General features: G+C 66.4%; 193 protein-coding genes, 3 tRNA genes and 1 pseudogene (2 of these 197 running past the window's edge). 100 read left to right on the forward strand and 97 right to left on the reverse strand.

The features are described from left to right. A protein-coding gene (locus MC380_RS09125; protein ID WP_242164301.1) for a GH92 family glycosyl hydrolase crosses the window boundary here: on the forward strand, positions 1-1050 show its 3' portion. It extends 1353 nt beyond the left edge of the window; 1050 of the gene's 2403 nt are visible here — the last part of the coding sequence; its start codon lies beyond the left edge, outside the window; its stop codon occupies positions 1048-1050. 45 nt (positions 1051-1095) lie between these two features. On the opposite strand, the gene MC380_RS09130 is transcribed toward MC380_RS09125, so the two are convergent. Beyond that, positions 1096-3063 (reverse strand): sugar-binding domain-containing protein, encoded by a 1968-nt coding sequence (locus MC380_RS09130; protein ID WP_242164302.1) that lies wholly within the window; start codon positions 3061-3063, stop codon positions 1096-1098. 326 nt (positions 3064-3389) lie between these two features. Between MC380_RS09130 and azu the strand changes: the two genes are divergently transcribed. The 4 genes from azu (at position 3390) to MC380_RS09150 (ending at position 9253) form a co-directional block, all read left to right on the forward strand. Continuing rightward, a complete protein-coding gene (gene azu / locus MC380_RS09135; protein ID WP_242164303.1) occupies positions 3390-4007 on the forward strand; it encodes an azurin in 618 nt (205 codons plus the stop codon). A gap of 124 nt (positions 4008-4131) precedes the next feature. Next, entirely contained in the window at positions 4132-4899 is a 768-nt protein-coding gene (locus MC380_RS09140; protein WP_242164304.1) for a ScyD/ScyE family protein, read from the forward strand. 453 nt (positions 4900-5352) lie between these two features. After that, positions 5353-6753 carry a glycoside hydrolase family 27 protein gene (locus tag MC380_RS09145; RefSeq protein ID WP_242164305.1) on the forward strand — a complete coding sequence of 467 codons (1401 nt, stop codon included), beginning with the start codon at positions 5353-5355 and terminating at the stop codon, positions 6751-6753. A 40-nt stretch (positions 6754-6793) separates the two neighbouring features. Further along, positions 6794-9253 carry a glycoside hydrolase family 127 protein gene (locus MC380_RS09150; protein WP_242164306.1) on the forward strand — a complete coding sequence of 820 codons (2460 nt, stop codon included), beginning with the start codon at positions 6794-6796 and terminating at the stop codon, positions 9251-9253. Between the two features lie 124 nt (positions 9254-9377). Here MC380_RS09150 and MC380_RS09155 read toward each other — a convergent pair whose 3' ends face one another. Together MC380_RS09155 and MC380_RS09160 are read right to left on the reverse strand one after the other, a co-directional pair. Continuing rightward, positions 9378-10889 (reverse strand): acetyl-CoA hydrolase/transferase family protein, encoded by a 1512-nt coding sequence (locus MC380_RS09155; protein ID WP_242164307.1) that lies wholly within the window; start codon positions 10887-10889, stop codon positions 9378-9380. 22 nt (positions 10890-10911) lie between these two features. Continuing rightward, entirely contained in the window at positions 10912-11952 is a 1041-nt protein-coding gene (locus tag MC380_RS09160) for an LD-carboxypeptidase (protein WP_242164308.1), read from the reverse strand. A 141-nt stretch (positions 11953-12093) separates the two neighbouring features. Here MC380_RS09160 and MC380_RS09165 point away from each other — a divergent pair, with 141 nt between their 5' ends. The 3 genes from MC380_RS09165 (at position 12094) to MC380_RS09175 (ending at position 15593) form a co-directional block, all read left to right on the forward strand. Next, positions 12094-13461, forward strand: a complete 1368-nt coding sequence (locus MC380_RS09165) for a M14 family zinc carboxypeptidase (RefSeq protein WP_242164310.1) — start codon at positions 12094-12096, stop codon at positions 13459-13461. Between the two features lie 125 nt (positions 13462-13586). Then, positions 13587-13979 (forward strand): GFA family protein, encoded by a 393-nt coding sequence (locus MC380_RS09170; protein ID WP_242164312.1) that lies wholly within the window; start codon positions 13587-13589, stop codon positions 13977-13979. A 465-nt stretch (positions 13980-14444) separates the two neighbouring features. Beyond that, positions 14445-15593, forward strand: coding sequence for a diguanylate cyclase (locus MC380_RS09175; protein ID WP_242164314.1), 1149 nt, complete (start codon positions 14445-14447; stop codon positions 15591-15593). Positions 15594-15671: 78 nt separating this feature from the next. Here MC380_RS09175 and MC380_RS09180 read toward each other — a convergent pair whose 3' ends face one another. The 5 genes from MC380_RS09180 to MC380_RS09200 form a co-directional block, all read right to left on the reverse strand. Then, complete coding sequence (locus MC380_RS09180; RefSeq protein WP_242164315.1) at positions 15672-16151, reverse strand: META domain-containing protein; 480 nt, start codon at positions 16149-16151, stop codon at positions 15672-15674. An 87-nt stretch (positions 16152-16238) separates the two neighbouring features. Continuing rightward, a complete protein-coding gene (locus tag MC380_RS09185) occupies positions 16239-16667 on the reverse strand; it encodes a VOC family protein (RefSeq protein WP_242164874.1) in 429 nt (142 codons plus the stop codon). Between the two features lie 352 nt (positions 16668-17019). Beyond that, positions 17020-17331, reverse strand: a complete 312-nt coding sequence (locus MC380_RS09190) for an NIPSNAP family protein (protein WP_242103578.1) — start codon at positions 17329-17331, stop codon at positions 17020-17022. Between the two features lie 510 nt (positions 17332-17841). Continuing rightward, complete coding sequence (locus MC380_RS09195) at positions 17842-18456, reverse strand: DUF6448 family protein (RefSeq protein WP_242164317.1); 615 nt, start codon at positions 18454-18456, stop codon at positions 17842-17844. A 254-nt stretch (positions 18457-18710) separates the two neighbouring features. Continuing rightward, positions 18711-19277: a hypothetical protein gene (locus MC380_RS09200; RefSeq protein ID WP_242103576.1), complete on the reverse strand. Its 567-nt coding sequence runs from the start codon at positions 19275-19277 to the stop codon at positions 18711-18713. Between the two features lie 669 nt (positions 19278-19946). On the opposite strand from MC380_RS09200, the gene MC380_RS09205 reads away from it, so the two are divergent. Continuing rightward, the gene (locus MC380_RS09205; RefSeq protein WP_242164319.1) at positions 19947-20924 is read left to right on the forward strand and encodes a hypothetical protein; all 978 of its coding nucleotides are present in this window, start codon (positions 19947-19949) and stop codon (positions 20922-20924) included. Between the two features lie 89 nt (positions 20925-21013). On the opposite strand, the gene MC380_RS09210 is transcribed toward MC380_RS09205, so the two are convergent. Beyond that, positions 21014-22177, reverse strand: coding sequence for a serine hydrolase domain-containing protein (locus MC380_RS09210; RefSeq protein WP_242164321.1), 1164 nt, complete (start codon positions 22175-22177; stop codon positions 21014-21016). A 400-nt stretch (positions 22178-22577) separates the two neighbouring features. On the opposite strand from MC380_RS09210, the gene MC380_RS09215 reads away from it, so the two are divergent. Further along, entirely contained in the window at positions 22578-24134 is a 1557-nt protein-coding gene (locus MC380_RS09215; RefSeq protein ID WP_242164323.1) for a hypothetical protein, read from the forward strand. After that, positions 24131-25129, forward strand: coding sequence for a hypothetical protein (locus MC380_RS09220; RefSeq protein WP_242164325.1), 999 nt, complete (start codon positions 24131-24133; stop codon positions 25127-25129). Before MC380_RS09215 ends, MC380_RS09220 begins: the two co-directional genes overlap by 4 nt. Before the next feature lie 111 nt (positions 25130-25240). Here MC380_RS09220 and MC380_RS09225 read toward each other — a convergent pair whose 3' ends face one another. Beyond that, the gene (locus MC380_RS09225) at positions 25241-26419 is read right to left on the reverse strand and encodes an FAD-dependent oxidoreductase (RefSeq protein ID WP_242164327.1); all 1179 of its coding nucleotides are present in this window, start codon (positions 26417-26419) and stop codon (positions 25241-25243) included. A gap of 302 nt (positions 26420-26721) precedes the next feature. Between MC380_RS09225 and MC380_RS09230 the strand changes: the two genes are divergently transcribed. Then, a complete protein-coding gene (locus MC380_RS09230) occupies positions 26722-27816 on the forward strand; it encodes an alanine racemase (RefSeq protein WP_242164329.1) in 1095 nt (364 codons plus the stop codon). Between the two features lie 343 nt (positions 27817-28159). On the opposite strand, the gene MC380_RS09235 is transcribed toward MC380_RS09230, so the two are convergent. Together MC380_RS09235 and MC380_RS09240 are read right to left on the reverse strand one after the other, a co-directional pair. Then, positions 28160-30397, reverse strand: a complete 2238-nt coding sequence (locus MC380_RS09235) for a glucoamylase family protein (protein ID WP_242164330.1) — start codon at positions 30395-30397, stop codon at positions 28160-28162. Between the two features lie 432 nt (positions 30398-30829). Further along, complete coding sequence (locus tag MC380_RS09240) at positions 30830-31705, reverse strand: energy transducer TonB (protein WP_242164332.1); 876 nt, start codon at positions 31703-31705, stop codon at positions 30830-30832. A gap of 265 nt (positions 31706-31970) precedes the next feature. On the opposite strand from MC380_RS09240, the gene MC380_RS09245 reads away from it, so the two are divergent. Beyond that, a complete protein-coding gene (locus MC380_RS09245; RefSeq protein WP_242164334.1) occupies positions 31971-32498 on the forward strand; it encodes an FAD-dependent oxidoreductase in 528 nt (175 codons plus the stop codon). Positions 32499-32515: 17 nt separating this feature from the next. Further along, on the forward strand, positions 32516-32836 hold the full coding sequence (locus MC380_RS09250) for a hypothetical protein (protein WP_242164336.1): 321 nt from the start codon (positions 32516-32518) through the stop codon (positions 32834-32836). Positions 32837-32872: 36 nt separating this feature from the next. Here the strand turns inward: MC380_RS09250 and MC380_RS09255 are convergent, their stop codons facing one another. Beyond that, positions 32873-33553, reverse strand: a complete 681-nt coding sequence (locus MC380_RS09255; protein WP_242164338.1) for an alpha/beta hydrolase — start codon at positions 33551-33553, stop codon at positions 32873-32875. A 188-nt stretch (positions 33554-33741) separates the two neighbouring features. Here MC380_RS09255 and MC380_RS09260 point away from each other — a divergent pair, with 188 nt between their 5' ends. Further along, positions 33742-34875, forward strand: coding sequence for a Gfo/Idh/MocA family oxidoreductase (locus MC380_RS09260; RefSeq protein WP_242164340.1), 1134 nt, complete (start codon positions 33742-33744; stop codon positions 34873-34875). A gap of 58 nt (positions 34876-34933) precedes the next feature. On the opposite strand, the gene MC380_RS09265 is transcribed toward MC380_RS09260, so the two are convergent. From MC380_RS09265 to MC380_RS09280, 4 genes are all read right to left on the reverse strand, one after another. Then, positions 34934-35512, reverse strand: coding sequence for a hypothetical protein (locus tag MC380_RS09265; RefSeq protein WP_242164341.1), 579 nt, complete (start codon positions 35510-35512; stop codon positions 34934-34936). Positions 35513-35754: 242 nt separating this feature from the next. Then, complete coding sequence (locus tag MC380_RS09270) at positions 35755-37914, reverse strand: hypothetical protein (RefSeq protein ID WP_242164343.1); 2160 nt, start codon at positions 37912-37914, stop codon at positions 35755-35757. 174 nt (positions 37915-38088) lie between these two features. After that, positions 38089-38349, reverse strand: a complete 261-nt coding sequence (locus tag MC380_RS09275; RefSeq protein ID WP_242164346.1) for a hypothetical protein — start codon at positions 38347-38349, stop codon at positions 38089-38091. 34 nt (positions 38350-38383) lie between these two features. Further along, on the reverse strand, positions 38384-38749 hold the full coding sequence (locus MC380_RS09280; RefSeq protein ID WP_242103562.1) for a DUF6164 family protein: 366 nt from the start codon (positions 38747-38749) through the stop codon (positions 38384-38386). Between the two features lie 120 nt (positions 38750-38869). Here MC380_RS09280 and MC380_RS09285 point away from each other — a divergent pair, with 120 nt between their 5' ends. After that, positions 38870-39331: a TerB family tellurite resistance protein gene (locus tag MC380_RS09285; protein ID WP_242103561.1), complete on the forward strand. Its 462-nt coding sequence runs from the start codon at positions 38870-38872 to the stop codon at positions 39329-39331. 133 nt (positions 39332-39464) lie between these two features. Here the strand turns inward: MC380_RS09285 and MC380_RS09290 are convergent, their stop codons facing one another. From MC380_RS09290 to MC380_RS09300, 3 genes are all read right to left on the reverse strand, one after another. Next, the gene (locus tag MC380_RS09290) at positions 39465-40217 is read right to left on the reverse strand and encodes a hypothetical protein (RefSeq protein ID WP_242103560.1); all 753 of its coding nucleotides are present in this window, start codon (positions 40215-40217) and stop codon (positions 39465-39467) included. 273 nt (positions 40218-40490) lie between these two features. Continuing rightward, a complete protein-coding gene (locus MC380_RS18015; RefSeq protein WP_242164348.1) occupies positions 40491-42251 on the reverse strand; it encodes an ATP-binding protein in 1761 nt (586 codons plus the stop codon). 38 nt (positions 42252-42289) lie between these two features. Further along, positions 42290-43081 (reverse strand): response regulator, encoded by a 792-nt coding sequence (locus MC380_RS09300; RefSeq protein WP_242103558.1) that lies wholly within the window; start codon positions 43079-43081, stop codon positions 42290-42292. Between the two features lie 333 nt (positions 43082-43414). Here MC380_RS09300 and MC380_RS09305 point away from each other — a divergent pair, with 333 nt between their 5' ends. From MC380_RS09305 to MC380_RS09325, 5 genes are all read left to right on the forward strand, one after another. Beyond that, entirely contained in the window at positions 43415-45517 is a 2103-nt protein-coding gene (locus MC380_RS09305) for a S8 family peptidase (RefSeq protein ID WP_242164350.1), read from the forward strand. 93 nt (positions 45518-45610) lie between these two features. Continuing rightward, entirely contained in the window at positions 45611-47683 is a 2073-nt protein-coding gene (locus tag MC380_RS09310; RefSeq protein WP_242164352.1) for a S8 family peptidase, read from the forward strand. Between the two features lie 223 nt (positions 47684-47906). Then, positions 47907-48812, forward strand: coding sequence for a GNAT family N-acetyltransferase (locus MC380_RS18020; RefSeq protein ID WP_242164354.1), 906 nt, complete (start codon positions 47907-47909; stop codon positions 48810-48812). 77 nt (positions 48813-48889) lie between these two features. After that, on the forward strand, positions 48890-49378 hold the full coding sequence (locus MC380_RS09320; protein WP_242164356.1) for a GNAT family N-acetyltransferase: 489 nt from the start codon (positions 48890-48892) through the stop codon (positions 49376-49378). Positions 49379-49461: 83 nt separating this feature from the next. Continuing rightward, entirely contained in the window at positions 49462-49848 is a 387-nt protein-coding gene (locus MC380_RS09325; RefSeq protein ID WP_242164358.1) for a RidA family protein, read from the forward strand. A gap of 290 nt (positions 49849-50138) precedes the next feature. Here the strand turns inward: MC380_RS09325 and MC380_RS09330 are convergent, their stop codons facing one another. After that, the gene (locus MC380_RS09330; protein ID WP_242164360.1) at positions 50139-51455 is read right to left on the reverse strand and encodes a VCBS repeat-containing protein; all 1317 of its coding nucleotides are present in this window, start codon (positions 51453-51455) and stop codon (positions 50139-50141) included. A gap of 424 nt (positions 51456-51879) precedes the next feature. Here MC380_RS09330 and MC380_RS09335 point away from each other — a divergent pair, with 424 nt between their 5' ends. Beyond that, positions 51880-52197, forward strand: a complete 318-nt coding sequence (locus MC380_RS09335) for a hypothetical protein (protein ID WP_242164362.1) — start codon at positions 51880-51882, stop codon at positions 52195-52197. Between the two features lie 252 nt (positions 52198-52449). Here MC380_RS09335 and MC380_RS09340 read toward each other — a convergent pair whose 3' ends face one another. The 5 genes from MC380_RS09340 to MC380_RS09360 form a co-directional block, all read right to left on the reverse strand. After that, complete coding sequence (locus tag MC380_RS09340; RefSeq protein WP_242164364.1) at positions 52450-53391, reverse strand: MBL fold metallo-hydrolase; 942 nt, start codon at positions 53389-53391, stop codon at positions 52450-52452. 131 nt (positions 53392-53522) lie between these two features. Continuing rightward, positions 53523-54827 carry a bifunctional diguanylate cyclase/phosphodiesterase gene (locus MC380_RS09345; RefSeq protein WP_242164365.1) on the reverse strand — a complete coding sequence of 435 codons (1305 nt, stop codon included), beginning with the start codon at positions 54825-54827 and terminating at the stop codon, positions 53523-53525. Positions 54828-54834: 7 nt separating this feature from the next. Further along, positions 54835-56082 carry an HD-GYP domain-containing protein gene (locus MC380_RS09350; RefSeq protein WP_242164367.1) on the reverse strand — a complete coding sequence of 416 codons (1248 nt, stop codon included), beginning with the start codon at positions 56080-56082 and terminating at the stop codon, positions 54835-54837. Positions 56083-56433: 351 nt separating this feature from the next. After that, complete coding sequence (locus tag MC380_RS09355; RefSeq protein WP_242164369.1) at positions 56434-57294, reverse strand: type II CAAX endopeptidase family protein; 861 nt, start codon at positions 57292-57294, stop codon at positions 56434-56436. A gap of 253 nt (positions 57295-57547) precedes the next feature. Continuing rightward, positions 57548-58021 (reverse strand): nuclear transport factor 2 family protein, encoded by a 474-nt coding sequence (locus MC380_RS09360; protein ID WP_242103548.1) that lies wholly within the window; start codon positions 58019-58021, stop codon positions 57548-57550. Between the two features lie 180 nt (positions 58022-58201). Between MC380_RS09360 and MC380_RS09365 the strand changes: the two genes are divergently transcribed. After that, the gene (locus tag MC380_RS09365; RefSeq protein ID WP_242164371.1) at positions 58202-58597 is read left to right on the forward strand and encodes a DUF1801 domain-containing protein; all 396 of its coding nucleotides are present in this window, start codon (positions 58202-58204) and stop codon (positions 58595-58597) included. 45 nt (positions 58598-58642) lie between these two features. Here the strand turns inward: MC380_RS09365 and MC380_RS09370 are convergent, their stop codons facing one another. Together MC380_RS09370 and MC380_RS09375 are read right to left on the reverse strand one after the other, a co-directional pair. After that, on the reverse strand, positions 58643-59254 hold the full coding sequence (locus MC380_RS09370) for a methyltransferase domain-containing protein (RefSeq protein WP_242164373.1): 612 nt from the start codon (positions 59252-59254) through the stop codon (positions 58643-58645). 202 nt (positions 59255-59456) lie between these two features. Beyond that, the gene (locus tag MC380_RS09375; RefSeq protein ID WP_242103545.1) at positions 59457-59738 is read right to left on the reverse strand and encodes a hypothetical protein; all 282 of its coding nucleotides are present in this window, start codon (positions 59736-59738) and stop codon (positions 59457-59459) included. 252 nt (positions 59739-59990) lie between these two features. On the opposite strand from MC380_RS09375, the gene MC380_RS09380 reads away from it, so the two are divergent. Further along, a complete protein-coding gene (locus MC380_RS09380; RefSeq protein WP_242164375.1) occupies positions 59991-60419 on the forward strand; it encodes a Dabb family protein in 429 nt (142 codons plus the stop codon). Positions 60420-60743: 324 nt separating this feature from the next. Here the strand turns inward: MC380_RS09380 and MC380_RS09385 are convergent, their stop codons facing one another. Beyond that, positions 60744-62750, reverse strand: a complete 2007-nt coding sequence (locus MC380_RS09385) for a glycoside hydrolase 43 family protein (RefSeq protein WP_242164377.1) — start codon at positions 62748-62750, stop codon at positions 60744-60746. 539 nt (positions 62751-63289) lie between these two features. On the opposite strand from MC380_RS09385, the gene MC380_RS09390 reads away from it, so the two are divergent. Then, entirely contained in the window at positions 63290-64999 is a 1710-nt protein-coding gene (locus MC380_RS09390) for a serine hydrolase (protein WP_242164379.1), read from the forward strand. Positions 65000-65118: 119 nt separating this feature from the next. Here MC380_RS09390 and MC380_RS09395 read toward each other — a convergent pair whose 3' ends face one another. Further along, entirely contained in the window at positions 65119-65934 is an 816-nt protein-coding gene (locus MC380_RS09395; protein ID WP_242164381.1) for a creatininase family protein, read from the reverse strand. A gap of 89 nt (positions 65935-66023) precedes the next feature. Then, positions 66024-66551, reverse strand: coding sequence for a hypothetical protein (locus tag MC380_RS09400; RefSeq protein ID WP_242164383.1), 528 nt, complete (start codon positions 66549-66551; stop codon positions 66024-66026). A 217-nt stretch (positions 66552-66768) separates the two neighbouring features. Between MC380_RS09400 and MC380_RS09405 the strand changes: the two genes are divergently transcribed. After that, the gene (locus MC380_RS09405) at positions 66769-68823 is read left to right on the forward strand and encodes a M13 family metallopeptidase (protein WP_242164385.1); all 2055 of its coding nucleotides are present in this window, start codon (positions 66769-66771) and stop codon (positions 68821-68823) included. Between the two features lie 146 nt (positions 68824-68969). On the opposite strand, the gene MC380_RS09410 is transcribed toward MC380_RS09405, so the two are convergent. Beyond that, positions 68970-70772 carry a sodium:solute symporter gene (locus MC380_RS09410; protein ID WP_242164387.1) on the reverse strand — a complete coding sequence of 601 codons (1803 nt, stop codon included), beginning with the start codon at positions 70770-70772 and terminating at the stop codon, positions 68970-68972. A gap of 418 nt (positions 70773-71190) precedes the next feature. On the opposite strand from MC380_RS09410, the gene MC380_RS09415 reads away from it, so the two are divergent. Beyond that, entirely contained in the window at positions 71191-71643 is a 453-nt protein-coding gene (locus tag MC380_RS09415) for a hypothetical protein (RefSeq protein ID WP_242164389.1), read from the forward strand. Between the two features lie 136 nt (positions 71644-71779). On the opposite strand, the gene MC380_RS09420 is transcribed toward MC380_RS09415, so the two are convergent. Beyond that, positions 71780-73303, reverse strand: coding sequence for a tryptophan halogenase family protein (locus tag MC380_RS09420; RefSeq protein WP_242164391.1), 1524 nt, complete (start codon positions 73301-73303; stop codon positions 71780-71782). A gap of 131 nt (positions 73304-73434) precedes the next feature. Between MC380_RS09420 and MC380_RS09425 the strand changes: the two genes are divergently transcribed. Next, positions 73435-73614, forward strand: a complete 180-nt coding sequence (locus MC380_RS09425) for a hypothetical protein (RefSeq protein WP_242164392.1) — start codon at positions 73435-73437, stop codon at positions 73612-73614. A gap of 1010 nt (positions 73615-74624) precedes the next feature. On the opposite strand, the gene MC380_RS09430 is transcribed toward MC380_RS09425, so the two are convergent. After that, positions 74625-75659, reverse strand: coding sequence for a M50 family metallopeptidase (locus tag MC380_RS09430; RefSeq protein WP_343223569.1), 1035 nt, complete (start codon positions 75657-75659; stop codon positions 74625-74627). Positions 75660-75892: 233 nt separating this feature from the next. Between MC380_RS09430 and MC380_RS09435 the strand changes: the two genes are divergently transcribed. Next, on the forward strand, positions 75893-76225 hold the full coding sequence (locus MC380_RS09435; RefSeq protein WP_242164396.1) for a hypothetical protein: 333 nt from the start codon (positions 75893-75895) through the stop codon (positions 76223-76225). Positions 76226-76320: 95 nt separating this feature from the next. On the opposite strand, the gene MC380_RS09440 is transcribed toward MC380_RS09435, so the two are convergent. The 4 genes from MC380_RS09440 to MC380_RS09455 form a co-directional block, all read right to left on the reverse strand. Further along, a complete protein-coding gene (locus tag MC380_RS09440) occupies positions 76321-77733 on the reverse strand; it encodes a VCBS repeat-containing protein (RefSeq protein WP_242164398.1) in 1413 nt (470 codons plus the stop codon). A gap of 313 nt (positions 77734-78046) precedes the next feature. Next, positions 78047-78976: an RDD family protein gene (locus MC380_RS09445; RefSeq protein WP_242164399.1), complete on the reverse strand. Its 930-nt coding sequence runs from the start codon at positions 78974-78976 to the stop codon at positions 78047-78049. A 339-nt stretch (positions 78977-79315) separates the two neighbouring features. Continuing rightward, positions 79316-79786 (reverse strand): hypothetical protein, encoded by a 471-nt coding sequence (locus MC380_RS09450; RefSeq protein WP_242164402.1) that lies wholly within the window; start codon positions 79784-79786, stop codon positions 79316-79318. Positions 79787-79968: 182 nt separating this feature from the next. Continuing rightward, positions 79969-80307, reverse strand: a complete 339-nt coding sequence (locus tag MC380_RS09455; protein WP_242164404.1) for a hypothetical protein — start codon at positions 80305-80307, stop codon at positions 79969-79971. A gap of 214 nt (positions 80308-80521) precedes the next feature. Here MC380_RS09455 and MC380_RS09460 point away from each other — a divergent pair, with 214 nt between their 5' ends. Further along, positions 80522-80764, forward strand: coding sequence for a hypothetical protein (locus MC380_RS09460; RefSeq protein WP_242164406.1), 243 nt, complete (start codon positions 80522-80524; stop codon positions 80762-80764). Positions 80765-80768: 4 nt separating this feature from the next. Then, on the forward strand, positions 80769-81668 hold the full coding sequence (locus MC380_RS09465) for an SOS response-associated peptidase family protein (RefSeq protein WP_242164408.1): 900 nt from the start codon (positions 80769-80771) through the stop codon (positions 81666-81668). A gap of 82 nt (positions 81669-81750) precedes the next feature. Here the strand turns inward: MC380_RS09465 and MC380_RS09470 are convergent, their stop codons facing one another. From MC380_RS09470 to MC380_RS09515, 10 genes are all read right to left on the reverse strand, one after another. Next, entirely contained in the window at positions 81751-83127 is a 1377-nt protein-coding gene (locus MC380_RS09470; protein WP_242164409.1) for an SIR2 family protein, read from the reverse strand. A gap of 71 nt (positions 83128-83198) precedes the next feature. Next, entirely contained in the window at positions 83199-83744 is a 546-nt protein-coding gene (locus tag MC380_RS09475; RefSeq protein WP_242164411.1) for a hypothetical protein, read from the reverse strand. A gap of 140 nt (positions 83745-83884) precedes the next feature. Then, positions 83885-85540 (reverse strand): reverse transcriptase family protein, encoded by a 1656-nt coding sequence (locus tag MC380_RS09480; RefSeq protein ID WP_242164413.1) that lies wholly within the window; start codon positions 85538-85540, stop codon positions 83885-83887. Positions 85541-86151: 611 nt separating this feature from the next. After that, positions 86152-86781, reverse strand: coding sequence for a DUF4253 domain-containing protein (locus MC380_RS09485; protein WP_242164415.1), 630 nt, complete (start codon positions 86779-86781; stop codon positions 86152-86154). 38 nt (positions 86782-86819) lie between these two features. Next, positions 86820-88091 carry an NAD(P)/FAD-dependent oxidoreductase gene (locus MC380_RS09490; protein WP_242164417.1) on the reverse strand — a complete coding sequence of 424 codons (1272 nt, stop codon included), beginning with the start codon at positions 88089-88091 and terminating at the stop codon, positions 86820-86822. A 456-nt stretch (positions 88092-88547) separates the two neighbouring features. Continuing rightward, positions 88548-90062 (reverse strand): serine hydrolase domain-containing protein, encoded by a 1515-nt coding sequence (locus tag MC380_RS09495; RefSeq protein WP_242164419.1) that lies wholly within the window; start codon positions 90060-90062, stop codon positions 88548-88550. A 265-nt stretch (positions 90063-90327) separates the two neighbouring features. Next, on the reverse strand, positions 90328-91857 hold the full coding sequence (locus tag MC380_RS09500; RefSeq protein WP_242164421.1) for a M56 family metallopeptidase: 1530 nt from the start codon (positions 91855-91857) through the stop codon (positions 90328-90330). After that, positions 91854-92249: a BlaI/MecI/CopY family transcriptional regulator gene (locus MC380_RS09505; protein ID WP_242164423.1), complete on the reverse strand. Its 396-nt coding sequence runs from the start codon at positions 92247-92249 to the stop codon at positions 91854-91856. Before MC380_RS09505 ends, MC380_RS09500 begins: the two co-directional genes overlap by 4 nt. 230 nt (positions 92250-92479) lie before the next feature. After that, positions 92480-93073 (reverse strand): DUF6151 family protein, encoded by a 594-nt coding sequence (locus tag MC380_RS09510; RefSeq protein ID WP_242164425.1) that lies wholly within the window; start codon positions 93071-93073, stop codon positions 92480-92482. Between the two features lie 115 nt (positions 93074-93188). Next, the gene (locus MC380_RS09515; RefSeq protein WP_242164427.1) at positions 93189-96779 is read right to left on the reverse strand and encodes a methylmalonyl-CoA mutase family protein; all 3591 of its coding nucleotides are present in this window, start codon (positions 96777-96779) and stop codon (positions 93189-93191) included. Positions 96780-96981: 202 nt separating this feature from the next. On the opposite strand from MC380_RS09515, the gene MC380_RS09520 reads away from it, so the two are divergent. From MC380_RS09520 to MC380_RS09590, 14 genes are all read left to right on the forward strand, one after another. After that, positions 96982-98565 carry a phospholipase D family protein gene (locus MC380_RS09520; protein WP_242164429.1) on the forward strand — a complete coding sequence of 528 codons (1584 nt, stop codon included), beginning with the start codon at positions 96982-96984 and terminating at the stop codon, positions 98563-98565. Between the two features lie 460 nt (positions 98566-99025). Beyond that, positions 99026-100129, forward strand: coding sequence for a Glu/Leu/Phe/Val dehydrogenase dimerization domain-containing protein (locus MC380_RS09525; RefSeq protein ID WP_242164431.1), 1104 nt, complete (start codon positions 99026-99028; stop codon positions 100127-100129). A gap of 157 nt (positions 100130-100286) precedes the next feature. Beyond that, complete coding sequence (locus tag MC380_RS09530; RefSeq protein ID WP_242164433.1) at positions 100287-101444, forward strand: isovaleryl-CoA dehydrogenase; 1158 nt, start codon at positions 100287-100289, stop codon at positions 101442-101444. Positions 101445-101748: 304 nt separating this feature from the next. Continuing rightward, the gene (locus MC380_RS17930; protein WP_277929905.1) at positions 101749-104514 is read left to right on the forward strand and encodes a S8 family serine peptidase; all 2766 of its coding nucleotides are present in this window, start codon (positions 101749-101751) and stop codon (positions 104512-104514) included. A 216-nt stretch (positions 104515-104730) separates the two neighbouring features. After that, a complete protein-coding gene (locus MC380_RS09545) occupies positions 104731-105165 on the forward strand; it encodes a DUF2141 domain-containing protein (protein ID WP_242164435.1) in 435 nt (144 codons plus the stop codon). Positions 105166-105238: 73 nt separating this feature from the next. Beyond that, positions 105239-106756 (forward strand): carotenoid oxygenase family protein, encoded by a 1518-nt coding sequence (locus MC380_RS09550; protein ID WP_242164437.1) that lies wholly within the window; start codon positions 105239-105241, stop codon positions 106754-106756. A gap of 8 nt (positions 106757-106764) precedes the next feature. Continuing rightward, positions 106765-107994: a histidine kinase gene (locus MC380_RS09555; RefSeq protein WP_242164439.1), complete on the forward strand. Its 1230-nt coding sequence runs from the start codon at positions 106765-106767 to the stop codon at positions 107992-107994. 19 nt (positions 107995-108013) lie between these two features. After that, complete coding sequence (locus tag MC380_RS09560) at positions 108014-108646, forward strand: response regulator transcription factor (RefSeq protein WP_242164876.1); 633 nt, start codon at positions 108014-108016, stop codon at positions 108644-108646. Positions 108647-108781: 135 nt separating this feature from the next. Next, positions 108782-109957, forward strand: a complete 1176-nt coding sequence (locus MC380_RS09565) for an acetyl-CoA C-acyltransferase (RefSeq protein ID WP_242164441.1) — start codon at positions 108782-108784, stop codon at positions 109955-109957. Between the two features lie 145 nt (positions 109958-110102). Continuing rightward, positions 110103-110480 (forward strand): hypothetical protein, encoded by a 378-nt coding sequence (locus MC380_RS09570; protein ID WP_242103513.1) that lies wholly within the window; start codon positions 110103-110105, stop codon positions 110478-110480. A gap of 194 nt (positions 110481-110674) precedes the next feature. Further along, on the forward strand, positions 110675-111052 hold the full coding sequence (locus MC380_RS09575; RefSeq protein ID WP_242103512.1) for a hypothetical protein: 378 nt from the start codon (positions 110675-110677) through the stop codon (positions 111050-111052). A 134-nt stretch (positions 111053-111186) separates the two neighbouring features. Beyond that, positions 111187-112794, forward strand: coding sequence for a carboxyl transferase domain-containing protein (locus tag MC380_RS09580; RefSeq protein WP_242164443.1), 1608 nt, complete (start codon positions 111187-111189; stop codon positions 112792-112794). A 148-nt stretch (positions 112795-112942) separates the two neighbouring features. After that, positions 112943-113470: a polymer-forming cytoskeletal protein gene (locus MC380_RS09585; protein ID WP_242164444.1), complete on the forward strand. Its 528-nt coding sequence runs from the start codon at positions 112943-112945 to the stop codon at positions 113468-113470. Continuing rightward, on the forward strand, positions 113467-113829 hold the full coding sequence (locus MC380_RS09590; RefSeq protein ID WP_242103510.1) for a hypothetical protein: 363 nt from the start codon (positions 113467-113469) through the stop codon (positions 113827-113829). Before MC380_RS09585 ends, MC380_RS09590 begins: the two co-directional genes overlap by 4 nt. A 675-nt stretch (positions 113830-114504) precedes the next feature. On the opposite strand, the gene MC380_RS09595 is transcribed toward MC380_RS09590, so the two are convergent. Genes MC380_RS09595 through MC380_RS09605 form a run of 3 tightly spaced genes read right to left on the reverse strand, consistent with a single transcriptional unit; the run spans position 114505 to position 116836 of the window. Beyond that, complete coding sequence (locus MC380_RS09595; RefSeq protein WP_242164446.1) at positions 114505-114741, reverse strand: DUF6587 family protein; 237 nt, start codon at positions 114739-114741, stop codon at positions 114505-114507. After that, positions 114738-116591, reverse strand: coding sequence for a ferrous iron transporter B (locus MC380_RS09600; RefSeq protein ID WP_242164448.1), 1854 nt, complete (start codon positions 116589-116591; stop codon positions 114738-114740). The genes MC380_RS09595 and MC380_RS09600 overlap by 4 nt, the downstream gene beginning before the upstream one ends. Further along, entirely contained in the window at positions 116588-116836 is a 249-nt protein-coding gene (locus MC380_RS09605; protein ID WP_242103507.1) for a FeoA domain-containing protein, read from the reverse strand. Before MC380_RS09605 ends, MC380_RS09600 begins: the two co-directional genes overlap by 4 nt. Positions 116837-116953: 117 nt before the next feature. Here MC380_RS09605 and MC380_RS09610 point away from each other — a divergent pair, with 117 nt between their 5' ends. From MC380_RS09610 to MC380_RS09655, 10 genes are all read left to right on the forward strand, one after another. Then, positions 116954-117736 (forward strand): enoyl-CoA hydratase-related protein, encoded by a 783-nt coding sequence (locus tag MC380_RS09610; protein ID WP_242164450.1) that lies wholly within the window; start codon positions 116954-116956, stop codon positions 117734-117736. Between the two features lie 8 nt (positions 117737-117744). Beyond that, complete coding sequence (locus MC380_RS09615; RefSeq protein WP_242164452.1) at positions 117745-118131, forward strand: VOC family protein; 387 nt, start codon at positions 117745-117747, stop codon at positions 118129-118131. A 39-nt stretch (positions 118132-118170) separates the two neighbouring features. Then, positions 118171-120213 (forward strand): biotin carboxylase N-terminal domain-containing protein, encoded by a 2043-nt coding sequence (locus MC380_RS09620; protein WP_242103504.1) that lies wholly within the window; start codon positions 118171-118173, stop codon positions 120211-120213. A 31-nt stretch (positions 120214-120244) separates the two neighbouring features. After that, positions 120245-121147 carry a hydroxymethylglutaryl-CoA lyase gene (locus MC380_RS09625; RefSeq protein ID WP_242164454.1) on the forward strand — a complete coding sequence of 301 codons (903 nt, stop codon included), beginning with the start codon at positions 120245-120247 and terminating at the stop codon, positions 121145-121147. Continuing rightward, the gene (locus MC380_RS09630; RefSeq protein WP_242164456.1) at positions 121144-123723 is read left to right on the forward strand and encodes an EAL domain-containing protein; all 2580 of its coding nucleotides are present in this window, start codon (positions 121144-121146) and stop codon (positions 123721-123723) included. The genes MC380_RS09625 and MC380_RS09630 overlap by 4 nt, the downstream gene beginning before the upstream one ends. Beyond that, positions 123704-124210, forward strand: a complete 507-nt coding sequence (locus MC380_RS09635; protein ID WP_242164458.1) for a GNAT family N-acetyltransferase — start codon at positions 123704-123706, stop codon at positions 124208-124210. Before MC380_RS09630 ends, MC380_RS09635 begins: the two co-directional genes overlap by 20 nt. A gap of 180 nt (positions 124211-124390) precedes the next feature. Further along, a complete protein-coding gene (locus MC380_RS09640; RefSeq protein ID WP_242164461.1) occupies positions 124391-125161 on the forward strand; it encodes an SDR family NAD(P)-dependent oxidoreductase in 771 nt (256 codons plus the stop codon). A gap of 6 nt (positions 125162-125167) precedes the next feature. Continuing rightward, positions 125168-125719, forward strand: a complete 552-nt coding sequence (locus tag MC380_RS09645) for a retropepsin-like aspartic protease (RefSeq protein ID WP_242164462.1) — start codon at positions 125168-125170, stop codon at positions 125717-125719. Further along, positions 125716-126282, forward strand: a complete 567-nt coding sequence (gene yeiP, locus MC380_RS09650) for an elongation factor P-like protein YeiP (protein WP_242103498.1) — start codon at positions 125716-125718, stop codon at positions 126280-126282. The genes MC380_RS09645 and yeiP overlap by 4 nt, the downstream gene beginning before the upstream one ends. A 62-nt stretch (positions 126283-126344) precedes the next feature. Then, positions 126345-126875: a GNAT family protein gene (locus MC380_RS09655; RefSeq protein WP_242103769.1), complete on the forward strand. Its 531-nt coding sequence runs from the start codon at positions 126345-126347 to the stop codon at positions 126873-126875. A 58-nt stretch (positions 126876-126933) separates the two neighbouring features. Here the strand turns inward: MC380_RS09655 and MC380_RS09660 are convergent, their stop codons facing one another. Continuing rightward, positions 126934-128319, reverse strand: coding sequence for an FAD-binding oxidoreductase (locus tag MC380_RS09660; RefSeq protein ID WP_242103497.1), 1386 nt, complete (start codon positions 128317-128319; stop codon positions 126934-126936). A gap of 192 nt (positions 128320-128511) precedes the next feature. Here MC380_RS09660 and serA point away from each other — a divergent pair, with 192 nt between their 5' ends. Both serA and MC380_RS09670 read left to right on the forward strand, forming a co-directional pair. After that, the gene (gene serA / locus MC380_RS09665) at positions 128512-129747 is read left to right on the forward strand and encodes a phosphoglycerate dehydrogenase (protein ID WP_242103496.1); all 1236 of its coding nucleotides are present in this window, start codon (positions 128512-128514) and stop codon (positions 129745-129747) included. A gap of 174 nt (positions 129748-129921) precedes the next feature. Continuing rightward, positions 129922-130605 (forward strand): HAD family hydrolase, encoded by a 684-nt coding sequence (locus MC380_RS09670; protein WP_242103495.1) that lies wholly within the window; start codon positions 129922-129924, stop codon positions 130603-130605. A 33-nt stretch (positions 130606-130638) separates the two neighbouring features. On the opposite strand, the gene MC380_RS09675 is transcribed toward MC380_RS09670, so the two are convergent. Next, the gene (locus MC380_RS09675; protein ID WP_242103494.1) at positions 130639-131202 is read right to left on the reverse strand and encodes an NUDIX hydrolase; all 564 of its coding nucleotides are present in this window, start codon (positions 131200-131202) and stop codon (positions 130639-130641) included. Between the two features lie 143 nt (positions 131203-131345). Between MC380_RS09675 and MC380_RS09680 the strand changes: the two genes are divergently transcribed. The 7 genes from MC380_RS09680 to MC380_RS09710 all read left to right on the forward strand — a co-directional run bounded on the left by MC380_RS09680 (position 131346) and on the right by MC380_RS09710 (position 138106). Beyond that, positions 131346-132866, forward strand: coding sequence for an amino acid permease (locus MC380_RS09680; protein WP_242164464.1), 1521 nt, complete (start codon positions 131346-131348; stop codon positions 132864-132866). A gap of 81 nt (positions 132867-132947) precedes the next feature. Continuing rightward, complete coding sequence (locus MC380_RS09685) at positions 132948-134243, forward strand: amino acid permease (protein ID WP_242103492.1); 1296 nt, start codon at positions 132948-132950, stop codon at positions 134241-134243. Positions 134244-134253: 10 nt separating this feature from the next. After that, a complete protein-coding gene (locus MC380_RS09690; protein ID WP_242164466.1) occupies positions 134254-134895 on the forward strand; it encodes a methylthioribulose 1-phosphate dehydratase in 642 nt (213 codons plus the stop codon). Positions 134896-134981: 86 nt separating this feature from the next. Further along, complete coding sequence (locus MC380_RS09695) at positions 134982-135536, forward strand: acireductone dioxygenase (protein ID WP_242164468.1); 555 nt, start codon at positions 134982-134984, stop codon at positions 135534-135536. Positions 135537-135623: 87 nt separating this feature from the next. After that, positions 135624-136313 carry an acireductone synthase gene (mtnC, locus tag MC380_RS09700; RefSeq protein ID WP_242164470.1) on the forward strand — a complete coding sequence of 230 codons (690 nt, stop codon included), beginning with the start codon at positions 135624-135626 and terminating at the stop codon, positions 136311-136313. Positions 136314-136319: 6 nt separating this feature from the next. Continuing rightward, positions 136320-137216, forward strand: a complete 897-nt coding sequence (locus MC380_RS09705; RefSeq protein ID WP_242164472.1) for an EamA family transporter — start codon at positions 136320-136322, stop codon at positions 137214-137216. Continuing rightward, entirely contained in the window at positions 137213-138106 is an 894-nt protein-coding gene (locus tag MC380_RS09710; protein ID WP_242164475.1) for a C13 family peptidase, read from the forward strand. Before MC380_RS09705 ends, MC380_RS09710 begins: the two co-directional genes overlap by 4 nt. Positions 138107-138238: 132 nt before the next feature. Here MC380_RS09710 and MC380_RS09715 read toward each other — a convergent pair whose 3' ends face one another. After that, positions 138239-139876 (reverse strand): calcineurin-like phosphoesterase family protein, encoded by a 1638-nt coding sequence (locus tag MC380_RS09715; RefSeq protein ID WP_242164477.1) that lies wholly within the window; start codon positions 139874-139876, stop codon positions 138239-138241. A gap of 138 nt (positions 139877-140014) precedes the next feature. On the opposite strand from MC380_RS09715, the gene MC380_RS09720 reads away from it, so the two are divergent. Beyond that, a complete protein-coding gene (locus MC380_RS09720; RefSeq protein ID WP_242164479.1) occupies positions 140015-141841 on the forward strand; it encodes a diguanylate cyclase in 1827 nt (608 codons plus the stop codon). A gap of 132 nt (positions 141842-141973) precedes the next feature. Here MC380_RS09720 and hisIE read toward each other — a convergent pair whose 3' ends face one another. The 11 genes and pseudogenes from hisIE to hisS form a co-directional block, all read right to left on the reverse strand. After that, on the reverse strand, positions 141974-142588 hold the full coding sequence (gene hisIE / locus MC380_RS09725) for a bifunctional phosphoribosyl-AMP cyclohydrolase/phosphoribosyl-ATP diphosphatase HisIE (protein WP_242164480.1): 615 nt from the start codon (positions 142586-142588) through the stop codon (positions 141974-141976). A gap of 2 nt (positions 142589-142590) precedes the next feature. Next, positions 142591-143361, reverse strand: a complete 771-nt coding sequence (gene hisF, locus MC380_RS09730) for an imidazole glycerol phosphate synthase subunit HisF (RefSeq protein WP_242164482.1) — start codon at positions 143359-143361, stop codon at positions 142591-142593. Further along, positions 143355-144089 carry a 1-(5-phosphoribosyl)-5-[(5-phosphoribosylamino)methylideneamino] imidazole-4-carboxamide isomerase gene (locus tag MC380_RS09735; RefSeq protein ID WP_242164484.1) on the reverse strand — a complete coding sequence of 245 codons (735 nt, stop codon included), beginning with the start codon at positions 144087-144089 and terminating at the stop codon, positions 143355-143357. The genes hisF and MC380_RS09735 overlap by 7 nt, the downstream gene beginning before the upstream one ends. Further along, positions 144080-144688: an imidazole glycerol phosphate synthase subunit HisH gene (gene hisH, locus MC380_RS09740; protein WP_242164486.1), complete on the reverse strand. Its 609-nt coding sequence runs from the start codon at positions 144686-144688 to the stop codon at positions 144080-144082. Before hisH ends, MC380_RS09735 begins: the two co-directional genes overlap by 10 nt. A gap of 19 nt (positions 144689-144707) precedes the next feature. Beyond that, positions 144708-145781, reverse strand: coding sequence for a bifunctional histidinol-phosphatase/imidazoleglycerol-phosphate dehydratase HisB (gene hisB / locus MC380_RS09745; protein WP_242164488.1), 1074 nt, complete (start codon positions 145779-145781; stop codon positions 144708-144710). 86 nt (positions 145782-145867) lie between these two features. Next, positions 145868-146929, reverse strand: a pseudogene (hisC, locus tag MC380_RS09750) (histidinol-phosphate transaminase); the annotation flags it as partial. Then, positions 146926-148236, reverse strand: coding sequence for a histidinol dehydrogenase (gene hisD / locus MC380_RS09755; protein ID WP_242164879.1), 1311 nt, complete (start codon positions 148234-148236; stop codon positions 146926-146928). The pseudogene hisC and the gene hisD, both read right to left, overlap by 4 nt. Positions 148237-148277: 41 nt before the next feature. Then, positions 148278-149192 (reverse strand): ATP phosphoribosyltransferase, encoded by a 915-nt coding sequence (gene hisG / locus MC380_RS09760; RefSeq protein WP_242164491.1) that lies wholly within the window; start codon positions 149190-149192, stop codon positions 148278-148280. Positions 149193-149202: 10 nt separating this feature from the next. After that, positions 149203-149529 carry a YerC/YecD family TrpR-related protein gene (locus tag MC380_RS09765; protein WP_242103478.1) on the reverse strand — a complete coding sequence of 109 codons (327 nt, stop codon included), beginning with the start codon at positions 149527-149529 and terminating at the stop codon, positions 149203-149205. Between the two features lie 297 nt (positions 149530-149826). Continuing rightward, entirely contained in the window at positions 149827-151722 is a 1896-nt protein-coding gene (locus MC380_RS09770; protein ID WP_242164492.1) for an aromatic amino acid lyase, read from the reverse strand. 59 nt (positions 151723-151781) lie between these two features. Beyond that, positions 151782-153158 carry a histidine--tRNA ligase gene (gene hisS, locus MC380_RS09775; RefSeq protein WP_242164494.1) on the reverse strand — a complete coding sequence of 459 codons (1377 nt, stop codon included), beginning with the start codon at positions 153156-153158 and terminating at the stop codon, positions 151782-151784. Between the two features lie 148 nt (positions 153159-153306). On the opposite strand from hisS, the gene MC380_RS09780 reads away from it, so the two are divergent. Next, positions 153307-153383, forward strand: a tRNA-Pro gene (locus MC380_RS09780). Between the two features lie 395 nt (positions 153384-153778). On the opposite strand, the gene MC380_RS09785 is transcribed toward MC380_RS09780, so the two are convergent. From MC380_RS09785 to MC380_RS09795, 3 genes are all read right to left on the reverse strand, one after another. Then, positions 153779-154429 carry a DNA-3-methyladenine glycosylase gene (locus MC380_RS09785; protein ID WP_242164496.1) on the reverse strand — a complete coding sequence of 217 codons (651 nt, stop codon included), beginning with the start codon at positions 154427-154429 and terminating at the stop codon, positions 153779-153781. After that, positions 154404-154607 carry a hypothetical protein gene (locus tag MC380_RS09790; RefSeq protein WP_242164498.1) on the reverse strand — a complete coding sequence of 68 codons (204 nt, stop codon included), beginning with the start codon at positions 154605-154607 and terminating at the stop codon, positions 154404-154406. Before MC380_RS09790 ends, MC380_RS09785 begins: the two co-directional genes overlap by 26 nt. 156 nt (positions 154608-154763) lie before the next feature. Beyond that, the gene (locus MC380_RS09795; RefSeq protein WP_242164500.1) at positions 154764-155330 is read right to left on the reverse strand and encodes an isochorismatase family cysteine hydrolase; all 567 of its coding nucleotides are present in this window, start codon (positions 155328-155330) and stop codon (positions 154764-154766) included. Positions 155331-155417: 87 nt separating this feature from the next. Here MC380_RS09795 and MC380_RS09800 point away from each other — a divergent pair, with 87 nt between their 5' ends. Further along, on the forward strand, positions 155418-156020 hold the full coding sequence (locus MC380_RS09800; RefSeq protein ID WP_242103472.1) for a DUF892 family protein: 603 nt from the start codon (positions 155418-155420) through the stop codon (positions 156018-156020). Between the two features lie 103 nt (positions 156021-156123). On the opposite strand, the gene MC380_RS09805 is transcribed toward MC380_RS09800, so the two are convergent. From MC380_RS09805 to MC380_RS09850, 10 genes are all read right to left on the reverse strand, one after another. After that, complete coding sequence (locus MC380_RS09805) at positions 156124-156420, reverse strand: hypothetical protein (RefSeq protein WP_242164502.1); 297 nt, start codon at positions 156418-156420, stop codon at positions 156124-156126. Between the two features lie 333 nt (positions 156421-156753). Then, positions 156754-158025: a glutamate-5-semialdehyde dehydrogenase gene (locus tag MC380_RS09810; protein ID WP_242103470.1), complete on the reverse strand. Its 1272-nt coding sequence runs from the start codon at positions 158023-158025 to the stop codon at positions 156754-156756. Beyond that, entirely contained in the window at positions 158022-159170 is a 1149-nt protein-coding gene (gene proB / locus MC380_RS09815; protein ID WP_242164505.1) for a glutamate 5-kinase, read from the reverse strand. The genes MC380_RS09810 and proB overlap by 4 nt, the downstream gene beginning before the upstream one ends. Further along, a complete protein-coding gene (gene argH, locus MC380_RS09820; protein WP_242164507.1) occupies positions 159167-160456 on the reverse strand; it encodes an argininosuccinate lyase in 1290 nt (429 codons plus the stop codon). Before argH ends, proB begins: the two co-directional genes overlap by 4 nt. Before the next feature lie 9 nt (positions 160457-160465). Beyond that, positions 160466-161407, reverse strand: coding sequence for an N-acetyl-gamma-glutamyl-phosphate reductase (argC, locus tag MC380_RS09825; protein ID WP_242164510.1), 942 nt, complete (start codon positions 161405-161407; stop codon positions 160466-160468). Continuing rightward, complete coding sequence (locus MC380_RS09830; RefSeq protein WP_242164512.1) at positions 161404-162717, reverse strand: acetylglutamate kinase; 1314 nt, start codon at positions 162715-162717, stop codon at positions 161404-161406. The genes argC and MC380_RS09830 overlap by 4 nt, the downstream gene beginning before the upstream one ends. Before the next feature lie 84 nt (positions 162718-162801). Then, on the reverse strand, positions 162802-163896 hold the full coding sequence (locus tag MC380_RS09835; protein ID WP_242103465.1) for an acetylornithine deacetylase: 1095 nt from the start codon (positions 163894-163896) through the stop codon (positions 162802-162804). 80 nt (positions 163897-163976) lie between these two features. Then, positions 163977-165179, reverse strand: coding sequence for an argininosuccinate synthase (locus tag MC380_RS09840; protein ID WP_242164514.1), 1203 nt, complete (start codon positions 165177-165179; stop codon positions 163977-163979). Between the two features lie 76 nt (positions 165180-165255). Next, positions 165256-166281: an N-acetylornithine carbamoyltransferase gene (locus MC380_RS09845; protein ID WP_242164515.1), complete on the reverse strand. Its 1026-nt coding sequence runs from the start codon at positions 166279-166281 to the stop codon at positions 165256-165258. Between the two features lie 246 nt (positions 166282-166527). Further along, the gene (locus tag MC380_RS09850; protein ID WP_242103462.1) at positions 166528-166971 is read right to left on the reverse strand and encodes a hypothetical protein; all 444 of its coding nucleotides are present in this window, start codon (positions 166969-166971) and stop codon (positions 166528-166530) included. Positions 166972-167072: 101 nt separating this feature from the next. On the opposite strand from MC380_RS09850, the gene cysS reads away from it, so the two are divergent. The 3 genes from cysS (at position 167073) to MC380_RS09865 (ending at position 170345) form a co-directional block, all read left to right on the forward strand. Then, the gene (gene cysS, locus MC380_RS09855; protein WP_242164517.1) at positions 167073-168440 is read left to right on the forward strand and encodes a cysteine--tRNA ligase; all 1368 of its coding nucleotides are present in this window, start codon (positions 167073-167075) and stop codon (positions 168438-168440) included. A gap of 128 nt (positions 168441-168568) precedes the next feature. Then, complete coding sequence (locus tag MC380_RS09860; protein ID WP_242103460.1) at positions 168569-169009, forward strand: SufE family protein; 441 nt, start codon at positions 168569-168571, stop codon at positions 169007-169009. Positions 169010-169112: 103 nt separating this feature from the next. Next, positions 169113-170345, forward strand: a complete 1233-nt coding sequence (locus MC380_RS09865) for an MFS transporter (RefSeq protein WP_277929908.1) — start codon at positions 169113-169115, stop codon at positions 170343-170345. Between the two features lie 11 nt (positions 170346-170356). Here MC380_RS09865 and MC380_RS09870 read toward each other — a convergent pair whose 3' ends face one another. Together MC380_RS09870 and dksA are read right to left on the reverse strand one after the other, a co-directional pair. After that, a complete protein-coding gene (locus MC380_RS09870; protein WP_242164519.1) occupies positions 170357-171796 on the reverse strand; it encodes an RNB domain-containing ribonuclease in 1440 nt (479 codons plus the stop codon). Between the two features lie 84 nt (positions 171797-171880). After that, positions 171881-172846 (reverse strand): RNA polymerase-binding protein DksA, encoded by a 966-nt coding sequence (gene dksA / locus MC380_RS09875; RefSeq protein ID WP_242103458.1) that lies wholly within the window; start codon positions 172844-172846, stop codon positions 171881-171883. A 107-nt stretch (positions 172847-172953) separates the two neighbouring features. On the opposite strand from dksA, the gene yidD reads away from it, so the two are divergent. From yidD to MC380_RS09890, 3 genes are all read left to right on the forward strand, one after another. After that, the gene (gene yidD, locus MC380_RS09880) at positions 172954-173193 is read left to right on the forward strand and encodes a membrane protein insertion efficiency factor YidD (RefSeq protein WP_242103457.1); all 240 of its coding nucleotides are present in this window, start codon (positions 172954-172956) and stop codon (positions 173191-173193) included. Further along, positions 173194-174540: a dihydroorotase gene (locus tag MC380_RS09885; protein WP_242164522.1), complete on the forward strand. Its 1347-nt coding sequence runs from the start codon at positions 173194-173196 to the stop codon at positions 174538-174540. A gap of 86 nt (positions 174541-174626) precedes the next feature. Beyond that, on the forward strand, positions 174627-175412 hold the full coding sequence (locus MC380_RS09890; protein ID WP_343223570.1) for a M23 family metallopeptidase: 786 nt from the start codon (positions 174627-174629) through the stop codon (positions 175410-175412). A gap of 404 nt (positions 175413-175816) precedes the next feature. On the opposite strand, the gene MC380_RS09895 is transcribed toward MC380_RS09890, so the two are convergent. From MC380_RS09895 to efp, 8 genes are all read right to left on the reverse strand, one after another. Continuing rightward, positions 175817-176764 carry a hypothetical protein gene (locus MC380_RS09895; RefSeq protein WP_242164524.1) on the reverse strand — a complete coding sequence of 316 codons (948 nt, stop codon included), beginning with the start codon at positions 176762-176764 and terminating at the stop codon, positions 175817-175819. Further along, on the reverse strand, positions 176761-178449 hold the full coding sequence (locus MC380_RS09900; protein ID WP_242164527.1) for a GGDEF domain-containing protein: 1689 nt from the start codon (positions 178447-178449) through the stop codon (positions 176761-176763). The genes MC380_RS09895 and MC380_RS09900 overlap by 4 nt, the downstream gene beginning before the upstream one ends. Before the next feature lie 51 nt (positions 178450-178500). Next, positions 178501-179424: a GTP cyclohydrolase FolE2 gene (gene folE2 / locus MC380_RS09905; protein ID WP_242164529.1), complete on the reverse strand. Its 924-nt coding sequence runs from the start codon at positions 179422-179424 to the stop codon at positions 178501-178503. A 76-nt stretch (positions 179425-179500) separates the two neighbouring features. Beyond that, positions 179501-180151 (reverse strand): phytoene/squalene synthase family protein, encoded by a 651-nt coding sequence (locus tag MC380_RS09910; protein WP_242164532.1) that lies wholly within the window; start codon positions 180149-180151, stop codon positions 179501-179503. Continuing rightward, positions 180148-180834, reverse strand: a complete 687-nt coding sequence (gene gph, locus MC380_RS09915; protein ID WP_343223566.1) for a phosphoglycolate phosphatase — start codon at positions 180832-180834, stop codon at positions 180148-180150. The genes MC380_RS09910 and gph overlap by 4 nt, the downstream gene beginning before the upstream one ends. A gap of 1 nt (position 180835) precedes the next feature. Next, positions 180836-181561 (reverse strand): bifunctional 2-polyprenyl-6-hydroxyphenol methylase/3-demethylubiquinol 3-O-methyltransferase UbiG, encoded by a 726-nt coding sequence (gene ubiG / locus MC380_RS09920; RefSeq protein ID WP_242164534.1) that lies wholly within the window; start codon positions 181559-181561, stop codon positions 180836-180838. 31 nt (positions 181562-181592) lie between these two features. Continuing rightward, the gene (locus tag MC380_RS09925) at positions 181593-182939 is read right to left on the reverse strand and encodes a TRZ/ATZ family hydrolase (protein ID WP_242103450.1); all 1347 of its coding nucleotides are present in this window, start codon (positions 182937-182939) and stop codon (positions 181593-181595) included. 150 nt (positions 182940-183089) lie between these two features. Further along, positions 183090-183656: an elongation factor P gene (gene efp, locus MC380_RS09930; protein ID WP_242103449.1), complete on the reverse strand. Its 567-nt coding sequence runs from the start codon at positions 183654-183656 to the stop codon at positions 183090-183092. 86 nt (positions 183657-183742) lie between these two features. On the opposite strand from efp, the gene epmB reads away from it, so the two are divergent. Further along, positions 183743-184780: an EF-P beta-lysylation protein EpmB gene (gene epmB / locus MC380_RS09935; protein ID WP_242103448.1), complete on the forward strand. Its 1038-nt coding sequence runs from the start codon at positions 183743-183745 to the stop codon at positions 184778-184780. Between the two features lie 78 nt (positions 184781-184858). Beyond that, entirely contained in the window at positions 184859-186940 is a 2082-nt protein-coding gene (locus MC380_RS09940) for an EAL domain-containing protein (protein WP_242164536.1), read from the forward strand. A gap of 94 nt (positions 186941-187034) precedes the next feature. Here the strand turns inward: MC380_RS09940 and htpX are convergent, their stop codons facing one another. Beyond that, a complete protein-coding gene (htpX, locus tag MC380_RS09945) occupies positions 187035-187934 on the reverse strand; it encodes a protease HtpX (protein WP_242164537.1) in 900 nt (299 codons plus the stop codon). Positions 187935-188005: 71 nt separating this feature from the next. Between htpX and gluQRS the strand changes: the two genes are divergently transcribed. The 4 genes from gluQRS (at position 188006) to phbB (MC380_RS09965) (ending at position 191120) form a co-directional block, all read left to right on the forward strand. Next, positions 188006-188917: a tRNA glutamyl-Q(34) synthetase GluQRS gene (gene gluQRS, locus MC380_RS09950; protein WP_242164539.1), complete on the forward strand. Its 912-nt coding sequence runs from the start codon at positions 188006-188008 to the stop codon at positions 188915-188917. Between the two features lie 28 nt (positions 188918-188945). Continuing rightward, positions 188946-189686, forward strand: coding sequence for an acetoacetyl-CoA reductase (gene phbB, locus MC380_RS09955; protein WP_242103444.1), 741 nt, complete (start codon positions 188946-188948; stop codon positions 189684-189686). 126 nt (positions 189687-189812) lie between these two features. Then, positions 189813-190304: a polyhydroxyalkanoate synthesis repressor PhaR gene (gene phaR / locus MC380_RS09960; protein ID WP_242103443.1), complete on the forward strand. Its 492-nt coding sequence runs from the start codon at positions 189813-189815 to the stop codon at positions 190302-190304. Between the two features lie 75 nt (positions 190305-190379). Then, complete coding sequence (gene phbB / locus MC380_RS09965) at positions 190380-191120, forward strand: acetoacetyl-CoA reductase (RefSeq protein ID WP_242103442.1); 741 nt, start codon at positions 190380-190382, stop codon at positions 191118-191120. Between the two features lie 748 nt (positions 191121-191868). On the opposite strand, the gene MC380_RS09970 is transcribed toward phbB (MC380_RS09965), so the two are convergent. Together MC380_RS09970 and MC380_RS09975 are read right to left on the reverse strand one after the other, a co-directional pair. Next, positions 191869-192759: a M48 family metallopeptidase gene (locus MC380_RS09970; RefSeq protein WP_242103441.1), complete on the reverse strand. Its 891-nt coding sequence runs from the start codon at positions 192757-192759 to the stop codon at positions 191869-191871. 70 nt (positions 192760-192829) lie between these two features. Then, entirely contained in the window at positions 192830-194725 is a 1896-nt protein-coding gene (locus MC380_RS09975) for a formylglycine-generating enzyme family protein (protein ID WP_242164541.1), read from the reverse strand. A gap of 65 nt (positions 194726-194790) precedes the next feature. Here MC380_RS09975 and rnd point away from each other — a divergent pair, with 65 nt between their 5' ends. The 16 genes from rnd to MC380_RS10055 all read left to right on the forward strand — a co-directional run bounded on the left by rnd (position 194791) and on the right by MC380_RS10055 (position 214216). After that, positions 194791-195909: a ribonuclease D gene (rnd, locus tag MC380_RS09980; protein WP_242103439.1), complete on the forward strand. Its 1119-nt coding sequence runs from the start codon at positions 194791-194793 to the stop codon at positions 195907-195909. 13 nt (positions 195910-195922) lie between these two features. Beyond that, positions 195923-195998: transfer RNA gene (locus MC380_RS09985), tRNA-Ala, on the forward strand. A gap of 272 nt (positions 195999-196270) precedes the next feature. Next, positions 196271-197905, forward strand: coding sequence for a TldD/PmbA family protein (locus tag MC380_RS09990; RefSeq protein WP_242164543.1), 1635 nt, complete (start codon positions 196271-196273; stop codon positions 197903-197905). Next, on the forward strand, positions 197905-199539 hold the full coding sequence (locus MC380_RS09995) for a TldD/PmbA family protein (RefSeq protein WP_242164545.1): 1635 nt from the start codon (positions 197905-197907) through the stop codon (positions 199537-199539). Before MC380_RS09990 ends, MC380_RS09995 begins: the two co-directional genes overlap by 1 nt. 31 nt (positions 199540-199570) lie before the next feature. After that, positions 199571-200905, forward strand: a complete 1335-nt coding sequence (locus tag MC380_RS10000) for a TldD/PmbA family protein (protein WP_242103436.1) — start codon at positions 199571-199573, stop codon at positions 200903-200905. A gap of 73 nt (positions 200906-200978) precedes the next feature. Next, on the forward strand, positions 200979-201671 hold the full coding sequence (locus tag MC380_RS10005) for a DUF4159 domain-containing protein (protein ID WP_242103435.1): 693 nt from the start codon (positions 200979-200981) through the stop codon (positions 201669-201671). 97 nt (positions 201672-201768) lie between these two features. Then, positions 201769-202779 carry a MoxR family ATPase gene (locus tag MC380_RS10010; protein ID WP_242103430.1) on the forward strand — a complete coding sequence of 337 codons (1011 nt, stop codon included), beginning with the start codon at positions 201769-201771 and terminating at the stop codon, positions 202777-202779. Positions 202780-202842: 63 nt separating this feature from the next. After that, a complete protein-coding gene (locus MC380_RS10015; protein WP_242103429.1) occupies positions 202843-203757 on the forward strand; it encodes a DUF58 domain-containing protein in 915 nt (304 codons plus the stop codon). 35 nt (positions 203758-203792) lie between these two features. Next, entirely contained in the window at positions 203793-205022 is a 1230-nt protein-coding gene (locus MC380_RS10020; RefSeq protein WP_242164546.1) for a BatA domain-containing protein, read from the forward strand. Further along, entirely contained in the window at positions 205019-207259 is a 2241-nt protein-coding gene (locus tag MC380_RS10025) for a DUF4175 domain-containing protein (RefSeq protein WP_242164548.1), read from the forward strand. Before MC380_RS10020 ends, MC380_RS10025 begins: the two co-directional genes overlap by 4 nt. Continuing rightward, positions 207256-209076, forward strand: coding sequence for a carboxypeptidase regulatory-like domain-containing protein (locus tag MC380_RS10030; RefSeq protein WP_242164550.1), 1821 nt, complete (start codon positions 207256-207258; stop codon positions 209074-209076). Before MC380_RS10025 ends, MC380_RS10030 begins: the two co-directional genes overlap by 4 nt. Before the next feature lie 38 nt (positions 209077-209114). Beyond that, positions 209115-209191 (forward strand) — tRNA-Arg (locus tag MC380_RS10035). Between the two features lie 113 nt (positions 209192-209304). Further along, positions 209305-210840 (forward strand): aldehyde dehydrogenase family protein, encoded by a 1536-nt coding sequence (locus MC380_RS10040; protein ID WP_242164552.1) that lies wholly within the window; start codon positions 209305-209307, stop codon positions 210838-210840. 215 nt (positions 210841-211055) lie between these two features. Next, positions 211056-212114: a quinone-dependent dihydroorotate dehydrogenase gene (locus MC380_RS10045; RefSeq protein ID WP_242103424.1), complete on the forward strand. Its 1059-nt coding sequence runs from the start codon at positions 211056-211058 to the stop codon at positions 212112-212114. Positions 212115-212140: 26 nt separating this feature from the next. Further along, on the forward strand, positions 212141-213187 hold the full coding sequence (murB, locus tag MC380_RS10050; protein ID WP_242164554.1) for a UDP-N-acetylmuramate dehydrogenase: 1047 nt from the start codon (positions 212141-212143) through the stop codon (positions 213185-213187). A gap of 159 nt (positions 213188-213346) precedes the next feature. Continuing rightward, positions 213347-214216, forward strand: a complete 870-nt coding sequence (locus tag MC380_RS10055; protein WP_242164884.1) for a DMT family transporter — start codon at positions 213347-213349, stop codon at positions 214214-214216. A gap of 19 nt (positions 214217-214235) precedes the next feature. Here the strand turns inward: MC380_RS10055 and MC380_RS10060 are convergent, their stop codons facing one another. Both MC380_RS10060 and ispG read right to left on the reverse strand, forming a co-directional pair. Beyond that, entirely contained in the window at positions 214236-214976 is a 741-nt protein-coding gene (locus MC380_RS10060) for a phosphatase PAP2 family protein (RefSeq protein WP_242103433.1), read from the reverse strand. Further along, positions 214933-216225: a flavodoxin-dependent (E)-4-hydroxy-3-methylbut-2-enyl-diphosphate synthase gene (ispG, locus tag MC380_RS10065; RefSeq protein WP_242164556.1), complete on the reverse strand. Its 1293-nt coding sequence runs from the start codon at positions 216223-216225 to the stop codon at positions 214933-214935. Before ispG ends, MC380_RS10060 begins: the two co-directional genes overlap by 44 nt. A gap of 182 nt (positions 216226-216407) precedes the next feature. Between ispG and xseA the strand changes: the two genes are divergently transcribed. The 3 genes from xseA to MC380_RS10080 all read left to right on the forward strand — a co-directional run bounded on the left by xseA (position 216408) and on the right by MC380_RS10080 (position 222266). Next, a complete protein-coding gene (gene xseA / locus MC380_RS10070) occupies positions 216408-217751 on the forward strand; it encodes an exodeoxyribonuclease VII large subunit (RefSeq protein ID WP_242164558.1) in 1344 nt (447 codons plus the stop codon). A 195-nt stretch (positions 217752-217946) separates the two neighbouring features. Next, positions 217947-219377, forward strand: coding sequence for an aldehyde dehydrogenase family protein (locus tag MC380_RS10075; RefSeq protein ID WP_242164559.1), 1431 nt, complete (start codon positions 217947-217949; stop codon positions 219375-219377). 288 nt (positions 219378-219665) lie between these two features. After that, positions 219666-222266, forward strand: a complete 2601-nt coding sequence (locus tag MC380_RS10080) for a TonB-dependent receptor (protein WP_242164561.1) — start codon at positions 219666-219668, stop codon at positions 222264-222266. A gap of 258 nt (positions 222267-222524) precedes the next feature. Here the strand turns inward: MC380_RS10080 and MC380_RS10085 are convergent, their stop codons facing one another. Continuing rightward, positions 222525-223052 carry a GNAT family N-acetyltransferase gene (locus MC380_RS10085; protein ID WP_242164563.1) on the reverse strand — a complete coding sequence of 176 codons (528 nt, stop codon included), beginning with the start codon at positions 223050-223052 and terminating at the stop codon, positions 222525-222527. A 23-nt stretch (positions 223053-223075) separates the two neighbouring features. After that, positions 223076-223591 (reverse strand): DUF1579 family protein, encoded by a 516-nt coding sequence (locus MC380_RS10090; RefSeq protein WP_242164565.1) that lies wholly within the window; start codon positions 223589-223591, stop codon positions 223076-223078. Between the two features lie 186 nt (positions 223592-223777). Here MC380_RS10090 and MC380_RS10095 point away from each other — a divergent pair, with 186 nt between their 5' ends. Next, a complete protein-coding gene (locus tag MC380_RS10095; protein ID WP_242164567.1) occupies positions 223778-224614 on the forward strand; it encodes a FadR/GntR family transcriptional regulator in 837 nt (278 codons plus the stop codon). A gap of 98 nt (positions 224615-224712) precedes the next feature. Here the strand turns inward: MC380_RS10095 and MC380_RS10100 are convergent, their stop codons facing one another. Next, on the reverse strand, positions 224713-227418 hold the full coding sequence (locus tag MC380_RS10100) for a TonB-dependent receptor (RefSeq protein WP_242164568.1): 2706 nt from the start codon (positions 227416-227418) through the stop codon (positions 224713-224715). A 1115-nt stretch (positions 227419-228533) separates the two neighbouring features. On the opposite strand from MC380_RS10100, the gene MC380_RS10105 reads away from it, so the two are divergent. Next, positions 228534-230249, forward strand: a complete 1716-nt coding sequence (locus MC380_RS10105; protein ID WP_242164570.1) for a VWA domain-containing protein — start codon at positions 228534-228536, stop codon at positions 230247-230249. Between the two features lie 19 nt (positions 230250-230268). Here the strand turns inward: MC380_RS10105 and MC380_RS10110 are convergent, their stop codons facing one another. Further along, positions 230269-230686, reverse strand: partial view of an EAL domain-containing protein gene (locus MC380_RS10110; RefSeq protein WP_242103412.1) — the 3' end only. It continues 2525 nt past the right edge of the window; 418 of the gene's 2943 nt are visible here — the last part of the coding sequence; the start codon falls outside the window, past its right edge — the gene reads right to left on this strand; the stop codon is at positions 230269-230271.

Raw genomic sequence — 230686 nt, forward strand, 5'->3', positions numbered from 1 at the left:
TGGCACCGCGGCATTCCGTTCGATTACCGCGCGGCCTATGCCTACCTGCGCAAGAACGCGACCGACCCCAAGGGCCCTCGCGATTACCTGGACGAGTACCAGAACAAGGGCTGGATCTCCGACATCGTTCCGAACGAAAATCCAAGCCCGCCCTATGCCGGCGGCAAGGCGGGCGCGGCCAAGACGCTCGAATACGCATGGGACGACCATGCGCTGGCCGACTATGCGCGACGGCTCGGCGAGCAGGACGACGCGGATCTGTTCCTCGGCCGCGCCGCGAACTATCGCAATGTGTTCGATCCCTCGGTCGGCTTCGTCCGCGGCAGGACCAAGGACGGCAAATGGATCGCGCCGTTCGATCCGGCCGAGCCCTATTACAACTTCATGATGAAGGAAGCCTCGGGCTGGTCGACGCTGTGGCTGGTGCCGCATGACGTGCAGGGACTGATCGACCTGCTGGGCGGACGCGAGGCGTTCAACGCCAAGCTCGATGCCTTTTTCGGCACGCCCTACAACCCGAAGGGCATCTGTCGCGACTGCACCGGCATGGTGGGGCAGTACGTTCACGGCAACCAGCCCGACCAGCAGGCGCCGTATCTCTACGCCTGGAGCGGCCAGCCGTGGAAGACGCAGGCGCTGGTGCGCCGGATCCTCGCCGACATGTATGGCAGCGATGCGAGCGGCTACGGCTACGCCGGCATGGACGACCAAGGCGCGACGTCGTCCTGGTACGTGCTGAGCGCGATGGGCTTCTATCCCGTCGATCCCTCAAGCCCGCACTACGTCCTCGGTAGCCCGATCTTCGACCAGGTGAGGCTGCGCATGGGCAACGGCAAGACCCTGGAGATCGTCGCGCGCGACAACTCGGCGCGGAACCTCTACATCCAGTCCGCGACGCTCAACGGCAAACCATGGAACAAGCCATGGTTCAGCCATTCCGACATCGTCAACGGCGCCAGGCTGGTGCTGACGATGGGTCCGGAACCGAACAGGGATTGGGGCAGCGCTCCGGACGACGCGCCGCCTTCGATGTCGCGGGCTACGCCGTGATGCGGGCGTCGGATCGGCAATCTCCTTTCTAGCCTCTCTCCGCTTTCACTCCGCGCCGCGTTCGAACAGCGGCGCGTGGATTCTGGCGAAGCTTTCGGCGGGAAGTTTGCTCACCTCGCGATCGTAGGTGAGCAGCCCATTCACCTCCCCCTCGACATCGCTCGTCTGCGTATACACCGCCGCGCTCAGGCCGAGTTCGCGCGCCTGGCGGATGACTTCCGCATATTTGCGCTGATAGCGCTGCAGGTAGTCGTCTCGATCCGTGGCGGTCTGGTAACCCCAGTTGCGCTGGTCGGGAAACCACAGATGCCCCTCGACCGGCAGGCCGATGCCACCGAACTCGCCGAGGACGATGGCGCGACGACGGTTGTGCGAAGGCGCGTTGGGCACTTCCTCGTAGGTATGGATGTCGAAGATGTCCGATCCGGCATCGCCGGTGTCGAGCCAGCCGCTGGTCTTGTTCACCGTGCGGCTCGGATCCAGCGCCTTGACCATGTGACCGAGCCGCGTGGAGGCGTACTGGCCCCAGCCCTCGTTGTTCACCACCCAGGTGACGATCGAAGGGTGGTCGCGCAGGTCGCTGATCATGCGCAGCAGTTCGTACTCGAACTCGTCGGTGACCCGCGCCGGCATCAGCGCTTCATCGGACGCCTTCGGCCGCACGAACTGGTCGAGGCTGTCCTCTTCCTCGCCCGAGGGCATGTCCTGCCAGATCAGGATGCCCATCGTATCGGCGAGGTAGTAGTAATGCGCCGGCTCAATCTTGATGTGCTTGCGCAGCATGTTGAAACCGGCCTTCTTCAGGAAGTCGATTTCGTACGCGATCGCCTCCTCCGACGGCGGCGTCAGCAGGCCATCCGGCCACCAGCCCTGGTCCAGGGTGCCGTTCTGGAATACAGGCCGGTTGTTCAGCAGCAGCATCGGCTGCCCAGCCACCTTGCCTGGGCCTAGCGAACTCTTGCGCATCGCGAAATAGCTGCGCACCGCGTCGAGCGGGGCACCAGTCACCTGGGCCGTGCGATACGCCTCGGCTTCGGCCTTGGTGATCAGCGCCTCCTCGCGCGGGCCGTTCTCCAGATGCTGCAGCGGATCCGTCACCGCAACGAGCTCGACATCGAGATCGTAAAGATACGGATCATCGGGCGACCACAGCCGCGCATTGGACACCGGTAGGCGTGCCCTCCGGTTGGCACGGACGATCGTGGAGGACACGGTCTTGCCGCCGACCTTCGCGGTAATACGCACGGCGTGCCCGTTGCCGGTGCTGCGGTTGAGTACCACATCCACATCCAGCGCGCCCGCGTCGATATCCGGCGTGACGTTCACGTCCTCGATGTGCAGGCTCGGCACGGGCTCCAGCCATACCGTCTGCCAGATGCCGCTGACCGGCGTGTACCAGATGCTCTTCGGAGTGAGCTGTTGCTTGCCCCGCGGTTGGGCGCCGGCCGAAGTCGGGTCTGTCACCTGGACAACGAGTTCGTTGTTGCCGGGCTTGAGGTAATCGGTGATGTCGAAGGCGAAGGTATCCGAACCGCCGCGATGCGAGCCGACCAGGCCACCGTTCACCAGGACGTGCGCCTCGAAATCGACGGCGCCAAAGTGCAGCATGATCCGCTCGCCCAACCAGTCCCCAGGGACGGCGAAACTGCGGCGATACCAGATGCGGTCTTCGGGCCCGACCTTCCGCGCCACGCCGGACAGCTTCGACTCGACCGCGAACGGCACCAGGATCCTGCCGTCCATGCGCGTGGGCCGGGGCTCTGCCTTGGGACGGATCGCGTAATCCCATTCGCCGTTGAGGTTGCGCCAGCGCTCGCGCCTCATCCCAGGTCGGGGATAGCTTTGCCACGCATTCTCCGGCGTCACCGCACGCCCCCAGCGCGTCACCAGAGCGCTCGTATGGACAGCATCGTCCTGCGCCGGCAGGGCGACCTGCGACCAGGAGTAGCACGGCAACAGCGCCAGCACCGCAGACGCGAATGCGAGAGAGAGGCGAACCACCAGAGTTTTCACGATTCGGATCCTTCCTTTTGGGGGCCGGCCCGCGAAATCGCCGACCTCGCACTGGATTGCTGAAAAGCGCTCGATGCGTGCCGCCACCGTGGGCGCGATCCGAAACCGTAACAAAGGGCGCGGACGAAGTGGACCTTTCCCTCGCAGTCGTCTCTGGCCTTCCGAGCCGGAAGCCGCGCCCGAGCCATCGTTCGTCAGCTTGGCCAGGTTGGTCGCCCGCGATGCGGCAACCGGTCCACATTGAACGGTGGCGATTTCCACGATTTTCACGCATTGCGACTCGCATCAGGCGATCATTGCCATCGTTTTTGACCCAGGAGACCCCGATGAACCTCAAGCTCGCCCTGCTCACCGCGTCCTGCGCCCTCGCCCTGGCTGCCTGCGGCGACCGCAGCGCCGATACCGCGGCGGACACCGCCACTCCCGCTCCGCCCGACACCGCCGAGCCAGCACCGGCGCCGGCGGAGCCCGCACCGGCCGCGGACGCCACCGCCACTACGCCGCCTCCTGCCGCAACGCCCGCACCAGCGAGCGGCGACAAGCCCGCTGCGGTGGTCACCGACTGCGCCACCGAGATCGAAGGCAACGACGCCATGCAGTACAACGTCGGCTCCATCACGGTCCCGGCGTCGTGCACCGAGTTCAAGATCACCCTCAAGCACACCGGCCAGCTGGCGGTGGAGGTGATGGGTCACAACGTGGTCATCAGCAAGGAAGCCGACGTGCAGGGCGTGGCGGGCGACGGCGTTTCCGCGGGCGTGGCCGGCGGCTACCTCAAGGCCGACGACGCGCGCGTGGTCGCGAAGACCGAGCTGATCGGCGGCGGCAAGACCACCTCGGTGAGCTTCCCGGTGAGCAAGATCAAGGACGGCGGCCCGTACACGTTCTTCTGCAGCTTCCCGGGGCACGCCGCGTTGATGCGCGGCACCATCAGCGTGCAATAAGCGCCGGGCTCGGACCCGCCCGGTTCGGCCGACGGGCGGTGTCCGACTGCGCAGCGGACAGGCGTTGACGGGGGTACAGCGTCGCGGGCTCGCAGTGCCGCGTCCCCCAGCGCCGGAGGCTCCCATGCGCCCTGCCCTCATCCTCGCAGCTTCTCTGTTCCTCCCAACCCCGGCCTTCGCCGCATCGGTCGATGTTGTGATGTCCGGGCTCGACAACCCGCGCGGACTCGCTTTCGCGCCCGACGGTGCGCTGTACGTCACCGAAGCAGGGCGCGGCGGCGCCAGCCCCTGCATCAGCATGCGCGGCATCGCCGCCTGCTATGGACCGACCGGCGCGGTGAGCCGCCTGCATCGCGGCCGGCAGGAACGCGTGGTCGAAGGACTGCCCTCGATCGCCGACGCTGCCGGCACCGAAACCGGCGGACCCAACGACATCTCGTTCCAGGGCAACGTCGGCTACGTCACCATCGGCTTCGCCGGCGTGGCGCCGGCCATGCGCTCCGAATTCGGTGCAGCCGGTAAGGTCTTCGGCCACCTGCTACGACTCAATCCGGGTGGCACGTGGCAAGTTGTCGCCGACGTCTCTGCGCACGAGCAGGCGACCAACCCCGCCGGCGGCCCCATCGAAACCAATCCTTTCGCGGTACTCGCCGAACCGGGCGCGCGTCTGGTCACCGATGCTGCGGGTAACTCCCTGCTGCGCGTGGCGGCCGATGGTTCGATCACCACCGTGGCTACGTTCCTCTCGCGGCCGTTCGCAGCCACCGACGCCGTGCCGACCGGATTCGCGCGTGGCCCCGATGGCGCGATCTACCTGGGCCAGCTGACCGGCGTCCCCTTTGCCGACGGCGCAGCCAACATCTTCCGCATCGCACCCGGCGGATGCGACTGATTGGCAGGAAAAGACAAAATGAACCTCACCCCTAGCTCTGGGCTAGAAGCGCCACCCATGCGCCGGCTGCTCAGCTTCCAATCCCATACGCCGCGCTAACGCACGGAAGCGCGGCCGTTGCGCAGGCGGTGTGGCACGGAATCGGGCGGGCCGAGGCTGAGTAGGTCTTCTGCAGACGCGGGACATCAAAGGGACGGAGGGGATTAAGTAGCGCTTCGAGCTCGCTCGCTTAATCGCCTCCGTTCCCTTTGATTCCGTGCTCTGTGATCCCGCCCGCGCCACGACATTGGCCTTGCCACTTGGCTGGCCGCGCGGGGCCATGTCAACTTGGCATGGCTGCTGCGAATCTTTTCATTGGACCACCGGTCACTGTCCGCCCTAACCTGCCCCCATGACGCGGCCTTGCGCGTTTTCTGCTGCCGCTGTCGAACCGTCAGGGGTACAGGAGGGTCCATGCGTCAATCGAACTTTCTGCGACTTCTAGGTGTCCTGCTGCTCACCGGCAGCCTGTCTGTGGTTTCTGTCGCGGCAATCGCCACGCCGCCATCGAACGATTTCCATCAATGGGCCGCCACGCCCCCGTTGGGCTGGAACAGCTGGGATGCCTTCGGCACCACGGTCACCGAAGCGCAGATCAAGCAGCAGGCCGACTTCATGGCCGCCAAGCTCAAGGCGCACGGCTGGCAGTACATCACGGTGGATATCCAGTGGTACCAGCCCACGTCCAAGGGTCACAGTTACGAGGAAGGCGCCAAGCTGGCCATGGACGGTTTCAGTCGCCTGGTGCCGGCGCCGGAGAAGTTTCCCTCGGCCGCTGGCGGCCAGGGCTTCAAGCCGCTGGCCGACTACGTGCACGGGAATGGGCTGAAATTCGGCATCCACATGATGCGTGGCATTCCGCGCCAGGCGGTGAAGCAGAACACGCCGCTGCTGGGCACGCATCTGCGCGCCGCGAACATCGCCGATATCAACAGCATCTGCACCTGGAACCCGGACATGTACGGCGTGGACATGTCCAAACCGGGTGCACAGGCCTACTACGACTCGCTGATGCAGCAGTTGGCCGATTGGGGCGTGGACTTCGTCAAGGTCGACGATCTCAGCCGTCCGTACGATCAGAACCGGGCCGAAGTCGAGGCCATCCGCAAGGCGATCGACAAGACCGGCCGGCCCATCGTGTTCAGCACATCGCCGGGCGAGACCGCCTTGTCCGCCGGCGCTCACGTCAACCGGCATGCCAACATGTGGCGGATCAGCGACGATTTCTGGGATCGCTGGGAACTGCTGCTGGCTCAGTTCAAGCGTCTGCATGACTGGACCCCGTACCGGATCGCCGGCGCCTGGCCGGATGCGGACATGTTGCCGCTGGGCATCGTCGAGTTCGATCGTCCTACCCGTTTCACCCGCGACGAGCAGATCACGCTGATGACCTTGTGGAGCATCGCGCGCTCGCCGCTGATCCACGGCGGCGACATGACCCGTACCGATCCGTTCACGCTGTCCTTGCTCACCAACGATGAGGTGCTCGCCGTCAACCAGCACAGCGCGCACAACCGCCAGCTGTTCCGCACGGACGACGGGCTGATCGCCTGGGTCGCCGATGCGGAAGACGGCAGAGCCAAGTACCTGGCGGTGTTCGATACCCGCGACGCCAGCGCCGCAGCCACCGGCAGTCGCCCGGTCCCGGTGGAACTGGCCGCGCTGGGACTGCAGGGGCAGGTGCAGGTGCGGGACCTGTGGAGCCACACGCCGCTGGAGCCGGTGAGCGGCACGTTCAAGCCGCAGGTCGCACCGCATGGCGCGCGACTGTTCCGTCTCACCCCTAGCGCCGACTCGCCGTCGTCAAAACCGTGACGACGTCGCATCGTCAGGCTCCACCGCACGTTGATCCTTCATGATCATCGACTACGCCAACGGACTCAGTCGACGTACTTTCGTCAAATCCCTGGCCTTGGCCGCAGCCGTGCCGAACTTTGCATTGGCCGGTCGTACCGTCGATGCCGGTACCGATGTCACCCGCTTGTTCGCGCTTGCCGATGTCAGCCTCGGCGAGGGCGTGTTCGCCCACTCCCACGCGATCAACCGTCGCTACCTGGCCGCGTTGGCGGTCGACCGCCTCGTCGCGCCGTACCGGATCGAAGCGGCGTTGGCGCCGCGCGCGCCCAAGTATCCCAACTGGGAGTCGATGGGTCTAGAGGGACATACGGCCGGCCACTACCTGTCGGCCCTGGCGCAGGAAGCGGCGCAGGGCGATGAGGAGATGCGCCAGCGCCTCGACTACATGGTGGCGGAACTGGCCGCGTGCCAGCAGGCCAATGGCGATGGCTACGTGGGCGCCGTGCCCAATGGCCGCGTGCTGTGGAACAGCGTCGCGGCAGGAACGGTCGATGCCAGTTCGTTCTCGCTGGGCGACGCCTGGGTGCCGTTCTACAACCTGCACAAGATGTTCGCCGGCCTGCGCGATGCCTGGTGGCATGCCGGCAACCCCCAGGCCCGCGAGGTCCTGATCGCATTCGTCGACTGGGCCGACCGCCTGGTGGCCGGACTCGACGAGCAGAAGATGCAGGCGCTGCTCGCCACCGAACATGGGGGCATGAACGAGGTGCTGGCCGACGTCTACGCCATCACCGGCGAGCGCCGCTATCTGGCCCTGGCACGACGGTTTTCCCACCGCGCCCTGCTCGACCCGCTGCTACGCCGCGAGGACGCGCTGGACGGCCTGCACGCCAATACCCAGATCCCGAAAGTCGTCGGCTTCGCCCGCATCGGCGAACTGGACAACGACCAGGCCTGGATCGATGCGGCCGCCTACTTCTGGGAAACGGTCACCCGGCGCCGCAGCATCGCCTTCGGCGGCAACAGCGTGCGCGAGCATTTCAATCCTGTCGGCGACTTCAGCGCGATGGTGGGATCGCCGGAAGGGCCGGAAACCTGCAACAGCTACAACATGCTGCGGCTGAGTAGGCAGCTGTACCGGGTGGACCCGCAGCCGCGCTACGCGGACTTCTACGAGCGCACGCTGTTCAACCACATCCTCTCCAGCCAGCATCCGCAGCACGGCGGCCTGGTCTACTTCACCCCGATCCGTCCGCGCCACTACCGCGTCTATTCGCAGCCGCAGGAATGCTTCTGGTGTTGCGTGGGCACCGGCATCGAGAGCCACGGTCGCCATGGCGTCTTCGCCTATGCCCATGACGCGCACTCGCTGACCGTCAACCTGTACATGGCATCGCAACTGCAGTGGCGCGAGCGAGAACTGGTACTGCGCCAGGACACCCGCTTCCCGGACGAGGAAACGAGCCGGCTGTCCCTGCAGCTGCGCAAGCCGCAACGCTTCGGCCTGCGCCTGCGTCACCCGCACTGGTTGGAGGGACCGCTCAACGTACGCGTCAACGGCAAGCCATGGCCGCTGCGGTCCACGCCCTCGTCCTATGCCAGCATCGAACGCCTGTGGGCCAATGGGGATCTCGTCGAAATCGATCTTCCCATGCACACCCGCGCCGAAGGATTGCCGGACGGTTCGGACTACGTGGCGCTGATGCATGGCCCGATCGTGCTCGCCGCCCGCACCGGTACCGAAGGCCTGGACGGCCTGATCGCCGACGATGGCCGCGGCAGCCACGTCGCCCCGGGGCCGTTGCTGCCGTTGGACCGCGCGCCGATGCTGGTCGGCAATCGCGATGCGCTGGCGGCGCAGGTCAGGCGGGTACCGGGACGCCCGCTCACCTTCGAGGCCGGCGGACTGATCCGGCCCGCCGCCTTCGGCGGGCTACGGCTGGAGCCGCTGTTCCGCGTGCACGACTCGCGCTACATCGTGTACTGGCGTACCGCCACTGCATCGGCCTACCCCGCCGTGGTCCGCCAGATCGAGGCCGCCGAACGCCAGCGACAGGCGCTGGAGGACCGCACCCTGGACCAGGTGATTCCGGGCGAACAGCAGCCCGAGGTCGACCACCAGTACCAGGGCCCGGACAGCCGCACCGGTGTGCGTGTCGGGCGCCACTGGCGCGACACGGGAAAGTGGATGTCCTACCGGCTGCAAGCGCCGGACGGTACCGATTCGGCCACCGCCCTCGAGCTGCTGCTCACCTTCTATGGCGGAGACCACAACGAAGGCTTTGAGCTGCTGGCCGATGGACGCCGGCTGACGACGATCAGCCTGCAGGGCGACGCGAAGGACACGTTCGTCGAGCGCAGGATTTCCTTGCCTCTGGAGCTTGGTCGGGCGGCTGCCACCCGGGGAATCACCGTCAAACTGGTGGCCACCGGCGGGCGGCGAACCGGCGCCCTGTTCGGCCTGCGCCTGTTGCGTGCCGAGGCAAATGAAGACCCCGTGCCATCCGAGGGAGATTAGTTCCTGCGGTTCCCGGCGCGCACCCGCGTAGTGCGGACATGCCCGATCCATTCGGAGTACACAGCGTCGTGGTCTGGCGCCTGCCTTTCGCGCGTTCCCTACGGTCAGAGCGTCCGAAGAAGAATCAGGCGCGCATGCTGCCGGTATCCAGGTAACGCTGGTGCCAGGACAGGGCTTCGGGCAGCAGGTGCGGGGTGTGCTTGCCGCGGCTATCGCGGCAGGCGCGTTCGAAGTAGTCGGCCAGCATCGGCCGGTACTCGGGGTGCACGCAGTTGGCGATGACCACGCGGGCGCGCTGCTTGGGCGAGAGCCCGCGCAGGTCGGCCAGGCCCTGCTCGGTCACCACCACGCCCACGTCGTGCTCGGTGTGGTCGACGTGGCTGACCATCGGCACGATCGCCGAGACCGCACCGCCCTTGGCCGTGCTGGGCGACAGGAAGCACGACAGGAAGCCGTTGCGGGCGAAGTCGCCGGAGCCACCGATGCCGCTGATGATGCTGGTGCCGGCGACGTGGGTGGAATTGACGTTGCCGTACAGGTCGGCCTCGACCATGCCGTTCATCGCGATGCAGCCCAGGCGGCGGATCAGTTCGCCATGGTTGGCGATCCCCTGCGGGCGCAGCACGATGCGGCTGCGGTAGCGGTCGATGTTGCGCACGAACTCGTCCACGCTCTCCGGGCTGAGCGAGAACGATGTGGCCGACGCGACCTCGACGACGCCCTCGTCGATCAGCGCGAGCATTCCGTCCTGGATCACCTCGGTGAACGCAGTGAGTCCGCGGAAGCCCCCCTCGCGCAAGCCCGCGAGCACGGCGTTGGCGATGTTGCCCACGCCAGACTGCAGCGGCAGGAGCTTTTCGGAAAGGCGGCCGGCCCTGATCTCATGGCGGAAGAATTCCACCAGGTGTCCGGCGATGCGGCGCGACACGTCGTTGGGCGGATCGAAGTGGCCGATGCGGTCGGGCGCGTCGGTTTCCACCACCGCCACCACCTTGGCCGGATCCACGCGCAGGTAGGGCTCGCCGATGCGATCGCCCGGATGCAGCAGCGGGATCGGCTTGCGATGCGGCGGCAGCGCGGTGCCGTAGTAGATGTCGTGCATGCCATCCAGGCCCAGCGGCTGGCGATGGTTGACCTCCACGATGACGCGGTCGGCGAGATCCAGCCAGGTCTTGTTGTTGCCCACCGACGTGGACGGCAGCAGGCGGCCGTCGGACAGGATCGCGGTGGCCTCGATCACCGCCACGTCGATCGTGCCCAGGAATCCAAACGCCGCGTACTGCGCCACGTGGCCCAGGTGGATGTCCATGTACTCGATCTCGCCGCGGTTGATGCGCGCGCGCAGCTCCGGGTCGGACTGGTACGGCAGTCGGAAATCGATGCCGCCAGCGCGCGCCAGCGCTCCGTCCAGCTCCGGGGCGGTGGATGCACCGGTCAGCACGCGCAGGCGGAACGGCACGCCGAGCTCATGCGCCGCGCCGATCCGCGCCGCCAGCGCCAGCGGTACCGCCTTCGGATAACCCGCGCCGGTGAAGCCGCTCATGCCCACGGTCATCCCCGGCCCGATCAGTGCCGCCGCTGACTCCGCGTCCATCCGCCTGGCCGCCAGGCCCGCGTGGGCGATGCGCTCGCTCATGGTTGTCGTCCGCTGCGCCCGCTCAGGCCTGGCCGAACACCGGTTCCAGCAGGCGGAAGCGGCCGGCATCGGCATCCAGTTCCACCCGGCCGCCGACGGGGACGATGAACTGCTCGCGGATGTGCCCGATCATCGCGCCGCGATAGGCGGGGATGCCCAGCGGCTTGATGTGGTCGTCGAAGATCTGGTCCAGCGTCAGCGAGCCGTAGCCGTCGCCCGGATCGCAATCGGTGCACTCGCCGAAGACGAAGCCGGCGATCGCGTCCAGCGCGCCCATGAGCTTCAGCGTGGTGAGCATGCGGTCGATGCGGTACGGCGCCTCCGACACATCTTCCAGGAACAGGATCTTGCCCTTGAAGTCGGGCAGATAAGGCGACCCGGCCAGAGCCGTCAGCACCGCAAGGTTGCCCCCGATCAACTCGCCACGCGCCTTACCGCCGGTGATGGTGAGGGTGCGGTTCTTGCGGGGTACCAGCTCGTCGCCGGCGTCGACGATGTTCTGGTACTGCATCAGCTCGCGATCGAAGAACACGCGCCGGAACTGATCCACATTGAAGCGATTCCAGCTGCCGGCGCCGATGGGTCCATGAAAGGTTACCAGGCCGGTCCGCGCGTGGATGGCGCAGTGCAGCGCGGTGACGTCCGAGTAGCCCAGCAGCACCTTGGGATTCGCCCGGATGGCGTCGTAATCGAGCATCGGCAGCAGCCGCGCAGCGCCGGACCCGCCTCGGACGCAGACAATGGCCTTGACCTGCCCGTCGGCGAACATCGCATTGAGATCGCCGGCGCGCCCGGCATCCGTACCCGCCAGATGCCCATAGCGCGACGCGTAATGCTCGCCGGTCTTCACCTTGAAGCCCAGCGCCTGCATCGCCTCCTGGGTCAGCTGCAGGCTGAGGCGTTCGTCCGTGGCAGAAGACGGGCTCACCAGCGCAACGGTATCGCCCGGCGCGAGAGCCGCGGGCAGCAATCGCCGGCGCGGCGCCGCGATCGCGGCCGCACCGCCCATGAGCGGCAACAGGGTTGCCAGCGCCGCGCTTCCGATGAAGTTCCGCCTGTCCATGCCTTTGCCTGCCGACCGGAATGCGGAGCAGGTTAACGCAAGGATCAGGTACGCGTGGCGATCCGGCTCGAGCACGCAATGCCGTTTGACAACACACGTGGCGCCTCCGAGCATGCGGGCCGGTCATGGAGCATCGCCATCATGTCTCGCTTCCTCGCGTTCTCCCTGCTGATCTTCTCGCTGGCGTGGTCGACGGCATCTACGGCCCGCGAAGCCGAAACGGCGCCGGTATCCGCAACCGCGGAAGCGATGCCGCCACCCCCGGACTGGCTGGGCGCGCTGGATGCGCTCTACGACGCGCGTGTGCGGGTGGCGGACCTGGAGGACCGGACATTTTCGCCGGAACACTGGTGGGCCGTCGCCGGGCCGCTGGCGACCGCAGCGCGCGGCTTCCGGACCGAAGAACTCGGCCGCAGTGCGGAAGGCAGGCCTTTGCGCCACGTGTGGTGGGGACGAGGCGGCAAGCGGGTGCTGCTGTGGTCGCAGATGCACGGCGACGAAAGCACGGCGTCGATGGCGCTGGCCGACCTGTTCCGCTTTCTCGGCGAGCACCCCGGCCACCCGATCGTGCGGCGCCTGCGCAAGAGCACCGCCCTGCACTTCCTGCCGGTGATGAACCCGGACGGCGCGGTGCGCTTCCAGCGCCGCAACGCGCAGGGCATCGACGTCAACCGCGATGCGCGGGCGCTGGCCTCGCCGGAGGCGCGCGCGCTGCATGCGCTGCGCGAGCGCCTGAAGCCGGCATTCGGATTCAACTTGCACGACCAGCAGGTAGGGTACCGTGCAGGCGACTCCGGCAACGGCACCGCCATCGCGCTGCTGGCGCCGGCCTTCAACGAAGCCCGCGACGTGGATGCCAGCCGCGCTCGCGCCATCGAAATCGCCGTGGCGATCCGCGCCGTGCTCGAGCCCTACATCGGCGGTCATATCGCCCGGTGGGACGACACCTTCAACCCGCGCGCCTTCGGCGACCTCACCGCCAGGGCCGGCGTGTCCACGGTGCTGATCGAATCGGGCGGCATCCAGGGCGATCCGCACAAGCAGCGCCTGCGCAAGCTCAACTTCCTCGCCCTGGTCGGCGCGCTCGACGCGATCGCCAGCGGCGCGCACGCGGGCCTGCCGCGCGCCCGCTACGACGAATTGCCCGAGAACGGCGAGGTCTGGCCGGACCTGCTGGTCGCGGGCGGTGCGCTGGCGCTGCCCGGGCAGCCGCAGGCCAGGGTGGACCTGCTCATCGACTTCGCACACCCGCTGCTCGAGCGCGGCGGCACCATCGCCGACATCGGCGACCTGGCCGACGTACGCGCACGCCGCACCATCGACGCCACCGGCCTGTACATCGTTCCGTTCGATCCGCCGGGCGCCGCCTTGCGCCAGAGCCCGAGGACACTCGCCCCCGACACGCCGGCCTATTTCCATCTCAGCCGCGACCCGCGGGGACGTGATGTCGTCTGGACGCTGGCCGGGGACGTGGATCCGACGAAGCCGGAGCCGGCGAGCGGGTACTGATGTCTGCCGTGCGAACCGTTGACCGTAGCTTCGCGCCGCGAACAGTCTCTGCGGAACAAACACGCGCACGCGCGGCGCCCGCATTCATAAACATTGCCCCACCTGGTTAGAGAAGGAGACTCGGTATGGAACGTTTCACGGGCAGCTGCCTGTGCGGCAACGTCCGGATCGTGGCGTCGGGGCGTCCGTACCGGGTCGGCCTGTGTCACTGCCTCGATTGCCGCAAGCATCACGGCGCGCTGTTTCACGCGTCTGCCGTGTTTCCCCAGGATGCAGTGACGATCGATGGCGAAACCCGCGACTACGCCGGGCGATTCTTCTGTCCCCGCTGCGGATCATCGGTGTTCGGGCGCAGCGCGGACGAGGTCGAGATCAATCTGGGATCCCTGGATGCGCCCGACCAGCTGACACCCACTTACGAACTCTGGACCGTGCGCCGCGAGACCTGGCTGCCGCCGTTTCCGCTTTCGAAACGCTACGAGCGCAATCGCGACGCGACAGGGCGCTTCGAGCCGTAGACGCCGGGGCGCGAACCACACGGGAACGGAGGCACTCAAGCCAAGCGCTGCACTGCGTTCGACTTATTGCCCTCTTCAGACTTGCGCGGAGCGACAAGGCCGAAAAGCCATTCTGGGACAGGAGCCGCAGCGCACAGCAGTGATCAGCTGCGACGATGACCATCGTCGCGCTAGAAACTGAACAGAGGCGCTTCGACCTGCAGCCACCTGCGCCGCGTTCACGCGGTGAGGAGCTCACCCCAGTGATCATGGATGCAAGCGAAATTCGCCACGCGTGCGAAAACCGGAACGCGACATGCCATATCTGTTGGCCGAACCCGACATGGACGGACTGGGCACCAAGCGGCGTAGTTACCGGCTTGTTGTGGCTGCGGCCCGCGGCGAGACGCGAGACGGGGGGCATGCAGCGTACGCAAGACCGATGGTGCGGGTGCGCTATGCGGGAGCAAGCCGCAGGCGTTGAATATGATCGATCACCAGCCCACTTCGATCGAGGACGGTACTGGCCAGGGAACGCGCCCGCGCGCGTCGGGCCCCTATTCGAGGTTCGGTGTACATGCTGCGTGGGCGAACAGGCTGAGGGGGAATTTCCACCTCGCGATCGTCGTGCTGTTCGGCGCAATCACCGTGTTGGGCATTACGCCCTTCGCGATCTACCGGTTCGTCAACGGCCAACCGCTAATCGCGGCAATCGACCTCATGATCGTGGCATGCATCAGCGCGGGCTCCATCTATGCCTGGCGCACGGGCCGCAGCAAGGGCTCGGCGATCTTCGTTGCAATCACCTATTCGATCGGCTGCATCGCGGTCGCGCATCTGGCCGGATTGTCTGGCCTGCTCTGGGTGTACCCGGTCCTGGTGGCCAACTTCCTGCTCGTGAGCCGCTGGCCGGCAGTAGGGATTTCCGCGATCGTGATCGTCGCCGTGGCCTTTGGCGACGCGGCGCTGACGACCGACGCGCAGATGCTCATGTTCGTCGTCACGTCGTTGGTGGTGAGCCTGTTCTCCTTTGTCTTCGCCTCCCGCTCGGAGCTGCAGCATTCCCAGCTTGAAGCGCTCGCCTCGCGCGATCCGCTGACCGGCGCGAGCAACCGCCGTGGCATGGAAGCCATGCTGGAGGCCGCGATGGCCTCCAGCGTACGCACCGGGAAGCCGCTCAGCCTGCTCATCTTCGATCTCGATCGCTTCAAGCAGATCAACGACGATTTCGGCCATGAAGCAGGCGACCAGGTACTGGTTCAGGTCGCCGATGTGGTGCGCGGCTCCACCCGCACGGACGATCGATTTTTCCGCCTCGGTGGCGAAGAATTCGGGTTGCTGCTCCCCGGCGCGGACGCCGCGACGCTATGGGGCATCGCCGAAAGCCTGCGCGAATCGGTGGAGAGCGAAGTCCAGTGCCACGGCCGAAACGTCACCATCTCGATTGGCGCTTCACGTTTCCGTCCCGGCGAATCCGTCAGCGACTGGCTGTCCCGCACCGATGCCGCCATGTATCGCGCCAAGCGTTCCGGACGCAATCGCTCGGTGTTCGAGGACGATGTCAGGCTAGGCAGCGATGCCGCTGTCCCGGCGTTCCGGGCCGGACGGCCAACAGAGCAGGTCGAAAATGGGTAGCTCGGATACGCACAGCAGCTGATCCGCCGCGATGATTGCCTGCGCCGTCCATTCAACGATGGCTTACCAATACGGCAGTCACTGCGGCGGACGTACGGCCACCCAGTGACTGCTGCGTCCATTGGCGTGGTCGAGTGTGAGTTGCTCCGGGTAGCTTTCGGCGATGCGCCACTGCGCCACGCCTTCCAGCAGATCTGAGACGGCGGTATCGGCTGCCATCAGCGCCTGATCCTGGCAGGCCATGAGCGTGCTCTGCATTTCCAGCACGCGCAGCCGCCCGTCGCGCTCGATACGATAACGCCCGCCGATGTGGTTGCAGCCGCCTTCCACGGCGACGCGATCGCCTTCGAAGACCAGCGCATGCACGGCGCGGCCCCCGGGCAGCACCGCAGCGATCGGCTGACCGCCGGCATCGCGCGCGCCCTGCAGGGCCCATCGCCCGACCTGCGTGAGCGGGTTGGGACCAGCGGCTGGAGACCCCGGATCCGGCCCCATTCCGCCGGCGCATGCCGCCAGCAACAACAGCGAAAGCATTCCTGCAGAGCGAGGCATGGTCATGGCGCGGTACCGGATGGGTTTGGCCGCCAGCTTACGTCGGGACAGCAACAGGTGGGAGCGTTAGCGTAGGGCGGGCTCAAGCCCGCCTTACATGGATTTCGAGTCCGCTGCGGTCGTGTTCACCATCCACGGCACGCCAAACCGGTCGACCAGGCTGCCGTAGCCCGGCGACCAGAAGGTTTCGGCGAAATCCATCACCACCGTGCCGCCTTCCTTGAGCGCATCGAACCAGCGGCGCGCCTGGTCGGCGTCTTCGGTGTGCAGGGTCACGTCGAAGCCGTTCTTGGGCTTGTCGATATTGGGAGCCCACTCCTTGTCCATGTCCGCCCCCATCAGCGCCTGGTCGCCGACCTCGAGCCAGCAATGCATCAGCCAATCCTTGTACTTCGGATCGGTCACCGGCATGTCCGGCGGCGCCTCGCTGTAGGGATGGGCGGCGATGATCTTGCCACCCAGGACTTTCGCGTAGAACTCGAACGCCTCGCGACACTGGCCGCGGAAGCTGAGACTGGTCACGATCTTCAAGACGAATCCTCCTTCGCGTTGTCAGGCAGGCCGGGCATCAGCCGAGCGCGTACGCGCCCGCGGCTTTCCGGCGCCGCAGGCTGCCATAGCGGTGTTTAAAGCCGCATGACGAAGAGGTAATGCCCATGGCATGTTCCATCCGTACCCGCAGCAACAATCCTCCGGGGCCCCGACGATTCCGCGACGTGGCCGAGCCCCCACGTTCCGCCGGTATCCGGTCCGCGCATCTCCACCCCCGCTCACGTCATCCGATAGGCGAATCCGACCCCAAAACCTGCGCCCAATTCGCGCTGCCAAGCCATGCGCGGCTGGGCGAAGGTCCGCCCTACAGGCCGATGCTGGCTCAGTCTTCGGCGAACAGCGGACGCATGAATGTCCGCTCATAGCGCAGTACGCAGCCAGATTCGTCGCGGATCCTGTCGGCGGCGAGGAACTCGGGATCATGGCCGAAGCGTGCGCGGTAGCGCTCGTAGCTCGCCAGGCTGTCGAAGCTGAAAAGCGCCAAGGCCTTGTCGCTGGCGCCTTCGCCCGGCAGGAAGTAACCGTGATGTCGCCCGCCATGCAGGTTCACCAGTCGCATCCATTCCCTGGAAAAGCGTTCGAACGCCTCGATCTTCGCAGGGTCGATGGTGTAGTGGACGACGCAGGTAATCATGGGCGTTTGCCGCTGGAATGAAATGCAGTCTAGCGCAGACGACCAGGCCCCTTGCAGCACAGGGCATTCAATCTCTGGAGGCAGCGCCCGAATCGACTTCGACCAGGCGAAAGCGGGTCTTCAAGGGCCCCTCGACGTCACGATTGAGGTCGCGCACCACGACTTCGACGGCGCATCCCCCACTGCACTCGCGCACCAAATGCAACCGCGATTACCGTCGCCGCGACGTGCGCGTACCAATTTCCAGTACGTGACATATGAGCCGCTCTGCCCGGGCGTCGGAATCGTGCGGTGCAATGCCTTTCCTTTTGCGCCTGCGAATGCCTCGCCGCCGACTCCATGGTGAGAATGCACAAACCCTCACAGACAAGCTTCGAATGCAACGAATGATCGCTTCAAAAACGTGCGGCGCGACAACGATCCATGAGCCCACCCTGGCATCTGGAATAAGGAGTACAGACAAATCGCGACGCCAACCCGCGTCGGCCGCCCAAAGGCAAACGCCAGGCATCAATTCCTTTCGTCTCCTTCGATGACCGGCTCTTCGTGGTGGACATGCGCTGCGCCGCGCCGGGTCAGGCGATCGGCGGACTCGACGAAATGGATGTAGTCCACGTACGCCGCGACATAGGCGCGTCCCGCCTCGACGTTGTCGCCGGCCCGTTGCCTGAGCTGCAGAGCGTGCTCGAAGCGTGTCGCGATGCCGTCGGCGAGCCGCGCGGAGAGTTCCTGCGACAAGTGGACGACAGCGCCGGATTCAAGCGCGCGATCCGCGGCCGCGATACCCGGGTCCACCGCGCCTGCGGGCTTCAGCCCGGTGAATCCTTCACCCTCGCCGGCGCGATGCACCCGCACCAGGGTTTCGAAGAAATAGCGATCGGCCAGCTGCCGCGCCTCGTCTCCCTTGGCGCGCACCGCAAGCGCGGCGCGGAAGGCTTCGCGGATCTCGGCTTCCCCCGCCGGTTCCACCCACTTCAGCACGGGGGTCGGATCGCCGCGCTCCAGCGCCAATCGCGCGTCTCGGACCACGGGGCCGTCGAGCGCATCGCAATGAGCGCGCGCCTCACCCGCGCCGAGGGCCATCGCAGCGACCAGGGACAACAGCAACAGGCGTGGACCAGACATGACTCCTCCGCCGGCTGGCAACCAGATGGCCATGCCGGCGCTACGGATGCTGCCCGCTGCGACTCCCCACGACATTGATCTGGGTCAGGAAGAGCGACCGCCCTCTCGTGACATGGATGGCTGCAATGCAGCAACGTAAGCCGTGCCAGGTCGAAGGCCTCAGCCGCGAGTCATTTGACGACGAGCCTGAGATGCGCTCCGCTAACCGGGCGACGCCAGGCAAGACCTGACTGCCTCCATCCGATTCCCTGTGGTCACTTCCTCGCGGGATCGAGCGCTTCCGCCAGCGCATCCAATGTGGCCAGCCGATGCTGAAGCTCGGCGTCCGACAGCCTGCCCCGCTGGTGTTGCCACGCGAATCGGTCGCGGTATTGTTGCAGGGTGCTGGTGCGCGGGACGAGGTCGTGCACATTGCGCGGCATGGCGCGACGTGTTTCGATCTCGCCGAGGACCCGCTGCCACTCCGCATCGGGGATCAGGCGCGTATGGCCCTGGTCCGGCGCTACGGCGGCGGCGCGGACGTTGTGGAAACGGTACGCCGCGTAGCAGGCCGCACCGAGCCAGAGCCAGACGGACAGCTTGAGCCCCTGGCCGCTGGTGACGCTGAGGGCGGTCATCACGGTACCGAGCGCGACCCAGAGCAGACCGACATTGCGCAGCAGCAACGCCTTGCGAATACGGCCGGGCGCGGTGCGGTCGATTGCGGTGCGGCCGGACGATGGCGAGCGGTTACCGGCGTCGATCGCGACGCGGGCGTCCGGCGCCTCTTCGCCGAAGGCCGAGCCGATGTTGCCGGAGTTGTTCTGCTGCCTAGCTTCCAACCTGTTTCCCTCGGGACGATTCCTACCCTGTCGCGGCCACCCCGAAGCACGGGATGCCGGCGATCTCGCGTCGCGGGCCGTCTGACGCCCAGCTCCGGCGCGCGGACCTCCCAAAAAGGGACGCAAGAAAAATGCCAATGCCTTGAATGGCGACACGCACCAGGAACGCAGGGCGGGCCAGTTCGCCAGTTCCGACTTCGAACGCGACAGCGAGGGCCAGCGGCCTGCCGCCAAACAGCCTGGTCGATCCGCGAAGTTCCAGAAAATGTGTGCGCCGTGCAAAGCCGTTCGGTGCATGGTTCAACAGCCGCCGTTACGCTGTCAGTGGTCCGCCGGTTAGGGCGCGGTTACGATGCGGCAGGATGGCCCCTTGATGGCTGCCCGCAGCGCAACGCCGGGCTGCACCTGACAACGCAACGGCACTGCGCTTTGCCGGACCGCGGGCCGGCGAGCGGCTGATCAAGCCCGCCTCGCGCCAGGCGCGTCGGTGCGAGGTCCGCCGTCCATCCAGTCGCAGGGATGCGCGCCCCGCTCCACCCGCGTCAGAAAACGACGAACGCTGTCAGCCGGGTACCCGGCCTTGACCTGTGCCCATGGATCGGTGTCGGCATCGCCATCGGGCGGGCGAATTGCCTCCTTCCCGATCGATGCCCGGACGCCCATGCCATCATGAAGCCGACCCCGCCAGCGGCCAGACGCATGACCGACGAGGACGAACTCAGGGCGCTGCACGAGCGCGCCTATGCGGCGATGGATCGCGGCGCGCTGGCCGAGGCATCGCGCGACTTCGACGCCCTGCTCCAGCGTGAGCCCGGCGACGACGCCTACCATTACATGCGTGGGCTGGCGCACAAGTACATGCTGGACTGGCCGGTCTCGCTGCAGCACAACCTGCGCGCGATCGAGCTGGCCGACGAGGAGAGCGAGGCCCAGCATTGGAACGCGGCCATCGCCGCCACGGCGCTTGGCGAGTGGGCGCAGGCGCGACGGCTATGGACCGCCTGCGGCATCCGCGTTCCCGAAGGCGATGGCCCCATCGACGACGACTACGGTGTCGCCGTGGTGCGCCTGAATCCCTGGCACGCCGGCGAAACCGTGTTCATGCGTCGCATCGATCCGGTGCGCGCGCGGCTGCTTAACGTCCCGATGCCGGAGAGCGGGCATCGTTTCGGCGACATCGTGTTGCATGACGGCGCGGCCACCGGCCTACGTTTCGATGGTGAACACCAGGTGCCGGTGTTCAACGAACTGGTCCGCCTGGTCCCGTCGCAGTTTCAGACCTTCGTGGTGTTCGTCAGCTGCGACAGCCGCGAGGACCTGCAACCGCTATTGCGCGCCACTGCGCCTGGCCTGGGCTACGCGGAAGACTGGACGGACTCCGTGCGCTACTACTGCATGCGCTGCAGCTATGGCACCCCGCATCGGCACGACCACGACGACGCGGACGGCTGGCAAGTCGACCGCAACCTGGGCATCGCCGCCCAGAGCCGCAAGTCGGTGGAGAAACTGCTCAGGGATTGGGCAGACTCCGGACAGGATCGCCACATCGAAGGCATCGAAAACCGCGAAATCGAGGCACCGCCGCGCGAGGACGGGCATGTGTGGTGGCGAGGGCCGGAAGAGGATGAGGAAGCATCGGCTGCCTGAGCAAGGCCGATCGCCAGATTGATTTCTTCCGCCCTATCGAATTCGCGCCGTGGGCCCGGGCGCCTCGCGCGTCGGGGCATGGCCTCGCTCTATGGGAAGCGCTTGCCCCCGTCCGCTTTGATGGGTGCCTTGTTGCCTGGTTGCTGCGGCCCCTCGCACCCCTGCCCTCCGGTGGCGGCCGCGCGTGCGCGCGCGACGTAGTCGTTCACCAGCTTGCTGAGCTTGGGAAAGTCGTTGCGGTCGGTGACCGCGCCGGAGATCGTGCGACCCGATTCCGGTTCGCGGGCCACGAGCGTGCCCCAGAAGCCCGAGTGGCCGAACGCCGCAGTGCCGTCGAGGTCGTACTCGAACACGCCGAGCCGGTACGGGCTCCCGCTGGGCAGCCCATCGGCCGACTGCATCAGCGCCAGCGTTTGCGCGCGCTTGAAGACGCGCCCGCCGAGGAGCGCATCGAAGAACACCGCGACGTCGACCGGCGGCGCGACCAGGCCGCCACCACCGTACAAGTCCATCGATGGATCCCAGCCGTAGGTGTCCAGTCCTTCGAACCGCTGGTGCGCACGCGCGCCGCCCACGGGAGATTCGTAGCGTTCCCAGTAGGTTCCCGGCGCGCCGAGCGCGTCGAGCCGCAGCTGCTCGCGTACCGCCTGCGCCAACGTCTGCGCAGTGATGCGCTCGATGATGGCTCCCAGCAGGATGTAGCCGGTGTCAGAATAGGCGAACTTCTCGCCAGGTGCGGCCACCGGATCGGTCCACTCGACCAGGTGATGCAGGTCGCCCTCGCGCGTCCAGCGGGTCTGTGGATCGGCCTTGAGCGTGGCGACGAACTGCGGCGCCTGCGCGTGATCGGCCAGGCCGCCGGTGTGGCTGAGAAGATGGCGCACCGTGATGGCCTCGGTCTTGTAGCCGTCGCTCTGCAGCAGCTTTATCCAGTCGTCAGGCAGATGGCGGCCGATCGGCGCCTGCAGATCGAGGCGTCCATCTTCGTGCAGCCTCAGGGCGGTCGCGGCGACATAGGTCTTGGTGATGCTGGCCAGGCGGAAGCCTTCGTCTCCGCGCAGACCCGCGCCCGCCGCCATGCTGTCCAGAACGCGCGTATCGCGGCTGCCGTCGGGCGCTAGCGTGGCGATCGAGATCTGTCCGGCCCCGTCGCTAAAGGCATGCGCCTGCAACGCCCGGTCGAGGCAGGCATCCGCGGCGCTGGCCGTGGATGCGAGCACGGCAAGGAGCGCGGCGAGCACACAACGCTGCATATCGATATCCCAGGGCGGAAAGCGCGCATTTTCGTCACTGCAGCCGCGCCGGGAATCTGGCATTGGTCACGGGGAATGCAGGAAGCGGCAGCAGAGTCGGACTTCCTGCGTCGGGGCGTAGCAGGAATGGCGATGGCTCGCAGTGTCGAGGCGGCGCAATCCGGCCCCGGCGAGCGCGCGCGCAGGGCGGCGTAGGGCGGGCTCACGCCCGCCTTCTACGAGTTCTTCGCACCCCCAGCCTTGCGCCTCGCGGCCAGACCACGCCCCATTTTCCCCAGAAGCCGGATGGCCGAGGAAGCTAGGAAACGCCGTGAATAAAAGTCGACGCCGACACGTTTATTGCGACCCGCGTTTTTTGCCAACGAACGCAACGCCTGGACCCAGATCGAAGGAGGCCGCCATGAAGCTCTACGCCCACGGTTTCCTCGCTTGCATGACGGGTTGGATCATCGCCGCTGCTCCCGCCGCAGCGCACAACGAATCCATCCACCAGGCGATGACGGATCTCTCCTGGCAGATGATGCGATTCGTCGAACAGACGGGCACCGCGCGGATCAGCGAAACCGACCCCGAATTCATCGCATTCCTGGAGCGGGTCAAGACGACGCCCCACAAGTACCTCACCCGCCCTTCGCAACTGCACGAGCTGGTTGCGGCGGACAGCAGCGGTTGCGCGCCACCGCTGCAGAACTGGAACACCAGCCTGGGCGGCCTGCGGGCAGCGCCGAAGTGGGACTTCTACAAGTGGAAGCAATGCGGCTCGCATAACGCGGACTGGGAAGCGAGCCTGGCCGGCGTCGCCCCGGACGATTTCATCGGCGCCGCGCTCGGGTTCTGGGCCGGATCGCCCGACGGCGCCTATGACGACACGCATCTGTGGTTCCGCCCGTCCAACGCGCTCGGCCTGGGCGCCGTACGCGAGGTGGCGAACGAAGCCACCGAAGACGCGCTCACCGTCGCGCTCGTCCCCATTGTGTGCCTGATCGACTGGTTGTTCGGCGACGGCGAGGATTGCGTCAAGGATTCGAAGAAGATCGCCGACACGGTCGATGTCACCGAGGAGATCGACGGCTGGATCCCGGGCATCGGCGACGTGCACGGGGAATCGTGGGTCGGTGTCTGGCATTTCATCGACATGAACGACGGCGCGTCGAACGAGTACGACGAGCGCCAGGGAAAACTCTGGGACGAAGCTGGCGTTCCGGGCGCGCCGATGGACGCGCTGGAGCTGGTTCTGATGGCCGGCTTCGACGCCGCGGGGCTGTCGGTCAACTTCAGCGACAGCCAGGGCATCGGCAAGTACACCGTCGACAACGCGAACGACGGCGTGCAGGACACCATCCGCCGCGACCAGGCGAAGTGGCAATTCACCTCGATCGCGCACACCCCGTTCGAGCCCGTCAACAACCTGGCGTGGCATGGCTGGTCGCGGTTCCATTCCGACAGCGCGCATCCGGTCAGCATGCTGGCGTGGCCGCTGCACGCGATCGGGGACTCCATCGCACCGATGCACGTGGTCGGCACGTCGGCCTGGGGGCACCGGCCGTTCGAGGATTCCCAGGAGCGGATCTGGCCAGGCATCTGGAACTTCCGGAAGACCGACGTGCAAACCCAGCTGCCGGCGATAGAGCGCACCATGCGGCGCGCGTTCGAGTGGTGGAAAGTGATCGAGGGCTGGCGCGCCTCGCACGGCAATACCAAGGACATTCCGATCCGCCAGCTGATCCGCGAACTCGCCGCACGCACGCACGCCTACTCCATGCAGCAGCATGCCGCCACGCTCGGCGACTGGCCGTTCTCGCCGGCGGCCTCCACCACCTACCTGGTGGCCGAGAACGACTCCATCCAGGCCTACGCCGATACCGATGGCGCCGCCGAGAAGGTGCGCCCGCTCTATGAAGACGGCATGGGCATGACCATCGCGGTCCTGGTCGCCGCCGGGGAGCATTTCGAATGAAGCGCTTGGCCATCGCCGCCCTGCTGGTCCTGCTCGCGCTGCTCAGCGCCTGGCTCGTGTCGAAGTGCCGACACGAGTCGCCTGCACCACCACCACCGCCCACGACCGGCGCCGAATGCCATCAGCGCGCAGAGGAACGGGTCGCCGCGTGGAAGGCAGAAGGAATCGAACAGGCGAAGATCGAGGTGCTGTACCAGGCCGAACTCGCGAAGTGCAGCGGCATGACCGATGCGTGCGCCGGGTTCGTCGGCGCCGCCAACGTGGATCTCGCGTGGCTGGGCCGCGCCGTGCTGAGCGGGTCGATGCAGCCGGCCGAGTACCTTGGCCGGATAAAGGACCGAACGCGCAAGCTGCGCGAGAGCCGCACGACGCCGGCGATCTGCGACGCCTACGCCGCGGGCGATGCCGACGGCGACCTGGTGCCGGATGCCGACGACGCGTGCCCGGATACACCGAGCCTCGAACGCACGGACGCGAAGGGTTGCCCGGATGCCGCCCCGCTGCCGCCCGCGCCATCCGCCGCGGACGTGGACAAGGCCGCGAAGGCGCTGGACATCCCCGTGAGCAGGGCCTGCGTCGATGCCCCGCGCCCGGGGCCGGCGAGCGTGACCAAGGCCGGCCTGAGCCCCGATGGGCAGTCGTACCTGCTGGTCGTGACGCGCGCGCCCAATGCAACGGCCGGATGCGAAGTGTTCTACCAGGTCGGCATCCGCATGCGGAACAAGTCGTTCTTCCTGCAGATGAATTCCAATACGGTCTACACCCGGGTATTTCGCGAGCGCCAGGCGATCACCGGCCCACTCGCACAGCCGGGCGCGATGACCTTCGAGCTGCGCAAGGCCGATGCGACGGTGCCCTGGCGGGACCTGACGTTCCGGGCCATCGAACCCGGCGACATCTCGCAGCGCTATTTCCGCGTCAGGACCGTCAACGGGAATGGGTTGACCAATGGGTGGACAGCGGAGACGCGGCTGGCGCCGAGCGTGTTCCCATGAGCCCGACAGCACAGCCAGAACTGTCGGGTGAGTTGTCGGGCGCACTGTAGGGCGGGCTCAAGCCCGCCGCGCACAGTGCGCAGACCCATCCCCGACATCAGATTGAATTCCTCAACCCCGGATACGCCCGCGCAGGCTGTCGGCGTCGTGCGGACCGGGATCGGCGATCAGCGCACGCGCAACATCGACCTGGCCCCAGGTGTTCCACAGCAGCACACCGCGCAAGCGGCCGTCATCCAGGTAGTAGACGACGCCCTGCCGGTTGGGGACGACCCAGTCTTCGGCGATGTCCAGGCGCGAGTCCAGCCTGCCGACAGCTTCGTAGCCAAGGTCGAACAGGTCGGAGTAGAAGAACGGCAGCTCGGCATAGGGTTGCGGCTTGCCTGCCATCGCCAGGCCGGCATGATGGCCAGTGGCAATGGCCGCGTTCTCGTGCTCCACGCGCAGACGGCCCAGCGCCTGGCTGGGGAAGCTGGCGACGTCGCCGGCGGCGAAGATGTCCGGCACGCCGGTGCGCAGGTATTCGTCGACGTGGATGCCGTTGTCCACGACGGCGCCGACGGCTTCGGCCAACCTGGTATCCGGCACGATCCCCAGGCCGGCGACCACGGCGTCGGCTTCGAGCATGCTGCCGTCGTCCAGCGTCAGCGCGACGCGCGCACCGCGCTGTTCGCCACCGGCGGCGCGGCGACCGGATCGTACGTCGATGCCGTGCTCGCGGTAGTAGCCCTCGAGGAAGCGGCTGAGGCCGGCCGGATACATGCGCGCGCCCAGCGCGTCCTCGGGAAAGACCATCGTCACCCGGCAACCGTTCGCGGCGAGCGCGGCGGCGATCTCGCAACCGATGAAGCCCCCGCCCACGACCGCGACCTGCGCGCCCGGCTGCGCCAGTTCGCGCAGGCGTCGGTAGTCGTCGATGCCGCGATAGGCGAGCACTCGGTCGCCCTCAAAAGGCAGGCGCCGCGGCGCGCCTCCGGTGGCAAGCAGCAGCTTGCGGTAGCGGTAGGTATCGCCGTGGTCGTCGGTAACCGTATGTGCCCCGGCGTCGATGCCCACCGCGCGACGGCCAAGATGCAGGCTGGCGCCGCTCTTGCCGACCGGGCGCCAGATGCTGTCCTCGGCGGCGTCCTTCCACAGGGCCTTGGTGAGCGGCGGACGGTCATAGGGCGGATGGTGTTCCGCGCCGATCATGCCGATGGCGGCGGCCGGATCGGTGTCGTGGATCGCCTGCGCGGCGGCTTCACCGCACATGCCCGCGCCGATGATGAGGTGGTCGTATTCGTGGCGCATGCGTTGTTCCTCCGGCTGGCCAAACCGACGCCGCGGGATTGTCGCGCAGCGCGTGCGACGCTGCCGTCACGCGACCTTGCCCCCGATTCCAGCGCTTTAGGGCGGACCGTAGGGCGGGCTCAAGCCCGCCTGACATGGGCTGCTCGTCGCCTCGAAGCTTCCATTGCCTCGGCCCCTTTGGTTCCAGGTATCAGGCAATGCTGCGTCACACCACCCACGCCATCATCGAAGGCGGGCTAGGGCCCGCCCTACGTCGCCGCCCTGTGCAAGACTCTGCGTCTCCCCGTCACCCGAGCGTGTCCATGCCGCTGCCGTCGTCGTTGTCCGAGCCCGTGCTGCTGCTCGACGAGGCCCGCGTCCGTCGCAACCTGCGGCGCATGGCCGAGCGTGCCGCTGCTGCGGGGGTTCGCCTGCGTCCGCATTTCAAGACGCACCAGAGCCATGCGGTCGGGCGTTGGTGCCGCGCGCTCGGGGTCGAGGCGATCACCGTCTCCTCGCTGGCCATGGCGGAATATTTCGCGGCCGATGGCTGGCGCGACATCACCCTGGCCTTCCCCTTCCATCCCGGCATGCGCGATCGGGTCGAGGCGCTGGCCCGGCGCGTCACCTTCGGGATCGTGCTGGCTGATCCGCTGGCGCTGGACGGCGTGCGCTTCTCCGCGCGTGTGGACGTGTGGCTGAAGATCGATGTCGGCAGCCATCGCACCGGCTTCGCGCCCGAGGATCCCGACGGCCTGCGCGCCCTGGCCGCGACGCTGGTCGGACGCGATGACATCCGTCTGCGCGGCCTGCTCGCCCATGCCGGCCATAGCTACGATGCGCGCGGCGCCGAAGCGATCACCGTCGTGCGCGACGACACCTTGGCGCTGCTCGGCCGCCTGCGCGAGAAACTCGCCTCCATCTCCGGCCCGCTGGAACTTTCGGTGGGAGATACGCCCACTTGCTCCACAGCCGATGCTTTTCCGGGAGTGGACGAGATCCGTCCGGGCAACTATGTCTTCTACGATCTCTCGCAGTGGCAAATCGGCGCCTGCGGCGTGGACGATATCGCCGTGGCCATGGCCTGCCCCGTGGCGGCGCGCCACCCGGCGCGCGGCCAGCTGGTGGTGCATGGCGGCGCGGTGCATTTCTCCAAGGACGCCATGCAACTCGACGGGCAGCGCGTCTTCGGCCTGGCGGTGGACGCCACGCCCGATGGCTGGGGCGCGCTCCGTCCCGAGATCCGTCTGGTCGGGTTATCGCAGGAGCACGGCATCGTCGCCGCGCCTGCCGATGTCATCGCCCGTCTTCGCCCCGGCGACACACTGCTGTTCCTGCCGGTGCATTCGTGCCTGACCGCAGACGCCATGGGGCGCTATGTCAGCTTGACGGGCGAATCCATCGAAATGATGGGATAGAACCGTAAGGCGGGCGTAGCTGGCGTGGGGCGTGCTCAAGCCGCCTTCCGCGGGTCCGTAGAAACCATCAGGGGCGATGCGATGGCGGCGACAAGGTGGCATGCCGTAGGTCGACCCTACGTGGCCGATGTCGCAGGCCGCGCGGCGTCGGGGACGTGGTCCCGACCTACACAGAAAAGCGCGCGTCCTGTGTAGGAGCGCTTCTCACGCGCGACCGGAAAACCGGGCGTGCGAGTCGCGCCTGAGAGGCGCTCCTACAGGGATGGCGAAACCCATCAGGCGCATTCGCTTCTGACGAGGAAAGCGGCGCGCCGTAAGTCGGCCCTACGTGGCGACGCCCTCGTCATTCCCGACCCGTTTCCCCTGCATCCGCAGCCTCATCCTTCACGAACCCGATGGCATCCAGCGCGGGTTTGATCTCGGGGTTGGCCATGAACAGATTCCAGAGCATCCCCGTGCGGTGGTTCTCGATCATCACTGTGATCGGCGCCTGGTTCAGCGCCATGTACACCTCGTCGTACCAATTCTGGGTTTCGTTGAAGCCGTCGTGGAAGCCGTAGATGCCCCAGACCTTGGCGCCGAGATCGCGGTAGTAATGCTTCAGCGAGGCCAGCGATTCCTGCGGCGTGTACGGCATCGACGCGAGCGATGCCATCACGTTGATCGTGCCGTTGTCGTCGCGCGGCTGCGGCCGGCCGCCGCCGGTATTGATGCCGGCCGACAGGCCCCAGGTGTCCGGACCGTAGCCCTTGAAGCCGCGCGGATTCTCGATGGCATAGGCGTGGCTGATCAGCGCGATCGCACGGTTGTTCCGGAAATAGTTCGTGTAGCGGTCGCGGATGCCGCGCGGATCGAAACCGAAGAAGGAGAAGTGGGTGAAGAACAGATCCGAACCATTGCCGACTCCGACATCCAGCTTGTGGCCGTACCAGCTGCCACCGTTCGTGTAGCGGTTGCCGACCGTGGTGCGGCTCCAGTTCTGGCGATACTGGATATGGCGCTCGGAGGTTCCGGCCCAGCCGGTGTGGTAGAGCTCCGCCGGCACCGGATGGGTCGGCGATGCGATGGCCAGCAGGTAGACGATCATCGTCTCGTTCCAGCCAATGAGAGGGTGATTGATGTGGAAGCCGTAGTCCGGCGACCAGTGCCAGTACAGGACATCGCTGTCGGGCGTCTGCCGGTACCAGGCCCAATCGACCTCGCGCCATAGCCGCGTGACGGTGTCGCGGATTTCGCGCTCCACCGGTGTGTCGCCGTCGAAATAACGGCGAGCCGCCAGCAGGCCCTGGATCATGAAGGCCGTCTCGACCAGATCGCCGCCGTTGTCGTACTTGCCGAAAAACGGCACCGCCTTGCCCGTGTCGCCGTCCAGGAAATGCGGCCACACCCCGCGGAATCTGTCCGCGCGCTCGAGGAACCGCACGATCTTCAGGATGCGCTCGGCCACCGCATCGCGCGTCGCGAACCCGCGTTCGGCGCCGACCAGCATGGCCATCACCCCGAAGCCGCTGCCGCCCAACGCCAGCAGGTTCGCATCGCCGGGGAGCACCTCGGGCGCCAGCCCGGCGACCGGGTGCCCGGCTTCCCAGTAATAACGGAACGACGCTTCCTGCACCATCGTCATGAGCTCGTCGTCGGTGAACGCGCGCGTGCTCACGGCGGTGGAGACCGGCGACGGCGCCGACTCATTGCCCGCCAGATCCAGCGCGGTGACGCGATAGAACGCGGTGCGCGGCGGCGCGCCGACGAAATCGGTGAAACGTGCGCGCGAGCCTTGCTGCGTGCCAACCGGTTCGAAGGTCTTCCCGTCCGAAGAACGATAGATGCGATACGCCAGCAGATCGTCCGCGGCAGCCGGTGTCCAGCTCACGTCGAAGTGCCGCTCATACCCACGCACCGTAATCGCCCCCGGCACCGGCGGCGCGGTGGTGTCGTCGGAGTCGATGTCGCGGATCTGGAAGTCGTCGAGGTAGAGCGTGTGTTTGCGATTGTCGTCCAGGCCCTGCACGAAGGTCACGCCCACGGTCTCGCGCACATCGAAGCGGGGGTCGTCGGTGCCCCTGGAAGCTGCGAGCGCTTCGGCGAACGGTAGTTTGACCTGCGTCCATCGCCCGGCCGGGATGCGCTCGCCCTCGTTAACCAGTGCGACGGCAGGCGTGCCGTTGTCGTTGGCATCCTTCAGGTAGACGCGCGGCGAGTTGGCCGCGGTGATCTCGGAATCCGAGTAGCACCAGAACGTGAGCGCCTTGCCCTCGAAGCGGTACGGGCGCGCATAGCGCTGGCCGATTCCGATGGTGGCCTCCCACGCGCCGCCCGGTGCGGAAGTCCATGCCAGCCTGAGCGCGTTCGGCGGGCTCACGAAGCGCCCTGTCTCCACCGGAACGGTGTCGTCAACCAGCTCGAGCGCACTGGGCGCGACGAACCAGCCATTGCTCGACCCATGCCCGCCCACGGACTCGCTGTTGTCGAAAATGACGTGGCGGTCGTAAAACGATGGTGTGCCCTTGCCTACCGCCAGAAGCGCGGGGCATGCGAGGCCGAGCAGCACGAGGACGAGCAATTTCGAGAGCAGCCGGTTCATCTGTCTACCTCAGTGGAGGGTTTTTTCCCGCGGACGATGGTCCGGTACGGACAGTGTTTCAAGTCGCTTGAGTCAGGGTACGTTGCTGGACCGGATTCGAACAGGCAGTCCGCCGCGGCGTTGCAGGCCCGCTTCCGGAAAATGCTGCAGCACACCAAAGCCCTCAGCCATGCCGCGTCGCGCGGGCCACGCATCACCGACGGCGGGCCTGGGTCCGCCTGCAACACTGCGCGGCGCGGTATGTACGACGCGAATGCAGGGCCGTCGCAGGACGGGCTCAAGCCCGCCTGAGCAGGTTTAAATTGCCTCGTCCCCCTTGCTTTCCCTGTAACGCTCGATTGAGCCAGTCCCCGTTTGTTCGACGCAACAAAAAGCCCCGCGACTGCGGGGCTCCTTGCGACACCAACGCGACGGCGTGATCGAACGACGCGCTCAGGTGCCTGCCGGCGAGCCGCGCAGCTTGATCGGCGCATCCGTCGAATAGATCTGGCCGGGCACCATGGCGCCGATGCTGCCGTCGACGTCGCCGCCGTCGGCAGTGCGGTTCTCCCACGGAATCGGCACATAGGGTCCGGGCACGTAAGCCTGCCATCGACCATATTTCTCTTTCGGAGTTTGATCCCTGTCGGCGAACTTGAACTCGACCGGCACGCGCACACCGATCGGTTCCGGCCTGGCAAGCCGTTCCGTTGCAATGTTGAAGGTCCACTGCTTCGCCGCGCCCACCGCGGCCTCGGCGAGCACCTTGCTGAATTTGCGTAGCGTCTTTTCATTGGAGAGCACCGTCATGTCGACCCGTTCGACATGCGTTTCGGCGATAGAGCCGTCGCGATTGAGCCGCAGCACGACATACACGATTCCGCTCATCCCCGAGCGAACTGCGAACGGTGGATATTCCGGCGGCGTGAGCTCCCCTTTGGCTTCGACATCGACCGGGGCCTTCGGGTCCCAAAACGCCGTGTCCCCGATCGTGACCCGGAGCTGGTCGTCGACGCCGGCGATGGGTCGCGCCAGCAACTGCACGCTCATCTTGACCGCAGCCGGTGCCTGAAGCGGGCTGCCGTCGGCTTTCTTGACATCGAGCTCCCAGTGCGGAACGAGTTTCGCGAGCAGTTCCCTGGTGTCCGGCGGCAGCGCTTCGGCACGGTCCAGCGTGTACGACTTCACCGCTCCATCGGGCGCGACCACGAGCTCGCCAGTGACCAGCATGCTGGCCTCGACCTGCTTGCTCATCTTGTCGTACCGGGCTGCCAAAGCGGTGAAGGCGCACAGCACCAGCAGCGTGAACAGCAGAATCCTTCGCGTCATGGTCAATCCCCCTTGTCTTGTGCGAACGGCGATCGGCACGCGCGCCCTGCCAGATTACAGGAAGAACAAGACCCTTTCGGCGCCACCGCGGCGCTTTGCCCCACGCCCCGGCTCAGGGTTGTAGGACGGGCTCAAGCCCGCGTTACATGAGTTACACGGGTTTTTCGCCGCTCCGGTGGGAAACTTCAACTTCGCTTCACACATCCCACATTCCATCCTCGCAGCGCGCGGGCATGGTGCAGGCATGCCTTCCGCCGCATGCGGCATGCCCGCCACCGCAACCTCGTTCGCCTTCGATGTCGTGGTCGTGGGCGCCAGCTTCGCCGGCGCCGCCTGCGCCATCGCCGCCGCGCAGCGCGGGCTGCGGGTGTGCGTGCTGGAACGCAAGCGCGACCCCGGCGACAAGCTGCGCACAACCGGCATCATCGTCAAGGAGGCGGCCGAGCAGACCCTGCTCAACCAGCTCCCTGCCTCCCTGACGCGCCGCATCGAGGAAGTGCGCCTGTACGCGCCCAGCCTGAAGCAGGTGACGCTGGCCGCACCAGGTTATTACTTCCTCACCACCGACACGCCGGCGGCACCGGTGCCCTGCACTGCTTTCTCAGCAAGCGCTATGCACCAGGCTACATCGGCTGGCTGGCGCAGAATCCCACCGGCGTGCAGGCCGGACTGGCGTTGCGTCACGACCCGGCCAACGCACGCGTGCCCGACATCGATGGCTTCCTGCTGCGCGTGGGCGTGGCGGGTGGTCTGCCGCGCGTGCTCAAGCCTGGCCCCATCCGCGCCGGCCTGATTCCCTGCAGCGGTCCCGTGTCCGGCCTGGCCCGTGACCGTGCCATCCTCACCGGTGACGCCGCCGGCATCGTTTCACCCATCACCGCGGGCGGCATCCACTCCGCGTGGCAACACGGCTGGGCCGTCGGCGCTGCCATCGCTACGCACCTGCGCGATGGCTGCACGATCACGCCGGAGCAGGCCGCCGTCGATGCCGCGCCGCGTTTTCGCAGCAAGCGCGTCCTGCGCTGGGCCTACGACCGCCTGCAGTACGACTGGCCCTTCGATCTGCTGTTGCATACCGCGCCGCTGCGCTGGGCGGCGGAGCGGGTGTATTTCCACAAGCGAAGGTGCTGAAGGTTCGGTCGATGCAATTCGCCCTTTCGCGGGGCATCAGCCGGCGGCGTAACCCACCAGGAGGTCGGCCAACTCTTTCGGGTGGCTGAGCGCAACGCAGTGACAGCCGGGAATCTCGTTGGGGACGATGCCCAGGCGCTCTGCCGCAAGCCTGCGCAGGAAGTCGGGCGGGAAAAGGTGGTCGTCCGTGCACAGCACAAATTTCGTCGGCACGTCTGGCCATGCGTCGAGCGGCCAAGGCATAACCCAGGCCGTCGACGACTCTTCGCGTGCCCTGCTCAACGCCTCCTCGGCCAGGGCGCGTGGCACACCGTTGTAATAGCTGACGAAGGGGTCATCGCTGCCGGTCTTGCCGCCATCGCGCGCGGCCTGTTCCTTCGCGGCCAGGCTGTAGCCGGTGTTGGACCACCAGTCTTCCGGGGTCTCCCCCGGGGACGGGATCATCGCGGCCAGCAGAACCAGCACGTTCACCGGGAGCCGATCGGCCACCAGCGGTGCGGTGAAGCCGCCATACGATTGGCCGACCACAACCAGGTCTCTCCGCCCACCGACTGCCTCGACCACGGCGTCCGCGTACTCACCCAGGCCCGCGGAGTCGTCGTCGCACGGCAGGTCGGGGGCAACTACATCGTGCCCGCGCGAACGCAACTCCGCCTCCAGCAGGTGCCAGTACCAGCCGACGTCTCCGCCACCGTGGATCAACACGAAGGTCGTCATATCCGCGAATCCCTGCACTCGAGGTCGCCATTCGGGCGAAAAGGTATCAGGAACAAATTGTCCCGTCCCGCCGCACGAGATGGGCTCTCCTGACCACCGTTTCATTGGTTGCGAATGATTCCATCCGCAACTTGCACCCAATCCGCCTGTACAGTTCAACCGTGTGACCAGCAACCTCATCACCCGCCATGACCATCGATCATCTTCGTCGCAACTTCCTGCAGAAGCTGGTGGCTTCGGCCGCAGTCGTGCCGATGCTGTCGTCAACCAACGCGTTCGCCCAATCGGATCGGCCCGGCACCGATGGCCGCCAGGGGGCGACCTTGCGCGTGGCGCTCATGGGACTGGGCGGCTATGCCGAACGGGTGGCGGAAGCCATGCAGTCGAGCAAGCGCGCCAGGCTCACCGGGCTCATCAGTGGAACGCCTTCCAAGCTCCAGGAATGGGGCACGAAGTTCGGCGTGGCGGAAAAGCACCGCTACAACTACGAGAATTTCGACCGCATCAAGGACGATCCGGACATCGATGCGGTTTACATCATCACCCCCAATGCACTGCATCGCGACCAGGCGATCCGCGTCGCCAGGGCGGGCAAGCACGTGATCTGCGAAAAGCCGATGGCGGTCAACGCCAGGGAAGGCCAGGACATGGTCGACGCCTGCAGCGAGGCCCGGGTGAAGCTGCTGGTGGGCTACCGCATGCATTTCGAGCCCAAGACGCTGGAAGTGATCCGCATGCGCAAGGCGGGCGATTTCGGGAGCATCCGGTTCTTCCAGGGCCTGTGCGGCTTCCGTATCGGCGACCCCGGCCAGTGGCGGCTCGACAAGGCGCTGGCAGGCGGCGGGGCAATGATGGATATCGGCATCTACGCCATCAATGGCGCCCGCTACATGGTGGGCGAAGAGCCGGTGTGGGTGACCGCGCAGGAAACCAAGACCGATCCGGTCAAGTTCAAGCAAGGCGTGGACGAAACCATCCAGTTCCAGCTGGGCTTCCCCAGCGGCGCCGTGGCCTCGTGCCTGTCCACCTACCAGATGAACCATCTGGACCGTTTTTTCATGACCGGCGAGGCCGGATACGCCGAGCTGCTGCCCGCCACGGGCTACGGCCCCATTGAGGGCCGTACCCACAAGGGCAAGCTCACGCAGCCGCACGTCATGCACCAGACCCTGCAGATGGACGAGATGGCCGGCATCCTGCTCGACGGCAACATACCCGTGGTCCCTGTCGACGGCACAGAAGGCCTGAAGGACCTGAAGATCATCGATGCCATCTACGCCGCCTGTGCCACAGGCCGCAGGCAGGAATTGCGCCTGGGCTGAAGGGCGGGAAGCTGCGCCCACAGCGCTGGAAGGCGGAATTCACTGCGTGAGTTCCGCCTCACGAATCAACGCGCCTTGCGGCTTTATCCTCCGCTTTTGCGGCGGCGCGAAAGCAGGCCGCCGACACCAGCCACAGCACCGTAAATGCGCCGCTGAACAGCAGGGCTCTGAATCCGCCATCCGGCGTGCTCGCGGTTGACGGCGCGGTTGCAATGGCTACGCCCAACAATACCTGCATGGTCGCCACGCCAAGCATGGCCCGCGCCATGCCCGCGGGCTGAAACCAGGCAGCGAACCCACCAGTGGCTGCCGCCAGGATCAGCAGGAAGAAGCCGATGCCGGTGCCATCGTCGCGAACGATCGTGGTCCACACGGTCAGGAACGACGTGACCACCGCGACGGCAGCGCCTGCGCGGAAGGGACGACTGCCGCTCGCCCGTTCGGCGATCTCGTAGAGCAATCCGGCTCCGCCGATCATGATGCCGGCAAAGATGAAGCCGCGCGGGGTCCAGTGCCATTCGTCGCTGATCTGCATCATCACCAGCGGCGTGAGCAGCAAGGCCAGTGCCGCACTCCAGCGTGCGATCCGCCAGTAATTCCGACGCCGCGTGGCAACGCGTTCGCCCGACCCGGTCATGTGTGCGTCTCCTTTGGAAACCTGTAGTCCCATCCTGGCGCACACCCGGGTGGGCAGCATGAGCGGAATGTGGGGCGGAAGTGAAGTGCGAACTTCCGCAGCGACGTACCGGGTACGGCCGGCGACCGCACCCGGGCTGCTTTCGCAACGAGCCCGGGTGCGCTACGCGTGCCCGGGCTACGCCGTCTTCGGCACCTGCGTCCGGCGCTGTCCTTCGCGCCGGACGCCGGATGCGCGAACCGCTACGCCGTCGGTGCCAGCACGAAGGCACGCACGTCGCCGTCGTCGTACTGCGACTGCCGGCTCCAGCCGTCGGTGGCCATCGCATAGACGTGCAGGTTCTCGCTGAAGCCGGCCACGGTGCAGCCGCCCTCGGCGCAACCCGGCGGCAGGTTGTCGTTCATCAGCTGGTAGACCGTGCGCGTTGCGCTGAAGCTGCCGCCGGCGACCGCACCGCTGCTGCTGAAGACGCCCTGGGTGCCGCGCACCACGCCGAAGCCATAGGTGGCGTAGCCATGCGGGTGGCTGGCCGTCCACGGCATGGTGACGGTGTCGCCCGGGCCGTATTCGAGCACGCCGCAGCACGGATCGGCGGTAGCACCACCGATACTGGGCGCGGCGATGCCGGCGTTGCAGGCCTCGTTGTTGATGTGCAGGGTGATCACCATCGTGTTGCCTACCACCAGGTTCAGTCCGGGCACCGACGCATCGACGGTGTGGACGGTGCCGCTGAGATCGGTGGAGGTCGGCACGAAGTAGCGGATCCCCTTCGCGGCGATGTTCACCGCCGCGCCCGCGTTGTCGAACAGCTCGACGCGGATCTGGATCTTGCCGTCCAGCAGCGGCGTGCCATCTCCCGCCGGGCTGTTGAAGATGCCGCTGGCGGTGTCGGCGACGACGTCGGGGAGACTCCACTGTCCGAGCGGCGGCACCGCCGGCGGGATCTCGAACAAGCCACCGTTGCCGCCCACGGTGTTCGGGCCAAGCGGATAGGCATCGAGCACCAGGTCAGTGCCCACCATGTGCGCGTAGTGGCGGGCGATGTCGCCGACCAGCGGCTTGTAATCGCTGTCGGCCTCGGCATTGCGTTTCCACGACAGCCGGTAGTACTTGACGCCCAGGCTCTCGCGCAGCGCGTTGTCGAACTCAAGCCGCGGCCGCAGCGTACCGCCCCAGGGCGCGAGCCCGCTGGTGAGCCCGCGATTGGTCGCGGTGGTGGCCGGGATCAGGCTCTGCCCGGTGCCGTGGATCAGGCTCAGCGGATGGTTGCCGATCGCCATGAACAGCACCCAGTTGTCGCCGGCAATGATCGGCGGGCACGGCCGGCAGGTGATCGCGAGCGGATGGGTCACGTGCAGCGTCACTTCGCTGCCGCAGGTGTAATTCCACCAGGTGTGGCAGGCGATCGGCGTCGGCGCGTAGATCACGACATCGAAGAAGCCGAAGATGCGCTGGCGCACCTTGAAGTACAGGTCGGGCTGGTCGTGGTTGTGGCAGCCCTTGAAGATCAGCGCACGGAAGTGGCCGCAGTCGTCGGTGGTGACGGTGCGGATGCGCTGCATCGTCACGAAGCGCGGGAACAGCCAGCACAGGATCGGGCGGATCAGCACCGCGTGCTCGATCAGCGCCTGGCGGAAGGCCAGATCGCTGCCGCTGATCGCCGCGAAGCGCAGCGCGCCGGTGCCGCTGGCGGCATGCAGGGCCTCGATCGCCTCGGCGTCGACGCGATGCGTGCTCGCCGAACGTTGCGCACTGGTCTTGGCAGCGAACGTGCGGAACGGCGGCGGATCGGGTTCCGGGATCGGCGGAATCGGCGGAACCGGCTCCGGGAACGGATCCGGTAACGGTTCTGGAATGGGCGGGATCCTTCCGGTGATCACCTCGCGCAGACGATCGATCACCAGCGGCGGCAGCTTCGGCAGGATCAGGTAAAACGGATCGACTTCGTAGATGTCCACCGTCGCATGGCAGACCGGGAAGTCGACCGGGATCCCGTCGCGCACGATGCGCTTGAGCACGGTGCCCTTGACCACGCACAGGCCGAGCAGCCAGCAGTGCCAGATGTCCGGGAAAATCTCGAACTCCAGCGCCGACAGCTCACCCCTGGGCTCCACGCGCAGATGGCGCTCCACCGCGCCGCGACGCAGCAGTTCCTCGAGGTCGGGTTCTTCCCCGCGCGGCAGCGCCGGCCCGACCAGCACGCGTACGCCGGTCGGTTCGGACGAGGTGGGGAGTTGCAGATTCGCGTGGCCGCTTTTCGCGTCCACTTCGGCAGAAGCGAGCAGGCGCCCGCCGGCCGAATAGGCATATGCGGCGCTTGCTGGAAGTTTTCCGTCCGCCGGACTCTCGACGAACGTCGTGTTGATGCGAAGTGAGCGGGTGTCGCTCGATGCCTTGGCCATGACAGGGCCTCCTGAAAGGCTGCGCCTGAAGAGCCCCCTGTCGAATTCACCTCGGGTGCCGCGATGTGGACGAATGAGCCGGATCGGGAGACCCGGGCGGGCGGCAGCCGGACGCGAAAACATCACTGGTGCCGCGGCTGCATTTACGGGAACGCCGGCCCGGATCGAAGGCGGTCAGCGGAACAACTTCGATGCGAAAACTGTGATCGATTGCTCTAAAAAAGAAGAAGGAAGCTTCTCGATTGCGGGACAACTCTCTTTGGCCAGCAGTGGTCGCTGACCGGCGCGCCAACGCATTGCGCCAACGCGCACGGCCAGCACGTCGATGGGTTCAGAGCTTGGCATTAGCCGAACGGCGATGTGAGCTTCTTCGGCCCGGCGGCGGATCATTCCCATCGCCTGATCAGAATCATGCACGGCGTAGGGCGGGCTCAAGCCCGCCTTGCGCGCATTTCACGCCCTGGACCAGTTACCCGCGCAACAGCAGCACCGGCAGCGCCACCAGCCCCAGCAGGAACAAGATCGCGAGCACGGTCAGCACCACGCGCACGGGCTCGGTACGCAGCACCGTCCAGAAGGTCTGCGCGGTGCCGGCACGCACCGCGGCGGCGTGTTCGGCGCGGACGCGGGCCTGCCGCTCTTGCTGGTAGTCGGCCATCAACCGCTTGGCCTGCGCGATGTCGTCGTCCTCGGTGACGAAGATGCCGCCCGCCGAGATGCCCCACAGGCTCGGCGGGGTTTCGTAGAAGGCGATGCGGTGCGCGTCGAGCATCGCGCGCACGTCGTCGGCTTCGTCATCGGGAACGTGACGCAGATTGAGCAGCAGCTTGGACATGGCGCGATGATAGCGGGCGCAGGGTGGACTCAAGCCTGCCCTACCCGCTCTTCCGGGTTGAGGACGCATGGCACGGCCCCCAGCTCTGGAATCCCGCCGTACGACATCGGATGCACTGCCGTGACCGACTGGTTCAAGGCCCTCACCAGCATCGTTAATCACCACGAACCCGTTGCCGATCCGCATGCGCTGCCCAGGGCCGCCGCCGCGCTGCTGCTGGAGATGGCAGTCACCGCCGACGGTGGCGATGAGGTCGAACTGGACGTGGTCCACGAGGCGATGGCCACGGTCTTCGGCATGGCCCCGGCCGAACTCGCATCGCTGATCGATCAGGCCCACCAGGCACGGCGGCAATCGATCTCGCTGCATGAATTCACCCGCGGGCTGCGACCCGGCCTGGATCCCGGGCAGCGCGCCGAACTCGTCGAATGGCTGTGGCGGGTGGCCTTCGCCGACGCGCGCCTGGACAAGCACGAGGAACTGATGGTGCGTCGCGTGGCCGACCTGCTCGGCGTGCCGCATGCCGAATTCATCCGGCGCAAGCTTCTGGCGAAGGCGAGCAGCAGCAAAGCAGCGTCGTAGGGCGGGCTCAAGCCCGCCTTGCGCAGATCACGATTGCGTCCCCGGCGTGGTCGTCGGTACCCCGAAAAACGAAACAAATGAGGGGGACGCTTTTTTCCCACCCGGTGAGCACCCGGGCCAGTGTCCCCTCAACTCACAGGAAGGGAACCAGCGGAACATCGTCGGGAAGCGGCCCCGGCAGGTCGATGTCCGGCAAGGCGTTGTCGAGGGTCGGCAACGGCGCCACCACCCATTCCACGCCCGGCGGCATCCAGGACTGCTCCGTGGCCCGCTCCCACAAGCGCTGCGTCTGTGTCCCGACCTCCAGGCCGGGCCCGAATGGCGTGAACGCAAGAATCCCGTTGTCGTCCACATATTGCTGGCCGGTGGAGAGCAGGATGTCGGGTACGTCATCAAGTTCCAGCTCTCCGCCCGTGATCAGCGACTGGTCGATGCCTTCCTGGCTCAACACGTCGTTGATGTCCGGCGTACCCGCGATGACCAGGAGATCCTGTGCCGGCAAGTCGTACAGCCCCGAATCGACGTAGGCGTCTGGATGGGTTTCGAAGGCGAACCTGCGAAACGCGTCCGGATCACGTTCGAGTTCGGCGAATCCCTCGGGATCGCTGATCCGCTTGTCCTCGATCGCCTGCTGCAGCGCCACCAGGGTCTTGTCGCGCCATGCCAGGCCTTCGTCCGAAAGATCCCGGTCGTCCAGCGAGCTGAAGCGGTCGGCGTACTTCTGGCCATACTCCAGATAGTAGTCAGGCGGATCCACGCCGGGATTGCGGCTGACGAAGTCATCGTACCGCTGCCGGTAGTAATCGGGCGTCCCCGGCTCCACCGCCGCAGGCTGGGTGGTGGTCGTTGGAACGTATGGCGTTTGTCCGATCCCATCGATGAGCATGGTCAGTCTCCCGGAGTCGGTGGAAGCCTACCGGTGGGATTGCAGGCACGGTACTAGGGGCGCCCCTAGCGTCCCATCGCTGTCCAAGGCATTGTTGCCGGCCTGCCTGCCCCGCCTGGCGACCGAACATCAGGCTCCGATGCTGGTCGGTATCAGGGAATGCCGCGCCGTACATGGCGTGCAGTTATCGAAGGCGGGCCAGGACTTGCCACGAACCATCGATGCGAAGGCCGGGCAGTGTCAGGGCAATTCTTCGAGCAACGTGGCACTGGATTAGGGTTCCGTGACTCGGCGCGGCAGCCTTAGGCAGGCCCGTAGACCGCGTCCGTTGGGACCGGATTCGAGCGTGAGTGTTCCGCCGTGCAGCTGGGCGGTGCAATCGGCGATCGCCAAGCCCAAACCGCTACCCGGCTCCAACGTGCCGGGTATTCGGAAGAAACGCTGCTTGGCATGCTCAAGGTGCTCGGCAGGAATGCCGGGGCCGTCGTCGGTTACGACCAGCATGACTACGCCCTCTTCCTCAACCAGGTCGATCGACACGTGCGACCCGGATGGCGAGTAGCGAATCGCATTGTCGACGAGGTTGTCTACTGCCGCCATCAGCGTGTCCTGGTCAAATCGATACCTGCACGTTCGTGGACAATGCAAGTCCAGCTCGATGTTCTTGGCGATGGCACGGCTGGCTGCCGCTGCGACACGCTCTTGCAGCGGTGGGACAAGATCTCCCTCCTGGAGGAATGCCGCCGGGGCGGTCGCCCCCGCTTTTGCCAACATAAGCAATTGGCGTATCAGCGTGGAGACGCGCTGCAATCCCTCTTCCAGGTGCGTGGCCGCTTGTTCGCGCGAATGATCATCATCAGCCACGCGAAGAACGTGCGCCTGCGCCTGGATGACGGCGATGGGTGTCAGCAGTTCATGAGCGGCATTGGAGAATGCATCGCGTTCCACCAACAGAAGCTTCTGAAGTTGACCCAGCAGCCGGTTGGTCTCCGAGACCAGCGGCGCGATCTCGCTGTAGTCGACATCCGGCCGCAACGGCGAGAGATCCGTCGAGCTTCTGGCGCCGATCAGGCGAGCCAACCGATGCAGCGGGGACATGGTGTAGCGACCGATCAACCATGTCATCAGAACTGCCAGGGGCAGGATCCAGGCGCCCTGAATCAACAGAGGTCCGAGCGAAACCAGAACGACCTTGCGTGCCCAATCGCCTGGGATGCCGGCTTGGACTTCGTTACCCCGTGCGTCCCGCAGCCGGACGAGGCGCCAACGCTTGCCCGCGATCTCCACGTTTTCGAAGCGCGGTTCGCCCCAGGTCGATTCAATGGGCACGGGCCCAAGGGCGGAAGCGGCGCTGGCCGATTGCTGCGTCCGCAATGCCAGCGGGGCGCGCATGTTTCGCGCGCCACCGGTCGCCTGGCCAGGCTGCGATCTCCCTATGCCCGGGCCCGCTGGAGGTGACGGATACTGCATCACCCCGGTGCTGAACTTCGCCGATGGCGAACCCACGTCAAGTTCGAATACCGGCCGGCCTCGCGCACCCGGGGGCGGCGCCAGGCCTTTTTCTTCCAGTTCACGCGCAGTGAGTTCGTGGGCAGTTTGGTTGGCTGTCCGCACGTGGCCATCGACGTCAATTTCCGCGGACCAATGCGCCTGCTCGCCAGCCCCGCTCGGCGCCACTGCACCGGTCGGGCTGGGCCTTGCGTCCTTCGCTGTCCTGTCCGGGAACATTGGTAGCGCGGGCGCGTCCGCGGACCGGATAAGCAGCTCGTGCCCGGCATCAAACAACTGATACAGCAGTTGCGGCTGCTCCTTCACGTCGAAGGCGCTGCGCATGCTTTGCGCATGATATCCGACGATTTCATCCGCAAAGGCGGCTGCTGCGGGAGGAGAGGCTTCGGCGATTGGCATCAGACTCGCGGCAATGCCGGTGGCGAACAGTTGAAGTTGCCCATCGATGCGCTGGGAGCCGGCAATGTAGAAGGCCACCGTCACGACCGCCGCCGCCAAGGCAACGATCGAGGTCTGTGCAAGCACGAGCCGCGCCGAGAGCGAGTGTCTGTTTCGTCGAAACTTCATATGTTCAGCATGTAGCCAACGCCGGGGACGGTGCGAATGGCACCCGAGAGTTCGCCCAGCTTTCGCCTCAGGTTATGAACGTGAACATCGAGCAGGTTGCTCCCGGCGACATCGGCCGCGGGGAGCATCACGGTTTCCAGCTGCGCTCTCGTAACGACCTTTCCAGCCTGGCGGGCCAGCTCGAGAAGCAGGGTGAACTCCTTCGGAGAAAGCGGCAGAAGATGATCGCCGACCCACACTTCGCGCCGGTCTGGCGCGATGCGCAAATTCCCGACCTGCCATTCCGAACTGGCTTGCCCGGCGCCCCGTCTGATCAGCGCACGAATGCGTGCCAGCAGTTCGACCACCGCAAAGGGCTTGATCAGATAATCGTCGGCGCCCGCATCCAGACCACGGACACGGTCGGCAATGTCATAGCGCACCGTCAGGAACAGCGCCGGCGTGGTGTCTCCCCGGCGGCGGGCATCTCCAAGAACATCGAATCCGTTGCCGTCCGGCAGCTGGATGTCCAGGATCATCGCGGCGAAACCGCCGCGCTCAAGGGCTTCCCTGGCTTGCGCAGCCAACCTGACCCATACCGCATCGAATCCAGCATGGCTCAGCGCCTGCCGCAAGGCATCGCCCAGTTGCAGATCGTCTTCGACTAGCAGTACACGGGACATGTCCAGTCCTCTCCTCTCCGTGATCGTACTGCGGGTCTCCGGCCGCTCCAACTTCGCTGCACGCAGCCGATCTTCGGCGAGGTTTTCGCCTGGCGGGAACGCCACCCGGCTCACGCGTTTCGTCATTTAGAGCCGATTCGTGGCACAGGACATTAAGAGCGCCTTAAGACGCCTGACTTGCGCTCCGAGCGAGCCCAAGCTCACGCCAAAGGACTTAATCGGTTCTTCATTTCAAAGGCGCCATGGCTACCTAGCATCGGGACCTTCGTACTAACGGAGGTCGCGACACCTTACTCACTCTTGCGCTTGCGCTGCCGACGGCGCGCCCGCTTGTTTCCGCTCTTGGTTCTCTTCCTTCATGGCGTGCGCACGTGACTGCATGCACGGGGGCCCGTCCCAAGCCAGCGCCTTGAGGCCGGCCGCCCCACGTCAATCAACTGTCCACACGAGGTCATCCAGATGACTGGCTTGTTCAGTACTCGAATCATTCGCACGTTGTCGCTGGGGGTGGTGCTCGCCTTCGTAGGTGCTGCCGTGGCGGGTGCGCCACCGGGCAAGGTCAAGACCCGCGCGAACGCAAAGCAGCCGATCGCATCGCCGAAGGCGCCGCAATCGGCCAAACGTTTCATCGTGACGTATCGAAAGGGAGCTTCACGACAATACAACGACGCCAAGGTGCAGAACCTGGTCGGCGTGGCCGGGAGGGCGCTCGGCGTCCGCATCCACCGGTTGCGCCGCCTGGCCGTGGGTTCCGACGTGATCGTGGCCGACCGTGCCCTCGACAGTGCCGGCATCGGGCGCCTCAGGAAGGAACTGGCGAAAGACCCGAACGTCGCCTACGTATCGGTCGATGCGCTATGGAAGCCGATGGCGGTTCCGAATGACCCGATGTATCCGCAGCAGTGGCACTACCGCAACGGCTTGGGCGGCATCGACGTGGAAGGCGCGTGGGATGTCACCGCCGGTGCCGGCGCCGTGGTCGCGGTGGTCGACACCGGCATCACCGACCATCCCGATCTGAATGGCAACGTGATCCCCGGCTACGATTTCGTCTCCGATGTCTTTAACGCAGCTGACGGCGATGGTCGCGACCCGGATGCGCACGATCCGGGAGACGGCTCACCATTCCGTTCCTCGAGCTGGCACGGTACCCATGTCGCTGGAACTATCGCTGCGGTCACCAACAATGGCCTCGGCGTCGCCGGCATCGCGCATCAGGCCAAGGTCCAACCCGTGCGGGTGTTGGGTGCGTATGGCGGCTTCATGTCCGACATCATCGACGGCATTGTGTGGGCATCTGGCGGCGCCGTCGTGGGCGCACCGGACAACCCAACCCCCGCCGACGTGATCAATGTCAGCCTGGGCGGCTTTGGTGGCGGGCCCAACTTCACGTGCGATCCCGCGACGCAGGCGGCGATCACGCTTGCCGTCGGCAACGGAGCGACGGTGGTCGCAGCCGCCGGAAACAATGGGGCGCCGGCACGCTACTTCTCCCCCGCGAACTGCATCGGCACGATCACCGTCGGGGCAACCGATCCGAATCGCGCGCGTTCGTTCTTCAGCAACCTGGGTGAGAAATTGGCCATCTCGGCGCCGGGAGGGCTCGGCTATGCGCCAGCCGAAGCCAACATCCTGTCCACGCTGAACGATGGCATGATCGCTCCTGGAAACCCCACCTACCGGTGGTATGCCGGCACCTCGATGGCGGCACCGCACGTCGCGGGCGTGGCGGCCCTGATCCAGGCGGCCTCGGCGACGCGCAAGACCCCGGCTGAAGTCGAAAAGATCCTGATCAACACAGCCTACGACGGCAGCCTCGGCTTCCCCACGGGTTGCTCCTTGGACTTCCAGTGTGGCTCGGGCGTATTGAACGCGAGTCGCGCGGTCGCCGTCGCCGCGGGGCGTCTACCGCTCCCGCCCGCGCCGCCCGCCTACCCGGGACCGACCAGGCCAATGGTCCCCATGGCCAATGGATCCGAATTGAGCGGCTTGGCTGCGAGCGACTCCACCAACGATCCGGACGATGCGCAGTACGTTCCCAAGCCGAACGACAGCCTCTGGTACACCGTTGAGGTGCCACCCGGTGCCAAGCATCTGCTGATCCAGAGCTGGGGTGCCAGTGGGGATCTTCGGATGTTGGTCCGGCAAGGCAAGCTGCCGCATTTGGGCGAATCCGACTGCAACTCAGGAAATGTTTCAGAGCATGCATGCGGCTTTACCGCGCCGATTCCCGGCACCTATTACATCAGGCTGATGCCTTTTGGCACCAATGCATCGTTTTCCGGGGCATCCCTCTACGCGGCATTCGAGGACGGCAACTGGCCGAGAAACCTGCAAGCCAGCGCCGGGCAATACGGCAAAGAGGGTGTACGCGTCACGCTCACGTGGAAAGCGGGTAAGCGGCGCGTCGACCTGTACCGCAACGGCGCCTTGCTGCGCACCCTGAACAACACGGGCTCAGCTACCGACTCGTTCCGACCTTCCGGTAGCGGCCGATCGATCTACACGGTTTGCAACAGCGACACCACCGAGTGCGCACCGACGGTGACCGCCAAGTACTGACGCCGCTGAGCCGCAAACCACCTTCATTCAATGAGGTTGTCCATGAATCATTCCCTTAAGTGGCCTCGCGCATCTGCCTTGGCGCTTGGCGTAATGCTCGTCTTCACCCAGCAGGCTCTTGCGGGTGGTCCACCCGACCAGCCGGCATCGAAGACCTCTCGATCCGGCGCAAAGCGCGTCACCTTCGGCCCGACGGCAGCCAAAGGCACAGCAACGGTCAAGGGGTCCGATCAATCGGCCAAACGTTTCATCGTGATGTACCGGCCCGGAACGGAAAAGAACTACAACGCCGCCAGGGTCCAGAGATTGATCGGAGGCGCGGGAAAAGCGCTGGGGCTGCGCATTGGTCGCTTGCGGCGGCTTGCCATCGGCGCTGATGTAATCGAGGTCGAACGTGAACTCAATAGCGCGGACATCAAACGCCTGAAGAAGGAACTGGCGCGAGATCCGAACGTCAAGCACGTATCCGTCGATGCGATCTGGACTCCTTTGGGTACTCCGAACGATCCGCTCTATTCGCAGCAATGGGATTACCACAGCAGCGGAGGCGGCATCGCCGTCGAGGGCGCCTGGGATATCGCCACCGGCCTGGGAACGATCGTGGCGGTGATTGATACCGGCATCACTGACCACCCTGACCTCAATGCCAATGTCATCGCCGGCTATGACATGATTTCGGACCCGATCGTGGCGGGCGATGGCGACGGTCGAGATCCCGATGCGCATGACGTTGGCGACTCGTTTCAGGGTCGCCCGTCAAGCTGGCACGGCACCCATGTCGCCGGCACGATCGCTGCCGTTACCAACAATGGTATCGGCATGGCCGGCATCGCGCACCACGCCAAGATTCAGCCGGTTCGGGCGCTGGGCAAGCAAGGTGGACACCAATCCGACGTTCTCGACGCGATCGTCTGGGCTTCGGGCGGCACGGTGCCTGGCGTGCCTGATAACACCACACCTGCGGATGTCATCAATCTGAGCCTGGGTGCATCGCAGCCTTGCGATCCGGCGGCTCAGGCGGCGGTGACGAGAGCCATCTCCAATGGCGCGATCGTGGTGGCGGCCGCCGGCAACAACAACACGGGCGTTCGTTACGCGACGCCTGCGAGTTGTGATGGCGCGATTGCAGTGGCCGCTACCGGTCCAGAGACCGAGCGGGCCTTCTACTCGAATTTCGGTGAGCGCGTCACGGTGGCTGCTCCTGGTGGCTCGGGCCTCTGGCCCATGGAGTCCAACATCCTGTCGACACTGAATGATGGCGTGACCGGAGTCGGAAACCCGATCTACGCCTGGTACGCCGGCACGTCGATGGCGACGCCCCACGTTGCCGGGGTCGCCGCCCTCATGCAGTCGGCAGCGGCCACACCCAAAACCCCTGCCGAGATCCGAAAGATCCTCGCCTATACGGCTTACGACACGGGCCTTGGATTTCCCAAGGGTTGCTCGTTTGATTTCCAGTGCGGGACAGGCGTGGTGAACGCGACCCGCGCGGTCTCCGTTGCCGCCGGGCACACGCCCCTCCCACCGGCACCGCCGGCCTATCCCGGGCCGACCAGATCCATCGACGTGCTTCGCAGCGGCTTGGAGTTGACGGGACTTAGCTCAAGCAACACCGTGCCACCTACCGAAGCGACCTTCAATCCCGACGACAGTCTTTGGTACGCCATCGACATACCGCCAGGCGCCAAACATTTGCAGGTCAAGACCTGGGGTGGCGCGGGCAGGGTTGGCATGTTCGTGCGGCGGGGCAAGCTGCCCACACTGGGCGACAACGACTGCGAATCGGGCGACGGAGCAACCACGACATTCTGCGCGGTCGTCGCGCCGACCCCGGGGCCTTATTTCGTGCGGCTCGTTCCACTCCACTCGGGCACGGCCAATGGATTCACCGGAGTTTCGCTGTACGTCTCGTTCGTCGACAACCTCTGGCCACGGAATCTGCAGGCCAAGAGTCTCCGTGGCAAGCAAGGTGTCCGCGTGACCCTGAGCTGGGACTCCGGCAAGAAGCAGGTCGATGTCTATCGCAATGGCGCCTATGTACGCACCGTCAGGAACGACGGCACCGCAACCGACTCGTTCCGGGCCACAGCTGGCGGGCAGGCGTCGTACACGGTGTGCAACACCGATACCACGGAGTGTGCGCCGTCGGTCACGACAACGTACTGACTTGGAACATGGGACGCACAGGTTAGCGCCTGCGCCTCCTTTCCGCGCCCCAAGAAGCCTCGGGGCCGGGGCAAAGCGTACGGAGCTTTTCAGTGTGTCTGCACCTGCGACAACCCGGTATCGAGCCATCAACTGGGGATTCGAAGGATCTCCGCCCTTAAGCAAACTACTCGGAGCATGCGGTCTCCCCTTCTCCCCTCACTTCCCGCATGCGAAAGCACGTGTGACCGAGTATTGCCGAACCCCCGGCTATTACCTCGTCTGGCCGGGGGCTTTTTTGACCAAGAGATTCGTCATCGCTGTATTGTTTTGCGCAGCTACTGCTTCTGGTTCCGTAGTTCAGGGGGCGCGCCCCAAAACAGATGACGGCAAGTTCGAGTCCCAAACAGATGAACATGACAGCATTCCGGCCGAACTGCAGCGGTCTTTTTCTGTCAAACACTGGACATCACACGATAGTGAGTTATTTGTCAGGATCCGTATGGGCCACTCCATCTTGTGGGCGTTGACCAGTACGCCAAAAACGATGCCTAATAGCCCATTCAAGCCGAAGCCGATCGCAGAGCTCGGATTACATGCGGCAACCATCATGACAAGAAGCGAACTGCTCAAGATTCGTACGGCATCGGTCAGCGATCTAGTCGCTATTCAAATCATCGGAAGAGAAACATATCTCGATCATTTTCCGTCCATCTGGTCCGAGAGGGGCTTGCAGGAATTCTTACAGCAGGACTTTTCTGAGCCTGCACTGCAGCGCTCCCTTTCGTCGCCTGATCATATGTGGCTGCTCGCCCAAGACGCCAGGGACGCCGTCGTTGGCTACGCCAAGATTAACTGGAATAGGCCGGCGCCGATCTCAGGCGCCATAGGCGCAGAGCTTCAGAAGATCTACTTCCTCGCCTCTGCGACCGGCAAGGGATATGGCGAGCAGCTTGTTGACTTCATTGCGCACGCAGCAACAGAGCGTGGCCAGGATCTGATATGGCTCGACGTGCTCAAGTCGAACCTAGGCGCACAGCGCTTTTACGCGGGCAAGGGGTTCGTGAAACAGGGCGAGATACCGTTTAGAACCGATCTTCGTGAAATGAGCATGGTGATCATGCTGCGTCAATTGACGATTGACGGCTGACAATTCATTCCAATGGAGTCCGCCTCGCCGGGTCGTCTTAATTCAGGCAGTCCCACAACCAGGTTCGTGGAGTGCTTATGACAGATTTTGGTATTCGCCCCGCTACGCCGGCCGACCTGCAAGATCTGCTTGATCTAATCAATGAACTGGCCGTTGCAGAGGAATTCCCATTTCCAGTAACGGTCACGGCAGATGACCTTGCCGAGAGCCTATTTGGCCAAGAGCCTGTCGCCGAGGCTGTCCTTGCTTTCGCCGGGAAAAGATTGGCCGGATTTGCAGTTTTTTACCAGACCTTCGCAACAACCACTGGTAGACGCGGCCTTCATTTGGATGATTTGTTTGTTCGGCCAGAGTTCCAAGGCCTTGGCTACGGTCGCTTGCTGCTGCGCCACCTCGCTCGAATCGCACAAGAGAAGGGCTGCGTCAGATTTGAGTGGTGGGCGCTCAAGACGAACACCAGCGCCATCAAGTTCTTCGAACATGTTGGCGCTCGCCCAATGGATGAACTCCTGATCTTCAGGACCAGTGGCTCAGGCCTCGCAGGCCTGGCTTCCGGCGAGGCCTAACAATCCGTTCAAGCCGAAGCCGCTTCGCGGCTGGACATCTTGGTGCGCTCCGGGAATCTTTACTGAAAGAAAGGAAAATCCGCATGAAGCTTGTCTCGCATAACCCAACCGCTGGGATTTATCCGGCCACACCAGACTACGTGCATGCCCTCGAGGTTCAGGAGCCCAAGCGGATCCTATTTGTCGCCGGCACAATGGGCCTGGACGAACATGGCGTCGCTGGCACGACGCTCGACGAGCAACTCGAATTGATCTGGTCGAATATCAGGACGATTCTCGCCAGCGCTGACATGACCATCGAGAATATCGTGCGGTTGACCAGCTATCTACGTGACCCGTCATATGCCGAGGCTAACGGTGTCGCACGCGCGCGTGCGCTAGGCGATCGCCGCATTCCGACGACGGCGATCGTTGCACAAACCCTGATGACCGATTGGCTGGTTGAGATCGAAGTCATTGCTGTGGCTTGACCGCGTGAGGACCTTTGATCGAAGGTCGGCGTCCACGACCTCCGTGCGAGGATTGTCCCCGCTTCGTGGTGTCCGAAAAACTCGGACAACCCCACTCTGACCCCTTTTCCCTCCGTAGGGCGGGCTCAAGGCAGCCTTCCGCAGATCGCCCGGTGCTCAGTCTGAGCCGGCATCCTTCCCCTGCTCTTTCATGGGAAAGTTGAACTGGTGGGTGCGCCAGCTCTCTGCGATGCCGATGCTGTAACCATAGGTCAGCGCGACGAAATGCGACTAACGGACTTACGCCGGCTTTACCCCGCACGACGGACAGGCGGCAATGGCCTTGCAATCCCCGGGGCCGGCTTTTTCTGGCAGTTCCGCCCATAAAAGATCCTGAGCGAAGAGCTGAGTTCTGCCAACACGATGTCCAGGCATCCATCCGAGTTTACATCCGCAACAGCATATGATCCGTCGCGATAGAAGTTGTTCGTCCAGAGATTGTCGTCTGTATTCTGGTACACCACCGGCGCAAAGCCCGATGGCCCCTGCAGGAAGTAGCCCATCATGTCGTAGCTATCGAACATCACCACGATGTCCGGATACCCATTGCCATCGATGTCAGCAACCCTGACGGTACCCGGGTAGTTGTAGTACCCCGGGGTTTCCAGGAATACGGAGCGGCTGAAGGTGTTCCCCGCGCCGCGATACAGGACCCTGATGCCTTTCGGCAGGGAAATGCTGTTATCCCCCTGGTCCGAGACGACCAAGTCCGGGCGTCCGTTTCTATCAATGTCGGCCACGGTCATGCCCCAGAATTGCCCCGACTGGACGGCACTCAAATCCAATTCCACCAACTGCCCCATTGAGGACATCCAACGGGACGGATAGATGCGCACGATGTTGCCCGTTTGCACGACGATATCCGGCAAACCATCCGCGGTAAAATCGCTGGCTTCGACCGCATGGGGAAACAACATATATGAGGTTTCCAGGCGCTTCACGCCGCTGATCCCACCAAACCCGTCACCAAGGAAGAACTCTGCTCCATATTCAGTGCTTTGCACGAACAGATCCGCATGTCCGTCGCCATTCGCATCTATCGCTGCAACGCTTCCATTGTTGGCGCCGACGCGTTCAAGCCCCGCATACCAGGTAGGGACGAAGCTTGTCCCGTATTTGGCGACGACGGTCAGTCCCGCCTGCTCACCGAATACGATTTCGGGCACGCCCCGCTGATCCAGATCCACCAGCTCCAGGCCGCCGATCCAGCTGCGTTTGATTTCTATCGGGGTCGCCAATGATCCATCGGGCTCCTGCGCATAGATCCGAAGCCGCGAGTAGACGTCTGGCTCGGGCCAGGACCCGTAATAGCTCATGGTCATGACCACATCGGGGCGCCGATCTCCCGTCACGTCGCCGACAACCACTTCCTCGGGTGCCCAATCACTCTCCACAGGATCGATGATGACGCGCTCGAACCGAAACCCTTCGGCCACCGCCAGCTGCGAAGTTGGCGACGCCTGAGGTCGCAATTCACGGTACTGCTCGATCTCGAGTGATTCCTTGTCGCTTGAGAAACCGATGGAACCGCGGGATCGACTTGATCGCGAAGACTCGTCAAGGTCCATCAACCCTGGGTCCGACTGGATCGCGCATCCTGCTGTGCACGACAAGACAATAGACAACGCTGACCAGCGCATCACCATGATCATTCAAGTCCCTGCCCCCCTTGACTCCCGGGCAGTATATCGCCGCTGTGACCTGCTCGGGTTGCCCCGAGAAAATGAGCATGACCCCATTAGCCTGCACCGAGTCGCGCCGCTCGACTAAAAGTGTCTCAGGGACAATTCCCGCCTCGGCCGATCTTCGGGCCGTGGGTAGGCTGAAGCAACTGCGACTGCCTTCTGTGATCTAAGGCACAGACCGCAAAGGAGCCCAGCGCATACTCGCTCGCGAGTGACACACAGATCGTGATCGCTCAACGGTAATACGCAGTAGACCCGTGCACGGCCTGTTTCGGCCGTTGCTTCATACAGTCAATTGGAGGGATTCATGAAGCTGTTACTTGCGACTCTTGTGGTAGGAATTGCGATGAATGGATTTGGTGTGAATGCAGCATCGATGCATACACCTGAAGCCGAAACCAAGGCAGCGAGCGCCATCGATCTAACCAAACGCACGCACTTTTCACCGCTTTGGCAGCAAGGAAAGCAGTTCGCGCAAACCTTGCCAGACTGCTCGACCATGCACGGACAGTACTGCTCAACACCGGGTGCGAAAGCCTATTGCTGGTGGACGCAGCCGGTTCCGGGAGAAAGGACGCTTTGCCGATGCCTATCGAACAACACATGGTCCTGCGCGGGCCTGTGACTTTCCCCCACGCCTAAGGGGCAGTGAGCCGTAGGGCGGAGCCAATAACTCGGGCTCCGCCTTACGTATCTAAAGTGTGTCAGGGACAACTCCCGCCCGACGCCGGCTGCCCCACGCGGCGCACGCCCGCGAAGCGCCCCGTTCTGGTTTCGACCCATGCCCTGAACCGATCGGTGCCGAGCGCCTGTGCTGCGGGTCGGAAAATGGCCCTGACACCTTTTGACCTTACGGGGGTTCGCCTTCGAACCGTCGTTACACGCCCATCGCGATTTCAAGAAGGATGCGCCAGGCATTCATCGGCAACCATTCGTCGTATCCGTCCCATGTTTCGTACTGCGGCAGCTTCACCGTCGTGGGCACCTGCATGAACGGCGTGCCTTGCTTGAGTTCAGCGAGCACTGCGACCCGCAGATCCTGCAGATACCTGAGTTGATCCGCGACGCTCGACCGCGGCCCCACGGCCGCGTTGTGCGCGTACATCACGCGGTCGAAATCGAGTGCGCCAATCTCGGCGAGCGTGCGTTCCCACTCCTTCGGCGAGAAATCGGGCATGTAGGTGAAGCCCACGCGCTTCGGCACGACGAGGTCGACGGTGTAGATCGTCTTCTCGCGCGGAAACAAAAACACGGTCATGCCTTCGCCGTGGCTCGCGCCAAAGTAGAGGAGATCGATCTGGCTGTGCCCAAGCTTCAGTACGGACCTGGGCCCGGACCACGTCTCGTCGGGCATGACCACGTCCGGGCTCGGATGCGCCCTCAACCAGGCGGCGGCCGTTTCGTGACTCAGAATCTTCGCGCCTTCGGCCTTGAACACGGCGCCGCCGCTGATGTGGTCGTAGTGGTTGTGCGAATAGACGAGATATCGGATCGGCTTGTCGGTCAGCTTGCGGATCGCCGCGAGCGATGCCTTGGCGAAGTCCTCGTCGAAACTGTCCATTACGATCACGCCATCGTCGGTGATCATGAACGCGTTGAACGCCATCCCGGCGCCGAAACTGTAGAGCCCGGGCGCGATTTCGATGCTCTCGTAGGGAGGACGCGCGTGCGCGCGGCCGGCGGACAGGCCTAGCGCCAATGCGATCACGGCACCCGTGAAGAATGCGCCGAAGAGACGGTTGAGCGACATCGGTATGCGACCTCGTATCCAGGGATGGTGACGACCCGCGGCGCGGGGCGGGATGTGCCACTTCCACACGATAGGGCAGGCGGTCGCGCGGCAAGGAGCCACTTTCGACAAATCATCCAGAACGACCCGGAGCCATTCGTGCGGCAGGAAATGCCTCTGACACCGCTTCCACACATTTCCTAGGCAACGAGCGTAGGAGCCTAGCGGGGGATCGCTATGCGACGAGCGCCTTCGTTCAACCAGCGCTCCATCGCATCGGAGGGGAGCGCTTTACCAAACAGGTAGCCTTGCGCGATATCGCAACCGCTGGCGCGCAGGGCTTGGAACGTCGCCTCGTCCTCGACACCCTCGGCTACCACCGACATTCCGAAACGATGGGCCAGATCGATGATCAGGTTGGAGATATGACCTTTGGCCTGGTCCGTGAGCAGCCCGATGACGAAGGACCGATCCACCTTGAGTTCGTCTGCCGGCGTGTTCTTGAAATAGGCCAGGCACGAATATCCGGTGCCGAAGTCGTCGATCGACACTTTGGCGCCGAGGTCGCGGATGCGCGAGAGGATCTCGAAACTGTGCTTCGAGTCCATCAGCGATCGTTCGGTGATCTCCAACATCAGCCGGATATCCTTCCTGCCCCATAGTTTCATCGCATTTTCGACCAGGTCCGGCAAGTCGTCCTGGGCGACGAGTCCGGCTGGAATGTTGACGGCGACAGAAAGCTCGCCCCAGTCGTGCTTCCAGTTGCTGGACTGGCGCAACACGGTATTCAATGCCCACACCGTCAGCTGCTTGATCTGGCCGGTGCGTTCGGCGATCGGGATGAACACATCGGGCGACACCGGACCGCGCGAGCGACTGTTCCAGCGCATCAGGGCCTCGGCGCCGACCGGTCGCATGTCGGACATGCGCACCTGGGGCTGGTAATGCATGACGATCTCGCCGCGTTCGAGCGCGCCGTCCAGCTCGATCTCGATATCCCAGAACTCGGACAGGCCTTCGACTTGCGGCCCATCCGGCGCAAACGCGCAGCGCTGCCCGGTGACGCGCGCCGTGTCCACCGCTTTCTCGGCCAGGCGCAACAGGTACTCGGGATGGGTGGCATGCGCGGGGCATAGCGCCACGCCGACCGTGACGGGAATCCTGAGCTGGTGCTCGCCGGAACGGAACGGAACGTCGAGCAGTCGGTACAGCTTCTGCACCGCCAGCTCGGCATGGCCCGCGTTCATGACCCGCGGCAGGATCAAGGCGAAACGATCGCTGCCGATCCGGGCTGCGTAGTCGTACTTGCGGACCGCGGCGCCAAGTTGCTCCGCCAGGTGCTGCAGCAGCGCGTCGCCGAATCCATAGCCGTGCGCACCATTGATCCGCGCGAAGCCGTCCACGTCGACGACGATCAGGGCAAGATTGTTTTGCCGGTCGTTGGCATAAGCGATATGCCGACGCAGCAGCGACAAGAAGCTGCGGCGATTGTGCAGACCGGTCAGCTCGTCCTCGGGTGTGCTCATGATCGTGCTAGTCGAGGAAGAGTTCGACCGGATCGATGCCGTAAGCGCCTAGCGGCAGCCCACACTTGATGCTGAGCGGACGCCCATGAGCGTCCTCCTTCATCTCGCCAAGATCAATGGTACGGAACTGCGGCAACGGCAGCTTGTCTTCATCCAGCAGCAACATGACGCTGGGCCGCAGCCGCTTCAGGCTGTGCACGGCGGTGACGACCCCGACCTGGCCATTGGAAAGCTCGACCAGCGACCCGGTCGGGTAGATACCGCAGGTCAGAATGAATTGCTCGACCAGCTCGGACTGGAACAGCGTGCCCCGGCATTTGTACAACTCGGTGACCGCCTGGTGCGGCGACAGGGCATCGGCGTAGAGACGGTTGTTGGTCAGTGCATCGTAGCTGTCGATCAGGCCGAGGATCCGCCCTTCGATGGGGATGTCGCTGCCGCTGAGGCCGCGCGGATAGCCGGTACCGTTATAGCGCTCGTGGTGCGTGGCCACCATATCGATGATCTTGCGCGACACCCCGGGTGTGTTCTCGAGGATCTCCAGGCTTTGTTCGACGTGGCCCCGCATCTGCCGGGTTTCGCGCGCATCGAGCGATGCTTTCTTGGCCAGAATTTCGGCTGGCAAGCGGGTCTTGCCGACGTCGAACAGCAGTCCGCCGAGCGCCAGTTCGCGCAGCTCCTCGATTTCCAGGCCAAGGTGCCGGCCAAAGGTGGCCGCCCAGATCGAACAACCCAGCGCATGCTGGTACGTGTAGTTGTCCTTGCGCTTGATCTCCTTGAGCCAGACGAACGCCGACGGGTTGCGCGTGATCGAACCGATCATGGCCTCGACGCCGTCGTGCAGTTTCTGCAGGTCCAGTTCACGGCCGCCCTTCAGGTCCTGCATGACCTCCTCGATGCCACGCTCCAGCGTGTCATGGGCCGCATCGGCGTGCACCAGCTCACTGTTGAAATCGTTCTGGATGCTCCAGTCGGTCTTGCGCAGCTCGGCGAGCTCGTCATGGCCGCGCGCACCCTCGACCAGCGCGGTCTCCTCGAGCTCGACGAAGCGCGGATCGGGCGAGCGCCCCGACGCGATGTCGACATAGACGTGACTGCAGATGCGCTGCAGTTTCTGCAGCTCTTCCTCTGTCTTGATCTCGAAGCCTTCCAACGGAAATGAGGTCTCCAGCCAGGGGCGATCCAGGCGGCTTACAAACATGCCCAGTTCGATACCCTGGACGCTGACCTTGAAGACCTGGCGCATTTTGTCCATGACCATCCCCAGATCGGCCCACGGTAGCAAAGGACCTTTGGCGTAGACATGAGTGCGGGCCACGTCTTCAGCTTTGTCTTGCTATCCGCTATTCCCGGGCCATGGTTTCAACGATGCCGGCAACCGGTCTCAGACCTCTCTGACACCGTTCTTGTTTCGATTTCTGGAGATTGCCAATCAAAGGGTTCAGGTTCATTCACCCGCTTGCGGCATGAGCAAATGAACCTGCCCCCCATTCTTTCCTGAGTCCGACCCATGCCCCCGAACCGGTCGGTGCCGAGCGCCTTCCGCTGCGGGTCGGCGCGAGTGGCGTAGCCCGTAGGGCGGGCCCTGGCCCGCCTTCTGCGGGTTTCAATTGCCCCCGTTTGCGTTGCCCAGAATCGTCATTCCGAAGCGTTTGACAAGCAGTGCACCGGTCACCGCCACGGGAATGCTGACGCCAAGCCAGACCAGAAACGCGGGATCGTACGCACTGGGCCACGGTTCGTGGAACACCATGGTGGCAATCCCGGATTTGCCGCTCATCCCGAGCACTTCGTGCAGAAGCACATTTCCAAATACGTGCAGTCCCACTGCTGTCCACAACGAGCCGCTGAGTACATAGCCATAGGCAAAAGCAAAAGACATCGCGCCCGTGGTGCAGACCATCTTGACCGCCTGCATGCCAGTCAGGCCGGGAAGATGAAACAGGCCAAATAACACCGCGCCGATCAACAGTGCCCGCGTGAGCCCGAGGTAACGCGTGAGCACGACCAGCATGTAACCTCGAAACGCCAGCTCCTCGCCGAAATTGCCGGCGAAGTACTCCGCGGTTTTCCAACCGAGCTGCGACCACGCCATCGCGCCGCGCTCCCAATGGAACGGCACCAACAGCCAGAGCGCTCCGGCCATCGCGAGAATCACGGGCACGATCAGCATGGCGCCAGCGAAGAACCAACCGATTCGGCGGAGGCCCAACCCCAGCGTGTCGCGCGGGAACCCATCGCGCATCAGAAACGTTCGATTGAGGGCGATCAGTCCGATCACGACCAACAGCGGAATGACCACACGCGCCGAGTGCGCGAAGACGCCACGTTCCGGAAAGAACATCCACGCAGGGATCGCAAGCATCCGCAGGACCACCGCACCCACCACAAACCAGACAAGCGACGCCATCGGAAACGGTCGCTTCTCGTCGCGAAGGGCATGCGCACTAACGGCGGAAATTTCCATGACGCGCCGTGTACCACTGCGCAGACACCACCGTCAACGTGCGATCGCGTTGGCCAAGCAACCGCGCATCTGCTCGATCCGCCGCAGGAGACAGGCATTGTCGAGCGCACGCCGACCGGAACGCCGACCGCGCCAGGCGCAGCAGCTGCTGGGCGATACGCCCAGCGCTGCGCTGGGCGTGTGTACCGGATACCTGGCCTGGTCGCGGATCCAGATTTACTTCACGGCAGCTCCCGCTGTGCGGCTTTCCGCCTTACGGCTTTGCCGACTCCACGGCTGGGGCCGGATCGTTGGACGGATGATCCACTATGTACAGCCACTTGCCGTCGATCAGCTTTTGCACGTCCACATAGCGGCCGTGCTCGACCGATTCCTTCTGCGTCGTCTTGTGCGCGCTGGTGATCGTGTAAGTGCCCCACGTGGTGCGGGTATCGGCCGAGGCCGCCTCGCCCATCTGGGTCAGGCTGGCGTCTTTGATCTCGAACTCCCCGAAATGGTGCGCGAACCCGTCGCGGATCGCGGTCCGGCCCTGCGCCATCGGCCCGCCCGGGAACCAGATGATCGCGTCTTCCGCATAACAGGCCGCCACGGCGTCGGCATCGTTGGCCTTGAAGGCCGCCACGAAGCAGTCGCCGGCGGGGGGCGGATCCGCCGCCATCGCGGCGCCGGTGGCGGTCACGAACCCGCACAGCAACAGCGCGGCGGCCAATCGATTGCGCATGGACATGGCGTGGTCTCCATTGGATGGTGGGCTCGGAATGGCCCAGCCAGGGGAACGCGCGCTCAGGCGGCCAGCGGCCACCGCGCCCGGGTCTCCACGCAATGCGTCCCGGGCGCGCTGCGCTTACCGGGCTACGCTGGATTTGGTTTTATCCTCGCCCTTCGCAATCGGACCAGGAGCACGCCCATGCCCAAGCCAACCGCAGGCGCATCCAACCGAAAGCCGCCCGAGCCATCGGGCAGCCACGCCGAGGTCGCGGACTGGCTGACGCACGTGATGCCGGACCTGCAGCCCATCGTCGCCGACCTGGACGGACTGATCCGCAAGACCATCCCGGGCCTGCAGTACGCCGTGAAATGGAAGAAGGCGTATTACGGCTTGCCGAAGCACGGCTGGATCATCGAGATGGTGGCGTACGACGTGTCGGTGAACCTGGTGTTCTTCGCCGGCGCGAAGTTCGACCCGCCGCCGCCCCAGGGCGAAGGCTCGCGGTACGTGAAGATCCGCACCCTGGACGAAGCGCGCGCGCCCGAAATCCGCGCGTGGATCGCACAGGCGGCAAAGCATCCCGGCTGGAATTGAGGCGTTCGTTCCCCGCACTCCGGCGGGTGCGCCACAGGCCGCGCGTCAGCTTTCCTTCCGCGCCAGCAGGGTGCGCCACGCGCCGCCGCGGCCCTGCATGGTGGTCTCCCATATGCCGGCCAACCCCGCCTGCGCGAGACGCGCATCGAACGCAGCGGGCAGCCATCGCACCACGCGGTAATCGCCCGCGGTGCCGTGCTCCCACTGGTCGGCCTCGCCTTCGGGATACATCAGGAGCATCAGCCCGCCCGCTTCCAGCGCCCTGGCCAGCTTGGTCAGCGCGCCGTCGAGCTGGGTGCGCTCGAAGTGCTGCAGCACGCACAGCATCATGACGCCGCCGTAGCGCCCGTCGATGGGGTCCGACAGCAGGTCGAGCCGATCGCAGTGCTTGCCGCGTTCGGCCTGGAACTCGCAGAACGCGGAGGCCGCATCGGTGCGGTAAACCTCCACGCCCAGCGCTTCCAGGCGATCGGCGTCCCAGCCCGGGCCGGAGCCGATTTCGAGCACGCGCGCGCCCTGCTTCACCGCCGCCGCCAGCCGGCGCAGCGCCTCTTCGCTGGCCGACGCCCTTCCGTCCACGGTCTCCACGTAGTCGCGCACCGTGCGCTCGTAATCCGCGACGGTGCGCGAGTTGTTGGCATGGCGAGCCTCAGGCATCGTCGCGCCTCCGGAAGGCGGGCGTTGTCGCTTGGGAGAGTGTCCTTGGCACCATCTTCGTCCCCACTGATTGCCCCTTTCCTGGCTGAAAGCCAGGACACGGGGCTTTGCCGGCACCGGGCCCGCCTCCGGCCGCCCAGGACCCGGTCTACCGATCGGTGAACCTGACCCGCTTTCGGGCCCGCTTTCGCGCCCTTCGGCGCTAGACCTTCTCGAGATGTTGCGCGGCCTGGGCCGCGGCTGCCTGCAACGCGCGGGCATAGGCGCTGTAGATCCGTCCCTTCGCGCGGGCGGCGGCTTCCAGCCCCTCGATATATGTGGTGAGCAGGTCGCGGGCGTTGTACTGGTGACCGAGCGCCTCGATCGTCCTTGACACGGTTTCCCGCAGGTGCCACTCGATGTTGCCGCCGATCTCGGCCTGCTTGGCGAGATCGACGACGCTGAGCAGATGTGGCGTCACGAGATTGGCGACGGTGGCCTTCATTTCCCTGTCCCTGTTTGCGAACGCCCGGAAAGATACCGCGAACCGGCGGCGATGGCGCCGGGCGACCCCTGGGGCCCAAAGGTCCGCGCCTTTCGCGGATCGCCGGACCGCCGCGCTACGAGACGGCATCACGCCTTGCGGCCCTTCCGTCTCAGCGCCGACCTGGGGCAAATCAATTCCCCGTCCCCTATCGTCCGACAGTGCCGCCCTATACTCGCAGGCCCGCAGGCTATGCACTGAAGGACCCGGATCATGACCGATCGCTCGCGCCGCGATGTCCTCGTCGCCGCCACCGCCCTGGCTGCCGGCGTGGCCGCCACCGCTCCCCGCGCGGCCGCTTCCGCCCCCGCCAGCAAGGCATCGTTCCCGCCGGTCGTGCATCACGTGTTCTTCTGGCTGAAGAATCCGGATTCCAAGGAGGACCTCGCCAGACTGCTCGCCGGACTGCGAACCTTGGCGGGCATCGACGCCGTGCGCGGCATCCACATCGGCGTGCCGGCCGATACCGAGCAGCGTGGCGTCGTCGACGGAAGCTACAGCGCCTCGGAACTCCTGTTCTTCGACGATGTGGCCGGGCAGAACGCCTATCAGGTGCATCCCATCCACAAGCAGTTCGTCGCCGACTGCGAGCACCTGTGGGAACGCGTGGTCGTGTACGACGCCACAGCCGTCGCGCCATAACTCATTCTGAGCAGGGACGGCAAAGAGGACGACGGCAAAGGGGAAGTATGTCAGGGCAACTGGTCCTGACCGGCGGCCGGCCGGCCCGACGCGGGCTCCGGAAATTGTCCCTGACACCGAAGGATTGGCCCGGGTGGCACCACGCCGCAGGTCCATGGCGAGCAGCAGGCGCTTCCGGGCTCGGGCTGGCGGCCCTTGGAGCGGGTCTGGAGAAACTGTCTCTGACACCGTCTCTTGCTCCGCGGGACATACGAACGAACGCCAGGCGCGCTGCGCTTGGCTGGCCGGGGTGAGGGCGTGCCCGCGCTTCGCCGGTGCCGCCCTTCACTGCGACCAGATAAAGCGCGCGCCGTCGCTGTCGTCCGGCATGGGGCCGGGACTGTCGGCCCGGATATCCCGGGTCCGCGGATCGATGCGCAGGAAGCGGTTGGTGGCCAATGACATCAGCACCAACTCGCCCGTCGGTGTTTCGATCCATTGAAAGATTTGCGCCGTGCCGGGCTGGCCGGCGGCAAGCGTCACCGCTCCGTCCTTATCGACCGTGACATAGCGTGTGCCCGATCGCAGCGCGACGCGGCCCAGTTCGCGGTCGACGATCTCGAACCGCGTCGGAGCATCCGACGCCAGGCGCCCTTCGCTTGCGGCTAGTCCGGTGGTCGCGCGAAACGACGTCAGCCGGATCGATCGACCATAGGGAATGGGCCGCATCAGGCCATGGGTATGCAGCTGATGGACATCGATGCTGTCGAAGTCGGCAAAACCGCCCTCGGCGCCGCTCGCGTTGTAGTTGAACAATCCGTAGCGGACGCCCTGGAAAGTGAAGGTCTGGTAGAACAGCTCGACCTCGTTGCCGATAGGGGTAAAGATGATGCCGTCCAACGAATAGCTGAAGCGCGCCCGTTCGGTGAGGAAGTCGCAGTCCGCGCGAAGCCAGACGCGCGTCCCGGTCATCTTCACCCGCACCCGCTGGTCCAGGCGCTGGTCGTAGAAGACGACATTGAGTTCGTCGGTGAGTTTTTCGACGCCCAAAGTCGCATAAGGCAGATTGAGCAGGCCCAGACCCGCCGTGTCGCCCGGCTTCAGGTGCGACGCATCGAGCAGGACGCTCGGCGTCGACATCGGGCCGATCGCCCGCTGCGTCAGCGTATTGCGCGCGTCGTAGAACGAAGTCGCCGGCAGGGCGTGAAGCCGCAGGAAGCCCGGGCGTTCCGACAACGACCACTTGTCGTCGACCGGGACATGGTTCCACTGCCATATCGGCTGCAGCCGCGGCGCCGAAAAATCATCGCTGCGCTGATAGGGCACACGCACCGGCTGCGGTGTGGCGATTTTGGGCTTCACCCAGGTCCGCGGCGTGCGCGTCAGATTGCCCGGCAGTCCGAAATAGGGCCAGCCATCCTTCCAGGTGATCGGAGACAGGCTGAGCAGGCGACCGACGGAATTGAAATCCATCATTGAAAAGCCCCACCACTCGCCCCCGGGCGTCTGGATGATGCCTCCCTGGTGCATCGCCAGGCTATGTTTGGCGGCGGGGTCAGGCCCCCAGAACTCGAACGGCGGCTTGGGCGTACCCAGGCGCCTGCTCGACGCCATGCCGAAGTCCTCATGCGAACTGATCGATTGATGGACCTCGTAGGGCCCCAGCACATGATCCGCCCGCGCCGCCGGCATGCGAAAGCCGCCTTGCCAATTGGCGCTGATGATGTAGTACTTGCCGTCGATCTTGTAGAAATGCGCGCCCTCGCCCATCCCGGCGTCGTCGGCGAACAGGGCGCGCTCGGTGCCCGGAACGATGTCGGTCAGGTCGTCCGTCAGCTGGGCCAGGCGCATCGACTTGTGGCCCCAGACGACATAGGCCTTGCCGTCGTCGTCGAACAGGACGGACAAGTCGTGGAGGCTGCGCTTCATCGGCGTGCGCGTCCACGGCCCCTTCGGATCGGTGGCCGTGAACATCTGGGTCATCTGGTCGTTGACGTTCGAGAAGATGTAGAACTTGCCTTCGTGATAGCGGAAGGACGGCGCCCAGATACCCTGGCCGTAGATGTTGCGGCCGCCCTCCAGCCGGTAGGCCGGGCCAAGGTCAAGCTTGTCCATGGCATAGGCGACGAACTCCCAGTTGACCAGATCCTTCGAGCGCAGGATCGGCACGCCCGGCATGGCGTGCATGGTGGTGCCGGTCAGGTAGAACCAGTCGCCGACGCGGATCAGGTCCGGATCCGAGAATTCGTCATAAAAGAGAGGATTGGTGAAGGTGCCGTTGCCGTTGTCGGGCGTCCAGGTCGCGGTCGACATGCCCTTGGGCGCGCTCGCCACCGGACCCTCCCGGTTCATCGCAGATGCCGGCGACGCGCATGCAATCAGCGTCAAGGCCGCGCATAACAGCAGCCCGGATATGACAACTGCGGGCGATTTCGGTCGATGCCGCATGACGCTTCACCTTTCAGGCTGACCAGTTCACGCAGTCGGAACCGCTACGCGCGGTCCGCCCTCCGCGGTCTGGTTGCCGGCTGCTACCGTTGTGTCACGAACTGCCTTGGATCAACTTCGAGGGGAAGCATAGGCAGGCGCGTCGTCTCATCTCCAATGAATTGTTCAGCGCGAGCTATGTCCTTTTTCGCAGGCGCCAGCAACAGTTGTTGTCAGAACCTGTCCTTGGCACCTTTTTCGGCATCCTGTGACGTCTCGGCGACAGCGCGATGGCGACGCGGATCATTGCCAACGTCGCTCCACAGGTCTATACCATCGCCGTAGCCGATGGGATCGGTTTGCACGGGCCGTCGCCCGTTCGGGTCCCTTGCCCCCAGGCACCATGGACTTCGCCGTTACCAGTGGTGGAAGCGCATTGAACGAACCAGGGTCTGCAATCGGCAATGAAGACCGGGGACAGCCCCCCGATCTTCATCAGCTATGCGACCGCCGACCGCGAACTCGAAGTCCACGGAGCGGCAAAGGGGACCGGAATTGCACTGCGTCCGGCTTCGTCTAAACCATCTGGGCCCAGAAACGCACCCCATCGGGGGGATCGAGCGGAGATAGCCATCATGAGCCACGCATCGCGCGTCACCATTGCGGCTCTCCTGTTGGCGCTGGGCGCGACCGAAGGGCGCGCCCAACCCGCGGACGACGGGCGCGACCTGCACCTAATCGAAGGCTTCGAGCAGCAGGTCGAGGCGCACCGCCGGGCGCTCGGCATTCCCGGCATGTCGACCGTGGTGGTCCGGGACGGCGAGGTGCTGTCCGCGCGCGGGTTCGGTTACGCCGACCTGGAGCGCCGCGTCCCTGCCACCGCCGACACGCTCTACCACCTCGCGTCGGTGACCAAGACCTTCACCGCGGTGCTGGTGCACCGGCTCGTCGAGCAGGGCAAGCTCGGTCTCGACGAACCGGTGGCGCGTTATTCGCCTGAGTTCAAGGACAACGGGGCGCAGGTGCGGCACGTGCTCAGCCACACGTCCGAGAACACGCCGGGCGACGCCTTCAACTACAGCCCCGACCGCTTCGAGGGTCTGAAGGACATCCTCGAGAAGAAATACGGCAAGCCGCTGCGGCAGATCTACGTCGAGGCGTTCCTCGAGCCGCTGGCGATGCGCGACAGCGTGCCCAGCCATGACGTCGCCGACGATGACACCACCCACGCCGCGCTGGGCCTGGACAACCTCGCGCGTTATCGCCGCAACCTCGCGCACTTCGCCAAGCCGTACACGTACTGGGCCGAAGGCAACGGCACGTCCGAGTACGCGGGCTATCCGCCACGCGAGCTCTGGGTGTCCGCCGGCCTGCTGTCGACGGTGCTGGACATGGCCCGGTACGACAAGGCGATAGACGACCACACGCTGCTGAAGGCCGAGACGCTGGCGCACGCATGGACGCCGGTCCTGTCCAACGCGGGCAAGCCGTTGCCGTTCGGGCTGGGCTGGTTCGTCACGGACTACCGCAGTGAGCGGCTGGTCTGGCACTACGGCCACTGGGGCACGGGCTTCTCGTCGCTTTATCTCAAGGTCCCCGCGCGCCGCCTCACCCTCGTCGCGCTGGCCAACAGCGAGCACCTCGCCGACCACCCGTACAAGCTCGGCGACGGCGACGTCACCAACAGTCTGTTCGCGTGCAGCTTCCTGGCGAGCTTCGTACGGGGCATCTCGAATGCCGCCCGCGGCGCGGCGCCACCGGCCAACCTCGAGGCGCTGCTCGCGGACAAGCAGGCGCGCAACGCCTTCGCCAAGTCGGCGGAAGACCCCGGGTGCGAACTGACGTCCCGCATCGCCTATGCCAACTGGCGGGACCTGCGTCGCGAGGAAGCCGCGAAGCGCAAGCCAATCCCCTACGACGCGGCCCTCGCCGCCGAATATGCCGGCACGTACCGCCTCCCCCACCGCGACATCCATGTCACCAACGAAGGCGGCCGCCTCTTCATCAACGTCCCGGCCGATGGTGGCCACACCGAGATGTACGCCATGTCGCCGACGGAGTTCTTCATCCGCATCCGGCCGTGGGACCTGCGGTTCGTCAAGGAAGGCGGCAAGGTCGTGCGCCTGGATTTCGTCGAAGGCGACGTGACGGATTCGGCACCGCGGGTCAAATGACGCGGGGCATCCGACCAAAGTGCCAGGGGCTAATCCACAGAACCGTAGGGCGGGCTCAAGCCCGCCTTCCATAGTTCTATTCCTTGTAAGCGAGCGATTCCCTCGCGGTTGAGGTGGAGCTACTTCTTCGAGTCGCCGACCAGCTTGCGGATCTCAGCTGCTCCGTCTCTTATCTTCCACTCCAGGAACATCTTGCCCAGGTCGGGAGACGATCGACGAGGGTCACCTTCAACACCGACCGTTCCCAATGACAAAGGGCTGCCCGTTGGCGGCACCGGAGCGCCTACGACGATCTGGCCTGGGCGAACATAATCGGGATCGACAGCCCAAGTGAGCGACGTGTCGGAAACGCCGCCGTGCCGGCTCTGGGGGTAGCCATTTGACTTGAGGTAATCGTCAATCTCTTTGTTCGCTTTCGCGTAAGCGTCGCTGGAAAAAAACACGCGCACGCCATGGGCGCGATGCTTCTCGTCCAGCTTGGCGGCAAGCGCACGAAGCGGGGGCTGGTTGCCGTCGTGATCGCCCATCAAGAAGATGTACTTGAATCCGGCTTTCACCATGCTTTCCGCGACATCTTCGTTGACGCGCGAAAATGTCTCCGCGGACAGGTTTACCGTCCCCGGGAAGCGGCTCTCGTCAGAAGTGGGTGCAAAAGGCATGACGGGCGAAACGAGCGCATTGCCTAGTTCTCGAGCGATGTGCTCACCGAGGTACTGCGCCCGAACAATATGCTTTCCAAGCGCGATCGCCGGGCCGGTCGCTTCAGTGCTGGCATTGAAGATCAGCACCGTCGTTTTGCCGCCTTTGATGGCGTCGCGGATTTCAGCAGTCGTCATTCGCTCCATCATCACGGGTGCAGGGCGTGGCGGTGCGGCTGACACGTTGAACACAAAACTCAGGAGTGCTGCAGCGATTGCCAGCAACGAGCCCTTCATAAATCCTCCTCGAAGGAAGAACTTTCGTATCCGTCCATGGGTGCACGATTTGCCCGTGATCCTTCCCACCCAGACCCCGTCGTACGCCATCACCCGGGAGCCAGGGTGAAGTCGATCCGTACGATTGGATTGGCTTCGGTGAGCGGCGTGCCTTGCTTGTCGGGAGTGAATGTCAGCGGCCCCAGGAAGGGGCGGCCACGCGGGCCGTCGTCCCACGCAGCCCTGACAGCGGGGGTCAGGATGTATCCGCCATTCATGTTGTGGCCGTGGCCGTCGCGCGGATAGGCGTCGAAGCCCAGCAGGGACAAGCCTCGCACCACGTAGGCGACGGCGGGTCCGGTGTCGTCGGAAGCGTCGTGGAACCGGACCACGCAATCGCACGGTTGCGGTTGCGCAGGGTAAGGGTCTTCGGCCCGGGTGACCTCGAGGCGCTCGACCTGGATCGCGAACGCCTGATCCAACGGGCCTTCGGGCCTGCCGATCCAGCCCTCCCAGCGGATCGTCCCGAGGATCATCGGCACGGCGCCGGTACGCTGCGGGTCGATATCTTCGACGGGTTCGAGGGGATCCACGCCGCCCTGGCGATGGGTCGGAAAATCGCGCTTGTCCCGGTGCATGGCGGTCGACTCCGCTGGGCTTGCCAGGGCCAACGCGCTGCGCGTCCGCATACGGCCGCCAGGCCCGGCGACCGCCCCCGCACCGGGTCGTATATCCGACACCCGCAGGGAAAGGGGCTAATGCAACGCCTCTAAACCCTTTCTCGTTCACAGCCATCTCAATCCGCAAGTATCTACGGAATATGTCAATGCAGACCACCTTCGATCGCCTCGCGCCGTGAACGGACTCGCCATGACATCGAACGGCGTTCGCGCGCTAGTCGCGGCGACCCTGCTGTTGCTATCGCTCAACGTCGCCCATGGCGAAGCGGGCAAGCCACACCGTGGCCCGTGGGGATTTGATCTGGCCGGCATGGATCGAACGATCAAGCCGGGAGACGATTTCTTCCGCTATAGCGGCGGGGCATGGATGACCAATACCCCCATCCCGCCGGATCGCGCGTCATGGAGTACGTTCTCAATTCTGCGCGCGAATGCCGAGACGGCTGTCAAAGCCATCGTCGAAGCGGTGGCAAGCCGGCCGAATCCGGCTGGATCGATCGAACAGAAGGTCGCCGATTACTACAACTCGTACCTCGACACGGAAGCCATTGAGAAGGCGGGATTCGCACCGATCCGCGACGACCTGGCCGCGATCGTTGCAGCGCGCTCGCATGAGGATGTCGCGCACCTCATGGGACGCCGCGACATCGACGTGGGCGGCCCCGTCTCGATCACGCCCTGGCCTGACGCAAAAAACCCCAATCGCTACGCGGTGAACATTGTGCAGTCCGGCCTGAGCCTTCCGAACCGCGACTACTATCTGAAGGACGACGCAAAATTCGCCGCGATACGCCGCAAGCATCACGCCTACATCGAGGCACTGCTGTCGATGGGCGGCTATCCACAGGCGGCGCGTTCCGCCAACGCCGTTGCCGCGCTCGAAACGAAGATCGCGACACTGCACTGGTCCGCGGAGAAGCGCGCCGATCGCGATCTGACCTATCACCCCAAATCGCGGGCCGAGCTGGTGGCGTTCGCGCCGGATTTCCCGTGGCTGGCGACGTTGTCCGCGGCGGAGATCCCGCATCAGGACTTCTTCGTCCTGAAGGAACTCGATGCCATCGGTGAGCTTACGAAACTATTCCGCGCGACACCCGTAAAGACATGGCGCGCGTACATGGCGTTCCAGTACCTCAACGCCATGGCGGATGTATTGCCGAGAAACCTCGACGACCTTGCATTCGACTTCAACGGCAAGACGCTCTCAGGACAACCGCAGAAGCGTGAGCGCTGGAAACGCGCGACCGTAGCGTTGAATGCCGCGCTAGGCGAAGCCGTCGGCGCGTTCTATGTGCGCAAGCACTTCAAGCCGGAAGCAAAAGCGCAAGTGGCATCGCTGGTCGAGAACTTGCGTGCCGCCTACCGCACGCGGATCGCGCGTGTGACGTGGATGTCCGAGGAAACGAAGCAAGCGGCATTTCGAAAACTCGATACGTTTCGCGTCAAGATCGGCTACCCGGACACGTGGCGCGACTACTCGACGCTGGATATTCGCTCCGGCGATCCCGTCGGCAACCGCAAGCGCGCGAGAGCGTGGGAATGGCGCCGCCGCATCGCACGCCTCGACCAGCCGACGGACCGCGACGAGTGGGGCATGACACCGCAAACCGTGAACGCCTACTACAACGCGTATTTCAACGAAATCGTGTTTCCCGCAGCGATCCTACAGCCCCCCTACTTCGATGCCGAGGCCGACCCCGCGGTCAACTACGGCGGCATCGGCGGCGTGATCGGCCATGAGATGGGGCACGCGTTCGACGATCAAGGATCGAAGTCGGATGAAAACGGCATCCAGCGCACCTGGTGGAAAGCCGAAGACGTCGCCCACTTCAAGACGTTGGTCGCGAGCCTCGCGACACAGTATTCGCAATTCGAACCCCTGCCCGGCACGCACCTCAACGGCAAGCTGACCCTCGCCGAGAATATCGGCGACAACGGCGGTCTCAGCGTCGCGCTGGAGGCCTATCAGATTTCATTGCGGAACAACGAACCGCCCGTCATGGACGGCTTTTCGGGGCTCCAGCGTTTCTTCCTTTCCTGGGCCCAAACCTATCGCGAGAACATTCGCGAAGCGCAACTGGGCGCCAACCTCACCGCCGACCCCCACAGCCCCGCGGAATTCCGCGTCAATGGCGTCGTACGCAATATGGACGCGTGGTATGTCGCGTTCGACGTGAAGCCCGGCGACAAGCTCTATCTCGCGCCTGCAAATCGAGTGCGCATCTGGTAGGAACCATCAGGAAATCAGAGCGTGCAAATGGCCGAATCTGAGCGGCGCCCCCGCTTCTCACGCCGCCATGTTGAATCTCGTGGACCTTGCGCAGTTGGACATAGCCAACGCTCGCAAGTCCAAGGGAAAGTCCGCCGCGGCCGCGATCAGTTCAGCCAGAAACTGAAATACAGATACATGCCGAGGACCAGCGCGACGATGAGCCCGGACAACACTTTGTTGCCGGTGTCCCAGCTGCGGCTGATCTCTTCGCCGTGCAGCTCGCGGATCGAGGCGTAAGTCAGGCCTTTGATCTGCTCGTCCGACGGCGGCTCGCTGGTCAGCGAGCCCACGATCATCAGAATGGCACTGGCGACGAACAAAATGCCGGTCGCGTACAGGAAGTTGAAATCGCCGATCGCGGCCAGGAACGCGGGCTCTTCAATCTTGCCTGCGCCAAAGAACGCCTGGCAGGTCAGCTTGAACATGCCGAGCACGAAGCCACCGGCCAAGGCCCACACCGCGCCCTGACCGTTCAAACGTTTCCAGAACAATCCGAGCAGGAACACCGCGGTGATCGGCGGCGCAAGATAACCCTGCACGCTTTGCAGATACTGATACAAGCCGCCGCCGGAGATCACTTTCATTACCGGAATCCACAGCAGGCCCGCGACGACGACCACCGTCGTCGCGATGCGGCCCACGGCCAACAAGTGCCGCTCCGACTGACCCGGCCGAAGCTTTTCGTAGATATCGACGGTGAACAGCGAGGCGCTCGAGTTGAACAGCGACGCGAGCGAGCTCATCAGGGCCGCCAGCAGGCACGCGACGATCAAACCGCGGATGCCCGAGGGCAGCAACGTGGTCACGAGCGTCGGGAACACCGTGTCGCCGTCGATCACAGAGACGCCATCGACCATCTTCATGGGCAGCGCCAGCAAGCCCTTCTGATGCAAGGCCCATCCGATCATGCCGGGCACCAGGAAGATCAGCACCGGCCACACCTTGAGCAGGCCGCCGAACAGCGCGCCACGACGCGCCGACTGCAGATCTTTGGCCGACAGCGCACGCTGCACGATGTATTGATCGGTACACCAGTACCAGATGCCGATGATGGGCGAGGCGATCAGGACGCCGAGCCAGGGGAAATCGGGATCGCTCAGCGGCCGCCACAGGGCAAACTGCGCGGCGTTGGCGCTCGCGGTGCTGACCAACTCGCCCCAACCTGCGCCCACACCGGCACCGGCGCCGAGCTGGCTCAAGCCCGTCAACGTGATCACCAACGAACCGAACAAGATGATCACGGCCTGTGGTGTGGCGGTCGCCATGATCGCACGCATGCCACCGAACACCGTGTAAATGCCCGTGAGAATCACGGTGGTGAATGCGCCCACCCAGAACGCGTTGTCGCGCGAGCCGAAGGTGTCCGGCAGCAGCGCCTGAAACACTATCGCGCCGGCGAACACGGTCACGCTGACCTTGGTGAACACATACGCAACCAGCGAGACTACCGAGAGGATGGTGCGCGCCCGCGCGTTGAAGCGGCGCTCCAGAAACTCGGGAATCGTTTGCACGCCGGACTTGTAGTAAAACGGCACGAAGAAGCCGGAGAGCAGGATCAGCACCCACGCGTGCAGCTCCCAGTGCGCCATTGCCATGCCGGTCGCGGCGCCCTGGCCCGCGAGGCCAACGATGTGTTCCGAGCCGATGTTGGACGTGAAAATCGAGGCGCCGATGGTAATGAAGCCGGCGTTGCGGCCGGCCAGAAAGTAATCGACGCTATCCTTCTGGTGCCGGCCGTACCACCACGCCACCACCCCTATCACGATGAAATACAACCCGATGACGAACCAGTCCAAGGTGGTCAGAATTGAGGTTTGCACGTCGGTCCCTTGTATTGTTGAGGCGGCGATACCGAGCGCCTTGAATCCAGGCCGCGGCCCCAGCCGTGCCTCGAGCTGTTGTGTCACGACCTGTCATGGATCAACTTCGAGCGAAGGATAGGCAGGCGCTTCGCGTCATATCCAATGAATTGTTCAGCGCGAGCTATATCGGTTTTTTTATGCGGCGCTGCACCACATGCCCGTTCCGCTTCAGTCCAGACAATAAAGCAATCAATGGGTCAGGTTCATTTATACGTGGACCAAACATCAGGTTTCAATCGGATACGCACACCCCCCTTCTTTCCAGGCTGCCTCATCCCCTCTCATTAAGTGAACTGGCCGCTCTTACGTCGCTTCGCCGGAGCCCGGCCCGCGCACCGGCCGCCCAGGTGCAGCTCATCCGACAAGTGAACCTGACCCCGTTCTTGGCAATCGAACCCTGTCCGATTCCAACTTGCGGCATCGTTTTCCTGCTTGCAGGGGTCACTAGCAATGGAGCAGGCACATGCGCATCGGAATCACGTTCCTATGGGCTTCTCTCTTCGCACTGACGCTTGCGGGCTGCGGAAGCAGGCCGCCTCCCGGCAGCGACGGCATGGAGAAGCGTATAGCCGACCTGGAGAAGGGAGCCGCAGCCATGCAGGAGCAAAACCGCGACCTGAGGGCGAAGCTGCGAGCCGCACATACTTTCGGACGCTCGCCGCTGGAGGACTTCTTTGCCAGCCCGGAGTTCTGGGAATGCACGTACGACTCAAGCTGGTCCGACTGTTCCAGTCGCTGCTCCAAGCAGACTGCGGACGGCTACCAGGCATGCATCAACGCGCATCCCGAAGGGCCGGAACGCGTGGCGTGCATCGAGGAAAATTCAACGCGCGGCTCGAACTGCCTGAAGAGCTGCCCCGTGCAAGTCTCGCCGACCAGTCCCCCCACGTGCCGTGGCGGAGGCGGACCCATGTGAGATCCGCTGGGCCGACATGGGGACGAGGCAACTCGGGAAGAACAGGGGTCAGAGTACAAATTCATCAATACAAAATGGATCTCTGACCCCTATTTCCCCCGGCTCTTGTGTCGATAAAGTAAACCTACCCCCGTTTTCAGGGCGGATCGGCCTTCACGTGGCGCTCGATATAGGCCGCATGGCCTGGCATCTCGGCCACCGTGCCGGCAATCGCCTGGCGTACACGCATGAAATGGGCCAGCAGCGCCTGCTCGTCCACGTGCTGGACGAATGGAGCAAGCCGATCGGGCCGCAGGCCCAGGCCGAGGTACATGGACACCCACGAGGGCTCCAGGAATCCTGCCTGGTGGTGCAGGACCACTCGCCCGGTGCCGCGGAACATGTCGATCTGGTGCGCCAGTGTCTCGGGCAGCTTCATGTTCGCGCAGTAGCGCCACAGTTCGGAATCATCGCGCTGCGTCAGGTGGTAGTGCATCGCGATGAAATCGCGGGTCGACTCGAACTGCTCGGCGTGCTGGCGGTTGAATTCGGCGGCCAGCGAGGGATGGAAGTCGCGATCCGGGAAGTACTCCACCAGCCAACCCACGCCGCTCATGATGATGTGGATACTGGTGGACTCCAGCGGCTCCACGAAGCCCGCCGCCAGCCCGAGGGCGACCACGTTCTTGACCCAGGCACGCTTGCGCCGGCCGGTCACGAAGCGCAAGGGGTTGGGCACGCCCTGTGGCTTGCCTTCGAGGTTGGCGACCAGCAATGCGCTGGCCTCGTCGTCGGAGATGCAGTCGCTGTTGTAGACCAGGCCACTGCCGGTGCGATGCTGCAGCGGGATCGTCCATTGCCAGCCGGGCGCGTGCGCGGTCGAGGTGGTGTAGGGCCGCAGCGGCTCCGTGCGTTCGCTGGAAACCGCAAGCGCGCGGTCGCAGGGCAGCCACTTTCGCCAGTCCTCGTAACCGGCCTTCATGGCGCCTTCGATCAGCAGGCCTCGGAACCCCGAGCAATCGATGAACAGGTCGCCCTCGATGCGCCGACCGTCGGCCATGCGAACGGCCGCCACGAATCCGTCCTCGGGCCGCAGCTCGACGTCGACGACGGTGCCAAGCTCGCGCTGCACGCCACGCGCCATCGCGTACTCGCGCAGGTAACCCGCGTACAGCGAGGCATCGAACTGGTAGGCGTACGAATACGCATTGTGGGCCGATCGCGGCCCGGCCAGCGGCGGCGTGAACTTCATGTGCCGCGCCATCACGCTGGACGTGGACCAATCTTCATACGACGGGAAGTCGGGGTGCTTCGCGCTCAGTCGCAGCCAGTGCTGGTAGGGCGCGCGGTTCTGGATCGGCGGGCCGAAATCGCCGAAGCCGTGGAAAAAACGGTGACCGATGCGTCCCCAGTTACGGAACTCTATCCCCAGCTTGTAGGTCCCCTGGGTGCGCTTGGTGAACTCGGTGTTGTCCAGGCCCAGCAAGTCGTTGAAGACGCGGATCGGCGGAATGGTGGCTTCGCCGACGCCGACCGTGGCGATATCGGGCGCCTCCACCAACACGATCTCGCAACCCATCGGCCCTTGGCGGGGCAGTCGCTGCGACAGGGGCGCCGCCGCCATCCAGCCGGCGGTCCCGCCGCCGACGATGACGATCCTGCGTATGTGGCGCTCGTTCATGGCCATGCCTCCCCGGAAACTGGGTCAGGTTCACTTCCGCCACCTTGCCTGACGGCATCGACCGACGGCAAGACGTTTCGGGAACGGGGTCAGGTCAAAGGGGTCAGAGAATCTATCGGTTTCAAACAGATATGTTCTCTGACCCCTTTTTCGGCACCTTTTTCGGCAAGGTAGAAGTTCAGCCGCATCAGCTGGAGGTCATCGACCTCTTCACCGGAATTCTCTACACGGGGCGCGAGCCGCGGGCAGAGACGCTCCGGACGTTGGAAGAGATGGCGCGGTTGATCGAAGGGCAGTGGGAAACGATCTAGCCGTTAGGCTTCAACTGTGTTGGAGAAGGGGCCGCAATCCGGCCCCTTGTCTTTTTCGAGGTGATCGTCATGAGCCAGATCGAGAACGAGAACCCAACCACTTTCCCCATGAAATAGTTCTCTGACCCTGTTTTCGTGTTCTGACCCCTATTCCCCCGGCGGCGTAGGGCGGGCTCAAGCCCGCCTTACGCGGGTTACTGCCTTCAATTCGGGAGGCGAAGAAGATTTGGCGACTCAACTACCTCGTCGTTCCCACCAGTGCCAAGTGGAATCAAGGTCACAGCCACATTCGTCTGGCTTGATACATTTCGCGAGCATGCCATTGGCAGAATCGTCGCTCAGCGCATGCATTCGCAATCACAGCCAAGGAGGAGTACGACATGAAAGCATCAGTGCTTTTCACGCTTGCAGTTGCTGTCGTTCCGGCATTCGCGATCGGGGCCGCCCATGCCCAGACAGCGCCCCGATGCTCATGTGAGCACTACGGTAATCCATACGACGGGTACTGCGAGGCATGGCCCCAGAGCGGTACAGAGACCTACGGATGGCAAACGACAGGCAATGCCTACTTTCCATTCCAACCCAGCCCAACTCAGCCTGCGATGGTGTACGGCTGCCCCTTAAACCACCCAGATGGTTGCGGTTTGAAAGTAACGATCTCTCGGCCAGGCTATTCTCCGGTCACCAAGAATTGTCTCAATGGCACGCCGCCCAACTAAGTGGCGCATTCGTCGGGGTTGCCTGCAACCCCGACGTTCTGCGCAGGCGTAAAGGAGAAGGGAGGGTTTCTGAGTGCTCTGCAAGAAAGTCAGATAACAGGGCGAAGAACAGGGGTCAGAGTACAAATTCGAAGAACAGGGGTCAGAGTACAAATTCATCAACGCAAAATGGATCTCTGACCCTATTTCCCCTCCTTCAGATTAAGTGAACCTGACCCCGCTTCTGCATTGAACGCGAGATGCGGTCGATTGCCTTTCCCTTAGTGAGCAGGCCTGACTCTGCTCTCACGGTCACTTGGCCGCGGCCATAATCGAACCCCGGATGATCTCCTCGCTTTTCTTGTAACCGAGATCATGCGTCTTTCGCATCTTTTTCTCCGACTCGCCCAAGAAGCCGCGCATTGCAACCCTGTCGCCACGAAGAGCCGCCTCCAGCGCTTGGCAACGAGGACGCAAGGCCGGGAAGTACCAGTCCAGGAGCGCGTCGATGTGGCGGCAAATCCCGCCGTCATCGTGCTCGGAAGCCATCGCCTCGGAGAAGACGACCTCGGTGCGCATTTGCTGGATAAATACCGAAAGTGCCTTCGCCGCCGCGGGTGGCAGCGCTTGCACGTCGGCCTCGAATTCCTGCCCAATCTCGGCGATATCGGACCATGCGCCCGTGTTCTGACGCGCGCATAGGCGGAACCAGTGCCGGACCGCCGGACCTAGAACAGGCGTATCGCGCAACCCCTCGATCCATTCAGTGGGATAGTTCTCCGCGGTTATCCCCTTGATCGACAGCGCATTCAACCTGTGCATCAGCATCGCCGGCGCGTGTTCGCAATCACCCCGTAACCAATGCAGCAGCAAGAGCCCATCGTTATCCAGGAACTTGTTGCGGACCGGAATCAGGTTGGCGACGCCGACACACGCGCTGAAAAAGGCAAGCGCACACAAATAGGCTCCGCCGGAGCTCGGCCAGAACCACGCGCCAATCGCGCCTAGCAACAACCCCATCAATAGATTCGCGCCCGAACCTGCGACCAGCATGGGCAGCATCTGCTGCCTGAAAGACCGATCGGCATCGAAGTGGCTGATAACGAAGCCGCCGACACTCGCTGGAAGGCGGGTGAACCGCACGCGCCAGCCGTCGGAACTGGCCCATGCGTATAGGCCGATTACGGCGACGCAATACGGGGTCATGCCCGACCGGCGCGCAACGATGAAATGGCCTGCCTCGTGGATCGCGACTGACACGATCCACGCGACCACTACGCCGGGGATCGCCGGCAGAAACGGCACGTCCGTCCACTCATCGACCACTGCCGCCGATCCGGCGAACATGATGGCCACCGCCACTCCCATCACGAATCCCTGACCGGCTCCAACCAGCCGCGAGAGCCAGCGAGGCCATCCGGGCACCACGTTTACGTCGCACGTTGTTGCAGTGGCCTCAGACACTTCGACCCCTCTTGCTTCCGCCGCCTTGATCGCCGAGAAACAGCTTGATCTGGCACTCGCCCGGCCGGAGCCGCCCCAAGCCAGATGGCTGCACGTTCTCGAAGGCGATCAGGAAGATGTCAAGCGTCAAGCGGTTTCCCCAATTGCCTGTTGTCATCGAGTTTAGCGAACGAGGTCAATGGCTCTGCGCCCCGGCAACCGGCTTGCGCTTCAACTCGGGCGTGGTGGCTTCGAGTGAAGAACAGGGGTCAGAGTACAAATTTGAAGAACAGGGGTCAGAGTACAAATTCATCAACGCAAAATGGGTCTCTGACCCCTATTTCCCCACATGCGCGACGGTAGTTCGACATCCCGCAAAGCTGCAGGACCGCGCGGCCGCCATTGGCACATGGAAGACCAATCTTGCGCTTATCGGCGGATTGCTGCGCGCAGCAGCTCACTCGCTTTGAGCCAGCGCGCCGGAGTTCCTCTGAAATGGAGATTAGTCGGAAAATGTCCCCGACGCTTCTTGTTCTCTTATGCGACATCCGGCCTCGGGCTGGCCTTACCCGGCACGACGGACAGGCGGCAATGGCCCTGCAACGCCCGGGGCCGGCTTTTTCTGGCAGTTCCGCCCGTAAAAGATCCTGAGCGAAGAACTGAGTTCTGCCAGCACGATGTCCATGCATCCGTCTGAATTGATATCCGCGACAACATACGAGCCGTCGCGATAAAAGTTGTTCGTCCAGAGATTGTCGTCGGTATTCTGGTACACCATAGGTGCAAAACCCGATGGGCCCTGCAGTGAGTAGCCCATCATGTCGTTGCTATCGAACATCACCACGATGTCCGGATACCCATTGCCATCGAGGTCGGCAACCCTGACGGTACCCGGGTAGTTGTAGTACCCCTGGATTTCCAGGAACACGGAACGGCTGAAGGTGTTCCCGCCGCCGCGATACAGCACCCTGATGCCTCTCGGCAGGGGAATACCGTTGTCCCCCTGGTCCGAGACGACCAGGTCCGGACGTCCGTCCCTATCGATGTCGGCCACCGTCATGCCCCAGAACGGGCCCGGTTGCACGGCACTCAAGTCCAGCTCCACCAACTGTCCCATTGATGATTTCCAACGGGACGGATAGATGCGCACAACATTGCCGTTGGCGTTGCTGGTTTGCACGACGATATCCGGCAAGCCATCCGCGGTGAAATCGCTGGCTTCCACCGCATGGGGAAACAACATGTAAGGGGTTTCCAGGCGCGTCACGCCGCTGATCCCGCCAAACCCGTCTCCAAGGAAGAACTCTGCTCCATATTCGGTGCCTTGCGCGAACAGGTCCGCATGTCCGTCACCATTCGCATCTATCACTGCAACGCTTCCGTTGGTGGCACCGACGCGTTCAAATCCCGCATACCAGGTAGGGACGAAGCTCGTCCCGTATTTGGAAACGACGGTCAGTCCCGCCCGCTCACCAAACACGATTTCGGGCACGCCCCGCTGATCCAGGTCCACCAGCTCCAGGCCGGCGATCCAGCTGCGTTTGATTTCTATCGGCGTCGCCAATGATCCATCGGGCTTCTGCGCATAGATCCGAAGCCGCGAGTAGACGTCTGGCTCCGGCCAGGACCCGTAATAGCTCATGGTCATGATCACATCGGGGCGCCGATCTCCCGTCACGTCGCCGACAACCACCTCCTCGGGTGCCCAGTCGCTCTCCACAGGATCGATGATGGCGCGTTCGAACCGAAACCCTTCGGCCGCCGCCAGTTGCGAGATTGGCGACGCCTGAGGTTGCAGTTCCCGGCGCTGCGCGATCTCAAGCAATTCCTTGTTGCTTGATGAAGCGATGGAACTGCGGAAGCGACTTGATCGCGAAGACTCGTCAGGCTCCATCGGCACGGGGTCCGACTGGATCGCGCATCCTGCTGTGCACGACAAGACAATGGACAACGCTGACCAGCGCATCACCATGATCATTACAGCCCCGCCCCCTTGACTTCCGCGCAGTATATCGCTCCTGCGATCTGCTCTGGTTGCCCAGAGAAAATGAACCTGGCCGCATTAGCCTTCGGCATCCGTAGCGTCGACAGCGCGGTGATGTCCGCCTCGTCGCGGGCCACATAGGAACCGACCGCCAGATCGTGCAACGATGCCGCGTGCGGGGGTTGAATACGTATAGGTAAGCCAGCGCACCCGGTTCTCGTTGGGCGGGCTCTAGCCCGCCTCCCCGTGTTCCGGGTTGGAACGCATGGCACGGCCACCGGGTTTTGAAAGTCCGCCTTCAGCGTCCTCACCGCATCGGAAAGTTGAACTGGTGTGTGCGCCAGCTCGATGCGATGCCGATGTTGTAGCCATACGTCAGCACGACGAACAGTTGGTCCTGTTCTCGACTCGCCGGGTACTTGTCCATGACCAGTTGCGCCACCTGCTGCGCGAAGTCCTGGTCGTCGACTCGCGGCACCTTGCGGCGCACGGTCACCGTCACCCAGTCGGTGCGGTCGCCGCCCATTACCTTGTGGAAGCCACGCTGCACGCCGGCCGATTGCACGCCGGGCAACGCGGCCACCGCCTGGTAGGCAGGCATCAACCCGGCGAAGGGCTGCCGCTGCAGCAGCGGCAGGATGCCCAGTGGCAGGCAGGCTGCCGCCACGCACAGGCCAGCCACGATCCACAGATGCGGCTTCCAGACCGTCGGCAGTGCGGTGATGTCCACCTCGTCGCGGACCACGTAGGAACCGACCACAAGGTCATGCAGCAATTGGCGCGTGCGGCGGTTGAAGAGGTAGAGGTACACCAGCGCACCCAGCCCGCCGAAGACGATGACCGCGAGCACCGAGCCGAACACGAAGCCCAGCCGCGATGGCGATAGCTCGATGCCATTGAGCAGCCACGGCGTCAGCAGCACAAGCGCGCGCAGCATGGATTCGGAGACATCCAGCGGGGCGCCGTTGCGGTCGACCACATGGATGCCGAGCAGCCATTTGCCGGCGGTTTGACCGCCGGCGAGCCGGCTGTTGAGCAGGCCGAAGTACGGCCAGGCGATGGCCAGGCCCACCAGGCGCGCGGCCTCACCCATGCGAGCGAAGGTGTCGAAGAAGAACCAGCCCAGCAGCACGCCGGCGACACCCACCAAGATGCAGTCGATGGCAAAGGCGACCAGCCGCCGCCAGAACCCCGCGATCGCGCGCGGTGGCACCACCGCTTCCCCTGTCTCGTCCATGCCCTGCCCCCGTGTCCCCGCGGCAGGTTAAGCCATGCCGGCGCTGCTCCGGGAATTTGGACAAAATTTGTCCAACGGCCGGGAAAATAAGCCGGCGGTCCGGCCTTTTCGGGCGGCGCTCCGGCTTATTTGGCCGGCGGTCCGGCCTATTTGGACGGCGCGCGGGCTTATTTGCCCGGCGGCCCGGCTTATTAGGGCGGAGCGTCGGCTTATTTGGGCGGCGTACCGGCTTCCGAAGGCGGCGCTCCGGCTTATTCGGGCGGCGCGCGGGGCTTTTCGGGCGGCGGGCCAACAAAAAAGCCCCGCGAACGGGGCTTTGTTTTGCAACGAGGGCCGGACTCAGGCGGCGGGCGGGGCGGCCGCCGCGGACCGGCGGCGGGCGAATCGTGCGGACAGGGCTTCGCTGGCGCCTTCCAGGCCCTTGTTGCGGCCGGAGACCTTGAGCAGGCCATAGCCTTCCAGGGCCACGTTCATCAGGTCGCTGCCCAGGGCCATTTCCGAGTCGCTGGCGCGTTCGGTCAGGCGCTGCAGGCGGGCCAGCACCGGCCGAATCTGGTCGAGGGCACGCAGGTCGGCCTGCGCCTCGGCAAAGCCCAGGGCGGCCGGCACGATGTCGGGGTTCTGCTCCAGCACCAGCAGGGTCTGGCGCACGAAGGCCTCGGACTTGTCGCCCATCTTGGTGAGCTGGCGGCGGGTGGCGTTGTCCATCGCGATCAGCCCGGTGGTGGCGGCTTCCAGCGCGGTCAGCGCGTTGTTGATGGCCGAGATCTGATCGTCGGTCAGGGTCAGGGACAGCAGGTTCTGGCTCACAGCAAACTCCTTTGCATTCCATGTGTCGCCCGAATCCCCGGGCGCGGGCGCCCCGCCACCCGGCGGGACGGAAGGAATGCTGCCGCTGTCCGCAGGCCTTGTCCCTCGGGCAAATGTGGAACGTGGCCTAGGAAAAATCCGAGTGGCGTAGGTCGTAGCGCGGGTTTGAACCGCGTTACGAATTAGTCCGGACGTGCTTCAAGCTGGCGCCGCGCCTGCACTGAATCCTCACCGCGCCATGTCTGGCAGGCCAGCCATTCCAGCTGCTTGCGTTCGATGTGCGCCCGCAGCGCCGCTTCGTGCCTGGCCGCCCATGCCTCGCACCCTGCCCGACCGGCTTCGTAACTCGTGCAATGGCGCACGACCCTGCGGCCGTCGGGGTAGTGCAGCAATGCCAGCCAGCCGCCGTCGATACGGTCCGTGACCCGCGCCACCTCGTACTGGCGCAATGCAAGGGCGTCGAGCCGCCCGTGTCCTGCCGTGCCAGTGATGCATTGCCACGCGAAGCCATCGGGGAGCATGCCCGCATGGTAGCCCCCGGCGTCGCACGGGCTGGGACGCTAGGATTGGCCCGTGTCCGTGCGTCTACATCGACCTGCCCACGGGCCAGGTCAGCTATCACTACCACACGCGGCACGCACATCTGTTCCGCGATCTTCCGCCCTACGACAAGCCGTGGGACGGGCATACCAAGGACGACGTGCACGCCTGCCTGGCAGCCCTTTGGAGCAAACCATGACTCCCGAACAGAGTGAACAACTGGACGCCCTGGAGCGATTCGTCATGGACTACAAGCGTTCCGGGAAAACGCGGCGCCTCTTCTGGGACGACTTCCACCGGCGCGCCGGCGACCTGCAAGGCCTGGCCTTCGCCGAGGACGCAAACGAAGACCTGCAGAATCGCTATTTCAAGGTTCTCGACCACGCCCACCAGGCCTACGGCGGCCCGGACGAGGTCATGGACCAGGTGATGGAGTAATGCCATGTGCTATTCCGCGCTCGTGATCCAGAGCCAGAAGAAGCTGGCGCGCCAGTTGGGCGCCGAGTTCGACGAGGCCGCTTACGAGGGATTGTTCTTCGACCGGCTCAATAAGCCGGGAATCAAGATTCCCAAAGCCATGGATGATGCCGTCCTGGCCGAGGGTGGCCGGCTGGGCGAACTCGTGCGCGACTGGCGCGGACGCCAGGCTGCCGACCTGGAGCGACTGCGCGCCGAACAACGCGAGCGGCTGGAAAAAGCCCTGGCAAAGCTCGCCGTGAAGGAAACAAAGGCAGCCTTGAACGATCGGCGCATTGCCACGAACAAGATCGCGCAGTACGGGAAAAAACTGGACGACCTGGAGCGCAGCGAGCCCGAGGCTGAGGACTCCCGCATCTGGCCCGGCGAATACTCCGCCGTTGTCGTCGCTGATGGGCGGCGGCTGATCCGGCCCATGCGCTATCAGTGCCGGCTGCCCGGCTGGACGGCCGAGATCGAAAAGCAGTTCGAGGGCACTTACAACGCGCGGCGCGACAAGCTGGGCAGTTCCTGGAAGCGCCTGTTCCGCAAGAACCACGGACTTATCGTCGCCGAGAAGTTCTACGAACGCGTCGACCGTGACGGGCGCAAGGTGGAAATGGAGTTCGCACCCAGCACCCGGGAGCTTATGCTGGTGCCATGCCTGTGGTCCTATGACCCGCAGGACAGGCTTTACTCCTTTGGTGCAATCACCGATGACCCGGAACCGGAAGTCGCCGCTACCGGCCACGACCGCACGCCCATCAACATCAAGCCTGAGTACGTGGATGCGTGGCTGTCACCGGAGAGCCGATCGGAATCGGAACTGCAGGCGATCTTTGACGACAAGCGGCATCCGTATTACGAGCATCGCGAGGCCGCGTAGGAGGCCGGCGCGTCGAACGAACTGCACTATGAGAGTTCGGTGTGCAGGCCACAGAAAGGTACTCTGACCCCTATTCTCTAGGTCAATCCGCTGCATGGCTGCGACCACCTCCAATGAATGGCGGATGATGAAGATGATCGTGCGGCCCGAGCCTCGACACAGCACGGCTCGCGTGCGCAGCAGCGGCCTTGTGAATCGGCCCCTTGAGTAGGCGCCGTAATTCGCTGAGCGAAGAAGGCTGATATTTCGCTCCATAGAGGTAGTAATAGGGCAAATGCTTCCGCACCTTGTCGTCCCACAATAAATAAAAGAGGCCGTTCTGATAACCCTCTGCGTACGCCACGTCCAAGTACCGTCTCATCTTTATATTGTGGCGCCGAATGCCTTCGTAGGCCTGCGCCTTTCGCAAAACATCGCAGCGATGCGAATATTCTCCGGTCCTTTTGAGCACCATTATTCGCTCGAACGCGTGCATCAAGCCATCCTGGTAGCATGCTGAGAATGCGATCTCAGGCGTCTTGTGCAGGTTAAAGGCGCGATGAAGCTTGCCGTGCTCTTCGTCAACTCTATCGTACGCGCCCCTAATCCCATCAAATCGATCATCCGGCAGGAAGTGTTCGTCCTCGGCCAAATGTTTCTTCAACATCGCAACGAAATAGCGCGCATCTGTAAATATTGGGTGCAACCCCATCTCTCGAAACCTGCCCTCAGAGGCATCATCCAACGACACCACATATGACTGGGGCGCCATCTCTCCAAGTTCCCTGCGAAGGTAATTATGGATCGCCAGAAAGTCGTCGTCTCTTAGCGAATACCCGACGTACACGATCGTCTTCGTGGAAAGCGCCAGCTTGAGCGCACTCCCAAGCGGCCCACGCTCAAGAGATTCATGCGCTCTCGCATAGTCTTCGTCTGTAGCCACAATGCTGCCCACGCTACTCGCGGAGCCGTGGATCTTGAACACTTTGCGACCGGGCAAGGCCCAAAGGCTGAAGTCCTGCGACGATGTTAGCGGGATAGCGCCACAGAACCGCTCAAAATAGTCGTCCCAATTTGTGGTAATGATCGTGTTCACGTAGAACAGAGTCGCCAGCTCGCGGTGGAAGGTTGTAGCTGCGAAGCCCAGCTCTGGGAACGACTCAACGTACTTCAATCGGTTGATGATCTTCCTAATGAGCTCTGCTCGACCGTTGGGACGCCGACAGAACATGCTCATCAGCGTCGAGAATTTTGGACAAGAATCATCGGCTACCCCAACCTGTCCGAGAACCTCGTCATAGAACGTCGCCGGGAAGACGGTGACTGACTCCGTGCTGACACCAGCCCCGGCGAATATCACCACATTGCAGAGCTTCAGCTGCTCAACCAGGGCATCTGGCATCTCGAAGCCACGGATGGACTTGCAGAACACGCAGGATGTCTTGTCGTGCTTGACGGGAGTCAAGTGACCATCTGTCATGCACCACTCCTTCTTTCACGGTTTCGCAAAAGCAGAAAAGGGGCCCAATAAAGACAATAGAGGGGTCAGGTTCATTTATATGTTCTCAATAAATGAACCTGACCCCTTTCTCTCAAAACATCCTCGATCAATTCATCCTCAGAACATTTGTCAAAGTAAGCGGTGAGTTGATCTCTGCGCTCCAACTCCGCTGGTGTCATCGGACGATGTGGGTTTGCCATCAGCGCAACGGTATTCGTGGCGATGTGGCGAAGCTGCCCGATGCCATGCTCGTCATAGAAGGCTTCCCAGCCCTCGCGCGCCATCACGACGTTCAATAGGGCGAGTGCTTTGCTCCTGTCCGGGTCGCCATCTTGCGCTTCGCCTTTGTCGAGCACGGCACGGATGATTCGAACGAAGGCGTCCGGCGGGACGCTCGCACTCGGATGCGGCTGGTCCAGCACTTCCGCTAGCCTACATGCTGTCCATAACCACCGCGTGGAGCCATCGTGAACATAGTCAAGATCGCAATCCTGGAAAAACTCACTTATGTAGCTACTGGATCGATAACGAAAATACTCGGCGTCGCCAATAACGATATTGGCAAGCTCACGAAGGCTTCTGTTCTTCCATCTCATCGAAAATTACCCCTAACACCTACTTTTCCAGACCCGCTTGAATTCACCTCCGCACCCGCTTAGCGCAGTCCGTTCCATGGCATACCTCGGTTTACAGAGTGAATGCTCCCAACTCTGTTTTCATGTACGCAAGTTATTCGTCAACGCCCGTGAACCATGTCAATAATCGATCCGATCAAGTCGAATGTCGGCTGAAATCCTCCGAAATTCATTTCTTCAAATGGAGGAACCTGTTGACTCACAAGCGTCGCCAGGTCCGCCTTGCCAAGCAATGATGAGTAGCCGTCTGAAACGCGAACAACCTGATCACTTACCACGAGCGCGCTCTTCTTTGGATTAGTTCGACGGTATAAGCCATCGTGAGACAATCCTGTCGCCTGATCGAACTCATCTGGAAGGAAAACCCGCCTCGCGTCTGTCGTCATCGCGCAAAGTTCGTCACGCTCATACAGCAATTCTATGCAAAACGGTACGCCAGCCAGGCTTGGTGGAGGAGCCAAGCACATGCAGAAAACATTGCTTCCCAGTTGTACATAGCCTGCAGGCTGCAAACCAGCATCTTTCATGAATTTCGGATTGTCGCAATCAAAAACACCAATAGTTAGTTCCGGAATATCGGACTTCGCGATCCGGTTTAGCGTTTTTAGCAGCTCCACATCACCGGTGTCGCTTGGAAAGTTTACAAATCTTGGCCGGATGTGGGCGTACTCACCAGCGGTATTGAAAGCGCGGTGCGCCGCTTCTAAATGTAGAAGATCTGTTTTGCCTTCGGCCATTAGCCGTAGCTGCACCCCTCGCAAAGGCCTTGGAAGCAGACGGCGTTGGCCCGGATACGAACGGAACAGCGCGTCTGAATAAGCACGATTACAGCGACGGTCAACGTACTGCGCAAAGTGACTCTTACCTCGGATCACCTGCTCTATCGACGCAAAACCACGTCTAGATGCAGTCGGGCGAACCCATGATGCTGCAATCTCGCCAGCCTTCTTTTCACCATGCTTCTTTACTAGGTGTAACAAGACACGCAATTGACGACGCCACCTTCTGGGCAAGGAGACGCCGTGATTAACAACCAATCCGGTTACCAACTGCGTTGTTTCTCGGCTACGAACTTTAAACTTCGAGTGATTTAGCTCGAATCCGCTTACCCGGATAGCCTCAGTCAGTTCTGGCCCCGCCTCCCATTCCGCCCCATGAGGGACGGCGATATTGCCCGGAATTGTCGGCCTTGATGTCGAAAAGCAAATATCATCCACATAGCGGCTAACAGCGAGCCTGTGCTTCTTCGCTAATTGCAACAGTTTGTGATCGAGAGACCTGCAAATCAGGTTGGAAAGAACAGGAGAAGTGGGTGCCCCTTGAGGGAGCACGCCATCCTTGCAACATAGCTGGGCAACGCACGTTGCCACCGCTGATGGAAGCTGAAATGGCTTCGCAAGCAGGGCGCCGCGAACTCGTCTGAATGTGATCGTCGGAAAGAATTCCTTCAGGTCGGCAAGAATCACAAACCGTTTGCGCCGGTGGAGCCAAGCGTGATCAATGGTGCTTCGACCCAGTACATAACCTTTGGCAAGTCCGGACGCTGGAGCAATCTCAGAAATTGCCGTCAACAACTTGCGCTGAAGGTTCTTCAACGCCGGGTGCGGCGCTTCAATTACGCGATCGGCGCCAGTTCTTTTCTTGATTGTGAACGTCGTGTACTTTTTGTCCGAGCTCAGCGCATATAGAACATAGCGCAGTTCACGGTCTGTAAGTCCAAGCCATTTCGCCAGATCCTGGCGAGACGAAAGCGCCAAGAACTGCTGCGCAAGTATCGAAAGCGAATGGGGCCTCATAGAACATCAACCTACCGCTTCATCGAACATTGTGCTGAACATACTGTGTACTAAGTTGACCATTGGATACGCAAGGGCGACGCTCTTGCTTCCACAAGTCCGCTCATCGCCGACGAATTCATCGGCTAACAACATGCTCTATGAGGCCCCGCGCAAATCATACACGCGAACGTCGCTATCCGGAGCAGGTAGGACTGGGCACGCTGGCAGCTAACCGATGTCGGCAATAAAGGGGTTGGGTTCATTTAACGGATAAATGAATCTGCCCCATTTTTTACGCACGTAAATTGGGCCCCTGTTTAGTCCTTTTCGCTTGTGCTTATTTGATCGGAAAAGAGCTCCGCAAGCCCTAATGGGTCACTCCCTAGACTTACGCCCTTCTTTACATGAGAGAAGCCGGCGTACTGGCTATCCAACCGAGGCGCCACCGATCCGTCAGGATGCTCATCGATCGCGAGCGGATTAAAATATATTACGCGCAGCTCTTTCCTGAGTCGTAATGCGTTGTCGAAGATGCTGTTTATGAATCGAAATAGGGTCAGAGTACCAATTGCCAGTACGTTTCCACGTGCTCAATCCCACCACAGTCCCACCACGCGATCCCGCCCGATAGCCTTGGCCAGCGCTTCGACGGACCCGACGCCCTGGTCGACGGTATCCGGACAAAACTCATAGACCTCCTCGGCGAAGGCATGCAGATCCGGCGGCAGCGTCTTCAGACGGAACGTGATGGTGTCCGAAGAGGCCATGTAGATATCGATGCCGTACGCAGCATCCCATTCCTTCAGTTTGCGGATCAGGTCCTCGGTCAGCATGTCGTAGTTGACCGCGTCGCTGGCGGCCACACGCAGGATGTCGAACTGATCCGCACCCTTGGCCACCACCACTTCGGTGCCGACCGCAGGCGGATCGGCCAGGCTGGTGTCGGTACCGACGAACGCGATAAGCCCGGGGCCCAGGCGCGGACGCAGCGACTCGACCAGCGCCTCGGCCTTGCCCGCATCCACCAGCACGGAGCGCGCGGCCTTGAACGTGTCGCGGCCGAAGTCGCGGGTGGAGTACGGCCGGACCGGCTGCCCGCTGGCCTTGCCCAGCAGGCTGGCGGCGGCGTCGAGATCGGTCACGGCCTGCGCATGCGCATCGGATGCAACCGCGAGCACTGCTGCCGCGATGAGTGCGGCCCACTTTCCAATATGTGACATGCGAGTTCCCTCCCCTGTTGACCAGAATACGCCCCGGCTCATGGCATCGGCGCTAGGCGGCCCGCTTCGGCACGGCCCGCATCTTCGATTGCCACGTTTGCCAATGCCTCCAGGAAACCGGTGGGGAGCGCGAACGATCCCATCCAACCCCGGCGCGTCCCACTCAACACCCGCAACATCTGCCCACGCCCGCCCGGCACGCGCGAAAGCGGATGGAATACGCGGTCGCGCAAGGCGGCGATGCGGTCGTGCTCAGACTGGAACAGCGGGGTGAGCCAGCGGCTCCAGAAGTGGTAGATGCCCACATGCGCGCGCCGCTCGCGCTCGTACGCGGCGAGCGCGGCGGGCACGGCCTGGTGCGTGCGCAGCGCGTCGCGCAGGGCGCGTGCGTCGAGCAGGGCCATGTTGACGCCCTGCCCCAGCTGCGGGCTCATGGCGTGGGCGGCGTCGCCCAGCAGCACGGCGCGGCCGCGCGACCAGCGCGCGTGCACGGCGTCGCGGTAGCGGGCCATGGCCAGGCCGTTCGGGATGTTGGTGGTGTGCAGGCGGGCGGCGGCGTCGGGCCATAGGGTTTCGAGTTCGCCGCGCCATTGGCGGGCGGATGCATCGCCATCCAGCGCGGACACCGGCAGGCTCCAGAAGAAGCTGAGCCTGGGCACCGGGTCGCCCGGGCGGGTGCCGACCGGCAGCATGCCGGCCATGCGCCGCGCGCCGACGTAGCGCTGCTGCAGTTCCGCAGGCCAGGGCCAGGCGCCCTGCTCCACCAGGCACCACTGCGCGCCCCAGGCGTAGGGCCGGTCCAGGCGCGCGGGCACCACCTGGCCGCGCAGGCGCGAGGCCGCGCCGTCGGCCACGATCACCAGGTCGTAGCCGGCGTGGCGTATGCCGTGTTCGTCGGTGAGGGTGCCGGCTTGCGCATCGACATTAACGATGGCGCTGCCGCAATGGATCTGGCGGCCGGATTGCCAGGCGGCATCGAGCAGGCCGAACAGCGCGCCGCGCTGCAGGCCCAGGCCGAAGTAGCGCGGGTCCAGGTCGGCATAGCGCATGTCCATGACCGGCCGCCCCGCGCCGGTTTCGCCATACAGGCGCGTGATGACCGCGCCGTGCGCCAGCACCGGCGCCAGCAGCCCCATCTCCCACAGCACCGACAGCCCCACCGGCTGCAGCAGGAAGCCCGCGCCCACCGGCCCCAGCGCGGCGGCGCGCTCGAACACCGTGACCTCGTGGCCATCGCCCGACAGCAGCAGCGCGCAGGCCTGCCCCCCGGTGCCGTAGCCGACGATCGCGATGCGGAGGCGTCCTGCCATGGGGCTGGCTAGTTGCGCCGCACGGACGGAGCCGGGGCGGTCTGTGCGGTCCGCGTCGGGTGCTGGCGGGTGGTGAGCACTGGACTTCCCCCTGTCTCGGCTGGGCGCTTGGCCCGGCGGTTTGCCTTCGAATGCTTCAACGGCGCCCCGCGGGGGATCGGGACGCGGGAATGCTTGCATGTTGCGGGGGGTGGGCGCCAGCGGGTTGGCGTCGGCGTGTAGGTCGGCCCTACGTGGCCGACGTTGTGGTGGTTCGAACGATGCGGGCGTCGGGGGCGTAGCCCCGACCTACGGGGCGGGTTGCAGGAGCGCCCCTTGGGCGCGACCGGGAATTGGGGGTGGCTCGCATCGCGCCCAAGGGGCGCTCCTACAGGGGCGGCGGGTTGCGGATTGCGGAGCGGATCGTTCGATGCCGGCGAGGGAAGGAAATGTCCCTGACACCTTTCCCTTCGACGGTTATTTCCCTGCTGTTGCCGGTCCCGGCTGTTGGCGGTGGTAATAGGCGCGGGAGGTCCCCTGCGTCACGCTCCAGGCGCGGACGACACCGTGGGCGTCCCGGTGGACCTCGAACTGGCGCGAGCCGGAAGGATTGACGAACTGCGTGGGGCCTACCGGCAGCAGCGACAACGGTTCGGATTGCCCGGGAAGACTGACCTTGACCGCGCCGTCCACCACCTCGACCTCGAACGAGTCGTAGTCGAAAGAGTCGGCGAGCGCACCGCGAACATCCATCGGCACCTCCGGATCGATCCGGTAGCTGCCGGCGTAGTCGGCGGATGCAGTCGTGCCCAGGGCCACGCTGCGGAGTGGCGGATTGACGCCATGGCCCAAGGCATCCGAAAGCGCATTGCGGATTTCCTTATGGAGCTCGTAGCCGCGCGCACCGTTGGTCAGGATGACGAAGCCGTCGCCGGTTTCCAGGTAGCCTTCGATCCAGGCGTGGTAGCTGTTGTTGGCGCCGCCATGGTGGAAGATCCGCGTCGTGCCTGCGCCTTCCACCCGCGGGCCAAGGCCATGCGGGCTCGGCGACACCTCCGTCATCATCTCGGTTGCGATCGCCCGCGGCAGGAAGTTTCCGTTGCCCTGGTAACTCTTGATCAGGGCGCCGACGAACGCGCCCAGCTCGTTCGCGCTGGTCCACAAACCGGAGGCCGCCTGTTCGGGGAAGGCTTCCCACCCCCGAGGTAGCGCAGTCGGCCTGCCTTCCTCGTCGTGCGCCTTGGCGATGTTGCCGCGGGTCGCCGGCAGCGGGTTGTCGAAGGTACTGCGACGCATGCCGACCGGATCGAAGAGCAGTGTTCGCGCGACCGTTTCCAGCGGCAGGCCGGTGACGTCCTCGATCAGCTGCTGTTCCACCATTACGCCGCCGCCGGAGTAGTCGCTGAGCAGGCCCGGCTCGCGTAGCAACCGCACCGGATCGTTCTTTGCCGGCGGTTTGCCATTGAGCGTCTCGATCAGGGTCGGTAAGGCTTCGCCGGGCAGATAGTCGCGGAAGCCGTGGACGTTCAAGCCGGCGGTGTGCGACATCAGCATGCGCATCGTCACCGCGGGATTGCCGATGTTGGGAGCCGACGGAATGCGCCACGACTTCAGGTACGTGTTGACGTCGCAGTCCAGGTCGATCCTGCCCTGGGACAGCAGCCGCAAGGAGATCGCAGCGGTGGCCACCTTGCTGATGGAACCGACCGAGAACAGGGTGTCCGCGTCGACGGCATCGTCGGTGCCTGCTTCGCGAACCCCGTAGCCGGTGGCGTGCACGACTTCGCCACCTTTCAGGATCGCGATCGCGACACCTGGCACGTGGTAATGGGCCATGCGCTCGTGCAACGACCAGCGGGGCAGCGGCTCGCCGGCATTGAGGACGGCCGGCCGCAATCCGTGCTCCAGGGCCGTCAGTTGTTTGTGAGTGGCCGCGCCATCGACGCGCTGTGCGCTGGCTGTGCCGACGGCCAGCAGGCCCGCAACCAGCATCGCGCACGCAAGGGAGGCGCGCGGCGCGTCCCTGGGAGTGGTCCGTTGTCCGCATCCGGTGCCGTCACCCATGCCCTTGATTTTCACTGTGTGTCCCTCGTTTGATTTACTGGAGGTTTGTGAGCACTACGCGGGCCAGAGCCAGGAACGCTGGCCGCAGGAAACCACCGACGCGCCAGCGGGCGTCGTTCGTTGCGTGATGCGTTGCGATTGCCGGCGGCGACACGCGACTGTCAGCCGCTGCCTAGCCGACGCGTGGTGCCTGCTACGACCCGTCGGGTCGCGCACCCTTGCTGATCAGGTATCTGCGCACATCTTCGCCATGGGCCTGGTTCAGTGGCGACCTCACACCGAAGTCGGCGCGGACCGCGAGATTCACGTCGGCGCCCTTGTCCACCAGGCACGTCACGATCGACAGGTGTCCCTCGCGTGCGGCGTTGATCAGCGGCGTCTCGTCATAGGTCACCACCGCATTGACGTTCGCCCCGGCTTCGATCAGCCGGTCGACGACGTCGTGGTGACCCTTCATCGCGGCGACGATCAGGGGATTGCCGTCGCGCAGGGAGTACTGGTCGACCGGTGCGCCCAAGCGAAGCAGGGCGTCGACCATCTGCAGGTTCCCGGCCCGCGCGGCCACGATGAGCGCGGTGCCGGTGCCATCGACGCGGGCATCGACGCGCACACCGCTGCGGACCAGCCGGCGGACCTCTTCCAGTCGTCCCGCCTCTGCGGCCTCGATCAGCAATTCCACCTTTCCGTTTTGCGATTGTGCATCGTCGGTTTTTGCGACCAAGGCCGCGTAACCAACCCGCGGCGTCACCGCGAGCGTCAGCGCGACGCTGGCCATGAGAACCACCGCGCCCAGGGCCAGGGCCGGCCTGTATCCGGATCGCTGCGTCTTCGGGTCCATGTTCAACAGTCCTTCTATGCGATGGGTCAGGCCCTTGCGGGTATCGAAGATGCCGCTGGCCAGCAGGTGGCGTTGATGGCCGAGCGACAGCACCTTGTCGACGCTGGTCAGCAGCGAAGCGGCGTAGGCCTTGCTCTCGCCCGAGCGCAGTGCCGCGCGTTCGTCGCAGGCCATTTCCCGCGCGAGGTCCAGGCGGGTTCCGATCAGCCTGAGCAGCGGGCTCCACCAATAGACCGCGAGGAACAGGCGTTGGGCGAGCGATATCCACATGTCGCGGCGGCGCACGTGCGCGATCTCGTGTTGCAGGATGTCGAGCAGGACCGGTTGCGGCAGTTCGGCGGCCAGCGCTTCCGGCACCAGGATGCATTGGCGCGACAGGCCGACCACCATCGGGCTGGCGATCCGGTTCGACATTTTCACCGCAGTGTTGCGCGGCAACTCCTGCGCCAGCAGATGGTCGAGTTGCGGCGCCGCGCGCGCCGTTCGCTGCAGGCGTCGGGCTTCGACCCATCCACCCAGCAGGCGCCAAAGCTGCCATGCGAATCCGAGCAGCCAGGCCGCGATTGCGATCGGCTTGAGGGCAGACAGCAATTGCACGAGGAACGCATTGTCGGTCGTCGTTGAGGAAGCGGGCACGATCTCCCCCGGCAGGAGCACGGCCGCGCGTGCGGCTGGCGCGGCTTCGGCGACCGGATCGGCGCCGGGAAGGAACGCGGCCAGCGGCGAGACAACGGCCAGCACCAGCACGCACAACCATATCCAGGAGCGGGCATCCGCGCTGATGGGCCGCAGCTTGAAGGCGGCCCAGGCAAGCAGCAGCAGGACCGCGCTTTGCCACAGGTGCTGTGCGGCAATGACCAGGACCACGTCCAGGGGGGCACTCATGGCTTGTTTTTCCTGGCGGGTGTCGCGTCGATTTTTTCCTGCAGCGCCTTGAGCTCTGCCAGGTCCATGTCGTGCTCGCTGAGCAGGTGCTGCGCAAGCACGTTGGGCGAGCCGTTGAAGAACTGCTTCAACAGGTTCTCCAGCGCATGCGTGCGCGCCTCGTTGCGGCTGATCGCGGGGCTGTAGATGAAGGCGCGGCCTTCAGTGCGATGACTGACGAGGCCCTTCCTGCCGAGGATCTTGAACATCGTCAGGACCGTCGTGTAGGCGACGGGCTTCTTCTTCGACAGCTCGTCGGCGACCTCGCGTACCGAGGCCTCCTTCTTCTTCCAGAGCACCTCGAGGATGGCGCGTTCGGAGTCGGTAAGGGTGGGCGAAGGGGGACGAGCCATGGTTGCTACTAGCTAATTAGTTGTCAGATCGCACCTTAGGCGCGTGCTCGTTTCCTTGTCAACTATGTAATTAGTAATAACGAAAGAGAGAAACCCCGGCGTCGACCGGGGCGGTTCGTTTCCAGCGACCGCGAGTCAGCGCGGCGGGCGCGGCTTGCCGGGCTTGCCGGGCTTGCCGGGCTTGCCGGGCTCGCCGGGCTTGCCGGCGACGCGGCTCCCTCAAGCGGCTGTCAGCCAGCCTCGCGCTCCAGCGCGGCGCGCTGCTCGCGGCTGATCACTTCCGGCCGGCGCAGCGGGTGGTCGCTGGAATCGAAGAAGGGCGAGGTGCGCTCGCGGCGCAGGCGGGCGCCCAGGATGCCGGCAAGGATGCGCAGGCCGCCGGTCACGAAGAGCAGCGGCCTGGCCCGCACCGGCGCGGTGGCCGAGCCGGTGTTGATCACGGTGCGGCCGCGCGGCCCCAAGGCGGCGTCCACCGCCTGCGGCGCGGCATCGAAGCAGGCCGTGACCATGCCCACATAAGGCAGCCTGGGAGCGCGCGGCGTGTTGCCCAGCGGCGTGCGGCAGCAGGCTGCATACCAGCGATACAGGCCCTTGGGACTGAGCGACATGCAGGCCACGTGCTCGACGCCGGCGGTGAACCGCACCGTAGCCGGCGCCGTGGCCACGATGTCGCTGCCGCCGCTGGCATCCAGCATGTCCGGCTGGCCGAGGAAGCGCGCAAAGGCGCGGCAGTCCTTGCAGTAGCAGCTCGCCCGCACATAGGCGCGGGCGGTATCCATTTCGCCCCGCACCGCGCCGCAGCGGCATCGCAGTTGCATGGTCATGCCTGGTGGCCTCCGTTGTTACCGGACCTCGCCGCGATTCTGCTCCGCCCGCACCCTCGGGACTCATCACAGGGACGGTAGGAAACCATCGCCCCCGGGCGAGGCGCCGGAATGCTTACATGTTGCGGCGGTACTCCCCACCCACGTCATACAACGCATGGCTGATCTGCCCAAGCGAGTGGGTCTTGACCGCTTCCATCAGCGCCGCGAACACGTTCTTGCGGTCGCGGGCGGCCTTCTGCAGGTAGCCCAGGCCGTGGCCGTCATGCGGTTCGGTGGCTGCGGCAGCATCGTCTTCCACCACATGGGCGTGTTCGGTTTCGCCTTCGGGCGCCAGCACGTTACGTGACTGCTGCCAGGCCAGCACGTTGGCGATCTGCTGGCCCTTTTCTTCCTCGGTGGAGCGGATCAGTTCGATCTCGGTGGCGATCTCGCCGGCGTGCTGCTTGGGCAGGAAGGTGTTCACGCCCACCAGCGGCAGCGAGCCGTCGTGCTTCTTGTGCTCGTAGTAGAGCGACTCTTCCTGGATCTTGCCGCGCTGGTACATGGTGTCCATGGCGCCGAGCACGCCGCCGCGGTCGCTGATGGCTTCGAACTCCTTGTAGACGGCCTCTTCCACGATGTCGGTGAGCTGGTCGACGATGAAGCTGCCCTGCCAGGGGTTTTCGCAGAAGTTCAGCCCCAGCTCCTTGTTGATGATCATCTGGATGGCCACGGCGCGGCGCACGCTCTCTTCCGTGGGCGTGGTGATGGCCTCGTCGTAGGCGTTGGTGTGCAGGCTGTTGCAGTTGTCGAACAGGGCGTACAGCGCCTGCAGCGTGGTGCGGATGTCGTTGAACTGGATCTCCTGCGCGTGCAGGCTGCGGCCGCTGGTCTGGATGTGGTACTTCATCATCTGGCTGCGTTCGTTGGCGCCGTAGCGCTCGCGCATGGCGCGCGCCCAGATGCGCCGCGCGACGCGGCCAATGACGGTGTACTCCGGGTCCATGCCGTTGCTGAAGAAGAAGCTCAGGTTGGGCGCGAAGTCGTCGATCTTCATCCCGCGCGCCAGGTAATACTCGACGATGGTGAAGCCGTTGCTCAGGGTGAAGGCGAGCTGCGATATCGGGTTCGCGCCGGCCTCGGCGATGTGGTAGCCGCTGATCGAGACCGAATAGAAGTTGCGCACCTTGTGGTCGACGAAATGCTGCTGGATGTCGCCCATCATCCGCAGCGCGAACTCGGTGCTGAAGATGCAGGTGTTCTGGGCCTGGTCCTCCTTGAGGATGTCGGCCTGCACGGTGCCGCGCACGGTGGCGAGCGTTTCGGCCTTGATCCGGGCGTAGGTGTCGGCATCGACCAGCTGGTCGCCGGTGATGCCGAGCAGGCCCAGGCCGAGGCCGTCGTTGGTGGGCGGCAGGTCGCCGTGGTACTTCGGGCGTTGCCGGCCTTCGAAGAACTTCGCGATCTTCTGCTCGGCGTCGGCCCAGCGGGCGTCATCGGCCTTGAGGTATTTCTCCACCTGCTGATCGATGGCGGTGTTCATGAACATCGCCAGGATGATCGGCGCCGGGCCGTTGATGGTCATCGACACGCTGGTGCTGGGCGCGCACAGGTCGAAGCCGGAGTAGAGCTTCTTCATGTCGTCCAGCGTGGGGATGTTGACGCCGGAGTTGCCGATCTTGCCGTAGATGTCCGGGCGCGGCGCCGGGTCTTCGCCGTATAGGGTGACGCTGTCGAAGGCGGTGGACAGGCGCGCGGCCGGCTGGCCAACGCTGAGGTAATGGAAGCGGCGGTTGGTGCGCTCGGGCGTGCCCTCGCCGGCGAACATGCGGATCGGGTCTTCGCCGGTGCGGCGGTAGGGGTACACGCCGCCGGTGTAGGGATACGACCCGGGCAGGTTTTCCTTGCCCAGGAACACCAGCAGCTCGCCCCAGCTCTTGTAGCTGGGCGCGGCGATCTTGGGCACCTTCTGGTGGCTGAGCGAATCGCGGTAGTTCTCGACCCGGATCTTCTTGCCGCGGACTTCGTATTCGGTGACCTCGTCGGTGATCGACTTCAGGCGCTGCGGCCATTCGCGCAGTAGCTTGAGGGAATCGTTGGTGAGGGACTGGACGGCGTCGTTGTAGCGTTGGCGCAGGGTCAGCAGCGTGCGGTCGACGCTCTGAGCCCCTCTCCCCTCGGGAGAGGGAAGCAAAGCGTCGGCAACGTAGAGGTCGAGGGCCTTGGGCAGAGCTTCGTCGCCCAGGTCATGCAGCGACTGCCAATAGCCCTGCGCGCGGTCGGCGGCTTCGGCCTGTTTCTCGATGCTGGCGTTGATGGCCCTGCCCTGTTCGGCGATCTCGGCCAGGTAGCGCACGCGGGCGCCCGGGATCAGCACGGTGGCGCGCGGTTCCTTGAGGCTGGTATCCAGGCGCGGGGTCCACCGGGCATCCGGCAGCGACAGTTTGGTGCGAAGCAGCCGGCACAGGTTGGCGAACATCCAGCTGATGCCGGGGTCGTTGAACTGGCTGGCGATGGTGGGATAGACCGGCACGTCCTCGTCGGCGGTCTTGAACGCGGTGCGGTTGCGCTTCCACTGCTTGCGGATGTCGCGCAGCGCGTCCTCGGCGCCGCGCTTGTCGTACTTGTTGAGCACGACCAGCTCGGCGTAGTCGATCATGTCGATCTTCTCGAGCTGGCTGGCCGCGCCGTAGTCGCTGGTCATCACGTACATCGGGAAGTCGACCAGGTCGACGATCTCCGAATCGCTCTGACCGATACCGGCGGTTTCCACGATCACCAGGTCGTAGCCCAGGCCCTTGAGGAAGCCGATGCAGTCCTTGAGCACGGCGTTGGTGGCCACGTGCTGACGGCGCGTGGCCATGGAGCGCATGTACACGCGATGGCTGCGCAGCGAGTTCATGCGGATGCGGTCGCCCAGCAGCGCGCCGCCGGTGCGGCGACGGGTGGGGTCGACGCTGATCACCGCGATGCGCATCTGCGGGAAGCTGGCCAGGAAGCGGTTGAGCAGTTCATCGGTGACCGAGGACTTGCCGGCGCCGCCGGTGCCGGTGATGCCGATGACCGGGGTCTTGCCGCCGGCGAGCTGCCACTGCTTGCGCAGCTTGGACAGCTCGGCTTCCGTGTATTCGCCATCTTCGAGGGCGGACATCACCTTGCCGATGGCGATTTCGTCTTGTAGGGCGGGCCCAGGCCCGCCTTGCGTTGCATTCGATGCGCTCGGAAGGCGGGCTTGAGCCCGCCCTACGGCTTCGCGCGACTTGGCGGCACGCGCCACCACATCCTCGATCATCTCCACCAGGCCCATCTTCATGCCGTCGTTGGGGTGGTAGATGCGCTCGACGCCGTAGCCTTCGAGTTCGCGGATTTCCTCCGGCGTTATCGTGCCGCCGCCGCCGCCGAACACGCGGATGTGGGCGGCGCCGCGTTCGGCCAGCATGTCGACCATGTACTTGAAGTACTCGACGTGCCCGCCCTGGTAGCTGGACAGGGCGATGCCGTCGGCGTCCTCCTGCAGCGCGGCGCGGACCACGTCCTCGACCGAGCGGTTGTGGCCCAGGTGGATCACTTCCGCGCCCTGCGCCTGGATCAGCCGGCGCATGATGTTGATCGCCGCGTCGTGGCCGTCGAACAGGCTGGCGGCGGTGACGAAGCGCAGCGGCGTGCGGCTCTCATCAAAAGTGGGGGCCTGGCTCGCAGGCAGGTTCTGTGCAGGCGTGCTCATGGGCGCGTCTTGGTGCCGAAAACGAGAGAACCCGATTGTAGCGCGGGGGTCCGGACGGCCCGGGCACGCGGGCGCAAGGCTTGTGGCCGGCGCGGGATGCCGCCAATACTGCACGCGCAGCGCGCGCTGCACATATCCGGATGGCGCACGGGGAATGCGCGCCGGACTTCGCACCGATTCCACCGCCGGCGGACGCCCTGCAATGACACGATTCAAACGCATGCTCGCGTGGTGCCTGGTCGCGCTGGCGGTGCTGGTGGCCAGCGGCCTGCTGCTGGGCGGCTACCTGACCCCGGCGGCGACCGGCGCGCCGGGCCGGGCCCTGCCCGTGCAGCCGGCCGCCACGGCGCTGGACCGCGAGGTCGCGCCGCTGGTGGCGCGCCACGGCGGCAAGACCGGCGCGATCCTGGTACCGGACGGACTGGACGCCTTTGCCGCGCGGGCGCTGTCCGCGCGCCAGGCCGAACGCAGCCTGGACCTGCAGTACTACATCTGGCACGACGACCTGACCGGGCGGCTGCTGGGCCGCGAGGCCTGGCTGGCGGCCGAACGCGGCGTGCGCGTGCGCATGCTGCTGGACGACATCAACGCTGGCGGCAAGGACCTGGCGCTGCTGACGCTGGACGCGCATCCGCGGATCGAGGTGCGCCTGTACAACCCGCTGCGCAACCGCAACGGCATCGGCCGCGCGCTGGAGATGCTGCAGCGCTTCTTCCGCCTCAACCACCGGATGCACAACAAGGCCTGGATCGCGGACGGGCGCATGGCGGTGCTGGGCGGGCGCAACATCGGGATCGAATATTTCAGCGCGTCGAATGAGAGCAATTTCCACGACCTGGACCTGGTGCTGTTCGGCCCGGCGGTGCAACAGGCCAGCGACATCTTCGACCGCTACTGGAACAGCGCCGCGGCGGTGCCGGTGGCCAGCGTGGGCGATGCGCGGCCCAATCCACCGCAGAACGATTCGACCCAGGACGACCCGGCGCAGGCACTGATCGCCCGCGCGCGCGCCGAGGCCGACAGTCCCGCCGCGCGCGCCTACCTGCAGCGCGTGGAGGCCTCGCCGAACGTGCGCGCCTACCTGGCGCAGTCGCTAAGCCCGTTCTGGAGCGACCGCATCGCGATCGTGTCCGATCCGCCGGTCAAGCACGGCCTGGCCCGCACGCAGCTGCTGGTGGACAGGATCGAGCGCGACCTGCGCAGCGCGCGGCGCAAGGCCTTCCTGATCTCGCCATACTTCGTGCCCGGCGACGACGCGACCGCCGGGCTGGTGGCGCTGGCCAGGCGCGGCGTGCAGACCGGTGTGGTGACCAATTCGCTGGCCGCCAACGACGTGGCCGCGGTGCACGGCGGCTACAGCAAGTACCGTCCGCGCCTGCTCGCCGGCGGCGTGCACCTGTACGAGATCCGGGCGCACCACGGCGACCCGGCGCACCGGCCGGGCAGCAGCAGCGGCGCCAGCCTGCATACCAAGGCGTATGTGATCGACGACGCGCGCGGCTTCATCGGCTCGTTCAACATGGATCCGCGTTCGGCCAACCTGAACACGGAAATGGGCGTGTTCTTCGACGATCCGGGCATCGCCGCCGCCCTGCGCGACGAATACCTGCACCTGGCCGGCCCGGCGATGAGCTACTGGCTGCATCGCAACGATGCCGGCGCGCTGCGCTGGCTGGACCGCAGCACCCGGCCGCCGAGCCTGCTGGATCGCGAGCCCGAAGCCACGGGCATGCGTCGCGCCCAGGCCGCGCTGTTCCGATGGCTGCCGGTGGAATCGCAGCTGTAGGAGGTGCCCGAAGAACCCCTCCCGCTGTGGGAGCGGCCTTGACCGCGAATGCGTTTTGGCCACTCGTCGAAAGGCATTCGCGCGCAAGCGCGCTCCCACGGCGAGCGGGTTGAAATCGCTTTCCAGCCCCGCCCTTCATGGCGCCTGAGGGGCCGCCGAAAGCCCCGTGCAGGTAGGAACACCCCCTGTGGGAGCGGCCTTGGCCGCGAATGCATGCCGGCCCCGCTTCCAAAGGCATTCGCGCGCAATCGCGCTCCCACGGGTTGAAATCGTTTTCCAGCGCGGGCCCTCATGCCGCGTGACGGGCAGTCGAAAGCCCGATTCCGGCATGGGCGTAAAATGCCGCCCCTGTTGCGCCGGCACCCGCCGGCGCAGTCGCTTTTCGTCCACGGTCCGGCCCAGGCCCGGCCACACAGCAATCGCCATCGCGCCCCGTGCGCAACCGGCGCGGAGTCTTCGAATGATCTTTGAAACCCTCGACACCACCGGCCACGAGCAGGTCGTCTTCTGCCACAACAAGGACGCGGGCCTGAAGGCGATCATCGCGATCCACGACACCACCCTGGGTCCGGCACTGGGCGGGACCCGCATGTGGCCGTACCGGAGCGAGGCCGAGGCGCTCAACGACGTGCTGCGCCTGTCGCGCGGCATGACCTACAAGAACGCGGTCGCCGGCCTGGACATCGGCGGCGGCAAGGCGGTGATCATCGGCAACCCCGCCACCGACAAGTCCGAAGCGCTGTTCCGCGCGTTCGGCAAGTTCGTCGATTCGCTGGGCGGGCGCTACATCACCGCCGAGGACGTGGGCATCGACGTCAACGACATGGAATACGTATTCCGCGAGACCGAATACGTGACCGGCGTGCACCAGGTGCACGGTGGATCCGGCGACCCGTCGCCGTTCACCGCCTACGGCACGCTGCAGGGCCTGATGGCCACGCTCAACCGCGCGCACGGCGACGAGGAAGTGGGCAAGTACTCCTATGCCGTGCAGGGCCTGGGCCACGTGGGCATGGAGTTCGTGAAGCTGCTCAAGGAGCGCGGCGCGAAGATCTTCGTCACCGACATCAACCAGGAACTGGTGGACAAGGCGGTGGACGAGTACGGCGCGGAGGCTGTGGGCCTGGACGATATCTACGACGTGCCGGCCGACGTGTATTCGCCCTGCGCACTGGGCGGCACGATCAACGAGCAGACCCTGCCGCGGCTGAAGGCCAAGGTGATCTGCGGCGCGGCCAACAACCAGCTGGCCAACAATGCGATCGGCGACGAAGTGGACCGGCGCGGCATCGTCTACGCACCGGACTACGCGGTGAACGCCGGCGGCGTGATGAACGTGGCCCTGGAACTGGACGGCTACAACCGCGAGCGTGCGATGCGCATGATGCGCACGATCTACCACAACCTGGCGCGCATCTACGAGATTTCCGAGCGCGATCGCATCCCCACCTACAAAGCTGCCGACCGCCTGGCCGAAGAGCGCATCGGCGCCATCGGCAAGCTCAAGCTGCCGATGGGCCGCACCGCGCCGCACTTCAGGGGCAGGATCCGGACGGGGCACTGATCTTCCAGCCTGCGTCTGGAAGATCCCCAAAGTTTGCAAAGCAAACTTCGGGCCCCTGCCAACGCTGCCACAACCCCCGCCGCTGTCGCGGCGCCCCCTTTGACTCAAGGGGGGCTATGGTTCTCCGAAAGCACAAGTCTGCAAAAGGATCGAACTGATGCGCGCGTTTCCTCTTGGTGAAGACATCGACGCCCTGCGCGAGGCCGTGCGCCGCTTCGCCGAGGCCGAGATCGCGCCGCGCGCGGCGAAGATCGACGACGACAACGCCTTCCCGCAGGAGCTGTGGCCCAAGCTGGGCGAGCTGGGCCTGCTGGGCATCACCGTGCCGGGCGAGTACGGCGGCAGCGACATGGGCTATCTCGCCCACCTGGTGGCGATGGAGGAAATCTCGCGCGCCTCGGGTTCGGTGGGTCTGTCGTACGTGGCGCATTCCAACCTGTGCGTGTCCAACCTGTACGCCAACGGGAGCGAGGCGCAGCGGCACAAGTACCTGCCGAAGCTGTGCACCGGCGAATGGAAGGGCGCGCTGGCGATGAGCGAACCGGGTGCAGGTTCGGACGTGGTCGGCTCGATGAGCTGCCGCGCCGAGCTGCAGGGCGATGTCTGGATCGCCAACGGCAGCAAGATGTGGATCACCAACGGCCCCGAGGCGGACGTGCTGGTGGTCTACATGCGCACCGCGGCCAAGGACGCGGGCAGCAAATGCATGACCGCCTTCATCGTCGAACGCGGGATGAAGGGCTATTCCACCGCGCAGAAGCTGGACAAGCTCGGCATGCGCGGCAGCAACACCTGCGAGCTGGTGTTCGAGAACTGCGAGATCCCGGCGGAGAACGTGCTGGGCGAGGTGCACCTGGGAGTGAAGGTGCTGATGAACGGCCTCAACACCGAGCGCCTGGTCATCAGCGGTGGACCGATCGGCCTGATGCAGGCCGCGCTCGACGCCGCCCTGCCCTACGTGCGCGAACGCCGCCAGTTCGACGCACCGATCGGTACCTTCGGCATCATGCAGGCCAAGATCGCCGACATGTACACCTCGCTGCAGTCGGCGCGCGCCTTCGCCTACCAGGTGGCGCGCGACTACGACGCCGGGCACCGCTCGCGCATCGATGCGGCCAGCTGCCTGCTGCATGCTTCCGACGCCGCGGTGCAGGTGGCGCTCGAGGCGATCCAGGCCCTGGGCGGGAACGGTTACATCAACGAGTATCCGACCGGGCGGTTGCTGCGCGACGCCAAGCTGTATGCAATCGGCGCCGGCACCAACGAGATCCGGCGCATGCTGATCGGCCGGGAATTGTTCGACGGCAAGGCCTAGGCCGCAGCTTGAGTTTTTGCCCGCAAATCAGAGGCGCCGCGCCGTCTGAATAGCCGCGCCATGTTGCTGCCATGCCGCAACGTGGCCGGTCCATGACCCGTTCAGCGTTGTGCCGCGACCTGCTGCGACGCAGCTGGTTGCGGCCGCGAATTCGTGGCATCGTGCGGCGGCGCAACGAGGCTGGCGGTTCGTCCAGGGGTTCGTTGCGCACACCGTGTCGACCGATCCCCGGCTTTCCCCCGCGAGCCGGATGGCATCCATCCTGTCGAGGAAACCCCCGATGTCCACTACACCGCATCAATCCATGAGGCGCGGAGCCGCCGCCGTGCTCGTGGCAGGGCTGGCCAGCATGGCCGCCTGGGCCGCGATTTCCAGCGGCCTGTTCTCTTCCAGCGCTAGCAGCACCCAAGCCGCGGCCAGCACCAACGCAGTCGTCGCTGCAGGCGGCGGCAAGACCGACACCGCACTGAACCAGTCCGACGACAGGCCCCGCACCTACATCGTCGTGTTCAAGGACGCGCCGCTGGCCACGTACAAAGGTGGCGTCGCCGGTATCGCCAAGCCGGCGCGCAAGGGCAACGGACGCGGGCGGCTGGATGTCGCCAGCAAGGAAGCCAAGGCCTATGTGAAGTATCTCGGCGACCGCCAGCGCGGATACGAGGCGCGCATGAGCAGCGCGCTGGGCCGCAGCCTGAAGGTGAGCCTGCGCATGCAGCACGCGCTCAATGGCGTGGTCACCGTGCTGTCGCCGCTGGAAGCCGAGGCGATCACGCGACTGCCGGAAGTGCGGATGGTCGAGGCGTACCGCGAGTACGCGCTGGACACCGACCTGGGACCTGCCCTGATCGGCGCGCACACCATCTGGAACGGTCTGTCCATGCCGCTCGGCGACGGACCCGACCGCGCACGCGGCGAGGGCATCCTGGTCGGCATCCTGGACACCGGCATCAACTTCGGCAGTCCGTCATTCGCCGCCGTGGATGCGCTCGACGGCTACGTGCACACCAACCCCAATGGCAGCGGCACGTACCTGGGCACCTGCGCCCCGGGCGGCGTCGACGAAGGACGCTGCAACGACAAGCTGATCGGCGGCTACGACTTCATCTGCGGGCCGACCGCGCCGGCCGATGCTTGCGCGTTCCCGGCCCTGTACCGCGAGGAACCTGGCTTCGGCGACACCAACGGCCACGGCAGCCACACCGCGTCCACCGCCGCCGGCAATGGGCGCACAGAAGTGGTGGGCGGCACTCCGACGACCTTCTCGGGCGTTGCGCCGCGTGCCAACCTGATCGCGTACGACATCTGCTATACCAACATTTCCACCGGACAGGGCTCGTGCCCGAGCGTTTCCTCGGTCGCAGCGGTCAACCAGGCCGTCGCCAACGGCGTCGACGTGATCAACTTCTCCATCGGCGGCGGCGCTTCGCCGTGGAACGACGCGGTCTCGCTGGCGTTCCTCAATGCCACCGACGCCGGCGTGTTCGTTGCGGCCTCGGCCGGCAACTCCGGGCCTGGCCCCGCGACGCTTGGGCACGTGGAGCCGTGGACCACGTCCTCCGCCGCATCGCGCCATCGCCTTGGCGGGTTCACCTCGGTGCTGACCGTCACTGGACCGGGCACTGCGCCTGCCGACCTCCAGCGCGTTCTGCTGAGCGCCGGCTCGGGCGGCGTTGGCCTGAATGCCCCGCTGCCGGGAACCACCCCGCTGGTGGTCAGCCCAGGCATCAACAGCGCTGACGACGGCTGCGTGGCGTTTGCCCCGAACCAGTTCCAGGGGGCGATCGCCCTGATCCGCCGCGGCACCTGTTCGTTCTCGATCAAGACCAACAACGCGGCCGCCGCGGGCGCGCTGGTCGTGATCATCGCGAACAACGCGGCAGGCGGTATTACGCCCAGCGTTCCCGGGACCACCATTCCGGCGTTCGGTACGACCCAGGCCATCGGCAATGCGATTCGCGACTTCGCCGCCGCCAACGGCGGTTCGGCCACCGCGGGTATCAATGTCTCGCCGAACGTCATCGACTCTCTGGCTTCGTTCAGTTCGCGCGGTCCGGGCGGTTACGATGTGCTCAAGCCGGACCTCGCCGCGCCTGGTGTCGACGTGCTGGCGGCGTATGCCGGCACCACGCTCACCGGCTTCGAGAACCTGGTGGTGATGATCAGCGGGACCTCGATGGCTTCGCCGCATACCGCGGGCGCGGCAGCGCTGATGCGCCAGCTGCATCCGTCCTGGACGGTGCCGGAAATCAAGTCGGCCCTGACCATGACTGCGGTGCGCACCGTGCGGCTGGAAGACCAGGTCACCCCGGCCGATGCGCATGCCACCGGCGCCGGACGTCTGCAGGCCGACCGTGCTGCACGCGCCGGACTGGTGCTCAACGAAACCAAGGCCCGCTTCGACGCTGCCAATCCGGCCCTGGGCGGTGAGGCTTCGACCCTGAACCTGGCCGCGATCCAGAAGGCCAACTGCACCGGCGTGTGCACCTTCGTGCGCACGTTCCGCAGCACCTTGTCGTCCAAGCACCAGTGGCGCCTGAGCCTGCGCGGCTTCGCGGGCACGATCCTGCCGGCGAGCCTGACCCTGAAGCCGGGCGAGTCGCGCCAGGTGCTGATCACGATCGACAACACCGGCGCGCCTGCCGACGGCAGCTTCCGCTTCGGTTCGATCGAGATCACGCCCAGCGGAACGTCGTCGAACGGCAACGCCAGCCTGCCGGCGCTGCACATGCCGGTCGCGCTGCGGGTTCCGCCGCCGCCGCCGGCGTCGACCATCCCGCTCGCCAATGGCGTGCCGGTGGCCGTGGCCGGTGCCGTGGGCAGCCAGACGTACTACAGCCTGGTGGTTCCGGCCGGCGCGACCCAGGTCAGCTTCGTCATGGCCGGCGGTACCGGCGACGCGGACCTGTACGTTAAGTGGGGTGAGGCGCCGACCGCGTCGATCGACTGCGGCTCGGAGTCCAGCTCCAACAACGAGACCTGCGTGCTGGTGGCCAAGCCAGGCACCTACTACGTGCGGATCGCAGGCTTCACCGCCTATACGGGCGCAACGCTGACCGGTACGTACCAGTAAATCCAACAGCAACAACGTGAGTCCTTGAGGGCCCGGAGCGATCCGGGCCCTTTTTTGTTTCCGGAACCGTCCTTGCGGAATCCCGGCGACGAAGCCGTCCAAGGCTTGCCGCGCCACACCAGGTGACTTTCGGCACCTCGAAGTCATGACAGTCGGCATCTCACCGCAATCGTGCCGCCTGCACACACTGGCCGCACCCATCGCAGGAGTGCCGCCATGACCGTTTCGACGCCCTATTCCTTCGCCATCGCCTGCCTCATCAGCAGTGGTTTGGCCGCCCTACCCGCACGCGCGGCCGATCTCGACATCAAGGTCACCGACGTGCGCGCGCAGCAGGGCTCGCTCAGGATCGCCGTCATCGACTCCGCGGCCGGCTGGAGCGATGGCGGAAAACCCGTGGCCGGCACCGTCCGCAAGGCCCAAGGCGCGGAGGAGACGTTCCATTTCCCCAACCTGCCACCAGGCCGCTACGCGGTGATGGTGATGCACGACCAGAACGACAACGGCAAGCTCGACAGCAACTTCATGGGTATGCCGATCGAGGGCTACGGGTTCAGCAACAACCCGGCCGTGATGCGCAAGCCGACCTTCGAGGAAGCGCGCTTCGAACTCGAGACCGCAGGCAGCGCGATCACGGTGCGGCTGCGCTGAGGCATCTGCGCTCAAGCCCCACCGCCCGCATTCCAGGGCAGCTCCCACCGTCCGCATGCTTCGAGGTAACACCATGGACCGCCGCCGCTTTCTCCGCAGTTTCCTCGGCAGCACCGCCGCGCTGGCATTCGCGCCCGGCCTGCTGCGCGCCGAAGTCGCCTACGCCTCAGACGCCGCCCGTTTTGCCGATGGGTTGGCGCAACGCCCCTGGCTCGCAGGCTGGAAGACCGTGGGCACGGAGTCGCTCGGACCCACCGTCGCCGCCGTGGAAGGACGCCTGCCGAAAGAACTCGCCGGCGCGCTGTACCGCAACGGGCCGGCCTGGTTCGATCGCGATGGCTTTCGCTACAAACACTGGTTCGACGGCGACGGAATGATCCACGCATGGCGCATCGGCGGCGGCTCCATCGAACATCGCGCGCGCATGGTCGCGACGCCCAAGTTCGTGCGCGAGCAGCATGAAGCCCGGTTCCTGGTGCCGGCCGCCGGGACCACCGTTCCCAACCCGGTGCCGGTGCGCAACAACGACGACGTGAACACCGCGAACACCGCGGTGATCCGCTTCGACGGCCGCCTGTACGCGCTGTGGGAAGGCGGCTCGGCCACTGAGCTTGAACCGGAGAGCCTGCGCACGCTCGGACCGGTGACCTGGCGCGAGGATCTGGTGGCGGCGCCATTTTCCGCGCACCCGCTGGTCGATCGCGATGGCTCGCTGTGGAACTTCGGCAACATCGCCCAGCTCGGTGGCTCCGGCGTACTGGTCTGGCACATCGGCGCCGATGGCAAGCTGATCCGCACCGCGATGTTGCCGAGCGATGCGCCTGGCTATATCCACGGCTTCGCGATGAGCGACCGCTACCTGGTGTTCATGCTCATCCCCTATCGCGTGCCCGGCGGGGGTGGCGCGTACTTCGAACGCCTGCGCTACACGCCGGAACAGCCTTGCCGGGTCGCAGTGGTGGCGAAGGACGCACTCGACGCGCCGCGCTGGTTCGACATTCCCTTCGGCGCGGTGTACCACTTCGGCCAGGCGCACGAGCGCGGGCGCGAGCTGATCGTGCAGGCGGTGCGGCACAACGATATCGAGGAAATGCGCTCGCCGATGGCCGGCGCAATGCGCGGCGAGCCGGATGCGGGACTGGCCGATACCGAGCTGGTCGCGCTGCGGATCGATCTGGCGAGCGGCCGTGCGCGCTGGGAGTCGAGCGGCATGCGCGAACTCGAGTTTCCCGTCTTCGATCCGCGCGCACCGGACGGACGACCGACGCGGCTGTACGCGCCGACCAACGCCGGCGCGGCCAGTGCGCCGTACTTCAACGCGATCGCGGCGATCGACCCCGACACTGGACGCCGCGACATGCATCGTTACGGCAGCGACGTCATGGCCGAAGAACACGTGTTCGTGCCGAAACCCGGCAGCCACAAGCCCGGACAGGGCTGGCTGGTCGGCACCCTGCTCGATCACGGTCGTGGCCGCAGCGGCATCGCCGTGCTCGATGCCGAGCGCGTCGCGGACGGCCCATTGGCCCAGGCCTGGCTTCCATATACGGTGCCGCTCGGTTTCCACGGCTGGTTCGCAGGCAGCGGTTGATCAGCCGCATGACGATCGACGACGCGACCTATACTCGGCCCATGGGGACCGACGCGCATACGGATCGCGACGATTCGCCGGCCGCGACCGGCTCGCGGCTGTTGTGGGACGGCGGGCCGCTTTCGCCGCTGAACGTCGCGGCCTACGTGACCTGGCTGCCGGTGAGTTTCGGCATGCTCGATTTCGCGCGCCTGTCCGCGGCCGATCCGGTCGAGTGGCTGGGCGCCGCCTGCCTGCTGGGTTTCCTCGCCCTGTTCGTGGCCCGCGTCTTCCTGGGGCGCGACCACTCCCGGCACGAGCGCTGGTGGATGGCTGTGGTGCTGCCGCAGGCGGTGCTCGCGTTGCTGGCGATCTGGCTGCTGGGCGGCGGCAGCGGTGCGGTGCTGCTGATCCTGGTGGCGGTGCAGCTGTTCGCGATCCTCAACTGGCGCGTGGCGATCTGGTGGCAGGCGGCCTTCAACCTCGGGCTCGCGTTGATCTGGCGGCAGGCGTTCGGGATGGACTGGGACCGTTTGCTGGTGGAGCTGTTTCCGATCATCGGCTTCCAGGCCTTCGCTGCGCTGACGGCATACTACGCCACTGCGGTCGGCGACACCCGCGACGAGTTGGCGCGGGTCAACGCTGAACTGCTGGCGACCCAGTCGCTGCTGGAGGAAAGCGCGCGCGGCGAAGAGCGCCTGAAGCTGTCGCGCGAGCTGCACGACGTCGCCGGCCACAAGCTGACCGCGCTCAAGCTCAACCTCGCGCGGCTGGCACGCGACCCGGCGCTCGCCGGCCGCGAGGAGCTCGGCACGTCGACTGCGCTTGCGCATGACCTGCTCGATGACATCCGGGCCGTGGTCGGCGAACTGCGCAAACATGACGGTGTCGACCTGCGCGCCGCCATCGAATCCCTGGCCAGACAGGTGCATGGCCCGCGCTTCCGCATCGAGGTCACAGACGATGCCCGTACACACACGGTACAGGCCGCCGAAACGCTGCTGCGTTGCGCGCAGGAAGGCATCACCAATGCGCTGCGCCATGGCCATCCCGGCGAGATCGTGGTGTGGTGTGGCCGTCGCGACGAAACACTCGAATTGCGCGTGCGCGACGATGGCGCCGCCGCGCCCAGGCTCGCCTTCGGCAATGGCCTGACCGGCATGCGCGAGCGGCTGGCCGCGCTTGGCGGAACACTGCAGGTACTGCCTGCCCCGAGGCGTGGCGTGGAACTGATCGCCAGCCTTCCGGCGGGCGCCTGACATGCCCGCGCCGGAACGGATGGCGCCGGTACGGGTCGCGATCGCCGACGACCAGGCCCTGGTCCTGAAGGGCCTGTCGGCGCTGCTCGGCGATCTCGGCATCGAGATCGTGCTCGAAGCGGGCGACGGCGCCGCGCTGCTCGCGGCGCTCGACAAACGCCCAGTGGACGTGATCCTGAGCGATATCCGCATGCCCGGCACCGACGGCATCGCCCTGGTGCGGGCGCTGCGCGAACGTGGCGACGCGACTCCAGTGATCCTGCTGACCACCTTCGACGACAGTGCCTTGATGCTGGCGGCGGTGGAAGCCGGTGCGCAGGGCTTCCTGCTCAAGGATGCATCGCCCGAGGATCTGCGCGAAGCGATCCTGCGCGTCGCCGACGGCCACACCCTGCTGCAGCCGGTCAGCATGGGACCCGTGCGCGCCGGCTGGGGCGAGCGTGAACCGGTGCCCGAAGGGGCGCGGCTGAGCGCGCGCGAAGTCAGCATCCTGCGCCTGGTCGCCGGGGGCTATTCCAACAAGGAAATCGGGCGCAGCCTGCATCTGTCCGAGGGCACGGTGAAGAACTACATCTCCGACCTGCTGGTCAAGCTCGACTGTCGCGACCGTACGCATGCGGTGCTCAAGGCGATCACGCGGCGTCTGCTGTAGCGCCGCTTCTGCACAACTGCATGCATGCGGGATGCGCCGAGGGGACGACTAACGCCGGATCACGCCACCCCAAGGGTGTTTCGCGGGATAATCCCCGGCCTGCGGTCCGGCCGCGTCCCCCACAGGAGTCGTTTCATGTCCGACGTCGTCATCGTCGGTGCCAAGCGCACCGCCATCGGTTCCATGCTTGGCCAGTTCACCGGCGTGCCCACGCCGACCCTCGGCGCTGCTGCCATCGGCGGCGCGCTGGAGCACGCCGGCCTGGCGCCGGACCAGGTCGACGAGGTGATCATGGGCTGCGTGCTCCCGGCGGGCCTGGGCCAGGCGCCCGCACGCCAGGCTTCGCGCGCCGCCGGCATTCCCGATGCTGCCGGCTGCACCACCATCAACAAGGTTTGCGGCTCGGGGATGAAGGCCATCATGTTCGGCCACGACCTGATCAAGGCCGGCTCGGCCAGCGTGGTCGTCGCCGGCGGCATGGAGTCGATGACTAATGCGCCGCATCTGCTCAACGGCTCGCGCACCGGCATCCGTTACGGCACCGCTGAATTCCTCGACCACATGGCCTGGGACGGCCTGACCAATCCCTACGACGGCAAGGCCATGGGCGTGTTCGGCGATGCCGCAAGCGAGAAGTACGATCTGAGCCGGGAAGCCCTGGATGCCTATTCGTCCGAAAGCGCGAAGCGCGCCCAGGCAGCCATCGCCGATGGCAGCTTCAAGGACGAAATCGTCGCGGTCACGGTGAAGGGCCGCAAGGGCGAGGTGGTCGTCGAGGTCGACGAAGAACCGGGCAAGATCCAGCTGGACAAGATCCCCACCCTGCGCGCGGCCTTCGGCAAGGAAGGGCGCCTGACCGCCGCGTCCTCGTCCAAGATCTCCGACGGCGCGGCCGCCACCGTGCTCATGTCCGCGGACGAAGCGCAGCGACGCGGGCTCACGCCGCTGGCGCGCATCGTCGCCCATGCCGGGCACGCGCAAGCGCCCGAATGGTTCACCACTGCGCCGGTGAAAGCGATTTCAAACGTGCTCGCGAAAGCGGGCTGGAAGGTCGAGGACGTCGATCTGTTCGAGGTCAACGAGGCGTTTGCGGTGGTCGCGATGGCACCCATGAAGGACCTCGGCATCCCCCACGACAAGCTCAATGTCCACGGCGGCGCACTGGCTCTGGGGCACCCGATCGGAGCCAGCGGTGCACGGCTGCTGGTGACATTGCTGCATGCGCTCAAGGCACGCGGCGGCAAACGCGGCGTGGCCTCGCTGTGCATCGGTGGTGGCGAAGCGACCGCAGTGGCTGTGGAGCTGGCGTGAAGGTCCTTTGAACCGGGCCGAAAGTTAAGAACGGGATAACGAAAATTTACCGGCCAGCCGCTTGACACCTGCCATCGGCTTGTCATCATGTTAACGGCGCGCTCCTGCGCGTTGCCAAACTTCAAATTGACGAGGAAGACTGATCATGACCATCAACAAGGCTCTGCTCGCCCTGGCTCTGGGCTTCGCCCTGGCCGCGTGCACCAACCAGCAGCAGGCCGAGGATTCGGCCGCTGAAGCTGCCGAAGCCGCTGGCGAAGCCCAGCAGGCCGCTGACAACGCCGCCACCACTGGCGACGCGATGGCGACCGATGCCGCCCAGGCTTCGGCCGACGCTGCTGCCACGGCTGCCGACGCTGCTGCCACCTCGGCTGACGCCGCTTCCGCTGCCGGCACCATGGGCGATGCCGACGACGCCGCCGACGCTGCCGAACAGGCTGCCGACTCGGCCGAGCAGGCTCAGGACGCCGCCGAGGAAGCCGCTGCTTCTTCCGACGCTCCGACCAACAACGACGGCAACTAATCTGCCCGAGTTGTGCAAGCAACAGGAAAAACCGCCGGCATCGCCGGCGGTTTTTTTATGGAAAGCGCGAAGGAATTCGGCGGATGCTGTCTGACCTCGCCGCGTCTTCACGGCGTCTTACGCGCCCATGGGAATATTCCGCACGCCGGCAGCGATCCGGCGTTACCAGCCTCAACTGCCGACAGGAGACCACCATGAAATTCAAGCTCACCGCACTCGCCGCCGCCAGTCTGTTCGCGCTCGCCGCGTGCAATTCCCCCACCGCCGACCAGAAGGCCGACGAGGCCGCCGCTTCGGCCGAAGCCGCCGGCGACCAGGCCGCCGAAGCAGCCACCGCAGCGGGTGATGCCGCTGCCGCCGGCGCCGAAGCCGCCGGTGCCGCCACCGCGGCTGCCGCAGGCGCTGCCGCCGCCACCGTCGACGCCGCTGCCGATCCGGTGCAGGAAGCGTACGAAGAAGGCAAGGCCGATGCCGCCGGCGCCGTGGGCGATGCCGCCCAGGACGTGGCCGACAGCATGAAGCAAGAGCAGGCCGAAGCCGAGACGACTGCAGAGGAAGAGAAGCAGGACTGATCCGCGCCCTGCGCAGTCAGTTGAAGGGCCCGCTTCGGCGGGCCCTTTTTTTTGCGCAACGCGCGTTGCGGAGACCGACAGGCGGGGAAAACGCGCCGGGTTATGCTTCCGCCACTTTCCGACTGGGCCCGCCCATGCCCGCACTCGTCACCCAGCTCGACCCGCGCTCGCCCGAGTTCCAGGACAACGCCGCGTTCCATCGGGCGTTGGTCGACGAGCTCGATGCCCGTCTGGCGAAGGCGGCCGATGGTGGCGGGACGGCGGCCCGGGACCGGCATACCGAACGCGGCAAACTGCTCGCGCGCGACCGGATCGCCGCCCTGCTCGATCCGGGCTCTCCCTTCCTGGAGCTGAGCGCACTGGCGGCCGAGGACATGTACGACGGCGCCGCGCCGGCGGCCGGCATCGTCACCGGCATCGGCCGGGTAATGGGCCAGGAAGTGGTGGTCGTGGCCAACGATGCCACCGTCAAGGGCGGCACCTATTTCCCGATGACGGTCAAGAAGCACCTGCGTGCGCAGGAAGTCGCGCGCGAAAACCGCCTGCCCTGCGTCTACCTGGTGGATTCGGGCGGCGCCTTCCTGCCGCTGCAGGACGAGGTCTTCCCCGACAAGGAGCATTTCGGCCGGATCTTCTACAACCAGGCGCGGCTGTCGGCGGACAACATCCCCCAGATCGCGGTGGTGATGGGCAGCTGTACCGCGGGCGGTGCGTACGTGCCGGCCATGTGCGATGAATCGATCATCGTCAGGGAACAGGGCACGATCTTCCTCGGTGGCCCGCCGCTGGTGAAAGCCGCAACGGGCGAGGTGGTCGATGCCGAATCGCTGGGCGGTGCCGATGTGCACACCAGCGTGTCGGGCGTGGCCGATCATTTCGCCGAGGACGATCGTCACGCGCTGCAGATCGCGCGTGACATCGTCGGACATCTGAACCGCCGCAAGCAGCTGCCCGTCGCCACGCGCGCCTCGCGCGAGCCGCTGTACCCGGCGCAGGAGTTGTACGGCATCGTGCCGAAAGACACGCGCCGCCCGTTCGATATCCGCGAGGTGATCGCCCGGATCGTCGACGGCAGCGAGTTCGATGAGTTCAAGGCCCGCTACGGCAAGACCCTGGTGACCGGATTCGCCCATCTGCATGGCTACCCGGTCGGCATCGTGGCCAACAACGGCATCCTGTTTTCCGAGTGCGCGCTCAAGGGCGCGCACTTCATCGAGCTGTGCAACCAGCGCGGCATCCCGCTGGTCTTCCTGCAGAACATCACCGGCTTCATGGTCGGGAAGAAATACGAGAACGCGGGCATCGCCAAGGACGGGGCGAAGATGGTGACCGCGGTGGCGTGTTCGTCGGTACCCAAGTTCACCGTGGTGATCGGCGGCAGTTTCGGCGCGGGCAATTACGCCATGTGCGGTCGCGCCTATGGCGCACGCTTCCTGTGGATGTGGCCGAATGCGCGCATCAGCGTAATGGGCGGCGAGCAGGCTGCGGCGGTACTGGCGACCGTCCGGCGCGACGGGATCGAGGCCAAGGGCGGCAGCTGGACGGCCGCGGAAGAGGAAGCGTTCAAGGCGCCGATCCAGGCCCAGTACGAAACCCAGGGAAATCCTTACTACGCCACCGCCCGGCTCTGGGACGACGGCATCATCGACCCGGCCGACACGCGGCGGGTGCTGGGGTTGGCGCTCTCGGCCGCTCTCAACGCGCCGATCGAGCCTGCGCGATTCGGCGTATTCAGGATGTAATGCCGCGCCGCCGCACGCCTTCCCAGCAGCGACAAGGACTTGCAGCGACCTTTGTATGCGATCGGTGAGGCCGGTCACGGTCAAGATGTGTACGCCGCGTGATAGGCTCGGCCTCCCCTGTCGCCCTGTCTCCCGAGGAACGTTCCGCATGGCCATCTTCAACAACCAGCAGACCGCCACCAAGCCTGCCCCTTCGTTCGCTCCCGAACCCACCCCCGCCGCGCCGGTCAAGGAAGTCCAGGCCAACACCGACTTCGCGCCCGCCCAGCCCATGGTCGCGCCGCGCGCGTCCACCTCGGCCGCCAAGGAGTCGCTGATCGCCGCCGACCTGACCATCGAAGGCAAGATCGAAGGTTCCGGACACGTCCGCATCGCCGGCCGCTTCAAGGGCGACGTCAACGTGCAGGGCGACCTGACCATCGAGCAGGGCGCCAAGCTCAACGGTGGCGTGCGCGCCAACCGGGTCAACGTGGCCGGCGAGCTCGAGGGCAACATCGAATCCGCCTCGCGCGTGGAGCTGGTCGAGTCCGGCGCGATCAACGGCGACATCAAGGCCGAAACCCTGACCGTGGCCGCCGGCTCGCGCATCCGCGGCCGCGTCGAATGCGGCACCTGGAGCGACTCCTCCAAGACCTCGGTCAAGTCGAGCAGCCGCACGGATAGCGAGGCGGCGTGATCGGCGCGCGCCCGGGTACGGCAGGCGCCACGCGCGCCTGTCCGCACTGCAAGGCCACCATCCTGGAAAGTTCCGCGGTGTGCCCGGCCTGCCGCGGGCACCTGCGCTTCGACTCGGCCGCGCAAAGCCTCGGGGTGCGACCGACCAGCACATCACTGAAAGTCGAAGGTGCGATCCGTCAGCCGAGCGACGGAGCCACCACCGAGTATTCGATGCTGCTCACGATCCGCAACGAGCGCGGAGAGGAAGTCGCCCGCCAGCTCGTTGGCGTGGGCGCGCTGCGGCCGGGCGAGGAGCGGACCTTCAGCCTGACGGTGGAAACCAGCGAACCTGTCGGGATGCGGGCGAAGAAGCACTGACGATTCGTCGTGCTCGATACAGCGCCCGATCTGGGAATCCTTAGAGCTTTCACAGCATTAGGGCTAATAGAGCTTTCGCCTTGCGGCGACCTACTTTCTTTGCCGGTGCAAAGAAAGTAGGCAAAGAAAGCACCTTCCTCGACAGATCGCTCAAGGCGTCTGGGTGGCGAAGCAATTTTCGGACTCGGCCTCCTGCCTCGGTCCGAAAACGGCGGCCATCCATGGCCGCCGCCCCCCTTCGGGGTTTCCAGGTGCTGACAGCTACTGCGGGACCAGGAAAGTCAAAGGCATGGGCCATCGGCGCCACCCCGCGCCCGCACCGGACTGCCTGGATCTTTGGCCTTTGATCTACTCGACGCTGCGCATGCGACCTGCATCCGAACACCCGGAGGGCGGCCGGCATGGATGCCGGCCGTTTTCGGACCGAGCCATGGATGGCGAGTCCGAAAATGGCGGCAACACCGCACATCCCATGAGCGGTTTTGACCTCACGAGTAGGTGCTTTCTTTTGGTTACTTTTCTTTGCACCAGCAAAGAAAAGTAACTCGCCGAAAGGCGAAAGCTCTGCTCCTAAAGACGCCCCCGCCACTACGCAACCAGCGGCAACATCCATAGATCCCCCCGCCTTCGCAAGCGCAGGCTCTACACGGGAAGGACGACGTTGTTCAGAGCGCCCTAATCGTCGCAGCCGCTGCAACCACCACACCCCGCAGCAGTGGCGGAAGCCGCGGGCGCAAGCCTGCGCCCGAGGCGGCGCAGCGCCGGCGCCCGCTGCTCGCGCAGCAGCCACAGCGCCGAGGCCGTGCGCAGGCGCCGGACCGTACCCGGAAACTGCTTTCGCACCACCACCACCGCGCTGCCGATCACGGCCAGAGCGATGACGACATACTGCAAGGCAAGCGAGGACATCACCCTGCCCCCATCGCGACGGCCACCTGATAGGTGAGCAGCGACGCGAGATAGGCCAGCGCGAACAGGTAGCCCGTCGCGATCCCGACCTGTTTCCAGGAATTGGTCTCGCGGCGAATCGTCGCCAGCGTCGAGATGCACTGCGGCGCATAGATGAACCAGACCAGCAGCGACAGCGCGGTGGCCAGCGACCAGCCGTCGCTAATGATCGGCGAAAGCGCCTGTGCGGCGGCATCGTCATTGGCTGCGGACAGGGCGTAGACCGAAGCCAGCGACGAGACCGCGACTTCGCGCGCAGCCATACCCGGGATCAGGGCGATGCAGATCTGCCAGTTGAAGCCCAGCGGCGCGAATACTGCGGTCATCGCATGACCGATGCGTCCAGCGAAGCTGTAGTCGATCGCCGGGCCGACCGCACCGTCCGGTGGCGCGGGGAACGACAGCAGGAACCACAGCAGGATGGTCAGCGCCAGGATGATCCCGCCCACCCGCTTGAGAAAGATCATCGCGCGCTCGTACAGGCCGATCAGCAGATCGCGCGGATGCGGCAGCTTGTACGAGGGCAATTCGAGCAGCAGCAGGTGCTCGCCCTTGTCGCGGCGCCATTTCTTCATCACCCACGACACCAGCAGCGCGCTGAGGATGCCGGCCATGTACAGCGCGAACAGCACCAGTCCCTGCAGGTTGAGGAAACCGACTTTTTGCGGCGGGATGAACGCGCCGATCAGCAGCGCGTACACCGGCAGACGCGCCGAACACGTCATCAGCGGCGCCACCAGGATCGTCGCCAGGCGATCGCGCGGATCCTGGATCGAGCGCGTGGCCATGATTCCGGGGATCGCGCAGGCGAAGCTCGACAGCAGCGGAATGAACGAACGTCCCGACAGCCCCGCCACCGACATCATGCGATCCAGCAGGAAGGCGGCGCGCGGCAGGTAACCGGATTCCTCGAGCGCCAGGATGAAGGCGAACAGCACCAGGATCTGGGGCAGGAACACGATCACGCCGCCCAGGCCGGCGATGATGCCGTCGACCACCAGGCTGCGCAGCGGCCCGTCTGGCATGGCGTCGCCGACGGTACCGCCCAGCCACGCGGTGGCGGCTTCGATTCCGTCCATCATCGGCGTGGCCCAGGCGTAGACCGCCTGGAAGATCAGGAACATCACGACCGCCAGCGCCAGCAGGCCTGCAACCGGATGCAGCAGCCAGCGATCGAGCGCATCGTCGATGCGCGAGGTGCGGGCCGGCATCGCCACGGCCTGGGCCAGCAGCCGCCGGACCTCGGCATGCGCATCCTGGCCGGGCGCGAGCCGCGGCTTGGGGGAGTCCAGGCGCATGCCCATGGCGTCGATCCGCTCGACCAGCGCACGCGCGCCGCCATGGCGGATGGCCACGGTCTCCACCACCGGCAAGCCGAGTTCGCGCTGCAGCGCATCGACGTCGATGCGGATGCCGCGACGCTGTGCCGCATCGACCTGGTTGAGCGCCACGATCATGGGCTTGCCCAGCTCGCGCAACTCCAGCACGAAGCGCAGATGCAGACGCAGGTTGGTCGCATCGACCACGCACACCAGCAGGTCCGGCGTGGGTTCGCCCGGATAGAAGCCTCGGCAGACATCTCGCGCGATCGCCTCGTCCAGACTCGCCGGATGCAGGCTGTAGGCGCCGGGCAGGTCGAGCACCGCGTACTCGCGCCCGGATGGCGCGTGCAGGCGCCCTTCCTTGCGCTCCACCGTCACGCCGGTGTAGTTGGCGACTTTCTGGCGGCTGCCGGTGAGCAGGTTGAACAGCGCGGTCTTGCCGCTGTTCGGGTTGCCGATGAGAGCCAGGCGCAGCGCGGCCACGTCGCTCATGCGGCTGCTCCGCCGTCCCTGAGATGTATGCGCGCGGCTTCGCTGCGACGCAGGGCAAAGCGCGTGAAGCCGATCTGGACCAGCAGCGGGTCGGCACCGAACGGTCCGGTCGCCATCACTTCGACCGGCTCGCCCGCAACGAAGCCGAGCTCGCGCAAACGGCGCGCAATCGCGTCGTTAGGAGCGACGTCTTCAACCCGGTCGACGATGGCGATCATGCGGCGCGGCAGTTCGTCCAATGTCACGAACTGTTCTCAAATGGGAACAGTTCTCATTATAGACCCGAAACCGCTGCGCGGCCCGCCGAACCCGCGTTTGCCGCCCGCTATGATGCGCATTCCCCGCGACGGACCCGCCCGCCGATGAGCCAGACCCTGCAACAGGAACGCGCGTCCGGGGTCGCCCGCATCCGTCTGCACCGACCCGCACTGCACAACGCCTTCGACGCGGCGCTGATCGGCGAGCTCACCGCCGCGCTGGAAGCCATCGGGACCGATTGCGAGGTGCGCGCCGTCGTCCTGGAGGGCTCCGGCGCCTCGTTCTCGGCCGGCGCCGACCTGAACTGGATGCGCGGCATGGCCGCCGCCAGCGAGGCCGAGAATCGCGCGGACGCGCTCGCCCTCGCCCGGCTGATGCGCACGCTGGACGAATTGCCCAGACCCACCATCGCCCGCGTGCATGGAGCCGCCTTCGGCGGGGGGCTGGGGCTGGTGGCCTGCTGCGACATCGCCATCGGTGTGCCCGAGGTGCAGTTTGGCCTGACCGAATCCAGACTCGGCCTGTTGCCGGCGGTGATTTCTCCTTACGTCATCGGCGCGATCGGCGCCCGCAACGCCCGCCGTTACTTCGCCACCGGCGAGATCTTCGATGCCGCCGAAGCGCTGCGTATCGGCCTGCTGCACCAGGTGGTCGCGGCCGACCAGCTCGACGCCGCCGTGCAGCGCCAGATCGATCTGCTGCTGCGAGCCGGGCCGATCGCCAGCGCCAAAGCCAAGCAGCTGGTGCGCGAAGTGGCGGCGCACGCCGACGGCAAGCGGCACGATGCCGACAACGCCGCGCTGATCGCGCGTCTGCGGGTCTCGCCCGAAGGCCAGGAAGGTATCGGGGCGTTCCTCGACAAGCGCAAACCATCCTGGACCGATTAGGAGACCCCATGCTCGACCACCTCGGTATCTCCGTCAGCGACTATGCACGCAGCAAGCGCTTTTATACCGCTGCACTGGCGCCGCTCGGCATCGCCCTGATCATGGAGCCGGTGCCCGAGCAGGCCGACTCCGGCGCGGGCGCCTGCGGCTTCGGCACCGACCGCAAGCCGTTCTTCTGGATCGGCGCCGAGGCCACGGTCGGCCATAGTCACGTTGCGTTCGCCGTACCCGATCGCGCCACCGTGGACGCCTTTCACAAGGCCGCCATCGCCGCCGGCGCCCGCGACAACGGCGCACCGGGACTGCGCGCGCACTATCACCCGAATTATTACGGCGCATTCGTGCTGGATCCCGATGGCCACAACATCGAGGCGGTCTGCCATGCGCCGGTGTAAGCGCCTCAAGTCGATCGTCCAAAGCCGAAGGCCGGATACGTGTTCGACAAGATCCTGATCGCCAACCGCGGCGAGATCGCCTGCCGCGTGATCCGCACTGCGCGCCGCCTGGGCATCCACACGGTGGCCGTCTATTCGGAGGCCGATGCCGATGCGCAGCACGTGCGCCAGGCGGATGAAGCGCATCCGATAGGCGGGCCGCGCCCGCAGGACAGCTACCTGCGCGGCGATGCGATCATCGAGGTCGCGAAGCGGACCGGAGCGCAGGCCATCCATCCGGGCTACGGCTTCCTCAGCGAAAATGCGGACTTCGCCGATGCGGTGGCCGCAGCAGGCATCGCTTTCATCGGCCCGCCAGGCGCATCGATGCGCAAGATGGGCAGCAAGGCCGGGGCCAAGGAGCTGATGCAGGCAGCCGGCGTGCCGGTGGTGCCCGGCTACACCGGCGAGGACCAGGCGCCGGAGCGGCTGCAGCTCGAAGCCGATCGCATCGGCTATCCGCTGATGATCAAGGCCGCGTACGGCGGCGGCGGCAAGGGCATGCGCATCGTGCACAGCGCCGAGGAATTCCTGCCGAACCTGGAGAGCTGCCAGCGCGAGGCGGCCAACGCATTCGGCCGCGACCGGGTCCTGCTGGAGCGTTACATCGAATCGCCGCGCCACATCGAGATCCAGGTGTTCGCCGACACGCACGGCCATACGATCCACCTCAACGAGCGCGAGTGTTCGGCGCAGCGGCGCTACCAGAAGGTGTTCGAGGAGTCGCCCTCCCCGCTGCTCACCCCGGAGCTGCGCGCGCAGATGGGCGCGGCCGCGGTGCGCGTGGCCCGCGCGATCGACTATGCCAATGCCGGCACGGTCGAGTTCATCGTCGCGCCGGGCGGCGCCGGCTCCCAGCCGGAATTCTTCTTCATGGAGATCAATACCCGGCTCCAGGTGGAACATCCGGTGACCGAGATGGTCAGCGGGCTGGACCTGGTGGAATGGCAGCTGCGCATCGCTGCAGGCGAGGCCCTGCCCCTGGCGCAGGACGAGATCCGCCAGGATGGGCATGCGATCGAGGTGCGCCTGTACGCGGAGGATCCGGACGCCGGCTTCCTGCCCGCTTCGGGCAGGCTGGACACGCTGCGGCTGCCGCTGGCCGATGCGCACCCTTCGACAGGGCCCGGGGGCGCCGTGCGCATCGACTCGGGCGTGGTCCAGGGCGACACGGTCACGATCTTCTACGACCCGATGATCGCCAAACTGATCGTGCACGACCACGACCGCACAGCCGCACTCGCGCGCCTGCGCGATGCGCTGGCGCAGTGCAGGATCGAAGGGCCGAAGTCGAACATCGAATTCCTCGAACGGCTCGTGCGCCATCCCGCGATCGTCGAAGGCCGGATCGATACCGGCTATCTCGACCGCCATCTGGACGAATTCATCGCCGACGGCGATGCGACGGCCAGCGGCACCCTCCTGCTCGGCGCCGCCACCGCGCAGCTGCTGCATGAGGAAGGTGAGCAGCAGGCGCGCGCGCAGCTCTCCGGCGATCCCACCTCACCCTGGGCGTTCGCGGACGGCTGGCGGCTGGGCCACGCGGGCAAGCGTTCGCTCGCATTCCTGTATCGCGGCAGCGAGATCGCGCTGACCGCACATGGTGCCGATGGTACGTATGCGGTCGATGCACCCACCGGCGCCCGTGCCGTGCAAGGCGCGCGATTGGCCGATGGCTGGCTGGAAGCGCGTTTTGATGGGGTAGCGCATCGCCTGCGCGTGGATCGCGACGCGGCTGCGCTGCTCGTACACGACGGGGATCGGCGGTTACGGCTGCAACCGGTCGCGGCTTATCGCCACGCCGGGATGTCCGGTCAGGAAGCGGAGCACCGTATCCGGGCACCGATGCCCGGCCGGGTCGTGGTGGTCAGAACGAAACAGGGGGACAGCGTGCAGGCCGGCCAGGAAGTCCTCGTGCTCGAAGCGATGAAGATGGAACTGGCGCTCAAGGCGCCGCGCGACGGCGTGGTGGCAGAGGTGCGCGCGGGGGCGGGCGATTTCGTGGAAGCCGACACCGTTCTCGTCGTGCTGGAAGACGCTTGAGTCCGGCCGGGTGGAACCCATTCTCGAGACCATGAGCGCCCTCCCCGCCCAGGTCCGGATCGTCGAGGTCGGCCCGCGCGACGGCCTGCAGAACGAGAAGGCCATCGTTGCGACCGCGGCCAAGATCGAACTGATCGATCGTCTGTCCGCCACCGGCCTGCAGAGCATCGAAGCGACCAGCTTCGTCAGTCCCAAATGGGTGCCCCAGCTGGCCGATGCGGCGGAGGTGTTTGCCGGCATCACTCGCAAACCCGGCGTCGCCTATCCGGTGTTGGTGCCCAATGAACAGGGTTACGACCGGGCGCTGGCGGTCGGCGCCCGGGAAGTGGCGGTGTTTACCGCAGCCTCGGAGGCGTTCAATCGCAGGAACATCAATGCCTCCATCGACGAATCGATCGAGCGGTTCGTTCCGGTGCTGGAACGCGCACGCAACGACGGCGTGCGCGTGCGCGGCTATGTATCGACCGTTCTCGGCTGCCCCTATCAGGGCGAAGTGCCGCTGGGCGATGTCGTGCGCGTGGCCAGCCACCTGCATGCGCTGGGCTGCTACGAGGTCTCGCTCGGCGATACCATCGGCGTGGGTACACCGGCCAAGGCGCGTGCGATGCTCAGGGCCGTGGCCGCCGAGGTTCCGATGTCAGCGTTGGCGATCCACTTCCACGACACTTACGGTCAGGCGCTGGCGAACATCCTGGCCTGCCTCGAGGAAGGCGTGATCGTAGTCGACAGTGCGGTATCCGGCGTTGGAGGTTGTCCTTACGCACGGGGCGCCAGCGGCAACGTGGCGAGCGAGGATGTGGTGTACATGCTCCACGGTCTGGGCATCCGCACCGGTGTGGACCTGGACACGCTGGCCGAAACCGGCCGCTGGCTGGCTGGCCTGCTCGGGCGCGAAACCGGCAGCAAGGCCGGCAAGGCGCTGGCGGCGGCGTGACCAAGCCCAGGCCAGCATCGACGGATCCCGGACACGCCACGGCCGATCCGGCCGGCCTGCTCGGGGCGCTCCGCGGTGGCGTCGTAGACACCTCGCTGACCGCGGAAACGCGCCAGTTGCTGGCCCTCGCCGCCTCGGTCATCGAACGTGCGCACAGCGAAATCCAGGCCGAGCGCCTGCGCTACCGCGCGCTGTTCGATGCGGTGCCCGACCCGGTCAGCGTGATCGCTTTCGACGGCACCGTGCTCGATCTGAACCGAGCCGGCATGAAGGCCTACAACCGGCCGCGCGAAGAGATCGTGGGCCAGCCCATCCACGTGCTCAACCCCGACCTGCCGCGCGATCACATGCTGCCGGTGCTCGACACCCTGCGCCGCGGCGATACCTACGTGGTCGAGGTGACCAACATGCGTGCCGACGGCAGCCGCTTTCCGGTGGAAGTGCATTCGGCGAATTTCCATTACGAAGGGCGCGAAGACGTGCTGGTGGCCGTGGCGCGCGACCTCAGCCAGCGCCAGGAAGCCGAAATCCGCTACCGCGAGCTCATGGAACTGATCGACAAGGGCATCGTGATCCAGGACACCGCTGGCCGCTTCGTTTACGGCAACTCCGCCGCCCTGCGCATCCTGGGCATCGGCAACCAGGAATCGCTGGCCGAAGCGATGGGCGACGAGCACTGGCTCATCCTGCGCGAGGACGGCTCGCCGATGCCGCTGGAGGAATATCCGGCGACTCGCGCCATGACCACCGGACGCATCATCGAAAGCACGCTGATGGGGATGCAGCACCGGCAGCGGCGGCAGATGATCTGGCTCTCGGTGACCGTGGTGCCGCAGTTCGCGCCCGGGGCGAGCACGCCGCACCAGATGCTCTCGCTCTTCAGCGACGTGACGGCGATCAAGCGCGACAGCGCCATGTTCGACCGCGTGCAGGCGTTAGCGCACATCGGCGGCTGGGAGTGGGATTGCGCCAGCGACTCCCTGTATCTCACCCACGAATCGCAGCGAATCATCGGCCAGAGCGAACCGCCCGCTTCCATGCGCGAGCTTGCCGGCTGCCTGCGCAGCATCGATGGCGTGCGCCTGCAGGTGGCTGCGGAGGCAGCGCTGCAGGCAGGCTCGCACTTCGATCTCGAGCTGCAGGGCATGCGCGCCGACAAGCGCGACTTCTGGGTGCGCGCGATCGGTGAACCCATGCGCGATGGCCCGGCCACGACCCGGGTCAGCGGCACCCTGCAGGACATCACCGAACGCAAGCAGGCCGAGGAAACCCTGCGCGTGCAGGCGCGCAGCGACCCGCTGACCGGACTGATGAACCGTGATGCCGCGCTCAACGAACTCGAGGCCAGGCTCGCCGATCCGACCCAGTCGCAGGTTGCGGTGCTGTACATCGACCTGGATCGCTTCAAGGTGGTCAACGACGTGCTGGGCCACGCCGCCGGCGACCAGTTGCTGGTCGCAGCCACCGAACGCATCCGGCGTGGCGTGGGCACCGAGGGCCTGATCGCCCGCTTCGGCGGCGACGAGTTCCTGGTGATCTGCAGCTGCGGCGACGATCCGGACCGGCCGCAGCGGATCGCCGGCGAGATTCTCGGCCAGTTCGGCGAGGCCTTCCGCTTTGGCGGCGAAGAGTTCGGGATCACCGCGAGCATCGGCATCGCCTTCGCGCCGCCCACCGGCGGCAGACCGCAGCCCATGATCCAGAACGCCGACATGGCGATGTACGACAGCAAGCGCCGCGCGCGCAACGGCTTCCAGTTGTTCACTCCCGAACTGGCGCAGCTGCAGCAGGAAAAGCTGCAGTTGGAAACCCATCTGCGGCGCGCGGCCGAAGAAGACGAGTTCCAGCTCGTATTCCAGCCGCAGGTCGACCTGCGCAGCGGCCAGGTGGTCGCCGCCGAAGCGCTGATCCGCTGGAACAACCGCAAGCTCGGCGAGATGCGGCCCGACCGCTTCATCGCCCACGCCGAGAGCACCGGCGACATCGTGCGCATCGGTAGCTGGGTGCTGCACGAAGCCTGTCGCCAGGTCGCCGAATGGCGCGACGCGGGCCTGGGGATCGTGCGCGTGGCGGTGAACGTCTCCTACCGCCAGTTCACCGGCGACGACCTGCCGCGTCTGGTGCGCGAGGCGCTGGAGATGCACCGCCTGCCCGGCAGCGCGCTGGAGCTGGAGTTCACCGAGCGCGTGCTGATCGAGGACGCGCCCGACACGCTCAAGACCTTCGCCGATCTGCGTGCGCTCGGGGTGATGCTCACCATCGACGATTTCGGCGAGGGCTACAGCGCGCTCAACTACCTGCGGCGCCTGCCGATCCACGGGCTCAAGCTGAGCCAGCTGTTCGTCGAGGGCGTGCCCGGCAACCAGTCGGACGTGGCGGTGTGTCAGGCGGTGGTCGGCATCGCGCGCAGCCTCGGATTGGGCCTGGTCGCCGAAGGGGTGGAATCCGAAGCGCAGCGCCAGTTCCTGCTGCGCCTGGGGGTGCCGGTCGGACAGGGGTTCCTGTTCGCGCCCGGCCTGCCCGCGGACGAATTCGTGCGCCAACTCGAAGGTACCCATGTCCTCACCCATGCCTGAGCCCGAACGACTGCAGATCGAGCCGATCACGCAGGCCGACGATGCGCAGGTGGCCGCGATCATCCGCGCGGTCATGCCCGAATTCGGCGCGAGCGGCTGCGGGTTCGCGATCAACGACCCCGAAGTCGACTGGATGAGCCGCGCCTACGCCGGGCCGCGCAGCGCCTATTTCGTGCTCCGGCGCGACGGCCGCGTGCTCGGCGGCGGTGGCGTGGCGCCGCTGGAAGGCGGCGACTCCGACACCTGCGAGCTGCGCAAGATGTACTTCCTGCCCGAGGCGCGTGGACTGGGCGCCGGCGCGGCGATGATGGAACGCTGCCTGGAAGCGGCCCGCGCCTTCGGCTTCAGGCGCTGCTACCTGGAAACCCTGACCGGCATGGACGCCGCGATGCGCCTGTACGAGCGCAGCGGCTTCCGCCGCATCGACGGGCCGATGGGCGCCACCGGGCACGGTGGTTGCAACACCTTCTACCTGCGCGACCTGTAGGAGCGCCGCTTCGGCGCGACCGCGCCGCATGCGCGTTTCGGCCGCCACCGCTTTCGGGCCGCCGCAGCGGGCTTGGAGATGGATCAGGTCAGGGGTTGGATCGCGCAGCCTTGGATAGAGCCGTCGCGCCGAAGCGGCGCTCCTACATTAAAATCGCGGTTTCCGTCTCTGGAATCCCCGATGCAGCTTTCCGATGTGCGCGCCATCGTCACCGGCGGCGTCTCCGGCCTGGGCCTGGCGGTGGCCCAGCGCCTGGTTGCCGATGGCGGCCGGGTCGCGCTGTTCGACGTCAACGACGACAAGGGCGCGGCCGCGGTCGCGGCGCTGGGCGACGCCCATGCGCGTTACTTCCGTACCGACGTCACCGACGAGTCCGGCGTGGCGGCCAACGTCGCGGCGGCCAGAACGTTCCTGGGCGGATTGAACACCGCCGTGAACTGCGCGGGCATCCTCGGCGCAGGGCGGGTGCTGGGGCGCGATGGCGCGATGAAACTCGCCCAGTTCCAGTCCACCGTCATGGTCAACCTGGTGGGCAGCTTCAACGTCGCCAAGGCCGCGGCCGAGGCGATGCAGCACAACGATGCCGGCGAGGACGGCGAGCGCGGACTGATCGTCAATACCGCCTCGGTGGCGGCCTACGAGGGCCAGATCGGCCAGGCGGCGTATTCGGCGTCGAAGGGCGGCGTGGTCGGGATGACCCTGCCGATGGCGCGCGAACTGGCGCGCTTCGGCATCCGGGTCAACACCATCGCACCGGGCATCTTCTGGACGCCGATGGTCGACGGCATGCCCGAGGAGGTGCAGGCGTCGCTGTCGGCCTCCATCCCCTTCCCTTCGCGCCTGGGACGGCCGGAGGAATTCGCCGACCTGGTGGCGTACATCGTCGGCAACCGCTACCTCAACGGCGAAACCATCCGCCTGGACGGCGCGGTGCGGCTGGCACCGAAGTAGGTCGCGGTGACCGTAGCCTTGCGTTTGATGTTGCTGTCGCTGTGCCTGCTCGGCGTGGCGGGCGCCGCGGCGCGCAACGCCAACATCCTGGCCCTGGACGGATACAGCAGCATCGCCCTGACCCGCATGAAGACCGGGCACCTGACCTTGCAGGCGCGCATCAACGGGATTCCGGGCCGCTTCGTCCTGGACACCGGCGCAGGCCGCAGCGTGATCGAGGCATCGCGTCAGGCCAAGTTCGGGCTGGCGCGCATCGCCGACAGCACCGGCGTGGCCATCGGCGCCGGCGGCAGCCTGCCGTTGCGCATGTCCCACGGCAACCGGCTGCAGATCGGGCGCTACGTCGATTACGGCTTCACCGCCTACCTGATGCCGCTGGAGCAGGTGAACCTGGCGTTCCTGCGCCGGGGCCATGAGCGCATCGACGGCGTGATCGGCGCCGACGTGCTGCGCAGCGGCCATGCGGTGATCGACTACGCCAGCGGCACCCTGCACCTGAAGCCGAAGGCGACATCTTCCATCCCTACGAACCACGCAACGGAAACCGCGCAACGATGAAGGCTTACGACGTCAGGAAAGGCAATGTGGTCGAACACAACGGCACCGTGTACCAGGTGCGCGACATCGAGCGCAGCTCCCCGCAGGGGCGCGGCGGCAACGTCAAGTACCGCTTCACCATGTACAGCGTGCCGGGGGGCACGAAGTACGACCTGAGCGTGGGCGCCGAGGACGAGCTCAAGGAAGTCGAACTCTCGCGCCGTCAGGCGACCTTCTCCTACAAGGACGGCGACGCGTTCGTGTTCATGGACGACGAGGACTACACGCCCTACAACCTCGACGCCGATGTCGTCGGCGAGGGAGCCGGTTACATCAGCGATGGGCTCGCCGGCTGCTACGTGCAGATCATCGACGACCTGCCGGTGGCGCTGCAGCTGCCGCAAAGCGTGGTGCTGGAAGTGGTGGAAACGCCGCCGGAGCTCAAGGGCGGCACCGCGACCAAGCGCCCGAAACCGGCGAAGCTCAGCACCGGCATCGAGATCCAGGTGCCCGAATACATCGGCAACGGCGAACGGGTCTGGGTGAATACCAGCACCGGCGAGTTCGCGGGGCGGGCCGACTGAACCGCGCGCCGTCCGCAGCCGACCCGGTCGTGCTTGAGGGCTGTGGCGTCCGCCTCGAAGCCCTGACGACCGGCCACGCGCCAGAGCTGCTCGAGGCGGCCGGTGACGGCGCACTCTGGGAGCTCAACTACACCAGCGTGCCGGGGCCGGACCTCGCCTCGGTGCACGACTACATCCGGGTCGCGCTCGATGGCCAGGCCGGCGGCGGCATGTCGCCGTTCGTGGTGCGCGTGCGCGACACCGTGGTTGGCTGCACGCGCTACTACGACATCGACGCAAGCGTGCCGACCCTGGCGATCGGCTACACCTGGTACGCAGCGCGCGTGCAGCGCACCCACGTCAACAGCGCCTGCAAGCGTCTGCTGCTGGGACATGCCTTCGAAACCCTGGGCATGCGCACCGTGTATCTGCACACCAGCCATCAGAACCTGAGATCGCAGGCCGCCATCGAACGCCTTGGGGCACGCCGGGACGGCGTCATCCGCCAACACAGGAAACACAAGGACGGCAGCCTGCGCGATACCGTGGCTTATTCGATCCTCGACAGCGAATGGCCGGAGCTGCGCGCGAGGCTCGACGCGCGCCTCCTGTAGGAACGCCGCTTCGTCGCGACTGCGGTACCAAACGCCATGTCGCGCCGAAGCGGCGCTCCTACGGATCGAAGAGCTTGCCGGGATTCATCACACCGTTCGGATCCAGTACCGACTTGATCCCGCGCATCGCCGCGATCTCCGCTTCGCTGCGGGTACTGGACAGATAGGGCTTCTTGACCAGGCCGATGCCGTGCTCGGCCGAAATGCTGCCACCGTGGGCCTGCAAGCACGCAGCCAGCAGTTCGGTCACACGCCCGCATCGGGCGACGAATTCGTCCTGCTCGAGCCCCTCGGGCTTGAGCACGTTGATGTGCAGGTTGCCGTCGCCGATATGCCCGAACCAGACGACCTGAAAATCGGGGTATTCGTCCGCCAGCAAGGCCTGGGTTTCGGCCAGGAATGCGGGCATCGCCGAGATGCGCACCGACACGTCGTTCTTGTAGGGCGTGTACCGGGCCAGGCTCTCGGTGATGTCCTCGCGCAGCCGCCACAGCTGTGCGGCCTGGGCACCACTCTGGCTGATCACGCCGTCGCTCACCAACCCCCGCTCCATGCATTGCTCGAACGCCGCCAGCGCCTCGCCTTCCTCGGCCTCGCCGCTGGCGAATTCGGTGACGACGTAGAACGGATGGGTCTCGGCGAAAGGCGGTTGCGCGCCGTGCGCCAGCACATGGCCCAGGGCGCGGTCGGTGAAGAATTCGAAGGCCTGCAGCTGCAGGCGCAGGCGGAATGCATCGAACACCTGCATCAGCGCTTCGAACGACGGCAGCGCCAGCAGCATCACGTTGCTCGGCGGTGCCGGATCGGTGAGCCGGAGCGTGGCTTCGACCACGATGCCGAGGGTGCCTTCGGATGCGATCGCGAGATGCCGCAGGTCGTAGCCGCTGGAGTTCTTGACCAGGCCGCGATTGAGGTCGAGCACATCGCCATGACCGGTGACGAGCTTGAGGCCGGCGATCCACTCGCGGGTGTTGCCGTAGCGAAGCACGCGGATGCCGCCGGCATTGGTCGCGATGTTGCCGCCGATGCTGCACGAGCCGCGCGACGCGAAGTCGACCGGATACTGCAGACCCTGCGCGCGCGCCGCGTCCTGCACCGTCTGCAGGGCAATCCCAGCCTGCACGGTGAGCGTGCGATCGATCGCGTCGAAGCCCAGCACCTTGTTCATCCGATCCAGGCTGACGACGAGTTCGCCATTGGCCGCCACGGCGCCGCCGGACAGCCCGGTGCGGCCGCCGGACGGCACCAGCCCCACGCGGTGTGCGTTCGCCCAGCGCACGATCTGCTGGACTTCGGCGACCGTGCCCGGCAGCGCGATCGCCAGCGGTGCCGGGGTCCAGCGCCGGGTCCAGTCGCGACCGTAGTGCTCGAGGTCGGCCGGATCGGTTTTCAGGCTCAGGCCTGGGACCGCTTGACGCAGGGACTCGAGGCGAGGATCGGGCATGTGGGAGTGTCGGCCGCGTGGCTCGGCCCTACGCGGCCGACAATGCGATGGATGCGGTGCTGCTGCGGCGCCGGGGGCGTAGCCCCGGCCTCAAGGCGCAGGGTGCCAGCCGGCCCCCTTTCCGTCCAGTGCGGCAGCGCAGCAAAAACGTTCCCGAACTGGCACACTCGACATCCGCCTCCAGTTACCCCGATGAAGAAGACTTCCTACCCCAAGCAGGACATCAAGGTTGTATTGCTCGAAGGCATCAGCCCCAGCGCGGTCGAGACCTTCCGCGCCGCCGGCTACACCCGGATCGAGCAGCACCCCAAATCGCTGCCCGAAGAGGCGCTGCGTCGGGCCGTGGCCGACGCGCACTTCATCGGCATCCGCTCGCGCACCCACCTGAGTGCCGAGGTGCTGGCCGACGCCCGGCGACTGCTGGCGGTCGGCTGCTTCTGCATCGGCACCAATCAGGTCGACCTGGAAGCTGCCGAACTGGCCGGCATCCCGGTCTTCAACGCGCCCTATTCCAATACCCGCAGCGTGGCCGAACTGGTGCTGGCCGAGGCGATCATGCTGCTGCGCGGGATCCCGCAGAAGTCGGCGCAATGCCACCGCGGCGGCTGGAGCAAGTCGGCCGAAGGCAGCCACGAAGCGCGCGGCAAGACCCTGGGCATCGTCGGCTATGGCCATATCGGCACCCAGGTCGGCGTGCTGGCCGAAGCGCTTGGCATGCAGGTGCTGTTCCACGATATCGAGACCAAGCTGTCGCTGGGCAACGCACGGCCGTCGCTGGATCTCGACGATCTGCTGGACAGGTCGGACGTGGTGACCCTGCACGTGCCCGAGACCCCGGCGACGAAGTGGATGATCGGTGCGGCGCAGATCGCACGGATGAAGCCCGGCGCGCACCTGATCAATGCCTCGCGCGGCACCGTGGTCGACATCGATGCATTGGCCGCGGCGTTGCGCACGGGACACCTGGCCGGCGCCGCGGTGGATGTGTTCCCGGTCGAGCCCAAGGGCAACGACGATGCTCTGGAATCCCCTTTGCTCGGCATCGACAACGTCATCCTCACCCCGCACGTCGGCGGCAGCACGCTCGAGGCGCAGGACAACATCGGCATCGAGGTCGCGGCCAAACTGGTGCGCTACAGCGATAACGGCAGCACGCTGTCGGCGGTGAACTTCCCGGAAGTCACCCTGCCCGAGCATGCCGGCAGCCATCGCCTGCTGCACATCCACCGCAACGTGCCGGGCGTGCTGTCGCGGATCAACGAAATCTTCGGCCAGCGCGGCATCAACATCGACGGCCAGTTCCTGCGTACCGACGCCAACGTCGGCTACGTGGTGATCGACGTGAGCGCCGACGACGCCCAGGCCGCCGAGCTGCGCGCGGACCTGGCGGCGATTCCCGGAACGCTGCGCACGCGGGTGTTGTACTGAATGACACCGCGCAGTGGGAGCGATCGTGGGAGCGGCCTTGGCCGCGAATGCTTTTTCTTCCCCGACCACAGGCCAGGCGGAAGGCAATCGCGAGCAAGCTCGCTCCCACGGGGCAATCGCGAGCAGGCCCGCTCCTACGGGGCGTAACCCAGACGCACGAGGAGCAATGACGCGATGAGCCGAACGTCCACCGCCTTCCTGTTCGATCTGGACGGCACCCTGGTCGACAGCGTGTACCAGCACGTGCTGGCCTGGAAAGAGGCGCTGGATCGCGAAGGCGTGCCGCTGTCGGTCTGGCGCATCCACCGCAAGATCGGCATGAGCGGCGGCCTGTTCACCAACATCCTGCTGCGCGAGACCGGCATGGAGGTCACGCCCGAGCGACTCGAACGCCTGCGCCGCTCGCACGCACAGGCCTACGTCCGCCTGTCGGAAGGCGGCGCGGTGCAACCGTTGCCCGGAGCGCGCGAACTGCTGGCCTTCCTGACGGCCCAGGGCATGCCGTGGGCCATCGCCACCAGCGGACGGATGGAGACCGCGCGCCACAACCTGGAGGCGCTGGGCGTGGATCCGGCGCAGGTGCCGGTGATCACCCGCGACCTGGTGCGCCATGCCAAGCCGGATCCGGACCTGTTCGAGGCTGCCGCCGCACGGCTCGGCGTGGACATCGAGCGGTCGCTGGTGATCGGCGACAGCATCTGGGACATGCTCGCCGCGCAGCGCGCGCGGGCGCTCGGCGTCGGCCTGCTGTCGGGCGGCTATGGGCGCGAGGAACTCGAACGCTCCGGTGCGTTCCGCGTCTACGACGATCCTGCCGACCTGCTGCGCCATATCGATGAAGTCGCGGCGCGCAGCTGATCCCATTGGTATCGGAGCATCGCTTCGGCGCCCCTACAACCTCAGCCATTTGCGGGCCATGCGCCGCAGCGACGGGTCCAGCGTTGCGTCGCCGGCGACCGCGCCGATGTCGCGCCAGGCGAGCGCATGCGATTCGTCGCTGACCCGGAACTCATCGCCGGCGGTCGCACGCACCACGTAACGCACGTCGTAATGCCAATGTCCCGGCACGCCCTTGTGCTCGGGAATCCAGTGCCGGTCGAGATCGAAGATGTCGCCTTCTGGCACCAGGCCGCTCAGACCGGATTCCTCCTGCGCTTCCTTGAGCGCCACCGCGCGCAGATCGCGCTCACCGTCGGCATGGCCGCCCAGCTGCAGCCAGCGATCCAGCTTGCGGTGGTGGGTCAACAGCACTCGGGAACACGTGCGGTCCAGCAGCCAGCTCGATGCGGTGAAATGCCCCTCCAGGCGTGCGCGTGCGTATGGATCCGGTCCCTGCCGCCCTTCACGCCATAGCTCGGCGAATAGCGCCACCTGGTCCGACTCCTCCGGCCAGCGCCGCAGGTAGGCGTCCAGCGCCTTCCCGAACCCCGCATCCGAATCCACCGCTTGGAACATGCTCCGTCGCATCTGTGGCTGAAGAACCTGAATTATCGCCCAGGGTACCGATGCCGCTTGTGCCCGGCTCGGCCCGCGGGGTAAGGTCGCGCGGTTCACATGGCCCTAACGAAGGCCGTCCGTCATTGCCTTGGGAGAGAGCGATGCTGTTTGAGCGAAAGAAGCCGCTAGACCTGATTCTCGAGACCGCGCAGAAGCGCTCGCTGACCCGCCAGCTTGGTGCGTTCGACCTGACCATGCTGGGCATCGGCGCGGTGATCGGCACCGGCATCTTCGTGCTCACCGCGGTCGCAGCGAACAAGGCCGGTCCGGGCATGATGTTTTCCTTCGTCATCGCCGGCATCGTGTGTGCGCTGACCGCACTGATCTACTCCGAGATCGCGGCGATGGTGCCCGTCTCCGGCTCCGCGTACACGTATTCCTACGCGGTCCTGGGTGAGGTGATCGCCTGGATGGTGGGCTGGGCCCTGATCCTTGAATATGCGGTCGCCGCGGGCGCGGTCTCGGTCGGATGGTCCGGTTACGCGAACGGATTCCTGCATGCGCATGGCATCGGATTGCCGGTGGCGCTCACCGCCGGGCCATACGACACGATCACCATGCCCGACGGCACCACCGCGCAGGGCAGCTTCAACCTGATCGCCTTCCTGCTGGCGCTGCTGGTGACCTGGCTGCTGGCGATCGGCACATCCAAGTCGGCCAAGGTCACGGCGGTGCTGGTGCTGATCAAGATCGCCGCGCTGTCGGCCTTCGTCATCCTGGCGTTCCCGTCGGTGGACAACGCCAACTTCGTCCCGCTGCTGCCCAACGGCTGGGGTACGCCGATGTCGGGCGTGGGCGTGCTGGGCGCTGCGGCTTCGATCTTCTTCGCCTACGTGGGCTTCGACGCCGTGTCGACCGCGGCCGAGGAAACCCGGAACCCGAACCGCAACATCCCGATCGGCCTGATCGGTTCGCTGGCGATCTGCACCATCTTCTACCTGCTGGTGGCCTATACCGCGGTCGGTGCCATGGGCGCGCAGCCGGGCGGCACCCTGTCGCAGTCCAAGGAACCGCTGGCCTTCGTGCTGCGCGAGATCGGCTGGCCGCGGATCGGCGACCTGGTGGCAGGCGCGGCGATCCTTGCCCTGCCCTCGGTGGTGCTGATGATGATGTTCGGCCAGACCCGCATCCTGTTCACGATGTCGCGCGACGGGCTGCTGCCGGAAAAGCTGTCCACCGTGCATCCCAAGTACCACACTCCGTTCGTGGTGACCTGGCTCACCGGCATCTTCGTGGCGCTGTTCGCGGCGCTGTTCCCGGTCGGTGCGCTGGCCGACATCTCCAATTCGGGCACCCTGTTCGCGTTCTTCATGGTCGCCGCCGGCGTCATGATCCTGCGCCGCGTCGATCCGGGCCGGGTGCGCCCGTTCCGCACCCCGTTGATCTGGATCGTCGGTCCGCTGGCCATGGGCGGCTGCCTGCTGCTGTTCTTCAGCCTGGGCTGGTACACGATCAAGCTGTTCCTGATCTGGGCGGCGATCGGACTGGTGGTCTACTTCCTGTATGCCCGCCGTCGCAGCCACCTGGCCCCGGGCAACGAGGCCTTGCTGCACGCGCACGCCAACGATCCCAAGCTCGAACCGGACCCGCTGGTGCAGGAAGGCCCGAACGCCGGCCCCTGACGCACAACGCGTGAAATCCCGGGCAAACATCGAAACGGCCGGCGCCATGCCGGCCGTTTCCTTTTGTCGGAAGCCGTGCCGATGACGACCGGGCCTAAAAAGATCGGCCCGCTGCTGGCGACCTTCGTGGTGGCCAACAACATGATCGGCTCAGGATTCTTCCTGCTGCCGGCCACGCTTGCCCGTTCCGGGGGCGTGACCCTGCTGGCCTGGCTGCTGGGAACGGTCCTGGCGGTCGCCCTGGGCGCCGCATTCGCGCGGCTGGCGCGCGACTATCCGAACCTGACCTCGCCCGACGACTACATACGGCCGGCGCTCGGGCGCGATATCGGCTTCCTCGCCACCACCCTGTACTGGCTCGCATCCTGGGCCGGCAATAACGCCATCGCGGTCGCCGCGTTCGGCTATCTCGCCATCCTGCTGCCGTTCGGCGACGACCAGGGCATGCGCCTGCTCGGCCAGGTGGTGCTGATCTGGCTGATGTTCGCGATCAACCTGATGGGGCCGCGGCCAATCGCGCGTTTCCAGTCGCTGTGCGTGGTGCTCGGCCTGCTGCCGGTGGCGGCGATCATGACCGCAGGCTGGGGGCATTTCGACTTCGACCTGTACCGCTCGGCCTGGAACGTGACCGGCAAGCCCGATGCCGCTGTCGTGCTCACTTCGCTGTCGCCGGTGTTCTGGGCGTTCGTCGGCCTGGAAACCGGAGCGATGGTCGCCGGCGTGGTCCGCGACCCCGACCGCAATGTGCCGCGGGCGACCATCGGCGGGATCGTGCTCGCCGGCGTGGTCTACCTGTTTTCCTCGGTGCTGATGATGGGGATCGTGCCGGCCGAGCAACTGGCGGCCTCGGGCGCGCCGTTCGCGCTGGTGGCAGGCGAAATGTTCGGCCCCTGGGCGATCCCGGTGATCGCGCTCGCCGCGGGCCTCAAGGCCACCGGCACCCTGGGCGGATGGATGCAGGTCAGCGGCGAATCCGGGGCGCGCGCCGCGCACCGCGGCTTCCTTCCCGCCATCTTCGGACGCATGCGCGCCAATGGTTCGGCCGCCTGGGGACTGTTCTTCGTCTGCCTGGCCATGACCGTGATCGCGGCGCTCACGCTCACGCCGGATGTGGCGTCGCAGTTCGAGGTGATCGTCAACATGGTGGTGACGTTGATCGTGATGGCCTATATCGCCGCCGGCCTGAGCCTGCTGCTCGGCACGCCGGCCAAGCCATCGGGCCGGCGAGAAAAGCTGTTGGGCCTGGCTGCGCTGGTGGCCTGCGGGCTGCTGGTGGTGTCGGCGCCGGTGAAGATCCTGATCGGCTCGCTGGTGGTCGCGGCGCTGGTCTGGGTGGCATGGCGCGCGTTCGCGTCGCATCCGCCGGCACAGCGCTAGACTTCGCACCATGAGCGATGCCCTGCCCTACGACCACCACCGCCTGTGCGAGCTTGCCGGCGAGATCATCGTCAACGTGCGCGAACTGTCCGCGCGCGGCTGGACGCCCGCCACCAGCAGCAATTTCTCGCACCGGCTCGACGATCGCCACGCCGCGATCACCGTCTCCGGCCGCGACAAGGGCAGGCTGCGCGAGGCGGACATCATGGTGGTGGACTTCGACGGCAATGCCGTCGGCAGCGACCACCGGCCGTCGGCGGAAACCCTGCTGCACACCCAGCTGTACCGGCGCTTTCCCGAGATCGGCTGCGTGCTGCACACGCACTCGCATGCCCAGACGGTGGCCTCGCGTCTGTACGCCGGCCAGGGACACGTGCGGCTGGAAGGCTACGAGCTGCTGAAGGCCTTCCACGGCAACGATACGCACGAAGCCGAAATCCAGATCCCTGTGTTCGCCAATACCCAGGACATGCATACGCTCGCGGCGCAGGTCGATGCGCTGCTCGACCGGCAATGCATGTGGGGCTATCTGATCGACGGCCACGGCCTGTACGCCTGGGGCCGGGACATGGCCGAGGCGCGACGCCACCTGGAGGCATTCGAGTTCCTGCTGGAGTGCGAACTCGACCTGCGCCGGCTACGCGCGCACTGACCGGTGCTTGAAACACGGTATTTTCCCCGCATCATGGGGAATGGGTCCCTGCCGGGATCCGCAACCGCAACGCCTGAGGTCACGCCATGAGCCGACTGCGCATCTTCGCCGACGACACGCCCGATGCACCCGAGTTCGAAAGCCGCGATGCCGACGCCATCGCGCGCGAGCTGGCGCGCATCGGCGTCACCTTCGAGCGCTGGCAGGCGAGCAAAGCCATCGCCCCCGGCGCCGCCCAGGAAGAGGTGATCGCCGCGTACCAGGCCGACATCGACCGGATCACCGCCGAGCGCGGCTTCACCACCGTCGATGTGATCAGCATCGCACCGGACAACCCCAAGCGCGAGGAACTGCGCGCGAAGTTCCTCGACGAGCATTTCCACAAGGAGGACGAAGTCCGCTTCTTCGTCGCCGGATCGGGCCTGTTCACCCTGCACGTGGGCGACAAGGTGTACGAGATCGAATGCGTCAAGGACGACCTGATCGCGGTGCCCGACGGCACGACCCACTGGTTCGACATGGGCGAAGAACCCGAGTTCGTCGCGATCCGCTTCTTCCAGCAGCCGGACGGCTGGATCGGGCACTTCACCGGGACCGACATCGCGCAGAAGTTCCCGCGCTACGAGAAGACCGGAAGCTAGAAACCAGTGGGCAGGAACTAGGAACTAGGGTGTTCGGCTCGTCCCCCTCTGGTTCCTAGTTCCTACTCTCTGGTTCCTGGCCCCCGCATGATCCTCACCGACATCGAAGGTACGACCAGCAGCATCTCCTTCATCAAAGATGTGCTGTTTCCCTATGCCCGCCGCGAACTGCCGCGGTTCGTGCGCGAACACGGGCAGGAACCGGAAGTGCGGCGCTGGCTGGACACCGTGGCAGCGGAACACGGCGGCATCTGCCAGGACGCGATGATCGTGGAGACGCTGCAGGGCTGGATCGATCAGGACCGCAAGCACACCGCGCTCAAGGCGCTGCAGGGCATGGTCTGGGAGGACGGCTACCGCAATGCCGACTTCATCGCGCCGATCTATCCCGATGCGGCCGCAGCGTTGCAGGCATGGCACCGCGCAGGCGTACCGATGGCGGTCTATTCGTCGGGTTCGGTGCCGGCGCAGAAGCTGTTCTTTGCATTCAGCAGCGCGGGAGACCTCTCGCCGCTGTTCGGACACTGGTTCGACACCGAGGTCGGCCACAAGCGCGATCCGGACAGCTACCGTGCGATCGCGCAGCGCCTGGGGCGCGAACCTGGCGACATCCTGTTTCTGTCCGACGTGGTCGAGGAACTCGATGCCGCGCGCGAGGCCGGCATGCGCACCATCCTGGTCGACCGCACGGACGACTACCCCATGCCGCGCACGGGCGATGCGACCCACGGCCATGCGCGCGTCACCAGCTTCGACCAGATCGATCCGGGCGGCTGACCGGCGATGGCTGCCGTGGCTGTCGAACGACCGCAGCGCCGGGCCACGCTGGCGGGCGTGTGCGCGGTGGTGCTGTGGGCAGCGCTGGCGCTGCTCACCACGTTCACCCAGGGCCTGCCGCCATTCCAGGTGCTTGCATTGGGCTTTGGCATCGCGGGCCTGCTGGGCACGCTGCACACGGCGCTGCGCGGCGCGGCGGGCTGGCAGGCCTGGCGTGCGCCGCCGTCCGCCCTGGCGCTGGCGATCGCCGGTCTGTTCGGCTATCACGCGCTGTATTTCTACGCGCTCAAGCATGCGCCGGCGCTGGAAGCCAACCTCATCAATTACCTGTGGCCGCTGCTGATCGTGCTGTTCTGCGGCCTGCTACCCGGCGTGCGTCTGCGCGGCAACCATCTGTTCGGGGCACTGCTGGGTCTGGCTGCGGCGGCATTGCTGGTGACGCGTGGCCAGGGAATCGACATCGATCCGTCCGCATTGCCCGGCTATCTCGCCGCGCTCGGCGCGGCCGTGGTCTGGGCCGCGTACTCGGTGCTCAACCGGCGCCACGCCGAAGTACCGAGCACGGCGATCATCCCCGCCTGCATCGGCGTTGCGGTACTGGGCGGCATCGCGCACTTCTCCTTAGAGCAGACGGTCGCCCCTTCCGCCGGACACTGGCTGGCGCTGCTGGCGATGGGCGTCGGCCCGGTGGGCGCGGCGTTCTTCCTCTGGGATCACGGCACCAAGCGTGGCGACATCGCGCTGCTCGGCAGCCTGTCCTACCTCGCACCGCTGCTGTCGACGCTGTTGCTGGTGCTGGCGGGGCGCGCGCAGCCGCACTGGATCCAGGCGGTCGCGATCGCGCTGCTCATGCTCGGTGCCTGGATCAGCCTGCGCAGTACGCCAGACCCGGCGCGGACATGAGCCGCAGGACGACGCTGCTTGGAGTACTGGCGCTGGTGGCCGCACTGGCAACGCCGGCGGCGGCGCGCACGAAGGATCCGGAACCGCTGCCACAGCGCGACACGCGCCTGATCGCCGCGGCCGTGGATGCCCTGCCTGCGCAGCGCTCCGGCACGATCGACCTGTACGCCCTCGGCTTCGCCGGGGACGGCAGCCAGGACGTGTTCCGCAACGAGATCACGTACTTTCCGCAGCTGATGCGCCAGCGCCTGCAGGCACGCGGTGTGATCACCCTGATCAACCATCTCGACAGCGTCCAGCCCGCACCGCATCCGCTGGCGACCTACGAGAACCTGCAGCAGGCGCTCGCCGGCATCGCCAAACGCATGGATCCGGACGAGGACATCCTGCTGCTGTACCTGACCATGCACGGCACACGCGAGCACGAGCTGGCGGTCTACTTCCCGCCGTTCGTCGAGGACGCATTGATTCCCGAGGATCTGCGAACCGTGCTGGACGATGCCGGCATCCGCCACCGCGTGCTGGTGATCTCCGCCTGCTATTCGGGCGGTTTCATCCGCGAGCTGCGCGATCCGGACACCTTGCTGATCACCGCCGCGCGCGCGGACCGGGCCTCGTTTGGCTGCGACAGCGAATCGAACGTCACCTGGTTCGGCCGCGCCTGGCTGGTGGAAGGCCTGAACCAGGAAAACGATCTGCTCCAGGCCTACGAGTACGCGACCCGGCGCGTGCACGCATGGGAGCAGGCGGAAAAAGTCGAGGCCTCGTTTCCGCAGATGGCGGCGGGCAAGCGCATCCGCCAGCGGCTGCGGCAGTGGCAGGCGCAGTCGCCGCTGGGCGAGGCGGTTGCGTATCCCTATCCGATCGAAGACCTCGACGCGAAGCCGTAGGGCCCACGAGCGCGCAGGCGCGGTTCCTGTGTTGTCTGGCGCAGGCTCGCGCCACGAATGCTGACTGGTTCGACCGCCTTCGTGTCTTCCGCCGTGCAGTTTCTCGCCGCGCTCCAGCATGCCGACGAACTTCTACGGCAAGGCCTCCTCGAGCCTGTAACGGGTGGTCATGCGCTGCTCGCCCTGCCATGCGTCGAACGCGCGCACCTCGATCCGGTGTTCGCCCGGCGCAAGACCGGTCGGCAGCGTGCCGCGCCACAGGTGCGGCGATGGAGCAGCCTCGGGCGAACGGTCGTAGCCGCGCAGCGCTCTGGCGGCATCGTCGCGTGCGTTCTCCGCCTGCAGGCGCGGATCCGGACGCAGCGTCTTCTGCATCGGCGTCCATGCGCCGTCATCGATCCGGTATTCCACCCGCGTGTCGTCGCGCGCCATGTAGATGTTGGCGTACATGGCGAACGCCGGGTAGGCGCCGCGCCGCAGCACCCGCGGGGCATGCAGGCCAATACGGCTGTCGCCCTGTCCGCGCGCGCTGTGCCAGGACAGGCGATAGCCTCCGTTGGCGTCGACCTGCAGCCGTGCATACCCGTTGGGCGTACCATCGGCCATGGTCGAATCCGGGATGCCCTGCGCATCCTTTACGCCCGACCAGTAGGCGCCACAGGCCGCACCGACGTTGTATTCGTGCAGTGGCCGCGCCCCGCGCCACCCCGTTGCCGCGCCGTGCAGCACGTGTTGCTGGGTATGGCCGTGCCCGGACAGCAGCAGCACCTTCGGGAACGCGGCCAGTAGCGCGAACAGACGCGCTCGGTCGGCGTCGCGAAAGGTATCGCGTCCCTCCGCTTCGAACAGCGGGATATGCATGCCGACGACCAGCAGGCGCTCCCTGTCGGCGCCGGCCAGATAGCGTTCGAGGAAGGCGAACTGGTCCTCGCGCAGTCCGCCGATGTAGGCCGGCTGCCGTCCAGGTTGGTAGACGACATCGTCGAGCAGGACGAAATTGGCTTCCTGCTCCTCCCATGCCAGCGTGTCCGGACCGTAGTGATGGCGGAAGGTCAGCAGCGAGTCCTCGTCGCGCGCTGCATCGAAATCCAGGTCGTGGTTGCCCGGTACGTGCAGCCACGGAACGCCAAGCCGTGCGGTGGCGCGGTTGATGTCGGGATACAGCGACAGATCGTCGTGGACGATGTCGCCCAGGGTGAGCCCCATATCGGCTGCGCGAACGGCGCGGTCCTGCGAGGCCGGCATGGCGACGTCATGATCGCCGGAGACCGATTCGATGATGTCGCGGGCGTAGTAATCCACGTCGATGCGCGACTTGGGCTGCGGATCGGCAAAAACCAGGACCTGCAGACCCTCGCTCCGCGCGCGAGGCAGCTCCTCGCGCCGCAGACCGATGTCGGCACAGGCACCCGACGCCCGCATGCCACCGTATCCGAGAACGGGCGCCGGAGCCGTGACCAGGTTGCGCCAGAAATCGGGTAGTCCGTCGTCACGGCGCGCGAACGCATAGCCGGCGGGCTTGATCACGAACACGGTCCGAGGGCCTGCCGCGTCATCCGGCAGCTGGAACCTGCCCCGCGCATCGGTCGCGACGATGTCGCTTCCGTCCGAAACCCGGATGTCGGCCAGGCCGGGCTCGTCCGCCGAGCGCACGCCGTCGCCGTCGCCATCCTCGAAGACCACCGCGTCCGCACAGATCCGGCCATGCACCGGTTCGGCCCAAAGGGATGCAGCCAGCACCGGCAGCAACAGGCAGGCGATTCGCGGCATGAATGGCGTCCGGGATACGAGGGTGGAAAGTATGCCGTCCGTCCAGAGCTGGGCGGAACCGTGACGGATGCCGCCGGCCGCCACTGGCGCTAGACTGCACCAGGGCCGGCGGGACGGTCCCTTTACGGAATCGTTTGCATGCTCGGGCGTTGGACGCAGGCTGTGCTCTGGTTGCTCCTCGCCTTCGGCGCTCTCGCCGGGCGCGCGCATGCCGCCGAACCGCTGCGGCTGGTGCCGGGCAATTCGCAGAGCAGCCTCACGCCGTTCGTCGCCTACTACCACGACACCAACGGCACGGACGATGCGGCCGCTGCGCTGCGCCGGGTCGGCGAGGGCGGATTCGCCCCGCTGCCGGACGGCAATACCGCATTCGGCTTCCAGTCCGGTGCGTTCTGGTTTCACGCCCGCCTGATCAATCAGGACCCCGCCGAGCCGCGCTGGCTGCTGCTGCAGGAATACGCCCTGAGCGACCACATCGACGTGTACCTGCGCTATCCCGACGGCCGGCTCTGGCACCAGGCCGGTGGCGACGCCCTGCCTTTCCACGCCCGCAGCATCCGCTACCGGCAGCCGAACTTCATGCTCACGCTGCCCACCGGGCAGCCGGTCGATCTGCTGGTCCGGGTGCAGAGCCAGAGCTCGATGCAGGTCCCGCTCATGCTCTACACGCCTTCGGCGTTCGCCGAACTGTCGCGCGATGCGCAGCTCGCAATCGGGATCTATTACGGGATCCTGCTGGCACTGTTCGTCTACAACCTGGTGCTGTGGCTGAGCCTGCGCGACCCCAGCTACGGCTGGTACCTGCTGCATATCGGTGCGTTCGGCCTGGTGCTGTTTACCCTCAACGGTTTCGGCTTCGAATACCTGTGGCCGAACTCCACCTGGCTGGCCGACAAATCGGTGCCGCTGTCGATCTGCCTGGCGCTGATCGGCATGCAGCAGTTCGCGCGCACCTTCCTCGAACTGCCGCAACGCTGGCCACGAGGCAACTGGGTCAGTCTGGGGCTGATCGCGTTCTTCGTCGTATTTGGATTGGCCGCGCTGCAGCTGCCCTATCGGATTTCGACGCCGGTGGTGACCCGCGCGGTGCTGGTGGGCGTGCTGTGGATCGCGATCGCCACGGTCGTGGTGCTGCGCCGCGGATACACGCCGGCGCGCCTGTTCCTGCTGGCATGGGCGATGTTCCTGCTCGGCACCACGGTCTTCAGCCTGCTTGCCTTCGGCCTGTTCCCGAAAAACTTCTTCACCGAGTACGGTGTGCAGATCGGCTCGGCGCTGGAGATGCTGCTGCTGTCGATCGCGCTGGGCTATCGCTACGCCTCGCTGCGCAACGAGAACGAGCGCATCGTCAGCGAAGCCAACGTGCGCCTGGAACGCCAGGTCGCCGAACGGACACAGGCCCTGACCAGCACGCTGGCTCAGCTGGAGGACGCGCACGGAAGACTGCGCGATTCGAGCCGGCGCGATGGCCTGACCGGGCTGTACAACCGCAGCCACTTCCGCGACGCCTTCGAGCAACTGCTGCGCGATGGGCAGGCCGCGGCGCGCCCTACCACGCTGCTGATGATTGACCTGGACCACTTCAAGGCGATCAACGACCACTATGGCCACCTGGTCGGCGACGAGTGCCTGCGCTGGGCGGCCCGCTGCATCGGCCAGGCGCTGCGTCCCCACGAAGCCCTGCTGGCGCGTTTCGGCGGCGAGGAATTCATCGCCGCGCTGCCGGGATACGACCTGCACGAGGCGGTGCGCGTGGCCGAACAGCTGCGCGATGCGCTGCGCAGCGCCCCGTGCGAGTCGCGCGGGCGCTGCATCGCCTTGTCGGCGAGCTTCGGTGTACACCAGCTGCTGCCGGCCGACGACATCGCCAGCAGCATCGATGCCGCGCTGCAGGCGGCCGATGAAGCGCTGTATTCGGCCAAGGCCGGCGGACGCGACCAGGTCCGGACCTCTGCACCCGCATGAGTCCAGAGACCTGTGGGAGCGGCCTTGGCCGCGAATGCATCTCGCAGCACCGTAGCACGCGCCGTATGCACAAACAGATTTCGATAACGCCGCGAGAGCAATCGCGGCCAAGGCCGCTCCCACGGCACAGGCCTAGCGCGACCGAGACGCGAGCACCTTCGCCACGTCGGCAAAACCCAGCCCGCGCGCGCGCAGCAGCACGAGCAGGTGATACACGAGGTCGGCCGCCTCACCTGTGAGCGCGGCATCGTCGGCGGTCACCGCCGCCAGCGCGGTTTCGACGCCCTCTTCCCCCACCTTCTGCGCGATGCGCGCGATCCCGGCCTCGAACAGCGTCGTTGTGTAGCTGCCGGGTGGTCGTTCGCGTTCGCGGGTCTCGATCAGATTTTCGAGTTCCGCCAGCGCCGCGGCGGGCGCCTGCATGAAGCAACTGCTGGTGCCGAGGTGGCAGGTGGGTCCGCGCGGGCGTGCCTGGACGAGCAAGGTGTCGCGGTCGCAGTCGGCTTCCAGCCACACGAGATCCAGCGCATGGCCGGAGGTCTCGCCCTTGGTCCACAGCCGCTGGCGCGAGCGGCTGAAGAAAGTCACGCGTCCACTTGCCAGGGTCGCCTCCAGCGCGTCGCGGTCCATGTAGCCGAGCATCAGCACGCGCTGCGTATCGGCATCCTGCACGACCGCGGGCACCAGGCCGCCCTGCTTGTCCCAGGCCAGCGTTTCCGGATCGAAGCCGGCGGTTTGCGCATCCACGCTCACAGCCTCACTTCCACGCCGGCGGCCTGCAGCTCACGCTTCAATGCAGGAATCGCAATGCTGCCGTTGTGAAACACGCTTGCGGCCAAGGCGGCATCGACGTCGGCCTCGGCAAACACCGCGACGAAGTGCGCGGACGCACCGGCTCCGCCGGAGGCCACCAGCGGCACCGCTAACACCGCGCGTGCGGCCGCGAGCTGTTCGATGTCGTAGCCCTGGCGTACGCCGTCGCTGCCCATGCAGTTGAGCACGATCTCGCCGGCGCCGCGCTCCTGTGCTTCCTGGATCCAGTCGAGCGTGCGACGCCCAGGTGCGCGCATCCGATCCGGATCTCCGGTATGGCTGCGCACCCGCCATTCGCCGTCCTGCTCGCGCAGGCTGTCCACGCCCACGACCACGCACTGGATACCGAACGCGTCGGCGAGCTCGCCGATCAGCTCAGGCCGCTCCAGCGCGGGGGTATTGATCGATACCTTGTCCGCGCCGGCGTGCAGCACCGCACGCGCGTCGTCGACGCTGCGGATGCCGCCAGCCACGCAGAACGGGATGTCGATGACCGCGGCCACGCGCCGGATCCAGTCGCGGTCGACGCTGCGCCCCTGCGGACTCGCGCCGATGTCGTAGAACACCAGCTCGTCCGCGCCTTCCTGGCGGTAGCGCCGGGCCAGGGCCACGATGTCGCCCATGTCCACGTGATCGCGGAAGCGCACGCCCTTGACCACACGCCCGTCGCGCACGTCCAGGCATGGCACGATGCGCCGCGTCAGCATGCCAGCGCGTCCTGCAGGCGGATGCGGCCTTCGAGCAGCGCCTTGCCCAGCACGATGCCACCGCAGCCCGCATCGCGGGCCCGCGTAACGTCCGCGAGTTCGCGCGCGCCGCCCGAGGCCTGCAGCCGCAAGCCCGGTGCCCAGCGACGCAGCAGCGTATAGAGCTCGAAATTGGGTCCCGCCAGAGTACCGTCGCGCGCGATGTCGGTGCACAGCAGATGCGCCAGGCCCGAACGCGCGTAGAACCGCACCAGTTCATCGAGCGTGGCCTCACCCGCCTCGGTCCAACCCAGCGTCGCTGGCCGCCACTGTCCGTCCTGGTCCCGGCGCACGTCCAGCGCAACGGTCAGGCGCTCGCCGCCGAAGCGCTCCAGCCATCCGGCCACGGCCTGTCGCTGGCTTACCGCGAGCGATCCCACCACCACCCGTTCGGCACCCGCGCCGAGCAGTGCCTGCACTTGCTGCACGTCGCGCACACCGCCGCCGGTCTGCACGCGCAAGCGTCCGTCCTGCGCGATACGCTCGAGTAATCCGAGCAGCGAATAGCCGCCGTCCCGCGCCGCATCCAGATCCACCAGGTGCAGCCAGCGTGCACCGGCATCGGCGTAACGCAACGCCATTGCGAATGGGTCGGCGTCGTAGGAGATCTCGCGCGCGTAGTCGCCCTGGGTCAGGCGCACCACGCGCCCGCCGCGCACGTCGATCGCCGGATAGATGGTCAGGCCCATGCCGGCTGCCAGGCCAGGAAATTGCGCAGCAGGCGCGCGCCGGTGTCGGCGGAACGCTCCGGATGAAACTGGGCGCCGGCGATTTGGCCTCGTTGCACCACCGCGGCGAAGCGCTCGCCATGACGGGTGCTGGCAATGCAATCGGACGCAGCCGATGCCGCGTAGCTGTGCACGAAATAGGCGTGGCTGCCCTCCGGCATGCCTGCCAGCAGCGCAGACGGCGCCTCGATATGCAGCGCGTTCCATCCCATGTGCGGAATGCGGATTCCCGGTTCGCCGCGCAGGCGCTTCACCGTCCCGGGCAGCAGGCCCAGGCCTTCGACATCGCCTTCCTCGGAACGCTCGAAGAGCACCTGCATGCCGACGCAAATGCCCAGCAGCGGCTTGCGCAGCGTTCGCAGCAGATCGACCAGGCCGAGTTCGCGCAGGCGACCCATCACCGGCGCGGCCGCGCCGACGCCTGGCAGCAGCACACGTCCGGCATTCGCGATCGCTTGCGGCTCCTGCACCACCGGCGCCTCCACGCCCAGGCGACGCAGCGCGGTCTGCACCGACGTCAGGTTGGCACCACCGGAATCGACGATCACCACACCGCTCATACCGCGCCTGCCTGACGCATCACAGCAGGCCTTTGGTGCTGGGCAGTTCGCTGCCCTCGCGCCGGATCGCCTGACGTAGCGCGCGCGCGGTGGCCTTGAAGCAGGCTTCGACCTTGTGGTGGTCGTTGTCGCCGCGGACCTGCAGGTTGAGATTGAGACCGGCGCTCTCGCATAGCGAGCGGAAGAAGTGCGGCACGAGTTCCGTGGGCAGTTCGCCGACGCGTTCGCGCGCGAAGCTGCCGTCGAACACCAGGTAGGGCCGGCCGGAGAAGTCGAGCGCCGCGCTGGCCAGGCTTTCGTCCATGGGCAGGGTGAAGCCATAGCGGCCGATGCCGCGCTTGTCGCCCAGCGCCTCGCGCAGGGCCTGGCCGAGCGCTAGCGCGCTGTCTTCCACCGTATGGTGCTCATCGATGTGCAGGTCGCCGTCGCAGCGCAGCGACATCGCGAAGCCACCGTGCTTGCCGAGCTGTTCGAGCATGTGATCGAAGAAACCCAGGCCGGTGGCGACTTGCGGTTCGCCGGTGCGGTCCAGGTCGACCTCCACCTGGATCTGCGTCTCCTTGGTGTTGCGCACCACCCGGGCCGCGCGCGGGGCGTTCGCCAGCACATGTGCGATTCCGGCCCAGTCCCACTGCCCGCCGAACTGCGGCGTGCGCAGCCGGAAGGCGCGGATGCCCAGGTTACCGGCGAAGGCGTCGTCGGTTTCGCGGTCGCCGACCATGGCCGAACGCGCCCAGTCGATCGTTCGGTCCTGCAGGTACGGCAGCGCCAGGCCGACGCCGGGCTTGCGCGTAGGCAGGCCTTCTGCTGGAAGACTGCGGTCGATCAGGATGTCTCGAAAGACGATGCCCTGGCTCTCGAAAACCTGCAGCATCAGGGCGTGCGGCCCATCGAAGTCCTGCTGCGGGAAGGCTTCGGTGCCCAGCCCATCCTGGTTGGTCACCATGACGAACTGGTAACCGGCATCGCGCAGCCGCAGCAGCGCCGGAATGACGCCGGGCACGAAGCGCAGCTTCTCGTACCGGTCGATCTGGAAATCCGCCGGTTCCTCGATCAGGGTGCCGTCGCGATCGACGAACAGGACCGGGGTCATGCGGCTTCTCCTGCGGGGGTGCCGCTTGGACGCGACATCGCTTCCCCGGAGACAAAGTCGTGCCGAAGCGGCGCTCCCGCAACGCGCAAGGCAGCGATCATGCGGTCGTTTTCTTCCGGCGTGCCGATGCTGATCCGCAACGCATCGCCGAGCTGCGGTGCGGCGCGCTGGTCGCGAACCACCACGCCTGCGGCGAGCAATGCGCGGAACGCGGCCTCGGCATCAAAGCAACGCACGAGCAGGAAGTTACCCTGGGATGGATAAACTCGGTGCACTGCGGGTAGTGCCGCCAGCGCCGTGCCCAGTCTCCCGCGCTCCTGGCGGATGGTTTCGACATGGTCCCGCGTCTGCGCCAAGCTCGCAGGCTGCAGCGCGCCCAGCGCCAGCGCGGCGCACGGTGCCGGCACCGGGTACGGCGCCTGGCAGCGCTGCAGCAGCGCGATCACGTGCGCGTCGGCGATCACGCATCCGATCCGCGCCGCCGCCAGGGCATGCGCCTTGGATAGGGTGCGTAGCACGATAAGGTTGCGTTGCAGGCCAACATCGGTCGCCAGCGAGGGCGCGTCGGCGAACTCGATATACGCCTCGTCCACCACCACCAGCGCCCGGCCTTGCAGCCGCTGCGCCAGGCGCAGCACTGCATCGCGCGGGATCACGCCGCCAGCCGGATTGCCTGGCGAACACAGGAACACCAGCTTCGCGCCCTCGCCTTCCGCGCGCGCGGCGACCTGCTCCAGGTCGACCCGGAAATCGTCGGTCGCGTCCTGCAGCGGCACATCGACCACGCCTGCGCCCTGCAGCCGCGCGCTGACCGCATACATGCCGAACACCGGCGGCGTGACGAGCACGGCATCGCTGCCGGGTACGCAGAACGCGCGTACCAGCAGGTCGATGCCTTCGTCGCTGCCGCGGCCGATGAGCAGCTGCTCCGGCTCGACGCCGTACAGGCCCGCGAGCGCAACGCGCAGGTCACGCGGCTGCGGCTGGGGGTAGCGGCGCGCCAGCCCGTCGCGGTCGGCCGAATTCGCCCATGCTGCTTCGTTGGCATTGAGCCAGACATCGCCGCGCAGCGCCTCGCTGCGGGCGGAGCGATAACCGGCGAAGCCGCGCAGGTCCGGTCGCGCAAGCTGCAGCGGATCGATGCTCATGCTGCGTCCGCCTTTGCACGCTCCAGGCGTGCCTGCACCGCGTAGGCGTGGGCCTGCAGGCCTTCGGCCTCAGCCAAGGTGACGGCAGTCGGACCGATCGCGGCGATACCGGCCTGATCCACCTGCTGCACGGTGATTGCATTCTGGAAGCTGGACACGCTCACGCCACTGCAGGCACGCGCGGCGCCGCCGGTGGGTAGCACATGGTTGGTGCCGCTGCAGTAGTCGCCGAGCGCTTCCGGCGCCCAGTCGCCCAGGAACACGGAGCCTGCTGCCTGCACGCGACCCAGCCATGCGCGCGGATCGCGCAGGGCCAGGATCAGGTGTTCCGGCGCGTAGGCGTTGCTGAGGGCGAAGGCATCGTCGAGGTTGTCCACCAGGATCGCGTGCGAGGCCGAGAGCGCCTGCTGTGCGATCCCGCGTCGCGACAGGCGCGCGAGCTGCGCTTCTACTTCCGCCGCGACGCGCTCAAGCAAATCGGCATCGTCTGAGACCAGCAGCACCTGCGAATCCGGACCGTGCTCGGCCTGCGACAACAGATCGGCGGCGACGAACAGCGGATCGGCACCGGCATCGGCGACCACCAGCACTTCGGATGGACCGGCCGGCATGTCGATCGCCGCGCCATCGGACTGCATCGACACCTGGCGTTTGGCTTCGGTGACGTAGGCATTGCCGGGGCCAAAGATCTTGTCGCATCGGGGGACGCTGTCCGTGCCGTAGGCCATGGCGGCGATGGCCTGCGCGCCGCCGAGCTTGAACACGCGCCCGATGCCACACAATCGCGCGGCCACCAGCACCGCCGGATCCGCGCTGCCATCCACGCGCGGCGGTGTACACAGCACCACCTGCGGGCAGCCGGCCAGGCGCGCGGGTACCCCCAGCATCAGCGCCGTGGAGGGCAACGGCGCGCTGCCGGCCGGCACGTACAGGCCCACCCGCTGGATCGGGCGCAGGATGCGTTCGCAGCGCACGCCGGTCGCGGTGTCCACCGCATAGCCCTGCCCCATGCCGGCGCGGTGGAACCACTCGATCCGCTGCATCGCATCCTGCATCGCCAGCCGCAAGGTGTCGGGGACCAGCCTTTCCGCCGCAGCGAACTCCGCTTCGTCCACTTCGAAATCGGTGACGGGCACCACGTCGAATTTCCGCGACAGGATCCGCAGCGCGGCGTCGCCATCGCTGCATACCGCTGCGATGATCTCGGTCACGCTGCGTTGCACGTCGGCGGCGACCACCTGCGCCGGGCGCCTGAGCACGACTTCGCGTGCCGCCGCGTCCAGACGCGTCCAGTCGACCCGGTTCATGCGCGGCGAGGAGGTGGCACCCAAGGCTTCGGCGGGCGCGCTCACGCCAGCATCCTTTCGACCGGCAACACCATCAACGCGGCGGCGCCGGCGCGCTTGAGGTCTTCCAGGCGCTGCCAGGTCACGGCGCCGTGGCACAACGCTTGCAGGGCCAGGCGGTCGCTGCCATCGATCGAGGTCACGGTGGGCGCCTCCGCGTCGGGCAGCAGCTCCAGCAGTCCCGGTACCGCTGCGCGCGGGGCCTGGAACAGCAGCAGCTTGCTGTCGCGTATCTTCAGCACACCGTCGAGCCGGCGCAGCAGCAATTCGGCGAGCTCGGCACGCACGTCTCCGAACGCCGCCGCCGGGCCCGCCAGCACTGCCTCGCTCCGCAGCAGGGTTTCCACCGGCTTGAGCTGGTTGGCCGCGAGCGTGGCGCCGCTGGACACCAGATCGCAGATCAGATCGGCCTGACCCAGGCGCGGCGCGATCTCCACCGACCCGGACAGGTTGACGATGTCGGCTTCGATCGTGCGGCTGCGCAGCCACTGGGCCAGCAGTCCGGGATAACTGGTCGCGATGCGCTTGCCGGCGACCTGTTCGGCGCCGGTCCAGTCCCAGGACTCGGGTACCGCAAGATCGAGGCGGCATCCGCCGAAGCCCAACGCACGCCATTCGCGGTACGCGGGCGCAATGCCGCGCTGTTCGCGGTCGGCGGCCTGCTCCATCAGCACGTTGCGGCCGACCATGCCCAGATCGCACACGCCGTCGGCGATCAGCCCGGGGATGTCGTCGTCGCGCACCAGCAGCAGGTCCACCGGCAGGGTCTCGCCATAGCAGAACAGCCGGTCGCGGCTCTCGCGCCAGCTCAGGCCGCACGAGGCCAGCAGTGCGCGCGCCGGCTCGCTGAGGCGGCCGGATTTCTGGATGGCGATGCGCAACCGGTCGCGCACCCCGTTGGCGAGGTTGATGCTCATACGGGCATGCTCAATGCGACGCGACGAGGCGCGGGAACTGCCGTTTCGCCGCTGCCGCGTAGCCGCCGCTGCCGCGTTCCAGGGTCCGCGCCACCCGGCCGATGGTGGTGACGCTGACCAGGGTGCGCTCGTGGATCTCCCGGTACGGCACGCCCTCCAGCAGCAGCGGCACCACCCGCCAGCGGTCGGCCATCGCCTCGAGTTCGGCCGGTGTGCACAGATCCTCGAGGAAGGCACGCACGTCCTCACCGCGCTCCAGCGAGGCGAGCGCCTTGGCCAGCGCCTTCAGGGAGGCATCGGCATCGCGCTGCGGCAGGGGTTCGGGGCGTTGCTTCATTCGACTAATGTATTAGCGCGTTAATGCATTGTGAGAAACCTCTCGCGCATTGTCAACCCCTGGGGCGGTGTTCGGCGCACCGGTCGGGATTGGAGTCTGGAGATGAACAGTGATCCTGGGCTCACCCGCGGCTGTTGGCCGTTCTGAACCACTCGAATCGTTGGAAATCCGGGCCGACGAAGAACGTCTCGCTACGCTCCAAGTCGTAAATGGCCTAGCCGAAGCCCCTGCGGATAACGCATGCCGCGATCCGGCGCGCGCACCAATGCACGAACGTAGTCTGGCCGCGGTCCGGCCTCAGACGAGCGATGCGCGCGCGCGTTCGAGCACGCTGCCGTCCACCACCATCGCAACCGCCTGTGCCACTTCGCCATCGAGCGCGCGGTCGCGGTCGAGGAAGGGAATACGCTCGCGGATCGCGGCGTGTGCTGCGGCGATGGCGGCGCCGGGCTGGAATTCGGGCGCGGCTGCCAGTTCCGCGCGCAGACCGTCGACTTCCTCCAGGAACGCCTCCCGATCCTGCGCACCCGGCAGCGGCCCGCCCTGCACCTTCGATGCGAACGCCTCCGCATCGACCCGATCGGCCAGGTCGCGCGCGGCGTTGATCATGCCGCGGCGCAGGTCCAGCGCCTGGGCGCCGCTGTAGAGTTCCAGCGCGAGCACCTTGCCCAGGTCGTCGGCCATGGCCAGTACGTGGCGCGCTTCGTTGGCGCCCATCGAGACGTGATCCTCGGCGTTGGCGCTGGTGGGAATCGAATACACGCTGGCCGGATGCGCGCGGCTGGCCAGGTCGTTGACGATCGCCGCGGCGGTGTACTGCACGATCATGTGCCCGGACTCGGTGCCGTCCTCGTTGCCGATCAGGAACGCGGGCAGCCCGTCGTTGGTGGCCGGATCGACCAGCTTGTTGAGCCGGCGCTCGGATATGGAGGCAAGCACAGGGATTGCGGCCTTGACGTAGCTCATCGCCAGCGCCAGCGGCATGCCGTGGAAATGGCCGGCGGAGATCACCTGCTCTTCCACGTGCTCGGCCTGCTTTTCCGGAAACACGAGCGGGTTGTCGGTCACCGCGTTGAGCTCGATGTCGAACACGCGCTTGGCCTGCTCGACCGCATCGCGCACCGCGCCGTGCACCTGCGGGATGCAGCGCAGCGAATAGCTGTCCTGCGGCTGATGCTTCTTGCCACCCCGGAACGGGCGGAAGCGCTGGTAGAACTTCTCGCGCCCGTGGCGCTGGCCCAGCGGCACCCAGTCCCAGCCAATGTCGAAGCTGAGCGCGCGCGCCTGGTCGGTCTCCCACGAGGTGGGCAGCCACTGCCGGAACTTCGGCACCAGGTGATAGGGAATATCGGCGAGGGTCGAACCTTCGAGCAGGCGGCGCAGGTTGGCGGCGACTTGCACCTGTCCGGGGTGTGGCCGCAGTGCGTGCACTTCCTCGGCGAACGCGCCCAGGCGGCCGGCGAAGGCATCGATGGTCATCGCCGCGGCCAGGTCCGCGGTATCGAGCAGGTCATCGAGCTTGTGCAGCGCCAGCACTCCGCAAGCGAGCATCTGCGCGGTGCCGTTGTTGAGCGCCAAGCCTTCCTTGTACGCAAGCGAGACCGGTTGCAGGCCCTTGCGCTGCAGCGCCCGCGCGCCGGGCATGCGTTCGCCGTCGACGAACGCCTCGCCGCCACCGAGCAGCACGATCGCCAAGTGCGACAGCGGCGCCAGGTCGCCCGAGGCGCCCACCGAGCCCAGCTGCGGCACCACCGGCACGATCCCTGCGTTGAGCATCGCCGCGAGCGCCTGCAGGGTCTGCACGCGGATGCCCGAATGCCCGCGCAGCAAGGTGTTGATGCGGATGCACAGCATCGCCCGCACCACTTCGGGGGCGAACGGCTCGCCGACGCAGACCGCATGGGTGACGATCAGGTTGTCCTGCAGCTCGACCTGGAGCGAACGCCCGGAGTGCGCGGCGCCCGCCAGTTCGTCGCGCAGCGGATGCGCGCCCAGCAGCTTGTCGGCATTGCTGCCGAAACCGGTCGAGACGCCATAGATCGGCTCCTGGCGCCGGACCTGCTCGGCCAGGAAGCCTGCGGCCCGATCGACCCGCACCAGCGCAGCGGGATCCAGATCGACCGCGGCGCCATGGGCCACGGCGATGAGCTGGGCGCGGGTCAGCGAGTTTCCGTCCAGGTTGATCGGTTTCATCTGCGGCAATGCCCGGGTTCGGATACGTTGTTGTTCTTCCCTCGCGGGAAGGCTGCAGTTCAGCGCTCGCCGAGCGCCCGCCACTGTTCGCGTTCGACCTGCAGGGTGGAGCCCAGGTCGGCTTCCGCCACCTCGAACTGCTCGCCCCGGCGCAGGTCCTTCACCGCGACCATGCCGCGCGCCGCCTCGTCCTCGCCGCGGATCACCACGAAGCGGATCCCGGCGCGGTCGGCGTATTGAAGCTGCCTGGCCAGCTTGCGCGGCTCCAGCTGGGTTTCCACGTTCAGGCCGGCGGCACGCAGACGCTGCGAGAGCGATAGCGCCGTACCGAGGCCCGCATCGTCGAGCAGGGTCACCAACGCGTCGACGGAACTGTCGGCGGTGCCGACCAGGCCGGCCTCGCGCAGCTGGAAGAACAGCCGGGTCAGGCCGATGGAAATGCCTACGCCCGGCAGCTTCGATTTCGTGTAGTGCCCGGCGAGGTTGTCGTAGCGTCCGCCCGAGCAGATCGAGCCGATCTGCGGGTGCGCGTCCAGCGTGGTTTCGTAGACGATGCCGGTGTAGTAATCCAGGCCGCGCGCGATCGACAGGTTGATCGCGTAGCGCGCCTCGGGCACGCCCAGCACGCGCAGCTGCTCGAGCACCGCGCGCAGCTCGTCGCGGCCTTCCTCGAACAGAGCCGTGCCGCTGCCCAACGCGGCCAGCTTGGCCAGCGCATCGTCGTGACCGGTCGAGCGCACCCGGGCAAAAGACATCAGCCGGTCCACTGCGTCATCTGGCAGCCCGAAACCTTCGCCCTGCAGCGTGGCGCGTACCGGGCCTTCGCCGCGCTTGTCGAGCTTGTCGAGCTCGCGCAGCACCGCGAACTGGCGTTCGCCCTCGATACCCAGCCCCTCGAAGTAGCCACGCAGCAGCTTGCGGTGATTGAGATGGATGGTGAAGTCGCCGATCGCCAGCGCTTCGAACACCGCGCTGATCACCGCCGGGATTTCGGCGTCGTAACGCGTGGACAGCACGTCCTTGCCGACCACGTCGATATCGCACTGGTAGAACTCGCGGAAGCGCCCGCGCTGCGCGCGCTCGCCGCGGTACACGCGCTGCATCTGGTAACGGCGGAACGGGAACGCGAGGTCGTGCTCGTGCTCGGCGACGTAGCGCGCCAGCGGCACGGTCAGGTCGAAGCGCAGGGCCAGCTCGGGGAGTCCTTCCCCGCCCTTTTCGAGCGCCCCGGTGGACTGGACGAAGTACACCTGGCGCTCGGTCTCGCCGCCGGACTTGGTCAGCAGCACCTCGGTGAGTTCGAAAACCGGCGTCTCTACCGGCAGGAAACCGAACCGCTCGAACGTGCGGCGGATGGTGTCGAGCATGCGCTGGAACGCGATCTGGTCGCGCGGCAGCAGTTCCATCACGCCCGGTGGGGTGCGCGGTTTGATCAAGGGGGCTCCGGACGGTATGCGTTCGGTGGGGGGCGGCTGGCCCGATTCGGCCCATAAGTCTAACGGGTGGCGCCCCGCGCCGATGCCGCGCCCTCAACCAGGTTGCCGCTGCACCCGGGCATCCCTACAATACGCGGCTCACCCGCGTCGGGGTGTAGCTCAGCCTGGTAGAGCGCTACGTTCGGGACGTAGAAGTCGCAGGTTCAAATCCTGTCTCCCCGACCAATCGACAGCATCCCTTATGGGCTGCGGCCCGCTGCCGAACCACGTGTCCGCCCCTGAGTGCCGGTGCGGGGCGAAGCGGGCCCTTCCGGATCGAAGATGGCCTCGCTCCCGGCGTCCGCACCCTGCATGCGCAAGGCGCGGCGCGATTACGCAGTCTCCCCGAGGCGAATCCCATGTCCACGCGGGACCGGAAAGATCTCCCCCTCCCAGACACCGGGCCCTGCGCTCCGGAGACGGAGGAACAACGCGCCAGGCGCAAGCAGCACGAGAGCGACAACCAGGACGAAGCCCTGGAAGAAACCTTTCCTGCCAGCGACCCGGTGTCGCCTTTCGTCCCCGCCAAACCTCCCGACTGCCTGGCACCGCATCGCTGCTGACCGGCTCGGGTTGCTGCGCTATTTCGCGGCTCGTTTGCGTGTGGGAGGCGGCGCGCCCGGGCGCGCTTTCGAAACGTGTGGGTGGTCCGGCACGCACCAGCGCCATGGATGCTCGATGGCCCGCCGGATGCCGATCCGTGGGCCGACGGCAGGGGTCCGGGGTGGCGGCGTGCCGTCATCGACGATGCGCACCCCGCCCTCGCCGGTCACCAGGTCGACGCCGTCCAGGCTCCGATCGATCCCCATCGCCTGCGCGAGACGACCCGGCCCGCTGGCAAGATCGCGCTCCTTCGCCGGGTGACCCCGGGCGGCCGCCATCCGGTCAAGGCCGGCAACCGGTTCGAGGGCGCGCAGCAGGACACCGTGTCCTTCGCCGACCTCGCCGCATACCGCGTTGGCGCACCAGTGCATGCCATAGGTGAAGTACACATACAGATGGCCGGCAGGACCGAACATCGTGGCATTGCGCGCGGTCTTGCCGCGGTAGGAATGCGCCGCCGGATCGTCCGTGCCGGCATAGGCTTCCACTTCCACGATGCGGCCTGCGCGGCCGTCGTCCCGGAGCAGGATCTTGTTGAGCAGTTCCGGGGCGACCACGCGCGGATCGCGCCGATAGAACGAACGCGGCAGGGCCTTCCAGCGCCTAGCCGTTGAAGCCGGAGCGGTCAACGATGGCCTCCAGTCGTTCCAGCGCGTACGCATGGTCCTGCACAACGATCTGTCCGAGCAGGACTTCGACTTCATCCTCGAACGCACGCGGGAAGGTATCCGGGCGCTGCAGCAGACCTGGCACCTTCGCCTCGATCGCATTCAGGTGTCGATCCAGATCCTGGCGCCTCTTCGACATCGGCTCGCCAATTCCTTTGTGCGTCAACAGGTACGCGATGCCATGGAGTTTAGCGCGCGCTCCAAGGTGCGTCAGGACCCTGCATGCAGACAACCAGCCGCATCAAAAGCGTCTGGCCTCAAAACCCGAACAAGGCGAACATCGAACCTGAGTCGTTCAGATTGCTGGAAACAGTCCCCCGACCGCGCGGGTGGAGCGGGTGTCCGCATGAATCGTCGAACGCAACAGCTGAAGCGCCCGGCTCTTCGCGCCCGCATCGCGCGCGGCAGTGCAGTCGCCCGGCACCCAGACCGTGTAGTCGCGCATGTTGGAATCGAGCGCCGTAGCGAGCACGCAGGCATCGGCTGCAATGCCGGTGATCGCCAGCGCAGTCACGCCAAGCTGCACCAGCAGCACCGGGAGCGCACTGGCCAGAAACGCCGAGTTTTTGGGCTTCAGCACGTAAAAATGGCCTTTTCTTGGCTGTAGCGTGTCGGCGATCTGAGCGGCAGGACCAGGCTTGGCCCGGCACGCCGCAATCAGGTCGCTGAACTCGCCCTGCCACTGCATCCAGTTGTCGTTCGCGTAGATGACCGGACGACCTGCGGCATCGTACCTGTCGCGCAGTCGTGCGATCGCGCGACTCGCCGGCATCGCTGCGCGCGCGAGCGCCTGTCCGCCTTCGAACTCGAAGTGGTTCATCACGTCGATGATGAGCAGTGCGGGTTGGTTCGACGGGCGCATGGCAGCAACGATTTACTCAGGAGAATTTCACGATGCCGCGACGGCGCAAGCCGAGAATGGCGCATCATCGCAACGAGGAACACAAGCATGGCAAAGAAGACCGACAACGCACAGGTGCACGAGCTCCTGCTTCAGGCCCTGGAAACCGAGCGCGGCGGCATCAAGGTCTACACGGCGGCCATTCAGGCGGCGCAGAACGAAGACCTGCGCAAGGAATGGGAAGAGTATCTCGACGAAACCCGCACCCACGAGCAGGTCCTGACCAACGTGTTCGCCGAGCTTGGCATGGATACGGAAGAATCCAGCTCCGGACGCGAAGTCGTCGCGCACCAGGGCGCATCCCTGGTCAAGGCGATCGAGATGGCGATGGCGAAGGCCAGCCCGGCTGCTGCCGAGCTGGTTGCGGCCGAATGCGTGGTCCTTGCCGAAACCAAGGACCATCAGAACTGGGAACTCATCGGCAAGGTCGCCGAGGCAGGCGGCGCCAATGCCAAGGTGCTCAAGCAGGCCTTCGAAGCGGTGGAGAAGGACGAAGACCACCACCTCTATCACACCATGGGCTGGTGTCGGGAACTCTGGATCCAGAGCCTGGGCATGCCTGCCGTGCTGCCTCCGCCCGAGGAAATCAGGGACGTGGAAACCGCAATCGGGGCATCGCGCGCCGAGCAGGCACGCGATCAGATGCTCTGATCCATCCAGCCGACGCCACGCGGCCGGGTCTGACCGACCGGCCGCGTGACTCGTGCCTGTTTGCGAACGTTGGACAGCGGTTGTACGCCGTCCGGTCGGCAGCTCAGTGCCACCGCGCCTGTTCAGCCGGCTGGGTGGCCTGCGTATCCATGCACGACAGGTCGAAGAGCCCCCGATCCAGGGCAATGCTCAGCAGGTCGTTCAGCGCCTCGCGCGCGTGGATCCGGTCGGCGCCCGCCGACTCGGAGATCAGCCAGTCCGTACGCTTCCAGAATTTCGTGTACAGCGCGAGGCGGTCGAGATTGGAACGTCTGCTGCCAAGAATTTCAACGCGCAAATCGAGCAAGGCCCTGTCCAGCTCTGATCGAGTCATCCCATGGCTCCGGAAGGCGTCGTGCATCACATAAAATCTGTTCACGACATCCTGCCCGTTCCGTGTCAAGACAGCGTCAAGCGGACTGGGAGATCCTCGATGGACCCGTCCCGCTGCTGAACACGGGTGCCGAACCACTTGTTTTCGTGCCGGTTTCCCAACGATTACCCGCCAGGCAGCGCATCCACGCGCTCGCGCAGGATGTGCACGCCCAGCCCGGCCGCGCCGGCCGGCCGACGCGGGCGCCAGACTCTGCTCTGGACCCCACCCGCGCAGCGTGATGGGCCCGCGGACTTCGTCGACGTCGGCCCTGCGCCGGCTTTCGCGTTTTTTCGGCGCCAACGCGCCGTCATCGCTGCGCTATCGCGGCACCGTCGCCAGGTTTCGCGTCTGTCCTTCGCCACGCACCACGTAACGCTCGATGGTCAGCGACTCGGCGCCCATCGGGCCATAGGCGTGCAATCGCGTGGTGGAAATTCCGATCTCGGCGCCCAGCCCGAGTTCGCCGCCGTCGGAAAAGCGCGAGGATGCGTTCACCATCACCACGGCCGAGCGCAGCGCCTGCACGAAACGCTCGGCCGCCGTCGCGTCAGCGGTGGCGATGACCTCGGTATGGTCCGAACCGAATCGCCGGATATGGGCGATGGCCTGCTCCAGCGAATCGACCACCCGCACCGCCAGCACCAGATCGAGGAACTCGGCGGCGTAATCGTCGTCGGTCGCCCTCGTGACGCCCGGCACCAGCGCGCGCGTCCTGTCATCGCCGCGCAGTTCCACGCCGCGGGCCTGCAGCGCGCGCCCGGCTGCGGGCAGGAACGTGTCTGCGACGTCGGCATGGACCAGCAGCGTCTCCAGCGCATTGCAGACGCCAGGGCGCGAGACCTTGCCGTCCAGCAGCAGGCGCAGCGCGAGATCGTGGTCCGCATGGGCATCGACGAACAGATGGCACACACCCTGGTAGTGCTTGATCACTGGCACGCGCGCGTGTTCGGCCACGAAGCGGATCAGGCCCTCTCCGCCGCGTGGAATCGCCAGGTCGACGATGTCGGTCAGCTGCAGCAGTTCGACCATGGTCTCGCGGCGCAGGTCCTCGAGCAGCACCAGAGCATCCTCAGGCAGGCCGCACTCGCATAGCGCACGGCGCAAGGCGGCGGCGATGGCGGTATTCGAATGCAGGGCCTCGCTGCCGCCGCGCAGGATCACCCCGTTACCCGCCTTCAGGCACAGCGCGGCGGCATCTGCGGTCACGTTCGGGCGCGCCTCATAGACCATCGCCACCACGCCCAACGGCACGCGCACCCGCTCGACCACGATGCCGTTGGGCCGCACTTCACGCCGGGTGACCTGGCCGACCGGGTCCGGCAATGCGGCGACCTCGCACACCGCGCCGGCGATGGCGTCGAGACGTACGCGATCGAGCATCAGCCTGTCCAGGAGCGCGCCGCCGATGCCCTTATGCCGCGCCGCATCGAGGTCGCGCGCGTTCGCCTGCAGAATGGTTTCGGCATCGGCCTGCAACGCATCGGCCATGGCCAGCAGCAACGCATTCTTGTCGGTCGTCGACAACTGCGCCACGGCGGCCGACGCGTCGCGGCAGCGCAGGGCCAGGCTGCGGATAGTGGAAGCTGTCATAGCAACACCAGGTCGTCGCGATGCACGATGCTGCCGCCGTAGCTGTAGCCGAGCACCGTTTCGATCTCGCGCGAGTGGCGGCCAGCGATGCGGCGGATGTCCGCCGCCGAGTACTGGGCGATGCCGCGTGCGATGCGCCGTTCGCCGTCGGCGCCGCGACACACCAGCAGCACCGCATCGCCGCGACGGAAATCGCCTTCCACGGCGGCGATGCCGCCGGCCAGCAGCGACGCGCCCTGCCCCGCCACGGCCTGCGCGGCGCCGGCGTCGAGCACCACCGCGCCAGCTTCCAGCGGCGCACTCAGCAGCCAGTGCTTGCGTGCCACGACCCGGCTCGCGGAAGGCGCGATCCAGGTACCGATCAACCGATCGCGCGCCAGCGCCTCCAGCACCGCGGGCGCGCGGCCGTTGAACAATGCCGTGGCGATGCCGGCGCGAGCGGCGCGAGCGGCCGCCTCGAGTTTGGTGACCATGCCGCCGGTGCCTGCGGCGCTGCCCGCAGCTCCGGCGCTGGCCATCACCGCGGCATCGACGATGGCGACCTGCTCGACCGGGCGCGCATCGCCATGACGGCGCGGATCGCGATCGTAAAGCCCGTCGACATCGGTCGCGATCAACAGGATGTCGGCATCGACCAGGGCGGCCACCACGCCGGCGAGATTGTCGTTGTCGCCGAGCTTGAGCTCGTCCACCGACACGGTGTCGTTCTCGTTCACGATCGGCAACGCCGCGCGCGACAGCAGTGCCGTCAGCGTGGCGCGGGCGTTGAGGTAGCGCCGCCGGTTGCGGAGGTCGTCGTGGGTCAGCAGCACCTGCGCGACCGGGGGCTCGAAAAAGCCCTGCCAGAAGCCCATCAGCTTCGCTTGCCCGAGCGCTGCCAGCGCCTGGCGTTCGGCCATGCCGCTACCGCTCGTTGGCGAAGGCGACAGCGCGCGTCCGGCGGCAACCGCGCCCGAGGACACCAGCACGACTTCGCGCCCGAGACTGTGCGCGGCGCGTACGAAGCCGGCGATGGCTTCGACATGGCGAGGCGACAAGCCGCCGCCTTCGGCCGCCAGCAGGCTGCTGCCGACCTTGAGCACCGCCCGGCGCCAGGGCGTCAGCGGCTGCTCGCTGAAGCGCGTCGGGCCTGCGTCCACTGTCACCCGAGCGTCTCCAGTCGCTGGTGCAGCAGATCCAGACGCAGGTCGCCGGCGGCACCGGGCGAAACGCGCGCAGCCAGGCTCGCGGCCGGATCGCCGGCCAGCCAGCGTTGCGGATCGGCCGCCTGGCGGTAGGCGTCGCGGAACGGGACGCCGTCGCGCGCCAGATCGACCGCCAGATCGGTGGCGTACATCGACGGCTCCAGCGCGGCGGCCAGCGCCTCGGGTTTCCATTCCAGATTGCGCAACAGATCCGGCAGCAGCGCCAGCGCCGGCAGGCCCTTGCCGAAGCCGTGGTACAGCGCGCCCTTGGACAGCTGCAGATCGCGGTGGTAACCCGACGGCAGCGACAGCAGCTGCTCGATCTCGCAGCGCGCGGCGGCAACGCTGGCGTAGCTGGCGCGCATCAGCTCGATCACATCGGGATTGCGCTTGTTGGGCATGATCGAACTGCCGGTGGTGTACTGGGCCGGCAGTGCGACGAATCCGAATTCGGCGCTGGTGAACAGGCTCAGGTCCCAGGCCAGGCGGCGCAGGTCGAGCATGGTGCTGGACAGCGCCTCGAGCGCGGCCAGTTCGAATTTGCCACGCGAAAGCTGCGCGTACAGCGGCGAGACCTGGACCCGGCCGAAGCCCAGCGCTTGCGTGGTGTGGTCGCGGTCCAGCGGCAGGTTGACCCCGTAGCCGGCGGCGGTGCCCAGCGGGTTGGCATCGATCCAGGCGCGGGTATCGGCGGCACGCTGCGCATCGTCGATGAAGGCTTCCGCCCAGCCCGCCCACCACATGCCGGCAGACGACACCACCGCGCGCTGCAGGTGGGTATAGCCGGGCATGGGCAGCTGTGCTTCGGCAGCGGCGCGCTCCAGTGCGATCCGGGCGACCTCGCGCGCGATGGCATACAGCGTCGCCAACCTGTCCTTCAGCCACAGCCGGGTCGCCACCAGGACCTGGTCGTTGCGGCTGCGGCCAGCATGGATCTTCCTGCCGGCATCGGCCAGGCGTTCGGTCAGCCGCGCCTCGATCGCGGAATGGCCGTCCTCGTAGGTTGCGTCCAGCACGAAGACGCCATTACCGAAGTCGTCGGCCAGCGCTTCGAGTTCGCGCGAGAGCGCGGCGAGCTCATCGCCGGTCAGGATGCCGATGCGCTGCAGCCCTTCTGCGTGCGCGCGGCTGGCGGCAATGTCGTGCAGGAAGAATTCGCGATCCAGGATCACGTCGTCGCCGGCCAGGAACGCCTGGATTTCCGCATCGACGGTCACGCCGGGTTTCTGCCAGAGAAGGTCGGACATGGAGCGGCGCTACCTCGTAGGGATGCCTTCGAACTCGTCGTGGCCGAAGGCGAGATTGAGATTCTGCAGCGCCTGGGTGGCGGCGCCCTTGAGCAGGTTGTCGAGGGTCGAGACGATGACCAGCCGGCTGCCATCTTCTGTCAGGGAGAAGCCGCCCACCTGTGCGCCATGGCGGCCGGCAATCCGGCTGACCCATGGCGCCTCGTCGGTGACGTCCACCAGCGGTTCGCCGTCGTAGCGATCGCGGTACCGCTGCCGCACCGCGTCGAGCGTCGTCGGCTCGCGCAGATGCAGGTTGGCCGTAACGGTCAGCCCGCGGAAATGCGGTGCGACATGCGGCATGAATTCGACCGGCAGCAGATGCCGGGCGACCTCGCGCCCGTGCAGGTGTCCGGTCAGCGCATAGGGCATCAGGTTGTCGCGGAGCTTGTCCGGATCGTTCTTGTCCGAGGGTGTCGTACCCGCGCCCGAATAGCCGGACACGCCGAAGCACTGCACCGGGCCGGCGACGAGGTCCCGCATCGGCGCAATCGCCAGCTGCATCGCAGTCGCGTAGCAACCCGGATTGCTGATCCGCCTCTGCCCCGAATAGCCAGAACGCGTCAGCTCGGGCAGGCCGTAGTACCAGGCATCGTCGAAGCGATAGTCGGCCGACAGATCGATCACCACCGCGTCCGGATTGCCCGCATCGATCGCCGCGATGCACTGCTCGGCCTTGCCGTTGGGCAAGGCAAGCACGTAGGCGTCGACGCGTTCGTCGCCGAGCGCCTCATGGGGGATGTTGCGGTAGCGCAGTTCACTGGCGAATTGCGGCACGCGCTCGGCCACGCGCTGGCCGTCCAGTTCGCGCGAGGACACGAAGCCGAGCTCGAAGCCCGGATGCGTCGCAAGCAGCCGGATGAGCTCGGCTCCGACGTGTCCGCGCGCGCCCACCAGCCCGATCCGCTTCATGCCGCGTCTTCCAGCGTCGCCGGGCGTTGCGCGCAGTGCGCCACGCAGCGTTCGATCTCGTCGAAGCCCTGCAGGCCGTACCAGAACACCTTCCATTGCTCCTGTTTGAAGCAGCCGTCCGATTCGGCATAGTAGAAGGGGTTGACCGGGTTGCCGTGGCGCGAACGCCAGAACAGCTGCGGGTTCTGTTCGCGCATCACCTGCCAGACCGCGCGGCCCAGGCCTTCGCCCTGGGCGTCGTCGAGCACGGCAAACTTGTCGAGGTAGGCGACGCCCTCTTCCCTGGTCAGCACCAGCGCGGCGCGGTAGTTCTCGCTGACGTAGACGCGGAACGGCGCGGTCTGGGCGAAGTAGGACGGCAGCAGGCTGCGACCGAAGCTGGATTCGATCAGGTCGCGCAGCCTTTCGCGATCCACGCCGTCCCAGCCGTCGAAGCGCAGCACGCGCTCGCCGCGCCGCACCAGCGTGCCCGAACCTTTGTGCGTGAACAGCTCCTTGGCCAGTTCCGAGGGCCGTGTGATCGATACCGACGAGGACAACGGCAATGCATCGAGCAGGTCCTTGATCTGCTCGATCTTGACCCGCATGCCGCCGTTGATCCAGGGCTGCGCCATCAGGTGCTCGTACTCGGTGGACAGGTTGATCGAATCGATCACCTTGCCCTCGTTATTGAGCAAACCGCCGGTCGAGGTGAGGAACACGATCTTGTACGGCTGCAGGGTCTTGATCAGCTCGTTCGCCGCCCAGTCGGCGTTGACGTTGACGATCTGCCCGTCGGCCGTCTCGCCGAGCGAGGCGATCACCGGGATCGAACCGACCTTGATCGCGGCGCGGATTCCGTCGGTATCCACGCTCACCACCTTGCCGACCAGGCCATAGCGCTCCGGATCCAGATAGGCGGTTTCGAACACGCCCGACTGGATCGAGGTCGCGCGCACGCCCTCGGCCTGCAGCGCCTCGACCAGGCGCAGGTTTTCCTGGCGCATCACCCGCCGCACAACCGAGAGCACCGCGGCGTCGGTGTGACGCAGGCCGTCGACCGTGACCTTCTCGATCCCGGCCGCCTGCATTTGCGCGTCCAGCTGCGGCCCGGCGCCATGCACCACGATCGGGGTCAGGCCGACCTGCTGCAGGAACGCGAGCGACGAGGTCAACGCCTCCAGGTCGTCGCGCAGCACCGCGCCTCCCACCTTGACCACGGCGAACCGCGCCGCGTCGAGCTGCGAGAAGCGCTTGAGGTACTGCTGGATCTCCTTGGTGCTGCCCATGCTGGACAGCAGGCGGACGATGGTGGTGCGCAGGTCGGTCATGGAGACGAGCAACTCATTGCGGTTCCGGAAGCGCCCTCCGATCGCCGTTGCAGGCGGTCGAAGGCAGGGTGAGCACGGCCATGATCAGGCCTCCATCAGGCGGTGATAGTGAGAAGCGGCTTCGGACAGCTGGTGCAGCGACACCCATTCGTCGGCGGTGTGCGCCTGGGCAATGTCGCCCGGACCGAAGACCAGGGCGGTGAGACCGGCCTGCGAGAACAGCGAAGCTTCGGTCCAGAAATCGACCGCGTTGCCCACCGGCAGTCCGAGCGCGTCGGCGAGATCGCGCGCGGCGAGACGGCGTTCCTCCGCCTGCGCAACGTCGCCAGCCGGCAATGAAGGGCCACGGAAGATGTCGAGGTACTCGGCGCTGTCCGGCACCAATGCGCGGAACCGGGCGTGCATGGCATCCAGGTCTTGCGACGGCAGCGGACGGAAACCGAACCGCACCTCGGCGCTCGGTGCGATGACATTGGCCTTGATCCCGCCTTCCACCCTGCCGATGTTGAAGCGCAATCCGGTCAGTCCGCCGAAGCGCTGGTGCGCTTCGGCCTCGACCAGCGACAGCGCGTCCGCGCCCCAGCGGATGGCCTGATGCAGCGCGCTGGCCGACAGCGCATTGACCCCGGAGGCGTGACCCGCCTGGCCGGTGAACTTCAGGTGCACAGAGGCGATGCCCCGGTGCGCCAGCACTGCTTCGCAGTTGGTCGGCTCGGAGACGATGACTTCCCCGAAGCCGTGCTCGCGCGCCAGTGCATTCCGTTGCAAGAATGCGGCGATGCAGCGTGGATCGTTGGCTTCCTCGTCGCTGGAGAACAGGAACGCTGCATCGCCCTGAGTGGCATTGGCGGCCGCGAGCAGTCCGGCGGCGGCGCCCTTGATGTCGCAGGCGCCCAAGCCGATGGCGCGGTCGTCCGTGACACGCAGCTTCAGTGGATCGGCCGTCCACGCCGGCGAGTCCGGCACCGTGTCCAGGTGCACGTTGAACAGGCGCCGTGGCGTGCCGCGCACGGCCAGCAGCGACACCGCACCGGCGCCGTGATCGCTCACCTCGACCTGGAAACCAGGCAGCTGCGTCCGGATGTAGTCGAAGATCCCGCCCGTGCCGATGGCCCGTGGCGGGTTGCGCGTGTCGTATGACACCAGCGCCTGAAGATGTTGGAGGACGTTGTCGAGCATGCGCATGTCTTCGCCTGATTCATTGCCCGTGGATGCATCGGTCCGACTCGCGCCGGCACGCGCATCCACGGCGCGTGGACTCAGCGATTCACCTCCGCCCATAGCGTGCTGCTCATCCCGAACAGTTTGATGAAGCCCTCGGCCTCCTCCACGCCCCAGTCGGCCGACTGCGCGTACGTGGCCCCCTTGGCGTTGAGGATGTGCGGCGAGCGCACTTCCACCGCATCCACCCGGCCACCATTGGTTTCCAGCACCACTTCGCCGTTGACGGTCTGCTGCGACGAGGCGAGGAAGGCTTCCAGATCGGTCTTGAGCGGATCGTGGAAGAAGCCTTCGTAAACCAGCTCCACCCATTTGCGCGCCACCTCCGGCTTGAAGCGGTTCTGCTGCTTGGTCAGCACGGCCTCTTCCAGCGCACGATGCGCCGTCAGCAGCGCGGCCAGGCCCGGCGCCTCGTACACGATCCGTCCCTTCAGGCCGATGGTGGTGTCGCCGGTGTACAGGCCACGGCCCACGCCATAACGGGCGAACGACCGGTTGAGCTCTGTCAGGATCTGCGCACCGGGCATCTCCGTGCCATCCAGCGCGACCGCTTCGCCTTGCACGAAACGCAGCGTCGCGCGCAGCGTCTGCGCCGGCCATTCCGCGCGCGGCGCGCACCAGCCGCGCGCGCCGGCGCCGGGCGCTTCCCACTTGTCGATCTCGCCGCCGGACATGGTCAGGCCCAGCAGGTTCTCGTTGATGGTGTAGGCCTTCTGCTTGGCGCGCACGGAAAAACCGCGTTCTTCCAGGTAGGCCTGCTCGTAGGCACGGGTCTGGGTGTGCTCCTTCTGGATCTCCCGGATCGGCGCGACGATGCGGTAGTCGCCGCTGGCCTTCACCGCGAGGTCGAAACGCACCTGGTCGTTGCCCATGCCGGTGCAGCCGTGGGCGATCGCATTGGTACCCAGGTCGTTGGCGCGCGCCAGCGCCGCGTCGACGATCAGGTAGCGATCGGACACCAGCAGCGGATACTGGCTCTGGTAGCCCTCGCCCGCCCACACGAACGGCTTGACGAAACCCTCCCAGATCGCCGGGCCGCCATCGATGGTGAGGTGCGAGGCCACGCCAAGTTCCGCGGCGCGCGCTTCGATGGTGGCACGCTCCTCGGCGTCGACGCCGCCGGTGTCGGCGAACACGGTGTGCACCTTCCAGCCACGCTCCTGCAGGTAGGGCACGCAGAAGCTGGTGTCGAGGCCGCCGGAGAAGGCGAGGACGATATCTTTGGAATCCGAAGCGGTCATCGAATTGCTCTTGTAGGGCGGGCCTTGACCCGCCATGTAGGATTTGGGAGATCGCGATGGCGGGTCAGGATCCGCCTTACGACACCAATGCCGCCATCACCGCTTTCTGCACGTGCAGCCGATTCTCGGCCTCGTCGATGGCAATACAGTTGGGCGAATCCATCACCGCATCGGTCGCCTTGACGTTGCGGCGCAGCGGCAGGCAATGCGAGAACACGCCGTTGTTGGTGAGGGCCATCTTGCGTTCGTCGACGATGAAGTGCTTGAACTGGTCGCGGATCGGCTTTTCGTCGTGCCAGTGGCCGAAGTACGGCAGTGCACCCCAGCTCTTGGCGTAGACGATGTCGGCACCGTCGTAGGCGCTGTCGACGTCATGGCTCACCGTGAGCGAGCCACCGGTCTCGGCCGCGTTGTGCTTCGCCCATCCCATGTAGCGCTCGTCCAGCACGTAATCCGGTGACGGGCACAGCAAGGTGACGTCCATCCCGAGGCGGGTGGCGATGGTCAGCGCGGAGTTGGCGACCGCGGTGTTGAGCGCCTTGGGGTGGTAGGTCCAGGTCAGGACGTACTTCCGGCCACGCAGGACCTCCGAGGGAGCCGATCCTGGGTCCCGCGCGCCGAAGTGTTCCTGCAGCGCCAGCGCATGCGCCAGCTCCTGGCAGGGATGGGTGATCGTCTCCATGTTGATCACCGGGACCGGCGAATACTTGGCGAAACCCTTCAGCACCGCATCTTCCCGGTCGACCGACCAGTCGACGAACTTCGGAAATGCGCGCACACCGATCAGGTCGACGTAGCGCCCGAGCACCCGCGCGACTTCGGCGATGTGTTCTTCGGTATCGCCGTCCATCACCGTGCCCAGGTCGAATTCGATCGGCCAGGCGTCCTTGCCCGGCTGCAGCACCACCGCGTGGCCACCCAGCTGGAAGGCGCCCAGCTCGAAGCTGGTCCGGGTCCGCAGGGACGGGTTGAAGAACACCAGGGCAATGCTCTTGCCCCTGAGCTCGTCCCCCAGCGAATTGCGCTTGAACAGCGATGCCTGGGTCAGCAGCGCGTCGAGCTCCGGGCGGGTCCAGTCCTGGGTATTGAGGAAGTGTTTCATTGCTTGGTCGTGAGGTGAGGAATTCGAGGGTCTGAAACGCAAGAACCCAGCGCGAGGGCTGGGTTCGGACGGTGGTGAACGCGATGAAACGTTCCGGTCTACCCAGCTGCAGGCGAGGTTTCCGGTCGGCGCGCGCGCGAAGTCATGCCCGAAGCCATCCGGGCGGAACTGGCATATGCGTGGGCGGTGGGCTGGCAGGCGTTCATCGAGCGCGCATCCTCGCACGCACGGCCGCCCGCCGCAAGCTCAGCGGCCGGTGGAGGTCGCGTACGGGGCCACCGACACCCGCAGCTTGATCTTGTTGCCGGGATCGAAGGGCATGCGCGAGCGGTATTTGCTGCCCTTGTACATATAGTCCACCTCGTACGCCGCCAGGCGCCGGAATTCGCGCTCCACCGGCACGTCACGGCAGCCGCCATCGTCCTCTGGTTTGCCCGGCTTGAGCACGTCCTTTACCGCGCCGGCGATCCGCGAAAGCATCCTGTTGTTGCCATCGGGGCACTGGCGTTCGAGCCAGGTCTCATGCCGGGTTTCGTAGATCGGCTCGGCCCGTAGCACCTGGCCATATTCGACCCGCACGTTTTCGGTGGGAACCAGCACGGCCTGCTGGGCATGGAGCGGCAGCGCGACCAGCACCAGCGTGGACGACAGGACCCAGGCGGCCAGTGGCCGAGGCAGTGGAGATCGCATGGCGCCAGTGTATGCGGCTGCGCTGCCATGGGCCTGAATCCTCGCTGTCGTCGGCGGTGGGCGGCCGGTAGAATCGGCGGACGTTCCGAGCCGACGGCCCGATGAGCCTGCACCTGTACAACACCCTAACGCGACGGGTCGAGCCGTTCGCGCCGCTCGACCCCGCCTGCCCCACGATGTACGTGTGTGGGCCCACGGTCTACAACTACGTCCACATCGGCAATGCCCGTCCGTACACCGTGTTCGGCGTGCTGGCCGATCTGCTGCGCCGCCGGTATGGCGCGCTGAAATACGCGCGCAACATCACCGACGTCGACGACAAGATCAACGCCGCGGCCCGCGAGCAGGGCGTCCCGATTTCGGCGATCACCGACCGTTTCGCCGCCGCCTATCGAGAGGACATGGCCGCGCTCGGCATCGCCGCCCCGGACGTCGAGCCCGCCGCGACCGCGCATATCGCCCCGATCATCGCCATGATCGAGCGCCTGATCGCATCCGGTCACGCCTACGCGGCCGAGGGTCATGTGCTGTTTGCGATCGACAGCTTCGAAGGCTACGGCAAGCTCTCGCGCCGCGATCCGGAAGACATGCTGGCCGGTGCACGGGTCGAAGTCGCGCCGTACAAACGCGACCCGGGCGACTTCGTGCTGTGGAAGCCGTCCACCGACGAGCTTCCCGGCTGGGAATCGCCCTGGGGTCGTGGGCGTCCGGGCTGGCACATCGAATGCTCGGCGATGGCCGAGGCGCACCTGGGCGACACCATCGACATCCATGCCGGCGGCGTGGACCTGCAGTTCCCGCATCACGAGAACGAGATCGCGCAAAGCGAATGCGCGCACGGCGGCAGGCCCTTCGCGCGCTACTGGCTGCACAACGGCATGCTGACCTTCGCCGGCACCAAGATGTCCAAGTCGCTGGGCAACATCGAGAAGATCCACGACCTGGTGCGTGCGCATCCGCCCGAGGCGCTGCGCTACGCGCTGCTCTCGGCGCATTACCGGCAGCCGCTGGACTGGTCCGAAAGCCTGATCGAACAGAGCGTGCGCACGCTGGACCGCCTGTACGGGACCTTGCGCGATCTGGGCACGATCGAGGTCGCTCCAGCGATTCCCGCCAGCATCGAGGCCGCACTCGACGACGACCTGAACACGCCCGCGGCGCTGGCCGAGATCGCCCGTATCGCAGGCGAGGCGCGCAAGGGCGTCGACACCAGTGAACGCGAACGCCTGAAGCGCGAACTGCTAGGTGCCGGACTCGCGCTGGGGCTGCTGCAGCAGACACCAGCCGCGTGGTTCGGGCGCGGCGCCTCGAATGACGATGATGCGCGGATCCAGGCGCTGATCGACGAGCGCATCACGGCCAAGAAGGTGCGCGATTTCGCCCGCGCGGACGCGATCCGCGACCAGCTGGCAGGCGAAGGCATCCTGCTGGAAGACACGCCGCAGGGCGTGCGCTGGAAGCGCGCGTAGCGGGGCCTGGGTGGCCACGGGAGCAGGTCTCAGTCGCGGGCCCTTCGCATGAAATGCGGGAAAATCATGAGGGTCGCGACTGACGTCGCTCCTACAATGTCTGCAATGAGCTTTCCAGATCAGCACCCGTGACCGATACCGCCTTTCCTCTCGAATCCACCGCTGTCGATGCGCAGGCCGCCATTGCGGAGGAGTTCGGCTATTTCGGCGACTGGTCCGAGCGCTACCAGTACCTGATCGACCTCGGCCGCAAATTGCCGCCGTTCCCCTCTGACTGGAAGACCGACCAGCACCGCCTGCACGGCTGCCAGTCGATGGTCTGGATCGTACCCAGCGGTGACAGGGAAAGGCTCGATTTCGCCGCGATCAGCGATTCGGCCATCGTGTCGGGGTTGATCTACCTGGCGCTGCGCGTTTATTCGGGCCGCAGCGCGGCGGAAATTCTCGCCACCGAACCGGACTACATCGGTGGCATCGGCCTGGCCAAGCATCTTTCGCCGACCCGCAGTAACGGTCTGGCGGCCCTGCTCGCCTTCATCCGCGACACCGCACAGCGCGCCGTCGCGTGATCGCTGTCGTGGGAGCGGCCTTGGCCGCGAACGCCTTTTCCTGCACGGGCGATCGCAATCGCGGCCAAGGCCGCTCCCAATGGGCCGCAGGATGACGGAGGTTTTGCCCGCCCCGCTACGCAACCGCAGCTTCGTGCAGCTGATGCTGTACCGGTTTAGCACGATCCTGAGCTACCAGATCGTGGCGGTCACCGTTGGCTGGCACGTGTACGAGCTGACCCGCAACCCATTGTCGCTCGGCCTGATCGGCCTGGCCGAAGTGCTGCCGTTCTTCTGCGTGGCGCCTTTCGCCGGTTACCTCGTCGACCATCTGCCGCGACGCAAGCTGGGCATGGCCGCGTGTGCGGGGCTGGCGACGACCGCAGTGCTGCTGGCCGCGATCGCGCTGCACTGGCCTCCGGCGCGTGGCGTCTGGCCGATCTATGCGGCGATCGCTGTGGGCGGCTGCGTGCGCGCGTTCCTCGGGCCGGTTTACAACGCGCTGTTCGCGCGCGTGCTCAGGCGCGAACAGTTCGCGCGCGGCGCCAGTATCGGCAGCGTGGTGTTCCAGTCCGGACTGGTGATCGGGCCGGCGATCGGTGGCGTGCTCGTCGGCTGGGCCGGGAAGCATGTGGCGTACGGCACCGCTGCGGCGTTCGGCGTTATCGCCGTCGTGGCGCTGTCGCGGCTGCAGGTCACCGAACCGGCGCCGGTGCTGCAGCGCGGGCCGATCTTCGCCAGCATCCGCGACGGGCTGCGCTTCGTGTTCGGAAACCAGATCATGCTCGGCGCGATGGCGCTGGACATGTTCGCGGTGCTGTTCGGCGGCGCGATCTCGCTGGCGCCGGCCTTCATCCACGAGATCCTGCATTACGGGCCGGAAGGACTCGGCATCCTGCGCGGCGCGCCTGCGCTGGGAGCGGTCAGCGCCGGCCTGTACCTGGCGCGCAGGCCGCTGCAGGCCAACGCCGGCCGGATCATGCTGCTGGCGGTCGCGGGCTTCGGGCTGTGCATCATCGGCTTCGGCCTGTCCACGCATTTCTGGCTGTCGGCATTCTTCCTGCTGCTGTCCGGTCTGTGCGATGGCGTGTCGGTGGTGATCCGTTCGACCATCCTGCAGCTGGCCACGCCTGACGACATGCGCGGCAGGGTGTCGTCGATCAATGGCATCTTCATCGGTTCGTCGAACGAGCTCGGCGCGTTCTACGCCGGCAGCATGGCGCGCCTGCTGGGGCTGGTGACCTCCGTGGTCCTGGGCGGCTTTGTCACCCTTGGCGTCGTCGCCGTCACCGCGAAACTTGCGCCGCGACTGCGCAAGCTGGATTTACGCGACCTCGATCTGCACGAGTCCCGGTGACACCTGCTGCGTTACGGCGTCGCCAATTCGAAACGCACGACGCGCGTGTCCGGGTCAGCTTCGACCAGACGCAAGCTCACCCCTTCTCCCAAGGGCAGCGGCGAATCGCCCTGCACCGGCGCCTCGATGGCGAGTTCGCGCAGCATCGCCACGCCACGGGATTTGTCCTTCTCAACTTCGACGATGCTGCCGTCGAACTCCTCTCCCACCCGTGGCGCCAGGGTGAGCGCTTCGGCGAGGTCGATCACCGCACGCTCGAAACGGCCGGCACGCTGTGCGGAGCGCTGCATCGTCGCTGGCAGGGTCGGCAGTGCCGAGGTGACCCAATCGGGGACCGGTCGACCCGCGCATAGCGACAGGCAGACTTCACCGGTGTAGCGATCGACCAGCCGCCGCAGCGGCGCAGTGACATGCGTGTATTCGGACGCCAGCGCCCAGTGGCCGGCGTTTTCCGGAGGCTCGCCATGGAAGGCGACGTAAGCCGCGCCGCGCAGCAGCGTGGTGCAGGTCACCATCATTGCGATCGCCTTCGGATCGTTGGGATCGAGCGAGCGGATGAAGTCCTGGTAGGCCAGATCCTCAGGCCAGTCCAGGCGCAGCGCCTTCGCGCCGCGACGCAGGCGTTGCAGCATCCAGGAAGGCGGCGGCGGCAGGGTGCGCAGCAGGCCTACCCCGCCCTCCAGCATCAGATGCGCGGCGGCCATACCGGTGAGCAGCGAAATCTGCTCGTTCCAGTCCTCGACCGGGTGGCGCGCGCGGTAGTCCAGCGTCCATCGGCCGGAGCGTTCGTCCATCTCCTGCTCCGGCAGGGGCAGGCTGATGCCGCCACGGTCCTGCTCGCGTCGTTTCCTGAGCATGCCGATCTCGCGCAGCACGTCCCACATGGGATCTGCCCGGCCGGAATCCACGTCGGCCTGCACCCCTGCATAGTCGAAGCGCGCGCGGCTGCGCACCAGCGCCCGGCGCACGTCGACGACGACGCCCTCGCCGGTCCCGTCCAGGTCCATCGTCCACAGCAGGGCCGGGCGCACCTGGTCCGGCAACAGCGATGCCGCGCCTTCCGACAGCTGCTTCGGATGCAGCGGGATCTTGACGTCGGCTCCATACAGCGTTTCGCCCCGGCGATGCGCTTCCAGGTCGATGGCGTCGCCCGGGCGCACGAACGCGGCGACATCGGCGATCGCGTAATGCACCCGGTAGCCGTCGCCGCGCCGTTCGACATGCAGGGCCTGGTCCAGATCCATCGCCCCCGCCGGATCGATGGTGACCAGGGCGATGTCGGTGCGATCCAGATCCGGCAGTCGTGGCGCGGCAGCCGCGCGCACGGCGGCTTGCTCCACTTCGGGCGGAAATGCTGCGGGCAGCTCCTGCTCCCGCCTGATCGCATCGATGCCCTGGTGAAGGCCACCGTCAGCCGCAGCGGCCACGCCAAGGCAGCGAGTCCCGCCCATCAGCGCCTGCCCCGCAAACGGAAAAGCCCCGCTTGCGCGAGGCTTCCCCGGAATATCCCTGCTGCGACAGGCGTCACGCGCGCTTCAGTCGCCGATCTGCTTCTGCAGGTGCTCCCAGCGCTCCTGCTCGTCGATGGTGCGCTCGGCGGTGAGGCGGGCTTCCAGGCGTTCCAGGCCGATTTCCTCGCCTGAATCGACGCTGTAGCCGTACTCGCCCGAATCCACGCGCTTGAGCGTGCTGTCGATCTTGCCGATCAGCTTGCGGTAGCGATCGCGGGTCCGCAGCTCCAGCGAGTTTTCGGTCTCGCGGGTGGCCCGCTCGGCTTCATCGCCGATGTCGCGCACTTCGTCCTTGAGGTTCTCGATGGTCTGCTTGGACTCTTCCACCAAATCTGCGCGCCACTGCATCAGGCGCTGGCGGAAGTATTCGAGCTGCAGCGGGCTCATGTATTCCTCGTCCGGCCCTGGCTTGTAGCCGTTGGGCACGATCGGACGGCCGGTTTCATCGGTGTCGTACTTCACCACCTTGACTTTACCCTTGGGAGCGGGCGCGGCGGGTCTGGCGGTAACCGCCACGGCCACCTTGCCCAGCGGACGCGAGACCACCGGTGCCCTGGGCGCCTTGGCCGGTTCGCTCGCCGGCTGTGGGGCGGGCTTGGCAGGCGCTTTGGCCTTGTCGGACTTGGCTGCGGGCGCTGGCTTCGGCGCGGGTGCGGCCTTGGCCACATCGGGCTTGGAAGGCGCCGGTGTCGTCTTGGCCGGCTTGGCGACCGGTCCGGTTTTGCTGGCCGGCTGCACCTTCTTGGCCACCGCCTTGGCCGGCGCCGCCTTCTTCACGGGCTTGGCGACCTGCTTCTTCGGGGCCGGCTTCTTCGCAGCGGCCGGCTTCTTGGCAGCTGTCTTCTTCACGGCGGCCTTCTGGGCCGGCGCCGGCTTCTTCGCGGGCGCCTTTTTGGCGGTCGGCTTTTTGGCGGGCGCCTTCTTCGCTGCAGGCCGGGAGGGCTTCTTGACGGCCTTCGCGGCCTTCTTTGCGGGTTTCTTGACTGCCACTTCCTATACGTCCTTCTGGTTCCCTAGTGCGGGAAAGCGCGCTGTTATACCCTGCGAGCCCTACCTCGGCAACCGCGCGAGACTGCGCGCCGCGCCGTGCAAAGCCTGTGATCGACCGCCTGCTCATCGCCCTGCTGCGTGGCTATAAACGCCTGATCAGCCCCCTGCTCGGCCCGCGCTGCCGGTTCACGCCCAGTTGTTCCGAGTATGCGATGACGGCGATCGCCCGCCACGGCGCCCTGCGCGGCGGCTGGCTGGCGCTGCGTCGCATCGGCCGCTGCCATCCGCTCAACCCGGGCGGGCACGATCCGGTGCCCGATCTGCCCCACCAGCATGGAAACCACTGAATGTCGGACACGCTGATCGTCAACGCCCGCCTGGTCAATGAAGGCCGCGAGTTCGACGGCGACCTGCGCATCTCGCGCGGCCGCATCGCCGAAATCGGCAGCGGGCTGTCTGCGGGCGAACGTGAAACGGTGATCGACGCCGCCGGCCGCAGGCTGATGCCCGGCATGATCGACGACCAGGTGCATTTCCGCGAGCCGGGACTGGAATACAAAGCCGATATCGCCAGCGAGTCGGCGGCGGCCGTGGCCGGCGGCCTGACCAGCTTCATGGACATGCCCAACACCTCGCCGCCCACGCTGGATCGCGACGCGCTGGAAGACAAGTACCGGCGCGCTACCGGTCGCGCCTGGGGCAACTTCGGCTTCTACATGGGCGCCAGCAACGACAACCTGGCTGCGATCCGGGCGCTGGATCCGAAGGCTGCCCCGGGGATCAAGGTGTTCATGGGAGCCTCGACCGGCAACATGCTGGTGGACGATCCAGAAACCCTCAATGGCATCTTCCGCGAGGCGCCCACGCCGATCATCACCCATTGCGAAGACACGCCGACCATCGACGCGATGCTGGCCAAATACCGCGGCGAGTACGGCGACGACATCCCTGTGGGTGCGCATCCGGACATCCGTTCGCGCGAAGCCTGCATCAAGTCGACCCGGCTCGCGCTGGAGCTGGCGCGCCGCCACGACAGCCGGCTGCACGTGCTGCACATTTCCACCGCCGACGAACTGGCCCTGTTCGAGCGGGGCCCGCTGATCCGCGAAGACGGGTCGCGCAAGCGCATCACCGCCGAGACCTGCGTGCATTTCCTGCACTTCGCGCGCGAGGATTACGCGCGCCTGGGCAATCTGATCAAGTGCAATCCTGCGATCAAGGACGCTGCCGACCGCGAGGCGCTGATCGATGCGCTGGCCTCGGACGTGATCGATGTGCTCGCCACCGATCACGCGCCGCACACGCTGGAGGAGAAGGCACGGCCCTACCTGCAGGCGCCCAGCGGACTGCCGCTGGTGCAGTTCGCGCTGAATGCCGCACTGGAACTGGTGCGTGCCGGACGCCTGACCAATGCGCAGGTCGTGCAGAAGTTCGCGCATGCGCCGGCACAGCTGTTCGATGTATCCGAGCGCGGCTTCCTGCGCGAAGGGTACTGGGCCGATCTGGTCATGGTGGACGACGCGCCATATACCGTGGAGCGCGAAGACGTGCTGTCCAAATGCGGCTGGTCGCCCTTCGAAGGCACGACCTTCCACACCAGGATCGCCTCGACCTGGGTCAATGGCATGCTGGCGTGGGATGGTCGCAAACTGCTTGGCGAACCGGGGGGGCAGCGGCTGGGGTTCGCGCGGTGACCCCGCGCGGCATCGCCCTGTTCGTCGTCGCATGGTTCGCCGCCGCCGGTTGCGCCGTCGCACAGGTGGCCAAAGATGGACCGCATGTGCCGATCGGCGGCGACGGCGCGATCCCTGCCCGCGCGACACGACTGCCGGCGTCTGCCTCGCAGGGCGCGATGGTGATCGGCAATACCCACCCGGCTGCGATCGTCGAGTATGCGGGCCGCAGCCTGCGGGTGACGCCCTACGGCAGCTTCGCGTTCGGCATCGGCCGCGACGCCACCGGGGAAGCCGTACTGCGGATCAGGCAGCCCGCCAGCGACTGGATCGAGCATCGCATCGCCATCGTTCCGCGCGACTGGCCCATCGAAAGGATCGACGGCGTGCCACCGGCCACGGTTAACCCACCCAAGGCGATCGCCGACCGCATTGCGCGCGAACAGGCGCTCGTGAGCGCAGTGCGCACTCGCGACGATGAGCGTGTCGGCTTCGCCCAACACTTCATTCGCCCGGTCGAAGGCCGCGTCAGCGGGCGCTTCGGCAACCAGCGCGTCTACAACGGCACTCCCAAATCGCCGCATTCGGGCATGGACATCGCAGCGCCGAACGGCACCCAGGTCAAGGCGCCGGCCGATGGCGTGATCAGCTTCGCCGACGGCGACCTCTATCTCACCGGCGGCACCGTGGTGCTCGATCATGGTCACGGCATCAGCAGTAATTTCCTGCACCTCTCGCGGATCGACGTGAAGGTCGGCGATACCGTGAAGCAGGGCGACGTCATCGGCGCGGTCGGTGCGACGGGGCGCGCGACCGGGCCACATTTGCATTGGGGGATGAATTGGTTCGACGTGCGCATCGACCCGCTGCTGGTCCTCGAACGCGGACAGTAAATTCCCGCAGCGCCAGCGATATCGCGCGCTGCGGCGCGTTCAGAGCTAGGCGCCTGTTGTGCAGTGGCGGCGCGGTTCGATGTGCGCATCGACCCGCTGCTGGTGCTCGAGCGCGGACAGTAGATCTCGAAGCTTCGCCATTATCGCGCGCCGCGGCGCGTTCCAGGATAAGGCGCGCGTGTTGCAGTAGCGGCGCGGTTCGATGTGCGCTTCGACGCGCTCCTTGTCCTCGAACGCGACAAGCCTCCGCCCCTTAGCCGTGATTCCTCCCGCGCTGCGGCGCGCCGGTTGCATCGGCGAGCGAGTCCACCCGCAGCGCGGTTCGACGTGCGCGTCGATCCTGGTGCTCGAACGCGCCCGGCGCGATTGACGGCGCGCAGCGCGAAACGCGCGCATGGATCCGGCTAGCCGCCCGGCCGCTGCATCAGCCTGCCCAGCGCGGTGTGCGAGGGGGTCGCGGCCAGATCGAGCGGCGTCACGAGCTTGGGATTGGGATCGGGAATTGGCTGCTGTCCGCCGACGCCACGCGCAGCCCTGGCCAGCGGCGGCATCGTCGGGACGCCCAAGGCCTGTCGAGCGAGCGCCAGCTCGGCCTGCAATGCGTCGTCCTCGATGGTGGCATTGTCGGCCGCGCCCACCGGGGCCACGATTGCGGAAGGCGGCGCCCCAGCCCTGGCAGCCGTCTGTGGTGCTGCAGCCCGCAGCGCTTGCTGCCGTTCCGGCCGTAGCAATGGCCAGACCTCGTCCCACAACGCCTTCCAGTCGATATCCGGGAACGGTGCCGTGCCGCGAGGCTCCAGTACGATCCGAGGCGCCAGACTTCCGCGCGGATCGGCTGCGCATTCGGCGAAGCTTCGGTACACCACTTCGCTGCAGACCATATGGGTGGGATCGTTGCGGATCACGTGATCCAGCGCCTCGCGTATCACCAGCCGCACGGCCGGATCTCCAGGCAGTTTGCCGCGCACCGCCAGCACCACGCCCAGGGTCGCTAGCATGTCCAGTGGATAGGGAATGCCGAGCAGCGATTGCGCGTGCGCCAGTACCAGCGCGCGATCGCCATCGTCCAGCACACTGCCGTCGTGGGCCAGCGGGCGAAAGGCATCGATATAGTGATAGTTGACCTCGTCGGCGAGTCGTTGCACCAACGGATAACGCCGCACGCCGCTGGCGGACGCTTCGATCAGATCGCCACCATCGGCGACCAGCGCGGCGTGGCTGTAGATGGAGTCGCCGCACCAGGCGATGAGCTGGGACAGCGGCCCTTCGCCCAGCATCAACAGCACATCGCCGACCTGCAGGTCGCTTGCTGCCACAGCTTGAGTGCTGGATGTACCGACGGTTTCGATCATGCGCGTGCCTGTGCGTTTGCCTGAGGGGAAAGTTCGCTGCTGACGCGATCGCGCCCTGCCGCCTTGCTCGCGTACAGGGCCGCGTCGGCGCGGGCGAGCAGCTGTTGCGCGGTTTCGCCGGCGCGCAGCTGGGCCAGGCCGATGCTCAGGCTGCCGGCCACCAGCAATCCATCGATCGACAACGGGCGGCAGTTCACCGCCGCCAGCATCTGTTCGGACCGCGCTGCGCCATCGGCCAGCGCGGTATCGGGCATCAGCACGAGAAACTCGTCGCCACCGTATCGGCCAAGCAGGTCCTGGGTGCGCAGGCGGTTGCGCACGCGCTGGCCGATGTAACTCAGGCAGGCATCGCCGACGTGGTGTCCGTGGGTGTCGTTGATGCCCTTGAAGTGGTCAATGTCGACGAATGCCACGCACAATGGCCGTCCGGTGGCCTGGACGATGGCGATTTCTTCCTTGAGCCGCCGTTCGATGGCGCCACGGCTCAGCACGCCGGTCAGCGGATCGGTGCTCGCCTGCCGGCTGGCGTGGTCGCGGTCGCGGCGCAGCTGCAGCAGCTTGTCCGACAACCCGATCGTGAGCAGCAGCCCGGCGAGCGCGAAACTCGCGGCCAGCGCATGCGTCAGCCAGCTGGCGCCGGCGATGAAACCCATCAGCTGCAGCGCCTTGAGAATGCACATCACGATCAGCGGCAGCCATGACAGCAGCAGGAAGCGCGCGGCGCGATGGCCCTTCAGGCTGGTCGCCGCACCCGCGGCGAACACGGCGAGCGCCGACAGCACCAGCAGCAGGTTGCCCAACATCGCGAACTCGCCGCGATCCATCGCCAGGTTCAACAGCGCCGTCGCGCCCATCGCCAGCGTCAGCCAATGCAGGATCCGGTCGATCCGAGGCGCCTGGCGCCTGAGGTCGAGGAACATGCGCATGAACACATTGCTCGCCATCACACCCAGGCAACCCACCACCCGGGTTGCCCGTGGATCCTGCCCGAACAGCGCATCCAGCCATGGAATGCCGCGCATTTCCCCGCCCATGGCCGCGATGTAGAGCGCGGCGCAGGTAAGGGTCAGCGCGAGGAACGCGAAACTGCGCTCGCCCACCCCCGCCCAGAACGCGAGCGCGAGCAGCGCCAACACCACCATGGCGCTGAGGATCATGGTGCGCCAGGCGACGTAGATGAGGTCGGCGCGATGCACCTCATCTCGGCCCTGCACTGAGACCGCCATCGGCACCGCGCCGGGCGCGCTCACGCGCAGGTAGACGGATGCACCGGCGGGCAGGCCCTGCGGCAAGGGAATGGCGAGGGCACGCGAGGAATAGCGCAGATCCATGTCGTCGCCATAGATGGCGTGTCGCGTTGGGGTCGCGGCGCCCGGCGTCCAGGCTTCCACCCGGGTCATGTACGGGCCATCGAGCAGCAGCAGGGGTTCGGATTGGGTATCCACGCGGGCACTCGTGCGTACCCGCCACCAACGCGGCTGGTGGGAGACCTCCTGGACCACGGCGACGGGGCGGACCTGGAACTGGCCATCCAGTTGTCCGGAGAGAACCTGCTCTGGCTCCGCCGGCGTCGGCAGGCGCGCCACTTCCAGCGCCCCGGCTCGCAGCGACGCGCACGCCGTCAAGGCCGCCAGCAGCAGCCAGCCGCGCCATCGCGTGGCACCCTTGGGATCCCCCTTCCCCATCCGGCCATGCTAGCGCACTGGCCGCCCTGTCGCCGCTGCCCGCGGCGACGATCAGCTTGCGCCGACCCCCGAGACCCGAGCGACCGCATCGTGCGCATGCAAGCTCTCTAGATGCGACACGGTGGCATCGAAACGCAGTACGCGTGGATCGTGCGAAAGGGCTGCGGCCACGCGGCGCGCGGCGTCCTCGCAGAACATCAGGTTGGCCGCATTGAGTTCCGCGAAGGCCTGCTCGTCTTCGCGCTTGACCGCCGTCTGCACCGGCGTTGCCAGCGCGGCTTCCACCGCATCGATCAACGCGGTGACCGGCAGCACCTCGAAGGCCGGCTTCAGTTCGACCCGGATGTCGGCACGGCTGCGCTGGGCATGCGGGGTTGCGGCCAGGCCGCGCTCGGATGCGAGCCAGTCGTGCACCACCGCGGTGGACAGCGGCCGCGCCGCGGCGAAGTCCGCCGCGAACCGCTCGGCGTTGAGCTGGCGCGACAGGGCGGCCGATGCGGGACAGGTGCTCGAATACTCGACCGCGAAACGCAGCGCCAGGTGCAGGTGGCCTTCGAGGAGCTCGGCTTCGATCACCAGCGGATAGCGCTTCCAGCCGGCGTTGTCGCTGGCCAGTGCCTTGCGCAGCAGCAGGTGGTCGTAGCGGATCGCCAGGCGTGCGCGCGTCGAGGCGCCGCGCTGCGATTCGACGAACAGTTGCAGCACGCGGCGCAGGCCGGCCGGCGTGACCGGCTCGCTGGCCAGCGCCTGCTGCAGTTGCAGGTAAAGGCGCGACATGTGGATGCCGCGCGCGGCTGCATCCACCAGGTCGACCGCCACGTCCACGGCGGCCGCAACCTGGATCGTGCTGCCGTCGTCGGACTGGACGCGCAGCGGCAGTGCGATCCCGTCCATGCCGACCCAGTCGAGCGGCCGCGCAAGCGCGACCGCATCGGCGGCGACATCGGGCAGCGGGCGTGGGATTCCTGGGGTCACGGATGCAGGCGGGGGCGAAACGAAGCGCAAATTGTAGCGATCCGCCGCCGGCCTGCCCCGAACCCGCGCGAAACGCTCAGTTGCGCGCGGCGCGCCAGCTGCCCCAGAGGGTGCCCCAGCGCTTGGCCGGCTGCCACGCCGCGCCCGTGGCCGCGGCTTCCAGGCGCCGGCGCACGATCTGGTCACGCAACCGGGCCGGGATCGCCACCGCGGGCCCGCCGGTCCAGCGGGCGCGCAGCGCGGCCGCGGTGCTGGCACCTCCGGCATCGACCGCGGCGCCCGCCAGCATCGCCATCACCGCACCCGTGGCTGAGGAAGAGGCATCGAACAGGACGGCCTCGATCCCGGCGCAGCCCTCCCCCAGGGGTTCGAGCACGGCCAGCGCAGCGGTCGGGTCGCGCGGGAGTTCCCGGTAGCGCAGCGCGGGCATCGCGTCGGCCATCGCGCCCCAGGGAGCCGGCCGGGGCCGGAGCACGCTGCCCAGCGGATGGCGATGCGCGCCCTTCGCCCAGCCGCGCAGCTCCTCCTGCCACCAGGCCAGCTTCGCCAGCCCAGGCGCCGGATCGCTGCCGCCCCAGGCGGCGTCGGCGAATTCCTGCAGCAGGGCGAACCAGGCCGCCGCGACGTCCCGCTGCGCCGCCGGCGCGAATACTTCCGCGATGGCCCACTCCGGCCAGCGCGCCCGCCACTTCGCGGCGAAGTCCTCGAAGGCGCTGCGATCGCTCATCGCGGCCAGCGATCGGCCCGGTGCAGATCGATGGGGGTTTCGGCCATGAGGTCACCGCCCCATTCCGTCGGCACCTCGTGCGGCAGTCGGTAGCCCCATAGCGCCACCACCGAGCGCATGCCCGCGGCACGCGCCGCGGCGATGTCGCGCTCGTCGTCGCCCACGTAGACGCAGTCTTCGACTTCCACATCCAGGACCGCGGCGGCATGGGTCAGGGGCAGCGGGTGCGGCTTGCGCTGCGCCAGGGTGTCGCCGCCGATCAGGATCGCGCAGCGCTCCTGCCAGCCCAGCATCGGCAGCAACTGCCTGGCCAGGTACTCGGGCTTGTTGGTCACGATGCCCCAGCGCGCGCCGTCGTCCTCGATCGCACGCAGCAGCTCCTCGACCCCATCGAACGGCGCGCCGCTGCGTCCCAGCTCCAGTTCGTACGCATCGAGGAATTCCCGGATCGTCTCCGGCGGCACCTCGCCGCCGAGTTCGGGGAAGGCCGCCGCGCTCATCGCACGCGCACCCCTCGACACATGCGGGCGCAATTCCTCCAGCGGCATCGGACCGCGGCCGCGTGTTGCGCGCATGCGATTGACGGTGGCCGCCATGTCCGGCGCGCTGTCGAGCAGGGTGCCGTCGAGGTCGAACAGGGCGAGCCTCGGGAAGCGGGCAGTGGGCGCTGCGCGAACGCTCACGTCAGGCTTCGGGCTTGCGCGCGCAGGCGAGGTAGTTGACATCCGTACGCGCGACCACGCGTGCGCTGTTGCGCCAGGGTTCGTACATCAGGCCACTGACGTCCTCGAGTTCCAGCCCGGCCTCGCGCAGCCATTTGGCCAGCTCGGAGGGCTTGATGAAGTCGCGGTACTGGTGGGTGCCCCTGGGCAGAATCCGGGCCACGTATTCGGCGCCGACGATGGCGAGCGCGAACGCCGCCGGGGTGCGGTTGAGCGTGGACACCACCAGCCGTCCACCCGGCCTGAGCAGGGCCGCGCAGGCGGCCAGGATCGCGCCCGGATCGGGCACGTGCTCGAGCATCTCCATGCAGGTGACCGCATCGAAGCTCGCCGGCGCTTCGGCGGCCAGCGCCTCGGCCGACTGCAGGCGGTAGTCGACCTCGACCCCGGACTCGAGCCGGTGCAGCTTCGCCACCTTGATCAGGTCGGGCGCCAGATCGATGGCCGTGACCTGCGCACCGGATTTCGCCAGCGCCTCGCTCAGCAGGCCGGCCCCGCAGCCGACGTCGAGCACCCGCGCATCCTGCAGGTCGATGCGGCCGGCGACATAGCCCAGCCGCGCCGGGTTGAGCGCATGCAGCGCCTTCTGCGGTCCGTTCTCGTCCCACCAGCGCTGCGCCAGATCATTGAACTTGTCGAGTTCGCTCTGGCGGAAGTTGTCGTTTGGGGATGGCGTTGCGTCGCTCATACCGACCATTCTCGCAGACCCGGGCACGGGCTCATCCCGGCAGGTCAATCGCGCCGATCCGCTCGCGCCACTGCCGCGCGTTGGCGATGATGCCGACCTCGTCCATGTCGACCAGCTGCCGGTCGCGCAGCTTGCGCCGCCCTGCGATCCACACATCGCTGACCTGATGGCGCCCGGTCGCATAGACCAGCTGCGACACGACGTGATGCAACGGCTGGGTTTCCAGCGCGGCCAGGTCGACGCAGACCAGATCGGCCTGCTTGCCCGGCTGGATCGAGCCGATCAGGTGGTCGAAACCGATCGCCTTCGCTCCACCCAGGGTCGCGGCGCGCAGCGCGCTGAACGCATCGAAGCCGGCGGCATCCTGTGCGACCGCCTTGGCCAGGATCGCCGCGGTGCGCATCTCGCCCATCATGTCCAGGTCGTTGTTGCTGGCAGCGCCGTCGGTGCCGATGGCTAGCGTCACGCCCGCCCGCTGCAGTGCGCAGGCCGGGCAGAAGCCGGACGCCAGCTTGAGATTGGATTCGGGGCAGTGCACCACGCTCACGCCGCGCTCGGCGCACAGCGCGATTTCCGCCTCGGTGAGCTGGGTCATGTGCACCGCGATCAGGCGGTCGTTGAGCAGGCCGAGCCGGTCCATGCGCGCGATCGGGCGCTGGCCGTGCTCCTCGATCGATTGCTGCACTTCCTGCGCGGTCTCGTGCAGGTGCAGGTGGACCGGCACATCCAGCTGGTCGGCGAGCATGCGCACGCGTTCGAAGTTGGCATCGTCCACGGTGTAGGGCGCGTGCGGTGCGAACGCGGTGGCGACCAGCGGATCTCCGCGCCACTGGTCGTGCACTTCGCCGGCGCGGTCGAAGTATTCGTCGTCGCTCTTGGCCCAGGCGCTGGGGAAATCGATCACCGGCAGGCCGACGCGCGCCCGGAAGCCATGGCGCTTGTAGGTGGCCGCCTGCACGTCCGGGAAGAAGTAGTTTTCGTTGCAGCAGGTGGTGCCCCCGCGCAGCATCTCGGCGATGGCCAGGGTTACGCCGTCGGCCACGTAGTCCGGACCCATGACCGCGGCCTCGATCGGCCAGATGTGCTGCTGCAGCCAGGCCTTGAGCGGCATGTCGTCGGCGATGCCGCGCAGCAGAGTCATGGGATTGTGGGCATGCGCGTTGACCAGGCCCGGCATCAGCGCGGCGTCCGGTCGCGAAACGATTTCCGCCGCGTCGAAGCGCGCCCGTGCCTCTGCGACCGGCAACACCGCGAGCACCACGCTGCCCTGCACCACCACGGCGTGGTCGGTGAGGACCACGGCATGCGGTTCGACCGGGACAACGAAGCCCGCTTCGATCAGCAGGTCGCAGGGCTCTGGGGTGGCATGATCCGTCATTCTGCTTCTTGCTCGTCATTCCCGCGAAGGCGCGAATCCGGTGTCCTTAAGGCATCCACGACGACGCGCAAACATCAATGTGGTTGGATCCCCGCCTGCGCGGGGATGACTGATTCATCACTCGCCCGCGATGCGGGCGCTATGAATCAGTCACTTCACCCGGCTGACGTATTCGCCGCTGCGGGTGTCGACCTTGATCATCTCGTCCTGGCCCACGAACAGCGGGACGCGCACCACCGCTCCGGTCTCGAGCGTCGCCGGCTTGCCGCCGCCGCCGGAGGTGTCGCCGCGCACGCCAGGGTCGGTTTCGGTGATCTTGAGTTCGACGAAATTCGGAGGCTGCACCGCGATCGGCACGCCGTTCCACAGCGTCACCACGCATTCCTCCTCGCCCTTGAGCCACTTCTCGGCGCCGCCCATGCCGGCCTTGTCGGCCTGGACCTGTTCGAAGGTTTCCGGGTTCATGAAGTGCCAGTACTCGCCGTCGCCGTAGAGGTACTGCATGTCGGTATCGACCACGTCGGCCACTTCGAGGTTGTCGGTCGCCTTCATGGTCAGTTCGACGACGCGCCCATTCTTGATGTTGCGGTACTTGATGCGGGTGAAGGCCTGGCCCTTGCCCGGCTTGACGTATTCGGTCTCGGTGATGATGCACGGCTCGTTGTTGACCAGGATCTTCTGTCCGGTCTTGACGTCGTTCATGCCCAGGCTGGCCATGGGTGCTCCTGCTGAAGGCCGCGCGCGGGCGGCTAGAATGGGAAGGTTCTGGAATTCCGGCGCGGCCGGCACAACTCAAGCCCGACATGATACCTGCTGCCCCCATCCGGCTGCAGCCGGAGGACACGGTTGCGCCCCTTGCGCAAGCCGCTTCCCGCTGGCAGCAGCACTGGCGCGAAGCCGTTCGCGACCCGCGCGAGCTGCTCGCGATGCTGGGGCTGGAAGCCCTGGCCCCGCGCATTTCGGACCAGGCTGCGGCGCACTTCCCGCTGCGGGTGCCGCGCGGATTTGTGGCGCGCATGCGTCATGGCGATCCGCACGACCCGCTGCTGCGGCAGGTACTGCCGCTCGACGACGAAGAGCGGATCGTGCCCGGTTTCGACCTGGATGCGGTGGGCGACATGGCCGCCAGGGCCGGCGACGGACTGATCCGCAAGTACAACGGGCGCGCACTGCTGATCGCCACCGGCAGCTGCGCGATCCACTGCCGCTACTGTTTCCGCCGCCACTTTCCCTACGCCGCGGAAACCGCCGCGCGCGACGGCTGGCAGAACGCGATCGCGGCGCTGCGCGCTGACCCCGGCGTGGACGAGGTGATCCTGTCGGGAGGGGATCCGCTCGCGCTTGCCACGTCCAAGCTCGCCCAGCTGACCGATGCGCTGCAGCGCATTGCCCATCTGAAACGGCTACGCGTGCACACGCGGCTGCCGATCGTGCTGCCCGAGCGCGTGGACGCCGAGCTGGTCGCCTGGCTGCGCGCCCTGCCCTGGCCGGTGACCGTGGTCGTGCATGCCAACCATGCCAACGAGTGGACCGCCGAGGTGGACGCGGCGATGGCCAGCCTGCGCAGCGCGGGCGTGCTGGTGCTGAACCAGGCCGTGCTGCTTCGCGGCGTCAACGACTCCGTGGACGCGCTGGCCGCGCTCAGCGAACGCGGCCATGCCGCCGGCGTGCTCCCCTACTATCTGCATCAGCTCGACCGCGTCGCCGGGTCAGCGCATTTCGAGGTGGACGACACCACCGCGCGCGCCCTGCACGCGGCGCTCGCAGCCAGGCTGTCAGGCTACCTGGTGCCCAGACTGGTGCGCGAGGTGGCAGGCGATCCCGGCAAGCGTCCGCTCTGAGCCGATACCGCTGCCCGCCATTGGACGCGCACCAAGGCCTCGTGGCATAACGCAATCTTCACCGGACCGCAGCCCCGCATGCAGAGCAGTGCCGAATCCGCGCTTCGATTGCTGATCGTCGACGACAACGTCGAGGACGCCGAGGCCATCGTCAGTGCCCTGCGCAACAACGGCGTGGCGGTGCGTCCGCTGCGGCCGACGGATCCGGACGAGCTGGCCACGATGCTGGCCGAACAGGCCGTGGACCTGGTTCTGGCCTCCGACAGCGCAACCAGTATCCCGTTGGCCGAAGTGATGCGTGCAGTGGCGTCCAGCGACAAGGACATCCCGATCGTCGGGTTGATGGACGAAGTCGACGCGCCGCGCGCGGCCCAGGTCTACAACTCGGGGGCCCGCCGCGTGGGGCTGCGCAGCGAACCCGCCCAGCTGCTGCGCAGCATCCGGCTGGAGTGGGAAGACCTGGAAACCCGTCGCGCGCTGCGCAGGCTGGACGCGCAGGTGCGCGAGACCGAGCGCCGCTGCGATGCGCTGATCGAGTCTTCGCGCGATCCCATCGCCTACGTGCACGAAGGCATGCATATCCGCGCCAACCCGGCCTACCTGGAGATGTTCGGCTTCGACAGCTTCGCCGACGTCGAGGGCATGTCGCTGCTGGACCTGGTGGCCTCGCAGCACGTGGAAGGCTTCAAGCGCCTGCTCAAATCGCTCAGCCGCGGCGAGCCGCCGCCGGCCCGCTACGAACTCGAGGCGCGCGACGCCCAAGGCGAACCGTTCCCGGCGACGATGGAATTCACCCCGGCGATGTACGAGGGCGAGCCCTGCCTGCAGGTGGTCTTCCGCCGCCAGGAACTGGACCCGGAACTCGCGCGCGAGGTCGAGGAGCTGCGCCAGCGCGACCAGGTCACCGGGCTGCTCAACCGCCCGACCTTCCTGCGCTCGCTCGAGGACGCGGTGTCCGACGCCGCGCAGAACCGGGGCACCCACGGCCTGCTGCTGGTCGAGCCGGACCACTACCAGAGGCTGCTGCAGGACATCGGCCTGGATTCGGCCGATGCCATCGTCACGGCGCTGGCGCAACGCCTGCGGACCGTGCTCGACGCGCATCCCGACACACTTGCCGCCCGCTTCGGCGAGCACACCCTGGCCATCCTGCTGCGCGGTTCCGATCATGTCGCGACCAGCGCCCTGGCCGAACGGCTGCGCGAAGCGTTCGGCAACGTCATCACGATCGGTGGGCACAGCAGCGCCATCAGCGTGAGCATCGGCGGCGTGCAGATCGGCGAGCGCATCGCCAGCGTCACCCAGGTGCTGGCCAAGGCCCATCAGGGCCTGCAATCCGCGCTCGGCGTGGGCGGAAACCGCTACGAGATCTTCGATCCCAGCGCCACCGACCGGGCCGAGGACGAGCGCATCCAGGCCTGGGTCGAACGCCTCCATCAGGCGCTGGCCGACGACGAATTCCTCCTGCATTACCAGCCGGTGATCAGCCTGCGGGGCGAGCCCGATCCCATGTACGAGGCCCGGATCCGGCTGCGGTCCGCCGATGGCGAAACCATCGCCCCGGGCACCTTCCTGCCGCTGGCTGAAGAGCACGGCCTGATGGCGCAGATCGACCGTTGGGTGGTGGGCCGCGCCGTGGCCGAACTGGGTGCATGCGAACGTTCCGGAAAACCGGTGACGCTGATGGTCAAGATCAGCCAGGCTTCACTCGCCGACGACGCCCTGTTCGTGCACCTGGGCAAGGCCCTGTCGACGCATGGCGTCCCCGGCCATCGGCTGGTGCTCACCGTATCAGAGGCCAAGGTCTTTACCCAGTTGCGCGCAGCCCAGGCGTTCAGCGCGGCCGTGGGTGCACTGGGCTGCCGCGTGGGACTGGAGGAATTCGGTGCCGGCCTGGACTCCTCGCAGCTGCTCGTGCACCTGAGCCCGGCCTTCGTCAGGCTCGACCGCAGCTTCACCCTGGACCTGCCGAAGAATCCCGGCAACCAGCAGCGGGTCCAGGAAATCGGCGAACGCTGCCGCGAGGCGGGCATCCGCAGCGTCGCCGAGGAAGTCCAGGACGCGGCCAGCATGTCGATCCTGTTCAACGCCGGAATCGACTACGTGCAGGGCGATTTCCTGGCGCCGGCCGGGCCGGCGATGAATTACGACTTCGAATGAGGCTGCGCTCAGCCCGTTGATCCGGACACAGATGAAGCCGGGCCCGCCGGCGGCGGGCCCGGCGTACTCCCGCATCAAAGTCGCCGTGCGGCGCTCAGGCCACCACGCCCTGGCGCACATCGTGCATGTCGGGCGTGGCGTTGCGCAGCGCGGCGATGCGCTCTTCCAGCGGCGGGTGGCTCATCAACAGGCGCTTCAGACCAGTGCCGACGCCTCCGCTGATGCCGAACGCGGCGACCTGCTTGGGCAGGGTGCTCTCGCCATAGGTCTGGGCCAGGCGTTCGAGCGCGGCGATCATCTTCGGCTTGCCGGCCAGCGCGGCCCCGCCGGCGTCGGCGCGGAACTCGCGGTGGCGCGAGAACCACATCGCGATCATCGAGGCAAACAGCCCGAACACCATGTCCAGGACGAACACGATGGCGTAATAGCCAAGGCCCGGGCCGTCGCGGCCGCCGCTCAGATAGCCGTCGATCACCCGCCCGACCACGCGTGCAAGCACGATCACGAAGGTGTTCAGCACGCCCTGCAGCAGGGCCATGGTCACCATGTCGCCGTTCGCGACGTGGCTCACCTCGTGGCCGAGCACGGCCTCGGCCTCGTCGCGGTCCATCGCCCGCAGCAGGCCGGTCGAGACCGCCACCAGCGCCTTGTTGCGGTTGGCGCCGGTGGCGAAGGCGTTGATCTCCGGCGCATCGTAGATGGCCACTTCGGGCATGCCGATCCCGGCGGCCTGGGCCTGGCGTTGCACGGTGGACAGCAGCCACTGCTCCGCCTCGTTGCGCGGGGTTTCGATGACGTGGGCGCCGGTCGCGCGCTTGGCCATCCACTTGGAAATGAGCAGCGAAAAGAAGGCGCCGCCGAAGCCGAACAGGGCCGCGAAGATCAGCAGGCCGCCGAATTGCTGCGGGTTCACGCCGAGAATCGACATGACGACGCTGACCAGGGCCAGGACCGCCAGATTGGTGAGCAGGAACAAACCGACACGCTTGAACATGGACGATTCCATAACCGCGCACCACGCGCGGACCAGACATTAGTGTGGCAACCCGCGGTTAAATTCAAGCGATGAATACCGACCCTGCCCCTTACCGCGGACGCTTCGCGCCCTCGCCCACCGGGCCGCTGCACTTCGGCTCGCTGCTGGCCGCGTTCGGCAGCTGGCTGCTGGCGCGCCAGGCCGGCGGCGAATGGCTGGTGCGGATCGAAGACCTCGACCCACCCCGCGAGATCGCCGGGGCGGCCGCGCAACAGCTTCGCGCCCTGACCAGATTCGGCCTCGTGTCCGATGGCCCGGTCGTCCGGCAGAGCGCGCGGCACGGGCTCTATCGCACCGCGCTGGACCGGCTGCTGGCTTCCGGCCATGCGTTCGAATGCCATTGCAGCCGCGCCGATCTCGTCGGCGAAGGCGGCATCCACCGCGCATGCGTCGCCGGAGCGCAGCGCTCCGATCCCGCGATCCGCCTGCGGATCGGCGACCGCACCCGGGTGAGCTTCGACGATCTGGTCCAGGGTCAGGTCTCGCAGCACGTCGGGCGCCAGGCCGGCGATGTCGTCCTGCGCCGCAGCGACGGCCTGTGGGCCTACCAGCTGGCGGTGGTGGTGGACGATGCCGACCAGGGCGTCACCGATGTGGTGCGCGGTGGCGACCTGCTCGACTCCACCCCACGCCAGATCCATCTTCAGCGGCTGCTGGGCCTGCCCACGCCGCGCTATGCGCACCTGCCGCTGGTGCTGGACGAGGACGGACGCAAGCTGTCCAAGTCGGCGGCGGCGCTGCCGGTCGATCCAGGCGACCCGTTGCCCACTCTGCGTACTGCCTGGCGTGCGCTTGGCCAGCCGTCTGCAAAGCTGGCGGGCGCGGGCAGCATCGACGCGCTGCTGCGCGCTGCGGTTGAACGCTTCGAGCCGGCCCGCATTCCCCGGCATGCGATCCCGCTCGCCGCGCTGCACAACGCCGATGTCATCTCCGGTGTCTAGAATCGCCCGATCTTCCGGAGGGAACGACATGACTTCTCGCATCGCACTGGTCACCGGCGGCACCGGCGGCATCGGCACCGCCATCGTCAAGAAGCTCGCCGACCAGGGCCACCGCGTCGCGACCAATTACCGCAACGAAGAGAAGGGTCGCGCCTGGCAGGGGCATATGAAGGAAGCCGGCTACGACGTGGCGATCGCGAAGGGCGATGTGTCCACGCCGGAGGAGGCCGAGGCGATGGTCCGCGAGGTCGAACGACAGCTGGGACCGGTCGACATCCTGATCAACAACGCAGGCATCACCCGCGACAGCACCTTCCACAAGATGACCGCGCAGCAGTGGCAGGAGGTCATCAACACCAACCTCAACTCGGTGTTCAACGTGACCCGGCCGGTCATCGAGGGCATGCGCGAACGCAAATGGGGCCGGATCATCCAGATCAGTTCGATCAACGGCCAGAAGGGCCAGTACGGCCAGGCCAACTATGCCGCCGCCAAGGCCGGCATGCACGGCTTCACCATCTCCCTGGCCCAGGAGAACGCGAAGTTCGGCATCACCGTCAATACGGTGTCCCCGGGCTACATCGGCACCGACATGGTGATGGCCGTGCCCGAGGCGGTGCGCGAGAAGATCGTGGCCCAGATCCCGACCGGAAGGCTGGGTACGCCCGAGGAAATCGCATACGCGGTGTCTTTCTTCATCCCGGACGAGGCCAGCTGGATCACCGGCGCCAACCTGTCGGCGAACGGCGGCCAGTACATGGGCTGGTAGGGGCCGCCACGCGGCCGGACCGTCGCCGGCAGTGGCGCCATTCAGCGATTACGGGACGGGGCCCCTGTTGCAAGCGGTGCTGCACTGCGCCATGCTGCGCCCCAGCATCACTAGAGTCTTTGCTCCATGACTGCGACCCGCGTGATCAAGAAATATCCGAACCGTCGGCTCTACGACACCGAGATCTCCAGCTACATCACCATCGAGGACGTGCGCCAGCTGATCGTCGATGGCGAGGAGTTCGAGGTGCGCGACGCGAAGACCGGCGAGGACCTCACCCGCCAGGTATTGCTGCAGATCATTTCCGAGCACGAAGGCGACGGCCAGCCGATGCTGTCGACCCAGCTGCTCAGCCAGATCATCCGCTTCTACGGCGACTCGCTGCAGGGCTTCATGGGCAGCTACCTGGAACGCAGCATGCAGATGTTCCTGGACCAGCAGGACCAGTTCCGCCGGCAGATGGGCGGCGTGCTCGGCCAGTCGCCGTGGACCATGATGAACCAGCTCACCGAGCGCAACCTGGAACTGTGGAAGGAATTCCAGCAGAACCTGATCGGCGGCATGGGCCGCCCGGTAGCGCCCGGCAAGCCCGGCGCGACCAAGCCCGAAACCAAGTAATACCGCCCCATTGGACGTCGCCTTCTTTCAGGCGCGCGCTGCTGCGCGCGTGATCCGCATACAGGGGAGCAACGCATGACCAAGCGCGTGGCCGTCGTGACTGGCGGCATCGGCGGCCTGGGCACGGACATCTGCATCGCGCTGGCACGCGCCGGCCGCCGAGTGGTGGCCGCCGACCTGGGCAGTCGCGAAGAGCGCATCGCCGACTTCCACGCCGCGGTCGATGGCCACGACATCCATTTCGAAGCCGTCGACGTATCCGACTTCGAGGCCTGCGCAGCGCTGGTACGCAAGGTCGAAGGCGAACACGGCAGCCTGGACATCCTGGTCAACGCGGCCGGCATCACCCGCGACACCACCCTGCGCAAGATGGACCGGGTGCAATGGGATGCGGTCATGAACGTCAACCTGGACAGCGTGTTCCACATGTGCCGACACGCGGTCGAAGGAATGATGGACCGCAGCTTTGGGCGGATCGTGAACATCAGCTCGGTCAACGGCCAGACCGGCCAGTTCGGTCAGACCAACTACTCCGCGGCCAAGGCCGGCATGCACGGCTTCAGCATGGCCTTGGCACGCGAGGTCGCACGCAAGGGCGTGACCGTCAATTCGGTTTCGCCAGGCTATTGCGAAACCGCACTGGTGATGGCGATGCCCGAGGAAATCCGCCGGGGCATCGTGGAGAAGGTGCCGGTCGGCAGGCTCGGCAAGCCTTCGGAAATCGCGCGCACGGTGGAGTTTCTCACCGCGGACGATGCCGGGTTCATTACCGGTGCGAACGTGCCGGTCAACGGCGGGTTGTTCATGAGTTTCTGACGCCGCGCGTGTCGCTCGAACGCGGCGTTCAAGATTCATCGAGGCAGCGACTCCCATTTCCGTCATCCCCGCGCAGGCGAGGACCCAAGGACGTTACCTTTGGGTTCCGTAGGCTCCGAATAAGCATCCTTAGAAGCAGGGCTTTCGCCTGCGGCGACTTACTTTCTTTGCTGGTGCAAAGAAAGTAAGCAAAGAAAGCACCTCAGTGGATCCAGATCGCTCAAGGGATGTGGATGGCGAAGCAATTTTCGGACTCGCCATCCCTGGCTCGATCCGAAAACGGCGGCCATCCATGGCCGCCGCCCCTTCGGGGTTTCCGGGTGCTGGCAGCTACTGCGGGGCCAGTAAAGTCAAAGGCATGGACCGTCGGCGCCAGACCGCGCCTGGCTGCCTGGCTCTTTAGCCTTTGATCTTCTCGAGGCTTCGCATGCGATCCGCATCCGGACACCCGGAGGGCGGCCGTTTTCGGAGCGGACAGGGATGTCCGCTGCGAAAATGGCGACGACTCGCACATCCCATGAGCGGGTTTGACGTCACGAGGAAGGTGCTTTCTTTTGGTTACTTTTCTTTGCACCAGCAAAGAAAAGTAACTCGCCGGCAGGCGAAAGCTCTGCTCCCAAAGGGCAGCCGGTTTTGGCCTTAGCAGGAACGCACCACCAGCGCCCCCACAGCCCCGCCTGCGCGGGACGCGTTAGATCCATTGGTGCTCGACTTACCAACCAAAGTCGCAGCAAACAGACCCGTCAGACTACTGACTGGCACCCGCACAGAACTTCGCCCGATACTCCATCGCTCGTGGCATCAGCGACTGCAGATGCTCGATGCGCGTGCCCGCGCTCGGATGGGTGGAGGCGAATTCCGGCGGATTCTGCCCGCCGCTCATCTGGCTCATGCGTTCCCACAGCGGGATCGCTTCCTGCGGGTTGTAGCAGGCCGCCGCCGCCAGCATCAGGCCCAGTTCGTCTGCCTGCGATTCCTGGCTGCGCGCGTACGGCAGCGCGCTGCCGTAGCCGTAGGCCGACATCACCGCCTGCATCGTGCCCGCGTCCATGCCGCTGGCCATGCCCGCCATCTGTCCGAGTTGTTCCAGCTTGCCGCGGGTCATGCGCTGGGCGCCGTGGCGCATCAGCGCGTGCGAGATCTCGTGGCCCATGACCACCGCCATGGCGTCGGCATTCTGGGCGATCGGTACCAGGCCGGTGTACACCGCCATCTTTCCGCCGGGCAGGCAGAACGCGTTGGCCTGCTCCGAATTGAGCACGGCCACGTCCCACTCGAACGTCTGCTCGATGCCGGAAGGTTCCTGTCCGTGCTCCGCGGCGACGGCGTCGGTCACCTGCGGCACCTTGGCGATCAGGCGCTGCGCGACTTCGCGGATCTGGCGGGCGATCTGCGAATTCGGGTCGACCGGCTGCTCGGTCTGGAGAATTTCCTCGAACGCCTGCAGGCCGAGCGCCTTTTCATCCTCGGGCGTGATGTTCCTGTCGATCACCACCTGCTCGCCGGTCAGCGGATCGGTGCTGCGATTCGAGAACCAGTAATAGGCCGCATAACCGGCGAACAGCACCAGGATCAGCAGTCGCGGGTTGAAGCCGCGGCGCCGTGGCGTGCCTTGGCGGCCGAAAGGATCTTGTCGCATCTGCGCATTCTCCCCGCTGGCATGGGTGGTCCGGCAGCAATGCTCGCATGACCCCTTGTGTAGGGACCGCTCACAAATCCCGCACGACCCTGAAGCCGATCTGGGCGTTGGTGACGTCCCGCTCCAGCGGTGCACGCCAGACCGAGCGCAGCTGGCTCGGCGCACTGGCCCAGGAGCCGCCGCGGATCACCCGGGTCCTGCAGCCCGGATTGAACCAGGCCTTGCCATCCTTGGGCGCGCGCCGGTAACCGTCGTGCCAGCAATCGGCGACCCATTCGCTCACGTTGCCGGCCATGTCGTACAGGCCGAACGCGTTGGCGCGAAAGCTGCCGACCGGCGCAGGTCCCCAATACCCGTCGCCGTAGCCGGCAAAGGCGTTGGCCCAGGTGCGCCCGGCCGGCGAGCGGTCGCGGCTGCCGGTGAAGTTGCCCGCACGCGACGGAGGAACGGCGGCGTTGCCCCACGGATAGCGGCCGGTGTTGCCGGCGCGCAGTGCGTATTCGAACTCGGCCTCGCTGGGCAGGCGATAGTTGCGCCCGGTCTGCTGCGACAACCATTTGACGTAACCATCGGCATCGCCGGCGCTGACGTGCAGCACCGGCAGATCGTCTGCCGCCACGCCCCCCAGGTAGTCCGAGCCGATGCCCACCAGGCTGCGACGCACGAAGTTGCCGCTGCGTTCGTCGTAGGGCATCGAATACCCGCGCCGTGCCGCGCGCGTGCGCGCGCCGGTGGCGGCCAGGTAGCGTTTGAACTCGCCGACCGTCACTTCGTGCCGCGACATCGCGAAACCGCGATCGAACCGCAGGTAGCGCGCCGGCTTTTCGTAATCCTGCGCGTCGATCGCGTCGGCTTCGGCACCCATGCGGAATGCGCCGTGCGGCACCACGATCATCTGCGGGCCGCGACCACCGTTTTGCAGCGCATCGGTGAAGACCTGGCCCGGCCGGAACAGCCCATAGTGCGTCGCCAGGTCGATCCGCGTGCGTAGTTCGGTCGCTGCGGGGTCGCCCGGCTGTGCGATGCGCAGCAGTTCGGCCAGCTGGTCGCGCGCCTTGCGCACGCCGTTGTATTCGGCCAGCACCCTTAGCCCCGCGTCGCGCAGTTGCGCGATACGCGCGCGCCGCACGGCCTCCACACGCTCGCGCGCGTCGGCGATGGTCCCGCTGCCGGGGCGCACGCGCGCCGCCAGCTCGATCCAGCGCGCGGCCGCCTGGAATTCGCCGCGTTCCGCCGCCAGCTCGGCATTGCGGATCAACCCGCTCTCCACCGCTGCCACGCCCTGCAGCGCCCGCGGTTGATCCGGCTGCAGGCGCAGCGCTTCGCGGAATCCGGCGAGAGCACCGCCTCCCTGCGCGCCATAGCGCCCGTCACGTAGGTCGGCTTCCGCCGCCGCGTTCAGCGCCCACAGCCGGTCGGCCAGGTCGACCCGTTCCAGATAACTGCGTACCTCCGCATCCTCCGCGGCGACCGTGCGCGCGACCGCAGCCAGGGCATGCGCCTGACGCAGGGCCGCGTCGTCTTCGCCCGCCAACGCAAGCTGTTCGTCGCCCCGACGCAGCAGGGCCGTCAACGCGCGGTCGAGTCCGCGACGGGCGCGCGCGTCGTCCGGCGCAAGGCGCAGGATCGCCAGGTACAGCGGAATGGCCGCGTCCGCATCCTCGTGCAGCCTGCCCTCGCCCAGCGCCTCGTCCGCGCGCCGACGGGCATCGCCGATGCCTTCGGCGGCCAGCTCGACCGGTGGGATGCGCCAGGTCAGCGCTTCGACCAGCTGGTCGTCGCCGCTGATGGTGACGCTGGCGCGGCCTTCCCCGGTTTGCCCGTCGGTCGGCGCCGGCTGGCCGGGTGCCGGGGCATCCTGGCTTGCGCCGCACGCCGCCAGCAACAAGACCAGCAATGCCGTGAGGCCGGCGCGCCATCGCGGACCCCGTGTCTGGCCGTCGGGAAGCAAAGCGTGTCCGGTCATGAGCACCGGCACGGTAGGCTATGGGCCCGGATGCGGCAACTTCCCGTCCTTTCTCGAACGACTTCGTGTACCACTGGATCGAAACACCCGCCGACCTTGCCGCCCGCCTTGCGCGCGGAAGCTCCCTGACCCGCATCGGCCTGGATACCGAATTCGTCCGCGAACGCACCTACTGGCCCAAGCTCGCCCTGGTGCAGATCGCGCTGCGCGATGCCGATGGTGTGCTGGACGTGCTCCTGGTCGATCCGCTGGCACCGGGGATGACCCAGGCCTTGACGGCGCTGCTGGTCGAGCCCGGCATCCTCAAGATCATGCACAGCGCCAGCGAAGACCTGGTGGCGCTGAAGCACGCCTGCGGCGTGGTGCCCCAACCCCTGTTCGATACCCAGATCGCGGCCGCACTGGCCGGGATCGGCGCCGGTGTCGGTTACCAGAAACTGGTGGAGCAGGTCGAGGGTGTGGTCCTGGCCAAGGGCGAGACCCGCTCGGACTGGCTGCGCCGCCCGCTGTCGCCTTCGCAGCTCGAATACGCAGCCGACGACGTGCGGCATCTGCATGCCATGCACGATGCCCTGGACACGCAGCTGCAGGCCCTGGGCCGCAGCGATTGGCTGGCGCAGGATTGCGCACGCATGGTCGCCAACGCCGAACGCGATGAGCTGGAGCGCTGGCCGCATCTGCCCCTGCGGGCGGCCCAGTACCTCGACACGGCCGGCCAGCACCGCTTGCTGCGATTGCTGCGCTGGCGCGATGCCCATGCCAGGGACAGCGACCGGCCGCGCAGCTGGATCCTGGACAACGAACTGGCGGTGGCGCTCGCACGCACGCCGCCGGCCGATCCGGCGGCCCTGCAGGCGCGGCTCGAAGCCGAACCCAAGGCGCCGCGCAAGCTGGGCGCACCGCTGTGGCAGGCGCTGACCACGCCGCTGCCCGACGAGCACGACGCACCGCCGATCCGCGGCGAGGACCGCGACAAGCAGGCGATGCGCAAGCTGCAGGATGCCGTCGCTGCGCTGAGCGCCGAACTCGGCCTGCCCGACGGCGTACTCGCCTCGCGCCGCTGGCTCGAGCCCTTGCTCGACGGCGAGTGGCCCGCGGGGCTCGCGGGCTGGCGCCGCGCACTGCTGGAACCGCGGCTGGCCGCGCTGCTGCCGTCTGGCCGCACCGCATCCACGTCCGTATAATGCGCAACCTCGTGGGGCGGTAGCTCAGCTGGGAGAGCGTCGCGTTCGCAATGCGAAGGTCGGGAGTTCGATCCTCCTCCGCTCCACCACGTTCCCGGAGACATGCACCAAGCGGCGCATGTCTCCGGATGGATCTCCCGACGACGGCGCCGCAAGGCGCCGTTTTCGTTTGTCGCCGCCGCAGCGTCGGAAACGTGATGGCGCCGGTGAAATCCGTCGCGGCCGTATGCCGTTAGTTTGTTGACCCACCTCGTGGCGCGCGTCAAGAATCGGGACTGGCCTGTGGTACGGCGTCCCTCGCGCGATCCGTCCCCTGCCTGGTTGCATTCCAAGCGCGCGAGTTCTGTGGGGAGATCGGCAGATGGATAGACGTCAATTCCTGGCGCTGGGCGGGATCGGGTTCGGCGGCCTGCTCGTTCCATCGGCCTTCACCCGCGCGATCGCGGCAGAGGAGCTCGAGTCCTCGCTCGATGTGGCGATGAAGAAATCGCTTGCCGATGCGGCCCTGGGTGCGGCCCGCGACTCGGGTGCCAGCTATTGCGACGTGCGCATCGGCCGTTATCTGCGCCAGTTCGTGATCACGCGCGAGGACAAGGTGCAGAACGTGGTCAACACCGAATCCACCGGTGTGGGCGTACGCGTCATCGCCGACGGCGCCTGGGGCTTCGCCGCCACCAATGCGCTGACCGCCGACGGCGTAGCCAATGCGGCGCGCCAGGCCGCGGCCATCGCCAAGGCCAATGCCAAGATCCAGTCCGCGCCGGTGCAGTTCGCCAAGGCACCGGGCTACGGCGAGGTGAGCTGGAAGACGCCGATCGTCAAGAACGCGATGGCGGTGCCGATCAAGGACAAGGTGGACCTGCTGCTGGGCGTCAACGCCGCGGCGATCAAGGCCGGCGCCAACTTCGTCAATTCCACCCTATTCCTGGTCAACGAGCAGAAGTATTTCGCGTCGACCGACGGTTCCTACATCGACCAGGATGTGCACCGGATCTGGGCGCCGCTGGAGGTCACCGCGATCGACCAGGCCAGCGGCAAGTTCCGCACCCGCGACGGCCTGTCGGCGCCGATGGGCATGGGCTACGAGTACCTGGACGGCACGGCCGCCGGCAAGACCACCCTCCCCAATGGCGTGGTCGTGTACGGCATGTCCTACGACATGGAGGAAGACGCCGTCGCCGCTGCCAAACACGCGCAGGCCAAGCTCAAGGCGCCATCGGTGAAGCCCGGCAAGTACGACCTGGTGCTCGACCCCTCGCATACCTGGCTGACCATCCACGAATCTGTCGGCCACCCGCTCGAGCTCGACCGCGTGCTCGGCTACGAGGCCAACTACGCCGGCACCAGCTTCGCCACCCTGGACAAGCGCCGCGACAAGTTCCGCTATGGCAGCGACGAGGTCACGATCTTCGCCGACAAGACCCAGAAGGGCAGCCTGGGCGGGGTCGGCTACGACGACGAGGGCGTCAAGACCAAGCGCTGGGACTTGATCAAGGACGGCATCCTGGTCGATTACCAGACCATCCGCGACCAGGCCCACATCCTCGGCAAAACCGAATCCGACGGCTGCTGCTATGCCGACTCCTGGAGCAGCGTGCAGTTCCAGCGCATGGCCAACGTGTCGCTGGCTCCGGGCAAGCAGAAGCTGTCCGTGGCCGACCTGATCAAGGACGTCGAGAACGGCATCTACATCATCGGCGACGGCTCGTTCTCGATCGACCAGCAGCGCTACAACGCCCAGTTCGGCGGCCAGCTGTTCTACGAGATCAAGGACGGTAAGATCACCCAGCAGATCGAGGACGTGGCCTACCAGATCCGTACGCCGGAATTCTGGAACGCGTGCGCGGCCGTGTGTGACGAGAGCGACTACCGCATGGGCGGTTCGTTCTTCGACGGCAAGGGACAGCCCGGCCAGGTGTCGGCGGTTTCGCACGGATCGAGCACCGCGCGCTTCAACGGCATCAACGTGATCAACACCGCGCGCTCGCTGGGCTGATGCGCAGACGCGACTTCATCGTCGGCTCGGGCGTCGGCATCGGCTCCCTGCTGCTGCCGCCGTTCTCGCGCGCGGTGGCGGCCGAAGCACTGGTCTCGCAGCTCGACGCAGGCCTCAAGAAGCGTTTGGCCGATACCGCCCTGTCGGCGGCGAAGTCCGGTGGCGCGACCTACGGCGACGTGCGCATCGGCCGTTACCTGCGCCAGTTCATCAACACCCGTGAGGACAAGGTCGAGAACATCGTCAACACCGAGTCAACCGGCATCGGCGTGCGGGTGTTGGCGGATGGAGCCTGGGGCTTCGCCGCAACCAACACGCTGACCGAGGACGCCGTAGCCGGCGCCGCGCGGCAGGCGCTGGCCATCGCCAAGGCCAATGCCCGCACCGGCGGCGCGCCAGTGCAGCTCGCGCCGGCCAGGGGCGTGGGCGAAGTGCGCTGGGCCACGCCGATCCGACGCAATCCGATGGATGTGCCGGTCAAGGACAAGGTCGATCTGCTGCTGTCGGTCAACGCCGCCGCCATGCAGGCCGGCGCCAGCTTCATCGCTTCGAACCTGTTCCAGGTGAACGAGCAAAAGTACTTCGCCTCGACCGACGGCTCCTACGTCGACCAGGACATCTACCGCATCTGGGCGCCGTTCACCGCGACCGCGGTCGACAAGGCCAGCGGCAAGTTCCGGACCCGCGACGGCCTGTCCTCGCCGATGGGGATGGGTTACGAATTCCTCGAAGCCAGACCGGAACACCGGGTCGAGCTGCCCAGCGGCGTGGTCGTCTATTCGCAGTCCTACGACATTGTCGCCGACGCCGTGGCCGCGGCGCGCGACGCCCAGGCCAAGCTCAAGGCGCCTTCGGTCAAGCCCGGCAAGTACGACCTGGTGCTCGATCCGAGTCACCTGTTCCTGACCATCCACGAGTCGGTCGGCCACCCGCTCGAGCTCGACCGCGTGCTCGGCTACGAGGCCAACTACGCCGGCACCAGCTTCGCCACGCTCGACAAGTGGCGCGGCAAGGATTTCCGCTATGGCAGCGACCAGGTGACCATCGTCGCCGATCGTACCCAGCCGCACTCGCTCGGCGCGGTCGGCTTCGACGACGAGGGCGTGCCTGCGCAGCGCTGGGACCTGATCCGCGATGGCATCCTGGTGAACTATCAGGCCACGCGCGACCAGGCGCACATCATCGGCCTGGATGCGTCGCAAGGCTGCTCCTACGCCGATTCCTGGAGCAGCGTGCAGTTCCAGCGCATGCCCAACGTGTCGCTGGAAGCGGGCAAGCAGGCGCTCACGCCTGCGCAGATGGTGGCCGACGTCGAGGACGGCATCTATATCGTCGGCCGCGGCTCGTACTCGATCGACCAGCAGCGCTACAACGCCCAGTTCGGCGGGCAGCTGTTCCACGAGATCAAGGCCGGCAAGGTCACGCGCATGATCGAGGACGTGGCCTACCAGATCCGCACGCCCGAGTTCTGGAACGCCTGCAAGTCGGTCTGCGACCGTAGCGACTACCGCCTGGGCGGCTCGTTCTTCGACGGCAAGGGCCAGCCCTCGCAGGTGTCGGCGGTTTCCCACGGCGCCAGCACCGCACGCTTCACCGGCATCAACGTCATCAACACCGCACGCAGCCTCGGCTGACTTCCGGCCTCTATTCTCTGGAGAATTCGCAATGGGTATGTTCACCGAAGAGCGCGCCAAGGCCATCCTGGACAAGGTGGTTGCGCTGTCGAAGGCCGACGAATGCACCGCGCAGCTGACCGGCAGCACTGCGGGCAACATCCGCTTCGCGCTCAACAACGTGTCCACCAGCGGCATCGTCGACGACACCGAACTTGCGGTGCAGGTCGCTTTCGGCAAGCGTGTCGGCACGGCGACGATCAATGAGTTCGACGACGCCGCGCTCGAACGCGTTGTGCGTCGCGCCGAGGACCTGGCGCGGCTGGCCCCGGAGAACCCGGAGTTCATGCCGGCCATCGGCAAACAGACCTACAAGCCGACCGACACCTTCAGCGCGGCCACCGCCGCGATCACGCCCGAATTCCGCGCCAGGATTGCGGCCGATTCCATCGCCGCCGCCAAGAAGGACAATCTGATCGCCGCCGGCTTCCTGCAGGATGCGCAGAGCTTCACCGCTTTCGCCAACAGCAACGGCAATTTCGGCTACCAGACCTCCACCAGCGCCGATTACACCTGCACCGTGCGGACCGAGGACGGCAGCGGATCGGGCTGGGTCGGGCGCAACGTCACCGACATCGGCAAGTTCGACGCCGGCGACGCGATCGCCATCGCCACCCGCAAGGCGCGCGAGTCCTCGAACGCCAGGGCACTGGAACCCGGCAAGTACACCGTGATCCTGGAGCCGCATGCGGCCGCGGGCCTGGTCTCGTTCATGATGTTCTTCTTCGACGCGCGCCAGGCCGACGAAGGCCGCAGCTTCCTGTCGAAGAAAGGCGGCGGCAACAAGCTCGGCGAGCAGGTATACGACCCTCGCGTGAGCCTGTGGGCCGATCCGTGGGACGCGGACGTGCCGGTGGAGCCGTGGGACGACGAGGGCCTGCCGCGCACGCGCATGCCGATCATCGACAAGGGCAAGGTCGCGGCGCTGAACTACTCGCGCTACTGGGCCAAGAAGCAGGGCAAGCCCGAGACCGCGACGCCCGGCAACCTGATCATGTCCGGCGGCACCAAGTCGACGGCCGACCTGGTGCGCGAGACCGACAAGGGCATCCTGGTCACCCGCACCTGGTACATCCGCATGGTCGACCCGCAGACGGTGCTGCTCACCGGCCTGACCCGCGACGGCACGTTCTACATCGAGAACGGCGAGATCAAGTACCCGCTGAAGAATTTCCGCTTCAACGAATCGCCGGTGATCATGCTCAACAACGTCGAGGAATTCGGCAAGCCGATCCGGGTCAGCGGCGACGAATCCAACTTCGCCATGATGATCCCGCCGATGAAGCTGCGCGATTTCACCTTCACCTCGCTGTCGGACGCGGTGTGACCCATGCCGGCGCGCCGCAGCGGATGACGCGCCGCCACCCTCCCGTGCTGGGCGGCGGGAGGGCGGATCCGACATGAACCGCCGCGACGCGCTGCGCCTGATCGCGGGCGCCGCGGCAGCGGCCGCGTTGCCGGCCGTACACGCGGCGCAGTACGACTTCTGGTTCACCCGGCTGCGCTACGACTCGGGCGACTGGGACGTGGACCAGCGCATGCCCTCGAACCTGATCACCTCGCTGATCGACTACACCAGCCTGCGCGTGGATCCGGACGAGCGCGTTGTCGCGCTGGCCGACCCGAAGATGCTGCAGGCGCCGTTCTGCTACCTGGCCGGGCACAAGCTGGTGGAATTCAACCCGGCCGAGCGCCGCAACTTCGAGCGCTACGTGCGCAACGGCGGTTTCGTGTTCGTCGACGACTGCAACCACGACATCGACGGTCTGTTCGCGAAGTCGTTCGAGGCGCAGATGGCGTCGATCTTCGGACCGAAGGCGTTGCGCAAGCTGCCTAACGACCACGCCATCTACCGAAGTTTCTTCACCTTCAAGGACGGCCCGCCCGCGACCACGTTCGAACTCAACGGCTGGGGCGACGATCTGGTGCACGACTACCTCAAGGGTATCGAGATCGACGGGCGCCTGGGCGTGCTCTACAGCAACAAGGACTATGGCTGCGAATGGGACTACGACTGGCGCAACCGGCGGTTCCTGGCCGAGGACAACACCAAGCTGGCGGTGAACATCGTGATCTACGCGCTCACCGCCTGACCACTGTAGGAGCGCCTCTTAGGCGCGACCGCGTTGCCCCATCCTGCGATCGCGCCTAAGAGGCGCTCCTACAACAACAATGACCGATGGAATGCCGATGAACACCCCCACCGAAGCCGACATCCAGCGCGAACTCGCGCAGCTGGCCACGCTGCGCGATGCGATCGCGACCGCGATCGTGGGCCAGCAGGATGTCGTGGAGCAGCTGCTGATCGCACTGCTGGCCGGCGGCCACTGCCTGCTCGAAGGCGTCCCGGGCCTGGGCAAGACCCTGCTGGTGCGCTCGCTGGGACAGGCGCTGGACCTGCAGTTCCGGCGCGTCCAGTTCACCCCGGACCTGATGCCCAGCGACATCCTCGGCACCGAAATCCTGGAAGAGGATCACGGCACCGGCCATCGCATGTTCAAGTTCCAGCGCGGCCCGGTGTTCACCAACCTGCTGCTGGCCGACGAGCTCAACCGCACCCCGCCCAAGACCCAGGCGGCGCTGCTGGAAGCGATGCAGGAACGCACGGTGAGCTATGCCGGCGTGACCCATGCCCTGCCCGCGCCATTCTTCGTGCTCGCCACCCAGAACCCGCTGGAACAGTCCGGCACCTATCCGCTGCCCGAAGCGCAGCTCGACCGCTTCCTGCTGCACGTCAAGGTCGACTATCCCGATGAGGCGGAAGAACGCACCATCATCGAACAGACCACCGGTCGCCCGCAGCCCGAGGTGCCACGGGTCATGCACGGCGAAGCCATCCTCGGCCTGCAGGCGCGGGTGCGCGAAGTACACCTGGGCGACGAGCTGCTGACCTGGATCACGCGCCTGGTGCGCGCGACTCGTCCGCATCCACCGGGATCGGCAGACGCGGGCGTGCCCGAGGTCAACCAATGGGTGCGCTGGGGCGCAGGCCCGCGTGCCGGACAGTCGCTGGTGCTCGCGGCCAAGGCGCGGGCCCTGCTGCACGGGCGCCTGGCCGCGACCCGCGAGGACGTGATCGCGCTTGCCGCACCGGTGATGCGACACCGCTTGTTGCTGTCGTTCGTGGCCGAAGCCGAGCGCCGGACTGCGGACGACGTGGTCGCCGCGCTGCTGCGCGCGATGCCGCCACCGGCAGCCTGACATGCGAGGCATGCGACACCGATGTGGGAGCGGCCTCGGCCGCGACTGCCCTTGACGCCAGTCATGGCTACTCAAGAATCGAGCAAGCTCGCCCCCACCGACCTGATCCCGGCGGACGTGCGCGCGCGGCTGAAAGACCTGCAGCTATCGGCGCGCCGCGCCAGCGGCGCACAGGGCTTCGGCCTGCACCGCAGCCCGAGCCGCGGCGCGGGCCTGGAATTCGCGCAGTACCGCGCATACGAACCCGGCGACGAGCTGCGCCAGATCGACTGGAAACTGTATGCGCGCTCCGATCGGTTCTTCGTGCGCGAAGCCGAACGCGACAGCCCGCTCGACGTCTGGTTGCTGATCGACACCAGCGCCTCGATGTCGCAGGCCGACGAATCGCGGCCGCATTGGTCGCGGCTGGAGGCCGCGAAGGCGCTGGCCGCCTGCTGCATCGAACTGGCGCTGCGCCAGGGCGATCGCTTCGGCCTGGCCGCGATCAGCGGCGCCGGGCTGCAGGTCACGCCGCTGGGCAGCGGCCCGCGCCAGCGCGACCGCTGCCTGCTCGCGCTGCAGGCGCTGAGGGCGTCGGGCGCGTGGCCGGACGAAGCTCAGCTGCGTCCGCTCTGGGAAGCGATCCGCGCACGCAGCCTGGTGCTGTCACTGGGCGATACGTTCGATGAAGCCACGCCGCAGCTGCTGGAGCGCTTCGCCGCCGCGCGCCGCGAGGTGCTGGCGATCCAGATCCTGACCGTGGGCGAGCGCGATTTCCCGTTCCACGGCGGACACCGCTTCCGCGACCCGGAAACCGGCGAGGACGTCCTTAGCGACGGCGATCGGGTACGCGCCGATTTCCTCGAGCGCTTCGGCGCGGCGCAGCGAGCCCTGGTCTCGCGTCTGACGGCCGCGGGCATCCGCCATGCCCGCTACGTGCTGGACGAACCGCTCGACGCGCCTTTGCGGCAGCTGTTTCTCGCACGGCCGGGCGGCTGAGTGCGTGATGGATCGCGTCCGGTGAACGTCTTCGAATGAGCATGCTCCTGCTGCTGCCGATCGGCCTGACCGCGCTGGCCGCGCTGCTGCTGCCGCTGCTGGTGCACCTGGCGCGCCGCAGCGAGCAACGGGTGGTGCCGTTCGCCGCGCTGCGCTGGCTGAAGGCGCTGCCGCAGCCGCGCCGCAGGCATCGCTTCGAGGAATTGCTGCTGATGCTGGTCCGCCTGCTGCTGCTGGCCGCGCTGGCGCTGCTGCTGGCACTGCCGGTGCTGTTCGGGCGACCCGATCGCCGACCGCGCGTCGCGGTGGCGCCCGGGGTGGACATCGCCGCGGCACGCGCGCAACCCATCGGGGGCGACGCGCGTTGGCTGTGGATTGCCCCCGGGTTTCCGCAGCTGGAACCGGAGAAACCGGTCGACAAGACTGCGGCGGCAACCAGTTCCGCGGAGCCAGCACCATTCGCCAGCCTGCTGCGCGAACTCGATGCACAGCTTCCGGCAAGCACGCCGCTGACCGTGCTCGTTCCCGCCGTGCTCGACGGTGCGGACGCGCAGCGTCCGCTGCTGAGTCGCCGGGTCGACTGGCGCATCGTCTCGGCACCAGCGAATGACGATGCCAATTCTCCAGCCCGTAGCCGCATCGCGCCGTTCGCATTGCAGGTGCGCCATGCGCCAGATCGCATCGCGTCGCTGCGCTACCTGCGTGCGGCGGGCATGGCCTGGACGCGCGCCGACCAGCCCGCAGCGGATCGCGCACCGCGACTCGACGCGGCGATGTCGATCGCGCCTGCGGACCAGCCGCTCAACGCGGGCGCGCGGGCGCTCGTATGGCTCGTCCCCGGGCCTGCACCTGATGCAATCCGGGACTGGGTTGCAAGCGGCGGCCAGGTCCTGCTCGACCATGATGCGCAGTGGCCGGACTTTCCACGCGATGCGCCCATCGTCTGGCGCGATGACCAGGGCGCACTGGCGCGCGCGATCGGCTTTGGAAAAGGACGCGCGCTGAAGCTGGAACGCCCGCTGCTGCCGGCGGCGATGCCCGGATTGCTGGACGCCGATTTTCCGCTGCAACTGCGCGATCTGTTCGCGCAAGCACCTGCGCAACCTGCGCGGGTCGAAGCGTCCGGATACGCGCCGCGCACCGGAGTCGATCCCTGGCCGGAACGCCCACGCCCGCTCGCGCCATGGCTGGTCTGGCTTGTCGCCGGGCTGTTCCTGCTCGAGCGCCTGCTCGCCAGCGGCAGGCGCCGGAGCGAGGCCGCATGAGGTCCGATGCCATCCTGCGGCAGGCGCACCAGCGCGCGCGCCGTCACGCGCTATTCGGCATCGCGCTGGCGGCGCTGCCTTGGGTCGCGGTGGCCGGCGCATTGATCTGGCGAACGGGCGCGACACTCGCCTGGCTTGGGCTCGTGGCCGTGTTGCTGGTGTCGACGCTCCATGCCTGGCGCCGCATGCGCGCGATGGATGCGCGCTGGCTCGCCCGCACCCTGGATGCACGCCGACCGGACATGGAGGACAGCGCAGCCTTGCTGCTCGGACTGCAGCCGGCGAGCGGTGCCTTGCCGGCGCTGCAACGCGTGCGCCTGCAGACGCGCATCGAACGGGGACCCGCGCCCGAGCTGCGCATTCCATGGGACGCTCGCGCGCTTGCGGTCTCCGCCCTGCTCGCCACCATCGCGCTGTCGGCAGTCCTGTTGTGGCCCCGATCGGAGCCGGGCACCACGACCCCTGGGGCACAGCGTGCGGACGCCGCGTCGTCCAGCGGCGCACCGCCGCGCCTGATCGCGCGGCAGCTGGAAATTCACCCGCCCGGATACACGGGCCTGCCCGTGCGTCGCATCGATGCGCTTTCGGCACGGGTACCGGTCGGCACCGAGCTGCGCTGGACGCTGCGCTTCGCGCCGGAGCCGGCCCAGGCTGCGCTTGTCTTCCTGGACGGACAACGGCTGCCGCTGCGGCGCGACAACGATGGCGCCTGGCGCGCGCGCCGCCGCGTCGAGCGCGGCCTGCTGTACACCGTCGAGCCTGCGCAACCGGGCCGCGACGGCCAGCCGCAGATGCACCGCATCGACGCCATCGCCGATCGCGCGCCGCGCGTGCGCGTGCTGCAGCCGGCAAGCACCCTCAGCACGGTGCAGACCGGCCAGCGCAACTGGACGGTCGCGTTCGAAGCCGAAGACGATTACGGACTCGCGTCCACAGCGCGCCTGCGCGTGATCCGCACCGAGGGCAGCGGCGAGAACATCACCTCGAAGGAGCAGGCGCTGACGTTGCGCGGTACCGGCACCGGCAAGCGCCGGCGCTACGGGCATACCTTCGCGCTGGGCGCGCTCGGGCTAGTACCGGGCGACGACCTGATCGTGCAGCTGGTGGTGTCCGACCTGCAGGCGCCCAGGCCGCATGAGGTGGCCAGCCCGAGCCTGATCCTGCGCTGGCCGCCCGAAGTCCAGGAGCAGGCCGCCGGACTGGACGGGATGATGAAGAAGGTGATGCCGGCCTACTTCCGCAGCCAGCGCCAGATCATCATCGACGCCGAAGCACTGCTGAAAGAAAAACCGCGCATCACCGCGGACGAGTACCTGCAGCGTTCCGACACCATCGGCGTGGACCAGCGCCTGCTGCGCCTGCGCTACGGGCAGTTCCTGGGCGAGGAAAGCGAAGGCGCGCCGCAGCTGCCCACCAGCGACGCACCCGCCGAAGAATCCGGACACGAGTCCGACCTGCCGACCAATGACCCGGCCGCGCCGACCACTCACGATGCTCCGGAACCGGCAGCGGCAGCCGAGGGTGAGGACACCCACGCGCCCGGCGACGGCCACGATCACGATGACGGCGCACCGGCGCAGCGACAGGCCGGCTTCGGCGAGGAACAGCAGGTGCTCGAACGTTTCGGCCACACCCACGACATACCCGAAGCTGCGACCTTGCTGGACCCGAAGACGCGCGAACTGCTGCGCGCCGCGCTCGACGAGATGTGGCAGTCGGAGGTCAACCTGCGACAGGCCAAGCCCGAAGCCGCCCTGCCCTACGCCTACCGCGCGCTCGACTTCATCAAGCGCGTGCAGCAGTCCGAACGCATCTACCTGGCGAAGGTGGGCGTGGACCTGCCGCCGATCGACCCCGGCCGGCGCCTGAGTGGGGAGCGCGCGGGTCTCGCAGATCGCACGGACCCGATGCGCGCGGCGACGGCGCCGGATCCCACCATCGCCAACGCATGGCTCGCGCTAGCGCCCACCGCGGACGGCGCCGCAGCGCGCGTCGACCTCGACGCACTGGCGCGCTGGATGGCGAGCCGCGAGGTCCAAGGCGGCGATCCGTTGGCGATCGCGGCGGCGATCCAGTCCCTGCGGCGCGACCCGGCATGCGCGGCCTGCCGGGACCGGTTGCGCACGCAGCTCTGGCCGCTGCTGGCCCGCCCGTCCGCCGCCCCGGCGCCGCGCGAGCGCGCCGGCCAGATCGGTGACGCCTACCTGGATGCGCTCGGTCGCGAGGCGCGTCCATGAGCCTGCCGGTGATGATTGCGTCGCTGCTTGCGCTGGCGGTGACCCTGGCGACGCTGCGCATGCTGCTGCGCTGGAGCAGCGCCACCGCGACGGTGCGTCCCCAGGCCTGGCGCGCGACCTTCCTGCTGGGCGGGCAGGCCGCCAGCGCTGCCCTGCTGTACTTCACCCTGTTCCCGCCCGCAGCACCGGCACCGGCCGGCGCGCTGACCGTGCTGACCGCGGACGCCGGCAAGACCCCATCCGTCTCCACGCCGGGCCGGGTGATCGCACTTCCCGAAGCGGGAACGGTTCCCACACGCTGGCGGGGTGCGGATCGGGTGCCGGACCTTGCCACTGCGCTGCGGCGCTACCCGGCCACGCGCACGATCCACGTGGTCGGCGCCGGCCTGGTGGAGCGCGACCGAGAGGCCCTGCAAGGCCGCGCGCTGCGGTTCCATCCCGCCCCGCTGCCCGCCGGGCTGGTCGAGCTGGAACGGCCGGGCGCCGTCGCCGCCGGGCGCAGCTTCGCGGTGCGCGGTCGCGCGAACGCATTGCCGGGTGCACGCGCGGAGTTGCTGGATCCGGCGGGGCGACGGCTGGATTGGGCCGTCCTGGACGATGCCGGCGGATTCGAATTGCACGGCAGCACGCGCAGCGCCGGACTGGCGAGCTACACCTTGCGCCTGCGCGACGGGCGCGGGCGGATCGCCGAGCGCGTCGCCATCGCCGTGCAGATCCTGCCTGCCCGACGCCTGCGGATGCTGGTGCTGGCCGGGGCGCCGAACGCGGAACTGAAATTCCTGCGCCGCTGGGCGATGGACGCGGGCATGGCGCTGGAGACGCGGATCGACCTGGGCGCGGGCCTGCAGATCGCCAGCCGTGCGCCCGCGCTTGCCCCTAGTTCCCTCGACAAGCTCGATCTGCTGGTCGTCGACGAACGCAGCTGGCGATCGCTGGGCGCCGGCCAGCGCGGCACGGTCCTGGCGGCGGTCGATCGCGGCCTTGGCCTGCTCCTGCGCCTGTCCGCCGCCGCCGGTCCGGGCGAACACCCGACGCTGCGCGCGCTCGGCTTCGCCACGTCCGGGGTGCCGCGGCGCGAAGTCCGCCTGGGCGCGGGATTCGCGCGGGCGGGCGACGCCGTGGATGCGCTGCCGACGATCATGCGCAGCCCGCTACAGGTGTCGGCCGGGGATGCCGTGGTGGCGCTCGCCGATGCGGCGGGCACACCGCTGTCGGTCTGGCGCGCACGCGGCCGCGGGCGGATCGGCATCGCCGCGTTCGACGACAGCTACCAGCTTGCGCTGGGCGGGCGCACGGACGCGCACGGTGAGCTCTGGAGCCGGCTGGCGAGCGTGCTCGCGCGCGCCGCGCAGGGCGAACCCGCGCCGACGATCACCGTCGCGCCGCCTGGTGAACGCAGCGTGGCCTGCGGCCTGCGCAGCGGGGCGCTGGTGGCTACGCCGGACCAGCGGAGCGTGCGGCTGCAGGTCGATCCGCGCACTGGCCCCGCGGCCTCGGATCAAGTCCGGGGCAGGCTCTGCGCCGGTTTCTGGGCCGATACGCCCGGTTGGCACCGGCTCCACCAGCAGGGACAGGACACGCCATTCTTCATCCCGGCCGCCGGCGAGGCGCCCGCGCTGCGCGCAGCGGCCACACGCGACGCGACCCGGCTGCTGGCCGGCGCACCGGACGCCTCCGGCGGGGCGGACACCTCGCTGATCACCGGGCCGCGCTGGCCCTGGTTCATGGGCTGGCTGGTGCTGACCGGCCTGTTGTGGTGGCTCGAACGCTCCCGCCACGGGCTGCGGGCCATGGCCGCCGGCGAACCCAGCTCCTGAGGCAGTGCGGACAGTGTCCTGCGATAATTGCGCCCCTTGGCCCCGTAGCTCAGCTGGATAGAGCGGTCCCCTCCTAAGGGACAGGTCGTACGTTCGAATCGTATCGGGGCCGCCATAGAAGCAGGAACGAGTGGACAGGAGTGGGGAACGGGTGGGTCGCCACCCTTGCCTCGCCTGTCCACTCGTTCCTCGTTTCTCTCTACTCGTTTCTCGTTCCTGGAGTCCCCCATGTCTCATCCCGTCCTCACCGCCCTCGGCCTGGGCGCGACCGAATCCGGCACCTACCTGGGCAACGGCGAATGGTCGAAGACCAGCGACGCTGGCGTGCTCGAACCGGTCAACCCCACCGACGGCAGCGTGCTCGCCCGGGTGCAGGCGTCCTCGCAGGCCGATTACGACCTCATCGTCGAGCGTGCCCAGGCTGCCTTCAAGGTCTGGCGCACAACCCCGGCGCCGCGCCGCGGCGAGGCGATCCGGCTGTGCGCCGACGCACTGCGCGCGCACAAGGACGCGCTCGGTTCCCTGGTCGCGCTGGAGATGGGCAAGAGCAAGCCCGAGGGCGATGGCGAGGTGCAGGAGATGATCGACATCGGCGAGTTCGCGGTCGGCCTGTCGCGCCAGCTCTACGGCCTGACCATGCATTCCGAGCGCCCCGGCCACCGCATGTACGAGCAATGGCAGCCGCTGGGTCTGGTCGGGATCATCAGCGCGTTCAACTTCCCGGTCGCGGTCTGGGCCTGGAACAGCTTCGTTGCAGCGGTGTGCGGCGACATTTCGATCTGGAAGCCGTCACCGAAGACGCCGCTGTCGGCGATCGCATCGATGAAGATCTGCAACGAAGCCCTGCGCAAGGGTGGCTTCCCCGACCTGTTCTACCTGTTCAACGACGCCGGCTCTGAGCTGGCGTCCGCCTTCGTCGACGACAGGCGCATTGCCCTGGTCAGCTTTACCGGTTCGACCAAGGTGGGTCGCGCGGTCGGCGAGCGCGTCGCGCGTCGCATGGGCCGCAGCCTGCTGGAGCTGGGCGGCAACAACGCGATCATCGTCGATGCGACCGCTGACCTGAAACTGGCGATCCCCGCGATCGTGTTCGGCGCGGTCGGCACCGCCGGCCAGCGTTGCACCACCACCCGGCGGCTGTTCGTGCACGAAAGCATCTACGAGGATGTCCTGGGCAAGCTCAAGACCGCCTACGCCCAGGTCGAATCGAGGATCGGCGATCCCACCGATCCGGCCAACCTGATGGGACCGCTCAACAGCCGCGACGCGGTAGACGCATTCCTCGACGCCATCGAAAAGGCCAAGGCGGCCGGCGGCACGATCGAGAGCGGTGGCGCCGCGCTGTCCGATCGCAAGGGCAATTTCGTGCTGCCGACCCTGGTCACCGGCCTGTCCAACGATGCCGAGATCGTGCAGCACGAGACCTTCGCGCCGATCCTGTACGTGATGAAGTTCGGCACCCTGGACGAAGCGATCGAACTGCAGAACGCGGTGCCCCAGGGCCTGTCCTCGGCGATCTTCACCACCAACCTCAAGGCGGCCGAGGCATTCCTGGCTGCGTCGGGTTCGGACTGCGGCATCGCCAACGTCAATATCGGCACCTCCGGCGCCGAGATCGGCGGCGCGTTCGGTGGCGAGAAGGAAACAGGCGGCGGCCGCGAATCCGGATCGGATGCATGGAAGGCGTATATGCGCCGGCAGACCAACACCATCAACTATTCCGACGCGCTGCCGCTGGCGCAGGGAATCAAGTTCGACCTCTGACGCCAGCGATGGCGGTGGGAGCGAGTCCGCTCGCGAATACCTCAGCCGAGGCTGGAACTGGCGCGAAGCAATCGCGGCCAAGGCCGCTCCCACGGGTTGGACGTCGGGATCGCAGCAGCAAATGGCGTCCTTCGACGAGCGGAACTCCGCCCTGCCGCCCGTTTCGGGCAATAATGTGAAGGCCGTCCCCCCGCCCGGCTGCGACGACACATCCGATGTATTCCCTGGCACGTCCCTTCCTGTTCGGCCTCGATGCGGAGCGTGCGCACGCGATCGGGCTGTCGTCGCTGGAGGCCGCCTATCGCCTGGGATTGACCCCGTTGCTGGCGCGCAGGCCGCAGGCCTTCCCGACCCGCGCGTTCGGCCTGAACTTTCCCAACCCGGTCGGGCTAGCGGCGGGCCTGGACAAGAACGGCGCGCATGTCGATGCGCTGCTCGGTCTCGGTTTCGGCTTCATCGAGGTCGGAACGGTCACGCCGCGTCCGCAGGAGGGCAATCCGAAACCGCGCATGTTCCGGTTGCCGCAGCACCAGGCGATCATCAACCGGCTCGGCTTCAACAACGATGGCGTCGACGCGCTGGTCGAAAACGTGGGCCGCGCGCGCCGCAAGGGCGATGGGCTGCTGGGCATCAATATCGGCAAGAACAAGGACACGCCCAACGAATCGGCCGAACGCGATTACCTGGTGTGCCTGGAGCGGGTCTACCCGCTGGCCGACTACGTGACCATCAACATCTCCTCGCCCAATACCGCCGGCCTGCGCGAACTGCAGGAGGAACAGGCCCTGCGCCGCCTGGTCGGCACCCTGCGCGAAGCGCAGGAACGCCTGGGCGCGCAGCACGGCAAGCGCGTCCCGATGCTGGTCAAGGTCTCGCCTGATCTTTCCGACGACGATATCGACGCATGCGCGCGCGTGCTGGGCGACCTGCAGGTCGACGGCGTGATCGCCACCAACACCACGGTGTCCCGGATCTCGGTCCAGGACCATCCGCTGTCCGCCGAGACCGGCGGCCTGTCTGGCGCACCGCTGATGGACAAGTCCACCGCGGTACTGCGCATGCTGCGTACGCGCCTTCCCGAAGCGATTCCGCTGATCGGCGTGGGCGGCATCCTCGGCGGCCCGGACGCGGCGAAGAAGATGGCGGCGGGCGCGCAGCTGGTGCAGCTCTATACCGGCCTGATCTACCGCGGCCCGCAGATCATCGACGAATGCATCGACGCGGTTCGGCGACGCAAGGAATGGCCCAGCCGCGGCAACATCCCGGTTCTGTAGGCTGGTTTTGTAGGCTGACCGGTGACATGACCGATCCCGTCCGCGGCGTGCGCCGCACCGAGAACGCCGACCTGCGCACGCGCAATACCTTCGGCGTGCGCGCGCATGCGCCGCTGCTGCTGGAAGTCGACGACGCCGATGCCCTGCCCGAGATCTTCGGCCGCGGCTGGGCGGACACCGGATCCATGGTGCTGGGCAGCGGCAGCAACCTGCTGTTCGCCGCGGATCCGCAGCAGACACTGCTCGCGCTCACCGGCCGCCGGGTCGAACTCCTGCACGACCGGGCCGATGTCGCGATCGTCCGCGCCCAGGCCGGTGCCGACTGGCACCCGTTCGTGATGTGGACGCTGGAGCAGGGCCTCTCGGGTCTGCAGAACCTGGCTCTGATTCCCGGCACCGTGGGCGCGGCGCCGATCCAGAACATCGGTGCATATGGCGTGGAAGTCGGTGAATCCGTGCACGCCGTCATCGGTTTCGAACGCGCCAGCCGGCGATTGCTGCGCCTGGACCGCGACGCCTGCCGCTTCGCCTACCGTGACAGCATGTTCAAGCAACAGGCCGATGCGTGGATCGTGACCGCGGTGGAATTCGAACTGCCGCGCAGGCCTGCTCTGAATCTGGACTACGCCGGGCTCGGCGAGGAACTCGCAGCCATGGGCATCGCCAGCCCCACGCCGCGACAGCTGGCCGATGCCGTGATCCGCATCCGCCGCCGCAAGCTGCCCGATCCGGCGCGGATCGGCAACGCCGGCAGTTTCTTCAAGAACCCGATCGTGCCCGTGGCGTTCGCTTCCAAGCTGCAGGCCGCGCATCCGTCGCTGCCGGTGTTTCGCGGCGACCGTGACGACACGCGCAAGCTGTCGGCGGCCTGGCTGATCGACCAGTGCGGCTGGAAGGGCCGGCGCGAAGGCGATGCCGGCATTGCCGACCAGCACGCGCTGGTGCTGGTCAACCATGGAAACGCCAGCGGCGCGGAGCTGCTCGGGCTCGCGCGCAACGTCGCCGCATCGGTGCAATCCCGCTTCGGCGTATCGCTCGAACCCGAACCGCGCATCGTCGGTGCGCAATGGTGAGTCCCCCACCGCGTGGGAGCGCGCTCGCGCGCGAATGCTCCTGATGGCTCCCGCGAAAAGCAATCGCGGCCAAGGCCGCTCCCACGAACCGCCTCGTTGAACAAGAGACACAACGTGCCACCCTCCCCGTCCGCCTCCCACGCCCGCGCGGCGCTGCTGATGCTCGGCAGCACGGTGTTCTTCGGCCTGATGGCAGTGACCATCCGTCTGGCTTCGGAGTCGATCGACACCTACGAAGTCGCATTCTTCCGCAACCTGTTCGGGCTGCTGGCACTGCTGCCGCTGCTGCGCGGCCGGATGCTCGCGTCGCTGCGCACGACCCAGCTGCCGCGCTATTTCCTGCGCAGCGCGATCGGGGTCGCGTCGATGCTGTGCGGCTTCTGGGCGATCGGCAACCTGCCGCTGGCGCAGGCGGTCTCGCTGTCGTATTCCACCCCGCTGTTCGTGACCATCGCCGCGGTCATCTTCCTGCACGAACAGGTGCGCGCCCGCCGCTGGGCGGCCGTGGCGATCGGCTTCATCGGCGTGCTGGTGATCGTGCAACCCGGCAGCACGCAGTTCAGCCTCGGCAGCCTGGTCGCGCTGGCTGCCTCGGTGCTCAGCGCGGTCGTCGCGATCCAGATCAAGCAGCTCTCGCGCATCGACACCGCCGACACGATCGTGCTGTGGACCTATCTGTTCTGGGTGCCGATTTCGCTGCTGCCGGCGCTGGCGGTGTGGGAATGGCCGCAGGGCATGGCCTGGCTCTGGGTGATCGCCACCGGCGTGATGGGCACCGGCGGCCAGCTGCTGTGGACGCGCGCGCTGAAGCTGGGCGATGTCTCCGCGCTCACGCCGATCAGCTTCATGCAGCTGCCGATCGTCGCCTTCGCCGGCTGGCTGTTGTTCGACGAGGCGATCAGCCGCTGGACCGTCCTCGGCGCCGGCATCATCTTCGCCGCCAATGCCTATATCGCGCATCGCGAGGCGCAACTGGCGCGCCGGGCGGCGACCAGCGCGCCGGTGGAGGCGGTCAAACCCGGCGAATGAACGAAGCGCTCGTCCGCGCTCAGCGTTCGCCCCACGGGCGCAGGTGGCCGTAGAACGCCAGCCCGTAACAGCCCACCGCCCACACCAACGCAGCGGTCCAGCCGGCGAGGATGTCGGAGGGGTAATGCACGCCCAGATAGATGCGTGACAGGCCCACCATCGCCACCAGGAACGCCATCGCGCCGAGCGTGGGCCAGCGCCAGCGCGTGTGCCAGGCCAGCAGGACCAGCACCGCCGCCAGGGTCATCGAGCCCATCGCATGGCCGCTGGGAAAACTGAAGCTCGCCTCGGGCGAGATCGATTCCCACAGGCTTGGCCGCTCGCGCGCGAAGAATTGCTTGGTGGCGAGGTTCAACAGCGCCGAGCCGCCGAGCGCCGCGGCGGCGAAGATGCTTTCGCGGAAGCGCCGTCGCCACGCCAGCGCCGCCACCAGCGCGACGTCGAACGGCACCACGCCGTACTGGTAGCCGATCGCCGAGAACAGCAGGAACCAGCGGTCGAATCCCTCCCGCGCCATGGCGCGCGCGAGCTGCAGGATCGGCGCATCGAAGGGAAACGCTTCCGCCTCGCGCACCTCGTCGGCGAGCTCGGCGAAGCCCCACAGCGGCAACAGCAGGCCGGCGAACAACAGCAGCAAGCGTCCGCCGTGGCGCTGCAGGAAGGCCTCGCCGGCCCGGGTTTCCGCCTTTGCGACGGAAACGGTTTTCGCGACGACCTCAGGGGCCCGGTGCGGCGCCGGACCGGAATTTCCGCTCGACATAGTCATCGATCAACGCGACGAATTCGACGGCGATGTTCTCACCGCGCAAGGTGACGCTCTTTTCACCGTCGACGAAGACCGGCGCGGCTGGAGCCTCGCCGGTGCCCGGCAGCGAGATGCCAATGTTGGCATGGCGCGATTCGCCCGGTCCGTTGACCACGCAGCCCATCACCGCCAGGGTGAGGTTCTCCGCGCCCGGGTGGCTGATCTTCCAAAGCGGCATCTTCGCGCGCACGTGTTCCTGCACCACCTTCGCCAGTTCCTGGAAAAACTCCGACGTGGTGCGGCCGCAGCCTGGGCACGCGGTGACCATCGGCGTGAACGCGCGCAGCCCCATGGTCTGCAGCAGCTCCTGCGCCACCACCACCTCGGTCGTGCGCGCCTGCCCAGGTTCGGGCGTCAGCGAAATGCGGATCGTATCGCCGATGCCCTCCTGCAGCAGCACGGCCAGCGCAGCGCTGGAAGCGACGATGCCCTTGCTGCCGATGCCGGCCTCGGTCAGGCCCAGGTGCAGGGCGAAATCCGAACGCGAGGCCAGGTCGCGATAGACCGCGATGAGCTCCTGCACGCCGCTGACCTTGGCGCTGAGCACGATGCGATCGGCGGGAAGCCCCAGTTCGACGGCACGATGCGCCGAGTCCAGCGCCGAGAGGATCAGCGCCTCGCGCATCACCCGACCCGCGTCCCAGGGCTCGGCGCGCGCGTGGTTCTCGTCCATCAGCCGCGCCGCCAGCGCCTGGTCCAGGGAACCCCAGTTGGCGCCGATGCGCACCGGCTTGTCGTAACGGATGGCGAATTCCACCAGCTGCGCGAACTGGGTGTCGCGCTTCTTGCCGAAGCCGACATTGCCCGGATTGATCCGGTACTTGGCCAGCGCCTCGGCGCAGGCCGGCTCGTTCGCCAGCAACTGATGGCCGTTGTAGTGGAAGTCGCCGATCACCGGTACCTCCAGCCCCTGCATGCGCAGGCGCTCGACGATGCGCGGGACCGCGGCGGCGGCTTCCGCGGTATTCACCGTGATCCGCACCAGTTCGGAACCGGCGCGCCACAGCTCGGCGATCTGTTTCGCGGTCGAAGCGACGTCGGCGGTGTCGGTGTTGGTCATCGACTGCACCACCACCGGCGCATCGCCGCCTACCTTGACCCCGCCAATCGAAACCTGGCGCGTCCTGCGCCGCGGCGCGGGGCCGTAGGTCCACTCGGCAAGCGAATGGATCAGGCTGGGCGTGTGCTGCGGGCTTGCGGACATCCGCACATTGTAGGGCGGGCCCGGGCCCGCCTTCGCGGATCGCGGCGATCCCGCATTCGCGTGCGCCTGTTTCCGGCCTGCCTTGGCCTGGCGTCGATTCCACCCTCGCGACGGGGCCGTGCAGGGGTGTCCAGGTTCGAGGCCGGGCGATGGGGGGCCTGGGCCCGCCCTACAATCACCCGATGACCGATGCTCCGACCGGGGAAGTGCTGACCCCCAGCCAGCTCAACACCCTGGCCCGCGACCTGCTGGAAGGCGCATTCCCGCTGATCTGGGTCGAGGGCGAACTGGGCAACGTCTCCAAACCCGCATCCGGCCATCTCTACTTCACCCTCAAGGACGAACGCGCGCAGGTGCGCTGCGCCATGTTCAGGCCCAAGAGCACATGGCTGAAGTTCCAGCCGCGCGAGGGCCTGAGGGTGCTCGCGCGCGGCCGCCTGACCCTGTACGAGGCGCGCGGCGACTACCAGCTGGTGCTCGATCACATGGAGGAAGCCGGCGAAGGCGCGCTGCGGCGCGCGTTCGACGCGCTCAAGGCCAGGCTGACCGCCGACGGCGTGTTCGACGATGCACGCAAGCGGCCCCTGCCTGCCTTCCCGCGCCGCATCGGCCTGATCACCTCACCCAGCGGCGCGGTGGTGCGCGATGTGCTGAGCGTGCTGGCGCGGCGTTTCCCGCTGGTCGAGGTCGACGTGTTGCCGGTGCCCGTGCAGGGCGAGACCGCCGCCGCGCAGATCCGCGGCATGCTTTCGCGCGCGATCGCTTCGGAACGCTACGACGTACTGCTGCTCGCGCGCGGCGGCGGTTCGCTGGAGGACCTGTGGGCCTTTAACGACGAACAGCTGGCGCGGGCGCTCGCCGCCTCGCCGGTGCCGGTGGTCTCGGCCGTCGGCCACGAAACCGACTTCAGCCTGGCCGATTTCGCCGCCGATCTGCGCGCGCCTACGCCTTCGGTGGCCGCCGAACTGCTGGTGCCGCATCGCGCCGACCTGACCACGCAGCTGCTGGGGCTGCAGCGGCGCATGCATCGCCTGCAGGCGGATCGCCTGCGTCAGCTCGCCCAGCGCGCGGACCGCGCGGTGCTGCGCCTGCAGGCTGCCCGACCGCAGGCGCGGCTCGCCCTGCTGTGTCGTCGCCAGGATGACGCCGCGCGCCGCCTGCAGGCAGGGGTGCAACGTCGGCTGGACGCCGCGCGTGCGCGCCTGCGCCATGCCGACGCGGTGCTGCGGGCCTGTCACCCCGAACGCCGGCTCGCGCTGCTGCGCCAGCGCCTGATCGCGCTGCGCACGCGACCCCAGGCCGCGATCGCCCGTCGCCTGCAAGGCGAGGCGCTGGGCCTGCGCAGCCTCGCCCGTTCGCTGGAATCGGTCAGCCCGCTGTCCACCATCGCCCGCGGCTACGCCATCCTCCAGCACCCTGATGGCCGCGTGGTGCGCAAGGTCGGCGAAGCTTCGCCTGGCGACAGGCTCGAAGCACGGCTCCAGGATGGCGTGCTGGGGGTCCGCGTCGAACGCGAACTCCTGTAGGAGCGCCGCTTCGGCCCGATCGCATTGGAGTGGGAGCGGCCTTGGCCGCGAATGCTTTCGTCTTTCAATCCGTACCCGGAAGAAACAATCGTGGCCAAGGCCGCTCCCACGGGTAACTGAGGCGTCGCGCCACAGCGGCGCTCCTGCAGACGCGCTTAACGGCGATGCTGCAAACATGCGTCCACGGAGACTTGCATGCTCAAGAAGACCTACCCGTATTACCTTGCCAACAAGCCATTCCCGGCGAACACCGATCTCGAGGTGCTGGACAAGTACTCCGGCAAGCGCGCCACGCGCGTGGCGTTCGCCGACAAGGTGGCAGTACGCAAGGCCATCGTCGCCGCGCACAAGGCGCGCGAGGCGATGGCGGCTTTCACACCCGACGCGCGCCGCGACGTGCTCGAACATTGCGTGCGCCGATTCAGCGAACGCCAGGAGGAGCTGGCGCTGGCCCTGTGCATCGAGGCCGGCAAGCCAATCCGGGATGCGCGCGGCGAAGTCACCCGGCTGATCGATACCTTCCGCATCGCCGCCGGCGAAGCGACGCGCATCGGCGGCGAGGTGATCGAGCTGCAGGTTTCCCCGCGCACCCGTGGCTACCGAGGCATGACCCGGCGGGTCCCCATCGGTGTCTGCGCCTTCATCACTCCGTTCAACTTCCCGCTCAACCTGGTGGCGCACAAGGTCGCGCCGGCGATCGCCGCGGGCTGCCCGTTCGTGCTCAAGCCCGCGGCGAAAACGCCCGTCGGCGCCCTGATCATCGGCGAGGTGCTGGCGGAGACGGGCCTGCCGAAGGGAGCGTTCTCGATCCTGCCGTGCTCCAACGAAGATGCCAGCCTGCTGGTGGAAGACGAGCGCATCGCCCTGCTCAGCTTTACCGGCGGCCTTGTCGGCTGGGACCTGAAGGCGCGCGCGGGCCGCAAGAAAGTGACCCTGGAACTGGGCGGCAACGCGGCCTGCATCGTGGACGCCGATCCCGGCCGGCCGCTGGACGCGCTGGTCGAACGCCTGGTGTTCGGCGCCTATTACCAGTCCGGCCAGAGCTGCATCAGCGTGCAGCGGATCTACGCGCATCGTGCGGTCTACCCGAAGCTGGTGAAGCGGCTCGCTGCGGCGGTTGGCAAGTTGAAGATGGGCGACCCGCGAGACGAGAAGGTGTTCATCGGGCCGATGATCGACGAGGACGCCGCAAGGCGCGTCGACAGCTGGGTCAGGGCCGCGCTGAAATCCGGCGCAAGGCAACTCGCAGGTGGCAAGCGCAAGGACAACATGCTGCCCGCGTCGCTACTGGAAAACGTGCCGCACGACGCCGACCTTTACCGCAAGGAGGCCTTCGGCCCGGTGGCCTGCATCGAGGCGTTCGACGACTTCGACGACGCCATCGCCCGGGTCAACGACAGCGACTTCGGCCTGCAGGCCGGCGTGTTCACCGCCGATCTCGCCCACGCGATGCGCGCCTGGGACCGGATCGAAGCGGGCGGCGTGATCGTCGGCGACGTCCCCAGCTTCCGTGTCGACAACATGCCCTACGGCGGGGTGAAGCAGTCTGGTCTGGGACGGGAAGGCGTGCGCTTCGCGATCGAAGACATGACCGAAACGCGGCTGCTGGTAATCCGCACCCCGTAGGGCGGGTCTCGACCCGCCATCCCCATTCGCGACCGTCGCGTGCGCCGTGCGCACGCCGATGCGCCGCGCATGGCCGGGCAAGGGCGCCTGCGCCTGGGCACACCACGGCTACAGGCGCTTTTTTTTTTCGACTGTAAACGTTTGCAGGCGAAATTCCCTCTCCCGGATATATGACTAGCGTGCTACAAACCTCGGCGGGGGCTCCGGAACGTCACGTCCATGGCAGCGCAACGCACGTCCATGGGAGCGACGCGTGAGCGTGCCTACTCATACCTACGGAGCAAATCCATGCCAACGCCGTCCGCCCGCTTCACCCGATCCGCTCTGAGCCTGGGACTGATGCTTGCCCTCTCAACGCTGGCGCAGGCGCAGGATGCTCCCGTGCCACAGGAGCCGGCGGCGCCCCCGCCGGCCAGCCAAGCCGATGAGACCACGACCCTGGACGTCGTGTCGGTACTGGGCTCGCGCACCAAACCGCGCACCGAGGCCAGCTCGTCGGTGCCGATCGACATCCTGGGCGGCGAGGAATTCCACAACCAGCCCTCGGTCGACGTGCTGGACAAGATGCGCACGCTGGTTCCCTCGTTCAACGTCAGCACCATCCCGATCGACGATGCCGCCACCCTGATCCGCCCAGCCAATCTGCGCGGGCTGCCGCCGGACAACACCTTGGTGCTGGTCAACGGCAAGCGCCGCCACCGCGCTGCGGTCATCACCTTCCTCGGCCACGGCCTGTCCGACGGCTCGCAGGGGCCGGACATCTCGGTGTTCCCGTCGTTGGCGCTGGAGCAGGTGGAGGTGCTGCGCGACGGCGCAGCAGCGCAGTACGGGTCGGATGCCATCGCCGGCGTGATCAACTTCGGCCTGAAGCGGCTGGAGGAGGGCGGCACGGTCGAGGCCTTCGCCGGCCAGCAATACGAGGGCGACGGTTTCACCCGCCAGGCCAGCGCACAACTCGGCATGCCGCTGACTTCGGACGGCTTCGCCACCTTCACCTTCGAATCGCGCAAGGCCGATGCCACTTCGCGCAGCGTTCAGCGCGACGATGCCGCGGCGGTCGCTGCGGCCGGCTATCCCGACGTACAGGATCCGGCGCAGATCTGGGGCTCGCCGGAGGTCAACGAGGACCTGAAGTTCGTCTACAACCTGGGCATTTCCGGCGAGAACGTGGAAACCTATCTGTTCGGCAACCTGGCCAGGCGCGAGGTCACCGGCGGCTTCTACTACCGCAACCCGACCAACCGCGGCGGCGTATATTCGAACGACGGCGGCCAGTCCCTGCTGGTCGGCTCGCTGGACGGCGGTGCCTGCCCGACCATCGCCCTGCGCGACGCCGACGGCAACCTGATTCCGTATTCGGTCGTAGGTCCGCAGGTCGATGCGCTGCCGGCGAACTGCTTCACCTTCCTGTCGCAACTGCCCGGCGGTTTCACCCCGAGCTTCGGCGGGCTGATGAAGGACGCCTCGGTGGTCGCTGGGGTCAAGGGCATGTGGGGCGACGGCTGGCATTGGGACCTGAGCGGGTCCTGGGGCCGCAACCAGATCGATTTCTTCATGCTCAATACGGTCAACGCCTCGACCGGGCCGGTACAGCCGGACGGCGGGCGGTTCGAGCCGGGCGGCAACGTCCAGACCGAAACCAATTTCAACTTCGACGTCGGCAAGGATGTCGAGACCGGCTTCACCGTGGCACCGCTGGCGCTGGCGATGGGCGCGGAGTGGCGCGAGGAGAAGTTCGAGATCGAAGGCGGCGACACTCCGTCCACTGCCATCGGTCCGCTAACCGAGCAGGGCTTCAGCATCGGCTCCAACGGCTTTCCCGGCTTCGCGCCGGGCACGGTGGGTACGTTCAACCGCGACAACTGGGCGGTTTACGTCGATGCCGAGGCCCAGTTCACCAACGCGTTCCGGCTGGCGGCGGCAGTGCGGCATGAGGACTTCAGCGACTTCGGCGGCACCACCAACTGGAAGCTCACCGGCCGCTACGACTTCACCGACAGCTTCGCCCTGCGCGGCGCGGTGAGCACCGGCTTCCGTGCGCCCACGCCCGGCCAGGCCAACGTCAGCCAAGTCACCACCGCCTTCATCGACGGCGAGCTGCGCGACACCGCGACGCTGCCGCCGGCGTTGCTCGAAGGCCTGTTCCCCGGCGCCGAGCCCCTGCAGCCGGAGGAATCGAAGAACGCATCGCTGGGCCTGGTGTTCAACAGCGGCGACTGGTTGGTCACCGCCGATGCCTACCGCATCGAGGTGCAGGACCGCATTGCCCGCAGCACGGACTTCGACGTGACCCAGGCGCAACGCGACGAACTCATCGCCCGCGGCCGCCCGGACCTGGCGTCGCTTAGCCGGGTGGGCTTCTTCGTCAACGACTTCGACACCACCACCACCGGCGTGGACCTGGTCACGACTTGGACCACCGAACACTTCGGCGGCGACACCACCTATTCGCTGGCGGCGAACTGGAACGAGACCGAAGTGGACGATTTCACCCCGGGCATCATCAGCGAGGCGCGAATCAAGAAGCTGGAGGAATCGCTGCCCAGCACCAAGGGCTACTTCAGCATCAACCACCAGCGCGAGGTGTTCCAGGCCAACCTGCGCGTGAACTACTACGGCTCGTTCTACGAGGATCACCTGGACAGCGACGTCGTGGCGATCGAGGACGGCGGCCTGCCGATCTACGGCGACAGCGCGGTGACGGTGGATGCGGAAGTGGGCTGGCGGTTCGCGTCCGGCCTGTATTTCAACGTCGGCGCGCAGAACCTGTTCGACAAGGTGCCGGAGGACAACCCCTGGGGCGGCGTCGCCGGCGCGCAGTACCCGGTGCATGCGCCATATGGATTCAACGGTGGGTTCTACTACGCACGCGTGGGTTACAAGTTCTGATCGCAGCTGTGCAGCCGCAACGAGAGCCCCGCTTCGGCGGGGCTTCTCGCATCTGTGAGAGCGACCTTTCGTGGGGGCGGCCCTGGTCGCGATTACGCTCCGTCCAGTGCAGGATCAAAGGCCGCTCCCGCAGATCAGTTTCGGTCGCCACGCCGATCGGATACCGAATACGCCCTGATCGAACTCCGCGACCCGGGTTGTGCTGGCTGGGCGAAAGCCGCCGCGCTAGCGGCGGAGCTTGCGGGCTCCACCAGTCCCCTATATCGCCATTCTCATGCGGGAAACTGGCACCTGGATGCCACCAGGCAGATCCAGGTCGAAACGCTCAAGTACGACAAATCCGGACGCCAGGTAGAGTGGCTCGCCTGGCATGGTGGCAACCAGCTCCAACGAACTAAAGCCAGCCTGTTTTGATGCCGCCACGCACGCGGTCATGAGTTGGCGCCCCAAGCCACGACGCGCCATGGAAGGATGCACAAAGAACGCACGAATGCGGGCGGGATCCGTGGCCGGGTCAAGCAGCGGGTCCGATCCGGTCTTGGTTTGATCCCCGCCGAACAGCGTACGCCGCTTGCTCCAGCCACCACAGGCAACGATACGGTTCTCGTGTTCTATGGCGAAGTAGGTCTGATCATCAATCAGCTGGGTGTCGACGCCGAATACGTGGCGAGTGATCGCGTCTGCTTGTTCCGGCGAATAGTAGCCGATACTCAAGGCGTGACCGGAGACTTCAATGAGGTCGCCAAGAGCTGGGATATCCGGTCGCTCAGCAGTACGCAGTTCCATTGCGAGTGCCCAAATCAAACAGCTCAGCCATTGGTTACGCACATGACGCGGCCATAACGCGTCTCCACTGCCCTGGCTTCCACACCGTCTGGCGTGATGTTGAACATCGTGATGACCAGTTCGTCGGCGGCTGGCTGGGCGATCTCGGTGCGCCAGCCCCAGCGCGGGCCGCCCTGGCCATCGCCATAACTGCCAAGCGCCTTGAATCCGCTGTCATCGGCGTGTGCCGTCGAAAACATGATCGCGCTGCCGGTATGGAAACTGTCCACCCATGCCGCTTCGTACGCGTCCTCGTCCAGGTGCAGTCCGTACAGGGCAATGCCCTCGCCCGCCTGCTCGCCTTCGCCGTAGCGGTATTCGTGCAGCAGGAAGCGGCCACCGAGCACGCTGCGCAGCGTGCCGCTTTGCCGCACGTCCATCACCGGCGGCTGGTCAGGCTCGAACCAGACACGGGTCGCTCCCTCCCAATTGCCACTCATCGATGCCAGCGCCTGGTGCCGGCCGCTGGCCAGGGATTGCTCGAACTCTGCCTTGCCCATGCCCTGTCCTCCGGCTGCGCCGCAGGCGACTTTAACCCCATTGCCGCGGCACGCGTCGTCTGACCGGACAACTCCGAAGGCAGCTCCGCTCGCGGCCGCAACCTGCTGCATCATCCCTGCCGCCACTGGCAACCCATCTCGCCGCCGGTCAACGCAGGGAAACCCGGCGGAAGCACGCCCTTCACGGTGCTCGTCCGGCCGTCGCTGAAGCCAGTGCCGCGCCATGGCATCATCCGGGCAACTGCGGCCGGATGCTACGGCAACGAGGTTGCTTGGATGACAGTCACCACCAGGTCCCGGCTTCCCGGCCGCATGACACTGACCAACCAACTGCTGGAATCGTTGGGGCAAGCGATCGTCTCGGGGGAATTCGACGGAGAGAAGTTCCCCAGCGAAGCGGAGATCTCGAAACGCCACAGAACCAGCCGTAGCGTGACCCGCGAGGCGGTGAAGATGCTCACCGCCAAGGGCATGATCTCGACGCGGCCCCGCAGCGGAATCGTCACCCAGCCCCAGGAACGGTGGAGCCTGCTCGATCCGGATGTGCTGCGCTGGATGCTGGAACGCAAGTTCTCTTACGAACTTCTGCGTCATTTCACCGAGATGCGGCTGGGGTTGGAAACCGCCGCCGCTGCGCTCGCGGCGAAATACGCGACTCCCGAGACCTTGCGCGGGATCGAGATCGGGCTCGAGCGCATGGTCGCGGCCGGGCGCGGCGATGGCGACCACCTCGCCGCGGACATCGCCTTCCACGTTGCGATACTGGAGGCCACCGAGAACCCGTTTTACCTCCAGCTCGACGAATTCATCCATACCGCGCTCAAGTTTTCGATCCGGCTGACAAACCGCATCAAGGGCTCGCCCAGCATCCCCGCGCATCGGCGCGTATTCGACGCCATCAAATCCGGCGACGCGGAAAAAGCCAGCTCGGCGATGGCGCAGATCATCACCGAAGCGCTGGCGCTGATCTCCGCGGCCGAACGCAAGGACAGGAAGAGCAAACGCCCTGCCCGTTCGCGCTAGCCGGCCCGCGGCTCAGGATGCGATCGGGCGCGGTGCGCAGCCCGATCGCCCGTTCCGACCGGGCGCATGTCCCCGGCGCACGCGCCGGGGACCGGTCGCTACCACTTTGCGCGCACCCCGAAGGTGTATGTCCTGCCTTCGAAATTGATGAAGGTCGGGCGGTTCTCGTACAGCATGTAGCCCTCGCGTTCCTCGCGGGTCAGGTTGGTGCCTTCCACAAACACCGAGAAGTGGTCGTTGAGACTGTAGGCCGCGCTCATGTCCAGTTGCCCGTAGGCCTTGGTGTATTCGGGCTGCGAGCCGGAACCGCAGGACAGGCACGACAGCCATTCGTCGCGCCAGTTGTAGGCCAGGCGCGCCTGCCAGGGTCCCTTTTCGTAGAACAGGCTCAGGTTGGCCGAATCCCCGATTCCGGGGATGGCGAAGCGTCCGGCGCCGGACAGGATCGCCTCGTCGATCGAGGCATCGCTCTTGACGTGGGTGTAGTTGAAAGCCGTGCCGAACCCGTCGAAGGGCGCTGGCAGGCCGGTGAACTGCTGGTTGTAGGTGAACTCCAGGCCCTCGACCTTGGCCTCGTTGAGGTTGACCGGCAAGGTCTGGGTGAAGGGGAAGCCCAGGATCTCGACCTGAGTGTCGACCGTAGTGGTGAAATTGCTGATGTTCTTGAAGAATGCGCCCACGGCGACGTAGCTGGTATCGGCGAAATACCACTCCAGACCGATGTCGAAGTTCTCAGACAGGTAGGGCTTGAGATTGGTATTGCCGGTGCTGACGGTCTGGTTGTTGGGCCGGAAGTTGTAGCCGGCCGAGACCCGCAGCTGCGAAAGCTCCGGACGGGTCAGCGTCCTTGACGCGTTCAGGCGGAAGACCAGGTCGTCGCGCAGGTTCAGCCTGAAGTTGGCCGACGGCAACCAGTAGTCGTAACTTCCCTCGGCGCGGGTGAGGACGGGCTCGCCAAAGGTGCCGATGGCATTGCTGGTATCGGTGGGATTGACCCGGACGTCCAGCAGCGGCGCTACGAAAGCGGAGGACACGGTGTCTGTCTTGATGTAACGGTAGCCCAGGTCCAGGTGCCAGGGCATATCTCGCATCGTGCCTTCGAAATCGGCCTTGACGTAGAACGACGAGGTCTTTTCCTTGACCTGCCAGTAGCTCCGCTGGATCGGGTGGGTCGCCCAGCCGCCACCGTTGGCCTCCAGTGCCGCCACGAAGGCGGCGATCTCCTCGTCGGTCTTCAGCCCCTGCAACTGCATGTAGGACTCCGGCGTGGTCAGGTAATCCATGTACATGTCCGGGTCGTAGCTGACCCACTGGGTCGGGAAGCCTTGCGAGTGGCCGCCGAACCAGTTGCCCGCATCGAACACGTAGGCACCGATGGCATCGGCCGGCGTGGTGGCGTTGTAGCCGCAGTAGAAGGCGCACAGGCTCATGGCGTCATCCACGCCCATGTCGATGAAGCGGGTGGAGCGGTTGGACGCCAGCGCACCGAAGCTCAGCTGCGCCAACGGGCCGTCCAGGAAGGACTTGGTCAGATTCGCTTTGACCTCGTCGAGCCGGTTGGTCCGATGATCGCCGCCCATGCCGCAGCAGTGCGAGTACAGGTTGGATATGGCGTCGCTGGGCGTAAGCGCGTCGTAGTTGTAGTAGGGGAATCCGCCGCCGCCGGGGTTGGTCCAGTGCGGCACATAGCCGATGTTGCGGGTGCCCACCACGCGGTAGGAGTCGCCGCTGTCGTACTTGTTCCACGACTTGGCGCGCGACAGGTCCACTTCCAGGGTGGTGGTGTCGTCGATCTGCCAGGCCAGGTTCATTCCAGTCTGGAATACTTTCGCATCGCGCGGAAGCGTGGACACGATGTAATCGGTCGCGAGTATGCCGGTATCGCCGCGGGTGTATTCGGTGGCGGTGCCGTTGTCATCCACTTCGATATCGGTGATGTCGTTGGTATTGCCGTAAAACCCCAGGCCGTGCTGCAACTGGTCGGACTCGTAGTTCGAGTACATGGCATCGAACTTCAGCTTCAGCGAATCGCTCGGATTCCAGTCGATCGCCGCGCTCAGGCCCTTGCGCACCGAATCGATGGTGGTGTAGTTGCCGATCGTGGTTTCCGGCGTCGCCACCTCCTCCACACCTTGCTCGCGCAGCCTGTGGAAGGCTGGAGGCAGACTCGCAAGCACCGCAGGGTCCGTCAGATCGGAGACGTACCAGCCTTGCTGATTGACCTGGTAGCTGCGGTGCTTGCGCTCGTAGTACATGCCCGACAGCAGCCAGCCGAAGGTCTGATCGGCGTTGGCGTGGCTGAGGAAGAACGAACCCTTGGGAGTGGACTTGTCGTCCAGGCCGCCTTCCATGCTGTCGTTGAGCGCACTCAGGGATCCGGCGAAATGAAAGCCCTCGTTGTCCAGCGGCCGCGCGGTGCGGATGTTGATGGTGCCGCCGATGCCGCCATCGACGATGTCGGCGGCGCTGGTCTTGTACACCTCGGCGGTGCTGATCAGTTCCGAAGGCAGGGTGTCGAAGTTGAAGCCGCGGTTCTCCGCATCCGACACGATCGAACGGCCGTTGACCAGCACGTTGACGAACTGCGGCCCCAGGCCGCGCACCGTGACCTGGCTGGACTCGCCGCTGCCGGTACGGTTGACCGAGACACCGGGCACCCGTTGCAGCGAGTCGGCGACGTTTTGGTCTGGGAACTTGCCGGCCTCTTCGGCGGAGATCGCGTCGACCACGCCGGCGGCGTTCTGCTTGATCGCTTGCGCGCGGCGCAGCGAGGCGCGCTGCCCGGTCACGACGACCTCGCTCATGTCCTGCACGTCGTCGGACTGCGGTTGACCCGCCTCCCCGGTGGCACCCTCCGGCTTGGGAGATGTCTGCGACGCATCGTCCGGAGCAGCGGCCGGTTCCTGGCCGGATGCCGTAGCGGCAGCTTGCGCGAACGCGAACGGACACGCAGTCGCGCATCCCAACCCAACCAGCGCGACGCGCACAGCAGACCATAAGACGGCGGATTTCATCTGTTTTCTCTCCGGGGTTGGCATGGACATTTCTTTAGCGGCTTCCCTGCTCGTCTGAGACGCGGCGGAATTCACTGGCTTGTCATATAAGCGGTCGTATCGCAGGCGACGTTCGTCGCCGTCCGCGGACAGTGGGGCGGTGGGTGACTTTGTTCTGTGGTCCGGTTCCTGCGCATGGCTGCGCTGCGGTCGCCGCTACGTATTCCCCGGGAATGGCGCGCCGCGAACCGCCACTCGATGCCCATAGCCACGCTCAGGGCGCAACAGGACGAATCGAAACTGGCTGCGTGGATCGGCGAGGAGCGAGATGCACGAAACACCCATGCGTCATCGCTGCCGTTGGCGTGGATCCCGATCAGGCTGCACACGCGCCTGGTTGCGAAATCCCAGAAATGCGGTCTCAACGCCTGACTCGATACAGCTCCGAGGGCCGCCGCGAAGTCGACGAGCGCGCTCCGGACCGCAACAAATCCACTCATGAAGTACGGCTGTCCGAATAAGCCGGCTGACGCACGCTAATCGCGAATGCATCAGCTGTACTGTGGTCCGGCGCCCCCAATGACGATGCTACTTATCATATAAATGCGATCAAGTCGCACTGCACCATCGCGCACTAATCTGCCCATACACAGAACGTCTTGTGACATCCGTCACCGGAATGCCGTGAGCATCGCCATGAAGCGGTTTCAAACGAACCTGTTTGCCGGAAAAGACGCGCAGGTCAGTCTCATCGCGTAGTACGGATGGGTCACGACGAAAAAGGACGCGCGTCCGCGCGAGACGTCGGCTCGATCTTGCTCGCCATGTATTCGCCCTTCGCATGACGCCGGACCCGGGCCCACATCCGTCAACCCCGATCCCGTCGCTGCCGCGTTTGCCCCTCCGTCCATCCCCGGAGAGCGCCCATGCAACGCCATGCACTGACCATCGCCTTGCTGTGCACGCTGGCCACGGCCTGCAGCACCACGTCCACCACCGCAGAAAGAAATGAAGCCGACGGCACTGGCCTGATCGCACCTGCCCCGCCGCCGCGGGCCACAGCGGAGAACGAAGCCGTCAGCCTCGATCAGGTCGCGGTCACCGGCACCCATGTTGCGGCCAAGGCGATGCGTCAGATGGCTCCGGCGTCGGTTGCGGCCGCAGCGCCGGTGATCGCGCCGGGCGGCTATTGGCAACCCGACAACACCGAGAAGTACGCGGCGCGCGAGGATAATCCGGTGCAACGCACCAGCGAACAGCCGGTGTCCACTTTCTCCGTCGATGTCGACACCGGCAGCTATGCCAACGTGCGGCGCATGCTGCGCGACGGCGTCCGTCCGCCCGCCGACGCGGTCCGCGCCGAGGAGTTCATCAATTACTTCGATTACGGGCATCCCGCGCCGGACTCGCGCGAAAAGCCGTTCCGCGTGACCACTGAACTCGCGCCGGCGCCATGGAATGCTCAGCGTCAGCTGCTGATGATCGGCATCAAGGGCTATGACGTCCCCAAGGCGACCCTGCCGCCGGCGAACCTGGTGTTCCTGATCGACACCTCGGGTTCGATGGACCAGCCCAACAAGCTGCCGCTGCTCAAGCAGGCCTTCGCCCAGCTGGTGCCGCAGCTGCGCGCGCAGGACCGCGTGTCGATCGTGGTCTATGCCGGGTCCGCCGGACTGGTGCTGCCGCCCACGCCGGGCGACCGTCATGGCGAAATCCTGGCGGCGCTCGAACAGTTGCAGGCAGGCGGCAGCACCAATGGCGGCGAGGGCATCCGCCTGGCATATGCGATGGCCAGGCAGGCATACGCCGGCAACGGCGTGAACCGCGTGATCCTGGCGACCGATGGCGACTTCAACGTCGGCACCATCGACCAGGGCGCACTGGAGACCCTGGTCGGCGACCAGCGCAAGTCCGGGATCGCCCTGACCACGCTCGGCTTCGGTGACGGCAACTACAACGACGCCATGGCCGAGCAGCTGGCCGACGTTGGCGACGGCAACCACGCCTACATCGATACCCTGCAGGAGGCACACAAGGTGCTGGTGGAGGAAATGCAGTCGACCCTGCTGACCATCGCCCGCGATGTGAAAATCCAGCTCGAGTTCAATCCGGCGGAAGTGGCCGAATACCGCCTGATCGGCTACGAAAACCGCGTGCTCAGGCGCGAAGACTTCGCCAACGACAAGGTCGATGCCGGCGACATCGGCGCCGGACACGAGGTCACCGCCCTGTATGAGCTCACCCCGGTCGGCGCGGGGACGCAACGCCTGCCTGCACTGCGCTATGCCGACGTACAGGCGCGACCGGTGTCCACGTCCGGAGAAGTCGCCCATCTGCGCCTGCGCTACAAGCTGCCGCAGGCGACGGCGAGCCGGTTGATCGAGACTCCGATCCTGCGCCGCGATGCCAAAGCCCAGCCCGGCGAATCGATGCGTTTTGCCGCGGCGGTCGCCGCCTACGCCGATGCACTGCGAGGCGGCACGCAGATCGAAGGCTGGGGGTGGGACGACATCGCCCGCGCGGCCCGCGCTGCGCAGGGCAGCGACCGCTGGAACCAGCGCGCCGAATTCCTGCAACTGATCGATGCCGCCCGCAATACGGTCGGTGGCGACGAAACCCACCGCATCGGGATCGCCGATTGAGCAGGCGTGGCCGAACGCGTCAGGCCGACCTGTTCACCGACTGCGGGAACGGCACCACGGTCTCGCCAGCGGAACCTGCGGCGGGCCTGGCCACGGGTTCGGGCTTGCCGAAGAGGTAGCCCTGTCCGTACTGGCAGCCCAGGCCGAGCAGCAGGTCGGCCTGGGTCGTGGTTTCCACGCCCTCGCCGATGCTCTCGATGCCCAGGGTACCGGCCAGCGCCAGGATCGCGCGCACCAGCGCAAGGCTTTCGGTCCGGCTCGCGCCGGTGAGTCCGGCGATGAAGCTGCGATCGATCTTGATCGCCTGGATCGGGAACCGGTGCAGGTACGACAGCGCCGAAAAGCCGGTCCCGAAATCGTCCAGCAGGGCGCCGACGCCGCGGCTGCGCAGATAGTTGAGCATGCGCAGCGCGCGCGGGGAGTCGTCGAGCAGCGCG

The sequence above is a fragment of the Lysobacter sp. M15 genome, assembly GCF_022662515.1.
GTDB lineage: Bacteria > Pseudomonadota > Gammaproteobacteria > Xanthomonadales > Xanthomonadaceae > JAKPBU01.

What these genes read in the sequence shown, in the direction of transcription:
- cysS (WP_242164517.1), top strand. Translation starts at nt 167,073, where the DNA reads ATGAGCCTGCACCTGTACAACACCCTAACGCGACGGGTCGAGCCGTTC.
- MC380_RS09425 (WP_242164392.1), top strand. Translation starts at nt 73,435, where the DNA reads ATGTTCTCTGACCCCTTTTTCGGCACCTTTTTCGGCAAGGTAGAAGTT.
- MC380_RS09175 (WP_242164314.1), top strand. Translation starts at nt 14,445, where the DNA reads ATGATCGATCACCAGCCCACTTCGATCGAGGACGGTACTGGCCAGGGA.
- MC380_RS09320 (WP_242164356.1), top strand. Translation starts at nt 48,890, where the DNA reads ATGACAGATTTTGGTATTCGCCCCGCTACGCCGGCCGACCTGCAAGAT.
- MC380_RS09685 (WP_242103492.1), top strand. Translation starts at nt 132,948, where the DNA reads ATGACGACCGGGCCTAAAAAGATCGGCCCGCTGCTGGCGACCTTCGTG.
- MC380_RS09570 (WP_242103513.1), top strand. Translation starts at nt 110,103, where the DNA reads ATGACCATCAACAAGGCTCTGCTCGCCCTGGCTCTGGGCTTCGCCCTG.
- xseA (WP_242164558.1), top strand. Translation starts at nt 216,408, where the DNA reads ATGACCGATGCTCCGACCGGGGAAGTGCTGACCCCCAGCCAGCTCAAC.
- MC380_RS09370 (WP_242164373.1), bottom strand. Translation starts at nt 59,254, where the DNA reads ATGCCTGAGGCTCGCCATGCCAACAACTCGCGCACCGTCGCGGATTAC.
- MC380_RS10105 (WP_242164570.1), top strand. Translation starts at nt 228,534, where the DNA reads ATGCAACGCCATGCACTGACCATCGCCTTGCTGTGCACGCTGGCCACG.
- MC380_RS09485 (WP_242164415.1), bottom strand. Translation starts at nt 86,781, where the DNA reads ATGTCACATATTGGAAAGTGGGCCGCACTCATCGCGGCAGCAGTGCTC.
- MC380_RS09475 (WP_242164411.1), bottom strand. Translation starts at nt 83,744, where the DNA reads ATGAGATGGAAGAACAGAAGCCTTCGTGAGCTTGCCAATATCGTTATT.
- MC380_RS09735 (WP_242164484.1), bottom strand. Translation starts at nt 144,089, where the DNA reads ATGGGCCTGACCATCTATCCGGCGATCGACGTGCGCGGCGGGCGCGTG.
- MC380_RS09260 (WP_242164340.1), top strand. Translation starts at nt 33,742, where the DNA reads ATGACCATCGATCATCTTCGTCGCAACTTCCTGCAGAAGCTGGTGGCT.
- MC380_RS09900 (WP_242164527.1), bottom strand. Translation starts at nt 178,449, where the DNA reads ATGGGGAAGGGGGATCCCAAGGGTGCCACGCGATGGCGCGGCTGGCTG.
- MC380_RS09495 (WP_242164419.1), bottom strand. Translation starts at nt 90,062, where the DNA reads ATGCTGGTTGCGGGCCTGCTGGCCGTCGGCACAGCCAGCGCACAGCGC.
- hisG (WP_242164491.1), bottom strand. Translation starts at nt 149,192, where the DNA reads ATGAGCATCAACCTCGCCAACGGGGTGCGCGACCGGTTGCGCATCGCC.
- MC380_RS09850 (WP_242103462.1), bottom strand. Translation starts at nt 166,971, where the DNA reads ATGCGATCTCCACTGCCTCGGCCACTGGCCGCCTGGGTCCTGTCGTCC.
- MC380_RS09845 (WP_242164515.1), bottom strand. Translation starts at nt 166,281, where the DNA reads ATGAAACACTTCCTCAATACCCAGGACTGGACCCGCCCGGAGCTCGAC.
- MC380_RS09810 (WP_242103470.1), bottom strand. Translation starts at nt 158,025, where the DNA reads ATGACAGCTTCCACTATCCGCAGCCTGGCCCTGCGCTGCCGCGACGCG.
- serA (WP_242103496.1), top strand. Translation starts at nt 128,512, where the DNA reads ATGAAGAAGACTTCCTACCCCAAGCAGGACATCAAGGTTGTATTGCTC.
- MC380_RS09360 (WP_242103548.1), bottom strand. Translation starts at nt 58,021, where the DNA reads ATGTCCATGCGCAATCGATTGGCCGCCGCGCTGTTGCTGTGCGGGTTC.
- MC380_RS09455 (WP_242164404.1), bottom strand. Translation starts at nt 80,307, where the DNA reads ATGCTCCCCGATGGCTTCGCGTGGCAATGCATCACTGGCACGGCAGGA.
- MC380_RS09660 (WP_242103497.1), bottom strand. Translation starts at nt 128,319, where the DNA reads ATGCCCGATCCTCGCCTCGAGTCCCTGCGTCAAGCGGTCCCAGGCCTG.
- MC380_RS09140 (WP_242164304.1), top strand. Translation starts at nt 4,132, where the DNA reads ATGCGCCCTGCCCTCATCCTCGCAGCTTCTCTGTTCCTCCCAACCCCG.
- MC380_RS10010 (WP_242103430.1), top strand. Translation starts at nt 201,769, where the DNA reads ATGAACACCCCCACCGAAGCCGACATCCAGCGCGAACTCGCGCAGCTG.
- hisB (WP_242164488.1), bottom strand. Translation starts at nt 145,781, where the DNA reads ATGACCCCGGTCCTGTTCGTCGATCGCGACGGCACCCTGATCGAGGAA.
- MC380_RS09225 (WP_242164327.1), bottom strand. Translation starts at nt 26,419, where the DNA reads ATGCGCCACGAATACGACCACCTCATCATCGGCGCGGGCATGTGCGGT.
- MC380_RS09380 (WP_242164375.1), top strand. Translation starts at nt 59,991, where the DNA reads ATGACCGATCGCTCGCGCCGCGATGTCCTCGTCGCCGCCACCGCCCTG.
- MC380_RS10030 (WP_242164550.1), top strand. Translation starts at nt 207,256, where the DNA reads ATGAGCCTGCCGGTGATGATTGCGTCGCTGCTTGCGCTGGCGGTGACC.
- MC380_RS09680 (WP_242164464.1), top strand. Translation starts at nt 131,346, where the DNA reads ATGCTGTTTGAGCGAAAGAAGCCGCTAGACCTGATTCTCGAGACCGCG.
- epmB (WP_242103448.1), top strand. Translation starts at nt 183,743, where the DNA reads ATGATACCTGCTGCCCCCATCCGGCTGCAGCCGGAGGACACGGTTGCG.
- MC380_RS09500 (WP_242164421.1), bottom strand. Translation starts at nt 91,857, where the DNA reads ATGAGTGCCCCCCTGGACGTGGTCCTGGTCATTGCCGCACAGCACCTG.
- htpX (WP_242164537.1), bottom strand. Translation starts at nt 187,934, where the DNA reads ATGTTCAAGCGTGTCGGTTTGTTCCTGCTCACCAATCTGGCGGTCCTG.
- mtnC (WP_242164470.1), top strand. Translation starts at nt 135,624, where the DNA reads ATGATCCTCACCGACATCGAAGGTACGACCAGCAGCATCTCCTTCATC.
- MC380_RS09840 (WP_242164514.1), bottom strand. Translation starts at nt 165,179, where the DNA reads ATGACCGCTTCGGATTCCAAAGATATCGTCCTCGCCTTCTCCGGCGGC.
- MC380_RS09265 (WP_242164341.1), bottom strand. Translation starts at nt 35,512, where the DNA reads ATGACCGGGTCGGGCGAACGCGTTGCCACGCGGCGTCGGAATTACTGG.
- MC380_RS09790 (WP_242164498.1), bottom strand. Translation starts at nt 154,607, where the DNA reads ATGTCGAAGAGGCGCCAGGATCTGGATCGACACCTGAATGCGATCGAG.
- MC380_RS09800 (WP_242103472.1), top strand. Translation starts at nt 155,418, where the DNA reads ATGGCAAAGAAGACCGACAACGCACAGGTGCACGAGCTCCTGCTTCAG.
- MC380_RS09395 (WP_242164381.1), bottom strand. Translation starts at nt 65,934, where the DNA reads ATGAAGGGCTCGTTGCTGGCAATCGCTGCAGCACTCCTGAGTTTTGTG.
- MC380_RS09280 (WP_242103562.1), bottom strand. Translation starts at nt 38,749, where the DNA reads ATGTCCAAGCTGCTGCTCAATCTGCGTCACGTTCCCGATGACGAAGCC.
- MC380_RS09520 (WP_242164429.1), top strand. Translation starts at nt 96,982, where the DNA reads ATGACACGATTCAAACGCATGCTCGCGTGGTGCCTGGTCGCGCTGGCG.
- MC380_RS09220 (WP_242164325.1), top strand. Translation starts at nt 24,131, where the DNA reads ATGAAGCGCTTGGCCATCGCCGCCCTGCTGGTCCTGCTCGCGCTGCTC.
- argH (WP_242164507.1), bottom strand. Translation starts at nt 160,456, where the DNA reads ATGTCCGACCTTCTCTGGCAGAAACCCGGCGTGACCGTCGATGCGGAA.
- MC380_RS09155 (WP_242164307.1), bottom strand. Translation starts at nt 10,889, where the DNA reads ATGAGCGAGCGCATCGCCCACGCGGGCCTGGCGGCCAGGCGGATGGAC.
- MC380_RS10055 (WP_242164884.1), top strand. Translation starts at nt 213,347, where the DNA reads ATGCTCGGCAGCACGGTGTTCTTCGGCCTGATGGCAGTGACCATCCGT.
- MC380_RS09910 (WP_242164532.1), bottom strand. Translation starts at nt 180,151, where the DNA reads ATGAGCGATCGCAGCGCCTTCGAGGACTTCGCCGCGAAGTGGCGGGCG.
- MC380_RS09895 (WP_242164524.1), bottom strand. Translation starts at nt 176,764, where the DNA reads ATGATCGAAACCGTCGGTACATCCAGCACTCAAGCTGTGGCAGCAAGC.
- MC380_RS10080 (WP_242164561.1), top strand. Translation starts at nt 219,666, where the DNA reads ATGCCAACGCCGTCCGCCCGCTTCACCCGATCCGCTCTGAGCCTGGGA.
- MC380_RS09870 (WP_242164519.1), bottom strand. Translation starts at nt 171,796, where the DNA reads ATGGGCGGGACTCGCTGCCTTGGCGTGGCCGCTGCGGCTGACGGTGGC.
- MC380_RS09585 (WP_242164444.1), top strand. Translation starts at nt 112,943, where the DNA reads ATGGCCATCTTCAACAACCAGCAGACCGCCACCAAGCCTGCCCCTTCG.
- MC380_RS10060 (WP_242103433.1), bottom strand. Translation starts at nt 214,976, where the DNA reads ATGTCGAGCGGAAATTCCGGTCCGGCGCCGCACCGGGCCCCTGAGGTC.
- MC380_RS09350 (WP_242164367.1), bottom strand. Translation starts at nt 56,082, where the DNA reads ATGGACAAAATGCGCCAGGTCTTCAAGGTCAGCGTCCAGGGTATCGAA.
- MC380_RS09230 (WP_242164329.1), top strand. Translation starts at nt 26,722, where the DNA reads ATGCCGCTGCCGTCGTCGTTGTCCGAGCCCGTGCTGCTGCTCGACGAG.
- MC380_RS09510 (WP_242164425.1), bottom strand. Translation starts at nt 93,073, where the DNA reads ATGACCATGCAACTGCGATGCCGCTGCGGCGCGGTGCGGGGCGAAATG.
- MC380_RS09470 (WP_242164409.1), bottom strand. Translation starts at nt 83,127, where the DNA reads ATGACAGATGGTCACTTGACTCCCGTCAAGCACGACAAGACATCCTGC.
- MC380_RS09705 (WP_242164472.1), top strand. Translation starts at nt 136,320, where the DNA reads ATGGCTGCCGTGGCTGTCGAACGACCGCAGCGCCGGGCCACGCTGGCG.
- MC380_RS09715 (WP_242164477.1), bottom strand. Translation starts at nt 139,876, where the DNA reads ATGCCGCGAATCGCCTGCCTGTTGCTGCCGGTGCTGGCTGCATCCCTT.
- MC380_RS09355 (WP_242164369.1), bottom strand. Translation starts at nt 57,294, where the DNA reads ATGGAAATTTCCGCCGTTAGTGCGCATGCCCTTCGCGACGAGAAGCGA.
- hisH (WP_242164486.1), bottom strand. Translation starts at nt 144,688, where the DNA reads ATGAGCGGTGTGGTGATCGTCGATTCCGGTGGTGCCAACCTGACGTCG.
- MC380_RS10085 (WP_242164563.1), bottom strand. Translation starts at nt 223,052, where the DNA reads ATGGAACTGCGTACTGCTGAGCGACCGGATATCCCAGCTCTTGGCGAC.
- MC380_RS09205 (WP_242164319.1), top strand. Translation starts at nt 19,947, where the DNA reads ATGAAGCCGACCCCGCCAGCGGCCAGACGCATGACCGACGAGGACGAA.
- azu (WP_242164303.1), top strand. Translation starts at nt 3,390, where the DNA reads ATGAACCTCAAGCTCGCCCTGCTCACCGCGTCCTGCGCCCTCGCCCTG.
- MC380_RS09235 (WP_242164330.1), bottom strand. Translation starts at nt 30,397, where the DNA reads ATGAACCGGCTGCTCTCGAAATTGCTCGTCCTCGTGCTGCTCGGCCTC.
- MC380_RS09190 (WP_242103578.1), bottom strand. Translation starts at nt 17,331, where the DNA reads ATGATTACCTGCGTCGTCCACTACACCATCGACCCTGCGAAGATCGAG.
- MC380_RS09325 (WP_242164358.1), top strand. Translation starts at nt 49,462, where the DNA reads ATGAAGCTTGTCTCGCATAACCCAACCGCTGGGATTTATCCGGCCACA.
- murB (WP_242164554.1), top strand. Translation starts at nt 212,141, where the DNA reads ATGACCGATCCCGTCCGCGGCGTGCGCCGCACCGAGAACGCCGACCTG.
- MC380_RS09255 (WP_242164338.1), bottom strand. Translation starts at nt 33,553, where the DNA reads ATGACGACCTTCGTGTTGATCCACGGTGGCGGAGACGTCGGCTGGTAC.
- MC380_RS10045 (WP_242103424.1), top strand. Translation starts at nt 211,056, where the DNA reads ATGTATTCCCTGGCACGTCCCTTCCTGTTCGGCCTCGATGCGGAGCGT.
- MC380_RS09170 (WP_242164312.1), top strand. Translation starts at nt 13,587, where the DNA reads ATGGAACGTTTCACGGGCAGCTGCCTGTGCGGCAACGTCCGGATCGTG.
- MC380_RS09615 (WP_242164452.1), top strand. Translation starts at nt 117,745, where the DNA reads ATGCTCGACCACCTCGGTATCTCCGTCAGCGACTATGCACGCAGCAAG.
- gluQRS (WP_242164539.1), top strand. Translation starts at nt 188,006, where the DNA reads ATGAATACCGACCCTGCCCCTTACCGCGGACGCTTCGCGCCCTCGCCC.
- MC380_RS10020 (WP_242164546.1), top strand. Translation starts at nt 203,793, where the DNA reads ATGAGCATGCTCCTGCTGCTGCCGATCGGCCTGACCGCGCTGGCCGCG.
- MC380_RS09270 (WP_242164343.1), bottom strand. Translation starts at nt 37,914, where the DNA reads ATGGCCAAGGCATCGAGCGACACCCGCTCACTTCGCATCAACACGACG.
- MC380_RS09400 (WP_242164383.1), bottom strand. Translation starts at nt 66,551, where the DNA reads ATGCACCGGGACAAGCGCGATTTTCCGACCCATCGCCAGGGCGGCGTG.
- MC380_RS09245 (WP_242164334.1), top strand. Translation starts at nt 31,971, where the DNA reads ATGCCCGCCACCGCAACCTCGTTCGCCTTCGATGTCGTGGTCGTGGGC.
- MC380_RS09695 (WP_242164468.1), top strand. Translation starts at nt 134,982, where the DNA reads ATGAGCCGACTGCGCATCTTCGCCGACGACACGCCCGATGCACCCGAG.
- MC380_RS09240 (WP_242164332.1), bottom strand. Translation starts at nt 31,705, where the DNA reads ATGACGCGAAGGATTCTGCTGTTCACGCTGCTGGTGCTGTGCGCCTTC.
- MC380_RS09555 (WP_242164439.1), top strand. Translation starts at nt 106,765, where the DNA reads ATGACGATCGACGACGCGACCTATACTCGGCCCATGGGGACCGACGCG.
- MC380_RS09460 (WP_242164406.1), top strand. Translation starts at nt 80,522, where the DNA reads ATGACTCCCGAACAGAGTGAACAACTGGACGCCCTGGAGCGATTCGTC.
- MC380_RS09160 (WP_242164308.1), bottom strand. Translation starts at nt 11,952, where the DNA reads ATGGACAGGCGGAACTTCATCGGAAGCGCGGCGCTGGCAACCCTGTTG.
- MC380_RS09525 (WP_242164431.1), top strand. Translation starts at nt 99,026, where the DNA reads ATGATCTTTGAAACCCTCGACACCACCGGCCACGAGCAGGTCGTCTTC.
- MC380_RS09995 (WP_242164545.1), top strand. Translation starts at nt 197,905, where the DNA reads ATGCGCAGACGCGACTTCATCGTCGGCTCGGGCGTCGGCATCGGCTCC.
- MC380_RS09835 (WP_242103465.1), bottom strand. Translation starts at nt 163,896, where the DNA reads ATGCTCGACAACGTCCTCCAACATCTTCAGGCGCTGGTGTCATACGAC.
- MC380_RS09885 (WP_242164522.1), top strand. Translation starts at nt 173,194, where the DNA reads ATGTCGGACACGCTGATCGTCAACGCCCGCCTGGTCAATGAAGGCCGC.
- MC380_RS09560 (WP_242164876.1), top strand. Translation starts at nt 108,014, where the DNA reads ATGGCGCCGGTACGGGTCGCGATCGCCGACGACCAGGCCCTGGTCCTG.
- MC380_RS09365 (WP_242164371.1), top strand. Translation starts at nt 58,202, where the DNA reads ATGCCCAAGCCAACCGCAGGCGCATCCAACCGAAAGCCGCCCGAGCCA.
- MC380_RS09305 (WP_242164350.1), top strand. Translation starts at nt 43,415, where the DNA reads ATGACTGGCTTGTTCAGTACTCGAATCATTCGCACGTTGTCGCTGGGG.
- MC380_RS09180 (WP_242164315.1), bottom strand. Translation starts at nt 16,151, where the DNA reads ATGACCATGCCTCGCTCTGCAGGAATGCTTTCGCTGTTGTTGCTGGCG.
- ispG (WP_242164556.1), bottom strand. Translation starts at nt 216,225, where the DNA reads ATGTCCGCAAGCCCGCAGCACACGCCCAGCCTGATCCATTCGCTTGCC.
- MC380_RS10100 (WP_242164568.1), bottom strand. Translation starts at nt 227,418, where the DNA reads ATGAGCGAGGTCGTCGTGACCGGGCAGCGCGCCTCGCTGCGCCGCGCG.
- MC380_RS09670 (WP_242103495.1), top strand. Translation starts at nt 129,922, where the DNA reads ATGAGCCGAACGTCCACCGCCTTCCTGTTCGATCTGGACGGCACCCTG.
- MC380_RS09625 (WP_242164454.1), top strand. Translation starts at nt 120,245, where the DNA reads ATGAGCGCCCTCCCCGCCCAGGTCCGGATCGTCGAGGTCGGCCCGCGC.
- MC380_RS09580 (WP_242164443.1), top strand. Translation starts at nt 111,187, where the DNA reads ATGCCCGCACTCGTCACCCAGCTCGACCCGCGCTCGCCCGAGTTCCAG.
- MC380_RS09765 (WP_242103478.1), bottom strand. Translation starts at nt 149,529, where the DNA reads ATGAAGCAACGCCCCGAACCCCTGCCGCAGCGCGATGCCGATGCCTCC.
- MC380_RS09375 (WP_242103545.1), bottom strand. Translation starts at nt 59,738, where the DNA reads ATGAAGGCCACCGTCGCCAATCTCGTGACGCCACATCTGCTCAGCGTC.
- MC380_RS09430 (WP_343223569.1), bottom strand. Translation starts at nt 75,659, where the DNA reads ATGTTCGCCGGATCGGCGGCAGTGGTCGATGAGTGGACGGACGTGCCG.
- MC380_RS10040 (WP_242164552.1), top strand. Translation starts at nt 209,305, where the DNA reads ATGTCTCATCCCGTCCTCACCGCCCTCGGCCTGGGCGCGACCGAATCC.
- MC380_RS09300 (WP_242103558.1), bottom strand. Translation starts at nt 43,081, where the DNA reads ATGACGAAACGCGTGAGCCGGGTGGCGTTCCCGCCAGGCGAAAACCTC.
- MC380_RS09415 (WP_242164389.1), top strand. Translation starts at nt 71,191, where the DNA reads ATGCGCATCGGAATCACGTTCCTATGGGCTTCTCTCTTCGCACTGACG.
- argC (WP_242164510.1), bottom strand. Translation starts at nt 161,407, where the DNA reads ATGAAGCGGATCGGGCTGGTGGGCGCGCGCGGACACGTCGGAGCCGAG.
- MC380_RS09445 (WP_242164399.1), bottom strand. Translation starts at nt 78,976, where the DNA reads ATGGACGAGACAGGGGAAGCGGTGGTGCCACCGCGCGCGATCGCGGGG.
- MC380_RS10015 (WP_242103429.1), top strand. Translation starts at nt 202,843, where the DNA reads ATGGCTACTCAAGAATCGAGCAAGCTCGCCCCCACCGACCTGATCCCG.
- MC380_RS09490 (WP_242164417.1), bottom strand. Translation starts at nt 88,091, where the DNA reads ATGGCAGGACGCCTCCGCATCGCGATCGTCGGCTACGGCACCGGGGGG.
- MC380_RS09440 (WP_242164398.1), bottom strand. Translation starts at nt 77,733, where the DNA reads ATGATCATGGTGATGCGCTGGTCAGCGTTGTCCATTGTCTTGTCGTGC.
- phaR (WP_242103443.1), top strand. Translation starts at nt 189,813, where the DNA reads ATGACTGCGACCCGCGTGATCAAGAAATATCCGAACCGTCGGCTCTAC.
- MC380_RS09975 (WP_242164541.1), bottom strand. Translation starts at nt 194,725, where the DNA reads ATGACCGGACACGCTTTGCTTCCCGACGGCCAGACACGGGGTCCGCGA.
- hisF (WP_242164482.1), bottom strand. Translation starts at nt 143,361, where the DNA reads ATGCTGACGCGGCGCATCGTGCCATGCCTGGACGTGCGCGACGGGCGT.
- MC380_RS09690 (WP_242164466.1), top strand. Translation starts at nt 134,254, where the DNA reads ATGAGCGATGCCCTGCCCTACGACCACCACCGCCTGTGCGAGCTTGCC.
- MC380_RS09830 (WP_242164512.1), bottom strand. Translation starts at nt 162,717, where the DNA reads ATGACCGACCTGCGCACCACCATCGTCCGCCTGCTGTCCAGCATGGGC.
- MC380_RS10000 (WP_242103436.1), top strand. Translation starts at nt 199,571, where the DNA reads ATGGGTATGTTCACCGAAGAGCGCGCCAAGGCCATCCTGGACAAGGTG.
- efp (WP_242103449.1), bottom strand. Translation starts at nt 183,656, where the DNA reads ATGGCCAGCCTGGGCATGAACGACGTCAAGACCGGACAGAAGATCCTG.
- MC380_RS10090 (WP_242164565.1), bottom strand. Translation starts at nt 223,591, where the DNA reads ATGGGCAAGGCAGAGTTCGAGCAATCCCTGGCCAGCGGCCGGCACCAG.
- phbB (WP_242103444.1), top strand. Translation starts at nt 188,946, where the DNA reads ATGACTTCTCGCATCGCACTGGTCACCGGCGGCACCGGCGGCATCGGC.
- MC380_RS09545 (WP_242164435.1), top strand. Translation starts at nt 104,731, where the DNA reads ATGACCGTTTCGACGCCCTATTCCTTCGCCATCGCCTGCCTCATCAGC.
- MC380_RS09795 (WP_242164500.1), bottom strand. Translation starts at nt 155,330, where the DNA reads ATGCGCCCGTCGAACCAACCCGCACTGCTCATCATCGACGTGATGAAC.
- MC380_RS09640 (WP_242164461.1), top strand. Translation starts at nt 124,391, where the DNA reads ATGCAGCTTTCCGATGTGCGCGCCATCGTCACCGGCGGCGTCTCCGGC.
- MC380_RS09610 (WP_242164450.1), top strand. Translation starts at nt 116,954, where the DNA reads ATGAGCCAGACCCTGCAACAGGAACGCGCGTCCGGGGTCGCCCGCATC.
- hisD (WP_242164879.1), bottom strand. Translation starts at nt 148,236, where the DNA reads ATGAACCGGGTCGACTGGACGCGTCTGGACGCGGCGGCACGCGAAGTC.
- MC380_RS09335 (WP_242164362.1), top strand. Translation starts at nt 51,880, where the DNA reads ATGAAGCTGTTACTTGCGACTCTTGTGGTAGGAATTGCGATGAATGGA.
- MC380_RS09600 (WP_242164448.1), bottom strand. Translation starts at nt 116,591, where the DNA reads ATGAGCGACGTGGCCGCGCTGCGCCTGGCTCTCATCGGCAACCCGAAC.
- MC380_RS09215 (WP_242164323.1), top strand. Translation starts at nt 22,578, where the DNA reads ATGAAGCTCTACGCCCACGGTTTCCTCGCTTGCATGACGGGTTGGATC.
- MC380_RS09385 (WP_242164377.1), bottom strand. Translation starts at nt 62,750, where the DNA reads ATGAACCGGGAGGGTCCGGTGGCGAGCGCGCCCAAGGGCATGTCGACC.
- ubiG (WP_242164534.1), bottom strand. Translation starts at nt 181,561, where the DNA reads ATGAGCGACGCAACGCCATCCCCAAACGACAACTTCCGCCAGAGCGAA.
- MC380_RS09390 (WP_242164379.1), top strand. Translation starts at nt 63,290, where the DNA reads ATGAAGACCGGGGACAGCCCCCCGATCTTCATCAGCTATGCGACCGCC.
- MC380_RS09330 (WP_242164360.1), bottom strand. Translation starts at nt 51,455, where the DNA reads ATGGACCTTGACGAGTCTTCGCGATCAAGTCGATCCCGCGGTTCCATC.
- MC380_RS09940 (WP_242164536.1), top strand. Translation starts at nt 184,859, where the DNA reads ATGCAGAGCAGTGCCGAATCCGCGCTTCGATTGCTGATCGTCGACGAC.
- MC380_RS09530 (WP_242164433.1), top strand. Translation starts at nt 100,287, where the DNA reads ATGCGCGCGTTTCCTCTTGGTGAAGACATCGACGCCCTGCGCGAGGCC.
- MC380_RS09145 (WP_242164305.1), top strand. Translation starts at nt 5,353, where the DNA reads ATGCGTCAATCGAACTTTCTGCGACTTCTAGGTGTCCTGCTGCTCACC.
- phbB (WP_242103442.1), top strand. Translation starts at nt 190,380, where the DNA reads ATGACCAAGCGCGTGGCCGTCGTGACTGGCGGCATCGGCGGCCTGGGC.
- MC380_RS17930 (WP_277929905.1), top strand. Translation starts at nt 101,749, where the DNA reads ATGAGGCGCGGAGCCGCCGCCGTGCTCGTGGCAGGGCTGGCCAGCATG.
- MC380_RS09675 (WP_242103494.1), bottom strand. Translation starts at nt 131,202, where the DNA reads ATGTTCCAAGCGGTGGATTCGGATGCGGGGTTCGGGAAGGCGCTGGAC.
- MC380_RS09195 (WP_242164317.1), bottom strand. Translation starts at nt 18,456, where the DNA reads ATGTCTGGTCCACGCCTGTTGCTGTTGTCCCTGGTCGCTGCGATGGCC.
- MC380_RS09770 (WP_242164492.1), bottom strand. Translation starts at nt 151,722, where the DNA reads ATGAAACCGATCAACCTGGACGGAAACTCGCTGACCCGCGCCCAGCTC.
- MC380_RS09505 (WP_242164423.1), bottom strand. Translation starts at nt 92,249, where the DNA reads ATGGCTCGTCCCCCTTCGCCCACCCTTACCGACTCCGAACGCGCCATC.
- MC380_RS10075 (WP_242164559.1), top strand. Translation starts at nt 217,947, where the DNA reads ATGCTCAAGAAGACCTACCCGTATTACCTTGCCAACAAGCCATTCCCG.
- MC380_RS09435 (WP_242164396.1), top strand. Translation starts at nt 75,893, where the DNA reads ATGTCAAGCGTCAAGCGGTTTCCCCAATTGCCTGTTGTCATCGAGTTT.
- MC380_RS09550 (WP_242164437.1), top strand. Translation starts at nt 105,239, where the DNA reads ATGGACCGCCGCCGCTTTCTCCGCAGTTTCCTCGGCAGCACCGCCGCG.
- MC380_RS10005 (WP_242103435.1), top strand. Translation starts at nt 200,979, where the DNA reads ATGAACCGCCGCGACGCGCTGCGCCTGATCGCGGGCGCCGCGGCAGCG.
- MC380_RS09345 (WP_242164365.1), bottom strand. Translation starts at nt 54,827, where the DNA reads ATGAGCACACCCGAGGACGAGCTGACCGGTCTGCACAATCGCCGCAGC.
- MC380_RS09635 (WP_242164458.1), top strand. Translation starts at nt 123,704, where the DNA reads ATGTCCTCACCCATGCCTGAGCCCGAACGACTGCAGATCGAGCCGATC.
- MC380_RS09210 (WP_242164321.1), bottom strand. Translation starts at nt 22,177, where the DNA reads ATGCAGCGTTGTGTGCTCGCCGCGCTCCTTGCCGTGCTCGCATCCACG.
- MC380_RS09150 (WP_242164306.1), top strand. Translation starts at nt 6,794, where the DNA reads ATGATCATCGACTACGCCAACGGACTCAGTCGACGTACTTTCGTCAAA.
- MC380_RS09165 (WP_242164310.1), top strand. Translation starts at nt 12,094, where the DNA reads ATGTCTCGCTTCCTCGCGTTCTCCCTGCTGATCTTCTCGCTGGCGTGG.
- MC380_RS09970 (WP_242103441.1), bottom strand. Translation starts at nt 192,759, where the DNA reads ATGCGACAAGATCCTTTCGGCCGCCAAGGCACGCCACGGCGCCGCGGC.
- MC380_RS09310 (WP_242164352.1), top strand. Translation starts at nt 45,611, where the DNA reads ATGCTCGTCTTCACCCAGCAGGCTCTTGCGGGTGGTCCACCCGACCAG.
- MC380_RS09805 (WP_242164502.1), bottom strand. Translation starts at nt 156,420, where the DNA reads ATGCACGACGCCTTCCGGAGCCATGGGATGACTCGATCAGAGCTGGAC.
- MC380_RS09290 (WP_242103560.1), bottom strand. Translation starts at nt 40,217, where the DNA reads ATGCTCATCGATGGGATCGGACAAACGCCATACGTTCCAACGACCACC.
- MC380_RS10025 (WP_242164548.1), top strand. Translation starts at nt 205,019, where the DNA reads ATGAGGTCCGATGCCATCCTGCGGCAGGCGCACCAGCGCGCGCGCCGT.
- MC380_RS09420 (WP_242164391.1), bottom strand. Translation starts at nt 73,303, where the DNA reads ATGAACGAGCGCCACATACGCAGGATCGTCATCGTCGGCGGCGGGACC.
- MC380_RS09565 (WP_242164441.1), top strand. Translation starts at nt 108,782, where the DNA reads ATGTCCGACGTCGTCATCGTCGGTGCCAAGCGCACCGCCATCGGTTCC.
- MC380_RS09720 (WP_242164479.1), top strand. Translation starts at nt 140,015, where the DNA reads ATGCTCGGGCGTTGGACGCAGGCTGTGCTCTGGTTGCTCCTCGCCTTC.
- MC380_RS09515 (WP_242164427.1), bottom strand. Translation starts at nt 96,779, where the DNA reads ATGAGCACGCCTGCACAGAACCTGCCTGCGAGCCAGGCCCCCACTTTT.
- MC380_RS09575 (WP_242103512.1), top strand. Translation starts at nt 110,675, where the DNA reads ATGAAATTCAAGCTCACCGCACTCGCCGCCGCCAGTCTGTTCGCGCTC.
- MC380_RS09710 (WP_242164475.1), top strand. Translation starts at nt 137,213, where the DNA reads ATGAGCCGCAGGACGACGCTGCTTGGAGTACTGGCGCTGGTGGCCGCA.
- MC380_RS09925 (WP_242103450.1), bottom strand. Translation starts at nt 182,939, where the DNA reads ATGACGGATCATGCCACCCCAGAGCCCTGCGACCTGCTGATCGAAGCG.
- yeiP (WP_242103498.1), top strand. Translation starts at nt 125,716, where the DNA reads ATGAAGGCTTACGACGTCAGGAAAGGCAATGTGGTCGAACACAACGGC.
- MC380_RS09990 (WP_242164543.1), top strand. Translation starts at nt 196,271, where the DNA reads ATGGATAGACGTCAATTCCTGGCGCTGGGCGGGATCGGGTTCGGCGGC.
- MC380_RS09465 (WP_242164408.1), top strand. Translation starts at nt 80,769, where the DNA reads ATGTGCTATTCCGCGCTCGTGATCCAGAGCCAGAAGAAGCTGGCGCGC.